Source organism: Marinobacterium ramblicola, assembly GCF_019084545.1.
In the GTDB taxonomy this organism is placed as follows: domain Bacteria; phylum Pseudomonadota; class Gammaproteobacteria; order Pseudomonadales; family Balneatricaceae; genus Marinobacterium_D; species Marinobacterium_D ramblicola.
In genome coordinates this window covers 1-230,686 of sequence record NZ_JAHREP010000003.1, presented here as the reverse complement: position 1 = coordinate 230,686, position 230,686 = coordinate 1, and the positions used below count along the sequence as shown (strand labels likewise).

At 60.3% G+C, this 230,686-nt stretch carries 216 protein-coding genes, 2 tRNA genes, 1 rRNA gene and 1 other RNA gene (1 of these 220 cut by a window edge); 86 read left to right on the top strand and 134 right to left on the bottom strand.

Annotated features, from left to right (window positions below):
• Positions 1 to 1,184, bottom strand: partial view of a sigma-54-dependent transcriptional regulator gene (locus tag KQ940_RS03470; RefSeq protein ID WP_217411726.1) — the 5' portion only. 190 nt of this gene lie to the left of the window's left edge; 1,184 of the gene's 1,374 nt are visible here — the first part of the coding sequence; it begins with the start codon at positions 1,182 to 1,184; its stop codon lies off the left edge, out of view.
• On the bottom strand, positions 1,177 to 2,760 hold the full coding sequence (locus KQ940_RS03465) for a sensor histidine kinase (RefSeq protein WP_217411724.1): 1,584 nt from the start codon (positions 2,758 to 2,760) through the stop codon (positions 1,177 to 1,179). The genes KQ940_RS03470 and KQ940_RS03465 overlap by 8 nt, the downstream gene beginning before the upstream one ends.
• A gap of 132 nt (positions 2,761 to 2,892) precedes the next feature.
• On the opposite strand from KQ940_RS03465, the gene pilB reads away from it, so the two are divergent.
• The 3 genes from pilB to KQ940_RS03450 all read left to right on the top strand — a co-directional run bounded on the left by pilB (position 2,893) and on the right by KQ940_RS03450 (position 6,767).
• On the top strand, positions 2,893 to 4,605 hold the full coding sequence (pilB, locus tag KQ940_RS03460; protein WP_217411722.1) for a type IV-A pilus assembly ATPase PilB: 1,713 nt from the start codon (positions 2,893 to 2,895) through the stop codon (positions 4,603 to 4,605).
• A 51-nt stretch (positions 4,606 to 4,656) separates the two neighbouring features.
• Positions 4,657 to 5,886: a type II secretion system F family protein gene (locus KQ940_RS03455; protein ID WP_217411721.1), complete on the top strand. Its 1,230-nt coding sequence runs from the start codon at positions 4,657 to 4,659 to the stop codon at positions 5,884 to 5,886.
• Between the two features lie 86 nt (positions 5,887 to 5,972).
• A complete protein-coding gene (locus KQ940_RS03450; RefSeq protein ID WP_217411719.1) occupies positions 5,973 to 6,767 on the top strand; it encodes a prepilin peptidase in 795 nt (264 codons plus the stop codon).
• 12 nt (positions 6,768 to 6,779) lie between these two features.
• On the opposite strand, the gene KQ940_RS03445 is transcribed toward KQ940_RS03450, so the two are convergent.
• From KQ940_RS03445 to mraZ, 21 genes are all read right to left on the bottom strand, one after another.
• The gene (locus KQ940_RS03445) at positions 6,780 to 6,992 is read right to left on the bottom strand and encodes a DNA gyrase inhibitor YacG (RefSeq protein ID WP_217411717.1); all 213 of its coding nucleotides are present in this window, start codon (positions 6,990 to 6,992) and stop codon (positions 6,780 to 6,782) included.
• A gap of 62 nt (positions 6,993 to 7,054) precedes the next feature.
• A complete protein-coding gene (gene coaE / locus KQ940_RS03440) occupies positions 7,055 to 7,663 on the bottom strand; it encodes a dephospho-CoA kinase (protein WP_246589663.1) in 609 nt (202 codons plus the stop codon).
• Entirely contained in the window at positions 7,660 to 8,637 is a 978-nt protein-coding gene (locus KQ940_RS03435) for a Nudix family hydrolase (protein ID WP_217411715.1), read from the bottom strand. The genes coaE and KQ940_RS03435 overlap by 4 nt, the downstream gene beginning before the upstream one ends.
• Before the next feature lie 5 nt (positions 8,638 to 8,642).
• Positions 8,643 to 9,860: a bifunctional glutamate N-acetyltransferase/amino-acid acetyltransferase ArgJ gene (gene argJ, locus KQ940_RS03430; RefSeq protein WP_217411713.1), complete on the bottom strand. Its 1,218-nt coding sequence runs from the start codon at positions 9,858 to 9,860 to the stop codon at positions 8,643 to 8,645.
• Between the two features lie 177 nt (positions 9,861 to 10,037).
• Positions 10,038 to 12,794, bottom strand: a complete 2,757-nt coding sequence (gene secA / locus KQ940_RS03425) for a preprotein translocase subunit SecA (RefSeq protein WP_281419179.1) — start codon at positions 12,792 to 12,794, stop codon at positions 10,038 to 10,040.
• Between the two features lie 198 nt (positions 12,795 to 12,992).
• Positions 12,993 to 13,913: a UDP-3-O-acyl-N-acetylglucosamine deacetylase gene (lpxC, locus tag KQ940_RS03420; RefSeq protein WP_217411711.1), complete on the bottom strand. Its 921-nt coding sequence runs from the start codon at positions 13,911 to 13,913 to the stop codon at positions 12,993 to 12,995.
• A gap of 148 nt (positions 13,914 to 14,061) precedes the next feature.
• Positions 14,062 to 15,246, bottom strand: a complete 1,185-nt coding sequence (gene ftsZ / locus KQ940_RS03415; protein ID WP_217411709.1) for a cell division protein FtsZ — start codon at positions 15,244 to 15,246, stop codon at positions 14,062 to 14,064.
• Positions 15,247 to 15,312: 66 nt separating this feature from the next.
• Complete coding sequence (gene ftsA, locus KQ940_RS03410; RefSeq protein WP_217411707.1) at positions 15,313 to 16,563, bottom strand: cell division protein FtsA; 1,251 nt, start codon at positions 16,561 to 16,563, stop codon at positions 15,313 to 15,315.
• 7 nt (positions 16,564 to 16,570) lie between these two features.
• Positions 16,571 to 17,395 carry a cell division protein FtsQ/DivIB gene (locus KQ940_RS03405; RefSeq protein WP_246589661.1) on the bottom strand — a complete coding sequence of 275 codons (825 nt, stop codon included), beginning with the start codon at positions 17,393 to 17,395 and terminating at the stop codon, positions 16,571 to 16,573.
• Positions 17,396 to 17,400: 5 nt separating this feature from the next.
• The gene (locus KQ940_RS03400) at positions 17,401 to 18,384 is read right to left on the bottom strand and encodes a D-alanine--D-alanine ligase (RefSeq protein ID WP_217411705.1); all 984 of its coding nucleotides are present in this window, start codon (positions 18,382 to 18,384) and stop codon (positions 17,401 to 17,403) included.
• Complete coding sequence (murC, locus tag KQ940_RS03395) at positions 18,377 to 19,783, bottom strand: UDP-N-acetylmuramate--L-alanine ligase (RefSeq protein ID WP_217411809.1); 1,407 nt, start codon at positions 19,781 to 19,783, stop codon at positions 18,377 to 18,379. The genes KQ940_RS03400 and murC overlap by 8 nt, the downstream gene beginning before the upstream one ends.
• A gap of 41 nt (positions 19,784 to 19,824) precedes the next feature.
• Entirely contained in the window at positions 19,825 to 20,877 is a 1,053-nt protein-coding gene (gene murG, locus KQ940_RS03390; protein WP_246589689.1) for an undecaprenyldiphospho-muramoylpentapeptide beta-N-acetylglucosaminyltransferase, read from the bottom strand.
• A gap of 19 nt (positions 20,878 to 20,896) precedes the next feature.
• Positions 20,897 to 22,174, bottom strand: coding sequence for a putative lipid II flippase FtsW (ftsW, locus tag KQ940_RS03385; RefSeq protein ID WP_217411701.1), 1,278 nt, complete (start codon positions 22,172 to 22,174; stop codon positions 20,897 to 20,899).
• Positions 22,165 to 23,520: a UDP-N-acetylmuramoyl-L-alanine--D-glutamate ligase gene (gene murD / locus KQ940_RS03380; protein WP_217411699.1), complete on the bottom strand. Its 1,356-nt coding sequence runs from the start codon at positions 23,518 to 23,520 to the stop codon at positions 22,165 to 22,167. The genes ftsW and murD overlap by 10 nt, the downstream gene beginning before the upstream one ends.
• 16 nt (positions 23,521 to 23,536) lie before the next feature.
• Positions 23,537 to 24,619, bottom strand: a complete 1,083-nt coding sequence (gene mraY, locus KQ940_RS03375; protein WP_217411697.1) for a phospho-N-acetylmuramoyl-pentapeptide-transferase — start codon at positions 24,617 to 24,619, stop codon at positions 23,537 to 23,539.
• A gap of 3 nt (positions 24,620 to 24,622) precedes the next feature.
• A complete protein-coding gene (locus KQ940_RS03370; RefSeq protein ID WP_217411695.1) occupies positions 24,623 to 26,020 on the bottom strand; it encodes a UDP-N-acetylmuramoyl-tripeptide--D-alanyl-D-alanine ligase in 1,398 nt (465 codons plus the stop codon).
• On the bottom strand, positions 26,017 to 27,528 hold the full coding sequence (locus KQ940_RS03365) for a UDP-N-acetylmuramoyl-L-alanyl-D-glutamate--2,6-diaminopimelate ligase (protein WP_246589659.1): 1,512 nt from the start codon (positions 27,526 to 27,528) through the stop codon (positions 26,017 to 26,019). The genes KQ940_RS03370 and KQ940_RS03365 overlap by 4 nt, the downstream gene beginning before the upstream one ends.
• On the bottom strand, positions 27,525 to 29,270 hold the full coding sequence (locus KQ940_RS03360; RefSeq protein WP_217411693.1) for a peptidoglycan D,D-transpeptidase FtsI family protein: 1,746 nt from the start codon (positions 29,268 to 29,270) through the stop codon (positions 27,525 to 27,527). The genes KQ940_RS03365 and KQ940_RS03360 overlap by 4 nt, the downstream gene beginning before the upstream one ends.
• A complete protein-coding gene (gene ftsL, locus KQ940_RS03355; RefSeq protein WP_217411691.1) occupies positions 29,257 to 29,664 on the bottom strand; it encodes a cell division protein FtsL in 408 nt (135 codons plus the stop codon). Before ftsL ends, KQ940_RS03360 begins: the two co-directional genes overlap by 14 nt.
• Positions 29,661 to 30,599, bottom strand: coding sequence for a 16S rRNA (cytosine(1402)-N(4))-methyltransferase RsmH (rsmH, locus tag KQ940_RS03350; protein WP_217411689.1), 939 nt, complete (start codon positions 30,597 to 30,599; stop codon positions 29,661 to 29,663). The genes ftsL and rsmH overlap by 4 nt, the downstream gene beginning before the upstream one ends.
• A gap of 20 nt (positions 30,600 to 30,619) precedes the next feature.
• Entirely contained in the window at positions 30,620 to 31,075 is a 456-nt protein-coding gene (gene mraZ / locus KQ940_RS03345; RefSeq protein WP_217411805.1) for a division/cell wall cluster transcriptional repressor MraZ, read from the bottom strand.
• Between the two features lie 443 nt (positions 31,076 to 31,518).
• On the opposite strand from mraZ, the gene KQ940_RS03340 reads away from it, so the two are divergent.
• Positions 31,519 to 32,340 carry an SEL1-like repeat protein gene (locus KQ940_RS03340; RefSeq protein WP_217411687.1) on the top strand — a complete coding sequence of 274 codons (822 nt, stop codon included), beginning with the start codon at positions 31,519 to 31,521 and terminating at the stop codon, positions 32,338 to 32,340.
• 21 nt (positions 32,341 to 32,361) lie between these two features.
• Here KQ940_RS03340 and KQ940_RS03335 read toward each other — a convergent pair whose 3' ends face one another.
• Positions 32,362 to 33,390, bottom strand: a complete 1,029-nt coding sequence (locus KQ940_RS03335; RefSeq protein WP_217411685.1) for a hypothetical protein — start codon at positions 33,388 to 33,390, stop codon at positions 32,362 to 32,364.
• 353 nt (positions 33,391 to 33,743) lie between these two features.
• On the opposite strand from KQ940_RS03335, the gene KQ940_RS03330 reads away from it, so the two are divergent.
• Positions 33,744 to 34,970: an EAL and HDOD domain-containing protein gene (locus KQ940_RS03330; protein WP_217411683.1), complete on the top strand. Its 1,227-nt coding sequence runs from the start codon at positions 33,744 to 33,746 to the stop codon at positions 34,968 to 34,970.
• 84 nt (positions 34,971 to 35,054) lie between these two features.
• Here the strand turns inward: KQ940_RS03330 and rnpB are convergent.
• Together rnpB and rsmI are read right to left on the bottom strand one after the other, a co-directional pair.
• An RNA gene (gene rnpB / locus KQ940_RS03325) (RNase P RNA component class A) lies at positions 35,055 to 35,409 on the bottom strand.
• 58 nt (positions 35,410 to 35,467) lie between these two features.
• The gene (gene rsmI / locus KQ940_RS03320; RefSeq protein WP_217411681.1) at positions 35,468 to 36,304 is read right to left on the bottom strand and encodes a 16S rRNA (cytidine(1402)-2'-O)-methyltransferase; all 837 of its coding nucleotides are present in this window, start codon (positions 36,302 to 36,304) and stop codon (positions 35,468 to 35,470) included.
• A 37-nt stretch (positions 36,305 to 36,341) separates the two neighbouring features.
• On the opposite strand from rsmI, the gene KQ940_RS03315 reads away from it, so the two are divergent.
• From KQ940_RS03315 to KQ940_RS03300, 4 genes are all read left to right on the top strand, one after another.
• The gene (locus tag KQ940_RS03315) at positions 36,342 to 38,189 is read left to right on the top strand and encodes a penicillin-binding protein activator (RefSeq protein WP_217411678.1); all 1,848 of its coding nucleotides are present in this window, start codon (positions 36,342 to 36,344) and stop codon (positions 38,187 to 38,189) included.
• A gap of 12 nt (positions 38,190 to 38,201) precedes the next feature.
• Positions 38,202 to 38,561 carry a YraN family protein gene (locus KQ940_RS03310; RefSeq protein WP_217411677.1) on the top strand — a complete coding sequence of 120 codons (360 nt, stop codon included), beginning with the start codon at positions 38,202 to 38,204 and terminating at the stop codon, positions 38,559 to 38,561.
• A 163-nt stretch (positions 38,562 to 38,724) separates the two neighbouring features.
• On the top strand, positions 38,725 to 39,312 hold the full coding sequence (locus KQ940_RS03305; protein WP_217411675.1) for an SIS domain-containing protein: 588 nt from the start codon (positions 38,725 to 38,727) through the stop codon (positions 39,310 to 39,312).
• A 2-nt stretch (positions 39,313 to 39,314) separates the two neighbouring features.
• Positions 39,315 to 39,890: a BON domain-containing protein gene (locus KQ940_RS03300; RefSeq protein WP_343222605.1), complete on the top strand. Its 576-nt coding sequence runs from the start codon at positions 39,315 to 39,317 to the stop codon at positions 39,888 to 39,890.
• 2 nt (positions 39,891 to 39,892) lie between these two features.
• Here KQ940_RS03300 and KQ940_RS03295 read toward each other — a convergent pair whose 3' ends face one another.
• From KQ940_RS03295 to KQ940_RS03250, 10 genes are all read right to left on the bottom strand, one after another.
• Positions 39,893 to 40,309: a ClpXP protease specificity-enhancing factor gene (locus KQ940_RS03295; protein ID WP_217411672.1), complete on the bottom strand. Its 417-nt coding sequence runs from the start codon at positions 40,307 to 40,309 to the stop codon at positions 39,893 to 39,895.
• Between the two features lie 175 nt (positions 40,310 to 40,484).
• Positions 40,485 to 41,117 (bottom strand): glutathione S-transferase N-terminal domain-containing protein, encoded by a 633-nt coding sequence (locus KQ940_RS03290; protein ID WP_217411670.1) that lies wholly within the window; start codon positions 41,115 to 41,117, stop codon positions 40,485 to 40,487.
• Between the two features lie 93 nt (positions 41,118 to 41,210).
• The gene (locus KQ940_RS03285; protein ID WP_217411668.1) at positions 41,211 to 41,981 is read right to left on the bottom strand and encodes a cytochrome c1; all 771 of its coding nucleotides are present in this window, start codon (positions 41,979 to 41,981) and stop codon (positions 41,211 to 41,213) included.
• The gene (locus KQ940_RS03280) at positions 41,981 to 43,237 is read right to left on the bottom strand and encodes a cytochrome b (RefSeq protein WP_217411666.1); all 1,257 of its coding nucleotides are present in this window, start codon (positions 43,235 to 43,237) and stop codon (positions 41,981 to 41,983) included. Before KQ940_RS03280 ends, KQ940_RS03285 begins: the two co-directional genes overlap by 1 nt.
• Positions 43,237 to 43,833: a ubiquinol-cytochrome c reductase iron-sulfur subunit gene (gene petA, locus KQ940_RS03275; protein WP_217411664.1), complete on the bottom strand. Its 597-nt coding sequence runs from the start codon at positions 43,831 to 43,833 to the stop codon at positions 43,237 to 43,239. The genes KQ940_RS03280 and petA overlap by 1 nt, the downstream gene beginning before the upstream one ends.
• 274 nt (positions 43,834 to 44,107) lie before the next feature.
• Positions 44,108 to 44,500 carry a 30S ribosomal protein S9 gene (rpsI, locus tag KQ940_RS03270; RefSeq protein ID WP_217411662.1) on the bottom strand — a complete coding sequence of 131 codons (393 nt, stop codon included), beginning with the start codon at positions 44,498 to 44,500 and terminating at the stop codon, positions 44,108 to 44,110.
• A 14-nt stretch (positions 44,501 to 44,514) separates the two neighbouring features.
• Positions 44,515 to 44,946, bottom strand: coding sequence for a 50S ribosomal protein L13 (rplM, locus tag KQ940_RS03265; protein ID WP_217411660.1), 432 nt, complete (start codon positions 44,944 to 44,946; stop codon positions 44,515 to 44,517).
• Positions 44,947 to 45,170: 224 nt separating this feature from the next.
• A complete protein-coding gene (gene zapE / locus KQ940_RS03260) occupies positions 45,171 to 46,280 on the bottom strand; it encodes a cell division protein ZapE (protein ID WP_217411658.1) in 1,110 nt (369 codons plus the stop codon).
• A 99-nt stretch (positions 46,281 to 46,379) separates the two neighbouring features.
• The gene (locus KQ940_RS03255) at positions 46,380 to 47,090 is read right to left on the bottom strand and encodes an LrgB family protein (RefSeq protein ID WP_217411656.1); all 711 of its coding nucleotides are present in this window, start codon (positions 47,088 to 47,090) and stop codon (positions 46,380 to 46,382) included.
• On the bottom strand, positions 47,087 to 47,473 hold the full coding sequence (locus KQ940_RS03250; RefSeq protein WP_246589657.1) for a CidA/LrgA family protein: 387 nt from the start codon (positions 47,471 to 47,473) through the stop codon (positions 47,087 to 47,089). Before KQ940_RS03250 ends, KQ940_RS03255 begins: the two co-directional genes overlap by 4 nt.
• Before the next feature lie 161 nt (positions 47,474 to 47,634).
• Between KQ940_RS03250 and KQ940_RS03245 the strand changes: the two genes are divergently transcribed.
• Both KQ940_RS03245 and KQ940_RS03240 read left to right on the top strand, forming a co-directional pair.
• Positions 47,635 to 47,711: transfer RNA gene (locus KQ940_RS03245), tRNA-Pro, on the top strand.
• Positions 47,712 to 47,962: 251 nt separating this feature from the next.
• A tRNA-Pro gene (locus KQ940_RS03240) sits at positions 47,963 to 48,039 on the top strand.
• An 85-nt stretch (positions 48,040 to 48,124) separates the two neighbouring features.
• Here the strand turns inward: KQ940_RS03240 and KQ940_RS03235 are convergent.
• A complete protein-coding gene (locus tag KQ940_RS03235) occupies positions 48,125 to 49,276 on the bottom strand; it encodes an alanine/ornithine racemase family PLP-dependent enzyme (protein WP_217411654.1) in 1,152 nt (383 codons plus the stop codon).
• Positions 49,277 to 49,427: 151 nt separating this feature from the next.
• On the opposite strand from KQ940_RS03235, the gene KQ940_RS03230 reads away from it, so the two are divergent.
• Positions 49,428 to 50,414, top strand: a complete 987-nt coding sequence (locus tag KQ940_RS03230) for a LysR family transcriptional regulator (RefSeq protein WP_217411652.1) — start codon at positions 49,428 to 49,430, stop codon at positions 50,412 to 50,414.
• Here the strand turns inward: KQ940_RS03230 and KQ940_RS03225 are convergent.
• From KQ940_RS03225 to KQ940_RS03205, 5 genes are all read right to left on the bottom strand, one after another.
• Positions 50,411 to 51,214, bottom strand: coding sequence for an ABC transporter ATP-binding protein (locus KQ940_RS03225; RefSeq protein ID WP_217411650.1), 804 nt, complete (start codon positions 51,212 to 51,214; stop codon positions 50,411 to 50,413). The two genes, KQ940_RS03230 and KQ940_RS03225, sit on opposite strands and share 4 nt — an antisense overlap.
• A gap of 5 nt (positions 51,215 to 51,219) precedes the next feature.
• A complete protein-coding gene (locus KQ940_RS03220; protein ID WP_217411648.1) occupies positions 51,220 to 51,954 on the bottom strand; it encodes an ABC transporter permease in 735 nt (244 codons plus the stop codon).
• Between the two features lie 2 nt (positions 51,955 to 51,956).
• The gene (locus tag KQ940_RS03215) at positions 51,957 to 52,670 is read right to left on the bottom strand and encodes an ABC transporter permease (RefSeq protein ID WP_217411646.1); all 714 of its coding nucleotides are present in this window, start codon (positions 52,668 to 52,670) and stop codon (positions 51,957 to 51,959) included.
• Positions 52,671 to 52,870: 200 nt separating this feature from the next.
• The gene (locus KQ940_RS03210; protein ID WP_217411644.1) at positions 52,871 to 53,656 is read right to left on the bottom strand and encodes an ABC transporter substrate-binding protein; all 786 of its coding nucleotides are present in this window, start codon (positions 53,654 to 53,656) and stop codon (positions 52,871 to 52,873) included.
• Positions 53,657 to 53,919: 263 nt separating this feature from the next.
• The gene (locus KQ940_RS03205; protein WP_343222604.1) at positions 53,920 to 54,897 is read right to left on the bottom strand and encodes a GlxA family transcriptional regulator; all 978 of its coding nucleotides are present in this window, start codon (positions 54,895 to 54,897) and stop codon (positions 53,920 to 53,922) included.
• A gap of 253 nt (positions 54,898 to 55,150) precedes the next feature.
• Between KQ940_RS03205 and KQ940_RS03200 the strand changes: the two genes are divergently transcribed.
• The 7 genes from KQ940_RS03200 to astB all read left to right on the top strand — a co-directional run bounded on the left by KQ940_RS03200 (position 55,151) and on the right by astB (position 67,715).
• Positions 55,151 to 59,980: an NAD-glutamate dehydrogenase gene (locus tag KQ940_RS03200; RefSeq protein WP_217411640.1), complete on the top strand. Its 4,830-nt coding sequence runs from the start codon at positions 55,151 to 55,153 to the stop codon at positions 59,978 to 59,980.
• Between the two features lie 15 nt (positions 59,981 to 59,995).
• Positions 59,996 to 61,216 (top strand): aspartate aminotransferase family protein, encoded by a 1,221-nt coding sequence (locus tag KQ940_RS03195; RefSeq protein WP_217411638.1) that lies wholly within the window; start codon positions 59,996 to 59,998, stop codon positions 61,214 to 61,216.
• Positions 61,217 to 61,507: 291 nt separating this feature from the next.
• Entirely contained in the window at positions 61,508 to 62,761 is a 1,254-nt protein-coding gene (locus KQ940_RS03190) for a hydrolase (RefSeq protein ID WP_217411636.1), read from the top strand.
• Positions 62,755 to 63,786 (top strand): arginine N-succinyltransferase, encoded by a 1,032-nt coding sequence (locus KQ940_RS03185; protein ID WP_217411634.1) that lies wholly within the window; start codon positions 62,755 to 62,757, stop codon positions 63,784 to 63,786. The genes KQ940_RS03190 and KQ940_RS03185 overlap by 7 nt, the downstream gene beginning before the upstream one ends.
• A gap of 36 nt (positions 63,787 to 63,822) precedes the next feature.
• Positions 63,823 to 64,854 (top strand): arginine N-succinyltransferase, encoded by a 1,032-nt coding sequence (gene astA / locus KQ940_RS03180; RefSeq protein ID WP_217411632.1) that lies wholly within the window; start codon positions 63,823 to 63,825, stop codon positions 64,852 to 64,854.
• Between the two features lie 3 nt (positions 64,855 to 64,857).
• The gene (gene astD / locus KQ940_RS03175) at positions 64,858 to 66,333 is read left to right on the top strand and encodes a succinylglutamate-semialdehyde dehydrogenase (protein WP_217411630.1); all 1,476 of its coding nucleotides are present in this window, start codon (positions 64,858 to 64,860) and stop codon (positions 66,331 to 66,333) included.
• Positions 66,334 to 66,380: 47 nt separating this feature from the next.
• Positions 66,381 to 67,715, top strand: coding sequence for an N-succinylarginine dihydrolase (astB, locus tag KQ940_RS03170; protein ID WP_217411628.1), 1,335 nt, complete (start codon positions 66,381 to 66,383; stop codon positions 67,713 to 67,715).
• Between the two features lie 117 nt (positions 67,716 to 67,832).
• On the opposite strand, the gene aceF is transcribed toward astB, so the two are convergent.
• From aceF to pdhR, 3 genes are all read right to left on the bottom strand, one after another.
• Complete coding sequence (gene aceF / locus KQ940_RS03165) at positions 67,833 to 69,809, bottom strand: dihydrolipoyllysine-residue acetyltransferase (RefSeq protein ID WP_217411626.1); 1,977 nt, start codon at positions 69,807 to 69,809, stop codon at positions 67,833 to 67,835.
• A 41-nt stretch (positions 69,810 to 69,850) separates the two neighbouring features.
• Complete coding sequence (gene aceE, locus KQ940_RS03160) at positions 69,851 to 72,499, bottom strand: pyruvate dehydrogenase (acetyl-transferring), homodimeric type (protein WP_217411801.1); 2,649 nt, start codon at positions 72,497 to 72,499, stop codon at positions 69,851 to 69,853.
• Between the two features lie 272 nt (positions 72,500 to 72,771).
• Positions 72,772 to 73,533 carry a pyruvate dehydrogenase complex transcriptional repressor PdhR gene (gene pdhR / locus KQ940_RS03155; RefSeq protein WP_217411624.1) on the bottom strand — a complete coding sequence of 254 codons (762 nt, stop codon included), beginning with the start codon at positions 73,531 to 73,533 and terminating at the stop codon, positions 72,772 to 72,774.
• Positions 73,534 to 73,881: 348 nt separating this feature from the next.
• On the opposite strand from pdhR, the gene KQ940_RS03150 reads away from it, so the two are divergent.
• From KQ940_RS03150 to KQ940_RS03125, 6 genes are all read left to right on the top strand, one after another.
• Complete coding sequence (locus KQ940_RS03150) at positions 73,882 to 74,955, top strand: TRAP transporter substrate-binding protein (RefSeq protein WP_217411622.1); 1,074 nt, start codon at positions 73,882 to 73,884, stop codon at positions 74,953 to 74,955.
• 160 nt (positions 74,956 to 75,115) lie between these two features.
• Positions 75,116 to 75,640 carry a TRAP transporter small permease subunit gene (locus KQ940_RS03145; RefSeq protein ID WP_217411620.1) on the top strand — a complete coding sequence of 175 codons (525 nt, stop codon included), beginning with the start codon at positions 75,116 to 75,118 and terminating at the stop codon, positions 75,638 to 75,640.
• A gap of 3 nt (positions 75,641 to 75,643) precedes the next feature.
• Positions 75,644 to 77,029 (top strand): TRAP transporter large permease, encoded by a 1,386-nt coding sequence (locus KQ940_RS03140; protein WP_217411618.1) that lies wholly within the window; start codon positions 75,644 to 75,646, stop codon positions 77,027 to 77,029.
• Positions 77,030 to 77,143: 114 nt separating this feature from the next.
• Positions 77,144 to 79,999, top strand: a complete 2,856-nt coding sequence (locus tag KQ940_RS03135) for an FAD-binding and (Fe-S)-binding domain-containing protein (RefSeq protein ID WP_217411616.1) — start codon at positions 77,144 to 77,146, stop codon at positions 79,997 to 79,999.
• 61 nt (positions 80,000 to 80,060) lie between these two features.
• Positions 80,061 to 80,549 (top strand): universal stress protein, encoded by a 489-nt coding sequence (locus KQ940_RS03130; RefSeq protein ID WP_217411614.1) that lies wholly within the window; start codon positions 80,061 to 80,063, stop codon positions 80,547 to 80,549.
• Positions 80,550 to 80,629: 80 nt separating this feature from the next.
• Positions 80,630 to 81,523: an AEC family transporter gene (locus KQ940_RS03125; RefSeq protein WP_217411612.1), complete on the top strand. Its 894-nt coding sequence runs from the start codon at positions 80,630 to 80,632 to the stop codon at positions 81,521 to 81,523.
• Between the two features lie 50 nt (positions 81,524 to 81,573).
• Here the strand turns inward: KQ940_RS03125 and KQ940_RS03120 are convergent, their stop codons facing one another.
• The 12 genes from KQ940_RS03120 to gyrA form a co-directional block, all read right to left on the bottom strand.
• On the bottom strand, positions 81,574 to 81,852 hold the full coding sequence (locus tag KQ940_RS03120) for a ComEA family DNA-binding protein (RefSeq protein WP_217411610.1): 279 nt from the start codon (positions 81,850 to 81,852) through the stop codon (positions 81,574 to 81,576).
• Positions 81,853 to 81,957: 105 nt separating this feature from the next.
• The gene (pyrF, locus tag KQ940_RS03115; RefSeq protein ID WP_217411608.1) at positions 81,958 to 82,674 is read right to left on the bottom strand and encodes an orotidine-5'-phosphate decarboxylase; all 717 of its coding nucleotides are present in this window, start codon (positions 82,672 to 82,674) and stop codon (positions 81,958 to 81,960) included.
• Between the two features lie 19 nt (positions 82,675 to 82,693).
• Complete coding sequence (gene lapB, locus KQ940_RS03110) at positions 82,694 to 83,890, bottom strand: lipopolysaccharide assembly protein LapB (RefSeq protein WP_217411606.1); 1,197 nt, start codon at positions 83,888 to 83,890, stop codon at positions 82,694 to 82,696.
• A gap of 1 nt (position 83,891) precedes the next feature.
• A complete protein-coding gene (locus tag KQ940_RS03105; protein ID WP_217411604.1) occupies positions 83,892 to 84,197 on the bottom strand; it encodes a LapA family protein in 306 nt (101 codons plus the stop codon).
• A 31-nt stretch (positions 84,198 to 84,228) separates the two neighbouring features.
• Entirely contained in the window at positions 84,229 to 84,525 is a 297-nt protein-coding gene (gene ihfB / locus KQ940_RS03100) for an integration host factor subunit beta (RefSeq protein ID WP_217411602.1), read from the bottom strand.
• A gap of 67 nt (positions 84,526 to 84,592) precedes the next feature.
• Positions 84,593 to 86,272, bottom strand: a complete 1,680-nt coding sequence (rpsA, locus tag KQ940_RS03095; protein WP_217411600.1) for a 30S ribosomal protein S1 — start codon at positions 86,270 to 86,272, stop codon at positions 84,593 to 84,595.
• 28 nt (positions 86,273 to 86,300) lie between these two features.
• A complete protein-coding gene (gene cmk, locus KQ940_RS03090) occupies positions 86,301 to 86,996 on the bottom strand; it encodes a (d)CMP kinase (protein ID WP_217411598.1) in 696 nt (231 codons plus the stop codon).
• On the bottom strand, positions 86,996 to 89,212 hold the full coding sequence (locus KQ940_RS03085) for a bifunctional prephenate dehydrogenase/3-phosphoshikimate 1-carboxyvinyltransferase (RefSeq protein WP_217411596.1): 2,217 nt from the start codon (positions 89,210 to 89,212) through the stop codon (positions 86,996 to 86,998). Before KQ940_RS03085 ends, cmk begins: the two co-directional genes overlap by 1 nt.
• Entirely contained in the window at positions 89,206 to 90,312 is a 1,107-nt protein-coding gene (gene hisC, locus KQ940_RS03080) for a histidinol-phosphate transaminase (RefSeq protein WP_217411594.1), read from the bottom strand. The genes KQ940_RS03085 and hisC overlap by 7 nt, the downstream gene beginning before the upstream one ends.
• 48 nt (positions 90,313 to 90,360) lie before the next feature.
• Positions 90,361 to 91,470: a prephenate dehydratase gene (pheA, locus tag KQ940_RS03075; protein WP_217411591.1), complete on the bottom strand. Its 1,110-nt coding sequence runs from the start codon at positions 91,468 to 91,470 to the stop codon at positions 90,361 to 90,363.
• A gap of 24 nt (positions 91,471 to 91,494) precedes the next feature.
• Positions 91,495 to 92,577 (bottom strand): 3-phosphoserine/phosphohydroxythreonine transaminase, encoded by a 1,083-nt coding sequence (gene serC, locus KQ940_RS03070; protein ID WP_217411589.1) that lies wholly within the window; start codon positions 92,575 to 92,577, stop codon positions 91,495 to 91,497.
• A gap of 89 nt (positions 92,578 to 92,666) precedes the next feature.
• Complete coding sequence (gyrA, locus tag KQ940_RS03065) at positions 92,667 to 95,309, bottom strand: DNA gyrase subunit A (RefSeq protein ID WP_217411587.1); 2,643 nt, start codon at positions 95,307 to 95,309, stop codon at positions 92,667 to 92,669.
• Positions 95,310 to 95,513: 204 nt separating this feature from the next.
• Here gyrA and ubiG point away from each other — a divergent pair, with 204 nt between their 5' ends.
• From ubiG to KQ940_RS03050, 3 genes are read left to right on the top strand one after another with little or no spacing between them, the layout of a single operon-like run.
• The gene (gene ubiG, locus KQ940_RS03060) at positions 95,514 to 96,233 is read left to right on the top strand and encodes a bifunctional 2-polyprenyl-6-hydroxyphenol methylase/3-demethylubiquinol 3-O-methyltransferase UbiG (RefSeq protein ID WP_217411585.1); all 720 of its coding nucleotides are present in this window, start codon (positions 95,514 to 95,516) and stop codon (positions 96,231 to 96,233) included.
• Entirely contained in the window at positions 96,233 to 96,922 is a 690-nt protein-coding gene (locus tag KQ940_RS03055) for an HAD family hydrolase (protein ID WP_217411583.1), read from the top strand. Before ubiG ends, KQ940_RS03055 begins: the two co-directional genes overlap by 1 nt.
• Positions 96,923 to 96,941: 19 nt before the next feature.
• On the top strand, positions 96,942 to 97,697 hold the full coding sequence (locus KQ940_RS03050; RefSeq protein WP_217411581.1) for a YciK family oxidoreductase: 756 nt from the start codon (positions 96,942 to 96,944) through the stop codon (positions 97,695 to 97,697).
• Positions 97,698 to 97,771: 74 nt separating this feature from the next.
• Here the strand turns inward: KQ940_RS03050 and rluB are convergent, their stop codons facing one another.
• The 4 genes from rluB to KQ940_RS03030 form a co-directional block, all read right to left on the bottom strand.
• Positions 97,772 to 98,680 (bottom strand): 23S rRNA pseudouridine(2605) synthase RluB, encoded by a 909-nt coding sequence (rluB, locus tag KQ940_RS03045; RefSeq protein WP_217411579.1) that lies wholly within the window; start codon positions 98,678 to 98,680, stop codon positions 97,772 to 97,774.
• A 129-nt stretch (positions 98,681 to 98,809) separates the two neighbouring features.
• Entirely contained in the window at positions 98,810 to 99,202 is a 393-nt protein-coding gene (locus KQ940_RS03040; protein WP_217411577.1) for an H-NS histone family protein, read from the bottom strand.
• A 111-nt stretch (positions 99,203 to 99,313) separates the two neighbouring features.
• Positions 99,314 to 99,934 (bottom strand): L-threonylcarbamoyladenylate synthase, encoded by a 621-nt coding sequence (locus KQ940_RS03035; RefSeq protein WP_217411574.1) that lies wholly within the window; start codon positions 99,932 to 99,934, stop codon positions 99,314 to 99,316.
• Between the two features lie 46 nt (positions 99,935 to 99,980).
• Complete coding sequence (locus tag KQ940_RS03030) at positions 99,981 to 100,865, bottom strand: PHP domain-containing protein (protein WP_343222602.1); 885 nt, start codon at positions 100,863 to 100,865, stop codon at positions 99,981 to 99,983.
• 52 nt (positions 100,866 to 100,917) lie between these two features.
• Between KQ940_RS03030 and KQ940_RS03025 the strand changes: the two genes are divergently transcribed.
• The 3 genes from KQ940_RS03025 to KQ940_RS03015 all read left to right on the top strand — a co-directional run bounded on the left by KQ940_RS03025 (position 100,918) and on the right by KQ940_RS03015 (position 102,516).
• Complete coding sequence (locus KQ940_RS03025) at positions 100,918 to 101,463, top strand: septation protein A (protein ID WP_217411570.1); 546 nt, start codon at positions 100,918 to 100,920, stop codon at positions 101,461 to 101,463.
• Between the two features lie 18 nt (positions 101,464 to 101,481).
• Entirely contained in the window at positions 101,482 to 101,781 is a 300-nt protein-coding gene (locus KQ940_RS03020) for a YciI family protein (RefSeq protein ID WP_217411568.1), read from the top strand.
• Positions 101,782 to 101,907: 126 nt separating this feature from the next.
• Positions 101,908 to 102,516, top strand: coding sequence for an OmpA family protein (locus KQ940_RS03015; RefSeq protein WP_217411566.1), 609 nt, complete (start codon positions 101,908 to 101,910; stop codon positions 102,514 to 102,516).
• A 111-nt stretch (positions 102,517 to 102,627) separates the two neighbouring features.
• On the opposite strand, the gene purL is transcribed toward KQ940_RS03015, so the two are convergent.
• Positions 102,628 to 106,530, bottom strand: a complete 3,903-nt coding sequence (purL, locus tag KQ940_RS03010; RefSeq protein ID WP_217411564.1) for a phosphoribosylformylglycinamidine synthase — start codon at positions 106,528 to 106,530, stop codon at positions 102,628 to 102,630.
• A 123-nt stretch (positions 106,531 to 106,653) separates the two neighbouring features.
• On the opposite strand from purL, the gene mltF reads away from it, so the two are divergent.
• On the top strand, positions 106,654 to 108,162 hold the full coding sequence (mltF, locus tag KQ940_RS03005; RefSeq protein WP_217411562.1) for a membrane-bound lytic murein transglycosylase MltF: 1,509 nt from the start codon (positions 106,654 to 106,656) through the stop codon (positions 108,160 to 108,162).
• Here mltF and tadA read toward each other — a convergent pair.
• The 3 genes from tadA to guaB form a co-directional block, all read right to left on the bottom strand.
• Positions 108,148 to 108,675, bottom strand: a complete 528-nt coding sequence (tadA, locus tag KQ940_RS03000; protein ID WP_281419177.1) for a tRNA adenosine(34) deaminase TadA — start codon at positions 108,673 to 108,675, stop codon at positions 108,148 to 108,150. The two genes, mltF and tadA, sit on opposite strands and share 15 nt — an antisense overlap.
• 181 nt (positions 108,676 to 108,856) lie before the next feature.
• Positions 108,857 to 110,437: a glutamine-hydrolyzing GMP synthase gene (guaA, locus tag KQ940_RS02995; RefSeq protein WP_217411560.1), complete on the bottom strand. Its 1,581-nt coding sequence runs from the start codon at positions 110,435 to 110,437 to the stop codon at positions 108,857 to 108,859.
• A 97-nt stretch (positions 110,438 to 110,534) separates the two neighbouring features.
• Positions 110,535 to 112,004 carry an IMP dehydrogenase gene (gene guaB, locus KQ940_RS02990; RefSeq protein ID WP_217411558.1) on the bottom strand — a complete coding sequence of 490 codons (1,470 nt, stop codon included), beginning with the start codon at positions 112,002 to 112,004 and terminating at the stop codon, positions 110,535 to 110,537.
• A gap of 167 nt (positions 112,005 to 112,171) precedes the next feature.
• Between guaB and xseA the strand changes: the two genes are divergently transcribed.
• The 4 genes from xseA to KQ940_RS02970 all read left to right on the top strand — a co-directional run bounded on the left by xseA (position 112,172) and on the right by KQ940_RS02970 (position 115,977).
• On the top strand, positions 112,172 to 113,512 hold the full coding sequence (gene xseA / locus KQ940_RS02985) for an exodeoxyribonuclease VII large subunit (RefSeq protein ID WP_217411556.1): 1,341 nt from the start codon (positions 112,172 to 112,174) through the stop codon (positions 113,510 to 113,512).
• Entirely contained in the window at positions 113,509 to 114,330 is an 822-nt protein-coding gene (locus tag KQ940_RS02980; RefSeq protein WP_246589653.1) for a peptidoglycan DD-metalloendopeptidase family protein, read from the top strand. The genes xseA and KQ940_RS02980 overlap by 4 nt, the downstream gene beginning before the upstream one ends.
• A gap of 57 nt (positions 114,331 to 114,387) precedes the next feature.
• Positions 114,388 to 115,014 carry a BamJ family beta-barrel-assembly machinery protein gene (gene bamJ, locus KQ940_RS02975; RefSeq protein ID WP_217411554.1) on the top strand — a complete coding sequence of 209 codons (627 nt, stop codon included), beginning with the start codon at positions 114,388 to 114,390 and terminating at the stop codon, positions 115,012 to 115,014.
• A gap of 195 nt (positions 115,015 to 115,209) precedes the next feature.
• Positions 115,210 to 115,977, top strand: a complete 768-nt coding sequence (locus KQ940_RS02970) for an alpha/beta fold hydrolase (protein WP_217411552.1) — start codon at positions 115,210 to 115,212, stop codon at positions 115,975 to 115,977.
• Here the strand turns inward: KQ940_RS02970 and KQ940_RS02965 are convergent.
• From KQ940_RS02965 to bioB, 7 genes are all read right to left on the bottom strand, one after another.
• Positions 115,968 to 116,933 carry a putative metalloprotease CJM1_0395 family protein gene (locus tag KQ940_RS02965; RefSeq protein WP_217411549.1) on the bottom strand — a complete coding sequence of 322 codons (966 nt, stop codon included), beginning with the start codon at positions 116,931 to 116,933 and terminating at the stop codon, positions 115,968 to 115,970. The genes KQ940_RS02970 and KQ940_RS02965 overlap by 10 nt on opposite strands.
• Positions 116,934 to 116,989: 56 nt before the next feature.
• The gene (locus KQ940_RS02960) at positions 116,990 to 117,238 is read right to left on the bottom strand and encodes a hypothetical protein (RefSeq protein ID WP_217411547.1); all 249 of its coding nucleotides are present in this window, start codon (positions 117,236 to 117,238) and stop codon (positions 116,990 to 116,992) included.
• 61 nt (positions 117,239 to 117,299) lie between these two features.
• Positions 117,300 to 117,992, bottom strand: coding sequence for a dethiobiotin synthase (gene bioD, locus KQ940_RS02955; RefSeq protein ID WP_217411545.1), 693 nt, complete (start codon positions 117,990 to 117,992; stop codon positions 117,300 to 117,302).
• On the bottom strand, positions 117,989 to 118,780 hold the full coding sequence (gene bioC / locus KQ940_RS02950) for a malonyl-ACP O-methyltransferase BioC (RefSeq protein WP_217411543.1): 792 nt from the start codon (positions 118,778 to 118,780) through the stop codon (positions 117,989 to 117,991). The genes bioD and bioC overlap by 4 nt, the downstream gene beginning before the upstream one ends.
• Positions 118,777 to 119,544 carry a pimeloyl-ACP methyl ester esterase BioH gene (gene bioH / locus KQ940_RS02945; protein ID WP_217411541.1) on the bottom strand — a complete coding sequence of 256 codons (768 nt, stop codon included), beginning with the start codon at positions 119,542 to 119,544 and terminating at the stop codon, positions 118,777 to 118,779. The genes bioC and bioH overlap by 4 nt, the downstream gene beginning before the upstream one ends.
• A complete protein-coding gene (gene bioF, locus KQ940_RS02940) occupies positions 119,541 to 120,752 on the bottom strand; it encodes an 8-amino-7-oxononanoate synthase (RefSeq protein WP_217411539.1) in 1,212 nt (403 codons plus the stop codon). Before bioF ends, bioH begins: the two co-directional genes overlap by 4 nt.
• A gap of 9 nt (positions 120,753 to 120,761) precedes the next feature.
• Positions 120,762 to 121,811 (bottom strand): biotin synthase BioB, encoded by a 1,050-nt coding sequence (bioB, locus tag KQ940_RS02935; protein ID WP_217411537.1) that lies wholly within the window; start codon positions 121,809 to 121,811, stop codon positions 120,762 to 120,764.
• Between the two features lie 110 nt (positions 121,812 to 121,921).
• Between bioB and KQ940_RS02930 the strand changes: the two genes are divergently transcribed.
• From KQ940_RS02930 to KQ940_RS02905, 6 genes are all read left to right on the top strand, one after another.
• On the top strand, positions 121,922 to 122,629 hold the full coding sequence (locus tag KQ940_RS02930; protein ID WP_217411535.1) for a ComF family protein: 708 nt from the start codon (positions 121,922 to 121,924) through the stop codon (positions 122,627 to 122,629).
• A gap of 60 nt (positions 122,630 to 122,689) precedes the next feature.
• Positions 122,690 to 124,330 (top strand): Na/Pi cotransporter family protein, encoded by a 1,641-nt coding sequence (locus tag KQ940_RS02925; RefSeq protein WP_217411533.1) that lies wholly within the window; start codon positions 122,690 to 122,692, stop codon positions 124,328 to 124,330.
• A complete protein-coding gene (locus KQ940_RS02920) occupies positions 124,327 to 125,073 on the top strand; it encodes a sulfite exporter TauE/SafE family protein (protein ID WP_217411531.1) in 747 nt (248 codons plus the stop codon). The genes KQ940_RS02925 and KQ940_RS02920 overlap by 4 nt, the downstream gene beginning before the upstream one ends.
• Positions 125,074 to 125,079: 6 nt before the next feature.
• Positions 125,080 to 125,784, top strand: a complete 705-nt coding sequence (gene tsaA, locus KQ940_RS02915) for a tRNA (N6-threonylcarbamoyladenosine(37)-N6)-methyltransferase TrmO (RefSeq protein WP_246589651.1) — start codon at positions 125,080 to 125,082, stop codon at positions 125,782 to 125,784.
• Positions 125,785 to 125,881: 97 nt separating this feature from the next.
• Complete coding sequence (bioA, locus tag KQ940_RS02910; RefSeq protein WP_217411529.1) at positions 125,882 to 127,171, top strand: adenosylmethionine--8-amino-7-oxononanoate transaminase; 1,290 nt, start codon at positions 125,882 to 125,884, stop codon at positions 127,169 to 127,171.
• A 74-nt stretch (positions 127,172 to 127,245) separates the two neighbouring features.
• Entirely contained in the window at positions 127,246 to 127,683 is a 438-nt protein-coding gene (locus tag KQ940_RS02905; RefSeq protein WP_217411527.1) for an acyl-CoA thioesterase, read from the top strand.
• Between the two features lie 24 nt (positions 127,684 to 127,707).
• Here the strand turns inward: KQ940_RS02905 and dnaB are convergent, their stop codons facing one another.
• From dnaB to KQ940_RS02880, 5 genes are all read right to left on the bottom strand, one after another.
• The gene (dnaB, locus tag KQ940_RS02900) at positions 127,708 to 130,521 is read right to left on the bottom strand and encodes a replicative DNA helicase (protein ID WP_281419183.1); all 2,814 of its coding nucleotides are present in this window, start codon (positions 130,519 to 130,521) and stop codon (positions 127,708 to 127,710) included.
• Between the two features lie 260 nt (positions 130,522 to 130,781).
• Entirely contained in the window at positions 130,782 to 131,228 is a 447-nt protein-coding gene (rplI, locus tag KQ940_RS02895) for a 50S ribosomal protein L9 (protein WP_217411523.1), read from the bottom strand.
• Positions 131,229 to 131,382: 154 nt separating this feature from the next.
• Positions 131,383 to 131,613 (bottom strand): 30S ribosomal protein S18, encoded by a 231-nt coding sequence (gene rpsR / locus KQ940_RS02890; RefSeq protein WP_217411521.1) that lies wholly within the window; start codon positions 131,611 to 131,613, stop codon positions 131,383 to 131,385.
• Positions 131,614 to 131,630: 17 nt separating this feature from the next.
• On the bottom strand, positions 131,631 to 132,044 hold the full coding sequence (gene rpsF / locus KQ940_RS02885) for a 30S ribosomal protein S6 (RefSeq protein ID WP_217411519.1): 414 nt from the start codon (positions 132,042 to 132,044) through the stop codon (positions 131,631 to 131,633).
• A 277-nt stretch (positions 132,045 to 132,321) separates the two neighbouring features.
• A complete protein-coding gene (locus KQ940_RS02880; RefSeq protein WP_217411517.1) occupies positions 132,322 to 133,107 on the bottom strand; it encodes an SDR family NAD(P)-dependent oxidoreductase in 786 nt (261 codons plus the stop codon).
• A gap of 102 nt (positions 133,108 to 133,209) precedes the next feature.
• Here KQ940_RS02880 and KQ940_RS02875 point away from each other — a divergent pair, with 102 nt between their 5' ends.
• Positions 133,210 to 134,106: a LysR family transcriptional regulator gene (locus KQ940_RS02875; protein WP_217411515.1), complete on the top strand. Its 897-nt coding sequence runs from the start codon at positions 133,210 to 133,212 to the stop codon at positions 134,104 to 134,106.
• A 19-nt stretch (positions 134,107 to 134,125) separates the two neighbouring features.
• On the opposite strand, the gene KQ940_RS02870 is transcribed toward KQ940_RS02875, so the two are convergent.
• A complete protein-coding gene (locus tag KQ940_RS02870; protein WP_217411513.1) occupies positions 134,126 to 135,373 on the bottom strand; it encodes an NAD(P)/FAD-dependent oxidoreductase in 1,248 nt (415 codons plus the stop codon).
• Positions 135,370 to 136,341, bottom strand: a complete 972-nt coding sequence (gene lhpI / locus KQ940_RS02865) for a bifunctional Delta(1)-pyrroline-2-carboxylate/Delta(1)-piperideine-2-carboxylate reductase (RefSeq protein ID WP_217411511.1) — start codon at positions 136,339 to 136,341, stop codon at positions 135,370 to 135,372. Before lhpI ends, KQ940_RS02870 begins: the two co-directional genes overlap by 4 nt.
• Before the next feature lie 127 nt (positions 136,342 to 136,468).
• On the opposite strand from lhpI, the gene KQ940_RS02860 reads away from it, so the two are divergent.
• Positions 136,469 to 137,263 carry a helix-turn-helix transcriptional regulator gene (locus KQ940_RS02860; protein ID WP_217411509.1) on the top strand — a complete coding sequence of 265 codons (795 nt, stop codon included), beginning with the start codon at positions 136,469 to 136,471 and terminating at the stop codon, positions 137,261 to 137,263.
• A 39-nt stretch (positions 137,264 to 137,302) separates the two neighbouring features.
• On the opposite strand, the gene KQ940_RS02855 is transcribed toward KQ940_RS02860, so the two are convergent.
• From KQ940_RS02855 to KQ940_RS02835, 5 genes are all read right to left on the bottom strand, one after another.
• Positions 137,303 to 137,710: an OsmC family protein gene (locus KQ940_RS02855; protein ID WP_217411793.1), complete on the bottom strand. Its 408-nt coding sequence runs from the start codon at positions 137,708 to 137,710 to the stop codon at positions 137,303 to 137,305.
• Positions 137,711 to 137,730: 20 nt separating this feature from the next.
• A complete protein-coding gene (gene trpC / locus KQ940_RS02850) occupies positions 137,731 to 138,540 on the bottom strand; it encodes an indole-3-glycerol phosphate synthase TrpC (RefSeq protein ID WP_217411507.1) in 810 nt (269 codons plus the stop codon).
• An 11-nt stretch (positions 138,541 to 138,551) separates the two neighbouring features.
• Positions 138,552 to 139,580 carry an anthranilate phosphoribosyltransferase gene (gene trpD / locus KQ940_RS02845; protein ID WP_217411505.1) on the bottom strand — a complete coding sequence of 343 codons (1,029 nt, stop codon included), beginning with the start codon at positions 139,578 to 139,580 and terminating at the stop codon, positions 138,552 to 138,554.
• Positions 139,581 to 139,668: 88 nt separating this feature from the next.
• Positions 139,669 to 140,259 carry an aminodeoxychorismate/anthranilate synthase component II gene (locus KQ940_RS02840; protein ID WP_217411503.1) on the bottom strand — a complete coding sequence of 197 codons (591 nt, stop codon included), beginning with the start codon at positions 140,257 to 140,259 and terminating at the stop codon, positions 139,669 to 139,671.
• Between the two features lie 453 nt (positions 140,260 to 140,712).
• Positions 140,713 to 142,800: a molybdopterin oxidoreductase family protein gene (locus tag KQ940_RS02835; RefSeq protein WP_217411501.1), complete on the bottom strand. Its 2,088-nt coding sequence runs from the start codon at positions 142,798 to 142,800 to the stop codon at positions 140,713 to 140,715.
• Between the two features lie 178 nt (positions 142,801 to 142,978).
• On the opposite strand from KQ940_RS02835, the gene KQ940_RS02830 reads away from it, so the two are divergent.
• Positions 142,979 to 143,581: a DUF938 domain-containing protein gene (locus tag KQ940_RS02830; RefSeq protein ID WP_217411499.1), complete on the top strand. Its 603-nt coding sequence runs from the start codon at positions 142,979 to 142,981 to the stop codon at positions 143,579 to 143,581.
• A gap of 1 nt (position 143,582) precedes the next feature.
• On the opposite strand, the gene KQ940_RS02825 is transcribed toward KQ940_RS02830, so the two are convergent.
• Entirely contained in the window at positions 143,583 to 144,551 is a 969-nt protein-coding gene (locus KQ940_RS02825; RefSeq protein ID WP_217411497.1) for a zinc metalloprotease HtpX, read from the bottom strand.
• An 81-nt stretch (positions 144,552 to 144,632) separates the two neighbouring features.
• On the opposite strand from KQ940_RS02825, the gene hrpB reads away from it, so the two are divergent.
• The 6 genes from hrpB to KQ940_RS02795 all read left to right on the top strand — a co-directional run bounded on the left by hrpB (position 144,633) and on the right by KQ940_RS02795 (position 150,822).
• The gene (gene hrpB, locus KQ940_RS02820) at positions 144,633 to 147,176 is read left to right on the top strand and encodes an ATP-dependent helicase HrpB (RefSeq protein WP_217411495.1); all 2,544 of its coding nucleotides are present in this window, start codon (positions 144,633 to 144,635) and stop codon (positions 147,174 to 147,176) included.
• Positions 147,177 to 147,232: 56 nt separating this feature from the next.
• Complete coding sequence (locus KQ940_RS02815) at positions 147,233 to 147,394, top strand: oxidoreductase-like domain-containing protein (RefSeq protein ID WP_246589649.1); 162 nt, start codon at positions 147,233 to 147,235, stop codon at positions 147,392 to 147,394.
• Between the two features lie 7 nt (positions 147,395 to 147,401).
• Positions 147,402 to 148,127 carry an AraC family transcriptional regulator gene (locus tag KQ940_RS02810; RefSeq protein ID WP_217411493.1) on the top strand — a complete coding sequence of 242 codons (726 nt, stop codon included), beginning with the start codon at positions 147,402 to 147,404 and terminating at the stop codon, positions 148,125 to 148,127.
• A 100-nt stretch (positions 148,128 to 148,227) separates the two neighbouring features.
• Entirely contained in the window at positions 148,228 to 149,136 is a 909-nt protein-coding gene (yddG, locus tag KQ940_RS02805) for an aromatic amino acid exporter YddG (RefSeq protein WP_217411491.1), read from the top strand.
• A 44-nt stretch (positions 149,137 to 149,180) separates the two neighbouring features.
• Positions 149,181 to 150,110, top strand: coding sequence for a LysR family transcriptional regulator (locus KQ940_RS02800; protein ID WP_217411489.1), 930 nt, complete (start codon positions 149,181 to 149,183; stop codon positions 150,108 to 150,110).
• A gap of 112 nt (positions 150,111 to 150,222) precedes the next feature.
• Positions 150,223 to 150,822 (top strand): LysE family translocator, encoded by a 600-nt coding sequence (locus tag KQ940_RS02795; RefSeq protein WP_217411487.1) that lies wholly within the window; start codon positions 150,223 to 150,225, stop codon positions 150,820 to 150,822.
• 15 nt (positions 150,823 to 150,837) lie between these two features.
• Here KQ940_RS02795 and KQ940_RS02790 read toward each other — a convergent pair whose 3' ends face one another.
• Complete coding sequence (locus KQ940_RS02790; protein ID WP_246589676.1) at positions 150,838 to 151,752, bottom strand: LysR family transcriptional regulator ArgP; 915 nt, start codon at positions 151,750 to 151,752, stop codon at positions 150,838 to 150,840.
• Between the two features lie 138 nt (positions 151,753 to 151,890).
• Between KQ940_RS02790 and KQ940_RS02785 the strand changes: the two genes are divergently transcribed.
• Positions 151,891 to 152,517 carry a LysE/ArgO family amino acid transporter gene (locus KQ940_RS02785; protein WP_217411483.1) on the top strand — a complete coding sequence of 209 codons (627 nt, stop codon included), beginning with the start codon at positions 151,891 to 151,893 and terminating at the stop codon, positions 152,515 to 152,517.
• A 7-nt stretch (positions 152,518 to 152,524) separates the two neighbouring features.
• Here KQ940_RS02785 and KQ940_RS02780 read toward each other — a convergent pair whose 3' ends face one another.
• Entirely contained in the window at positions 152,525 to 153,259 is a 735-nt protein-coding gene (locus KQ940_RS02780) for a DUF3108 domain-containing protein (RefSeq protein ID WP_217411481.1), read from the bottom strand.
• Positions 153,260 to 153,404: 145 nt separating this feature from the next.
• On the opposite strand from KQ940_RS02780, the gene KQ940_RS02775 reads away from it, so the two are divergent.
• Positions 153,405 to 154,340, top strand: a complete 936-nt coding sequence (locus KQ940_RS02775; protein WP_217411478.1) for a p-hydroxyphenylacetate 3-hydroxylase reductase component — start codon at positions 153,405 to 153,407, stop codon at positions 154,338 to 154,340.
• A gap of 99 nt (positions 154,341 to 154,439) precedes the next feature.
• Here KQ940_RS02775 and KQ940_RS22920 read toward each other — a convergent pair whose 3' ends face one another.
• Positions 154,440 to 154,892 carry a cold-shock protein gene (locus KQ940_RS22920; RefSeq protein WP_217411476.1) on the bottom strand — a complete coding sequence of 151 codons (453 nt, stop codon included), beginning with the start codon at positions 154,890 to 154,892 and terminating at the stop codon, positions 154,440 to 154,442.
• A 321-nt stretch (positions 154,893 to 155,213) separates the two neighbouring features.
• Between KQ940_RS22920 and KQ940_RS02765 the strand changes: the two genes are divergently transcribed.
• Both KQ940_RS02765 and KQ940_RS02760 read left to right on the top strand, forming a co-directional pair.
• Complete coding sequence (locus KQ940_RS02765; protein ID WP_217411474.1) at positions 155,214 to 155,411, top strand: SlyX family protein; 198 nt, start codon at positions 155,214 to 155,216, stop codon at positions 155,409 to 155,411.
• A gap of 11 nt (positions 155,412 to 155,422) precedes the next feature.
• Entirely contained in the window at positions 155,423 to 157,189 is a 1,767-nt protein-coding gene (locus KQ940_RS02760; RefSeq protein WP_217411472.1) for a 1-acyl-sn-glycerol-3-phosphate acyltransferase, read from the top strand.
• Positions 157,190 to 157,230: 41 nt separating this feature from the next.
• On the opposite strand, the gene KQ940_RS02755 is transcribed toward KQ940_RS02760, so the two are convergent.
• From KQ940_RS02755 to mpl, 5 genes are all read right to left on the bottom strand, one after another.
• The gene (locus KQ940_RS02755; RefSeq protein WP_425515614.1) at positions 157,231 to 158,046 is read right to left on the bottom strand and encodes a class I SAM-dependent methyltransferase; all 816 of its coding nucleotides are present in this window, start codon (positions 158,044 to 158,046) and stop codon (positions 157,231 to 157,233) included.
• Complete coding sequence (locus KQ940_RS02750; RefSeq protein WP_217411470.1) at positions 158,036 to 158,845, bottom strand: undecaprenyl-diphosphate phosphatase; 810 nt, start codon at positions 158,843 to 158,845, stop codon at positions 158,036 to 158,038. The genes KQ940_RS02755 and KQ940_RS02750 overlap by 11 nt, the downstream gene beginning before the upstream one ends.
• The gene (tsaB, locus tag KQ940_RS02745) at positions 158,842 to 159,531 is read right to left on the bottom strand and encodes a tRNA (adenosine(37)-N6)-threonylcarbamoyltransferase complex dimerization subunit type 1 TsaB (protein ID WP_217411468.1); all 690 of its coding nucleotides are present in this window, start codon (positions 159,529 to 159,531) and stop codon (positions 158,842 to 158,844) included. The genes KQ940_RS02750 and tsaB overlap by 4 nt, the downstream gene beginning before the upstream one ends.
• A gap of 81 nt (positions 159,532 to 159,612) precedes the next feature.
• Positions 159,613 to 160,236, bottom strand: a complete 624-nt coding sequence (locus KQ940_RS02740; protein ID WP_217411466.1) for a flavin prenyltransferase UbiX — start codon at positions 160,234 to 160,236, stop codon at positions 159,613 to 159,615.
• Positions 160,233 to 161,597: a UDP-N-acetylmuramate:L-alanyl-gamma-D-glutamyl-meso-diaminopimelate ligase gene (gene mpl / locus KQ940_RS02735; protein WP_217411464.1), complete on the bottom strand. Its 1,365-nt coding sequence runs from the start codon at positions 161,595 to 161,597 to the stop codon at positions 160,233 to 160,235. The genes KQ940_RS02740 and mpl overlap by 4 nt, the downstream gene beginning before the upstream one ends.
• Before the next feature lie 151 nt (positions 161,598 to 161,748).
• Between mpl and KQ940_RS02730 the strand changes: the two genes are divergently transcribed.
• On the top strand, positions 161,749 to 162,738 hold the full coding sequence (locus KQ940_RS02730) for a class 1 fructose-bisphosphatase (RefSeq protein WP_217411462.1): 990 nt from the start codon (positions 161,749 to 161,751) through the stop codon (positions 162,736 to 162,738).
• 102 nt (positions 162,739 to 162,840) lie between these two features.
• Positions 162,841 to 163,374 (top strand): inorganic diphosphatase, encoded by a 534-nt coding sequence (gene ppa / locus KQ940_RS02725; RefSeq protein WP_217411460.1) that lies wholly within the window; start codon positions 162,841 to 162,843, stop codon positions 163,372 to 163,374.
• Positions 163,375 to 163,498: 124 nt separating this feature from the next.
• Here ppa and KQ940_RS02720 read toward each other — a convergent pair whose 3' ends face one another.
• From KQ940_RS02720 to KQ940_RS02655, 14 genes are all read right to left on the bottom strand, one after another.
• Positions 163,499 to 164,494, bottom strand: coding sequence for a tetratricopeptide repeat protein (locus KQ940_RS02720; RefSeq protein ID WP_217411458.1), 996 nt, complete (start codon positions 164,492 to 164,494; stop codon positions 163,499 to 163,501).
• A gap of 37 nt (positions 164,495 to 164,531) precedes the next feature.
• Positions 164,532 to 165,497 carry a type II secretion system F family protein gene (locus tag KQ940_RS02715; RefSeq protein ID WP_217411456.1) on the bottom strand — a complete coding sequence of 322 codons (966 nt, stop codon included), beginning with the start codon at positions 165,495 to 165,497 and terminating at the stop codon, positions 164,532 to 164,534.
• Between the two features lie 4 nt (positions 165,498 to 165,501).
• Positions 165,502 to 166,488 (bottom strand): type II secretion system F family protein, encoded by a 987-nt coding sequence (locus KQ940_RS02710; RefSeq protein WP_217411454.1) that lies wholly within the window; start codon positions 166,486 to 166,488, stop codon positions 165,502 to 165,504.
• A 15-nt stretch (positions 166,489 to 166,503) separates the two neighbouring features.
• Complete coding sequence (locus tag KQ940_RS02705) at positions 166,504 to 167,877, bottom strand: TadA family conjugal transfer-associated ATPase (RefSeq protein ID WP_217411452.1); 1,374 nt, start codon at positions 167,875 to 167,877, stop codon at positions 166,504 to 166,506.
• A gap of 3 nt (positions 167,878 to 167,880) precedes the next feature.
• The gene (locus KQ940_RS02700) at positions 167,881 to 169,122 is read right to left on the bottom strand and encodes a CpaE/TadZ family protein (protein WP_217411450.1); all 1,242 of its coding nucleotides are present in this window, start codon (positions 169,120 to 169,122) and stop codon (positions 167,881 to 167,883) included.
• 69 nt (positions 169,123 to 169,191) lie between these two features.
• The gene (locus tag KQ940_RS02695) at positions 169,192 to 169,665 is read right to left on the bottom strand and encodes a TadE/TadG family type IV pilus assembly protein (RefSeq protein ID WP_217411448.1); all 474 of its coding nucleotides are present in this window, start codon (positions 169,663 to 169,665) and stop codon (positions 169,192 to 169,194) included.
• Positions 169,666 to 169,669: 4 nt separating this feature from the next.
• Positions 169,670 to 170,173 carry a TadE/TadG family type IV pilus assembly protein gene (locus tag KQ940_RS02690; protein ID WP_217411446.1) on the bottom strand — a complete coding sequence of 168 codons (504 nt, stop codon included), beginning with the start codon at positions 170,171 to 170,173 and terminating at the stop codon, positions 169,670 to 169,672.
• Entirely contained in the window at positions 170,173 to 171,579 is a 1,407-nt protein-coding gene (locus tag KQ940_RS02685; RefSeq protein WP_217411444.1) for a pilus assembly protein TadG-related protein, read from the bottom strand. The genes KQ940_RS02690 and KQ940_RS02685 overlap by 1 nt, the downstream gene beginning before the upstream one ends.
• A gap of 65 nt (positions 171,580 to 171,644) precedes the next feature.
• Complete coding sequence (locus KQ940_RS02680; protein ID WP_217411442.1) at positions 171,645 to 171,917, bottom strand: hypothetical protein; 273 nt, start codon at positions 171,915 to 171,917, stop codon at positions 171,645 to 171,647.
• A gap of 36 nt (positions 171,918 to 171,953) precedes the next feature.
• Positions 171,954 to 173,570: a type II and III secretion system protein family protein gene (locus KQ940_RS02675; protein WP_217411439.1), complete on the bottom strand. Its 1,617-nt coding sequence runs from the start codon at positions 173,568 to 173,570 to the stop codon at positions 171,954 to 171,956.
• 48 nt (positions 173,571 to 173,618) lie between these two features.
• Complete coding sequence (cpaB, locus tag KQ940_RS02670; protein WP_217411431.1) at positions 173,619 to 174,428, bottom strand: Flp pilus assembly protein CpaB; 810 nt, start codon at positions 174,426 to 174,428, stop codon at positions 173,619 to 173,621.
• A complete protein-coding gene (locus KQ940_RS02665; protein WP_246589648.1) occupies positions 174,421 to 175,827 on the bottom strand; it encodes an AAA family ATPase in 1,407 nt (468 codons plus the stop codon). Before KQ940_RS02665 ends, cpaB begins: the two co-directional genes overlap by 8 nt.
• Positions 175,828 to 175,850: 23 nt before the next feature.
• Positions 175,851 to 176,429, bottom strand: a complete 579-nt coding sequence (locus KQ940_RS02660; RefSeq protein ID WP_217411429.1) for an A24 family peptidase — start codon at positions 176,427 to 176,429, stop codon at positions 175,851 to 175,853.
• Between the two features lie 38 nt (positions 176,430 to 176,467).
• Positions 176,468 to 176,686 (bottom strand): Flp family type IVb pilin, encoded by a 219-nt coding sequence (locus KQ940_RS02655; protein ID WP_217411427.1) that lies wholly within the window; start codon positions 176,684 to 176,686, stop codon positions 176,468 to 176,470.
• Between the two features lie 353 nt (positions 176,687 to 177,039).
• On the opposite strand from KQ940_RS02655, the gene KQ940_RS02650 reads away from it, so the two are divergent.
• From KQ940_RS02650 to KQ940_RS02620, 7 genes are all read left to right on the top strand, one after another.
• On the top strand, positions 177,040 to 177,939 hold the full coding sequence (locus KQ940_RS02650) for a helix-turn-helix transcriptional regulator (RefSeq protein ID WP_217411425.1): 900 nt from the start codon (positions 177,040 to 177,042) through the stop codon (positions 177,937 to 177,939).
• A 365-nt stretch (positions 177,940 to 178,304) separates the two neighbouring features.
• Positions 178,305 to 178,565 (top strand): DUF4160 domain-containing protein, encoded by a 261-nt coding sequence (locus tag KQ940_RS02645; protein ID WP_217411423.1) that lies wholly within the window; start codon positions 178,305 to 178,307, stop codon positions 178,563 to 178,565.
• 5 nt (positions 178,566 to 178,570) lie between these two features.
• Entirely contained in the window at positions 178,571 to 178,804 is a 234-nt protein-coding gene (locus KQ940_RS02640) for a DUF2442 domain-containing protein (RefSeq protein WP_217411421.1), read from the top strand.
• Positions 178,801 to 179,094 (top strand): AraC family transcriptional regulator, encoded by a 294-nt coding sequence (locus KQ940_RS02635; protein ID WP_281419181.1) that lies wholly within the window; start codon positions 178,801 to 178,803, stop codon positions 179,092 to 179,094. Before KQ940_RS02640 ends, KQ940_RS02635 begins: the two co-directional genes overlap by 4 nt.
• A gap of 332 nt (positions 179,095 to 179,426) precedes the next feature.
• Entirely contained in the window at positions 179,427 to 179,735 is a 309-nt protein-coding gene (locus KQ940_RS02630; protein ID WP_217411417.1) for a hypothetical protein, read from the top strand.
• 202 nt (positions 179,736 to 179,937) lie between these two features.
• Positions 179,938 to 180,213: a type II toxin-antitoxin system Phd/YefM family antitoxin gene (locus KQ940_RS02625; protein WP_217411415.1), complete on the top strand. Its 276-nt coding sequence runs from the start codon at positions 179,938 to 179,940 to the stop codon at positions 180,211 to 180,213.
• On the top strand, positions 180,213 to 180,539 hold the full coding sequence (locus KQ940_RS02620) for a type II toxin-antitoxin system RelE/ParE family toxin (protein ID WP_217411413.1): 327 nt from the start codon (positions 180,213 to 180,215) through the stop codon (positions 180,537 to 180,539). The genes KQ940_RS02625 and KQ940_RS02620 overlap by 1 nt, the downstream gene beginning before the upstream one ends.
• Before the next feature lie 128 nt (positions 180,540 to 180,667).
• On the opposite strand, the gene KQ940_RS02615 is transcribed toward KQ940_RS02620, so the two are convergent.
• Both KQ940_RS02615 and upp read right to left on the bottom strand, forming a co-directional pair.
• Positions 180,668 to 181,975, bottom strand: coding sequence for a uracil-xanthine permease family protein (locus KQ940_RS02615; protein WP_246589647.1), 1,308 nt, complete (start codon positions 181,973 to 181,975; stop codon positions 180,668 to 180,670).
• Between the two features lie 10 nt (positions 181,976 to 181,985).
• Positions 181,986 to 182,612, bottom strand: a complete 627-nt coding sequence (upp, locus tag KQ940_RS02610) for a uracil phosphoribosyltransferase (protein ID WP_217411411.1) — start codon at positions 182,610 to 182,612, stop codon at positions 181,986 to 181,988.
• A 226-nt stretch (positions 182,613 to 182,838) separates the two neighbouring features.
• Here upp and KQ940_RS02605 point away from each other — a divergent pair, with 226 nt between their 5' ends.
• On the top strand, positions 182,839 to 183,399 hold the full coding sequence (locus tag KQ940_RS02605; protein ID WP_217411409.1) for a hypoxanthine-guanine phosphoribosyltransferase: 561 nt from the start codon (positions 182,839 to 182,841) through the stop codon (positions 183,397 to 183,399).
• Between the two features lie 238 nt (positions 183,400 to 183,637).
• On the opposite strand, the gene KQ940_RS02600 is transcribed toward KQ940_RS02605, so the two are convergent.
• Positions 183,638 to 184,408, bottom strand: coding sequence for a ParA family protein (locus KQ940_RS02600; protein WP_217411407.1), 771 nt, complete (start codon positions 184,406 to 184,408; stop codon positions 183,638 to 183,640).
• 49 nt (positions 184,409 to 184,457) lie between these two features.
• On the bottom strand, positions 184,458 to 185,504 hold the full coding sequence (locus tag KQ940_RS02595; RefSeq protein WP_246589668.1) for a DUF2333 family protein: 1,047 nt from the start codon (positions 185,502 to 185,504) through the stop codon (positions 184,458 to 184,460).
• A 478-nt stretch (positions 185,505 to 185,982) separates the two neighbouring features.
• On the opposite strand from KQ940_RS02595, the gene accB reads away from it, so the two are divergent.
• The 20 genes from accB to KQ940_RS02495 all read left to right on the top strand — a co-directional run bounded on the left by accB (position 185,983) and on the right by KQ940_RS02495 (position 208,002).
• Entirely contained in the window at positions 185,983 to 186,444 is a 462-nt protein-coding gene (gene accB, locus KQ940_RS02590) for an acetyl-CoA carboxylase biotin carboxyl carrier protein (RefSeq protein ID WP_217411405.1), read from the top strand.
• 35 nt (positions 186,445 to 186,479) lie between these two features.
• The gene (accC, locus tag KQ940_RS02585; protein ID WP_217411403.1) at positions 186,480 to 187,820 is read left to right on the top strand and encodes an acetyl-CoA carboxylase biotin carboxylase subunit; all 1,341 of its coding nucleotides are present in this window, start codon (positions 186,480 to 186,482) and stop codon (positions 187,818 to 187,820) included.
• A 156-nt stretch (positions 187,821 to 187,976) separates the two neighbouring features.
• Entirely contained in the window at positions 187,977 to 188,885 is a 909-nt protein-coding gene (prmA, locus tag KQ940_RS02580) for a 50S ribosomal protein L11 methyltransferase (protein WP_217411401.1), read from the top strand.
• Positions 188,882 to 189,862: a zinc-ribbon and DUF3426 domain-containing protein gene (locus KQ940_RS02575; protein WP_217411399.1), complete on the top strand. Its 981-nt coding sequence runs from the start codon at positions 188,882 to 188,884 to the stop codon at positions 189,860 to 189,862. Before prmA ends, KQ940_RS02575 begins: the two co-directional genes overlap by 4 nt.
• Positions 189,863 to 190,044: 182 nt before the next feature.
• Positions 190,045 to 191,019 carry a tRNA dihydrouridine synthase DusB gene (gene dusB, locus KQ940_RS02570; RefSeq protein ID WP_217411397.1) on the top strand — a complete coding sequence of 325 codons (975 nt, stop codon included), beginning with the start codon at positions 190,045 to 190,047 and terminating at the stop codon, positions 191,017 to 191,019.
• 16 nt (positions 191,020 to 191,035) lie between these two features.
• Entirely contained in the window at positions 191,036 to 191,332 is a 297-nt protein-coding gene (gene fis / locus KQ940_RS02565) for a DNA-binding transcriptional regulator Fis (RefSeq protein ID WP_217411395.1), read from the top strand.
• 42 nt (positions 191,333 to 191,374) lie between these two features.
• Entirely contained in the window at positions 191,375 to 192,958 is a 1,584-nt protein-coding gene (gene purH, locus KQ940_RS02560; RefSeq protein ID WP_217411393.1) for a bifunctional phosphoribosylaminoimidazolecarboxamide formyltransferase/IMP cyclohydrolase, read from the top strand.
• A gap of 16 nt (positions 192,959 to 192,974) precedes the next feature.
• Positions 192,975 to 194,264, top strand: a complete 1,290-nt coding sequence (gene purD, locus KQ940_RS02555; RefSeq protein ID WP_217411391.1) for a phosphoribosylamine--glycine ligase — start codon at positions 192,975 to 192,977, stop codon at positions 194,262 to 194,264.
• 92 nt (positions 194,265 to 194,356) lie between these two features.
• Positions 194,357 to 194,971: a LysE family transporter gene (locus KQ940_RS02550; protein WP_217411389.1), complete on the top strand. Its 615-nt coding sequence runs from the start codon at positions 194,357 to 194,359 to the stop codon at positions 194,969 to 194,971.
• A gap of 34 nt (positions 194,972 to 195,005) precedes the next feature.
• On the top strand, positions 195,006 to 195,824 hold the full coding sequence (locus KQ940_RS02545; RefSeq protein WP_217411387.1) for a tetratricopeptide repeat protein: 819 nt from the start codon (positions 195,006 to 195,008) through the stop codon (positions 195,822 to 195,824).
• Between the two features lie 275 nt (positions 195,825 to 196,099).
• On the top strand, positions 196,100 to 197,146 hold the full coding sequence (locus KQ940_RS02540; RefSeq protein ID WP_217411385.1) for a Leu/Phe/Val dehydrogenase: 1,047 nt from the start codon (positions 196,100 to 196,102) through the stop codon (positions 197,144 to 197,146).
• Between the two features lie 32 nt (positions 197,147 to 197,178).
• Positions 197,179 to 198,258 (top strand): pyruvate dehydrogenase (acetyl-transferring) E1 component subunit alpha, encoded by a 1,080-nt coding sequence (pdhA, locus tag KQ940_RS02535; RefSeq protein ID WP_217411383.1) that lies wholly within the window; start codon positions 197,179 to 197,181, stop codon positions 198,256 to 198,258.
• Entirely contained in the window at positions 198,255 to 199,271 is a 1,017-nt protein-coding gene (locus KQ940_RS02530) for an alpha-ketoacid dehydrogenase subunit beta (RefSeq protein WP_217411381.1), read from the top strand. The genes pdhA and KQ940_RS02530 overlap by 4 nt, the downstream gene beginning before the upstream one ends.
• On the top strand, positions 199,240 to 200,349 hold the full coding sequence (locus tag KQ940_RS02525) for a dihydrolipoamide acetyltransferase family protein (protein ID WP_217411379.1): 1,110 nt from the start codon (positions 199,240 to 199,242) through the stop codon (positions 200,347 to 200,349). Before KQ940_RS02530 ends, KQ940_RS02525 begins: the two co-directional genes overlap by 32 nt.
• A 181-nt stretch (positions 200,350 to 200,530) precedes the next feature.
• Positions 200,531 to 202,453 carry a PrkA family serine protein kinase gene (locus KQ940_RS02520; RefSeq protein ID WP_217411377.1) on the top strand — a complete coding sequence of 641 codons (1,923 nt, stop codon included), beginning with the start codon at positions 200,531 to 200,533 and terminating at the stop codon, positions 202,451 to 202,453.
• Between the two features lie 65 nt (positions 202,454 to 202,518).
• Positions 202,519 to 203,805 (top strand): YeaH/YhbH family protein, encoded by a 1,287-nt coding sequence (locus tag KQ940_RS02515; RefSeq protein ID WP_217411374.1) that lies wholly within the window; start codon positions 202,519 to 202,521, stop codon positions 203,803 to 203,805.
• Complete coding sequence (locus KQ940_RS02510; protein WP_217411372.1) at positions 203,802 to 205,328, top strand: SpoVR family protein; 1,527 nt, start codon at positions 203,802 to 203,804, stop codon at positions 205,326 to 205,328. The genes KQ940_RS02515 and KQ940_RS02510 overlap by 4 nt, the downstream gene beginning before the upstream one ends.
• 58 nt (positions 205,329 to 205,386) lie before the next feature.
• On the top strand, positions 205,387 to 205,752 hold the full coding sequence (locus KQ940_RS02505) for a histidine triad nucleotide-binding protein (RefSeq protein ID WP_217411370.1): 366 nt from the start codon (positions 205,387 to 205,389) through the stop codon (positions 205,750 to 205,752).
• Positions 205,753 to 205,876: 124 nt separating this feature from the next.
• Entirely contained in the window at positions 205,877 to 206,833 is a 957-nt protein-coding gene (locus KQ940_RS02500) for a bifunctional enoyl-CoA hydratase/phosphate acetyltransferase (RefSeq protein WP_217411368.1), read from the top strand.
• Complete coding sequence (locus tag KQ940_RS02495; protein ID WP_217411366.1) at positions 206,818 to 208,002, top strand: acetate/propionate family kinase; 1,185 nt, start codon at positions 206,818 to 206,820, stop codon at positions 208,000 to 208,002. The genes KQ940_RS02500 and KQ940_RS02495 overlap by 16 nt, the downstream gene beginning before the upstream one ends.
• Here KQ940_RS02495 and KQ940_RS02490 read toward each other — a convergent pair.
• The 20 genes from KQ940_RS02490 to rpoE all read right to left on the bottom strand — a co-directional run bounded on the left by KQ940_RS02490 (position 207,999) and on the right by rpoE (position 227,687).
• Positions 207,999 to 208,217, bottom strand: coding sequence for a hypothetical protein (locus tag KQ940_RS02490; RefSeq protein ID WP_217411364.1), 219 nt, complete (start codon positions 208,215 to 208,217; stop codon positions 207,999 to 208,001). The genes KQ940_RS02495 and KQ940_RS02490 overlap by 4 nt on opposite strands.
• Before the next feature lie 30 nt (positions 208,218 to 208,247).
• Positions 208,248 to 209,000, bottom strand: coding sequence for a 23S rRNA (guanosine(2251)-2'-O)-methyltransferase RlmB (gene rlmB, locus KQ940_RS02485; protein WP_217411362.1), 753 nt, complete (start codon positions 208,998 to 209,000; stop codon positions 208,248 to 208,250).
• A 272-nt stretch (positions 209,001 to 209,272) separates the two neighbouring features.
• Positions 209,273 to 209,926, bottom strand: a complete 654-nt coding sequence (adk, locus tag KQ940_RS02480) for an adenylate kinase (RefSeq protein WP_217411360.1) — start codon at positions 209,924 to 209,926, stop codon at positions 209,273 to 209,275.
• Between the two features lie 267 nt (positions 209,927 to 210,193).
• Positions 210,194 to 212,803, bottom strand: a complete 2,610-nt coding sequence (ppc, locus tag KQ940_RS02475) for a phosphoenolpyruvate carboxylase (RefSeq protein WP_217411358.1) — start codon at positions 212,801 to 212,803, stop codon at positions 210,194 to 210,196.
• A gap of 77 nt (positions 212,804 to 212,880) precedes the next feature.
• The gene (locus tag KQ940_RS02470) at positions 212,881 to 213,264 is read right to left on the bottom strand and encodes a hypothetical protein (RefSeq protein ID WP_217411356.1); all 384 of its coding nucleotides are present in this window, start codon (positions 213,262 to 213,264) and stop codon (positions 212,881 to 212,883) included.
• 8 nt (positions 213,265 to 213,272) lie between these two features.
• Complete coding sequence (gene mazG / locus KQ940_RS02465) at positions 213,273 to 214,079, bottom strand: nucleoside triphosphate pyrophosphohydrolase (RefSeq protein ID WP_217411354.1); 807 nt, start codon at positions 214,077 to 214,079, stop codon at positions 213,273 to 213,275.
• Positions 214,076 to 216,343, bottom strand: coding sequence for a GTP diphosphokinase (gene relA, locus KQ940_RS02460; protein WP_217411352.1), 2,268 nt, complete (start codon positions 216,341 to 216,343; stop codon positions 214,076 to 214,078). Before relA ends, mazG begins: the two co-directional genes overlap by 4 nt.
• Before the next feature lie 238 nt (positions 216,344 to 216,581).
• Positions 216,582 to 217,478, bottom strand: a complete 897-nt coding sequence (gene cysM, locus KQ940_RS02455) for a cysteine synthase CysM (protein ID WP_217411350.1) — start codon at positions 217,476 to 217,478, stop codon at positions 216,582 to 216,584.
• 198 nt (positions 217,479 to 217,676) lie between these two features.
• Entirely contained in the window at positions 217,677 to 218,057 is a 381-nt protein-coding gene (acpS, locus tag KQ940_RS02450; RefSeq protein WP_217411348.1) for a holo-ACP synthase, read from the bottom strand.
• Positions 218,054 to 218,827: a pyridoxine 5'-phosphate synthase gene (pdxJ, locus tag KQ940_RS02445; protein WP_217411346.1), complete on the bottom strand. Its 774-nt coding sequence runs from the start codon at positions 218,825 to 218,827 to the stop codon at positions 218,054 to 218,056. The genes acpS and pdxJ overlap by 4 nt, the downstream gene beginning before the upstream one ends.
• A gap of 3 nt (positions 218,828 to 218,830) precedes the next feature.
• Positions 218,831 to 219,514, bottom strand: a complete 684-nt coding sequence (gene recO, locus KQ940_RS02440; RefSeq protein ID WP_217411344.1) for a DNA repair protein RecO — start codon at positions 219,512 to 219,514, stop codon at positions 218,831 to 218,833.
• A gap of 9 nt (positions 219,515 to 219,523) precedes the next feature.
• Entirely contained in the window at positions 219,524 to 220,447 is a 924-nt protein-coding gene (gene era, locus KQ940_RS02435) for a GTPase Era (RefSeq protein WP_217411342.1), read from the bottom strand.
• Positions 220,444 to 221,133 carry a ribonuclease III gene (gene rnc, locus KQ940_RS02430; RefSeq protein WP_217411340.1) on the bottom strand — a complete coding sequence of 230 codons (690 nt, stop codon included), beginning with the start codon at positions 221,131 to 221,133 and terminating at the stop codon, positions 220,444 to 220,446. Before rnc ends, era begins: the two co-directional genes overlap by 4 nt.
• Positions 221,130 to 221,507 (bottom strand): DUF4845 domain-containing protein, encoded by a 378-nt coding sequence (locus KQ940_RS02425; RefSeq protein WP_343222601.1) that lies wholly within the window; start codon positions 221,505 to 221,507, stop codon positions 221,130 to 221,132. The genes rnc and KQ940_RS02425 overlap by 4 nt, the downstream gene beginning before the upstream one ends.
• A gap of 11 nt (positions 221,508 to 221,518) precedes the next feature.
• Positions 221,519 to 222,331 carry a signal peptidase I gene (gene lepB / locus KQ940_RS02420; RefSeq protein ID WP_217411338.1) on the bottom strand — a complete coding sequence of 271 codons (813 nt, stop codon included), beginning with the start codon at positions 222,329 to 222,331 and terminating at the stop codon, positions 221,519 to 221,521.
• A gap of 8 nt (positions 222,332 to 222,339) precedes the next feature.
• A complete protein-coding gene (gene lepA, locus KQ940_RS02415) occupies positions 222,340 to 224,139 on the bottom strand; it encodes a translation elongation factor 4 (protein ID WP_217411336.1) in 1,800 nt (599 codons plus the stop codon).
• 138 nt (positions 224,140 to 224,277) lie between these two features.
• Positions 224,278 to 225,654: a DegQ family serine endoprotease gene (locus KQ940_RS02410; protein ID WP_281419176.1), complete on the bottom strand. Its 1,377-nt coding sequence runs from the start codon at positions 225,652 to 225,654 to the stop codon at positions 224,278 to 224,280.
• A gap of 90 nt (positions 225,655 to 225,744) precedes the next feature.
• The gene (locus KQ940_RS02405; protein ID WP_217411331.1) at positions 225,745 to 226,182 is read right to left on the bottom strand and encodes a SoxR reducing system RseC family protein; all 438 of its coding nucleotides are present in this window, start codon (positions 226,180 to 226,182) and stop codon (positions 225,745 to 225,747) included.
• Positions 226,183 to 226,186: 4 nt separating this feature from the next.
• Complete coding sequence (locus KQ940_RS02400; protein ID WP_217411329.1) at positions 226,187 to 227,020, bottom strand: MucB/RseB C-terminal domain-containing protein; 834 nt, start codon at positions 227,018 to 227,020, stop codon at positions 226,187 to 226,189.
• 79 nt (positions 227,021 to 227,099) lie between these two features.
• Positions 227,100 to 227,687, bottom strand: a complete 588-nt coding sequence (gene rpoE / locus KQ940_RS02395) for an RNA polymerase sigma factor RpoE (protein ID WP_217411327.1) — start codon at positions 227,685 to 227,687, stop codon at positions 227,100 to 227,102.
• A 245-nt stretch (positions 227,688 to 227,932) separates the two neighbouring features.
• Between rpoE and nadB the strand changes: the two genes are divergently transcribed.
• Positions 227,933 to 229,540: an L-aspartate oxidase gene (nadB, locus tag KQ940_RS02390; protein WP_217411325.1), complete on the top strand. Its 1,608-nt coding sequence runs from the start codon at positions 227,933 to 227,935 to the stop codon at positions 229,538 to 229,540.
• Here the strand turns inward: nadB and KQ940_RS23165 are convergent.
• From KQ940_RS23165 to rrf, 3 genes are all read right to left on the bottom strand, one after another.
• Complete coding sequence (locus KQ940_RS23165) at positions 229,513 to 230,061, bottom strand: protein YgfX (protein ID WP_425515613.1); 549 nt, start codon at positions 230,059 to 230,061, stop codon at positions 229,513 to 229,515. The two genes, nadB and KQ940_RS23165, sit on opposite strands and share 28 nt — an antisense overlap.
• Complete coding sequence (locus KQ940_RS02385; RefSeq protein WP_217411323.1) at positions 229,955 to 230,209, bottom strand: FAD assembly factor SdhE; 255 nt, start codon at positions 230,207 to 230,209, stop codon at positions 229,955 to 229,957. Before KQ940_RS02385 ends, KQ940_RS23165 begins: the two co-directional genes overlap by 107 nt.
• Positions 230,210 to 230,364: 155 nt before the next feature.
• Positions 230,365 to 230,480 (bottom strand): 5S ribosomal RNA (gene rrf, locus KQ940_RS02380).
• Positions 230,481 to 230,686 lie beyond the last annotated feature (206 nt).

The following is a 230,686-nucleotide window of genomic DNA, read 5'->3' as shown; positions in this document are numbered from 1 at the left end:
CGCTCCTCCAGCGCCAGATCCTCGCAACGGATCAGGCTGTGCTCACAAAGCGCGGCGGCGCGTTCGAGAATATTTTCCAGCTCACGCACATTGCCCGGAAAGGGGTAGGCGATCAGCGCCGACAGCGCCTGGTCATCGATCTGCAACACCGGCTGGCTGTCACTATTACGCTGCGCAATCCGCTGCAGCAGGGCCCGGCTCAACAGCGGGATATCCTGCCGCCGCTCCCGCAACGGCGGCACCTTGAGCTCGATCACGTTGATCCGGTAGTACAGGTCTTCACGAAAGCGCCCCGCCTGCACCTCCTCATGCAGGCGCTTGTGGCTGGCACTCAGTATCCGCACATCGACCGGCTGCTCCTCCTCCGCCCCCAGGGGCCGAACCCGCCGCTCCTGAATCGCACGCAGCAGCTTCACCTGCATCGCCAGCGGCATATCGGCGATCTCATCGAGGAACAGGGTGCCCCCCTCCGCGGCCTGGAAAAAGCCGCTGCGGTTGGCATGGGCGCCAGTAAAACTGCCCTTCAGATGGCCGAAAAACTCGGACTCCATCAACTCGGCCGGGATGGCGCCGCAGTTGACGGCGATGAAGGGCTGATCCCGCCGCTTGCTGCGGGCGTGGATCAGGCGGGCGATCACCTCTTTGCCCGAGCCCGACTCGCCGTTGATACAGACCGGCGCCTGGGTCTGCGCCAACTTGACGATCCGCTCCTTGAGCCGCTGCATGGCGGGCGACTCGCCCACCAGGCCAACACCGCTCTCCTCCGTCTCCGCGTCGTCTACCGGCCGGACGGCGTGGCCGACCAGGGCGCGCAGCTGCTCGATATCCAGGGGTTTGCTGACGCAATCGAAGGCGCCCGCGCGCATCGCCTCCACCGCCAGCTCCATATTGCCGTAGGCGGTGATCACCGCCACCGGCAGACCGGGCAGCTCTTGCGAGATCTGTTCCACGAGCTCCATCCCGCGGCCATCGGGCAGACGCATATCGGTAAGACAGAGATTGAATCGGTACTCATCAAGCAGGCGACGCGCCTCCTGCAGCGAGGCGGCGGCATACACGGTCACCCCCATGCGTCCCAAGGTAATCTCCAGCAGCGTACGCAGGTCCTCCTCGTCATCCACCACGAGAACGGTGGGCTGAGGGAGGGGGGTGGCTTTTGCGTCGATGTAAGTTCGCTCAGTCATCAATGGCCGGGGTTATCGGTCGTTCCATCGGAAAGGTGATAGCAAAGCAGCTACCACCGGTTTGCACAGGACTATACCGCAATTCGCAGTAGTTCGCTTCGCACAGCTCTCGGGCCAGATACAGACCGAGCCCGGAGCCATCGTGCCGGGTGGTAAAGAAGGGCTCGTAGATTCGCTGCTCCGTTTCGCTGTCGATCCCCCGGCCATTATCGCTGACCTCGATACAGGGGGTTGCCGATCTACCGGATCGATACACCCTGACGGCGATGGAGGCGACTCCCTGCTCAGGCTCGCCATGCTTCAGTGCGTTATCCAGCAGCAGCGTCAGCAGCCGGCGCAGATGGTCGGGATCGACACGCACCTGCAGATCCTCGCTGCCGTTTTCAATCGACAGGCTCAAGCGAGCATCCAGCTCGGGCCAACTCAAACGCCACTCGTCGCGTAACCTGGCAATCCAGTTTCCGAGTTGCAGATCCTGCCAGAACGGCGTTTTTCTTCGCGACAGGGTCAGGATCTCTTCGATCAGTCGATTCACTCTTTTCGATTGACCCAAAATAATGGCGACCAGCTTCTGCTCCTGCACGGCGAGCTCCGGCGACTCCGCCAACAGTTGCGCCGAATAGCTTATTGCGCCCAGGGGGTTGCGAATCTCATGGGCCAGACTCGCCGTCAGCCGGCCCAGGGCGGCCAGTTTTTCACGCTGGACTCGCGTGTTCTCGCTGTGGATATCCTCCAGCAGCAGTACCGCCCACTCCTCCCTGCCGGGTCCGGTGGCCGTAATCTGCAACCGTAATGGCGCCATCGACTCCGAGCCTACCGGCTGTCCCGCCCGCCAATGTTCCAGGGCGGTCGACAGCGTCGTTGACAGCTCGGCAAGCGGGCGATGAAGTTGCGCCGACGGCGACACACCGAATAGCTGCCCCGCTGATGGATTGATCATACGGATCAGGTTTTCGGCATCGACGACAACCACCCCCTCCTCCATGCGCTGGACAATAAAGGTGTTAAGCTCGGTCAGGCTCGCCAGATCGAGCTCTCGCTTGCCGGCCAATCGATGGGTATCGGCCATGTTTCGCCCCACCACCGTACTGACCAGCGCAATGGCGAGCTGGGTTGCCGACAACGCCCCCAACTCCGCCAGTGGATAGGGCTGAGTACCCAATAGCTGATGTGCCAGCGTGCTGCCCAGCATCCCCAGTATCGCAACGGCGGAGTAGAGCTGCGTTCCCGCACCGGGCTGCCAGAATCCGGCAAAGCAGACCGGTACCAACATCAGGATGGCGTAGATACCGGTAGGATCGCCACTGGCAAAGCCCAGAAGCGAGAGGGCAGCAAGATCCGATATCACCTGCAGGCCGAAGGGTGTGCCGTGGGGATCCCGGCGGTTAACACTGAAACCGGAGCCGATCGCAAATACGAAATAGAGCAGCGCCACGATGCCGAACATATCGGGCTGCCAGATCTGGGGCAGCATGCCGCTGCGCGGTATGATCAGCAGGGATACCAGCAGCCCGCTCAACACGATTCGGTAGAGGCTGAAAACACGCAGCGCCCTTCGATCCAGGATTTCACTCATGGCGATTTGATCGTAAACATTTGATCGTAAACAGTAGATAACACATGGGATTTGCCAGAGTCTCGGGGCTGCTATAGAGTATTGACTCATACCCTATCCTCGGCCTGTTTGCAAAGACTTAAGGTACGGCACTTGTCAAAAGGATTTCAACCACTTAGCGGTCTCGCCAAACGCCTTGTCAACGACGGAGCGTTCTCGGCAGAAGTGGCGATGGACGCGCTGAATCAGGCCCGCGATGCCAACAAGAGTTTCGTCAGCTTTATTATCTCCCAGCGCCTGGTCAGTGCCCACCGGGCCGCCTGTGCGGCATCCGAGGAGTTCGGTTTACCCCTGCTCGATCTGGATGCGTTCAGTGTCGACGCGATTCCCCAAGGATTGATCGCCGAAAATCTGATTGTGACCCATCGCGCGCTGCCGCTGATGCAGCGGGAGAACCGCCTGTTCGTGGCGATTGCCGACCCCACCAACCTTCAGGCGCTGGACGAGATCAAGTTTCACACAGGCATCACCACCGAAGCGGTGATCGTCGAAGAGGACAAGCTGGCACGGCGTATCGAAAGTTTCCTCGATGGCGGCAACGAGGCCCTGGGAGAGCTGGAGGATGCCGACCTCGACAATATCGAGGCGGAAGATACCAGCAAGAGGAAAGAGGAGGAGTCGGCGGAAGATGCCGCTTCCGACGCACCGATCGTCCGCTTTATCAACAAGGTGCTGCTGGACGCGATCAAGAACGGCGCCTCGGATATCCATTTCGAGCCCTATGAAAAGGCCTACCGTATCCGCTGCCGTATCGACGGTATCTTGCAGGAGGTCAGCAAGCCGCCCACCAATCTGGCCTCTCGTTTGTCAGCACGTTTGAAGGTGATGTCCAATATGGATATCGCCGAGAAGCGCGTGCCCCAGGATGGCCGTATCAAGCTCAAGGTATCGGACAAACGCTCGATCGATTTCCGTGTCAACACCCTGCCGACGCTTTGGGGCGAGAAGATCGTACTGCGTATTCTCGACCCGACCAGCGCGACCATCGGGGTCGATGCCCTGGGCTTCGAGCCGGATCAGCGTGAGGTATACATGAGCACGCTGCAGCGGCCGCAGGGGATGGTGCTGGTAACCGGCCCCACAGGCTCGGGTAAGACGGTAACGCTCTACACTGGCCTCAATATCCTCAACACCGAGGAGCGCAATATCTCCACCGCGGAGGATCCGGTGGAGATCAATATGGAGGGGATCAACCAGGTCCATGTAAACCCCAAGGTGGGCCTCACCTTCGCCGAAGCGCTGCGCTCCTTCCTGCGCCAGGACCCGGACGTGGTGATGGTCGGCGAGATCCGTGACCTGGAGACCGCCGAGATCGCGATCAAGGCTGCGCAAACCGGTCATATGGTGCTGTCTACACTGCACACCAACAGCGCACCGGAAACCCTGACCCGACTGCGCAATATGGGCGTGCCATCGTTTAACATCGCAACCTCGGTCAGTCTGATCATTGCGCAACGTCTGGCGCGTCGCCTGTGCGAGTCCTGCAAGAAACCGGCGTCCATACCCGAGGCTTCGCTGATCGAAGAGGGTTTCACGCCTGACCAGCTCAAGTCGTTGAACCTGTTTGAAGCGAATCACGACGGCTGTGCCAGATGCAATCGCGGCTACAAGGGCCGGGTCGGTATCTATGAGATGCTGGTGATGACGACGGAGATCGCCGAATGCATCATGGAAAATGGCAACTCTCTGGATATACTGCGTGTTGCGCGCGAGCAGGGTTTCAGAACCCTGCGTCAATCGGGTCTATTGAAGGTCGCGAACGGCCTGACCAGTCTCGAAGAGATGAACAGGGTAATCAAGGTCTGACCCTGAAAGCAGCGCACCCAACCAAGCCAAGCAGATGAAAAGGCACCCGATATGGCGACGAAAATCAAGGAAGCGAAACGCATCACCTTTGCCTGGCAGGGAAAAGACAAGAGCGGCAACAAGAGCAAGGGCAAGATAGATGCGGAGAGCATCGCTGCCGCCAAGACGCTGCTGCGCAAGCAGGGGATAAATCCAAGCAGAGTTGCCAAGGATCGAGGCGGACTCTTTAGCGGCGGGCGGAACAAGCCGATCAAGCCACTGGATATCGCCTTTTTTACCCGCCAGATGGCGACGATGATGAAGGCGGGCGTTCCGCTGATCCAAGGTCTGGATATCGTCGGCAACGGTGCTGAAAAGGTAAAGCTGAAAGATCTGATCGGCAAGATCAGGAGCGATGTCAGTGGGGGTACCGATTTTTCTACTGCGCTGTCCAAACACCCCGAGTATTTCGATGACCTGTTTTGCAGCCTTGTCGGTGCCGGTGAAGCATCGGGCCAACTGGAAACCATGCTGGATCGCGTCGCGACTTACAAGGAGAAGATCGAGTCGCTGAAAGCCAAGATTAAAAAGGCGCTGACCTACCCGACCGCCGTGATTATCGTAGCGATTGTTGTAACCGCAATTCTATTGGTAAAAGTTGTACCGGTTTTCGACGATGTATTCAGTAGTTTTGGTGCGGAACTACCCGCGTTCACGCTCTGGGTTATCGGCCTGTCGGAGATAGCGCAAAAGTATTGGTTTTTCGTGATGCTAGGACTAATCACGGCAATCGTGGCTTTTGTTCAGGCACGAAAAAAATCGGAAAGATTTTCCGACTTCGTTGATCGGACAATGCTCAAGATTCCCATTATCGGCCCCATTATCAAGGAAGCGATCATCGCCCGCTTCGCGCGAACTCTGGCTACCACCTTTGCTGCGGGTGTTCCTCTGGTGCAGGCCTTGGACTCCACCGCCGGCGCGGCCGGCAATGTGGTCTACCGTAATGCTACACTGCAGATCCGTAACGGGGTATCCACCGGTCAGTCGCTGACCAATGCCATTAGTATGACCGGCGTTTTTCCGGTCATGGTGGTGCAGATGGTCTCGATTGGCGAGGAAGCCGGTTCTCTCGATATGATGCTGGACAAGGTGGCCAGTTTCTACGAGGAGGCGGTCGATAACGCGGTCGACAACCTGTCCAGCCTGCTGGAACCGATGATCATGGCGATCCTGGGTGTGCTGGTGGGCGGCCTGGTTATCGCCATGTACCTGCCGATCTTCCAGCTGGGTAACGTGGTTTAAGGATACATTCAGGCTTGTCTTCTGTAATCGACCTATTGGTTCAACCGGGGCTCGCTACAGGCGTAGCAGCCCTTGTTCTCTCGTTGATGGTCGGCAGTTTTCTGAATGTGGTGATCTACCGGCTCCCGGTGATGATGGAGCGCGAGTGGCAGGCCCAACTTGCTGAGGATGATCAATCAGAACAGGCCGACGAGCCATTCAACCTGGCGGTTCCCGCCTCTCGTTGCGGCAACTGCGGCCATCTGATCCGCTGGTATGAAAATATTCCGCTGCTCAGTTATATCGCACTCAGAGGGCGGTGCAGCGGATGCGCTACTTCCATATCCCTGCGCTACCCCGCCGTCGAACTACTGACCGGATTACTGGGTGGCTTTATCGGCTGGCACTTTGGACTGGGACTGGAAGGCGCGGGATTGCTGGCGCTGACCTGGAGTTTTATCGCGCTGACCTTTATCGATATCGATCATCAGCTGCTGCCCGACCGGCTGACCCTACCCCTGCTTTGGCTCGGGTTACTGCTCAATAGCCAAGGCACCTTCACCTCCCTGGAGCATGCCGTCTACGGAGCGGCAGCGGGGTATCTGGTGCTCTGGAGCGTATACTGGATCTTCAAGCTGCTGACCGGCAAGGAGGGGATGGGTTATGGTGATTTCAAGCTGCTGGCGGCAATCGGTGCCTGGGGCGGGTTCGAAGTTTTACCCCTGACTATTCTGCTGTCGTCGGTAGTCGGCGTTGTGCTGGCGCTCTCGCTAATGGCTGCCAAGCGGCATCAAGCCGCCAACCCTCTGCCCTTCGGCCCCTATCTCGCCATCGCCGGATGGATTGCGCTTATCTGGGGCGCTCAGATCAATGACTGGTACCTGGGTATGCTGCTGGTCTGATCTGCACAGCCCTTAGTGCAGCTTGGGCGTAAATACCTGCTCCTCGGCCTCTAAACCGGTGCTGTAGTCGTCCATACTCGGCTCCAGCGGTATCTGGTACCCTTCGCTTGCCCACTCACCCAGATCGATCAGACGGCAACGCTTGCTGCAGAAGGGACGGTAACTGTTTTCCGGGCTGTACAGGGTCGGCTTGCCGCATTGCGGGCAGTTGATGGTTTTGGTCATAACTCGTTCTTTATCGCTCACTGCTTTTTTAGTTAGCACGCACCACAGGTTATCCGGCACACCTACTCCCCACACGCTTGTTTGAGCAAGGCGTGATGAATGCGCTCGACCTGTTCACGCAGCGCGGCCAGGTCGCCGCGGTTGTCTATAAGATAGTCGGCTCGGGCAGATCTGGCCTGCCGACTCATCTGTGCCGCCAGGATCTGTTCGACCTGCTCGCGATCGACCCCGTCACGGGCCAGGGTTCTCTCCATCTGGGTCTGCTCGTCTACATCGACCACGATGACCTGATCGACCAACCGGTCCTGCCCGCTCTCGATCAACAAAGGCGAGACCAGTATCAGGTAGGCAGGTCCCGTCTGAGAGATGCGCTCGACGATACGCTCACGTATCAATGGATGAAGCAGCGCCTCAAGCCATGCCTTTTCACTGTTGTCGTTAAAAATAATCTCGCGCAGGCGGGCACGATCTAGACCGCCGTCGGAAAGCAGGACTTCGCTACCGAAGTGATCGGCGATGCGTTGCAACGCCGATTCACCGGGCTGAACCACCTCTCGTGCGATGATGTCGGCATCGATAACCGGTACGCCCAGCTCGGCAAACAGCGCCGTCGCGGCGCTCTTGCCGCTACCGATGCCGCCGGTCAAACCTACCTTCAGTGGAGCATTCATACGCCCTCACTCCACCACGAGGAGATCGATGCGATCCCCTGTGCGCCATGCTGCCAAGCGGCATCCAGATCGGTGTCCAGCAAACCGCCCAGTGCATAGGCGGGTATCGCACACTGCTCGGTCAGTTCACGGAATTTTCTCCATCCCAGCACCGGGGCACCGGGATGCGAGGCGGTCGGCGCCACCGGCGACAGGGTGACGAAGTCCAGTCCCAGCGACTCCGCTCGCCGCAGCTCTTCAAGATTATGACAGGAGGCGCTGAGCCAGCGCCCGGCAAACCGGTCGCGAGATCTCAATGCCATCAAACGTTGGGCTGTCAGATGCAGACGGTCGGCGCCCAGCGCATTCGCCAGTTCAATCGAACCATTCAAGATCAGGGCTAAGTCAGCGGCATCGCACAACGGCCTCAAAACCCCATAGTGACGAGACAACTCCTCTTCACTCAGAGTCGGTGATCTGAGCATCAGCAGTTGCCCCTGCTGATTTAACAAAGGTTGCACGCGCCGAAGAAGCTCGACTTCTCGCTCTTCGGGGGAAGCTCCCAGTGCAGCAATATCACCGGTAATCGACAGCCGATCCGGCAACTGCGCCGCAGCCACTATAGGCCCGTTCGCCGCCGGAAACTGGTAATCGACCAGCGCCCCGGGCTCCACCCAGCGGATCGGCTGCCCTTCACGCCCATGAGCCTCACCGCCAAAACGCTCGACACGCCAGACATCCAGCAGCACCGATTTATCCGGATAGTGGTGGGTGATGCGGATCTGTGGGCGGGCATGCTCGACCTGAATGCCAAGCTCCTCATCGAGCTCCCGTCTGAGCGCCAGCTCGACCGGTTCACCGGACTCGACCTTGCCGCCGGGAAACTCCCAGAGTCCGCCCTGGTGTTGCGACGCATCGCGTTTGGCGATCAGTATTCGACCTTGTGAGTCGACGATGATCGCCGCGGCAACGTGGATCAATTTCGTGTTCGACATCTGAATCAGCTACGGTAGTCCGCATTGATATGGACGTACTCGGTGGACAGATCGGTGGTCCAGACCGATTCGCGCACATCGCCACGCTTGAGCACGACATGGATCAGGATCTCCTCGCCATCCATCACCGCCTGCCCCTGCTCTTCGGTATAACCGGCTGCGCGGCCGCCCTTCTCGACGATGCAAACGTCGTTAAGGTAGATCTCCAGCGCATTCAGATCCAGATTCTGCACTCCGGCACGGCCGACGCAGGCGAGGATACGACCCCAGTTGGGGTCGGAGGCGTAGAGTGCGGTCTTGACCAGTGGCGAGTGGGCGATGGTGTACGCCACCTGCAGCGCCTCTTCGACGCTGGCCGCCTGCTCGACACGCACCTCGACGAATTTGGTCGCACCCTCGCCGTCCCGCACGATCGCCTGCGCCAGGTTGAGCATGATCCGGTTCAGTGCCGCCACGAACAGATCGGCCGACTCGCTACTCTCGGCATCGATACTGACACCGCTGCGGCCGGTCGCGACCAGGATGCAGGAGTCGTTGGTGGAGGTATCGCCGTCGATGGTGATACGGTTGAACGACCTGTCCGCCGCCCGGGACAACCACTGCTGCAGCAACGGCTGGGGGACAGCCGCGTCGGTGGCGACGTAACCGAGCATGGTGGCCATGTTCGGCATGATCATACCGGCGCCCTTGGAGATACCGGTCAAGGTAACGGTCTTGCCCTGGTACTCGAACTGCTCGCAGGCGGCCTTGGCGCGGGTATCGGTGGTCATGATGCCGTGCGCGGCATTGAGCCAGTTGTTGTCGTTCAGGTCCGCCTTGGCGTCGTCGAGCACCGCTACGATCTTATCCACAGGCAGGGGTTCGCCTATCACGCCGGTCGAGAACGGCAGCACCGCCTCACGCGCCACACCTGCAAGCTCCGCAACCGCATCACAGCAGCGAACGGCATCCGCCATCCCCTGCTCGCCGGTACCCGCATTGGCGTTGCCGGTGTTGACCAGCAGGTAGCGAATGGCGCCCGAGGCCAGATGCTTTTTCGATAGCGTGACCGGCGCGGCGCAGAACGCATTCTTGGTGAACACACCGGCAACAGACGCGCCTTCGCACACCTCCATCAGCACCACATCACGGCGCCCCGGCTTTTTGATGCCGGCACTGGCAATACCGATGCGGAAGCCATCGACGGGTTTCAGTTCGGGCAGAGTATCGGGACCTACAGCCATTATTCATACCTCTCAAAAAAGAAAGCCCCGCTATTGCGCCTGAACGCCATGGATGGCGTGAATGCAGCTTTTGCAGGAGCATAAAGCTGCCTGCGCCCGCGGGATACAGTACATCCTGTACATAAAAAGCAGCCGAAGCTGCTTCAAAAAATATAGGGATTTATCTGCACACGACCGTCAGAGACGGCCATGACACTGTTTGTATTTCTTGCCGGAACCGCAGGGGCAGGGGTCGTTGCGTCCGACCTTGGGATGATCGCGCACGACGGTGGCGACACCGCCCTCGTCAGCGGCTGCCTGCGCCTGCCGAGACTCGGCCTGAGCCTGCTCTTCGGCGACTGCCGAACTCTGCGCATGCTGGAAGTCCATCTGCTGACGGGCCGCCTGCTCGCGACGCTCGCGCTCCATCGCCTCCACATCTTCGGGCTGGCGCACCTGAACATGGCTGAGGATACGGATCACATCGCGCTTGATGTTCTCAAGCAGGTTCTGGAACAGGTTGAACGCTTCGCGCTTGTACTCCTGCTTCGGGTTTTTCTGGGCATAACCGCGCAGGTGAATACCCTGGCGCAGCAGGTCCATGGTCTGCAGATGCTCCTTCCACAACGTATCGATCACCTGCAGCATCACCTGCTTCTCGAACATGCGCATGGTTTCGGCACCGACCAGCGCCTCTTTGGCGCGATAGGCACCGACGATCGATTCGTGAATCCGCTCACGCAACGGCTCTTCATGCAGGCTGTCATCCTCGTCCAGCCACTGCTGCAATGGCAGCTTGACGGCGAAGTCGCTCTCCAGTGACTTCTCCAGCCCCGCCACGTCCCAGGTCTCCTCCAGGCTCTGCGGCGGAATATACTCGTTGATCAGGTTGTCGATCACCTCGGTACGTACCGCATCCACGGTATCGGAGATATCGTCCGTCTCCATCAGCTGGTTGCGCTGATCGTAGATCACCGAACGCTGATCGTTGGAGACGTCATCGTACTCGAGCAGGGTTTTACGGATATCGAAGTTGCGCCCCTCGACCTTGCGCTGGGCCTTCTCTATCGCGTTGCTGACCATCTTGTGCTCGATCGCTTCGCCCTTCTCCATCCCCAGCGCCTGCATGAACTGACGTACGCGGTCGGAGGCGAAGATGCGCATCAGGTCATCTTCCAATGACAGGAAGAAGCGTGAGGAACCCGGATCGCCCTGGCGACCGGCACGGCCACGCAGCTGGTTATCGATACGGCGGGATTCATGACGCTCGGTACCGATGATGTGCAGACCGCCGGCTTCGATCACGATATCGTGACGCTTGCGCCACTCCTGAGTCGCTTCATCGACCTGGGCCTGGCTATCATCCTCGAGTGCTTCCAGCTCCGCTTCCAGCTTGCCGCCGAGCTTGATGTCGGTACCGCGACCGGCCATGTTGGTGGCGATGGTCACAGCGCCCGGACGGCCCGCTTCGGCGATGATCTCGGCCTCGCGGCCATGGTTCTTGGCGTTGAGCACGTTATGCGCAATCCCTTCGCGCTTGAGCAGCGCGGAGATCAGTTCGGAGGACTCCACCGAAGCGGTACCCACCAGCACCGGACGGTTGTTCTCCTGGCAGTGGCGGATCTCCTTGACGATCGCCTGGTACTTCTCCTCCATGGTCAGGTAAACCAGGTCGTTGTAATCGATACGCGCTACCGGACGGTTGGTGGGGATGACCACCACATCCAGGCCGTAGATCTGACGCAGCTCGAACGCCTCGGTATCGGCGGTACCGGTCATGCCGGAGAGCTTTTCATACAGACGGAAGTAGTTCTGGAAGGTGGTGGATGCCAGGGTCTGGCTCTCCTGCTGGATCGCCACCCCCTCTTTCGCCTCCACGGCCTGATGCAGGCCTTCCGACCAGCGGCGTCCCGGCATGATACGCCCGGTGTGCTCGTCGACGATCACCACCTGACCGTTCTGAACGATGTAGTCCTTGTCACGCTGGAACAGGTAGTGGGCGCGCAGACCGGCCAGGACGTGGTGCAGCAGGTTCAGGTTCTGCGGCGCGTAGAGGCTCTCGCCCTCCTGCAGCAGACCGGCCTCGATCAGCAGATCCTCGACCAGCTGGTGACCGGCTTCGGTCAGCTCGACACTGCGGTTTTTCTCGTCGACGCTGAAATGCTCCTCGATCACCTGCTCGGTGTCTTTAGGGTCGATCTCACCGTGGAACTGCTTCAGACGCGGGATCAGCTGATTGATCGCCTTGTAGGTGGCCGAGCTGTCCTCCGCAGGACCGGAGATGATCAACGGCGTGCGCGCCTCGTCGATCAGGATGGAGTCGACCTCGTCGACCACCGCGTAGTTGAAGTCGCGCTGTACCTTGTCGGCAACGCTGAACGCCATGTTGTCACGCAGGTAATCGAAGCCGAACTCGTTGTTGGTGCCGTAGGTGATATCGCACGCGTAGGCGGCACGCTTCTCCTCCGAACTCTGTCCGGACAGGATCACGCCGACGCTCAGACCCAAGGCTTCATACAGCGGGCGCATCCACTCGGCATCGCGGCTGGCCAGGTAGTCGTTGACGGTGACCACGTGAACGCCCTTGCTCTCCAGCGCATTCAGGTAGACCGCCAGTGTCGCCACCAGGGTTTTACCCTCACCGGTGCGCATCTCGGCGACCTTACCGTCATGCAAGGCCATGCCACCGATCAACTGCACGTCGAAGTGGCGCATCCCCATCACCCGCTTGGACACTTCGCGTGCATTGGCGAACGCCTCCGGCAGCAGGTGGTCGAGTGACTCACCCTCCTCAAGCCGTTTCCGGAAGCCGGCGGTCAGCGCCCTGAGCTCCTCGTCCGAGAGCTGTTCGAACTCCGGCTCCAGCGCATTGATCTGCTTGACGATCCGTCCCATCCGTTTGAGTTCGCGATCGTTCTTACTTCCGAAAACTTTCTTGAGTAGTGATGTCAGCATAATTCGACTTTTAACCGGTTGAATGCAAAGCGGGTCGGGCTCATCCCGAGGGGTGTCTGCATGACTGGATTAACGGCACATTCTACCTAATATTGGGCCGGATAGTAGAATGGCAAGTGAAGATTAAAACGCAACGGGGCCGAACCTGAGTTCGACCCCGCTGTTAAGATCCCGTTGCCACAGGCCCGTAACGACCCGTCAGACCGCAGCAGCCGGGCGTTGATACGAGATCGGCGACAACTCTTCACTGTCTTCGAAGGTGACCACCTCATAAGCATCCTCGGTTTCGAGCAGCTTACGCAGCAGCATGTTGTTCAGGTAGTGGCCGGACTTGTAGCCGTAAAACTCACCGATCAGACTCTTGCCCAGCAGGTAGAGATCGCCCACCGCGTCCAGAATCTTGTGCTTGACGAACTCGTCGCTGTAGCGCAACCCTTCGTCATTGAGCACCCGGAAGTCATCGACCACGATGGCGTTATCGAAGCTGCCGCCCAGGGCCAGATTCTGCGAACGCAGGTACTCCATATCGCGCATGAAGCCGAAGGTACGCGCCCGACTTACCTCTTTCACGTAGGAGGAGCTGGAGAAGTCCAGCGCCGCTTCCTGGTTACCCGTATTGAAGGCGGGGTGCGGATGGTTGAAATCGATCTTGAAGCCGACCTTGAAGCCGTTGAACGGCTTGAAGCAGGCCAGTTTGTCATCGCTGCTGACACGCACTTCGCGCTTGATCCGGATGAACTCTTTCGGTGCATCCAGCTCCTCGATACCGGCGGACTGGATCAGAAACACGAACGGCGCGGCACTGCCGTCCATCACCGGCACCTCTTCGGAGCTCAGCTCGACCACCAGGTTATCGATGCCCAAACCGGCCAGCGCCGACATCAGATGCTCGATCGTCGCGACACGCACACCCTCTTTCGAGATATTGGTGGACAGCATGGTATCGACCACATTCAACGCATACGCCGGAATTTCGACCACCGGATCCAGGTCGACGCGACGGAAACGGATGCCCGAATTGGCCGGTGCCGGTTTCAGGGTCATGAAAACCTTCTGCCCGGAGTGCAGGCCAATACCGGTCGCTTTAATGCTGTTTTTCAGGGTGCGTTGCTTGATCATCCGTCCTGCCGTGAAGTTGTCGGTCAAAATAACGGCCTATCCTAACAAAAATGTGATAGGCCAACCACAAGATAACCACCGGGAATGGCACGTCGCCGATCAATGAGCGTGCTCATTCACTCACGCACCCTGCCGCCTCGCTACGCGATCAGTCAGCCTGACGGCGCAGGAAGGTGGGGATATCCAGCAAACCGTAATCGCTGTCCTGGCGTCCGCCCTCGGTTGTGCGCTTCTCGACCGGCTTGTCCAGCAGCGCTTCTTCACGCTGGCGGCGCAGAATCGTCGGCAGTTCGATCTGATCGAGATTCAGAGAACCGTCAGCCTTGCGACCGCTGGGCGCCTTGGAGTGCACCACGCGAAGCTCCTGCTCATTGTCCCGGTCCAGGCCGGTGGCCACTACAGTGACCTTGATATCCTCGCCCAGTTCCGGATCGATCACGGTCCCGATGACGATAGTGGCATCTTCGGAGGCGTACTCCTCGACGATATTACCCACCTCGGTGAACTCACCCAGGCTGAGATCTTCACCGGCGGCGATGTTGACCAGTACACCGCTGGCGCCCTTGAGGTCGATATCCTCGAGCAGCGGGCTGCGGATCGCCGCCTCGGCCGCCTCCTGGGCACGGTTATCGCCGCGCGCAACGGCGGTACCCATCATCGCCATGCCCATCTCGGACATCACGGTGCGCACGTCGGCGAAGTCGACGTTGATCATGCCCGGACGGGTGATCAGGTCCGCGATCCCCTGCACGGCGCCCTTGAGCACGTTATTGGCAGCGCTGAACGCATTGATCAGCGAACAGTTCTTGCCCAGCACCTGCATCAGTTTCTCGTTCGGGATGATGATCAGCGAGTCGACGTTTTCGCGCAGTGCACGAATCCCCTCCTCGGCGATCTTCATCCGCTTCTTGCCTTCGAACGGGAAGGGTTTGGTCACCACCGCCACGGTCAGGATACCCAGCTCGCGGGCAACCTCCGCCACGATCGGTGCAGCACCGGTACCGGTGCCGCCCCCCATGCCGGCGGTGATGAACACCATATCGGCACCGTTAAGCGTTTCCGCGATCCGCTCGCGATCCTCCAGTGCGGCCGTGCGGCCCACTTCCGGATTGGCGCCGGCACCCAACCCCTTGGTCAGCTCTCCGCCAATGTGCAGGGAGGTCTGTGCCGACATGCGGTGCAGTGCCTGGGCATCGGTATTGGCACAGATGAACTCAACCCCTTCTACCAGGTTGTTCACCATATGCTGCACGGCGTTACCGCCACCGCCACCGACACCGACCACTTTGATTACCGCGTTCTGCTGGACGTTTTCGATCAGTTCAAATTCCATTGCTCTTCCTCCCCCTCAGCGCCTACGACTACCTTCCGGCGCATGACGTCTTTTGTTGCAAAAATGTTAGAAATTACCCTGTAACCAGGTTTTGATGCGTTGCAAAAAGCCCGGCCCCGCCGGCACTGTCCGCTTCACATCCGTTTCCCGTTGAATCAGTTCCGGTGCTGCCGGGCCGTGATCCGCCCGGGCATAGTGCAGCAACCCTATGCCCGTGGCGTAGATCGGGTTGCCCAGCAGATCCTCCATTCCCCGCACCCCCTGAGGACGGGCAAGCCGCACCGGCATATGGAAGATCTCCTCCGCCAGCTCGACCGCCCCCTCCATTTTCGATGTGCCGCCGGTCAACACGACACCGGCGGCAACCAGATCTTCAAATCCGGAGCGACGCAGCTCCGCCTGAACCAGGGTGAACAGCTCCTCGTAGCGCGGCTCGACCACCTCGGCCAGCGCCTGGCGTGACAGGTCACGGGAGGGACGATCGCCGACGCTCGGCACCTTGATCGTCTCTTCCGGACGCGCCAGCTGGGCCAGCGCACAGGCGTACTTGATCTTCAACTGCTCGGCGTTGATCGTCGGCGTGCGCAGCGCCATGGCGATATCGTTGGTGACCTGGTCCCCGGCCACCGGTATTACCGCCGTGTGGCGAATGGCACCGCCGGTGAAGACGGCGATATCGGTAGTACCGCCGCCGATATCGACCAGGCAGACACCCAGATCCTTCTCATCGTCGGTCAGCACCGAGTAGCTCGATGCCAGCTGCTCCAGCACCACGGCATCCACCTCCAGACCGCAACGGCGGATGCACTTCTCGATATTCTGCACCGCATTGATTGCGCAGCAGACCAGATGCACCTTGGCCTCCAGACGGACTCCTGACATCCCCAAGGGTTCCCGAATCCCCTCCTGATGATCGATCAGATACTCCTGCGGCAGGATATGCAGAATCTTCTGATCCGCCGGAATCGCCACCGCGCGCGCCGCATCGATCACCCGCTCCAAGTCGTACTCCGACACCTCACGATCCTTGACCGCGACAATGCCATGGGAGTTGTGGCTGCTGATATGGCTGCCGGCAATACCCACGGTCACCGAATGGATCTTGCAGCCGGCCATCAGCTCCGCCTCTTCGACCGCACGCTGAATCGAGTGCACGGTCGACTCGATGTTGACCACCACCCCGCGCTTGAGTCCACGCGACGGGTGGGATCCGACACCGACAATCTCGATCGCCCCGCTGTCGGTAATCTCACCCACCAGGCACACCACCTTCGATGTCCCGATATCCAGCGCGACAATCATGTTACTTTGGCCCATTGACCCTCTATCCTGCATTTTCATTTGTCTCTACGGCGCGCCAACGCACGGCGACGCCATTGGGATAACGTATATCGATCTGCTCTATCTCTTCCGCACGCGCTGCAAGCGTCAGCCGGTACACGGCGAGAAAACGCTTGAGTCGTGGTATCAACTGCTCCCGCCCGGCCACTACGCGGATGCCGTTGTCCAGATCGATGGTCCAGGCTCCGCGCGGTTCCAGTGTCAGCCCGGCCACCTTCAGTCCATTGGCGGCGAACATGGGCGTCAGATCGTGAAACTGCTCCATGATCTTCACCGTTTCATGTGCCGGCCCGCTCAGCTTCGGCAAACTCACATACTCGGGTTTCAGCTCCGGCCAGAAGATATCCCCCTGGTGGTTCAGCAACCCCTTGTCGCCCCAGCGCGCTACCGGCACCTCTTCGATGACATTGACCCGCAATGCAGGCGGCCACTGCCGACTGATCGTGGCATCGTGCACCCAGGGCTCCTGGATGACCCGGTCGCGCAAGCGCTGCAGATCCAGATCCAGCAGCGTGCTGTCGATACTGGCCGCCAGATCCTGAGCGATCAGTTGCTTGTCCAGATGGCGCACCGCACCGGCGATCCGCACCTCCGCCACCGGCTGGTCCAGCCAGCGCCAGAGATCGCGTCCCGCGGAGGTGGCGATACCGACAAACACCACCAGCAAGGTGAGCAGAACCAGGGGACGCCAATACCAGTCATTGTCCTGCTCGTTCGGCGCCACCGCCGCTGCACGGGCGGCACCGCGCACCGGCTCGACTTCGGCGAGCTCGGGTGTGCGGTTTCTCCACGGCAGCGTCATCAGCATGAGGCTTAACCTCCGCCTTTCTGTTCTTCTGGAGCGGCGTTATCGAGCGTCGCGGTGCGCAGAATCTCGACCACCAGCTGCTCGAAGGAGATACCGGCCTCACGCGCCGCCATCGGCACCAGACTGTGATCGGTCATGCCGGGTGCGGTATTGACCTCCAGCAGCTGGAAACAGCCCCGCTCATCCAACATCACGTCCACCCGTCCCCAGCCACGGCAGCCGACCATGGCAAACGCCTGCTCAATCAGTGTTTTCAGCTCGGCCTCCTCGGCCTTGCTGAGCTGGGTGTCGAACAGATAGCGGGTATCGTCAGCCTCGTACTTGGCGTTGAAATCGTAAAAATCGTGCGGCGTCTCCAGCCGAATGATCGGCAGGGCGCGACCGCCCAACACCCCGACGGTGTATTCCGGACCGCTGATCCAGCGCTCGGCCAGGACAGCGGAATCGAATCGCTGCGCTTCTTTAACGGCGATCTCGAGCTGATCACGGTTGTTCACCTTGGCCATACCGATGCTTGATCCTTCGTGGATCGGTTTGACCATAATCGGAAAACCGAGCTGTTCGGCAACCGCATCCAGATCGACCTGCTCGCCGATCACGGCGAACGCCGGCGTGGTCAAGCCGCCACCACACCAGAGCTGCTTGGTACGCAGCTTGTCCATGCCCAGAGCAGAAGCGGCTACACCGCTGCCGGTATAGGGTTTACCCATCATCTCCAGTACGCCCTGGATGGTGCCATCCTCACCGCCACGACCGTGCAGGATCAGGAAGGCCCGATCGAACTCCGCCGTCATCAGTTGCGCCAGCGGGTCCTGCCCCTCGCCGCCAAGATCTATACCGAAGGCATCGACACCCGCTGCCAGCAGCCCCTTGAGCACCTCGGCACCGCTCTTCAGCGAAACCGACCGCTCGGCCGAAAGACCGCCATAGATCACCGCGACACGTCCCAGCGCTTGCGCCTCTGCCGCATCCACTCTGAAGTCAGACATTCTGGCCTCCGCTACTGGTCAGATCCTGTTGTGCCAGATCGTGTGAGATCGCCGTCACGTTGCCGGCCCCCTGCGTCAACAGCAGGTCACCCGGTTTCAGCAGGTTGCGCAGGGCATCGGCCAGTTCCGTCGGGTTTTCGATGAATACCGGTTCCTTGCCGCGCTGGCGGATGCTGCGACAGAGACTGCGGCTGTCGGCGCCCGGGATCGCCGCTTCGCCGGCAGAGTACACCTCCAGCATCACCAGCTGATCCACCCCCTGCAGCACCTGCACGAAATCTTCATACAGGTCGCGGGTACGGGTGTAGCGGTGCGGCTGATACACCATCACCAGCCGGCGTCCCGGCCAGCCGTCGCGTACTGCACGGATAACGGCCTGCACTTCACGCGGGTGGTGACCGTAATCGTCCACCAACGTTACGCTGCCACCATCTACCGGCACCTCGCCGAGTACCTGGAAACGTCGGCCGACACCCTGGAAACTCTCCAAGGCACGGCAGATCGACTGATCGTCCACCCCTTCGTCGGTTGCCACCGCGATCGCCGCCAGGGCGTTCAACACGTTATGCCGTCCCGGCATGTTCAGCGCCACCTGCAGATCGGCATGACCGTCGGGACGGATGACGCGGAAGCTGCTGCAAAACCCCTCCTGCTTGATCTCCACGGCGCGAAAATCGGCCGACTCGTCGAAGCCGTAGGTCAGTACCGGACGGCTCACTTCCGGCAGCAACTCGCGCACGACGGGATCGTCGGTGCACATCACCGCCAGGCCGTAAAACGGCAGGTGATGCAGGAAGCTGACGAAGGTTTGCTTCAGCTTGTTGAAGTCACCGTCATAGGTATCCATATGATCGGCATCGATATTGGTGACGATGGCGACCATCGGCTGCAGATGCAGGAAGGAGGCATCGCTCTCGTCGGCCTCGGCCACCAGATAGCGACTGCCGCCAAGCTGGGCGTTGGTCCCGGCGCTGGTCAGACGACCGCCGATGACAAAGGTCGGATCCTTGCCCGCCTCCGCCAGGATCGACGCCACCAGACTGGTGGTCGTGGTCTTGCCATGGGTGCCGGCAACGGCGATACCGTGGCGGTAGCGCATCAGCTCCGCCAGCATCTCCGCGCGACGCACCACCGGTACACGCAGCTCACGCGCCGCCAGCACCTCCGGGTTGTCCTCTTTAACCGCAGAGGATGTCACCACCACATCGGCACCCTGGATATTGTCCTCGGAGTGACCGATGAACACCTCGGCACCCAGGCTTTCCAGGTGCGCGGTTACCGCCGATGCACGCATATCGGAACCGCTGATCCGGTAGCCCTGATTGAGCAACACTTCGGCGATACCGCACATACCGACACCACCGATACCGACAAAGTGGATCTGGCGGATACGCCTCATCTCCGGCACTTCGTATACTTTGATCGCTGCGCTATCAGCTTTCACTTCATTACCTCCACACAGACCCGGGCCACGCGCTCGCTGGCCTCGGGCTGAGCCAGTGCACGTGCGGCCCTGGCCATATTCAGCAGTTTCTTGCGATCGCCTAAGTCCTTCAGCAGTTGCACCAGTTTGTCCGCATCCAGCTCGCGCTGAGCGATCCGCACTCCGGCCCCGGCCTCACTGAGGAATCCGGCATTGGCCGTTTGATGATCATCGATGGCATGGGGCAGCGGTATCAGCACCGATGCCACCCCGGCGATAGCCAGCTCGCTCACCGTCAGCGCCCCCGCGCGGCAGATCACCAGATCCGCCCAGGCGTAGGCCTCGTCCATATGTTCGATAAAGGGTACGACACGCCCCTCCACGCCAAGCTCGGCGTACTCTTTGAGCACATCGTCGATGTTCCGCTTACCGGTTTGGTGCCACACCTCGGGCCGCGCCTCCACCGGCAACCGGGCCAGCGCTTTCGGCACCAACTGATTGATCGCCTGAGCGCCCAGACTGCCGCCAACCACCAGCAGCCGCAAACTGCCCTCGCGTCCAGCCAGACGCCGTTCGGGCTCGGCCAGTTGCAGGATCGGACCGCGCACCGGGTTGCCCACGACCTCACCCCGATTTTCACCTCTGAACGCCCGCGGAAACGCCTGCAACACACGGCTGGCGAAACGGGCCAGAATACGGTTGGTCGTACCGGCCACCGCATTCTGCTCATGGATCACCAATGGACAACGCAGCATCCAGGCAACCAGACCGCCCGGGCCCGAGGCAAAACCGCCCATGCCCAATACCGCATCGGGCTTGACCCGACGCAGCACACCGAACGCCTGCCAGATCGCCAGCAGCAAGCCAAAGGGGGCGAACAACTGCTTCAACCGCCCCTTGCCACGCACCCCCCGCACATCGATGCAGTGCAGGTTGATCCCCGCTTTGGGGACCACATCCGCTTCGATGCCGGCCGCGGTACCCAGCCACTCCACTTCGATACCCTTAGCGCGCAGCGCATCGGCGGTCGCCAACGCCGGAAACACATGACCACCGGTACCGCCGGCCATGATCAGCACACGACGAGGATCAGCCACTCTTCACCTCCCGGTTCTGCTCGGCCTTGGATCGCTTTCCGCTCGAGCCCGCCAATGGCAGCCCCAGGCGCATCCGCTTCAGCTCGTAATCGACCCGCTGCACGATCGCGATCATGCCGCAACAGACCAGCAGACTACTGCCGCCATAGCTGAGCAGCGGCAGCGTCAGCCCTTTGGTCGGCAGCGCCCCCACGTTAACACCGATATTGATCATCGCCTGGCCGGCGATAATGAAGGCGAAACCGTAGCTGATGTAGGCCATGAAAAACTGTTTCTGCTTCTCCGCCTGGCGCCCGATCAGGAAGATACGCGCCACCAGCAGCGCGTAGAGAGCGCAGACGATCAACGCGCCGATGATCCCGAACTCCTCCGCCAGCACCGAATAAACGAAGTCGGTATGCGCTTCGGGCAGGTAGAACAGCTTCTGCACGCTGTTGCCGAGCCCGGTGCCAAACCACTCGCCGCGACCGAAGGCGATCTGCGCCTGCGACAGCTGGTAACCGCTGCCATAAGGATCAGCCCAGGGGTCGGTAAAACTCTTCAGGCGCTCCATGCGGTAAGACTGGGAACCGGCAAGCGCCCCGACCAGAGAGCCGGCGACACCGACCAGAATAAAAAACTGCAGCGGCCGCATGCCGCCGAGGAAGATCATCCCCATCACGGTGCCGACCAAGACCACGGTGGCACCGTAATCCGGCTCCAGAATCAGCACGAACATGTACAGCGCCAGCGGAAATGCCGGCTTGATCACCCCCCACCAGCTGCTGCGCACCTCACTGAGCCGGCGCACCAGGTAACCGCCCATGAACAACACCATGCACACCTTGGCGATCTCGGACGCCTGCAGGTTAACCGGCCCCAGACCGATCCAGCGACGGCTACCGTTCACCTCGCGCCCGATCCCCGGAATCAACACCAGGATCAGCAACGCCAGACCGATAAACAGCAACGGCACGCTGTATTTTTCCCACACCTGTACCGGCACGCGCACCGCAATCAGGGCGCCAATCAAGGAGAGCAGCATGAAGCTGCCATGCCGAACGATAAAGAAACCGGCCGAGCCAAAATTCTTTGCTGCCACGTCCATCGATGCGGAGGTGATCATGATGAAACCGATCAGTACCAGTGCAACCGTGGACAGCAGCAACCAGGGGTCAAACGGCAGAATCCCTTTCGGCACCGCGGGCACGGTCGAGGCGCCGACACGACTGAGCAGCTGCGGCGGCAGCGCAGGCAGTTTTACCTTGGGCAGCGATAGGCTCAGTCGCATCCCAACTCCTCCACGGCATCGACGAATGCCCGCCCCCGCGCCGGGTAACCGGTGAACATATCGAAGCTGGCACAGGCCGGCGATAACAGCACGACGTCGCCCGGTTGGCCGAGCCGGGCCGCAAGCTGAACCGCCAGCGTCATGTCGGCAGCAAAATGGTGCTCAACGGCATCGACCGCCCGCGCAATCTGCGGACCATCACGGCCGATCAGAATCAGCGCACGACCGTAACGGGCAAGCGGCGCATCCAGTTCATCGAAGCTCTGCCCCTTACCCTCGCCGCCGGCAATCAGCAGGATCCGCGCCTCACCTTCCAGCGTAGCGCCGAGACCGTTCAACGCCGCCAGCGTGGCGCCGACGTTGGTACCTTTGGAATCGTTGAACCAGCTCAGTCCGCAACGATCGGCCACCCACTGGCAGCGGTGCTCCAGTCCACCGAACAGCTTCAGCGCCTCCAACATGGCAGAGATCGGCAGACCAACGGCCTCACCCAGCGCCAGCGCGGCCAGGGCATTGGCCTGGTTATGACTACCACGGATCTTCAGCTCGCGCGTATCGATCAGCGGCTCCAGCCCCTGCGCCAGCCAGACCGAGCCCTGATGCTCGATCAGGCCAAACTGCTTCAGATCCGGTTTGCCCAGACCGAACTCGACCTTCTTGACCCCTTTGGGCAGCAGCGGCCTTGTCAGCGCATCGTCACGGTTCTCCACCGCCACCGCGCAGCCACGGTAGATACGGTGCTTGGCGGCGTGGTAGCCCTGCATCGAGTCGTAGCGATCGAGATGATCGGGGCTGATGTTGAGTACGGTTGCCGCTGCCGCGCGCAGATCGTTGGTGGTTTCCAGCTGGAAGCTGGACAGCTCCAGCACATACAGTTCGGCCTGATCATCGAGCAGATCCAGCACCGGCGTACCCAGGTTGCCGCCCACCAGCACCCGCACACCGGCGGCCTTGGCCATCTCACCGACCAGTGTGGTGACCGTGCTCTTGGCGTTGGAGCCGGTAATCGCCACGATGGGCGCCCTGGCTTCTGCGCAAAACAGATCGATGTCGCCACTGAGGCGCACGCCATTGGCGACGGCCTGACGTATTGCCGGATCCGCCTGCGCCACGCCGGGGCTCAGGATGATCTCGCTGTACCGACTCAGCAGGTCCGCATCCAGCGGCCCGCAGTACAGCGGCACTTGAGGAAACTCGGCACGAAACGCCTCGGCAGAGGGCGGCTGTTCGCGCGTATCGCAGACCGCAAAGGGCAAGCCGCGACGGGCCAGATAGCGCGCGCAAGCCAGCCCGGTCTTGCCCAGACCGATCACTACCCGGCTTTTGTCTGTCGCGATCAAACCCATCTCGTTACTGCCTCTGCTATCGAATTTTCAGTGTTGCCAGGCCGATCAGCACCAGCACCACGGTGATGATCCAAAAGCGCACGATGACGCGCGGCTCCGGCCAACCTTTCAGTTCAAAATGGTGGTGGATCGGCGCCATGCGGAAGATACGCCGACCGGTCAGCTTGAACGACGCCACCTGCAGGATCACCGATACCGTTTCCATGACGAAAACCCCACCCATGATCACCAGCACCAGCTCCTGGCGCACGATCACCGCGACCACACCCAAGGCCGCACCAAGGGCCAGCGCGCCGACATCACCCATGAATACCTGGGCCGGATAGGTGTTGAACCAGAGGAACCCCAACCCGGCACCGACAATGGCGCCACAGAAGATGATCAGCTCACCGGCACCGGCCACGTAGGGGATATTCAGGTAGTTCGCGAACTGCACGTGTCCGCTCAGGTAGGCGAATACCGCCAATGCGCCGCCGACCATCACCGTCGGCATGATCGCCAGACCATCCAGACCATCGGTCAGGTTGACCGCGTTCGAGCTGCCGACGATGACGAAATAGGTAAAGACGATGAAGCCCAATCCCAGCTGCAGCGAGAAATCCTTGACGAATGGCAGGATCAACTCGGTTTCCACCGGGCTCTGGGCGGTAAAGTAGAGTAGCGTGGCGGCGCCGAAGCCTCCGATCGACTGCCAGAAATATTTCCAGCGAGCCGGCAAACCGCGGGGGTTTTTCTCCACCACCTTGCGCCAGTCGTCGACCCAGCCCACGGCGCCGAAGATCAACAGCACGGCGAGTGTGATCCAGACGTAGCGGTTGCTCAGATCGCTCCACAGCAGGGTACTGATGGCGATCGACAGGATGATCAGTGCACCGCCCATGGTCGGCGTACCGGCCTTGCTCAGGTGGCTCTGGGGACCATCGTCGCGCACCGCCTGACCGATCTGCTTCGCCTTGAGCTGAGCAATCAGGCGCGGACCGATAAACAGCGACAGGCCGAGCGCCGTCAGCACACCCAAAATGCCGCGCAGTGTGATATAGCCGAATACGGCAAACCCACTGTAGAACTGCGACAGGAGCTCGGTCAGTAAAAGCAGCATGTGTCAGTGTTCCTCATTCTGCGGGTGAGGCCCGCTTTTCAGGGCGTTTACCGCCCTCTCCATACCTGCGCTGCGCGACCCCTTGGCAAGCAGGGTGCCGGCGCTCAGATCCAGTTGTTTCAGCGCGTCCAGAAAGTCGGCAAAATCGGTAAAGTGGCGTGCCATGCAGCCGCCATCGGCCGCCGCCAGCGCCGCATGCTGCGACAGCGTACCCACGGCCATCAGTTGCTCCACCCCGCGCTCGGCAACGTAGCGCCCCACCTCCGCATGCAACTCTGCCGCCTCATCGCCCAGCTCCGCCATATCGCCGAGCAGCAGCGTATGCGGGCCCGGCTGCGAAACCAGCACATCGATGGCGGCCTTAACCGATCCCGGGTTGGCGTTGTAGCTGTCATCGATCAACAGAGCACCCTGCTCCAGCCGGTAAGGATTGAGTCGACCCGACACCGCCTGGAACCGCTCCAACCCCTCGACCGCCTGCTGAAGCGGGAAGCCCATCGCAACCCAGGCAGCAGCGGCAGCGGCAGCGTTGGCGATATTGTGTCGCCCCATGACCCCGAGCTGCAGCCGGACTCGCTCCTCGCCATAGGCCAGTTCACAGCCCCAGGTGCCGGAGCCCCCCAGGGTCAGGTCGGTCGCCTGGAGCTCCGCCGCATTGCCATTGATGGAGAAACGACAAACCCGGCGGCCCAACTGTTCGAGCCTTTCCAGCCAGCGCTGTGCATGAGGGTCGTCGGCGTTGACCACGCCGACCCCCGCGTCGGCCAGGCCTTCAAAGATCTCGCCCTTGGCGGTGACGATATTATCCAGGCTGCCGAATCCCTCGAGGTGCGCACCCAGGGCGTTGGTCAACACGGCCACCTGCGGTATCGCCATTCTCGTGGTGCGCGCTATCTCACCGACCGCGCTCGCACCCAGCTCGATGACCGCATACTGGTGTTCGGGCGCCAGCTCAAGCAACGTCAGCGGCACGCCGATCTCGTTGTTGAGATTACCCCGCGTGGCCAGGGTCGCGCCCCTGGTTGCCAGCATCGACGCCAGCATCTCTTTCACACTGGTCTTGCCACTACTGCCGGTGACGGCAAACAGCGGCCCGGTGAACCCGAGCCGGTTATGCCGGCCCAGCTCGCCCAGTGCCTGTAAGGTGTCGGCGACAACCAACTGCGGCAGCGCGCTATCGATCTCGTGATCGACCACTGCAGCCACAGCCCCCTTCCCAATGGCGTCGCCGACATAATCGTGGGCATCGAAACGTACTCCTCGCAGAGCGACGAATAGATCCCCCTTGGTTACTTTGCGGGTATCGGTGCAGACACGAACACAGCGCGTTGCGTTATCCAACGCAACCGCTCGTGCTTCGAGCAGGCCAGCCAGTCTTGCCAGACTAAAATCGGCAATCATGCGCTCGCCCCTTCACTCGCCGCGCGGACCGACAGTGCCTTGAGCACCTGTTCCTGGTCACTGAACGCCGAGCGCACACCGTTTATCTCCTGGTAGGTTTCATGCCCCTTACCGGCCACGAGCACCATATCGACTGGTGCCGCCTCGGCGACCGCAAAGGCAATAGCCCGCGCCCGATCCGGTTCAACATGCACCGTCCGCCCCTGTGGAATACCCTGATGGATCATCTGAATAATGCTGCGTGGATTTTCGGAGCGCGGATTATCGCTGGTCAGCACGATTTCGTCAGCACCTGCCGCCGCTATTTGTCCCATAACGGCACGTTTGGCGTTGTCGCGATCTCCGCCGCAGCCAAATACGACCCACAGACGGCTATTACCCTCCATGTGCGCCCGCGTCGCCTGAATCGATTTCTCCAGGGCATCCGGCGTATGCGCGTAATCGACGATCACCGTTGGCATACCCGGAGCGCTCAACCGCTCCATCCGCCCGCATACCGGCTCCAGCTGCGCCAGAGCCGAGGCAATATTGCTCAACTCATAGCCCAGACCACCGAGCAACGCCGCCACCAGCAGCAGATTGGAGGCATTGAACTCGCCCAGCAGCGGCGCGGTAACCAGGACCTCACCCCAGGGGGTATGTAACTCGAACATCAACCCCTGGGCGCGTAGCGTCAGCTGATCGACATAGACCTGTGCCGTACTATCACGCAGCGAGAAGCCGATACGCTCACCACCGGCAGGACAGGGCTGTGCCAGCAGCACCCGACACTCGGCGTCGTCGGCGTTGAGTACCTGCAGCGGCGCGCCGTAATCGGTAAACAGACGCGCCTTGGCTTTGGCATAGGAAGCCATATCACCGTGGTAATCCAGGTGATCGTGGGTCAGATTGGTGTAGGCCGCGGCGTCGAACTGCACGCCGGCCACCCGCCCCTGGTCCAGCGCATGACTGGAGACCTCCATCACCACCGCCTGCGCACCCTCGGCCCGCAGACGCGCCAATTCGGCTTGCAGACTGATCGGATCAGGGGTGGTATGCGTTGCCTCACGTAGATGGCCGGGAAAACCGTTACCGACGGTACCGATCAAGGCGGTGCGCAATCCGCAGCTATTCAGCGCCTGAGCCAGATAGTGCGCACAGGAGGTCTTGCCATTGGTACCGGTAATCCCGATAACCCTCATCTCGCGACTGGGCTCGCCATAGAAACGACTGGCGGCATAGCCCAACTGGGCATCGAGACCAGCCACCCGCAAGACCGGAATCGTAAACTGCTGCGCCGCGTCCTCCGCCAGCTCTCGCTCATCCACCACAGCGACCACCGCGCCCGACTCTGCCGCCTGAGCGATAAAATCCGCGCCTCGATGCTGCACACCGGAGCGGGCAAAAAACAGATCGCCCGGCTGCACCTTGCGACTGTCGATACAGAGACCAGAGACGCGCAGGGCCGCAAGTCGTTGCGGCACCTGAGGCAGAAGCTGGCTGAGCTGCATCCCCATGGCGGTCATCATTTCGTCACCACCTGTTGTGTATCAGAGCCGGGCCATTTATCCGGCGGCACATTGAGCAGTCGCAGCGCGTCCGTTGCGACTCGTGAAAACACCGGCGCTGCCACTTCACCGCCGTAGTACTCCTGTCCTTTGGGGTTATCAACCATTACCGCCACAACAATTCGAGGATGAGAGGCCGGCGCAATACCGGCAAAGACTGAGGTATAACGATCGGATGCATAACCTCCGCCGCTGGCCTTGTGCGCCGTGCCTGTCTTACCGGCGACGCGATAACCGACCACCGCCGCCTGGCGCCCGGTCCCCTGAGGCGTGATGACGGTTTCCATCATCGCCAGCACCTCATCGGCCACCTGTTTGGGCATCACACGTTTAACTTCCGGCTGCTTGTCGGGATCGATCCGCAACAGTGAGATCGGGCGTTGAACGCCGCCGGATGCCAGCGGCACGTATGAGTGCGCCAGCTGCAACGGCGTCACCGACAGGCCGTAACCATAAGCAAGGGTGGAGCGCTCGACAGTCTGCCGCTCGCTCAGGAAGGGCAAGGTGCCGGTGCGCTCACCGGGAAATCCGGTACCGCTGACCTGACCAAGTCCGACGTTGTGCATCAGGTTGCGGATCTCATCCGGCGCCATATCCAACGCCAGCTTGGTAACGCCCACGTTGCTCGATTTGGTGATGACCCCGGTCAGGTCCAGCACGCCATAATTACGGTGATCGCGGATCGTCGCATTGCGCACACGAATATAGCCGGGGGAAGTATCGACTTCGGTTTCCGGCGTGTAACGCCCGGTCATCAATGCGGTGGCCACGGTCAACGGTTTCATCGTCGACCCCGGCTCGAAGATATCGGTCATGGCGCGGTTGCGCAGTGCCGAGGTGAGCAGATTGCTGCGATCATTGGGGTTATAGGAGGGCTGATTCACCATCGCCAGCACCTCACCGGTGCGTACGTCGAGCACCACCACCGAGCCTGAGTCCGCCTGATGGGTATTCACTGCGTCCTTGAGCTCCCGATAAGCCAGGTACTGCAGCCGCAGATCGATACTGAGCGCCAGATCCTTGCCCGGTTCGGCCGGCGCCAGCGAGCGGATATGCTTGATCGTACGTCCGGTCCTGTCCTTCATCACCAGCTTGCGGCCCGGCTCGCCACGCAACCAGTCGTTGAACGCCAGTTCAAGCCCCTCCTGCCCTTCACCGTCAACACTGGTAAAACCCACCAGATGGGTCGTGACCTCGGCAGCGGGGTAGTAGCGCTTGTACTCCTGGTCCACATGGATGCCGTTGATATCGAGCGCCGCAACGCTCTCGGCAAGCTCCGGCGTCACCTGACGTTTCAGATAAAGGAAGCGGCGCTCGCGATCGGCATTCAGGTCACGCAGCAGCTCCTCCCTCGACATATCGATCAGCTGTGCCAACTGCCGAATACGCGGGTTATGCAGGTCGACCATCTTCGGGTCGGCCCAGATCGTCGCCACCGGTGCACTGACCGCCAAGGGCTCGCCATTGCGATCGGTGATCAAGCCCCGATGCGCCGGCAACAGCATGGTACGCAGCGTGCGCGCGTCCCCCTGGCTGCGCAGGAACGCCTGATCCTCAGTCGAGAGCGACAGCATCTTGGTCAGTATACCGCCGGCGATCAGCACCAGCAGCGCGAACACCAGCCACAGCCGCCAACTGCGCGCGGCCATGGCTTGGACGCTCTGCTCGCCTTTGCTCTTCACTGTAGGGTTATCGCGACTCATTCCGTACGATCTCTATCCCTTTCGCTTCCGGGATCCTCATATCCAGCTTTTTCTCTGCCTGGGTTTCCACGCGGTTATTGGCGCTCCAGGCGCTCTCCTCGAGCAATAACTGGCCCCACTCCACCTGCAACTCGTCACCTTGCGAACTCAATACCTGATGCCGGTTGAACAGATTCCGATATTCGTACGCCGAGTAGATCACCATCAGCGCGGACACCAGCACCAAGGCGATCATCACTGCCATCACGCCAGCCGGCTTGACCAAATCAGCGGCACCCAACAGCTTTTCCGGAGCGGCACGCACCGCAGTGACCCTATTCGAGGCCTCAGGTTCCTGCGCCGAGCGAATAAACTGCGCTTTCACCCTTTCCAGCCGCTGCCGGAAGATATTCATGCGGTTTTCACCGCCACGCGCATCACGGCGCTGCGCGAGCGGGGATTCGCTGCGACCTCAGCCGCCGAGGCTTTCACCGCCTTCCCCTCCGTCTTCAGCCGCTGCCGCAGCATCGCCTGAGTCACCGGTATACCCGGCGGCAGATGCTCATCACCCTTCACATGCTTGCGGATAAACCTTTTCACCAGGCGATCCTCAAGCGAGTGAAAACTGATGACCACCAAACGCCCACCCACTGCCAGCACGCTCAGGGCCTGCTCCAGCACCTGCTCGATATCCTCAAGCTCACGGTTGATATGGATGCGAATACCCTGAAAGGCACGGGTAGCCGGATGCTTGCCCTTTTCCCAGCGCGGGTTCGCCTCGGAGATAATCGCAGCCAGTCGCGCGGTGCGCGTGATCGGCGCTTCCTGCCTGGCACTGACGATCGCCTTGGCCATACGGCGGGAGAAGCGCTCCTCACCGTAGGTGAACAGGACATCGGCGATCTCCTCCTCGCCGGCCCGGTTTATCCAGTCGGCCGCACTCTCCCCGCGACTGGTATCCATCCGCATATCCAGAGGACCATCATTGAGAAAGCTAAAACCTCGATCCGGGTCATCCAGCTGGGGCGAGCTCACGCCCAGATCGAGCAGGATGCCGGACACCCGCTCCGACATTCCGGCATCTTCAACAAAACGTTGGAGCTCAGAAAAAGAGCCGTGCCGAATGTCGAATCGCGGCTCATCGGCAAAGCGCGCCTGCGCATGACGGATCGCCGTCGGATCCTTATCGATCGCCATCAAACGCCCACTGTCGCTTAGCAGGCTCAGAATACGCTCGGAATGCCCTCCGCGCCCGAAGGTCCCATCCACGTAAAAACCGTCCGGATCCGCCACAAGAGCCGAGACAGCCTCCTCCAGCAGCACCGTTGTATGGCTGAACTCTTGCGGCATGACGCCAGGCCCCTTCTTGTTTACAGTGAAAGTGTTTGCATATCCTCGGGCAGCACAGCACCTGCTTCAACGTCCTGCAGATACTCGTCCCGAGTCGTATTCCAGAGCTCCTCGCTCCAGATCTCAAATTTCCGCCCCTGCCCCAACAGCACGATACGCTTGTCCAAACCGGCATATTCACGCAACGGAGCCGGCATCAACAGGCGCCCCGCGCCATCCATATCAAGATCGGTGGCATGCCCTATCAATAACCGCTGAATTCGCCGTGCCGCAGGATTAAAACTGGGCAAGGCTTCGATCTTGGCCTGGATCTCATCCCATTCCGGCTGTGGATAAAGCAGCAGGCATTTGGACTCGGTATCGATGGTGGCGACCATTTTCCCCTCGCAGTGCTCCGCGATCGACTCGCGATAGCGGGCCGGGATCGCCAGGCGCCCCTTGCTATCGAGATTGATCGGATTGACTCCGCGGAACATGATCCCCATCGGGGCTCTCCAAAATTACCCACTTTTACCCACTTTAAACCACTATGCGACACTATAGGTAGGAAGACTAGCCAAATCAAGGCCGGGCACCGAGGCCCAAACCCCAGCCTGGAGCGATACTGAATCCATTTCATTCAAGCTCACAGCCGGATCGATACAGCACCACCCCTGGCGTGAACATCAAAGCGGAAACCCCTGACCACTGATCACAAAACGAACAGCCTCTACAGCAGGAGAAATAGCCCGATGCCCGAACCCAGCCAGATGGATGCCCAATGCACCTTTCGAGGCGCTAACTGAAAAAAACACGCGCAACCGGAAACTTATAGGCTGCAGAACCCTCGAAAACTTTCATGCGCAAAAAACCCTCCATCGACAGCCGTTAAATCGGACCGAGGGATCAATCCACCACTAAATAAGGAGATGTTCGGAACATGAAACCCGTACTCGCCCTGGCATTTGCCAGTGCCCTGATACTTGGCGGATGTACCCAGTTACAATTGCTCAACAGCAATACACCCACCCAGGAACTGGCACGCAAAGCCGATGCCGGCGACATCGAGTCCCAGTATCAAATGGGACTGCATTTCACCACCGGCGCCGATGTCGAACAAAACTACGCACAGGGCCTGAGTTACTTCGAAAAAGCCGCTTCAAGCGGACACACCGACGCTCAATACATGCTCGGCATGGCCTATTATCTGGGGCGCGGAACCGCACTGAACTATGAACAGGCTCGAAAATGGCTTGAACTGGCCGCCGACAAACATCACCGAGAGGCGATGCATTACCTCGGCGAGATCTACTTCAACGGCTATGGGACCGAGGCCGAACCCGCCTGGGGCATTCACTGGATAGGACAGGCCGCCGAGATGGGCTACTCGGAGGCACAATATCTACTCGGAACCAGTTATCTGACCGGAATAGGCAGCATCAAAAATACGCGTCAAGGGCTAACCTGGCTCAACACCGCTGCCAACAGAGGCAGTCTGCGCGCCAAGGAACTGCTCGAGAAGCTTAGCCACCCAACCGAAAACAATCACTTCACCCCGACCAACCTGACGGATGACGCATTAAGAAAACGTTACCAGATCCGGTATATACAAACCCGATTACGCACCCTGGGCTATTCGACAGGCTATGCCGATGGAGTTTGGGGACAACAAACGGAAAGCGCATCGCGCCAGTTTATGAAGCGTAGCGCCTCGCTCAGCGAGCTGATAGAGGCGCTACGCAAACTCCCGGAGCGGCGCTAAGCCGCTCCTCGCGCTAAAGACTTAGCCTTCAGAGTCACCGGTTAGATCGGCCACCTCATCCTCAACGGAGGAAGTAACCCCCAGCAGGTCATTCACTGCGGCTACTACGTCGGGCGAGAGTGACTTGTTGGTGATCTCGCCCAGCGCCGTCACCTCGGTCTGGGCCTGCCCATCCAACTGCCCCTCTATCTCGGCCAGATCCGCAACAGCGCCGTCATAGGATGACTGCACCGAAGCAAGCTCGGTTTCGGCATCCGTGACATCCGTTTCCGCATCGGCGACAGCCGTATCGGCGCTTGCCGCGGCCAGCTCAGCATCGGAGACCGCGCCCTGCGCATCCTCCACTGCAGACTGCGCACTATCGACAGCCGCCTGTGCATCGGCTACTTCCTGCTCGGTTGCATCCGCTTCCAGAGCAGTCTGTGCATCCAGAGCCGACTGCAGATCGGTTTGAGCCTGGGTTAGATCCGCCTGCGCAGATGCCAGGTCAGCTTGAGCCGCGGTCGCGTTATCTTGTGCTGCCGCCAACTCTTGCTGAGCAGCAGCCAAGGTATCCTGCGCCAAACCCAGATCCTGCTCGAACGAAGCCACCTGATCAGCCAACGCCTCGATCTCCGCCGCCAGATCCACACCCGCCTGAACGGTTGCGGCGTAGGCAGCAAGCATCCCCACACGAGACGTAGGGGCTGCGTGCTCCAGCGCCGTAGGGGATGCGTGAGCCGCATTCAACGCGCCCATCGCACTTGCCAACGCGCCCCTGTTGTTACCCAACCCATGCGCACCGTTGGAGGCATTATCGGCATGACCAAAGCCATTTGCCTTGCCCTGCCCTGCAGCACCATTGGCACCAGCAGTTTCGGCACCCTGTCCGTTGCCGTTACCACCAGCATTGCCACCGCCGTTGCCGTTGCCACCGCCGTTGCCACCGCCGTTTCCGCCGCCGTTTCCGCCACCATTACCACCGCCGTTGCCGCCTTTAGCATGTGCCTGGCTTCCCAGATCAATCTGTGGCAATTGATCAACCAGCACCGGCGCAACAGCAAGTCCCATTATCGTTAAAACAGATACAGTCAGTTTTTTAATTCCCATCGGACACCTCCAGCTAAACGTCCGTTTGAAACTCTAGCAAAAATTGCTAGCGCCTGCAGTGGACAATTAAACATAGGAGATGTTCAACCCAATAACACCCCTCACCTTCATAAATTAGAAAAGGAGGTACAAGTGACTCTATATGGTTACAAACAGCAAGCTGACCAGCTAAACCCTTTGCAAATCCATATCTCCAATCCCGATGATCACCTGGTTTTTTGCCATATCAAATTACCGCCGCCAAACCTGCCTCTGGAATCCGTCTCCGAATTACATCAGAATCCCCCTACCACCCAGCGGCCACACTCGGAAATATGAACCTCGACATACTACTTGCTCGCCAACCGATCTTTGATCGCGACCTGAAAGTGGTCGGGTACGAACTGTTGTACCGTAGCGCTCCTGACTTCACGCGCGCGGTACTCTCCTCCGACGACACCTGCCGCGCCACCTGCGAAGTCCTGCTCAACACCTACACCAGCGTATTCGATTCAGGGACCTACCGTCTGCTGCCGGCATTCGTCAATTTCGGCGAACGCCTGCTACTCGACAAACAGCTTCCGTCTCTGCCACGTGAACACCTGGTGCTGGAGATACTCGAAGATGTGTCGCCCTCTCCTCCAGTGATTGCGCGCCTGAAAGCGCTTCGAAAGGCGGGGTTCAAGCTCGCTCTGGACGACTTTGTATTGAAACCAGGCTATGAACCTTTGCTCGAACTGGCCCATATCGTGAAGCTGGATATACGCCAATTGGGCCCCCAACTTATTGAGGAGCAGGTTAGAAGGATCAAGCCGTACCCGGTGGTACTCCTGGCCGAGAAAGTGGAAACAATGGATGAGCTGGAGCTGTGCAAAACGCTCGGTTTCAAACTGTTTCAGGGCTTTTTCCTGAGCCGTCCGCAGTTGGTCTCCGGACGCCAGCTATCGTCCAACCGTCTGATCCTGCTTGAGCTGCTAGCCGCACTTAATCAGGAGGAGGTTTCGGTATCGGCACTGGAGAAGGTGATCAACCAAGACCCACAGCTGTGCGTCAAAATTTTACGTCTGTTGAATTCCGCGCAGTTTGCGCTGCGTCGTGAAGTATCCAGCATATCCGAAGCGATCACTCTGCTCGGACTGGAAGAGTTGCGCCGCTGGGCTCTGCTGATCAGCCTGACCTCACCACAGACTCACCAGTCACCGGAACTCTCGCGACAGATCCTGACCCGAGCCTCCATGTGCGAACGACTTGCCGTGGAAAGCGGCCTTGTGCGCCCGGATACCGCATTCATGGCAGGCCTGCTTTCCGGCCTGGACGCCCTCTTTACCATGCCGTTGGCATCGATCATCGAGCACCTTCCACTGAACGACGGCCTGCGCCGATCAATACTGTTCCGCGAAGGGGATGTGGGACTGCTGATCAATGAAAGCCAGGCATGTCTGGAAGCTCGCTGGGATCAACTTAGCGGTAGATTCGACGACAGCACCCTCAGCGCCGCAGAGCAGGAGGCGCTCAACTGGGTACTGGAGGCCACCCGGGCAATCCGGGCAATCCGGGACTGAGACACGCACCGACATCAGCCTGACCGCCATAACCCTGGGGAGCGTATCAGGGCGCTTGGAACAAACTACAGGTGGGGAATGGGAGATGGGAGTCTGCCGGTAAGCCGGGTTTTGTCGTGGACAATCATTCATCTAGGACCTGCGTCACCACAGGCCTCAAGCAACCTACCCGGACCCGGCGCGGGCCACGCCTTAAGGGTCCCTATTTGGTCTTGCTCCGGGTGGGGTTTTCCATCGCCGTGGAGTGTTACCACCCACGCGGTGCGCTCTTACCGCACCATTTCAACCTTACCGGCAATCCGAAGACTGCTTAGGCGGTATACTTTCTGTTGCACTTTCCGTCGGCTCACGCCGCCCAGACGTTATCTGGCACCCTGCCCTATAGAGCCCGGACTTTCCTCCCCTGCGCGAACGCAGCAGCGATTGTCTGGCAGACTCCCGGCGCGCAGTATAGCGACTCCAGGCTTCAAGGCAAGGCAATTTGCTTTCCCATAACATCACCCCTGGCCGATCAAGGCCTGATAGAGCTTGCTCTTTTTCACCCCGGTTATCTTTTCCGCCACCGCTGCCGCCCTCTTCGGTGGCAGTTCCTCACTCAGGAGCTGGAGGATACGCAGCGCCTCAGGATTTATATCGACCTCGGCCTTCTCTGCGGCGCCATGCACCAGCACAACGAACTCCCCCCTCTGCTGGTTGGAATCGACCCTCATCCATTCGAGCAACACGTTCAACTCACCACCCTGAATGGTCTCGAATGTTTTGGTCAGCTCACGCGCGACAACCGCGTAACGATCTGCACCGAAAATGGCACTCATATCCTCTAGACTGGCAAGAATGCGGTGTGTCGATTCATAGAACACCAGTGTCGGCACCTGATCCTTGAGCGCTTCGAGACGCTGCTTGCGCGCCCCGCTCTTCGATGGCAAAAAACCTTCGAACAGAAACCGGTCGGACGGCAAGCCAGAGGCGCTCAGCGCCGCAATAAAGGCACAGCAACCGGGCACCGGCGACACTCGAAATCCCGCATCGCGCACCGCACGCACCAGAAAAAATCCGGGATCGGAGATCAGCGGCGTGCCCGCGTCCGACACCAGTGCAATCAGCTCCCCCTGCTGCAGATGTTTGATAATCAGATCCGCACGTTGACGTTCGTTGTGATCATGCACTGAAATCATCGGGGCTTTAATGTTAAAGTGCGCGAGCAGGCGACCGGTGTGGCGGGTATCCTCCGCCGCGATCAGATCGGCAGCGGCGAGCACCTCCTGCGCCCGGGGAGAGAGATCGCCCAGATTGCCTATAGGGGTCGCCACTATATAAAGAACGGGTTCCGACATCTTTATCCATCCATACATCCGGGTGTCCGAGTATATGATGAATAGAACGAGACTGCCTCTGTGCATCCTGTTGATATCGTTTTTAAGCGCCTGCGCCGCGCCGCCGGCAACGACACGGGCGCCCGAGCGCTCGCAACTGGAGCAACTGCTCGCCGCCGCCGACAGCGCCCCCGCCATCCAGGCCGCCGAGCTGCGCTTCAAAGCCGCCCAACTACTGTTCAGCGAAGGCAAGGATACCGAGGCCCGCACCCTGCTTGACCGGATCGACACCCGCCTGCTGCCACCGGCGCTGGCGTTTGACATCGCACGTCTAAAAGCCACCCAGGCGCTAGAGCTGAAAGAGAGCAGGCGTGCACTGAGTTACCTGGATCGCGCCATCCTGCCACCATCGTTGCCCGCCCCCCAGCAAGCCGAACTCGGCGAGCTGCGCGCCCAGGCCTATACCCAGCAGCAGCAACCGATCGCCGCCGCACGTGAACTGATCGCCAGCGCCCAGTTGCAAAGCGATGCTGCGTTGCGCCAGCAGATTCACAACCAGATCTGGCAGATACTGCAGCAGGTGCCGGATGACGAGATCGAGAAAGCCACCCATACCGCGGGCAATAACTACTACGAACAGGGCTGGTTTGAACTTGCCGCCCAGATGCGCGGCGGCCTCGATATCTCGACCGGTGGCAGCGCGCTTGCCCAGTGGCGAACCCTGTGGGAGTCACATCCAGCCTACAGCCAACCGCCGGAGAGCATTGTAAGCAAGTCCCTCCCGCCCCTCGATGTGCGCCGCGTCGGCCTGCTGCTGCCACTCAGCGGCAATCTGGCAGAACCGGCCCGCGCGATCAGCGAAGGGTTCTTCGCCGCGCTGATGGCCGGCGGCAGTCATAACCAACGCCCCGAAGTGATCTCGATCGACAGCAGCGTCGTCAGCACTCCGGGCCAATTGGCGACCTTGATCTCCAGGGAGCAGCTGGACCTGGTGATCGGCCCACTGTCGCGCGACTATGTCGCCCAAATCAGCCAGGCAGGCCCGCTGCCGGCACCGGTACTGGCGCTGAATCAGGCCGACAACACCAGCCCCGGCATCTACCATCTGGACCTGGCCTCCGAGCAGGAAGCGATACTGGTCGCGCAACGCGCCTGGCAGGAGGGCCACCGCCGAGTTGCCGTCGTTGTACCCGATGCTCCCTGGGGACAGCGTTTGGCAGATTCCTTCACCCAGGCGTTCAACACCCTGGGGGGCAGCGTTGCCACCCAGCTCAACTACCGAGCAAGTGAAGATCTGTCGGACCAGATTGGACACCTGCTGCTCACCGATCGCAGCAAAGCACGCGCAAGCGAGGTGCGCCGGGTGATTGGCGAGCGCTTCGAGTTCGATGAACACCCGCGCAGCGACATCGAAGCGATCCTGATGACCGCCCTGCCTCAGGATGCGCGCCAGATAAAGCCGATGTTGGCATTTCACTTTGCCGGCGACCTCCCGGTCTATGCCACCTCCCACCTCTATGAGGGTTCACCCGACCCGATACGAGACGTGGACCTGAACGGAGTACGCTTTCTCGACCTACCCTGGACGCTGGAGCCGGCGAGCCAAGCCCACCAGGTGTTGCGCGCCTCCCGCACAGACGTGGATAGCCGCTTTGGCCGTCTCTACGCCCTGGGTGTCGATGCATTCAATCTCTACCCCTACCTGCCCGAACTGAGCAACAACCCGGGCGCCTATATCGAAGGCGAAACCGGAAAGCTGATGCTCTCGCCGCAACTGCGGGTTGATCGGGCGCTGCCCTGGGCGGTGTTCAACAACGGAGTCCCCGAGCTACTACCCTCAGAAGATGTGCCCATTCCTACACTTACCGATGCACCGCCGACACCGGCGGCGCCTCAATCCCCCTGACAGGAGAATGCGATGGATCGCAAGAAAACCGGCAAGGATGCCGAACAGTACGCAGAACGTTATCTCAACCAGCAGGGTCTGCGAACCCTGCTCAGAAACGCCTATTGCCGCATGGGCGAGATCGACCTGGTGATGCAGGAACGAGACACCATCGTGTTCGTCGAAGTGCGCAAGCGGCGTCACCGCAACTACGGCGGCGCCGCTCAGTCGGTCGATTACCATAAGCAACGCAAGCTGATTCAAACCGCGCGTTACCTGATGCTGAGCCACCCACAATGGGGCAGCCAACCCTGCCGCTTCGATGTCATCGCCTTTGAGGCGGACCTGGCGGAGCAGGAACCCACCTGGTACCGGGACGCATTCCGGCCATGACTGACCAGCACAACGGGTGACTGCTTGAGTTTCGACATTGGCGACTCTGGCACCGAGCCGATCACCGTCACAGGCTAAAATGAATGCGGTCCGGGCTCGGCCGACTATAGCCCAGTATGGTATAAAGACGCCTCTAGTCCCTGAACACCGGATATATCACTCAATGGAACTTGAAGACCGAATTGTCAGCCAGTTTCACAACTCGATGGAGATCAATGCCCAGACCATCGAGCATTACACACCGCTGATTGCAGAAGCCGGTGAACTCCTGCTGCACTGCTTGGTCACAGAGAGCAAGATCCTGTGCGTTGGCAACGGTGGTGCCGGCGCCCTGTCACAGCATTTTGCCGCGCTGCTACTCAGCCGCTTCAGGCACGAGCGTCCAGGCCTGCCCGCTCTGGCACTCAACGCTGACAGCGCCGTCATGAGCGCGATCACCGAGGACAGCAGCTTCGCCGAGGTGTATGCCAAGCAGATCCGCGCCCTGGGTCAACCAGGGGATATCCTGTTGGCGATCTCACCCGACGGAAGGGGCACCAGCCTGGTCCAGGCGATCCAGGCCGCTCACGACCGCGAAATGCAGGTGATTGCACTCACCGGTGGCGATGGCGGCAACATGACGGCACTGCTGGCCAGGGACGAGATCGAGATCTGCATCCCCAGTGATGATGAAGCGCTGGTTTACGATGCACAGCTGCTGGTACTGCACTGCCTATGCGATCTGATCGACCATCAACTGTTTGGAGCCTGAACGTGAAACTTTCTGCCATCCCTGCTGCATTACTGCTCTCCGCCAGCCTGCTCAGCGGCTGCGCACATCTGGTCAGCGCCACCCGCGAGGAGCCCATTTATGAGGATAAGGGCCATCGTACCCTGGGCAACTACATCGAAGACGAGATGATCGAAACCAAGGTCACGGTCAACATCAGCAAGGGCTCGACGCCCCTGGCCCAGTCCCATATCAATGTCACCAGCTTTAACGGCCAGGTACTGCTGACGGGCCAGGTACCGGACGAGCGAGTGCGTCAGGAAGCGGAGCGGATCACCCAGACCACCCGCGAGGTGACCAAGATACATAACGAGCTGGAGATTGCCGGCCCGACCTCGACCATCGTGCGCACCAACGATGTCTATCTCACCAGCCGCGTCAAAGTACAGCTGCTGGCCGATAAAAATGTCGCGGGCAGCCGGATCAAGGTCGTCACAGAAAACGGGGTGGTTTACCTGATGGGCCTGGTCAAGCGCTCGGAAGCGGAAACCGCGGTCGCGATCGTGCGCAGCGTCGCCGGCGTGCGCAAGATCGTCAAGGTGTTCGAATATATCGACTGACCCTACTTCACCACACGAAGCGAGGGACGACCACCTCCCGGGCCCGGCTCGGGAGGCTCGGGTTCCGGCTGTTCTGCTTTGGCCAACGCCAGCAGATCAGCACCCGGCTCCATACCAAAGCCCATCCCCATGCCGTTCTCACGTGCATAGATTGCCAATACGGCGGTTATCGGTACGTACACATTCATCGGCACCCCGCCAAAGCGCGCATTGAAACTGACACCACCGTTATCCATCTCCAGCTCCCGAACGGCGCCCAGCGCGATGTTCAACGTGATCTGCCCATCCTGCACATAGGCTTCAGGCACATTGACCCCTTTCACACCGGCATCGACCACAATGAGCGGGGTAAGGTCGTTATCACAGAGCCATTCATACAAGGCTCGCAACAGGTAGGGCCGGCTTGGCTTTACAGACATATGAAACAACTCCTATCGCCACGTCTGCACATCCATGCGCCCGCGGCTTAACCGCCATAGATCAAGGAGATCCCGTCGTCACAGGAAGTAACGACCGGGATCACCGTTCCTGCATATGAAAAAGGGACGGAGCGCCAGCCCCATCCCTTTCGGAAGTACCTGATCGCAACGCGAATCAGTCACGCATCTCGCGCTCCGCTTCGGAGAGACTCTCCTGGAACGACTCACGCTCGAACAAGCGCTTCATGTAACCCAGCAAAGGCTTGCATTGAGCCTCAGGCAGTTCGACACCCATCACCTGCAGGCGCCATAATAGCGGCGCGATGCAGCAATCCACCAGACTGAACTCTTCGCTCATGAAGAACGGCTTTTCCGCAAAGATCGGCGATACCGCAACCAAGCTGTCGCGCAACTCCTTGCGCGCGTTATCGATCTGCTCCGCACTGGCCTTACCGGCAAGGATCAGATCAGCCTGCGCACACCAGTCTCGCTGGATACGGTGCATGAACAGACGGCTCTCCGCCCGTGCCACTGGGTAAACCGGAAGCAGTGGCGGATGCGGGAAACGCTCGTCCAGATACTCCATCATCACATTGGGTTCATACAACACCAACTCCCGATCCAGCAGAGTCGGTAAGCTGTTGTAAGGATTAAGCGCTGCAACATCCTCAGGCAGCTCGCTCTCCTTGCAGTCTACAATATCGACTGCCACACCCTTCTCGGCCAGCACGATACGTACGCGATGGCTGTAATGGTCATCACCATTCGAATAAAAGGTCATGGAAGAACGCTTAGCCACAACTCCCATCTACAAATCCCCATAAAAGTCAGATGTAGAAACAAAAAATCTACGCGGCCCTCGCGGACCGCGTAGTTCTATTATTCACAGACACCCGAGTGTTTAGTGAACGTCTTTCCAGTACTCTTTCTTCAGCGCGAAGGCGAAGACGAACAGAATCGCCAGGAAGATCAGAACATAGGTACCTATCTTACCAGAGACCATCTTCGAGGGCTCGCCCATGTACGCCATGAAGTTAACCAGATCGTACACGTACTGGTCGAACTCCTCTTCGCTCATTGAACCGCTCTTCGGCTCGATCGATGTGCAGCCCCCGATCTCCTGACCAGTCAGCGGATCGATCTTGCCGTGCGCTCCATGCAGCTCTTCCGGCGTGCAGTGGTTAACCACCGAGCCCTGCAGGTCTTCCAACACGTTGGGCATCCCGACATCCGGGAACACAACGTTGTTCACACCCCAAGGACGTGACTCATCCTTATAGAAGCTGCGCAGATAGGTGTAAACCCAGTCCGGACCACGCAGGCGCGCTTCCAGCGTCAGGTCAGGCGGCGGGTTGCCGAACCATACCTTAGCCTCGGCAACCGGCATCGCGTTAGTCATGTGCTCGCCGATCTTCTTGTTTTCGTCGAAGATCAGGTACTGCTCAACCAGCTCGTTCGGAATCTCAAGGTCGTTAGCCGCACGCTCGAAACGCTGATACTGAGCTGTGTGGCAACCCAGGCAACGGTTGACGAAGTTCGCCATACCGCGCTGCAGGGACGCCTTATTAGTTAGATCCACTTCAATCGAGTCAAGTGGCACAGCTGCACCACCTGCCGCACTGGCGGTCACCGGCGCCAGCACCATCATCAAAGCAAGGAGATACTTTTTCATTAGCCTGTAACCCTCTCCGGAACCGGTTTTGTTTTCTCCATCCGTGTGTAGAACGGCATCAGGATAAAGAATGCGAAGTAAAGAACGGTACAGATCTGCGAAACCATGGTACGGCCCGGTGTAGCAGGCAGGGCACCCAGGACACCCAGAATCACGAAGCTTACTGCGAATACCAGCAGCCAAAGCTTGCTCAACACACCCTTATAACGCATGGACTTGACCGGGCTACGATCCAGCCACGGCAGCACAAACAGGATCGCAATTGCCGCACCCATCACGACAACACCCCAGAACTTCGCATCAACACCGAACAGCGGATAGGTCACGGCGCGCAGCATGGCGTAGAACGGCGTGAAGTACCACACAGGAGCGATATGGTCCGGTGTTTTCAACGCATTAGCCGGTTCAAAGTTCGGCTTCTCGAGGAAGTAACCACCCCCTTCCGGGAAGAAGAACACTACGGTGCAGAACACGAACAGGAAGACCACGACACCGACGATATCCTTGACGGTGTAGTACGGATGGAACGGGATACCGTCCAGCGGCACGCCATTTTCATCCTTCTTATCTTTGATCTCGATACCATCCGGGTTGTTGGAACCCACTTCGTGCAGCGCGATGATATGCAGTACGACCAGCGCCAGAATGACGATCGGCAGCGCAATAACGTGCAGCGCGAAGAAACGGTTCAGGGTAATACCGGAGATCAGGAAGTCACCGCGAATCCACTGCTGCAGATCCGGACCGATCACCGGAATAGCACCGAACAGGGATACGATAACCTGGGCACCCCAGTAGGACATCTGCCCCCAGGGCAGCAGATAGCCCATGAAGGCTTCAGCCATCAGCGCCAAGTAGATGGTCATCCCGAAGATCCACACCAGCTCACGAGGCTTGCGGTATGAACCGTACATCATGCCGCGGAACATATGCAGATAAACCACGACGAAGAACGCGGACGCACCGGTGGAGTGCAGATAACGCAGCAACCAACCATACTCCACGTCACGCATGATGTACTCAACGGACGCGAACGCGCCTTCAGCGCTAGGGTTGTAGCTCATGGTCAGCCAGATACCGGTCAGGATCTGGTTGACCAGCACCAGCAGCGCCAGGGAACCGAAGAAGTACCAGAAGTTGAAGTTCTTCGGCGCATAGTATTTGGAGAGATGGTCTTCCCACATTGCAGTAGCGGGGAAACGATCGTCGATCCAACCCATGAAGCCGGGATTGCCTTTATTGCGATAGCCAGCCATTACACAGCCTCCTGATCGACACCGATTACCAAGGTGTTATCGTCTTCGTACGAATGCGGCGGGATCACCAGATTGGTCGGTGCGGGCACGCCCTTGAAGACTCGACCGGACAGGTCGAAACGCGAACCGTGGCAGGGACAGAAGAAGCCGCCAAGCCAGTCTTCACCCAGGTCCGCCGGCGCAATCTCCGGACGGTAGGTGGGTGAACAACCCAGATGGGTACAGATACCGACCATCACCGCGTATTCTGGGCGCAGAGCGCGCGCCGGGGTGTGCGGGATGTAATCTGGCTGCTGCGGCTTCTCAGAGTTCGGATCAGCCATCTTGTCATTGAGTTTTTCCAGGTTAGCCAGGGCTTCTGGACCGCGTCGCACGATCCAAACCGGCTTACCACGCCACTCAGCGATCATCTGCTGACCGGGCTCCAGCTTGCTGATATCCGCCTTCGCAGGTGCACCAGCCGCTTTCGCCTTGGCGCTCGGATTCCAGGAAGCCACGAACGGGACAGCGGCCCCAACGGCACCCACTGCCCCTACGGCAGACGTGGCACCAATCAGGAGCCGGCGCCGACCCTTATTCACGCCGTCATTGCTCATTAACTTCTTCTCCCCTCAATCGACGACCGCTTTCGCACACACATACGAAAGACAGACCGCCCTTCAGTCATGAAAACCACGAAACCGGATTTTTCAAATGGCGCAAATCTTAAAGAAATTACCCCATAGATACAAGGTAAAATCCCCGGACTAAGACCAATTACCCGGCAATTAAGAGACTGTTTCCAAATACAAAAAAGCCCGCGAACCAAAAGGCTCGCGGGCTTTTTTTCTTGCAATCTTTTGCGCTGCGGCAATACACCGCAGAGAAAGATTAACGCTTGGAGAACTGCGGACGCTTACGTGCTTTGCGCAGACCGACTTTCTTACGCTCAACTTCACGCGCATCACGGGTAACATAACCCGCCTTACGCAGAGTCGGACGCAGAGTCTCGTCGTACTCCATCAGCGCGCGAGTGATGCCGTGACGGATCGCGCCAGCCTGACCGAAACCACCACCACCGGCAACAGTTACGTAGACGTCGAACTTCTCTTTGGTCTCAGTCAGCTCCAGCGGCTGCATGACGATCATGCGCGCGGTTTCACGACCGAAGTAATCTTCGATGGTGCGCTGATTGATGGTGATCTTGCCGGTACCCGGGCGCAGGAAGACGCGCGCGGTGGACGTTTTGCGACGGCCGGTGCCGTAGTACTGAGTAGTAGCCATTATTCGCCTTCCCCTTAGATAGTCAGTTCTTTAGGCTGCTGTGCCTGATGCGGATGTTCAGCACCGGCGTACACTTTCAGCTTGGTGTACATGGCACGACCCAGCGGGCCCTTCGGCAGCATGCCTTTAACGGCGAGCTCGATGGTGCGCTCAGGGAAGGTCTGGACCATCTTGTTGAAGTTGGCTTCCTTCAGGCCACCCGGAAAACCGGAGTGACGGTAGTACATCTTGTCATTACGCTTGTTGCCGGTCACATGTACCTTTTCGGCATTGACGACAACGATGTAATCACCGGTATCAACGTGCGGAGTGTATTCCGGCTTGTGCTTGCCACGCAGACGACGGGCAATTTCGGTCGCCAGACGACCCAGGGTTTTACCCTCGGCGTCAACAACATACCAGTCGCGTTTTACTTCGGCTGGCTTAGCGCTAACAGTTGTGCTCATTGTTTCTATACCTTGACCTTAAGCCTCGAACCCAAGCCAATCAACGGGTTGAACCCGTATCAACCAGAGTCCCGACTTACCTTATAGTTATTGGTTGCTACCGGCGATCCGCACAGGGCGATCTCACGATATCAACGTACACTATCCTCTACCCCTTGCAGAGGAGCGCGAATTATAGACAAGCGTCCAGACAAAATCCAGCGCTTACCGCCCACAAAAACCACTTATCCAGCACGATGCTCTCGTACCAGATATTCGTGTGATTGCATCTCCAGCAAACGGCTCTGGGTACGCTGGATTTCGAACTCCAGCCGCCCTTCACTGTAGATCTCGGGAATCGGTAACGCCGCGGAGATGATCAGCTTGACCCCGCTGTCGTAAAACTCATCCACCATATTGATAAAACGGCGAGCGGCATCGTCGTTGCTGCGCCCGAGTTGCGGCACATTGCTCAGGATGACGGCGTGAAAGATCTTGGCCAGCTCGATGTAGTCGTTCTGCGAGCGCGGCCCGTTACAAAGGTCGTTGAAGTCGAACCAGACCACGTCTTCGCACATGCGACGCGTTTTGATGCCACGACCATTAACCTCCAGCACCTCCTGCTCGACCACCTCCTCCAGATCCGGCGCCAGCGCCTCGAAGCTCTTGTTCAGACTCAGATCGGCGCTGGCATCAAGAGGCCAGTGATAGAGTTCGGCCTGTTCCAGGGTTCGCAAACGGTAATCGATACCGCCATCCACGTTCACCACTTCGGTGTAGCGCTTGATCAGATCGATCGCCGGCAAAAAGCGCGCGCGCTGCAAGCCGTCCTTATACAAGCCGTCCGGCACAATGTTGGAGGTCGCCACCAGCGCTACGCCGTTAGCGAACAACTGCTCCATCAAGCCGCCCAGGATCATCGCATCGGTGATGTCGGAGACGAAAAACTCGTCAAAACAGATGATCCTGGTTTCTTCCGCGTATTTGCGTCCGATCTCCACCAGCGGGTTCTTGGTCCCGTCCAGCTGGCGCAACTCGTTATGCACGCGCTGCATGAAGCGATGGAAATGGGTGCGCATTTTGCGTTCGAACGGCAGGCTGTCGTAGAACGCGTCCATCAGATAGGTTTTACCCCGACCGACACCGCCCCAAAAATAGAGCCCCTTGATCGGCTCCGCTTTCTCCCGCCGCAACTTGCCACCGAGACGCTGAAACAGACCGGGACGCGGTGTACGTTCGGCGGCCAGCAGGTCATCATACAGGCGCTGCAGATGCCCGATCGCCATCTCCTGAGTCGGGTCATAGGAGAAGTCATCCCGTTGCAGGTCCTGTTTATAGCGCTCAAGCGGTGTCATCGCGACTTATGTCCTCAGTACAAAATGTATCCAGAATTAGCCGCTGCGAACTTTACTGCTGTGCAACATTTTTATCAAACAGCCTGTGTACCGGCTCGACTAAATGCCGACAAGGGATACCAGAACCGGCAGCAGGAATGCGGTCACCAAACCGGCCACCCCCATCGCCAGACCTGCGAAGGCACCCGCCATACCGCTTAAACCAAGCGCGTACGCCGTACCGAAGCCGTGGGCTGACAAACCCAGACTGAACCCCCTGGACACCTCATCCTCGATCTTGAGCAGCCGAAACACCCAGGGCGCGACCACACAGCCGATCATGCCGGTGATCAGCACCAGACCCGCCGCCATGGAGGGATAGCCGCCGATCTTCTCCACAATACCGATCGCGATCGGCGAGGTCACCGACTTAGGAGCCAGGGTGAGAATCGTGCGCGTCTCGCCACCGAGCAGCCAGGCGATGCCGACGCCACTGACCACCGCCGTCACAACGCCGCACAGGGTGGCGATCAGAATCGGCAGCCACATCTTGCGCACCCGGTCGAAGTAATCGCACAGCGGCACAGCCAGCGCCACCGTCGCAGGCCCGAGCAGGAAGTGGATAAACTGGGCGCCATCGAAATAGGTGTCATAGTCAGTGCCGGTGATCACTAACAGAGAGATCAGGATCGCCATCGAGAGCAACACCGGATGAAACAGCGCCAGACCACCAAGACGGCGATTGAGCCAGCGACTGAACATGAATACCGCCAGCGTCAGCACAATCCAGAATAGCGGTCGCGCCGAGAAATAGACCCAGAACGACGTCATTCCCGCTCCCCCACACCAAAGCGGCGTGCCATGCGGGACATCAGCCAACCGGTAACCCCCATGGTGATCGCGGTACTGGCGACCAGCGTCACCGCCAGCATCATCCACTCGCGGGCCAACAGGCCGAAATGGTTCATCAAACCCACGCCGGCAGGCACAAACAGCAACGCCAGATGCCCCAGCAGCCCATCGGAGACCTTACGTAAGGCATCCGGCACTCGCCCTCCACCAAGCACCAGCACCGTTACCAGCAGCAGCATTCCCACCACCGGGCCTGGCACCGGTGCCCCGGCGGCGGCCACGATCAACTCTCCGACCAACTGACAACCCAGCAGAATCAACAAGCCCAGCAGCATCTCCACCTCCGCGCCCAAGCTGAACATCCTTATATCCCAGCGCGCTCGAACTGCGCGAAAATTTTTATTCATGCAGCTATTGGCACAACCGAAACGCCTCACTATAATCCGCCCCGCTGTTTCGACAAGAGGCGTTAGGCCAAAGTCGTGCGGCGCGAAGGTCGCGGTTCCGCGCTTTCATCATGAGTCGGGGTGTAGCTCAGCCTGGTAGAGCACTGTCTTCGGGAGGCAGGGGTCGTAGGTTCAAATCCTGTCACCCCGACCATTTCTTGCTTTAATCCTTTATCGTCGTCACCAGCTCCTCGCGGAGTTCAGTTTCTGCTGCCCAGTTCCCGCCAGAGGTCGTAGACGCCACAGCCAGACAATGGCGCCGCGAACGAAAAGAGCAGCCGCATGTTGTTGACAGCCAAAGAAAAACCCTTATAATTCGCGCTCACTTGAACGGCACGGATACCCGATCCGAGTAAACGCCAACCAAGTGAGTACCAGTAAGCTCCTGTTCTGGGGCAACCACGTCGGGGTGTAGCTCAGCCTGGTAGAGCACTGTCTTCGGGAGGCAGGGGTCGTAGGTTCAAATCCTGTCACCCCGACCATTTCTTCTTCGCTTCATCGTCAACTAAGTACCACGCTTTCAATATTTCATCGCCGACCATCTTTGGCGACGGACCTTTGCTGCACCTATCGGCGATCAAAAAACTCATGTGTATTCAGCGCATGCCCCCTTAACAGGCCTTCCCGCTCACGGCGCCAGTCAGCGCTCAGATCCGGCTGTTTCCTGACATAGGGCGACAACATCGCCTGTACCAGCGCGCCATAGCCGGGCGCAAAGTGGACCTTATCGCCAACCGCACAGGCGTTGCGGATACGGGTCAGATCCAGCACCAGATGATCGGATGAGGCACCGATGATCGAAACGCCGGGGTCCACCGCTTTCAGGGTGGTCAGATCGGTGTCCAACCGTCCCAGACTCAGAATCCCGCGGACCTGCTCACCCAGATCCTCGAACACCGGCACATGACCGAAGGCATCCAGCACAATCTCGCCATCCGGCAGCGATGGCTTGGTCTGCACTTCGATCAGCTCCGCCTCCAATTCGAACACGTCGGTGTGCAGACCGGGCAACGGCTCGTCGGTGAAGGGGTTGCGCCCCAGCAGCATCGAAAATCCGACCCGGATATGGTTGATCCCGGCGGGTAGTCGCCCCTCCAGCAACAGCGGCAGCGTACCGGAGTTGCCGCCGGAGACGTACTGCAGCGGGTAGCCGAGCTGGCGCTCGCTGGCGCGGGCCAGCTCGACCAGCTCGGTCAGTTTTTCCGGCGTGGTGCGGATACCGCCGAGACAGCCCAGATTGGTGCCGATACCGGCCACCTCGATCATCGGCAGCGCTTTGATGCGCTCGATCAACTGCGGTAACTGCTGCGCCGCGATCCCTTCACGCCGATCGCCCAACTCGACCATCAGCAACACCCGGTGTTTACGCCCCAGCCTCCGTGCTGCCTCATGCAGCGCGCGGATAGCATCATATTCGGAGTTCAGGCTGATATCACACAAGCACACCACCGCGTCCGCTTGGGACGGCGCAGGCATCCTGAGCAGCATTGTCGGCACCCGAATCCCGGCATGCGCCAGCCGCTCCAGGTTATCCAACCGGGAGTCGGCCAGCATATCGCAGTCGCCGTCGAGCGCGGCGCGGGCGATATCGGCCCAGCCACAGCCCGCCTTGACCACCGCCGCCAACGCCACGCCCTGTTGCCGGCACAGCGCCTTGATCCGGCGTACATTGTCGGTGAGCTTATGGGAATCGAAATACAAGGATACGGTGCTGTTCATTCGCGCTAACCATTGGCTGAGACAGGCCGTTTCAGCCTGTGGATAAGCTGAGGTTAGCGAAGCGAAAGGCATTGATAAAAATGTTATTCTGAATCTCAGATATAGATTAAATCTATAAACCATCTATCCAGTCACCCGATGAGTACCGGCTATGACCTCCCCCCACAACCCGCACAACCAGCTCGAGCGCTTCGCCACCCGCTTGGACTGGAACCTGCTGCGCACCTTCATCGTCATCGTCCAGTCACGCAGCATCAGTCGCGCCGCCGAGCGCCTCTACCTGCAGCAGCCCACGGTCAGCGCGGCACTGAAACGGCTGGAGGAATCGGTGGGCCGACGCCTGATCGACCGGCGCCCCGGCCATTTTGAGCTGACCCCGGCGGGACAGAAACTGTACGACGAGGCGCTACAGGTCTACCGCCGCGTATCACGCCTGAGCGAGGTGATCGACGAAGCCGACAGCGATACCAGCGGCCATGTGCGCATCCTCAGCATCAGCCAGGTCAGCTGCGAGCGTTACGACCGCTTGCTGGAGCGCTTTTTCCGCCAGTTTCCACGGGTATCCCTATCGATTGAGGTCGCGACTACCGCCGAAGTGGTGCGCGCGGTGGAGAACAGCACCGTCACCCTGGGGATCTGCGATGCCGAGGTTCCGGCACTGCTGCGCAAACTGCTGCTCAGCAGTGAACAGTACGCCATCTATTGCGGACGCCGACACACACTCTACGGCCAAACCGGATTAGCGATCGAAGATCTACGCGGGGAGGCATATATCGGATTCACCTCCGATGTACTCGGCGGCGACTATATGGGGCCGGTGACGGCGATGCGGGCACTGGCGTCGATCGGCCAGCAGGTCCGTGGCGCCTCCAGCAACGTGGAGGAGGTGAGCCGGATGATCAGTGCCGGCATCGGCATCGGCGCCCTGCCCGTTCATCTGGCCCAGCCACTGCTGGAACGAGGCGAACTCTGGCAGCTGCCGCCCTACACCGATCTGCCTCAGGCCGATATCCGGCTGATCTACAACCCCCAGTCCCGCTGCAACGATGGCGAGCGCGCACTGATTGAGGCTCTGGAAACGGAGTTCGGCCAAGGCATGGCGCCGGACAGCAACGCTGCCCGGCCTGACAACCACTAGAAGTTGGTGCTGAGGAACTGGCGGAAGCGCTCCGACTCCTGCTGCCGGAACAGCTGCTCCGGTGCCCCCTCCTCCTCAACCAAGCCTTGGTGCAGGAACATGACATGGGATGAGACCTCGCGCGCGAACGCCATCTCGTGGGTGACCACGATCATGGTGCGCCCCTCCTCGGCCAGCTTGCGCATCACCAGCAGCACCTCGCCGACCAGTTCGGGATCCAGCGCCGATGTCGGCTCATCGAACAGCATCACGTCGGGCTCCATGGTCAGCGCCCGCGCGATCGCCGCGCGCTGTTGCTGGCCGCCGGAAAGATGGGAAGGATAGTGATCCACGCGGTTGTCCAGGCCCACCTTGTTCAGGTAGTAACGGGCACGCGCCTCGACCTCCGCCCTCGGCTGTTTCAGCACCCGCAGCGGACCGACCATGCAGTTCTCCAGCACCGTCATATGACTCCACAGGTTGAACTGCTGGAACACCATGCCGAGCCGTGCCCGGATCCGCTCGACCAGTTTCTCGTCCTCCGGCACCGCCTCACCCAGGCGGTTATGCTTAAAGCGGACCTGCTGACCATGCACGATCAGCTCACCGGCATCGGGTACTTCGAGCAGGTTCAGACAGCGCAGGAAGGTACTCTTACCAGATCCACTGGAGCCGAGGATGGCGGTGACATCGTGCTGGCGCGAGGTCAACGAGATCCCCTTCAGTACCTCCAGCTCGCCGAAGGACTTGTGGATATCGCGCGCGATCAGCGGCGCTTCGAGCGCCTGAGAGCTGTTTTTCTCTATAACCTGAGTATTCATAGTCGTTATTCCGTCGGTGCGACAGCAACTGCCGGGGTGGATGAACGCTGGACGGTGCGCTGCCGCAGATGCGGGTTCAGGCGATCCTCCAGCCGGCGCCAGACCCGTACGATCAACATCGTGATCAACAGGTAGAGCAGCGCCGCCCACAGATAGATCGAAAAATCGAAGGTCTTGGCGAAGATGGTCCGGGTCTGCCCCATCAGGTCGAACAGGGTCACCACGCTGGCGATGGCACTGCCCTTGAGCAGCAGGATCACCTCGTTGCCCAGCGCCGGGAAGGCGATACGGTAGGCGTGCGGCAGCACGATCAGCCGGTAGCGCAGCCAGCTCGACATGCCGTAGGCCTTGGCCGCCTCGATCTCACCCCGGGGAACACCCTGGATGCCGCCGCGCAGCAGTTCGGTCTGATAGGCGGTGGTGTTCAGCGCAAAGGTGACCAGCGCGCAGTAAAACGGATCGCGGAACAGCCACCAAAGGTTCAGCGCCTGCAGCTCATGCCGGTACTGGCCGGCGCCGTAATAGATCAGGAACAGCTGCGCCAGCATCGGCGTACCGCGGAAGAAGGAGATGTAGACCCGCACCGGCCGTGACAGCCAGCGCCGGTCCGAGCAGCGCGCCACCGCCATCGGCATGGCACAAAGCGCGCCGACCACCAGGGCAAGACCCGACAGTTTGATCGTCAGCCAGGTGCCCTCAAGTAACAGATGGCCGTACTGAATAATGGTATCGAATGACATGCTCAAGCCCTCCTGACACCGCGATTGGCTCGCTCTTCCAAACGTGCCAGCACCATTTCGGAGAGGATGCTAAGCAGCCAGTAGGCGGCGCAGGCAATAAGAAAGAAGGTAAACGGCTTCTTGGTCGCACCGACGGCAATATTGGTCATGCGCAGCAGGTCGTTCAGCGCGATGATCGACACCAGCGCCGTATCCTTGATCAGATTGACCCAGAGGTTACCCAGCCCCGGCAACGCAAAGCGCCAGATCTGCGGCAGCTTGATGAACCGGAACAGATCCCAGCGGCTCAGCCCTATCGCCTGCCCCGCCTCGATCTGGCCCCGATCCAATGCCTGAAAGGCGCCGCGCAGCACCTCGCCGGAGAAGGCACCGAACACCACGCTGAGTGCGATCACACCGGCGATAAACGGGCTCAGCTCGACAAACCCGGCCTCGGGATCGAGCCAGCGCCATACCGCATTCAGCAGCATGGCGATTCCGTTATAGACCAGAAACAGCGTCAGCAGCTCGGGAATGCCGCGTGCCGCCGTGGTGTAGCCGCGGCCGAAACGGCGCAACCAGGGATGGGAAGACAGCGACGCTCCCGCGACGGCAAAACCGATCAACAGCCCCAGCGGCAGCGTGGTGGCAGCCAGCTGGATCGTCACCAACAGGCCGGATAGCAACTCGTCACCCCAGCCATCGGAGCCGAAGGCGAGTAAAGAGAGATTGTCCATAGGAACCTCTTCAGTGTCAGCCGACACTGGAATCAGTGGAAAGCGGGCGTGATACTACGAGGGGCGGGATGGGCCACCGATGCCTCTTTGCGGCACCTGCTGGTGGATGGATCAGTCATCGGGCGAGTCCTCTGTTGGCATTATTGTTATCGGTACTCGGGCGACGCCCGGCGCCGCCCGTTCAGCCGGGAATCGATGATTTACTTCATGTCGTAGATATTGATCGGGAAGTACTTGGCGTTGATCGCCTTGTAGGTACCGTCGGCAACGATCTCGGCCAGCGCCGCGTTGAGTTTCTCGCGCAGCTCATCATCCTCCTGCCGTACCGCCATCCCGGTACCCTCACCGGCATATTTCGCTTCGGTGATCGGGTTGCCGACCAGTTGGCAGCAGCTACCGTCCTCGCTGTTGGTTACCCAGTCCAGCATCGGAAACAGGTCGCTGACCTGCAGATCGAGACGGCCATTGATCAGGTCCAGGTTGACCTCGTCCTGGGTCCGGTACAGACGCAGATCGGAATCGGGATAGTTGGCCTGCAGGAACTCGGCCTGGGTGGAGGCACTGAGCGCGCCCAGTGACATATCCTCCAGCGCCTGCGGACTCAGATCGGGATATTTGCGGTCCGCCGCACCGACAAAGGTCAGTGCCGCCTTGTAGTAGGGATCGGTAAAGTCGACCTGCTTCTTGCGCTCCTCGGTGATCGACATCGACGCCAGGATCACGTCGTACTTGCCGGACAGCAATGCCGGGATCATGCCGTCCCAGTCCTGCGACACGAAGGTGCACTCGGCCTTCAGCTTTTCACACAGCGCCCTGCCGATATCGATATCGAAACCCACCAGCTCGCCGTCGGTATTGAAATAGTTGAACGGAGGGTAGGCACCCTCGCTGCCGATGCGGATAGTCGTCCAGTCCTTGGCCCACACCGGGCTCGCCATCAGGCCGACCAGGGTCAGCGCACCACAGAGTATTTTTGCACTCTTCATCTATTCGATCCTCAGCTTGTAATTCTTCTGTCGGCCATTCCGGGCGCCTGGCAATCGCCAGCCACAGGTCGAGATCTGATATCCGAAACCTGTGGATACACCCGAGTCATTGCACCTTAACAGAATCGTCGCTGAGGCTTTTTCACCCACCGGACATGGTTTTTCGATGGCGCGACCGCTGGTCCACAGGGCGCAAAACAGATGCACAAAAGCACAAAAATAGTGCTTAAAATCAGTAAGTTAGAATACAGTAGCGCACCGTTTCAGTGCTCAGAGGAACGCCCGTAACGGGGCTGAAGTTCCGGTGCCTCGCCGGCCGGACGCGCATTACGCCTCTCCTGCCGTGGCGTCAGGCCGAAGTGACCGCGATAGGCGGTACTGAAGTAAGAGGCACTGGAGAAGCCGCACATCAGCCCGACCTGCAGGATCGGCCTGTCGTCGGTGCGCAGCAGGGTACGCGCACGCTCCAGTCGCAGCTCCAGATAGTATTGTGATGGCACGGTCTGCAGGTGCTGTTTGAACAACCGCTCCAGATGGCGCCGGGAGACACCCACATGGTAGGCCAGATCATCGGTGCTCAGCGGCTCCTCGATATTGGCCTCCATCAACGTGACCGCTTCGATCAGATTGGGCTGCTGGGTGCCGATGCGTACCTTCAACGGCACCCGCTGCGCCTCATCACTGGGACGGATACGCTCACAGACAAACTGCTCCGACAGGTGGGACGCCAGCGCCATGCCGTGATCGCGCCCGATCAGAAACAGCATCATGTCCATCGCCGCGGTACCGCCACCACAGGTATAGCGATCACGATCGGTCTCGAACAGATTGCCGGTGGCCTGAACCCGTGGGAAGGCTTCCTTCAACGCGGCGACATCGAGCCAGTGAATGGTCGCACGGTAACCATCCAGCAATCCGGCCCGCGCCAGCAGATAGGCGCCCGTGCCGATACCGCCGAGATTGGGGATCGAGCGCGCCCAGCGCTTGAGCCAGTGGGTCAGCTGCTCCTGCCCGCTATCCGAGAGTTTGGCCGGGCCGCAGACGAACAGGGTATCGAGCTGAGCAACCTGATCAACCTGGGCCTCGACCCGCACTTCGACCCCGCAGCCACTTGGCACCAACTCCTGCCCGATGCCGATCAACACGGCCTCGTAAAGGGTTTCGCCGGACAAACTGTTGGCCGTGCGCAGCGCCTCCACCGCGCAGGAGAACCCGGTCAACGAGAACCCTTGCATCAGCACAAATCCGATACGCTGAGCCCTGCTTTTATCCGCTGCGTTATTCAATACCGTAACCAGTGTCTATATATGGTTATAAGAATAGTTGCGCATCATACAACCGGAGCCGATAAATTCCGCGCCCACCAGGGCGCTATGGCAGCAGGGTGAAATTCGGCGTCGCCTTAACACAACTTGCCCGCTGTCGACGATCTGGGGCTTTACGGATAATGGATTAAGTCCCTCAGGCCGACCAACCAAGATGACGACAATAACAATGACTACCTCAACCACTGCCACGCAGACAGAGACCGTTTCCACTCCCGGCATCGACGAACTGATCGACCGCCAAAACGCTCCCGAGCAGGCGCGACAGCTGCGCCGCCTGCTCAACGAGATCTATCGCCATCAGCTCGTTGAACCCACTTTGTCGCCCACCGATCAATACGGCGCGCTGCAATCGGCCTGGAGCCTGTTCCAGCGTCACCGCAGCGGCCAGATCGAACTGCGCGTCTACAACCCTGAGCGCGAGCGCGACGGCTGGCAGTGCGAGCACAGCCTCATCGAGCTGGTGATGGACGATCAGCCGTTCATCGTCGCCAGTTGCCTGACCGAGCTCGCCCGCCAGGGCATCCGCGTGCATCACCAGTCCTACCCGATGATGGATGTGCTGCGCGACAGCGAGGGTACGCTAGTGGATCTCTATGCCGATGCCAGCAGCGAAACGGTGCGGGAAACCCTGGTCCGCTTCGAGATCGATCGCCAGCCGGACGAGCAAGCGCTGGATGCACTGAGACAGTCGCTGCTGAGCGTGCTGGATGATGTGCGCAACGCCGTCATCGACTGGCGGCCGATGCAGCAGCGGATGCAGGAAGCGGCCGCCGAGTGCGACGAAGCCGCCGATACCGATACCGAGACTGTTGACTTCATGCGCTGGCTGACCCAGGACAACTTCCTGTTCGTAGGTTACCGCTACTACAGCATCAACGCTGATGAGCACGACAATCTCAGGCTGCAATACCGCGAAGGCTCGGGCCTGGGCTGTTTTCGCGACCCGATCACCGAGAGTCAGCGCCTGATCCAGCTCGATGCCACCCAGAGTGAACTGCTGCGCTCTCCCGAGCGTCTGGTACTGACCCGCTCCACCACCCGCTCCACGGTGCAGCAGGGCCGCTATCTCGACTACATCGGCGTCAAGCACAGGGACCGGGAGGGCCAGCTGATCGGCGAATCCCGTTTCTTCGGCCTCTACTCCAGCAAGGCCTACGATACCCCACTGACCCAGATCCCGCTGATCCGGGCCAATATCCGTCGACTGCTGGAGAGTTCGGAACTGCCCAGCGACAGCCACGCCTACAAGGCGATGCGCCACCTGCTGTTCACCTATCCCCGCGACGAGATGCTGCAGACCCGCTATGACGAGCTGAAGGAGATCATCTACGGCATGCTCGATTGCGTCGAGCGCCGTAGCCTGGGTCTGTTCCTGCGCACCGACGCCCACGGCCGCTATATCAGGGCGCTGATGCTGGTGCCTCGCGATCAGTACCATACCCAACTGCGGCAGAAAACAGAGAAGATCCTGATGCAGGCGCTGGGTGGCTACAGTGCTGAATTCAGCGTGCGGCTGACCGAAGATCCGCTGGCACTGATCGAGTTCTGCATCTACTGCGACAACGCGCTGCAGATCCACTACGACCGCGAACAGCTGCAGCAGCAGATCATCGATGCCGCCGAGAGCTGGCACGACCGCCTGCACCGGGAGTTGCTGGCACAGCTGGACGAGGTCCAGGCCAACGCCCTGTTCGGCCGTTATGCACAGCGCCTGCCGCTGGCCTACCGGGAAGCGACCCTGCCTGCCACCGCGGTCGAGGACCTGGTCCAGCTGGCGGAGCTGGACGATGACAACAGCCTCACCACCCGCCTCACCCCGTTAGCTGTCGGGCATCTGGGTTTACGCGTACTGGGCTGCGGCCGCGACATGACCCTGTCCGACGTACTGCCGACCCTGGAGCACCTGGGCGTCCGGGTGCTCAGCGCCACCCCCTACCAGCTGACTCAGGACGACGATCAAGCGTCCGCACAGTCGCAGCCCGGCTGGACGCAGCCCGGCTGGATCATCGATTTCCAGCTCGCCTGCGATCCAGAGCTGGACCTGAAGCCCAAGGCAGTGCGCGATCAGTTCCAGCAGAGTTTCATCCGCACCTACCGCGGCGAGCTGGAGGATGACCGTTTCCAGCAGCTGGTGCTGCGTGCCGGACTCAGCTATCGCGATATCACCCTGCTGCGCGCGGTCAGCAAGTACCTGCAGCAGCTCGGCGTACCGTTCAGTCAACACTACGTCGAACAGGCGCTGGCGCGAAACCCGCAGCTCAGCCGCCAGCTGTGCGAGCTGTTTGCGATACGTTTCGATCCCGACTTCCAGGGTAATCGTGACACCAGCGAGGAGCAGCTGAGCCACAGCATCCTGACCGCGCTGGACGCAGTGGAGAACCTTGACGAAGACCGTATCCTGCGCCACTACCTCAGCGTGATCCAGGCGATGCTGCGTACCAACTACTATCAGCGTGTCGACGGCCGCGAAAAGGGCTATCTGTCGTTCAAGCTCAACACCCGCTCGCTGAGCTTCGCCCCGGAGCCTCGCCCGGCGTTCGAGATCTTCGTCTATGCGCCCTGGGTCGAGGGTGTGCACCTGCGCGCGGGCCCGGTGGCCCGCGGCGGCCTGCGCTGGTCCGACCGGCGCGAGGATTTCCGTACCGAGATACTCGGCCTGGTCAAGGCGCAGATGGTCAAGAACGCGGTGATCGTACCGGTGGGCGCCAAGGGCGGCTTCGTCGCCAAACAGCTGCCGGAAGGCGGTGATCGCCAGGCGGTCCAGGCCGAGGTGATCCACTGCTACGAAACCTTTATCCGCGGCCTGCTCGATATCACCGACAACCGCGTCGGCGACGAAATCCTGACACCCGACCAGGTGGTCTGCCACGATGGCCCCGATCCCTACCTGGTGGTAGCTGCCGACAAGGGTACCGCTACATTTTCCGATATCGCCAACCGCATCAGTGGCGAGTACGGCTTCTGGCTCGGCGACGCCTTCGCCTCCGGCGGCAGCAACGGCTACGACCACAAGAAGATGGGGATCACCGCCCGCGGCGCCTGGGAGTCGGTCAAGCGCCTGTTCCGCGAGCAGAATGTGGACTGCCAGAAAGAGGACTTCACCATCATCGGCATCGGCGATATGGCCGGGGACGTGTTCGGCAACGGCATGCTGCTGTCGAAGCATATCCGCCTGGTGGCCGCCTTCAACCACCAGCACATCTTTATCGACCCGAACCCCGATGCCACCAGCAGCTGGCAGGAGCGCAAGCGCCTGTTCGACCTGCCCCGCTCCAGCTGGGAGGATTACGATCTCAGCCTGATCTCCAGCGGCGGCGGTCTGTACAAGCGCAGCGCCAAGCGCATCGAGCTGAGCCCGGAAGCCCGCGCGGCACTGGGCACCGAGCAGATTCGCTTTACCCCCAACGAGCTGATCCGGGTCATCCTGCAGGCGCCGGCGGACCTGCTCTGGAACGGCGGTATCGGCACCTACGTCAAGGCCAGCAGCGAAACTCACGATCAGGTCGGCGATCGCAGCAACGATGCGCTACGGGTGGACGCCAACGAACTGCGCGTCAAGGTGATCGGCGAGGGTGGCAACCTGGGCCTGACCCAGCGTGCCCGTATCGAGTATGCCCGTGCCGGCGGTCGCATCAACACCGATGCCATCGACAACTCCGGCGGTGTCGACTCCTCCGACCATGAGGTCAACCTGAAGATACTGCTCAACCAGCCGCTCAGTGATGGTAGCCTCGACCAGCCGGCACGCAACACGCTGCTCGAGAGCATGACCGACGAAGTGGCCCAGTTGGTGCTGCGCCACAACTACGGTCAGAGCCAGATTCTCAGCCTCGACGATCGCCAGTCGCCAAGCCGGATCAACGACCATCGCCGATTGATCCAGCTGCTGGAGAAAGAGGGTCGACTGAAACGCAAACTGGAGCAACTGCCCAGCGACGAAGCGCTCGACCAACTGGCCCGCGACGGCCAGGGGCTGAGTCGCCCCGAGATTGCGGTACTACTGGCCTACAGCAAGCTCTGGCTGTGCGACCAGCTGATCGCCGAGGGGCTGGCCGAGGATGAAAGTCTGCTCGAACAGCTCAAGGAGTACTTCCCGGCAGCGATCCGTGAGCGCTACACTGACGCGCTCATGCACCACCCACTGCGCGCCGAGCTGCTGGCCACCCACCTGACCAACAGACTGTGCAACCGCATGGGCGAAACCTTCGTCAGCTACCTGCAATCGGAGACCAACTGCCGTGCCATCGAGGCGGTACACGCGTTCGAAACCAGCCACCGGATTTTCGATATCGACACTCTCTGGTCCCAGCTGGAAGCGCTTGAAAACCAGATCGCCGACGATCTATTCCGCGACCAGCTCTGCACCATTCAGGATCTGTTGGAACGCACCGCACTCTGGCTGTTGCGTCAGCCACGCCAAGAGCTCAGCGGACGGGAACAGGTTGACGCTTTCACCGCGGAGATCAACCGGCTGATCGATCACCTGCCGGAGCTGCTCGACGAAGAGGAGCATGAACAGCTGCAACAGCAACGGGAGCGGTTGATCGCGGCCGGCATACCGCAAGCCCTGGCCGCCCGTCTGGCGACTCTGGGCTACCAGTATCCGCTGCTGTCGGTCGCCCGCCTGGCGCGCAATCGCAGCGAGAGCAGCCCGGTAACCGCGGCGCTCTATTTCGCGTTGGAGAAGCGTCTGCAGCTCAAGGTCCTGCGCCGCTGCATTGCTGCCCTGCCGGAACGCGACCTGTGGCAGCGCAAGGCCCGCGCCGCGCTGGCACGGGAGGTCGATGATTACCAGCTGCAACTATGCCACTGGATCATGCATGCCACCGATACCAAAGCCGAGCCCCAGCAGCGGCTGGACCTCTGGCAGCAGAGTGCAGCACAACAACTGAATAACCTGGAGCAGATCTTTAACGAGGTCCGCACCAACGAGTCACCCGATCTGGCCATGCTGTCCGTCGCCGTGCGCAAGCTGGGCAGCCTGCAACCACTTTAACTACGGAGATACCTGATGACCCAACACACTGTCAGCCGCGCCACCTTCGACAACGTAATGGTGCCCAACTACAACCCACCCAGCATCATTCCGGTGCGCGGCGAGGGCTCCCGCCTGTGGGATCAGGAGGGGCGTGAATATATCGACTTCGCCGGCGGCATCGCGGTCAACGTCCTCGGCCACCACCACCCGGCACTGATCAAGGCGCTTAAGGAACAGGCGGACAAGGTCTGGCACCTGAGCAACGTATTTACCAACGAACCGGCGCTGCAGCTGGCACAGATGCTGACCGAACGCACCTTTGCCGACCGGGTGTTCTTCTGCAACTCTGGAGCCGAGGCCAACGAAGCGGCATTCAAGCTGGTGCGCAAGTACGCCCACGATCACTTCGGCCCGGACAAGCACGAGATCATCGCCTTCAACCAGGCGTTTCACGGTCGTACCCTGTTCACCGTATCGGTGGGCGGCCAAGCCAAGTACCGCGAAGGTTTTGAACCGGTGCCCGGCGGCATCACCCATGTGCCTTACAACGATATCGAGGCGCTACGTGCCGCGATCTCCGAGCGCACCTGTGCCGTGGTGATGGAGCCGATCCAGGGTGAGGGCGGGGTGATCCCGGCCGATCCCGATTTTGCCCGCGCCGTGCGCGAGCTCTGCGATCAGCACCAGGCGCTGCTGGTGTTCGACGAGGTGCAGACCGGCGTCGGCCGCACCGGTCATCTGTACGCCTACGAAGAGCTGGGCGTCACGCCGGATATCCTGACCAGCGCCAAGGCGCTCGGCGGCGGTTTCCCGATCGGCGCCATGCTGACCCGCAGCGAGATCGCCGCCAGCTTCTCCTTCGGTACCCACGGCACCACCTACGGCGGCAACCCGCTCGGTTGCGCCGTCGCCAAGGCGGTGCTGGAGGTGGTCGATACGCCGGAGGTGCTCGAAGGGGTCAAGCGCAAGCAGCAGCTGTTCGTCGAGCGACTGCAGGCGATCAACACCCGCTACCACTGCTTTAAAGAGATCCGCAGCGCTGGCCTGCTGATCGGTGCCGAGCTGAGCGAGCAGTGGCAGGGTCAGGCAGCCAAGTTCCTCGCCGCCGCCCGCGAGCTGGGCCTGATGCTACTGATCGCCGGCCCCAACGTACTGCGTATGACGCCGTCGCTGATCATCCCGGACGAGGATATCCGTGCCGGTATGGATCAGCTGGAGCAGGCGATCGCCACAGTACTGGAGACCGAACAGTAAGGCTTAAGCATCCGACGCTCCGGAGGCCGCGCCCGCGGCCTCTACCTACACGCTCCATTTTCCCCGCACCCGCGGGATACCGTACATCCTTCATACCCCGCTCCTGTGCATCCATGCACCCGCGGGGTACCGTACATCCTTCATACCCCGCTCCTGTGCATCCATGCACCCGCGGGGTACCGTACATCCTGTACATAAAATTCTGGTCGCTTCAGTGACAGTTCTGGCCTGTCGATGTGGCGCACATTCAACAATAATTAACGCTATGAAAAAAATACCGAGGAGTGCCCGATGACTGCCGATCCCCGCTACGCCCCCTGGCTCGCCTGGCTGGACAGCCAGCATGATGAGATGCTGGCGCGTACGCTGGAGTTGGCAGAGATCAACTCCGGCAGCCTCAACGCCGAGGGCGTCAACCGTGTTCGCCAGGCACTGCAGCGCTACACCGAGGCACTGGGCGGCGAAGCCGAGGTGCTACCGGTGGCGCCCTATAACCTGATCGATGAGCGCGGTGAAAGCCGCCAGTTCCCGCTGGGCGACGCCCTGCGCGTGCGCAAACGCCCAGAGGCACCGCTGCAGCTGTTCCTGTGCGGTCATATGGATACCGTGTTCGCCATCGACCACAGTTTTCAAACGGTGTGCTGGCTCGACGACAACACCCTGAACGGCCCCGGCGTGGCCGATCTCAAGGGCGGCCTGATGGTGATGCTGAAGGCGCTGGAAGCACTCGAGCGCAGCCCTTACGCCGAGAGCATCGGCTGGGAGATCCTGTTCAACCCGGATGAGGAGATCGGCTCCCCCGGCTCGGCGCCGCTGATCGCCGACGCTGCCAGCCGCTGCCATCTGGGCCTGATCTACGAGCCCTGCATGCCGGACGGCAGCCTGGCCGGCGCGCGCAAGGGCAGCGGCAACTTCAGCGTCGTCGCCAGGGGACGAGCCGCCCACGCCGGCCGCGAGCACCATCTGGGCCGCAACGCGGTCCGCGCCCTGTGCGACTTTATCTCGGCACTGGACGACCTCAACGGTCAGCGTGACGGCGTCACCATCAACCCGGGCTTCATCCACGGTGGCGGTGCGGTCAACGTGGTGCCCGACACGGCGATGGCACGCTTCAATATCCGCATCGAGCGCCCGGAAGATGAGGTCTGGTGCCTGGCCGAACTGGAGCGGCTCAGCACCGAGATCAACGCCCGCGACGGCCTCAGCCTGGAGCTGCACGGCGGTTTCGGCCGCAAACCCAAGCTGTTGTCGGCGGCCAACCAGGCGCTGTTCGAACTGGCCCGCGATTGCGGCGCCCAACTGGGCATGGCGCTGGAGTGGAAACCCACCGGTGGCTGCTGCGACGGCAACAATCTGGCCGCCGCCGGGGTGCCCAACATCGACACCCTGGGCGTCCAGGGTGGCAAGATCCACAGCGCCGACGAGTACATGCTGGTCAGCAGCCTGACCGAGCGCGCCAAGCTGAGCGCGCTGATCCTGATGCGCCTGGCCAGCGGCGAGCTGGACGCATCCTTGTTTACTGAAGGGAAGACACACCCATGCTGATTATCCGCCCTGTTGATTTTCCGGACCTGCCGGCACTGGAGCAGCTCGCGATTCAGTCCCGCGGCAGTACCACCACCCTGCCTGCCAACAGGGAGTACCTGGGCCAGCTGATCGCCCAGACGCAGGCATCGCTGGACAAAAAGGTCAGCCTGCCGGGCAATGAGTCCTACCATTTTGTGCTCGAGGATAGCGACAGTGGACAGATTCTCGGTATCAGCGGCATCGAGGCCAGCATCGGCCTTGACAGCCCCTTCTATAGCTACCGCATCGACGAGGTGGTGCACGCCTCCCGTGAGCTACAGATCCACAACCGGATTCCGGCGCTGCACCTGTGCCATGACTACAACGGCACCAGCCGGCTCTGCACCCGCTACCTGTCACCGCAAGCGGATACCCCGGCCAATGCTCACCTGCTGTCGCGGGCGCGCATGCTGTTTATCGCCGAATACCCGAAGCGCTTCGCCCGCCGTACGGTGGTCGAACTGCAGGGGATGGTCGACGCCGAGGGCAAATCGCCGTTCTGGGAGTGCCTCGGCCGCCACTTCTTCGGCATGGACATGTCCCAGGCGGACTACCTGACCGGCATCAACCGCAAGACCTTCATCGCCGAACTGATGCCGCACTACCCGGTATACGTGCCACTGCTCAGCGAGGCGGCACGCAACGCCATCGCCCAGCCGCGCCCCGATATCGAGCCGGTGATGGATCTGCTCGAAGACGAGGGTTTCGAATATCGCGGCTATGTCGACATCTTCGATGCCGGCCCCACGCTGGAAGTGCGCACCGACGATATCCGCTCGGTCTGTCAGAGCCAGATGAGCAGGTTGACAGTCAGCGCTCAGCCCGAGGCGAGCGAGCAGTGGCTGATGCTGAGCAACAACGCCCTGTCCCGGTTCCGCGCTCTGCTCGTTCAAGCCGACGCCGAGCGACCGGAGGTCAAGCCGGAGGTGGCCGAACTGCTGCAGCTAAAGGATGGCGCCCCGGTACGGGTACTGCCGCTGGCCGCCGATGATCTGCTGCAGTAACCCGGCACCGACGCACGCAACAAGAGGTACTGAAACATGATGATTATTCGACCGGTGCACCAGGATGACTGGGCCGCGCTGCGCGAGCTGGCGCGTAAAACCGGCCCTGGCTTCACCTCAATGCAGGACGATGACGAGCATGTCCGCAGCATGATCGAGGCCGGTACACGCGCCTTCTCCGCACCACCGGAGAATCGCGATGCCTACTACCTGTTCGTGATGGAGGAGAGCGACAGCGGCCAGGTAGTCGGCACCTGTGCCATCCATGGCGCCGTGGGGATGAAAGATGTCTGGTACAGCTACCGTCTCGGCACCCTGGTACAGGCCTCCCGAGAACTCGGGGTCTACCGCAAGCTCAATACCCTGACCATCAGCAACGACCAGACCGGCTGCAGCGAACTCTGCACCCTGTTCCTCGATCCGGAATACCGCCGCAGTTTGAACGGCCACCTGCTCTCCAAGAGCCGCTTCCTGTTCATGGCGGAGTTTCCGCACCTGTTCAGCGACACCCTGATCGCCGAGATGCGGGGCTATTCCGACGACAATGGAATATCGCCGTTCTGGGAGGGGCTGGGGCGCCAGTTCTTCTCCATCGACTTCACCCAGGCCGATCAGCTCTCCACCCGCAACAAGGTTTTCATCGCCGAGCTGATGCCCAAGCACCCCATCTACACCAACCTGCTGCCGCAGTCGGCACAGGACGCGATCGGGCAGACCCAGGAGGCAACCAAGCCGGCGCGCCGGCTGCTGGAGAGCGAGGGGATGCGCTACAACAACTACGTCGACATCTTCGACGCCGGGCCGATGCTGGAAGCCCCGATGCAGGATATACGGGCGATCCGCGACAGCCTCTATTTCAAGGCCAGGATCGATGACGAGATCGCCGATCAGGAGCAGCCGTTCCTGATCAGCAACACCCTGCTGGAGGGCTTCCGCTGCTGTACCAGCCGCGCCCTGTCGTTGCGTAGCAGCATCGCCAGCCTGAATTCCGAAACCGCAGCCGCATTGAATGTCCGCAGCGGCGATACCCTGCGTATCGTGCCGCTGTTTGCCGAGAGGAGAGCCTGAATCATGACCGATACCCTGTTTATTAACGGCCAATGGCTAGCCGGTAGCGGCGCGCCGCTGAGTTCACACAACCCCGGCAGTGGTGAAACGATCTGGAGTGGTGGCAGCGCCGATCGCGATCAGGTCGACCAGGCCGTGCGCGCCGCCCGTGCCGCGTTCGAACCCTGGTCCGACCTCGGTTTCGACGAGCGTGCCGCCTACTGCCGCCGCTTCGCCGAACAGCTGCAACAGCACAAGGAGGAGCTGGCCGACGCCATCGGCTCTGAAACCGGCAAGCCGCTGTGGGAGAGCCGCACCGAAGTGGCGGCGATGATCGGCAAGATCGAAATCTCGATCCGCGCTTACCAGGAGCGCACCGGTAGCCGCGAAGGCGAAGCCGCCGGCGCCCGCGCCGTGCTGCGTCACCGCCCGCACGGCGTGGTCGCCGTGTTCGGCCCGTACAACTTCCCCGCTCACCTGCCCAACGGCCATATCGTACCGGCGCTGCTGGCCGGCAACTGCGTGGTGTTCAAGCCCAGTGAGCTGACCCCGCGGGTCGCCGAACTGACCCTGTGCTGCTGGCAAGCGGCCGACCTGCCCGCCGGCGTGCTCAACCTGGTGCAGGGGGAGAAGGAGACCGGTATTGCACTGGCCGGCCACCCCGGCATCGACGGTCTGTTCTTCACCGGCAGTTCGCAGACCGGCGAACTGCTGCACCGCCAGTTCGGTGGCCATCCCGGCAAGATCCTGGCGCTGGAGATGGGCGGCAACAACCCGCTGCTGGTCGGCGAGATCAGCGATATTCCCGCCGCCGTGCATGAGACGATCCAGTCCGCCTATATCAGTGCCGGTCAGCGCTGCACCTGCGCCCGCCGTCTGCTGGTACCCAAGGGCGAGGCCGGCGACCGCTTCGTCGCAGCGCTGATCGAAGCGGTGAAGGGGATACAGGTCGGCCGCTACGACGCCGAGCCGCAGCCGTTCATGGGTAGCCTGATCAGCGAAGCGGCGGCAGACCGTATGCTGGCCGCGCGTGACCAGCTGGTCGAGCTAGGCGGCCGTGAGCTGGTAACGCTGAGCAAGCTCGAACCAGGTACGGCTCTACTGTCGCCGGGACTGATCGACGTCAGCGCGATTGCACAACTGCCGGACGAGGAGTACTTCGGCCCGCTGCTGCAGCTGATCCGCTACCGCGATTTCGACCAGGCGATTGCCGAAGCCAACAACACCCGATTCGGACTCTCCGCCGGCCTGCTCAGCGACAGTCGGGAGCAGTATGAGCGCTTTGTGCGCCGGATCCGTGCCGGCATCGTCAATTGGAACAAGCAGCTTACCGGTGCCAGCAGTGCCGCCCCGTTCGGCGGCATCGGCGCCAGCGGCAACCACCGCGCCAGCGCCTACTATGCGGCGGACTACTGCGCCTACCCGGTTGCAGGACTGGAACTCGACCAGGTGCAGCTGCCCGAAACCCTGTCGCCCGGTCTGAAGCTGGGTAATGCATAACGCCTGGGAGGCGTGCCCGCGCGCCCCCCGGCAACCGGAGAAAAAAAATGAACGCATTTGAAGCAAATTTTGACGGCCTGGTCGGGCCGACCCACAACTACAGTGGCCTGTCGTTCGGCAATATCGCGTCCGACCGTAATCAGGCCAAGCCTTCCAACCCGAAGCAGGCGGCGCTGCAGGGCCTGACCAAGATGAAGGCGCTGTATGATCTGGGCATGGTTCAGGGCGTACTGGCGCCGCAGGAGCGGCCCGACGTGCAGACCCTGCGCCGCCTGGGCTTCTCCGGCTCCGACTCGTCGGTGCTGTTCCAGGCCGCCCAGTATGCACCACGGGTGCTCGCTGCCTGCTGCTCGGCATCGAGCATGTGGACCGCCAACGCCGCAACCGTGTCGCCCAGTGCCGATACCCTCGACAGCCGGGTCCACTTCACCCCAGCCAACCTGACCAACAAGTTTCACCGCTCGATCGAGCATGAAACCACCGGTCGTATCCTGCGCGCCACCTTCCCCAATGAAAGACATTTCCGCCACCACTGCGCACTGCCCGGTGTGGAGCAGTTCGGCGATGAAGGCGCCGCCAACCATACCCGCTTCTGTCACGAGTACGGTCAACGCGGGGTGGAGTTTTTCGTTTTTGGCCGCTACGCCTTTGACAGCAGCAAGCCGGCACCGAGCAAGTTCCCGGCCCGCCATACCTACGAGGCATCACAGGCGATCGCCCGCAAGCACCAACTGAGCAGCCGGGATGTGGTCTACGCCCAGCAGAATCCGGATGTCATCGATCAGGGGGTGTTCCATAACGACGTTATCGCCGTGGGCAACCGTGATCTGCTGTTCTGCCATCAGCAAGCCTTCCTCGATCAGGAGGAGGTCAAGCGTCGGCTGACCCGCGCGATGCAGGATGATTTCCGCGTTATCGAGGTGCCGACCGAGCAGGTCTCGGTGCAGGATGCGGTGCGCTCCTACCTGTTCAACAGCCAGCTGCTGTCGCTGCCAGACGGGCGCACGCTGCTGGTGATCCCGGAGGAGTGCCGCCAAACACCGGCGGTATGGCACTACCTGCAGGACCTGGTCGCCAGCGGTCGCGGCATCGACGAGCTGAAGATCTTCGATCTGAAGCAGAGCATGAGCAACGGCGGCGGCCCCGCCTGCCTGCGCCTGCGCGTGGTGCTGAACGAAGAGGAACGGGCCGCGGTCAATCCCCATACACTGATCAACGACGAGCTGTACGCCAAACTGAGTGCTTGGGTGAACAAACACTATCGTGACCGTCTAGAGGAGCGTGATCTGGCCGATCCGAAGCTGCTGATGGAATCCCGCTTCGCCCTCGATGAGCTGACCCAGATCCTGAACCTGGGCTCGATCTACCCGTTCCAGCGTTAATCCGATCTGCGGGCCAGAGAAAGGCCCCGATCTATCCGGTTCTCCACTCCTGTTGTTTGCCAACAGCCATTAAAAAGGCTCCCGAAGGAGCCTTTCTTTTTACCTGTCGATCCGGTCTCAGAGCACCAGACGACGGATATCGCTGAGCAGACCGTTAAGGTCGGTCAGGAAGCGGCCAGCATCTCCGCCGTTGATGGCGCGGTGATCGTAGGACAAGCACAGCGGCAGCATCTGACGCGGTACAAACTCCTTGCCGTTCCAGCGCGGCTTGATATCCGCCCTGGACACACCGAGGATCGCCACTTCCGGGGCATTGACGATCGGCGTAAAGCCGGTACCGCCGATACCGCCGAGGCTGGAGATGGTAAAGCAGGCGCCCTGCATCTCGTTCGGCTTCAGCTTGCGATCCTTGGCCTTGCCGGCCAGCTCGATCGCTTCCTTCGACAGTTCGTAGATGCTCTTCTTGTCGGCATCCTTGATCACCGGCACCATCAGACCGTTCGGCGTGTCCACCGCCAGACCGATGTTCACATATTTCTTGTAGACAATATGCTCGCCATCGGCGTGCAGTGATGCATTGAACTTCTGGTGACGGCTCAGCGCAATCGCGGCGGCCTTGATCAGGAACGGCAGCGGGGTCAGCTTGACGCCAGACTTGGCCGCTTCGTCCTTCATCTCCTTGCGGAAGGCTTCGAGCTCGGTGATATCCGCTTCGTCGAACTGAGTCACGTGCGGGATGTTCAGCCAGCAGCGTGACATGTTGTCGCGGGTAACCTTGTCGATCTTGCTCAGCTTGACCATCTCGATCTCGCCGAACTTGCTGAAGTCGACAGCCGGAATCGGCGGGATGCCGGAACCACCGCTGACGCCTGCCGCTGCGGGAGCACCCTGCTCCAGCTGCTTCAGCGCGCTCTTGACGTAGCTCTGCACATCCTCTTTGATGACACGACCCTTGCGGCCGCTGCCGCCGACCTTGGTCAGATCGACACCGAACTCGCGAGCCAGGGCGCGTACCGCCGGGCCTGCGTAGACGGAGCGGTTTTTCTTATCCAGCGCGGCCAGATCGCCGGCGGAGATCGCTTTACCGGCCGCCGGTGCCGCAGCGGGCACGGCAGGCGCAGCGGGGGCTGCCGCAGCGGGCGCGGGTGCCGGAGCGGCTGCAGCCGGTGCTGGTGCGGCGCCGACCACTTCCAGTTCGAGCAGCAGGTCACCTTCGTTGACCTTGTCGCCCTCCTTGATCTTCATCGACTTGACCACGCCGCCCTTGGGCGCCGGGACCTCCATCGATGCCTTGTCGGTCTCCAGGGTGATCAGGCTGTCGCCCTCGGCGATGGTATCGCCCTCCTTGACCAGCACTTCGATCACGTCGACGTCGGAGGCACCGCTCAGATCCGGAATCAGCACCTGTTCGATGCCGCCGGACACCGGTGCTGCAGCCGGGGCCGCAGCGGGTGCAGGCGCTTCGGCCGCCGGAGCGGGAGCCGCTGCGGCAGGTGCCGGAGCAGCGCCACCGGAGACCTCAAGCTCAAGCAGCAGGTCGCCTTCGTTGACCTTGTCTCCCTCGTTGATCTTCATCGACTTGATGACGCCACCCTTGGGTGCCGGCACTTCCATCGAGGCCTTGTCGGTCTCCAGTGTGATCAGGCTGTCACCTTCGGCCACGGTATCGCCCACCTTGACCAGCACCTCGATCACGTCGACGTCGGAGGCGCCGCTCAGATCGGGGATCAGCACCTGTTCGACGCTGCTTGCGGCCGCTGCCGCGGCAGGAGCTGGGGCTGCAGCCGGTGCAGGCGCCGCTTCAGCGGCCGGCGCCGGTGCCGGAGCGGCAGCAGGAGCGGCTGCCGCCGATGCACCCGCCGTCTCCAGTTCGACGATGGCATCGCCTTCGCTGCAGGTGCCGCCTTCGCTGACCAGAATGTTTTTCACTACGCCTGCGGCGGTGGAGGGCACATCCATCGATGCCTTGTCGGTTTCCAGCGTGATCAGGCTGTCGCCCTCGGCTACGGTGTCACCCACCTTGACGCAGATCTCGATGATATCGACACCTTCATGACCGCCGATATCCGGTACTGTAATAGTTGTTGTGCTCACAATACTGTCCTCTCGTTAACCTTCAGATGTTCAGTGCCAGATCACACGGTCCAGGGGGCCGGTTTCTCCGGGTTGAGATTGAACTTCTGCATCGCCTTGGCAACGACGGAAGGCTCGATCTTGCCCTCCTCCTGCAGCGCTTTCAGCGCCGCTATACAGACGTAGTAGCGGTTAACTTCGAAGAATTCACGCAGCTTGGTACGGGTATCGGAGCGGCCGAAACCGTCGGTACCGAGCACCTTGTAGCGGCGCGGGATGTACTCACGCAGCTGATCGGCGTAGAGACGCATGTAGTCGGTCGATGCGATGACCGGCCCTTCATGGTCTTTCAGCGCCTGTTCGACGTAGGACTCACGCGGCTGCTCTTCCGGATGCAGCATGTTCCAGCGGTACACCGCCTGAGCATCGCGACGCAGCTCGTTGATCGACGTGGTGCTCCAGACATCCGCCTCGACACCGAACTCGTCACGCAGCAGCGTAGCGGCTTCGCGTACTTCGCGCAGGATAGAGCCGCAACCGAACAGCTGTACCTTGAGATCGGCCTTGCCGCCCTCTTCCAGCAGGTACATACCCTTGACGATGCCCTCTTCGGCACCCTGGGGCATCTCCGGATGCTGGTAGTTCTCGTTCAGCGTGGTGATGTAGTAGAACTTGTTCTCCTGATCCTGGTACATCCGCTTCAGGCCGTCCTGCACAATCACCGCCACTTCGTAGCCGTAGGTCGGGTCGTAGCTGACGCAGTTCGGGATCATCTGCGCCATCAGGTGGCTGTGGCCGTCCTGGTGCTGCAGACCTTCGCCGTTCAGCGTGGTACGACCTGAGGTGGCACCGATCAGGAAGCCGCGCGCCTGCATATCGCCGGCGGCCCAACACAGGTCCATGACGCGCTGGAAGCCAAACATGGAGTAGAAGATGTAGAACGGCACCATGGTGCAGTTGTTGTTGGCGTAGGAGGTGGCACAGGCCAGCCAGGCCGACATGGCGCCCGCCTCGTTGATCCCCTCCTCCAGGATCTGACCGGTCTTCGACTCCTTGTAGAACATGATCTGGTCGGAGTCATGCGGCACGTAACGCTGACCGGCGGAGGAGTAGATACCGAGCTGACGGAACATCCCCTCCATACCGAAGGTACGCGCCTCGTCAGGCACGATAGGCACCACACGGCTGCCCATGTTCTTGTCTTTCACCAGCGCGCTGATAACGCGGTTCAACGCCATCTGCGTCGACAGCGTGCGGTCACCGGAGGATTTCAGCTGACCGGAGAAGGTTTCCAGATCCGGCGTCTCCAGCTTCTCGAACTCTACGCGGCGCGCCGGGTAGAAGCCACCGAGCTTCTGTCGGCGCTCGAGCATGTACTTCATCTCCGGAGAGTCCGGAGCCGGACGGTAGTAGGGAACGTCCTTCAACTGATCATCGGTCAGCGGAATATTGAAACGGTCGCGGAACGACTTGAGGTCATCCATCGCCACCTTTTTCAGCGAGTGGGTATCGTTCTTGGCCTGGCCGGACTGACCGGTGCCGTAACCCTTGACGGTCTGCGCCAGAATAACGGTCGGCTGTCCCTTGTTGTTCATCGCCTGATGGTAGGCCGCATACACCTTGTACGGATCGTGACCACCACGGTTCAGGTTCATGATCTCGTCGTCGGACATATCCTTGACCATCTCGGCCAGTTCCGGATATTTGCCGAAGAAGTGCTCACGGGTATAGGCGCCACCGTTGGCCTTGTAGTTCTGCAGTTCGCCGTCGCACACTTCGTTCATGCGCTTGACCAGCAGACCCTTGGTGTCCTTCTCGAACAGCGGATCCCAGTGGCGGCCCCACAGACACTTGATCACGTTCCAGCCGGCACCGCGGAAGATCCCCTCCAGCTCCTGCACGATCTTGCCGTTACCACGAACCGGACCGTCCAGACGCTGCAGGTTACAGTTGATCACGAACACCAGGTTTTCAAGCTGCTCACGACCGGCCAGCGAGATGGCACCCAGGGTTTCCGGTTCGTCACACTCACCGTCCCCGAGGAAAGCCCAGACCTTGCGGTCGCCGCGTTTGACCAGATCACGTGCAGACAGATAACGCATCACGTGAGCCTGGTAGATCGCCTGGATCGGCCCCAAGCCCATGGAAACGGTCGGGAACTGCCAGAAGTCCGGCATCAGCCAGGGGTGCGGATAGGAGGAAAGACCGTTGCCGTCCACTTCCCGGCGGAAATTATCGAGCTGTTCTTCGGTCAGACGCCCTTCAAGGTAGGCGCGCGCGTAGATACCCGGTGAAATATGTCCCTGGAAGAACACCATGTCCGACTCGCGGTCGCCTTCCGGACCATGGAAAAAGTAGTTGAAACCGATGTCGTACAGCGTGGCGGATGAGGAGAAGCTGGAGATGTGACCACCCAGGCCCTCATCGTTGTCGTTGGCGCGCATGACCATCGCCATCGCGTTCCAGCGGATGAATGAGCGGATGCGACGCTCCATGAACAGATCACCCGGCATGCGTACCTCTTCGCGCGGGGCAATGGTGTTCACATAGGGTGTGTTCAGAGTGGCAGCACCACCGACGCCGATTTCGGCGGCCTTGGTGCCAAGCTTGGTAAGCAGGTAGCGCGCACGCTCGTTACCGTCGTTTTTGGCGACAGACTCAAGCGCTTCCATCCATTCACGGGTTTCGATTGGATCGATATCGTCAATCATCTCGTCTTGCACTGTGCTTTCTCCGATTCCTGTAGCCGTCTTATTTGTTTGCATGGGAGAACGAGCTCTACTCCGGCTCATGGCCAGAGCATCCGTTTCCCGGTTGTGCCCCTGTCAATACAGTACCTGAGGTGTTGCACTGCAACATCCGACGGGTCACTTATTATGTGTAAAGATACTACACATTATGTTTCAAACAGTCTACAAAGCGCCCTTACAGTCCGTATTGTTATCAGACTGCTCCTACAATTTGTAATTTTTATACAAAAACGTTAGCGAGAGAGGTCAGAACGACGAAGCGACCTCTCCAGCCGAGTGTTTTCCCTCCCCTGTTCGAGCAGAGCCTCTTCAACATAGACCAGATGATCGTGCGCTGCCTTGCGCGCACGCTCCGGATCACCATCGCAGATCGCATCCATCAGCACCTGGTGCTGCTCATGTATCTTCTTCCGGTAATCCGCCTTGGGGTAGATATTCTGCAAGTTGTCACCGATGTGCTGCTGCAGCAGACGAAACAGCGCTCGCATCATATGCAGCAACACCATGTTATGGGTTGCTGCCGCAATTGACAGATGGAAGTCCACATCGGCCGCCACCTCCTTCTCGAACTCTTTGGTGGCATGGTATCCCTCCAGGGTCCGGTAGCATTTCCGGATCGCCTCACGGTCGGCCGAAGTACTGCGCAATGCAGCATAGTAGGCCGTCACCCCCTCCAGGGCGTGACGAAACTCCAGCAGGTCGTATTGCGCCTCGGGATGAGTTCTAAACAGCTCCAGCAGCGGGTCCGAAAAGGAGCCACCCAGATCCTCCGATACATAGGTTCCCCCGCCCTGACGGCTGACCAACAACCCCTTGGCGGCAAGCTTCTGCACCGCTTCACGCAATGAAGGCCGGGATACCTCGAACTCCTTTGCCAGTTCCCGCTCCGGCGGCAACCTCTGCCCCGGCTTCAACGTGCCCTCAAGGATCATCGCCTCCAACTGCCCCATGATCACATCCGACAGCTTCGGCGGCTTAACCCTTTGATATGCCATATAAATCCTCAACCAGAAGACTTTGGTAAGACCATTAATCCTAGCGCGTTCCCGCTTCCGGGACCAGCCTCTAAAATCCCATACAAATAACATATAAATAATTGGTATTACCAATAGCGCAAAATATCCATTGTATTACTACCTATGAAACACCCCTAACAATGCACAAAAAATCAATACAAAAAATTATTGACAGTCTTTGTACAAAAAAAATACAGTACCTCATCGATCTTTAGGGCAATTGGTCTTACCAATCAATCAAAGACGATATACATGGCGTCGCCACCCCATGACGCCATGGCGATCATCCCGAACACGAGATAACAACAACGAACCCAAGGGTGTGTCATGAAGAAATTTGCCAAAACAGTGCTCTCCACTGCCGTCCTCGCCGGGGCCGCGCTCTCCCTGTCCACTCCCGCCGCCGCAGGCGACAAACTGCTGCTGAAAACGCCGGTAGCCTTTGGTACCCATCTGCCCGCGCTGGGCTCTCCGATCAAGTGGGTTTCCGAACAGTTGCCGTTGATGTCCGACGGCGACATCAAGATGAAGATCTACGAGCCGGGCAAGCTGGTCAGCCCGCAGGAGATCCTGGATGCAGTCTCCTCCGGCAAGGTGAACTCCGGTTACTCCACTGCCGGCTACTGGCAGGGCAAGCTGCCGGCGGCAGCACTGTTCTCCGCCGTGCCCTTCGGCCCGGAAGCGGGCGAATACATGGCCTGGATGTACTACGGCAACGGCCTGAATCTGTACCAGGAGATGTACGACAACGGCGGCTACAACGTTAAGGTGATCCCCTGCGCCATCATCTCGCCGGAAACCTCGGGCTGGTTCTCCAAGCCGATCGAGAAACCGGAGGATCTGCAGGGCCTGAACATGCGCTTCTTCGGCCTTGGCGCCTCGGTCATGGAGAAGCTGGGCGTGGGTACCGTGCAACTGCCGGGTGGCGAGATCTTCGGCGCACTGGAGAAGGGTGCCATCGATGCCACCGAGTTCTCCCAGCCGGCGATCGATCAGCGTCTGGGCCTGCATAAGATCGTCAAGTACAACTACTTCCCGGGCTGGCACCAGCAGGCCACCGTGTTCGAACTGCTGGTGAATAAGGACACCTGGAAAGAGATGAGCGAGAGCAAGCAGGCGATCGTGGAGAACACCTGCAAGGCGTCGATGACCAACGCCATCGCCGAAGGCGAGGCGATGCAGTTCCCGGTAATGGAGAAGGCCAAGCAGGACGGTGTCGAGATCCGTTACTGGAACCAGACCATGCTGGATACCTTCAAGACCAAGTGGGACGAAGTGGTGACCGAAAAGAGCGCCGCCGATCCGTTCTTCAAGAAGGTATGGGATGACATGAGCACCTTCCGCCAGGGTTATGACCTCTGGGAAGCCAATGCCTTCCTGCCACGCGTGCAGAAGAACTGATCCGCACACGCAATGCCTCCACGGGCGGTCCGTCGCTGCGGACCGCCTGTCTTATGTACAGGATGTACGGTATGCCGCGGGCGCATGGATGCGCAGGAGCGGCACCGCCCGCTTCGGGCAACCTCGACGATCGATTGAATTAACAGGGTAGGGTCTTCCGGTGACTGAACAAGACAAGCTGCCGCCAGTGCCGCTGGCCGACGGCATCGACCGGCTGATAAAGCGTATCGGGCTCGGCGTGGCCTGGGTCTATGTACTGCTGGTATTGGTAATTATTCTGCAGGTGGTGCTGCGCAAGGGGTTCGCTCATGGCCTGATCGCGCTGGAGGAGCTGCAGTGGCATCTCTACGCGGTCGGTGTCATGTTCGGTTTGAGTTATGCACAGGTCACCAACTCACATGTCCGCGTCGACCTGTTCTATACCCGTTTCAGCAACAAAACCAAGCGTGTGATCGAGGTGCTCGGCATCCTGGTGCTGGTGATGCCGTTCATCGTCATCACCTTCCTGCACAGCCTGGATTTCGTCGCCGACTCCTGGCGCATCAACGAGCACTCCTCCGCCCCGTCCGGGCTACCCTGGCGCTGGCTGATCAAGAGCGCCATACCGCTCACCCTGGCACTGTTGGGGCTGGCGATGATCTCGCGCCTGATTCGCGAACTGACGCTGCTGGCACGGGGGGAGTAAGCAATGGATATCAACGAGATTCTGGTTATCGCGATGTTCCTGACCTTCATCGCGCTGCTGTTCACCGGCATCCCCGTGGCCTGGGTGCTGGGCGGTACCGGCGTGCTGTTCGCCGGCATCGGTTACCTGGCCGACCTTCATCTGGACACGATCACCGGACTGGACTACACCACGCTGGGTCTGGTGGTGAACCGGCTGTGGAAGATCATGGACAACTGGATCCTGGTCGCGCTGCCGATGTTTATCTTCATGGGCATCATGCTGGACAAGTCCGGCGTCGCCGAGCGCCTGATGCAGTCGATGCAGGAGCTGTTCGGCCGGGTGCGCGGCGGGCTGGCGATCACCGTTACCGCCATCGGCATCATCCTCGCCGCATCGACCGGCATTATCGGCGCGTCGGTGGTGCTGCTGGCAGTAATGTCGCTATCGACGATGACCAAGCAGGGCTACTCCATGCCGCTGGCGCTGGGCACCATCGCCTCCGCCGGTACCCTCGGCATCCTGATCCCGCCCTCGATCATGCTGGTGATCATGGCCGACCAGTTAGGACTGTCGGTGGGCGATCTGTTCATGGGCGCGGTCGTGCCGGGCCTGATGCTGGGCGCGATGTATATCATCTACATCCTGATCACCGGCTGGCTGAAGCCGGGAGCGGCCCCCGCTCCAGAGGACGCCAAGCCGGTGACGCCGGCCGCGTTCCTCAACGTGATGAAGGCGGTACTGCCGACCCTGCTGCTGATCTTCGTCGTGCTGGGCTCAATCTTCGCCGGCATCGCCACACCGACCGAAGCCTCCGGCGTCGGTGCCTTCGGCGCCACGCTGCTGGCGATGTACAACAGGAAGTTCAGCTTCCAGGTATTGAAGGAGGTGATGTCCGGCACCATGAACACCACCGCCTACATCTTCGCCATCTTCATCGGCGCCACCTGCTTCGCGCTGGTGCTGCGCGAGCTGGGCGGCGACGAGTTGATCGAGTCGTTCCTGACCGGGCTGCCATTCGGCCCCTACGGCATCATCTTCTTTATCCTCGGCGTGATCTTCCTGCTCGGTTTCTTCCTTGACTGGATCGAGATCACCCTGATCATCCTGCCGCTGCTGGCACCGGTGATCTCGGCGCTGGGGCTGGAGATCGATGGCTATGGCGTGGTCGACAACCCGGAGCTGGTCTGGTTCGTGATGCTGGTGGCGATGGCGTTGCAGACCTCATTCCTGACGCCGCCGGTAGGCTTTGCGCTATTCTACCTGAAAGGGGTATGTCCGCCGGACGTCAAGCTGACCGATATCTACAAGGGCGTCATTCCGTTCATCCTGTTGCAGTTGCTGGCGCTGCTGGTGCTGATCTTCCTCCCGCAACTGGTGCTCTGGCTGCCGGCCAACGCCTACGGGTGATCGTCCACCATAACTGGATAGACCCAGGTTTTACCCGGCGAGGCATCCACCTCGCCGGTTGCAGTTTCCGCCCGCAATTTGGAGCGGCCAAAGTCAATGAGGTTAGTTACGCACATGATACCGGCATACCAGGCCTTTTATGATCAGCTCCGGACCTTCATTCCCGAATCGCGACTGATCCACGATCCGTTACGCACCCTGGCCTATGGCACCGACGCCAGTTTCTACCGACTAATCCCGCAACTGGTGGTTCGCGCGGAGAGCGAGGAGGAGGTGATCGGCATTGTCCAACTGGCCGATCAGCAGAAGGTCCCGATCACCTTTCGTGCCGCCGGCACCAGCCTGTCCGGACAGGCGATCACCGATTCGGTATTGGTCACCCTCGGTGACGGCTGGAGCGGTCATCGCATTCTGGATAATGCCCGACGCATCAGTCTACAACCCGGTGTCATCGGCGCTCAGGCCAACCGCTACCTCGCCCCCTTCCAACGCAAGATCGGCCCGGACCCGGCATCGATCAATGCGGCCAAGATTGGTGGCATCGCTGCCAATAATGCCAGCGGCATGTGCTGCGGTACCGCACACAACAGTTACCGAACCCTGGATTCGATGCGCATGATCCTGGCCGACGGCAGCTTGCTCGACACCGCCAACGACGACAGCGTCGCCGCGTTTCGCCAAAGCCACCGTAGCTTGCTGGATGCGCTGGACGCCCTGGCCCGACTCACCCGGGCCAACCAGCCCCTGGCCGACCGCATTGCGCACAAATACCGACTGAAGAACACCACGGGCTATGCACTCAATGCGCTGATCGACTACGAGGACCCGATTGATATCCTGCAGCATCTGATGATCGGCTCTGAAGGCACACTCGGCTTTATCTCCGAGATCACCTACCGGACGGTGCCGGACCATCCGCACAAGGCTTCGGCACTGGTGTTCTTCGACCGGCTGCATACCGCCTGCGAAGCAGTGGCGCGGGTCAAGTCGGAGCCGGTGGATGCGGTGGAGCTGATCGACCGTGCCGGCCTGCGATCGATCGAGCAAAAGCCGGGCATGCCCGAGTTCATCCGTGAGCTACCGGATGATGCCGCAGCGCTGCTGATCGAAACCCGCGCCGCCGATGGGCAGAGCCTCGAAGAGCAGGCCCGACGCATCTGCGCTGCCATCGCAGAACTTCCCACCAGCCGACCGGTGGAGTTCACCTCGGACCCCGCCACCTGCGCTCAATATTGGGCGATCCGTAAGGGGCTGTTCCCCGCCGTGGGTGCCGTGCGCAACACCGGCACCACGGTGATCATCGAGGATATCGCGGTACCGGTGCCGCAATTGGCCGAGGCGGTCGACGACCTGCACCGTATCTTTGAACGCTGGGGTTACCCTGAAGCACTGATCTTCGGTCATGCGCTGGAGGGCAATCTGCATTTCGTCTTTACCCAATCGTTCGATACACCAGAGGAGATCGAACGCTACTCGGGTCTGATGGATGATGTCGCCAACCTGATCGTCGGTCGTTACGACGGCTCGCTGAAGGCCGAGCACGGTACCGGTCGCAACATGGCCCCCTATGTCGAGCTCGAGTGGGGCGCGGAAGCCTACGCGCTGATGTGGGAGCTGAAACAACTGCTCGATCCGCAACAGATCTTGAACCCCGGCGTCATCCTGAACCAGGATGCCGATATACACCTGAGCAACCTGAAACCGATGCCCGCCGCCGACCCGCTGATCGACACCTGTATCGAGTGCGGCTTCTGCGAACCCAGCTGCCCCTCCCGGGCGCTGACGCTGACACCGCGCCAGCGCATCGTGATCTGGCGCGAGATCGCCCGACTCGAGCGCAGTGGCGACGATCCGGAACGGCTGAAAAGATTACGCAAGGACTACCGCTATCAGGGTGACGACACCTGCGCTGCCTGTGGCCTCTGCTCCACCGCCTGCCCAGTCGGCATCAACACCGGCGATCTGACCCGATCCATTCGTCATCAGCGCAACACCCGTCACCGCGGCACTGCGGACTGGATAGCCCGCCACTACGCCGGTATCGGCAGCGCCAGCCGCATCACCCTCAATCTCGCGGATGGAATGCACCGCCTTATCGGCACCAGCGCCATGAGCAAACTCACCTCCGGCATGCGCAAGCTCTCCGGCAACAGGGTGCAGCAGTGGACGCCGGCGATGCCGACCGGCGCCCCGCGACTGAACCCGCGCGAACTCCCGTCCATGCAAGCCGCTGACGACTCTATGCGCCCCAAGGTGGTCTATCTGCCTAGCTGCGCAAGCCGAGTGATGGGACCTCAGCACGGTAGCGACGCCCGACCGCTGATAGAGGTGACCCATACCCTGCTGACCCAGGCGGGATTCGATGTCATCTACCCCGATCAGATCGAGTCCCTGTGCTGCGGCATGCCATTCCAGTCCAAAGGGATGTACGAGACTGCGGATATGAAATCGCAGGAGCTTGACAAAGAGTTGCTGCGCATCACTGAACAAGGTCGAATTCCGGTCTATTCTGATACCAGTCCCTGTACTCTGAGACTGAAAGAGAAGATCGATCCGGTTATCGAACTGTATGACAGCATCGATTTCCTTGACCGGTTCGTGGTGGAGAGGTTAAACCTGAACCCGATAGCCGAACCGATCGCCCTGCATATCACCTGCAGCGCAACCCGGATGGGTCAGGCCGATGCACTCAGGCGCATCGCAGCATATTGCGCTACCGACGTCGTGATACCGGACGACATCAGCTGCTGCGGCTTTGCCGGGGACAAGGGGTTTAGCACGCCGGAACTCAATGCCAGTGCGTTGAGAACGCTAAAGGACAGCGTCGGACACTGCGCCGAGGGGTTCTCCAGCAGTCGAACCTGCGAGATCGGCCTCAGCCATCACAGCGGCATAGAGTACAAATCAATTGTTTATCTGCTGGCGCGATGTGCCAGCGATGCTAAAACCGCTACAGTCGACCCAACATAGTCGACGACAAACAGTCGGCGCAGATCAGACACAAGACTGATCGCCACAAAAGGAGAGCAACATGGCACTGCCAGAGATCAAAACCATTCTGTATACCAGCTCACTGGGCGCCCATACCCGCCCCGTATTCCGGCACGCAGTACAACTGGCACATAGTCTGGGCGCCAGAATCATCATGCTGCATGTGGTTGAACCGGTGGGCGAAATGGGGCGCGCGCTGATCCACAGCTACCTGCCGGATGATGTAATCAAAAAGATGCACGACGAGGGGATCAACCGCGTACTGGAGCAGATGAAGGAGCGACTGGAAAAGTTCAGGGACGAGGAGTTGAAGGCAATGGGACGCGATTTCGACTTCGAGATCGAGCCAGTGGTCGCCGAAGGCCAGCACTCGGAAACCATCCTGCGCCAGGCCGAAAAACTGGGTGCTGACCTGATCGTCATGGGTCAGGAGAACACCTTCGGCCACCACAGCCCGACTACCCATCATGTAGTAAGACAGGCTAAGATTCCGGTTTTCGTCGTGCCGACCGGCAAGCAATACCTGTAATTCACGCAACGTCCTGCCGGCCAACGCCGAAGGGCGTTTCGGCCGCAGGGGCTTGCCTGCCCCTGCGCTAAGGACCTCAAATGGATGTTACATCTCTCCAGCTCATCGAGCGGATCTTTCAGACGGTCGTCCCTCTGGTCGCGATCGTAGGGCTCGGCTATATCTATGCCCGTCGCTCGCATGTCGATATGTCGGTCGCCAACCGCATCAACATGGACCTATTCTGCCCGGCGCTGATCTTTTCCGTTATGTCGGCGAAATCGTTCGATCTGGTCACCCATATCGATCTGGCGATAGGGGCCCTTCTGGTCGTGCTCGGATCGGGCCTGCTGGTCTGGCCGCTATGCCGGCTGATCGGGGTAGCACCAAAAACCTTCGTACCACCAATGATGTTCAACAACAGCGGCAACCTGGGCATACCGCTGGTCGTACTCGCCTTCGGCGAATATGCTCTGCCCGCTGCCGTGGTGATGTTTCTGGTGGAAAACCTGCTGCACTTTACCGTTGGCATGTACATCATGGATCACCGCACCCATCCGATGACGCTGGCGCGCAATCCGATGATTCTGGCAACTGTAGCGGGGCTGATCTGGAGTCTGTTTAAACTACCCCTGCCGATGGTGGTTCACACACCGATCGACATGCTCGGCAAGATCGCCATTCCGCTGATGCTGTTCGCACTGGGGGTGCGTATGACCAGCATCGACTTCAGCAACTGGAAGCCGGGACTTTGGGGATCGTTTCTTGCCCCCTTGAGCGGCTTGTTGATCGCAATACCCGTCACCTTCGCACTCGGACTCGATCAGCAGCAGACCGCTTACCTGATACTGTTCGGTGCCCTGCCGCCGGCAGTACTGAACTACATGGTATCGGAGCGTTATAACCAGGAACCTCAACAGGTCGCATCCATCGTATTGATCAGCAACATGGCAAGCCTGGCGATCATTCCATTGACTCTGGCATTTATCCTGTAGCGAAACGGGCCAGGGTCTTACCGCCCACTGGCCCGCGGTGTAGCGCTCAGTTACTCGTTTGTCGCAGCCCCATCCAACTGGATCTGATCGCGATTCTTATCGATAGTGGAGACACCGATCCCCTTTACCTCGGTCAACTGCTCGACACTGGTGAAGGGGCCTTTCTGCTCGCGATAGGCAACAATCGCCTGCGCCTTCGCGGGACCGACGCCACTGAGTGCATCTGCAATCTGTTCGGCAGTCGCGGTATTGATATTGACGGGTGAGGCAAAGCTCAGAGGGGAAACACAGGCGAGGCTCAGCGCTAGCGCCTTGAACAAAGTACGCATGACAAACTCCTTGTCGTTAATGTTGATCAGGCTTCGATCAGCCTGCTGACCACTCCTTGATCAGCAGACTCGACTATATCGTGGGAAGGTGGTGTTTGCCAACCGTTAATCCGCGTTTTGTGCCTGGTGTACCTCGGCCAGAATCTCCGCCGCCGCAGCCGCGGGATCCTGTGCCTGAGTGATCGGCCGCCCGACCACCAGGTAACTGGCACCGGCGGCTATCGCATCGGCAGGTGTCAGTATCCGTCGTTGATCGCCCACTGACGCGCTGGCCGGACGTATACCGGGCGTGACCAGACTGAACCCTTTACCGATCTGTGCGCGCAGCGCCTTGGCCTCCTGCGCCGAACAGACAACACCATCCAGCCCGCAATCATGCGTCAAGCGCGCCAGACGCAGCACCTGTTCCAGTGGATCGATATCCAGCCCGATCTCAGCCAGATCCGCTCGCTCCATACTGGTCAGCACCGTCACCGCAATCAGTTGGGTCGAGGCACCGGCCACCTGCGCCAGCTCCTCACGCGCGGCCTCCATCATCCGCCGACCGCCACTGGCATGCACGTTGACCATCCATACCCCCAGTTCGGCGGCGGCACGCACGGCCTTGGCGGTGGTATTGGGGATATCGTGGAATTTGAGGTCCAGAAACAGCTCGAACCCAAGCCCCTGCAGAGACTCAACAATGGCGGGCCCGGCCCGGGTAAACAGCTCCTTACCCACCTTGACCCGACACAGTTGCGGATCCAGTCGACGCGCCATATCCAGCGCACTGTTCTGATCAGGATAATCCAAGGCCACGATAACTGGCTTATCAATACTCATCTTTTCACTCTCATTCGGCTCATTCACCCTCCAGCCCCTGGATCGGCCGGGTACTGTCCCACTCCCTGCAGGAGGGACAGTGCCAATGCAGGGTACGTCCGGCGAAGCCGCAACGCACGCACTGGTACTTAGGTTTACTCTGTTCAAGTTGGCCGGTCAGTCCCCGTAGTACACTCAGGCTTTCCCGGGCACTGCTCACACCGTATTCCAGATGCAGGTCGATCAAACGATTAAACCCACGTACGGAGGGCCGATTTTTCAGCTCATCGGTGATAAACAGCCCTGCCGCGACCACACCATCACGCTCACGAATCAGCTCGGCACGTGCAAGCAGAACGGTCGTCGAAGGCGCGAGTACCATACAGCTTTCGAGATAGCTTTCAAACTCTCGCAGACGACCGGTTTCCTGGTAGCAGCGCTGCAGCATGGGGATGGTCTCCGACACCAGCAGCGGCTCCTGCTCCCTGACGCGGCGCAGGGCTTTGATGGCATCGTTCCACGCCTGCCGCTCCATCGCCATTCGCGCCAACAGCAGTGTGGCCCTGACCGCCTTCGCGTTGAAGCCCAGCGCCTCGCGCAGTGAGGTCTCTGCTTCTCGCCACTGCCGCTTGGCCAAACTGAGCTCCGCCAATTCGCAACAATATTGTGCCAGCGCCGGCGCAATCGCTGCGCGCTCGTTTAGGTCTAACTGGCGCCCGCTCTCCAGCGCATCACGCCACTCCCCCTCTTTTTCATAGAGCTTGATCAGCAGCTTCAGCGCCTGGGCGCGCATCTGCGGACCTGGGTTATCACGAATCACTTCATGTAGCAGATTCTCCGCACGATCCAACAAACCTATCGCTTCGTAGTCGCGCGCCAGCGCCATCTGTATGCGAATAAAATCCTGATGGGACAACCCCGAACGTGCCAGCAGTGTCTGATGCAGGCGGATAGCGCGCTCCACCTCGCCCTTGCGCCGCAACAAGCGAGCCAGTGCAAGATGAGCAGGTATGGTATCGGAATTTATCTCCAGAGCGCGGATGAAGCTCTCGATCGCCTCATCCGGGCGGTCGCTCATCAGATGATCGAGCCCCTGGAAATAGTCACGGCTCAGGTCTGAACCGGAAAGCTGGCCGGGATAGCCCTCGCTACGCTGAGCATATTGCCAGCGGCAAAGCGCCCAGCCTATTGCAATCGCTGCTACCAGAAGCAGCAGAAGTAACGGGTCCAGCCCCATCTCAGGCTGGTTCTTTCAGCGCCGAGGCCCGCAGTCTTTCGATCTCCTCACGACTGCTTTTCACCTTGCGCTGAGCACTGTGCAGGCGCGTCTTCAATGCCAGTATGGTCAACGTACTCAACAACACGCCACAGATACCGCCGGTGACAAAGGCCAGGATCAACCAGAGCGACAGAGTCGCCTCCGGAAGCTGTACAAACACCAGATCGATGGAGACAGGTGCCGTGTTATGCACGGTAAAAAGAATACCTACGGCGATAATCACCAGCCCGATCAGGGTCGCCAGCAGGGTTTTAAGCCAGTTCAACGTTGTTCACCTCTATTCAACAACCAGCCTGTCAGGCATCCCCTTCGAGACTCTGATTCACCTGGTCACGCAGTTCCTTGCCAGGCTTGAAGTGTGGTACGTACTTCGCCGGCAGGGGCACGGATTCTCCGGTTTTGGGGTTACGGCCAACGCGCGGAGCACGGTAATGCAGCGAAAAGCTGCCAAACCCGCGTATTTCGATGCGATCGCCCTCAGCCAAGGCTTCGGTCATGTGATCCAGCATGGTTTTGACCGCAAGTTCGACATCCTTGACTGACAACTGAGGGTGGGCGTCTATAAGGTGCTCGATCAGTTCAGACTTTGTCATTTCAACTCCTTACCGGGTTGCAGGCCAGGGTTAACCGGCCACAAGACCGGCTTACCTCAGAGCCTGATCAGGAATCGCGTTTTTCCATTTGAGCCTTGATCAGATCGCCGATGGTGGTCGGCCCAGTATCGTCAACCTGCTCCTGAACCGACTTCAGCGCCTCTTTCTGCTCCCGCATCTCGACCTGTTTTACCGACAGGTTGATAACACGATTGCGTCGGTCGACACTGAGAATCGCCGCTTCTATCTCCTGGCCAACGCTGAGTTCAGTGGTCAAATCTTCGATACGGTCACGTGACAGTTCCGATACCTTCAGAATACCGTCGACACCCTCCACCAGGCTTACCGTCGCCTGCCGCGACGTCACTTCGGTAACCTGACCGGTCACCATGCCGCCCTTGGGGTGCGCATCGGCAAACGCAATGAACGGGTCGGAATTGAGCTGTTTGATACCCAGCGCGATGCGCTCACGCTCAGGATCGATAGACAGAATCTGCGTTTCGACCTCCTGCCCCTTGGTATAGCGCTTAACCGCCTCTTCCCCCGCTTCGTCCCAAGACAGATCGGACAGATGCACCAGACCGTCGATACCGCCTTCGAGTCCGACGAACACACCGAAATCGGTGATCGAGCGGATCGCCCCGCTAATGGTGTCGCCCTTCTTATAACGGGAAGAGAACGCCTGCCAGGGGTTCTGCTGGCACTGTTTCATCCCCAGCGAGATGCGACGGCGCTGCTGATCGATGTCGAGGATCATCACTTCGACCTCCTCGCCGATCTGCACCACCTTGGAGGGGTGAATATTCTTGTTGGTCCAATCCATTTCGGATACATGCACCAGACCCTCGATACCCTCGGCGATCTCGGCGAAGCAGCCGTAATCGGTCAGGTTGGTGACCCGTGCCGTCACCTTGTCCCCGACCTTGTACTCCTTGGTGAGCTGGGTCCAGGGATCATCCTGCAACTGTTTCAGACCGAGCGATACGCGGCTGCGCTCGCGATCGAACTTGAGCACCTTGACGTCGATCTCATCGCCGATCTTGAGCACTTCACTCGGATGCTTGACCCGCTTCCATGCGATATCGGTGATATGCAACAGGCCGTCGATGCCGCCCAGGTCGATAAACGCACCGTAGTCGGTCAGGTTCTTGACGATGCCCTTGAGGACAACACCCTCTTCCATCTTCTCGAGCAGCTTTTCACGCTCTTCGCTGTAGGCGGCTTCGAGCACGGCACGGCGGGAGACAACAATGTTGTTGCTGCGCGCGTCGAGTTTGACCAGCTTGAATTCGAGCTCCTGCCCTTCGAGGTGGGAGGTATCACGCAGGGGACGAATATCGACCAGCGATCCGGGCAGGAAGGCATTGATGCCGTTGACGTCGACGGTGAGACCGCCACGCACCTTACCGGTGATATGACCGGTAACCGTCTCTTCCGCTGCGTAGGCTTTTTCCAGCACGGCCCAGGCCTCGGCGCGCTTGGCTTTCTCACGCGAGAGCTGGGTCGACCCAAATCCGTCCTCGAGGGTTTCGAGTGCAACTTTGACCTCATCTCCGACCTTGAGCCTGACCTCGCCATGCTCATCGCGGAACTGATCCAGCGGAATTACGCCTTCGGACTTCAGACCCGCATTGACGATGACGAAATCGTTGTCGATCGCAACCACCGTGCCGGTTACGATCGAACCCGGCGCCATGTCCAGATCCTTCAGGCTCTCCTCAAAAAGATCGGCAAAACTCTCGCTCATCACACTCGGTCCTCAAAATGGAGCCGCGTCAGCGCAGCCCTCTATGTCTTGCTTCGTCCAGCACCGCCAGCAGAACCTCGTCTATCGTCATCTTGGTGGTATCAAGAATAATTGCATCTGGCGCCGGTTTCAGAGGCGCGACAGCGCGATTCATATCGCGATCATCGCGGGCTCTGATATCGTCCAATATTACTTCAAGGCTAGCACCCAGTCCCTTGCTAATCAACTGGTTATAACGACGCCTTGCGCGCTCTTCGGCACTGGCATCAAGATAGATTTTCAGCGTTGCCTCGGGGAACACCACCGTCCCCATATCCCGACCATCGGCAACCAGTCCCGGCAACTGGGCAAAATCGCGCTGCCGACTCAGCAGAGCCTCACGCACCGGCCCCTGGGCCGCCACCACCGAGGCGTCATTACCGATCTCTTCAGTGCGAATCGAAAGGGTAACCTCCTCGCCCTCGAGGATGATCTGCACCTCCTCATCCCCGCTACCTGCGACAAACTGCACATCCAGGTGCGCGGCCAATACCACCAGTGCCTCGGTATCATTCAGCCCGACGCCATGGTGACGAGCCGCCAGCGCGGTTAGTCGGTAGAGCGCGCCGCTATCGAGCAGATGCCAGCCCAGTTTCTGAGCCAAAAGCCTGCAGATAGTCCCCTTCCCCGATCCACTGGGACCATCAACGGCCACAACGGGGGTCTGTTGTTCATGGCGGGACATCAGCCCTCCTCCTTATACAATGCAATTCCTATACGTCTGGCCTGATCGACAAACTCAGGACAGAACAGTGCGACCGAGGCACACTGCTCGATATCGAGCTCCTCACCGGCGAGGTGGCCGGCAACAGCCAGTGCCATCGCCACCCGCGGGTCTCCGCCGCTACTGACTCGGCCACCGTGCAAACGACCACCCCGTATGCGCAGACAACTCGCCTCCAGCTGCAGATCCACACCCAACTGCTTCAGCGCCTCACACATCAGGCTCAACCGTCTGTTGGCTGCCAATCCGCCTTCGACTTGTGTATGAAGCCTGGTCTCCCCTTCGGCACAAGCAGCCGCAATCATCAGGGCGGGGCACTCATCCAAGGCCAGCGACTGCCATTCGGCCGGTATCTCGATCCCTTTCAATGCCGCGTCACGCACACGGATATCAGCCACGGGTTCCGCACAATCGTCGCGGACATTGAGCAGTTCGATATCGGCCCCCATCTGCTGCAATATGGTCAGCAGGCCGTTACGGGTCGGATTGATGCCGACATGCTCCAGCAGTAACTCTGCACCTCGGCTCAGCGTCGCAGCCACGATAAAGAACGCCGCTGCCGATAGATCGCCCGGTACCCGAAGCTGCCCGGCGGTAAGCTTTCCACCCGGCGCCAGCTGCAGTCGACCTGCGCTCTCCCGCACCTCACAACCAAAACGTCCTAGCATGCGCTCGGTATGATCACGGGATGGCTTGACCTGCTCAATGCAGGTTTGCGTTTCAGTATAGAGTCCGGCCAGCAGCAGCGCCGACTTCACCTGTGCGCTTGCCACCCTTAGCACCTTTCCGGTACCCGCAAAGGATTCAACCGGCTTAATCTTCAACGGCGGACAGCCCCCCGCTGCGGTTTCGATCTGCGCGCCCATCTGACGCAGAGGTTCGACCACGGCGGACATCGACACCTGGCTCAATTCTTCGTCGCCGTAAAGCTCAGTGGCGAAAGGTTGCGCCGCCAGCACGCCACACAACAGCCGCATCGACGTACCGGATGAGCCTAGATAGAGAGGACCGACCGGGGGTTGCAAGCCGTGCAGGCCGACCCCGTATACTCTGACCAGTCCCTGATGCGGCCCCTCGATCACCACGCCCAGGTCACGAAACGCCTGCAGCGTTGCCAGGCTGTCCTCACCCTCGAGGAAACCTTCGATATCGGTCACCCCTTCCGCCAGGGCAGCCAACATCACCGCCCGGTGCGAGATCGATCGATCGCCGGGCAGATCCGCCTGTCCCTTGATACTGCTGCCGGGCCGGACGCGGAAGGTTACCGGATGATTGTGTAGATCCGGTGAATAGGCGGATCGGGCCAGGATGCGGGAGAAGTGTTCGCGTGCAGATTTGGCACGGGTAAAGATTCCCAGCAGCGACTGACTGTCGCCACGGGCGACGGCATCGCGCAGCTTGGCCACACCGTCGGTAAAGCGGTCGATCTGCGCCAGCAACTGCTCACGGTTGGCAAAACAGATGTCGTGCCACATGCTCGGGTCGCTGGCGGCAATGCGGGTAAAGTCGCGAAAACCACCGGCTGCATAGCGGAAGATATCGGTATTCTCCGCCTCATGCGCCAGGGTATCGACCAGCGAAAACGCCAGCAGATGGGGCAGATGGCTGGTCGCCGCCAGCACCTCATCGTGGCGACGCACCTCCATCTGCAGCACTTCCGAGCCAACCCCCTGCCACAACCGGGCGATCGCCAAGGTCGCAGCGGGATCGGACTCCGGTAGCGGGGTCAAAATCAATTTACGACGGACGAAGAGCTCCTCGTCGGAAGCGCCGACACCGCTCTTCTCAGTCCCGGCGATCGGATGGCCGGGGACGAAACCTGGCGGTATCGGGTCGAACAACCGGCGCGCGGCATCGACCAGATTACCCTTGGTGCTGCCCACATCGGTGATCAGGGTTTGCGGCCGCAGCCAGGGCTTGATCTCCGACAGCACCTGCTCCATCACCTTGACCGGCACCGCCAGCACGATCAGGTCGGCAGAACCTACTGCCGTCTCGAGATCATCGGCGATGCGATCGATCACCCCCAGCGACAGGCCCAGCTCGCATTCGCCACGATTGCGGTCGTAACCGACCACCTCATCGACCAGTCCTCTGGCACGCAACGCCCGCGCAAACGAACCGCCGATCAGACCCAGGCCGATCACCAGCACCCGGCGGGTAGAAAACGTCAGCACGCCAACGCCCTCGCCAGTGCATCCAGAAAGCGCCGATTCTCCTGCTCGGTACCGACCGTGACCCGAAGATGCCGGGGCATGGCGTAGGGTTGCAGGGGACGCACGATCACTCCCTGACGCAGCAGTGCCTCGAACACCGGTTGAGCGTCGCGCTGCAGATCGAGAGTCAGGAAGTTGCCTTGCGAAGCCAGAAACGCCAGCCCAAGACGCTCCAGCCCCTCGGCCAGCTGCTGCCGCCCCCGCCGGTTAGTCTCCAGCGTTTGCTGCAGGTATTCATGATCTTCGAGTGCTGCGGTTGCCGCCGCCAACGCGGCGGCATTGACGTTGAACGGCTCGCGAATGCGGTTCATCAGATCCGAAATCTGCACATTGGCCACCGCAAAGCCGACCCGCATCCCGGCCAAGCCAAAGGCTTTGGAGAAGGTCCGGGTCACGATCAGGTTGGGGTAGTCGTCGACAAGATCAAGACCGTTGGGCAGCCCTGCCTCGGGATCCACAAACTCCGTATACGCCTCATCGAGTACCACGATCACGCGCTCGGGTACCGCATCGAGAAATACCCGTAGCTCCACATCGCTGAATGAGGTGCCAGTCGGATTGTTCGGATTGGCCAGATAGATAAGACGCGTGCGCTCGCTGACCGCCTCGGCCATCGCTTGCAGATCATGTGCATAATCCCGCGCTGGCACCTCGACCGCCACTGCCTGGCAGGCCTTCGCCGCAATGGCGTAGGCAACGAAAGCATACTGGGAGTAGACCACCTCATCACCGGGGCGCACGAACGCACGCGCCGCCAGGTTGAGCAGCTCATTGGAGCCGTTGCCCAGCGTCAGCCGGTCACTGCTTATACCATAGGCTTTATGCAGCGCCGCCTTGAGCTCGAACCCCGCGCCGTCGGGGTAGCGTTCGAGCCGTGACAGGGCAGCGGTGGCTGCCGCTCGCGCGCGTGGACTGGGGCCGAGAGGGTTCTCATTGCTGGCCAGACTGACGATATCGGTCAGCCCCAGCTCCCGTTCCAGCTCTCCGGCCGGTTTACCCGGACGGTAGGGGCTGAGGGTGGCGATGCTTGGCACCGCCAGTGCGTAAAAGTCGATCGACATTGCGTCGCTCCGTAGTTCCAGCTCAGAGTTCCTGCTCAGAGTTCCGACTCAGAGCACCGCTTTCGGGTAGGACCCGAGAAGCTTGAGCTCGACAGAACCAGACTCAAGTTCTGCCAACACCTGCTGCACAGCCTCGTCCTCGCTGTGCCCCTCAAAATCCAGGTAGAACAACATGTCCCACTGCGATTGAGGAGCTGCGCGGCTTTCAACACGCGTCAGGCTTATATTACGTTTCCGGAATGGGTCCAGCAGCTCATACAGCACGCCAGGACGATCATGTACCATCAGCAGAATCGAGGTTTTGTCCTGCCCGCTCGGGCCCACATCCTGGCGCCCAATAACGAGATAGCGCGTGGTGCTGTCGGGCTGATCCTCGATATTGGCCTGCACCACCTGCAATTTGAACAGGTCGACCGCGATATCGCCGCCGATCGCCGCTGCCTCCCCCTTGGCCTCCTGCACCTTACGCGCCGCCTCGGCATTGGAGCTGACCGCGACCCGCTCCACATCGGGACAGTGCGCGTCCAACCAGGTATGACATTGATTCAGCGCGAAGGGGTGGGCATAGATCACCTTGATCCGATCCAACGTCGCTTCCTCGCGCATCAGCAGGTGCTGATGCGTACGCAGCTCCACCTCACCGCAGATGCTGACATTGAAACGGCTGAACAGGTCCAGGGTATGGCTGATCATGCCATCGGCGGCGTTCTCGATCGGCACCACACCGTAGTTGGCGTGTCCGGACTCAACATCACGGAACACCGCTTCCAGACTGTCGACCGACGAGCAGCGTACCGAGTGGCCGAAATGTTTCAGCGCCGCCTGCTGAGTAAAGGTCGCTTCCGGGCCGAGGAACACCACCCCCAGCGGCTGCTCCAGCGCCAGACAAACGGACATGATCTCGCGAAACAGGCGCGCGACCTCCTGATCCGGCAGCGGTCCTTCGTTGCGCGCCATAACGCGGCGCAGCACCTGCGCCTCGCGCTCAGGTCGATAGAACACGGCATCCTGATTGTCGAAGCGGGACTTGATCTCCGCCACTTCCTGGGCACAGCGGGCACGCTCGTTCAGCAGACGATGGATCTCGCGATCCACCTGGTCGATGCGGTCGCGCACGCCCCTGAGCGCCTGTTCCTGATTTTGCTGTTGATCGCTCATCGTTCTCTCCACTACTGCCGGAGGCTAGCCGGCCGTGCGCTCGAACTCCTGCATAAAGGCGATCAGTGCGTCGACAGACTCTTCAGACACCGCATTGTAGATACTGGCGCGCATGCCGCCTACCGAACGATGCCCCTTGAGGTTAAGCAGCCCCGCCGCTTCCGCCCGCTCCAGGAACAGTTTATCCAACGAGCTATCGGCCAGCGTAAACGGCACGTTCATGATCGAACGGTTGGCCGGTGCGATCGGATTGGCGTAGAAATCGGATCCATCGATCGCCGCGTAGAGACGCGCCGCCTTGCGCGCGTTGATCTTGGCGATCCCTTCGACACCGCCCTGCTCTTTCAGCCACTTGAACACCAGACCGGTCATGTACCAGGCGAAGGTGGGCGGCGTGTTGTTCATCGAATCAGCATCCGCGTGCACCTTGTAATCGAACATGGTCGGGGTACCGGCCAGGGTGTTGCCCAGCAGACCCTCACGCACGATCACCACGGTCAGTCCGGCAGGACCGATATTCTTCTGCGCGCCGGCATAGATCAGCCCGTAGCGGCTGACATCGATCGGCCGCGCCAGAATATCAGAGGACATATCGACCACCAGCGGCACCTCGCCGGTTTCCGGCACGTAATCGTACTCCAGACCGCCGATGGTCTCGTTGCTGGTGTAATGCACATAGGCAGCGGCGGGATTCAGTTTCAACTCCGCCTGGGTGGGAACCCGGGTATAGTTCTCCGCCTTGCTGCTGGCCACCAGGCCAACCCGGGTGTAGCGCGCGGCCTCCTCGATCGCCTTACCCGACCAGATACCGGTGTCGATATAGTCGGCAGTAGCGGCGCCCCGCAGCAGGTTCATCGGCACCATGCCAAACTGGCTGGTTGCGCCGCCCTGCAGGAACAACACCTTGTAGTTGGCGGGGATATCCAGCAGGTCACGCAGATCCTGCTCCGCCGTTTCCGCCACCGAAACGAACTCCTGGCTGCGGTGACTCATCTCCATGATGGAGAGCCCCTTGCCATGCCAGTCGAGCATCTCCTCCTGAGCCCGGGCGAGTACAGCTTGCGGCAGCGCGGCAGGGCCGGCACTGAAGTTATGTTTGCGCGTCATCGTGTAGTATTAACTCCAGAAAAGAAACGCTCCGGAGCTCACGCCCCGGAGGCTCACACCTTAACCTTTCGTACCGAGCAGCGCCGGAATCACGCTTCCGGCTCGTCGTCGCCGGCTACACTGTCGTCCTGTTCGTCAGTCGATGCAGCGCCATCGGCCTCCACCAACTCAGACGCCCCCTCTTCCAGCTCGCCCTCCTCCTCTTCAGGCTCCTCGATTCGAGCCAGACCGGAGAGTTTCTCGTCCTCAGACAGGCGGATCAGCATCACGCCCTGGGTATTACGTCCCAGCGTCGAGATACCGTCGGCGCGGGTTCGCACCAGCGTACCGCGATCGCTGATCAGCATGACATCGTCGCCATCGAGCACCTGTACGGCACCGGCCAGCTCACCGTTACGCTCGGTACATTGCATCGCGATCACACCCTGACCGCCACGTCCGCGCAGCGGGAAATCCTCCACTGCGGTCTGCTTGCCGAAACCGTTGACCGATGCAGTCAGCACCCGGGCACCCTCACGCGGGATGATCAGCGAGATCACCGACGCGCCTTCGTCAAGGCGTACGCCGCGCACACCGCGGGCGGTACGGCCCATGGCGCGGACATCGTTTTCGTTGAAGCGAATCGCCTTGCCTGCGCTGGTGACCAGCATCACGTCGTCGTTGCCGTTGGTGATCGAGGCACCGATCAGGCGGTCGCCATCGACGATCTCCAGCGCGATCAGGCCGGTGCTGCGCGGACGGGAGAACGCCTCCAGCGGCGTCTTTTTCACCGTGCCGTTGGCTGTGGCCAGGAAGATGAAGCGCTCGGCATCGAACTCCTTCACCGGCAGGATCGCACTGATCCGCTCCTCTTCGGCCAGCGGCAGGATATTGACCACCGGACGACCACGCGAGGTGCGGCTGGCCGGCGGAATCTCGTACACCTTGCGCCAGTACACCTTGCCGTGGTTAGTGAAGCAGAGGATAGTGTCGTGGGTGTTGGCGATCAGCAGGTGCTCGATGAAATCCTCATCCTTCATCGCCGTCGCCGACTTGCCCTTGCCGCCACGACGCTGCGCCTGATAGGCGCTGATCGGCTGGGTCTTGGCATAACCGCCGTGGGAGATGGTGACCACCATATCCTCTTCGGTGATCAGGTCGGCCACGGTCAGATCCTGCATCGAGGCCTGGATCTCGGTACGACGCTCATCGGCGTACTCGGCGACGATCGCGTCCAGTTCCTCACGGATCACCTCCATCAGGCGCTCGTAGGAACCCAGGATCTCCAGCAGTTCGGCGATCTTGTCGATCAGTTCGCGATACTCGCCGAGCAGCTTCTCGTGTTCAAGGCCGGTCAGACGGTGCAGACGCAGGTCGAGGATCGCCTGGGCCTGAACCGGCGACAGGTGATAGTGACCATCGCGCAGACCGTACTGGGGTTCGAGATCGTCCGGACGGCAGGCATCTTCGCCGGCGCGTTCGAGCATATCCAGCACCGAGCCGGGTGCCCAGGGGGTCTCGATCAAGCGCTCTTTCGCCTCCGCCGGGGTCGGTGACTGCTTGATCAACTCGATCACCGGATCGATGTTGGCCAGCGCCACCGCCAGACCTTCCAGTACATGACCGCGCTCGCGCGCCTTGCGCAGCTCGTAGACGGTACGCCGGGTCACCACCTCGCGGCGGTGGCGGATAAAGCACTCCAGCGCGCTCTTCAGATCGAGGATCTTTGGCTGGCCGTCGACCAGCGCCACCATGTTGATGCCGAACACGCTCTGTAGTGCGGTCTGGGCAAACAGGTTGTTGATCACCACCTCGGGCACTTCGCCGCGACGAAGCTCGATCACGATGCGCATGCCGTCCTTATCGGACTCGTCACGCAGTTCACTGATCCCCTCGATCTTCTTCTCTTTGACCAGCTCGGCGATCTTCTCGATCAGACGCGCCTTGTTCAGCTGATAGGGGATCTCGGTAATCACCAGCATCGGGCGACCGTTCTTCGGGTGCTCCTCGATATGGTGCTTGGCGCGCACATAGATGCGGCCACGGCCGGTGCGATAGGCCTGCAGGATACCGGCACGGCCGTTGATGATACCGCCGGTGGGGAAATCGGGGCCGGGGATGAACTCCATCAGTTCATCGACGCTCAGCTCCGGATTTTCGATCAGCGCGATACAGCCACGCACCACCTCGCCCAGGTTGTGCGGCGGAATATTGGTTGCCATACCGACGGCGATACCGGCGGAGCCGTTGACCAGCAGGTTCGGCACCCGGGTCGGCAGTACCGCGGGAATACGTTCGGTGCCGTCGTAGTTGTCGACGTAATCCACCGTTTCCTTGTCGAGATCGGCCAGCAGTTCGTGGGAGATCTTGGCCATGCGGATCTCGGTGTAACGCATCGCCGCTGCCGAGTCGCCATCCACGGAACCGAAGTTACCCTGGCCATCGACCAGCATGTAACGCATGGAGAAATCCTGCGCCATACGGACGATGGTGTCATACACCGCGCTGTCACCGTGCGGGTGGTATTTACCGATCACATCACCGACCACACGGGCCGACTTCTTGTATGGTTTGTTCCAGTCGTTGTTCAGCTCGTTCATCGCGAAGAGTACACGGCGGTGTACCGGCTTGAGGCCGTCACGCACGTCAGGCAGCGCTCGCCCGACGATTACACTCATCGCGTAATCGAGGTAGGACTGTTTCAGCTCATCTTCGATATTGACTGGCAGAACTTCTTTGGCTAGATCACCCATTCGCTCAGCTTTCCTTGGTTCCTAAGGCTTGCAGCGCCTGAAGCGCATTTTTAAAACCGCGGAATTATATCACAGAGAAGGGAGCAGGTACGCCAAGGAAACCAGTAATAAATAAGCAATAGATGCGGCGTGCCATCGACACTTAATGCGATCCCCTCGCGATGCTAGAATACGCCGATCAAACCACTAGGCACTGAGACACCGATGAGCCAGAACCAGACACAGAATATCGACCCGGCGGAAATTGCTAAATTCGAGGAGCTGGCCAGCCGCTGGTGGGACAGGGAGAGTGAGTTCAAACCCCTGCACGACATCAACCCACTGCGTGTCGGTTTTATCGACCGCATCGCGCCGCTCGCCGGCAAGCGCGTGCTGGATGTGGGCTGCGGCGGCGGCATACTGTCGGAATCGATGGCCAAAAGAGGCGCCGAGGTCACCGGCATCGACATGGGCGAGGCACCGCTGAAGGTCGCCAAACTGCACGGTCTCGAAAGCGGCGTCAGCGTTCGCTACCGCCAGGTCACCGTTGAACAACTGGCCGAAGAGGAACCGGAGTCGTTCGACATCGTCACCTGCATGGAGATGCTCGAGCACGTTCCGGATCCCTCATCGATCATCGCCGCCTGTGCCCGGCTGGCGAAGCCCGGCGGCCAGCTGTTCTTTTCGACGCTGAACCGCAATCCAAAGAGCTACCTGTTCGCCATCGTCGGCGCCGAGCGGGTGTTGAAACTTGTGCCCAACGGCACCCATGACTTCAACAAGTTCATCCGCCCGGCCGAACTCGGCCAGTGGCTGCGCTCAAGCGGTCTGCAGATACGGGAGATGACCGGACTGGTCTACAACCCCCTGACCAAGGTCTACCGTCTCGACCCTGAAGATGTCAGCGTCAACTATATGGTCGCCACCACCCGGGACGCCCTCTGATGGCAGGCTACCGCGGCGTACTGTTCGATCTGGACGGTACACTGCTCGACACCGCGCTCGATTTCTACTGGGTGGCGGACAGAATGCGCGCCGATCGCGGCCTGGAACCGGTTGAGCGCGACGGTTTTCGCCAGTGCGTATCAGACGGGGCGCGAGCGATGGTTTGCAACGCGTTCTCGCTCTCGCCGAACTCTCCCGAAGTCGAGCCCCTGCTCGAAGAGTTCCTGGCGCTCTACGCACAACATATGATGGTCAAGAGCCGATTGTTCGAAGGGATGGACCTGCTGCTCGACTGGCTCGACGAACAGCAGATCAAGTGGGGTATCGTCACCAACAAACCCGAGCGTTTCAGTCGCGCCATTATCGACCAGCTCGGCCTCTCCGCTCGCTGCTCCAGCCTGATCTGCCCGGAGCAGGTCCGCAACCGCAAACCCGATCCCGAATCACTGCTGCTGGCCTGTCAGGAGATCGGCTGCCCGCCAGAGGCGACACTCTATATTGGTGACCATCAGCGCGACATCGAGGCAGGACAGCGCGCCGGCATGATCACCATCGCCTGCCTATACGGTTATATTCACAGTCAGGATGACCCCAGACAGTGGAACAGCGATCACCTTGTGCGAGATACGCGTAAGCTCGACACACTGCTAAAATGCCTGTACAGCGATATCGACACCGCTGCCTACTGAAGAAGGAATTCAGATCACCATGTTCAGCTACAACGCCCCCGAAGGCCTGCTCAACGATCGCATCATTCTGGTAACAGGTGCCGGCGACGGCATTGGCCGCGCAGCCGCCCACGCTTACGCGGCCCACGGCGCCACTGTCGTACTGCTTGGCCGCACACTGGAGAAGCTGGAGCGGGTCTACGACGAGCTGGAGGCTGCAGGCTATCCACAGCCCGCCATCGTCCCACTGAATCTGGAAACCGCCGTCGAGCATGATTACATCGAACTGGCCAACCAGCTTGAGGAAACCTTTGGTCGACTGGACGGTATACTGCACAATGCCGGGCTGCTCGGCGTTTTGACCTCAATCGAAAACTACGATCCCATCATCTGGCAGCAGGTGATGCAGGTGAATGTCCACGCCCCCTTCCTGCTGACCCAGACGCTGCTGCCACTGCTGCATCGCTCAGAGGATGCGTCGATCATTTTCACCTCATCCGGTGTTGGTCGCAAAGGACGGGCTCACTGGGGCGCCTACGCAGTGTCGAAGTTTGCCACCGAAGGGATGACCCAGGTACTGGCCGATGAGCTGGAGAACATCTCGCGGATACGCATCAACTGCATCAACCCCGGCGCCACCCGCACAGCGATGCGCGCGTTTGCCTATCCGGCGGAAATGCCGGAGAAAAACCCGACGCCTGAGCAGATCATGCCGCTCTATCTTTACCTGATGGGACCAGACAGCGCACAGATTAACGGCCAGTCCCTCGATGCTCAGGGCGACGGTCACGGCTAAACCCGCTTACTCTCAAGACAAAAAAAACGCTGCCATCTGCAGCGTTTTTTTCGGCCGAGGTCGTGACTCAGACCTCAGCCCCGTCGCACATTTCTCCGCCCTACCGAGCGTGCTTTAGGCTTGGAAGCACGCTTTTCCGGCGCCTGTCGTGCAGGAGCCTCGGCATTTTGACGCGCACGCTGCCGACCATAACGACGCTTCTCCTCGACCACCTCTTCCCGCGTTTTCGTTCGGGACTTGACCCGCGGCAGCTCCAGTTCGTCACTCAGCAGATCGATCTCTTTTCCACCCAACTCACGCCAGGTACCCACCTTGACGTCACTGGGAAGAAACACCGGCCCGAAGCGCACGCGTTTCAGGCGATTTACCTGAAGCCCCTGCGACTCCCAAAGCCGCCTCACCTCACGATTGCGCCCCTCCATAACCACACAGTGATACCATTTATTGGCACCTTCACCGTCGAAGTAGCGCACGTCGCTAAAATGCGCCATGCCATCTTCCAGCAGCACCCCCTGCTTAAGGCGCTCCAACATCTCATCGCTAACCTCACCCAATACACGCACCGCATATTCGCGGTCGATATTCGCCGACGGATGCATCATACGGTTTGCCAGCTCACCATCCGTAGTAAACAACAGCAGACCTGTCGTATTTATATCCAAACGCCCTATTACAATCCAACGCCCCTGTTTCAAGGGCGGCAGATTATCAAATACCGTCGGCCGCCCCTCGGGATCATGCCGTGTACATACTTCACCGATCGGCTTATTGTAAATAAGTACTCGGCGAGCACTCTCGGCTGAGAAAATCAGCTGAATGGGGCGCCCATCCAGTGATACCTGATCCCCCTCTTTTACCCGATCGCCGAGCTTTGCCAGATCGCCATTGAGACCAATCCGACCCTCTTCAATAAAACGCTCCATCTCACGACGTGAGCCAAAACCGGAGCGCGCCAATACTTTTTGCAGTTTTTCATCATGCATTTGACGTCGCCTCAAACTAATCAATTGCGCTTCACATCCCGGTGACAGCGACTTCATCATAGCTAAATACAAAAAAGCTCTTCAGCCACCAAGCTGAAGAGCCTTATAGTTTAAACCCTGGAGTCGCTATCAGCCTAGCGTCGGAAGCTGATCCTTGGTGATACCCTTCTCTTCCATGTACTGAGCGAATACGACCGGGGTACGACCACGACCGGACCAGTGATGCTCTTCACCATCGACTTCAATGACATACTTGGCCTTCACGCTCTTGCGCGGTGCGCTGTCGACCTGAGTTGCCAGTTCCTCGAGTGCGATGCCCGCGTCCAGCATCTGCTTGCGGATCGCTTCAATCGCTTCAACCTTGGCGGCTTCAGCCTGCGCCTTGGCAGCCTCTTCCTCACGGCGCTCTTCGAGGATATCAGCCAGATCGGACATCACCTTCTCGATATCAGCAACACCCAGATCCTGAGTCTGCTTGCGCAAGGAGTTTTTACGAGTGAGTGTTTTAATGAAATCAGACATATTATGCTCTTCGCCAACAAGGTTAATTAATACCTGCAATTATCGTTAATAAATTGCTGTTTGCAAGTTCAAACACCCGGTTTGGTCGCAATAAAAGTCTGTATTTATAAATTAATCGAAACTCGAAACCTCTCCCGCCCCCTTCCGTATCACCTCTGGCACTTCATTTAACAGACTGATAACGCTTGTCGCCTCCATACCGCAATAACCACCATCGATCACAAGATCAACATGGTGCTGGAGCATATCCCTGATCTCGTAAGGGTCGGTCAAGGGTATATCTTCACCCGGCATTATCAGCGAGGTACTCATAATAGGCTCACCCAAGGCTTCTGTCAGCGCCAAGGCGATCGGGTTATCGGGAATACGTATTCCGATCGTGCGCCTTTTGGCATGCAGCAAGCGCCTGGGCACCTCGCTGGTCGCGTTTAATATGAAGGTATAGGCCCCGGGGGTATGGGCCTTGATCGTCCGGTAGGCCTGATTATCGACCTTGGCATAGGTGGATATTTCCGAAAGATCTCGACATACCAAGGTAAAATTATGCTTATCGTCAAGCTGACGTATCCGCTTAATCCGCTCCATAGCCCTTTTATCGCCCAGATGGCAACCGAGAGCATACGCAGAATCGGTCGGATACACGATCACCCCACCCTGGCGAATAATCTCTACAGCCTGCTGAATCAGCCTGGCCTGTGGGGTTTCCGGATGTATCTGAAAAAACTGACTCACCTGTGTCTCCTGATTTAATTCCGTCATGGTTGCTTACCCCAGGCAACTACGCATTGGCAACCGCGTCATACCACCACTCCTCTGTACACTCCGGTAGCAGAGACCGAAGCAGGTGCGCAGCGGCACTAAAGGGAGGAAAACGCCCCAGCGCCGTCCAGCGCTGCTCGGGCGAATGAAAGTCACTGCCGGCGGAAACCGACAGCACCTTCCGTTTCGCCAACAGCAATAGATCACGCAGATGATTCGGCGTCACACCGGGATAGCTGACCTCCACCCCATCCCCGCCGGCGGCCAACAGGTCGTCAACCAAAGCGCGCAGACGGGTGAAGGTAAAATTGTATTTCGTTGGATGCGCGATAACAGCAAAACCACCCGCCTGCTTGACCAGACCCACCGCGCTCTCCAGTGTTGGCCAACACGCTTTTACGTCGCCGACCTTGCCCTGACCAAGCCAGTTATCAAACGCCTGCTGCGGCGTTAAAACAAGTCGACGCTCCACCATCGCCTGTGCGAAGTGAGGCCTCCCGATCTGCCCCTGCCCCGCATTTGACCGAGCATCAGCCAACAGGTCCGGCAAGCCTTTCTTGACCAATTTACGGGCTATCTCCTCAGCCCGCTCATTTCGCAAATTATTGAGCTGCTCCATATAACCGCCAAATCCCGCGAAGTCGGGGTCGATTCCCAGCCCGAGAAGATGGATAACGCGCCCGTTCCATAAGCAGGTCAGCTCCACACCATCTATAAAATGCATACCGTCCAACTCGGACGCCGCCTGACGGGCACGAGACAAACCCGCCAGCGTATCGTGATCGGTCAGGGCCAGGCAACGAACCCCTGCAGCATATGCCTCGCGCACCAGGGCCTCCGGCTCGAGAGAACCGTCCGATGCAGTGCTGTGGGTGTGCAGATCGTAACCAGCCAACTGTTTCACTCTATTCAGGGGACCTTTATACTGTGAGCAAATTCGAACCGTTCTGGATGTTATGAAAATCTTACTCGATTTCCTGCCTGTTATCGTCTTTTTTGTAGTGTACAAGATAACCGGCGACATCATTCTCGCAACCGGCATCTTGATCCCGGCCACGCTTGCCCAAATGGCGTATACCTGGCTCAAAACGCATCGCATTGAAAAAATGCAGCTGGTGACGCTGGTTCTGGTGATACTACTGGGCGGCGCCACGATAATGTTCAAGGACAAAACCTTTATTCAATGGAAACCCACTATTGTTAACTGGCTATTTGGCATCGCCTGCCTCGGCAGCCACTTTATTGGGGGCAAAACACTGATCCAAAGGTTAATGGAAAGCAGCATCGAGCTGGGCCAGCAGACTTGGCGCCAGCTTAATATTGGCTGGATACTGTTTTTCTCGCTAACCGGCATCGTCAATCTGCTGGTCGCCTACGGATTCAGCGAGGAGGTGTGGGTGAACTTCAAACTGTTCGGGATCTTGGGCATGACGCTGATTTTTATCCTTGGACAGGGCATTTATATCTCTCGCCACCTCCCGCCCCAGAACAAACCAGAGTAAAATTGACGGAACGGACAGATGTATTACGCTATCATTGCTGAAGATGTAGAGAATTCACTCGCGAAGAGGCTCGAGGCACGGCCGGATCACCTGGCCAGGCTTGAGTTGTTGAAACAACAGGGGCGCCTCTTCGCTGCAGGCCCGTTACCGGCGATCGATAGCGAAGACCCGGGGCCTGCTGGCTTTACCGGCAGTTTAGTCATTGCTGAGTTTGATTCGCTGGAGGATGCAACGCGCTGGGCAGAAACCGACCCTTATGTACACGCAGGCGTGTACAAGGGCGTGACTGTGAAGCCCTACAAGAAAGTACTGCCCTAACGGATATTTTTTGGCTTCCTGACATCTATAGATAATCCTTAAGATTAATCGGATGTTAAGGAAAAATTAGCTTTAATGGTCTATATGTAGTAGACAAATTCTCACTACGGTCACAAGGATATGATGATGAAGAAGATCGCAATTGCAGCAGGACTGGCTCTGGCTATGGGAGTCTCTCTGGCCCAGGCTCACGAGGAAAACAAGGGTTACGTTACCAACAGTGCCGGCGACATCTGGCGTACCAGCGCCGGTGAATGCTGGCACAACAGCGCCTGGAACAAAGAGCTTGCGGTTGTTGGCTGTGACGGCATGATGGCCGCAGCCGAAGAGCCGAAGATGGAAGAGAAGCCGGCCGAGCCGATGTACACCATGATGGCTGATACCAAGAAGTTCGCGCTCTACTTTGACTTCGACAGTACCGAAGTTGGTGATACCTCCAACATCGTCAACTACATCGGCACTCTGTCCAGCCTGAAAGCGATCAAACTGGTTGGTCACGCCGACCCGATCGGTAGCGAAGCGTACAATGAAAAGCTGTCCAAGCGTCGTGCCGAAGCGGTCGCTGCCAAGCTGGCCGATGCCGGCGTCGATTCCAGCAAGATGGAGATCGGTTACCTGGGCGAATCTTCTCCGATTGCCAACTGCTCTGGCCGTGGCGCCGAGCTGATCGCCTGCCTGCGTCCGGACCGTCGTGTAGACGTCGAAATCAGCGGCGAGAAGCGCGTAGCTAAATAATCGCTTAAGCGATCGCGTTCTAGAATAAAGCCGGCATTGCCGGCTTTATTTTTATCCACACAAAAAAAACAGGCACCAAATGGCGCCTGTTTTTTTGTGCTCTGGCCAGCCTTAGCCAACCCGTACTCGGGCGTTGCGGAACATCCGCATCCAGGCGCCATCTTCCTGCCACTCATCGGGTGCCCAGGAGTTCTGGATCGCACGGAATACACGCTCAGGGTGCGGCATCATGATCGTCACGCGACCATCCGGCGTGGTAATACCGGTAATGCCGTTGGGCGTACCGTTCGGGTTGGCCGGATAAAGCGCGGCACGTTGACCCCGGTTATCCACAAAGCGCAGCGCGATGGTACCGGCACCCTCCAACTGCTCAAGATGCCCCGCATCACGGAACTCGGCCCGTCCCTCACCGTGCGCCACCGCGATCGGCATCCGCGAGCCAGCCATCCCATCAAGGAAGATCGACGGTGACGACTGCACTTCAACCATCGCCACACGCGCCTCGAACTGCTCCGATTGGTTGCGTACAAAGTGCGGCCAAAGCTCGGCACCCGGAATCAGCTCATGCAGGTTGGACAGCATCTGGCAGCCGTTACACACACCCAAGGCAATGCTATCGGCCCGCTCGAAGAACTGGGCAAACTGATCGCGGGCGCGGCTGTTGAACAGGATCGACTTGGCCCAGCCCTCACCGGCACCCAGTACGTCGCCATAGGAGAAACCGCCGCAGGCAACCAGGCCCTTGAACTGATCAAGCGTCACCCTGCCGCTGAGAATATCGCTCATATGTACGTCAACCGAGGCAAAGCCCGCCCGATCGAAGGCTGCCGCCATCTCGATCTGACCGTTTACACCCTGCTCACGCAGAACGGCGATGCGCGGACGCTCACCCTTGGCAATATACGGTGCCGCCACGTCCTCATTAATATCGAAGCTCAGCTGAGCGTGCAGGCCGGGATCTTCGTTATCGAGCAACGCATCGAACTCCTGCTGTGCGCACTCAGAGTTATCGCGCAGCGCCTGAATCCGGTATGAGGTTTCCGCCCACCAGCGCTGCAACTGAACGCGACTGTTGGAGTACACCTCTTCATCATCAAAGAAGATATTGAACTGACCATCCGGGTTCAGCGTCCCGATCACCTTGGCGATCTCGCCGATTCCGGCCGCATTCAACTCGGTCAGCACCTGCTCGGTATCCTCACGGCGCACCTGAACCACCGCGCCGAGCTCTTCAGCAAACAGCGCCGCAACCAGTTCGGACTGATCCGCTGCCAGCAGATCCAGACTCAAATCAACGCCAGTACGGCCGGCAAACGCCATCTCCGCCACAGTCGCCAGCAGACCACCATCGGCGCGGTCATGATAAGCCAGCAACAAGCCCTGGCTGTTCAACTCCTGCACGGCGGCAAAAAAGGTGGCCAGCTGCTCCGCATCATCCACATCCGGAACCTGACGGCCGACCTGGTTATAGACCTGAGCCAGAGCCGACAGGCCCAGACGGTTCTGTCCATTACCCAGATCCAGCAGGATCAGATCGGTTTCGCCCTGGTCGGTGCGCAGCTCGGGGGTCAGCACCTTGCGCGCATCGGTGACCGGCGCAAAACCGGAGATGATCAGCGACAGCGGAGCGGTGACGCTCTTCTGCTCGTCGCCATCCTGCCACACCGTACGCATCGACATGGAGTCCTTGCCGACCGGAATGGTGATACCCAGCTGCGGGCAGAGTTCCATACCCACCGCCTTGACGGTGTCGTACAGCTTCTCATCTTCACCCGGATGGCCGGCAGCACACATCCAGTTGGCCGACAGCTTGATATCGGCAACATCCGCGATCGGGGCGCCCGCCAGGTTGGTCAGCGTCTCGCCAATCGCCATGCGACCAGAGGCCGGCGCATCGACCAGCGCCAGCGGCGTGCGCTCGCCCATCGCCATCGCCTCACCGGCGTAGCTGTCATAAGAGATAGTGGTCACGGCACAGTCGGCAACCGGCACCTGCCAGGGCCCGACCATCTGATCACGTGCCACCTGCCCGGTGATGGTACGGTCGCCGATGGTGATCAGGAAGCTCTTTGAAGCAACTGCCGGCAGCTTGAGCACTCGCTCGATCGCATCACTCATATCGATGCCGGATGCATCGAAGTCCGCAACCTCGTAGCCGATACGCTCCACCGAACGGTGCATCTTCGGCGGCTTGCCGAACAGCACGCTCATCGGCAGATCCACCGGTTTGTTCTCGAAGTGGGTATCACCCAGGGTCAGGTGGTGATCCTCGGTCGCTTCACCGACCACCGCGTAGGGGCAGCGCTCACGCTCGCAGATCGCCTCGAAGCGCGCCAGATCCTCCGGCTTGACCGCGAGTACGTACCGCTCCTGAGCTTCGTTGCACCAGATCTCCAGCGGCGACATCCCGGGCTCATCGTTGTTGACGTTGCGCAGCTCGAAGTTACCGCCACGACCACCATCCTTGACCAGCTCGGGGAAGGCATTGGACAGGCCGCCGGCACCCACGTCATGGATAAACGCGATCGGATTGGTATCACCCAACTGCCAGCACTGATCGATCACCTCCTGGCAGCGGCGCTCCAGCTCGGGGTTGCCGCGCTGTACCGACGCAAAATCCAGATCGGCAGAGGAGCTGCCGGAGGACATGGAGGAGGCCGCGCCGCCACCAAGACCGATCAGCATCGCCGGCCCACCCAGGCAGATCAGCTTGGCGCCGACTGTAATCTCACCCTTCTCCACATGATCGGCACGGATGTTACCCATACCGCCGGCGATCATGATCGGTTTGTGGTAACCGCGCACCTCTTCACCCGCCGCGCCGTTGACTTTCTGTTCGAAGGTACGGAAATAGCCGGTCAGGTTCGGACGACCGAATTCGTTGTTGAACGCCGCACCACCGATCGGTCCCTCGATCATGATATTCAGCGGTGACACGATGCGCTCGGGCTTGCCGTAAGCGGACTCCCAGGGCTGTTCAAAACCGGGGATCTTCAGATCGGACACGGTGAAACCAGTCAGGCCCGCCTTCGGCTTGGCACCGCGACCGGTGGCACCCTCGTCACGAATCTCACCGCCTGAGCCGGTAGCCGCGCCGGAGAACGGTGCGATCGCGGTCGGGTGGTTGTGGGTCTCCACCTTCATCAGAATATGGATATCCTCATTGGAGTAGCCATATTCCTGAGTCTGCGGGTCCGGATAGAAACGTCCGGCGCGATGGCCGACCATGACCGCCGCATTGTCCTTGTAGGCGGAAAGCACATTGTCGCCAGCCTGCTGGTAAGTGTTGCGGATCATGCCGAACAGGGATTTCTCCTGCGCCTCGCCATCGATCTCCCAGGAGGCATTGAAGATCTTGTGGCGACAGTGCTCGGAGTTCGCCTGGGCGAACATCATCAGTTCCACATCGTTGGGGTTGCGACCCAGCTCGGTGAAGCTCTGTACCAGATAATCGATCTCGTCCTCCGCCAACGCCAGGCCCAGCTCGGTATTGGCCCGGATCAGCGCCTCGCGACCACCACCGAGGATGTCGACGCTGGACAACGGCCGCGGTTGCTCATGCCGGAACAGCGCAGTCGCTTCTTCGATATTGCCCAGCACCGCTTCGACCATCCGGTCATGCAACAGGGCACTGACGTTGGCGCGCTGCTCGGCGGTCAACGGAGCTTCAACCTGCAGGTAGTACGCGACCCCGCGCTCCAGGCGCAACACCTTGCTGAGGCCGCAGTTATGGGCAATATCAGTAGCCTTGCTCGACCAGGGTGAGATGGTGCCGGGACGCGGCACAACCAGATAGAGCTCACCTTTTGGCTCCTCGGTACTGGCGTTGGGGCCATATCGCAGGATACGATCAAGCACCTGCTGCTCCTGTTCGTCCAGATCCGCTGACAGGTCGGCAAAGTGAACGTATTCAGCGTACACACCGGTGACACCGCTGAGGCTGCTGCCCAGCGAAGCGAGAAGTTTGTCATGGCGGAAAGCTGAGAGAGCGGGCGCACCACGCAATACGAGCATGTTAGTTTCGAGCCTCTTGATTTTCCTGGCTCTCGATTCATCGAAAGAGCCGGGCGTTGACAGCGGGAAAGTTGAGGCGGAATTTTACCCGATCAGGGACAAGGGAACCAGAAAAGCAGAACGATGTTTGTACTCCGGCAAAAACCCTACTTCCGTGAGCTGGTCTACTTCTGGGGCCTGACCGTCATTGCTTTTCTACTGACGCTGATCAGCATCAACACCCCAACCCAGGTGGAAGCGATCAAAGAGCGCGGTGTGCTGCGGGTTGCCACGCGCAATACGCCGATGACCTACTACATCGACAAGGGCAAACCCGCCGGTTTCGAATATGAACTGGCCAGCGCATTTGCCGACTATCTCGGCGTGCGGCTGGAGCTGATCCTGCCCACCACTTTTGCCGACCTGTTTACCAGCGTCCGTGAACGCAACGCCCATATTGCGGCCGCCAACCTGACCGTCTCCGAAAAACGCGAGAAGCAGTTCCTGTTTGGTCCCACTTATCGCAAGAGTGCACCCACGGTGATCTATCGTATCCGTCAGGGTCAGCCGCAGCCGCACAGTATCGAGGAGCTGTACAACAGCAAGATCCTGGTTCTGGCAGGTTCCGCCCAGGCCGAACTGCTGGCCCGACTGAAGCATCAACATCCTCCGCTCGAATGGGAGGAGTCGGACAGCGACGCGGCCACCGATCTGCTCGACCAGGTGCACGACGGCAGCGTTGATTACACGGTGATGGACTCCACCGTGTTCGATGCCCAGCGATCGTTTTATCCCGGCCTGAACAAAGGCTTCGAGCTGGAGCCCCCCCAACCCATTGCCTGGATGCTGGCAAAACATTACGACGGCACACTGAAGCGCGAACTGGATAAATTCTTCGCACTCCCAGAGACGCAGGAGCTGATCAAGAGCCTTGAGGAGCGCTACTTCTCACGCCAAAACAAGCTCAACTTTTTCGACACCAGCGAATTCCGCAAAGCGCTGGAGGAGCGTTACCCGCCACTGGAGCAGTACTTCATGCTCGCATCCCAGGAGAGCGGCATCGATCATCTGCTGCTGGCCGCCATCGCCTATCAGGAATCGCACTGGCGTGAAGACGCGGTATCCCCTACCGGGGTCAAGGGGATCATGATGCTGACCGAAGGAGCGGCTACCGAAGTCGGTGTCGCCGACCGCACCGATCCTCGCCAAAGCATCCTCGGCGGCGCCCAGTACCTGGTGCAAGTTCGCGCAAAAATACCCGAGCGCATTACCGAACCGGACCACACCTGGTTCGCCCTGGCCGGCTACAACATCGGCTTTGGCCACCTGGAGGATGCCCGTATCCTGACCCAGCGCGGCGGCAAGGATCCCGACCGCTGGCAGGATGTGCGCGAGTTTTTGCCACTTCTGGCCAACGAAAAGTACTATTCCAAACTGCGCTACGGCTATGCCCGCGGTTATGAGCCGGTGACCTATGTCGCCAACATCCGTAAGTATATGGAGATGCTGCGCTGGGAGGAGCAGGTTACCCAGGCCCGCAACAAGCATGGCGAAAACGGTCGAAAAGAGGAAAGTGGCGAAGAGCCCGACACCAGCCCTAACAAGGAACGCCCAGACTCCTCCCCGGTAAGCGAAATATCACCCACCCTGTGATTCAGATGCGGATCGATCCCGCTCCCTCTGCCGCCTCTTCTGCTCGCGGCGCTCGGCGAAGAAGGCGCTGATCCGCGCACTGCAGCGCTGTGCCAACACGCCGCCCTGCCACTGCACACGATGGTTGACCCAATCCGTATCGAACAGCGACGACCGGCTCAGTACCGCCCCCGCCTTGGGCTCTACGGCACCGAACACCACCCGCCCGATACGGGCATGTACGATCGCACCGGCGCACATGGTGCAGGGCTCGATGGTCACGTAGAGCTCCGCATCGACCAGCCGGTAGTTTTGCGATCGCTGCGCCGCGTCCCGCAGCGCCATGATCTCGGCGTGCGCAGTGGGATCACAACCGCTGATCGGATGATTCCAACCTCGACCGATGATCTCGCCGTCACGCACCACCACCGCACCCACCGGCACCTCACCCAACTCGGCGGCACGCTCGGCCAGCGCCAGCGCTTCCTGCATCCAGCGTTCGTCCTCAGCCGAATGCTCGATCTGATCAGTCAAAACCCAGTCTCCGAATACAACACACCCCACTCCTGCGCATGAGCGTCATGGATGGCGGATGGCCGCCCCGCGTGAATGCCGCTTTTGCAGGAGCAAAAAGCGGCCCTTGCGCTCGCGGCATACCGTACATCCTGAACATAAAAAGCCCGCTGATGCGGGCTTTCACTATAACCGATAATGCTTATTCCCACTCGATGGTTGCCGGCGGCTTGCTCGACACATCGTAGGTGACACGGGATACCTGGGCGATCTCGTTGATGATACGGCTGGAGACGGTTTCCAGCAGCTCGTACGGCAGGTGCGCCCAGCGCGCGGTCATGAAGTCGATGGTCTCAACGGCACGTAGGGCGATAACGTACTCGTAGCGACGGCCATCACCGACCACGCCGACCGACTTCACCGGCAGGAATACGGCGAACGCCTGACTGGTCTTGTGGTACCAGTCGTGATTATGCAGCTCTTCGATGAAGATCGCGTCCGCTTCGCGCAGGATCTCCGCGTACTCCTTCTTCACCTCGCCGAGGATACGCACACCCAGACCCGGACCCGGGAAGGGGTGACGGTAGACCATGTCGTAGGGCAGACCCAGCTCCAGGCCGATCTTGCGCACCTCATCCTTGAACAGTTCACGCAGCGGCTCGACCAGCTCGAACTTCATGTCCTCCGGCAGGCCGCCCACGTTGTGGTGCGACTTGATCACGTGCGCCTTGCCGGTCTTGGCGGCAGCGGACTCGATCACGTCCGGGTAGATGGTACCCTGCGCCAGAAAGCGGCAATCGGTCAGACGGCCAGCTTCGTAGTCGAACACCTCGATAAAGGTGTTACCGATGATCTTGCGCTTGGCTTCAGGGTCGGCAACCCCTTCAAGACGGCCCAGGAACTGATCCTCGGCGTCGGAGCGGATCACGTTGACGCCCATGTTGCGGGCGAACATATCCATCACCTGATCGCCTTCGCGCTTGCGCAGCAGGCCGTTGTCGACGAATACGCAGGTCAGACGGTCACCGATCGCCTTGTGCAGCAGCGCCGCAACGACGGAAGAGTCGACACCACCGGACAGGCCGAGCAGCACCTTTTCATCGCCGACCTGCGCCCGCACCTTGTCGATCAGATCGTTGATGATATTTGCGGCCGTCCAGAGCTTTTCAGCACCGGCGATCTCACAGACGAAACGCTCCAGAATACGCATCCCCTGCTTGGTGTGGGTCACTTCCGGGTGGAACTGAACGCCATACAGGTTGCGCTTGGGATCGCACATGGCAGCGATCGGCGCGGACTCGGTGGCCGCAATGATATGGAAACCTTCCGGCAGCTCCACCACCTTGTCGCCATGGCTCATCCAGACGTCCAGCGACAGGGAGCCGTTGTTGGCGATATGGTCCTCGATCCCCTCCAGCATCCGGCTCGGGCTGTCCGCCAGACGCACACGCGCGTAACCGAACTCCCGCTTGTCGGAGCTGGACACCTTACCGCCCAGCTGCTCGGCCATGGTCTGCATGCCGTAACAGATACCCAGCACCGGTATCCCCATCTCGAATACACAGGTCGGCGCGCGGGGAGAATCCAACTCGGTCACCGATTCCGGACCACCGGCCAGGATAATCCCTTTGGGTGCAAACTCGCGGATCTCCTCTTCGGTCATATCGAAGGGGTGGATCTCCGAGTACACGCCGATTTCCCGCACACGGCGTGCGATCAGCTGGGTGTACTGCGACCCGAAATCAAGAATCAGGATACGTTGTGCATGAATATCTTTGGTCATCTCTTATGACTCCACCGAAACCCGGAGGCTCCAAAGCGACAGAAACGAAAAGTGGGGCGGCACCCGCCCCACTCCTGTCCATATCTCAGTTTAGCGATCAGCCGATTCGATAGTTCGGCGCTTCTTTGGTAATGCTCACATCGTGTACATGGCTTTCGCTCATGCCGGCGTTGGTGATACGTACAAACTTGGGCTTGGTACGCATCTCGTCAACGGTAGCGGAACCGGTATAACCCATGGAGGCACGCAGGCCGCCCATCAGTTGATGTACGACACCGCTCATCGGGCCCTTGCAGGGTACCCGACCTTCGATACCTTCCGGCACCAATTTGTCGACCCCGGCCTTGGCGTCCTGGAAGTAGCGGTCGGAAGAGCCGGTGCTACCGGACATTGCGCCGAGCGACCCCATACCACGGTATGACTTGAACGCACGCCCCTGGAACAGCTCGACCTCGCCCGGCGCCTCATCGGTACCGGCCAGCATGGAGCCGACCATCACCGCAGCCGCACCGGCCGCGATCGCCTTGGCGATATCACCGGAGAAGCGGATACCGCCATCGGCAATGACCGGCACGCCCAGATCTTTCATCGCCTCGGCCACGTTGGCCACCGCGCTGATCTGCGGAACGCCGATACCGGCGACAATACGGGTGGTGCAGATAGAACCGGGACCGATACCCACCTTGACGCCATCGGCGCCGGCTTCGGCCAGCGCGATCGCCGCTTCTGCAGTCGCGATGTTACCGCCAACAACCTGCACTTCCGGGAAGTTCTGCTTGACCCAGGCCACGCGGTCGATCACACCCTTGGAGTGGCCATGCGCGGTGTCGACCACGATCAGGTCGACACCCGCAGCCACCAGTGCACGCACACGATCTTCGGTCTCGGCACCGGTACCCACCGCGGCTCCGACGATCAGGCGCCCCTTGTCATCCTTCGCGGCATTGGGGTAGGCCTGCGCCTTGTTCATATCCTTGACGGTAACCATGCCACGCAGGGCAAACTTGTCGTCCACCAGCAGGATCTTTTCGATGCGGTGCTTGCGCAGCAGTTCGCTGATGACGGAAACCTCTTCACCTTCGCGCGCGGTAACCAGTTTCTCCTTCGGCGTCATGATGGTGCATACACGGGCATCCAGATCGCTTTCGAAGCGCACGTCACGGCTGGTCACGATACCGACCAGCTCCTCGCCATCGACGACCGGGAAGCCGGAGAAGCCGTACTGCTGTGCCAGCTCCAGAATCTCACGTACGGTGGTGTTCGATGTGCAGGTCACCGGATCGGTGACGACACCGGACTCGAATTTCTTGACCTTACGTACCTGAGCCGCCTGTTCTTCCGGCGTCAGGTTCTTGTGGATAATTCCGATTCCACCTTCCTGGGCCATCGCAATCGCCAGACGGGCCTCAGTTACCGTATCCATTGCTGAAGATACCAGAGGGATATTCAGCTCGATCCCTTTGGTCAGTCGGCTCTTCAGAGACACGCTCTTGGGCAGGACCTCGGAGTAACCAGGCACCAGCAAAACATCATCAAAAGTGAGAGCTTCCTCAACGATTCGCAACATTGTTAGCCAGCCTGTATTGATATAGAGAGTTCGTAAAAAGTGAAACGCGTAATTCTACAGAAATACAGCGCCAAGCTCAATTTAGATCTCGGTTGTGACAGATAAAATCTTCTCTACCGCCCGCCTGCCATCTTGGGCTCAAACCACGGTAGAATGGCGCCATGATTATGCAGCCCACAGCCCACCGCGCGCTCAGCGTCAGCGCCCTGAACCGGCAGGTCAAATCCCTGCTCGAACACTCATTTCTGTCGATCCAGGTGATCGGCGAAATCAGCAACCTGGCCCGCCCCTCCTCCGGCCACTGGTATTTCACGCTGAAGGACAGCAAGGCCCAGGTACGCTGCGCCATGTTCCGCAACAGCAACCAGAGAACCGGTTTTGTCCCCCGCGAAGGGGATGAGGTGCTGGTCACCGCCCGCGTCAGCCTCTACGAGGGGCGTGGCGATTACCAGCTAATCTGCGAGCGGATGGAGAAGAGCGGTCTGGGCCAGCTGCAGCAGGCGTTCGATGCGCTGAAAGCGAAGCTCGACAAGGAGGGGCTGTTCGACAGCACTCGCAAACGCCCGCTGCCGCCGCATCCCCGCCATCTGGGTGTAGTCACCTCACCCAGCGGCGCCGCAATCCACGACATCCTCACCGTGCTCAAGCGCCGCTTTCCCGGCCTGCCGGTTACCCTCTATCCCACCGCGGTACAGGGCCAGGAGGCGGCCGGTCAGATCGTTGCCGCCATCGACCTGGCCAACCGCCATGCCCAGTGCGACGTACTGATCGTCGGCCGCGGCGGCGGCTCGCTGGAAGATCTCTGGCCGTTCAACGAGGAGATCGTCGCTCGCGCCATCGCCGCGTCGGCCATTCCGATCGTCTCGGCGGTCGGCCATGAGGTAGATATCTCGATCAGCGATCTGGTCGCCGACCAGCGCGCAGCCACTCCGTCAGCGGCCGCTGAACTGCTCAGCCCAGACCGACATGCCCTGTTGCTAAGACTGAACCAGCTGCGGCGGCGTCTGGAATCCCGCATCGGCTGGCAACTGGAGCGCAAACGTCATCAACTACAGGGCGCCCGGCAGCGCCTGCGCCACCCTGGCGAGCGGGTACGCGAACATATGCAGGCGCTGGATCGGCTGGAGCTCCGGCTCCAGCGCGCCACCCAGCGACTACTGGAACAGCGCCGCAATCGCTTGACCGAACTGAACGCTCGACTCCAGCGGGTAACACCGGCGCGGCGGCTCGAGCAATACCGCCACCAGCTTCAGCAACTGCAGCCTCTGCTGTCGCGACTGATGCAGCGGCATCTGGAGCGCAACCGGCTGCGTCTGGCGCAGCAGAGCGGCAAACTGCAATCAGTCAGCCCGCTGGCAACACTCGAGCGCGGCTACTCGATTTTGTTGAACCCGGCGGGTCAGGCAGTGTCATCTGCTGAGCAGGTCAGCCCGGGCGAACGGCTCGAAGCCAGGCTGCACAGGGGACGACTGACCTGCACCGTGGACAGTATCGAACCGGGGGAATGAAGAAGATGAGAGTGCATAATTGGCTGGTTGCAGCCCTGTTTCTACCGACTCTGGCGCTGGCGATGCCCAAGGAAGCCCGGGTGCCCGGCGGTGTCGCGCTTGTCCCCCTGACCGGCATCGACAGCGAACAGGCACCGGAGGTCCACTACGGTAACAACCGCGTCATGGTGGTACCGGGAGAGAACAGCGGTTGGGTCGCGGTGGTCGGCATCCCGCTGGACGCAAAGGCGGACGAAACTCAGCAGCTCACCCTGGACCAGGGCGGTTACAGCTTTCGCATCGACGACAAGCAGTACGAGAGCCAGTATCTGACCGTCAAGGAGAAGAAATACGTCGAACCCGACCCCGAGCAGATCAAACGCTGGCGCCGCGAATCGGCCGAGATGGGCGCCGCGTTCACGCACTGGTCTGCTCCATCCGAGCCGACTACCGGTTTCGCACTGCCAGCCCTGGGCCCTTTCAGCAGCCCCTTCGGTTTGCGCCGCTTCTTCAACAAGCAGCCACGCAAGCCGCACAGCGGACTGGACATTGCAGCGCCCGAAGGGGCCCCGATTACCGCTCCGGCCCCGGGCACTGTGGTGGCGGTCGGCAACTACTTTTTCAACGGCAACACGGTGATCGTCGATCACGGTTACGGCCTGACCACCATGTACTGCCATATGAGCAAGATCGATGTTGCCCTCGGTGACCAGCTCGACATGGGGGACGCCATCGGTAAGGTCGGTTCAACCGGCCGAGTAACCGGCCCCCACCTGCACTGGAGCGTCAGCCTGAACAACGTGCGGGTCGACCCGCTGCTGTTCCTCGACGGGCAATGACCGCCCTGCTGTGGTAGTCTCTAGCGCCCTAATTCTCGAAACACGGACAAAGCAAGTATGAGTGACCTGATCCTGGAAACAACCGAGCAGCGCGCCAGCTACGGCATCGGCCGCCAGATGGGCGACCAGCTGGCCCAAAACGGCTTCGACGGCGTCGATATCGAAGCCGCAGCCGCCGGTCTTAGGGACGCATTCAACGGTGAATCCCTGCGGGTGAGCGCCGAGGACCTGACCGCGGCGTTCAACGAACTGAACCAGCGTCTGCGCGAAAAACAGGAGCAGGAAGCCAAGGCCGCGATGCAGGCCGGCATCGATTTCCTCGCCGAGAACGCCAAGCGCGACGGCGTTGTAACCCTGGAATCGGGCCTGCAGTACGAAGTGGTCGAGTCCGGTGACGAGAGCTCGGCCAAGCCTGAGCGCAGCAGCAAAGTGCGTGTTCACTATCACGGTACGTTCAGCGACGGCCGCGTGTTCGACAGCTCCTATCAGCGCGGCACTCCCGCCGAGTTCCCGGTTGGCGGCGTTATCGCCGGCTGGACCGAAGCGCTGCAGCTGATGAATGTCGGCGCCAAGTGGAAGCTCTATATCCCCTACCAGCTGGCGTACGGCGCCCAGGGCTCGCCCGGCGGCATTCCGCCCTACTCCACCCTGGTGTTCGATGTCGAGTTGATCGATATTCTCTAAATACTTGTCCGGCGGCCCGCACCGAGCTATCCAAGGCAGGGAGGGGTGTTGCTTTCCGGGACCGTCTGCCGCCAGGGATGGCGGCAGACGAGCGTACAGGGACGTATTCACAGCGTGTCCCGGAAAGCAACATCCCTCACTGCCAATCTCCGAACCCAAGCCCCATACAGCCTCTTAACCTACAGGAGCCCCACCATGGAACTGCACTACCACCGCACCGGCAACGGTCCGACGCTGCTGATCCTGCACGGCCTGTTCGGCACTTGGGAGAACTGGGGCTTTCAGGTCAAAAAACTGAGCGAGAAGTTCGACATTATCGCCGCTGACCTGCGCAACCACGGCAGCTCACCCCACGATGACAGCATCAGCTATCACCTGATGGCGGAGGATGTCATCGCGCTGATGGACCGACTCGGCGTCGACAAGGCTTCAATACTCGGCCACTCCATGGGCGGCAAGGTCGCGATGCAGCTGGCACTGGACCACCCCCAGCGGGTGGAACGGCTGATCGTCGCCGATATTGCACCGGTCGAATACCCGCCTCACCATAACGATGTGTTTGCCGGCTTGCTCAGTGTCGATCTCGACACGATCAGCTCCCGCTCCGCAGCCGATCAACAGTTGGCCGAACATATCGACTCTACCGGTGTACGTGGATTCCTGCTCAAGAACCTGCAACGTGTCGCTGAGGGCGGTTTCAGCTGGAAGATGAACCTGGAAGCGCTGCACCGCGAGTATCGCCATATCGCAGCCGCGCCGACAGAGGGTGTGTACAGCGGCCCCGTGCTGTTTATCAAGGGCGGCGACTCTGATTACCTGCTTCCGGAACACGCGGAGGCAATCAAAAGCCGCTTCCCCAACGCGGGGTACAAGGTGATTGATGGGGTGGGACACTGGCTGCACGCGGAAAAACCGGCGGCGTTTAACCGCCTGGTGGAGCGCTTCCTCGACGATCAGGCCTGAGCGTCGATAAAGGAACCGGCCAGGTACTGGATATCCAGCGCGCCGGACTGGGCAAACTTCTGATTGATCTCCGCCAGACGCTGCTGCAGCTGCGCCATCTGCTGCTGGTACTCGGCAAGCTGCTCCGCACGTTGTTCACGCTCGCGTTGCTGCTCCTCAAAGTCGGCTCGACGCTCTTCACTCTCGGCCAGCCTCTGTTCATAGGCCTCGATCGTTGACGGCGCCTCTTCAGCGGTGGGCCTATCCGGCACCGACGACTGAATTGCCGCGACATCAGGCTGGCTCGCCTGTTCGACCGACGAGCGATCTGGCGCTGGAGTGAAACCGACGGACGCCTTCGCTTCCGCTGCCGCGGGGGAGTCTTCCTGCTGCACCCGCCCGTCGCTCTCCGTGTCATTGGACTGCGTGGCAAGCTCGACCTGGGCTTCGCTGGCCAGCGCCCGGGCCGCAGCCGCCACCTTCAGGTCCTGCCCGGAGGGGTCCGCCGGTGCCAGTGCGGCGCGCAGCACGATCTGAGCCTTTTCCAGGTCTGCTTCCGGATCGCCACTGGCGGTGGGCGCGGCGATGCTGACCTCGCCGCCTATTGCGTACTGTTTGCCATCCGGGCCGCGCTGATAGGTGAAGCTGGCGCCGCCGGCCAAGCCGCCAGCGGCTGATTGATGCGCCCGTTCATGCGCGCGCACCTCGCGATCACGGGCCGCCAGCTTTTCGATCTCCTGCTGGTCGACATCGGAGCTGCGCTGACTGCCAATGACACGCTGATCACCGCGCAAGCCCACGCTAACACCATTTTGTGTCGAGGATTGAGAGTCTGCGGGTTGGGTCCTGGTACCAGCGGCGGGAGGCGCGGCTTTCTGCTCACGACTGCGCTCGTCGAGACTGGCCGCCTCTGCACCCCGGTTGCCCGGAGTCAGCGTGGTGTATGCGGTATGGGCTGTTGAGATCGCCGAGATCATCGCGCTTCCCCGAACCAACCTTCACTAGGATCCTGCATCGTCTGTTAATGGCGGCATTACGCCCGCGTGTCGATGATGAGCCCCAGCGCCTCACTTGGCTCTTCAACCACCTTGGTTCTGGCCCCGGCTTCATTGGGGTTGACCGTGGTGTCCTTGAGCGCAGCGTCGACCCGGCTACCGGAGGCCAGCTCTGGCTCCTGCGGCTGTCCACTGCCCTGGAGATCGCCGGCGGCACGCTGCACACCATCGACGCTTCTATTGGTCTGATAAAGTGCCGCGCTCTGGGAGAGGATTCCATTGATCATCGTTCACCCTTCATCACGTTGACAATTTCCCGACCAGTATAGCGCCTTTATCGAGAATTGTTCACTTTTTGGACAATTCAAGCAATTGAAAATCGAGATGCGCGGCAGCCTCAGCCGGGGTAGCGCGATCCAGATGCGGCACCACACCCAGCAACGGCGCACGCAGCGCGCCACGAATGGTATCGATGTTCTCCTGCAGCACCGGCATATCCGGGTCGACCACATTCGCCACCCACCCGGCCAGGGTCAGCCCGTCACGAGAGATCGCTTCAGCGGTCAGCAGCGCATGGCTGATGCAACCGAGTTTCATCCCTACCACCATGATCACCGGTATCTGTAACTGCTGTGGAACACGCGCCAGGGTTTCGGACTGGTTGAGCGGGACACGCCAACCACCGGCCCCCTCGATCAGTACGAAATCAGCAGGCTGCATCAGCGCCCCGCGACAAAACGCGACCAGGCGTTCGGCACTGAGCCGGCGATTCTCACGTAACGCCGCTATATGGGGCGCCATCGGCTCGGCCAGCGCAACCGGATTGACCTGATCGTAGCCGAGCTTGACGCTGGCGGTTTGCTGCAGGATCAGGGCGTCGGAGTTCCTGAGCCCCTCCGCGGTCTCGTCACAGCCTGCGGCAACCGGCTTCAGGCCGATGGTGCGCAGCCCCATCTCATTCGCTTTATGCAACAAACCCGAGGCAACCAGCGTCTTGCCGGCATCGGTATCGGTGCCGGTGACAAAGTAGATCTGTTTCACGCTGAATCCTTCATCCAGGCCAGATAGTAGACTTCATAGCTTGCCGGCAGCGCACCGTTTTCGAGGCGCAGCTCATCATAGGCGCGCGATAGCGTTCTCAGTCTGGAGATACCGGACAAGCCCTGCTGTTGACGCGGGTTTACGTTATGGGCACCCAACGCCTTGAGCTCATGCATCAGTTCACTGAGATGATCATACTCCAACACCCGCCGTTCGATGCTTTCATCCAGTGAGGCCAGACCCGCTGCCGCCGCCCGCAGCGCCAACAGCGGGCAGAACTCGTTGACATGACGGTCGTCGTCCACCCGCGCCCAGGCCTGCTTCAGCTCAATCAACGTCTCGGGCCCCAGCGTGGCAATCAGCAGCTGTCCGCCCGGCTTCAGCACCCGGCGCAGTTCAGCAAACAGGTCCAGGGGTTGTTCACACCACTGGATGGCGAGGCTGGAGTAGATCAGGTCGACACTGTTATCGGCCAGTGGCAAGGCTTCGGCATCGCCGCATATATGGTGGTGAGAGGTCAGCGGTTGGCGAGAGCGCGCATACCCGAGCATCCCCTCAGCCAGATCCAGACTGAGCAACAGCGCCTGCGGATAGCGCCGGCGCAAAGTTTCGGATGCGTATCCGGTACCGCTGCCGAGATCGAGCACCACCCCCGGCGACCCTTGCGGCAGTCTGGCCAACAGCGCATCGGCGACGCTGCGCTGTAGCCCGGCGACGCTGTCGTAAGTCGCGGCTGCGCGGCTGAACGACCGGGCAACCAGGCGCTTATCACGTACCATGGCATTCATCGCCCGCTCCCCGAGACAAATCCATTCAGGTCTTCGACAAAACTCGTCGGGTCGGTGATAAAGGGCAGGTGTGCCGCCGTCGTATAGCGGCGAATCGATGCCTCTGGACACAATGATTCGATCCGCTCAGCCACGGCGACCGGCACCAGCGGATCCTGCTCGCCAAGCACCAGCATCAGCGGTTGTACCGTACGCGCCAGCAGCGAACGCAGATCTTCTCCCAGCAGCGCCAGCGTCGCTGCCAGCCCCTGCTGCTCTGCTGCGCTGCCGGCAACCACCTGCTTGAGCAGGCGCAGCTCCAGGCGGGCGCAGGCACTACCCTGGGTTTGCAGCATGGCAAAGCGGTTCAGCGTTTTGGCGGCATCCGCGCCAAGGCTGGAGGTAAAGGCATCGAAAGTGTCTTTGGCCATGGCACAGGGCCAGTCATCTCGCTGCACGAAACAGGGGGTCGCGGCGGCCAGCACCAGCTTACTGATCCGCTCAGGCGCACGGCTTGCCGCCGCCAACGCCAGCGCACCACCCAGCGACCAGCCCAGCCAGACCGCCCGCTCCGGTGCAACGGCAAGCAGCGCATCGGTTACGGAGTCGATGGTCGTGCTCTTCAGCACCGGTGACTGTCCAAGACCGGGCAGGTCGATCAGGGTCAGGCGATAGTGTTTCGACAATGGCTCGATCAACGGTTGCCAGATGGCGCTGGAGAGCCCCCAGCCATGCAGCAGGACCAGATCAGGGCCTGCGCCATAGTGTTCGGTATGCAGCCTCATGCCTTATCACCTTGAGGAAGGTCAACTTGAGGCATGGCTCCTTGGGAGAGGGCATTGCGAGCCTGGCCCAGTGCCTCGAGCAACCGGTTGACCTGCTGCTCGGAGTGCGCAGTGGTCAGGGTCACGCGCAGACGGGAGCTGCCCGCGGGTACCGTCGGCGGCCTGATCGCGGTGACATAGATGCCCTGCTGCTCCAATACCTGGCTAATGCGCAGCGCCTGGTCGGCCTCACCGATCAGGATCGGCTGGATCGGCGTCGGCGAGTCCATCAACTCGAAACCGAGCTCAGCTGCGCCACGGCGGAACTGTGCAATCAACTTGTTCAGTTTGTCGCGGCGCCAGCTCTCTTCGCGCACCAGCTTGAGGCTGGCCAGGGTAGCCCAAGCCACCGCCGGCGGCATGCTGGTGGTGTAGATATAGCTGCGGGCAAACTGGATCAGGGTTTCGATCAGGGTCTCACTGCCGGCGACGAAGGCGCCTGCAGTGCCGAACGCCTTGCCCAGCGTACCGACCAGCACCGGCACCTCGTCGATGCCCAGTCCGAAATGCTCGACGCAACCGCCGCCCTGCTCGCCCAGGCAGCCAAAGCCATGGGCATCGTCGACCATCAGCCAGCCACCGGCGTCGCGGGTTTTAGCACTGAGCCCAGGCAGGTCGGCGATATCCCCATCCATGCTGAACACGCCGTCGGTCACCACCAGCTTGCGCCGAGCCTCGGTCTTGGCCAGGCGCTGTTCAAGACTATCGCTATCGTTGTGCAGGTAGCGCTGGAAACGGGCACCGCTGAGCAGTCCGCCATCGAGCAACGAGGCGTGGTTGAGGCGATCCTCGAACACCGCATCCTGCTTGTCCAGCAGCGCGTTGATAGTGCCCATATTGGCCATATAGCCGGTGGAGAACAGCAGTGCCCGGGGACGTCCGGTCCACTCGGCCAGCGCCTCCTCCAACGCATGGTGCGCCGCGCTGTGCCCCATCACCAGATGGGAGGCACCGCCGCCGACACCGAAACGCTCGACGCCTTCGATCATCGCCTGTTTCAGCGCGGGATGGTTGGCCAGCCCCAGGTAATCGTTGGAACAGAACGCAAGACCAGGCACGCCGTCAACGACGATCTCCGGCCCCTGCGGTGACTGCAGCAGCCGCCGACGGCGATAGAGATGCGCAGAGCGGCGCTCCGCCAGCGCGGCTTCGAGCTGATCGAATGACATCGACCGCCCTCAGTTGACCGCTTCGTAGAACAGCGCGTTGTCCTGCTGCGCCTGCAGATCGCGGTTGATCGCCTGCGCCTGCTCCTCGTCGGAGGCTTCGATGCGCTGCTCCATGTTGATCCCCAGGCGCTTGAACAGCTGGATATCGCGGTGGGTCTCCGGGTTCGGCGTGGTCAGCAGGCACTCGCCATAAAACACCGAGTTGGCACCGGCGAAGAACGCCATCGCCTGCAGCTCATCGGACATCTGCTCGCGACCGGCAGACAGACGGACATGGGACTTCGGCATCATGATGCGGGCCACCGCAATGTTGCGGATAAACTCCAGCGGATCCAGGTCCTCCACATTTTCCAGCGGCGTGCCCTCGACCTTGACCAGCATGTTGATCGGCACCGACTCCGGCTGCTGCGGCAGGTTGGCCAGCTGGCGCAGCAGGCCGATGCGATCCTTGGCGGTTTCGCCCATGCCGAGGATGCCGCCGCTGCAGATCTTCATCCCTGCATCGCGTACATGGCCCAGGGTGTCCAGTCGATCCTGGTAGGTACGGGTGGTGATGATCTTGTCGTAGAACTCCGGCGAGGTATCCAGATTGTGGTTGTAGTAGTCCAACCCGGCCTCGGCCAGCTGCTGTGCCTGATTCTCCTTGAGCATGCCAAGCGTCATGCAGGTCTCCAGCCCCAGCTCCTTGACCCCCTTGACCATCTCCAGCACATAAGGCATGTCGCGATCGGTCGGGTGCTTCCACGCCGCGCCCATGCAGAAACGGGTGGAGCCCGCCTCCTTGGCCTGACGCGCCTTGGCCAGTACCGCCTCGACCTCCATCAACCGCTGCTTCTCCAGGCCGGTGTCATAATGGGCACTCTGCGGGCAGTATTTGCAGTCTTCCGGACAGGAACCGGTCTTTATCGACAGCAGCGTACTGACCTGCACCTGATTGGGATCGAAATGCTGACGATGAACGCTCTGGGCGCGAAACAGCAGGTCATTGAACGGCAACTCGAACAGTGCCCTCACCTCATCTTCGGTCCAGTCATGGCGTACATCGTAATTGGTTTGCATTGAGTCCGGCTCCCGTTCAGCATATCCGTAAGTCTGATCCTGAGGCGCACTCGGGCCCGATCAGAGACAATGGAGGTCAATCATAAACTGACAGAGGGAACTGTCAACTTATGAAAAACATCGAAAGATACTGCAGGTTATTTTTTGATCAATCCTGCTATCTGTGCCAGATCGCTAAAGCCGACGTACTGGGCCTGTGTGAGGCCTGCCACGCGGACCTGCCCTGGTTGATCGGCGCCTGCCGGCGCTGTGCCGACCCTATCCCCGTCGGTGTCGCCGGCCACGCGCTCTGTGCCCGCTGCCAGCAGCGCTCGCCCCCTTTCGATCGCACACACGCTGCTTTTCTCTATGCCTTTCCGATCAACCAGTTGATTCCGGCGATCAAATACCAGCGCCGCCCAGAGGCGCTAGGTTGGCTCAGCCGGCTATTCGCCCAACTGCTGCGTGATCGCATAGAACAGCCCCCGGAACTGCTGCTACCGGTTCCCATGCACCCCTGGCGCGCCACGATGCGCGGGTTCAACCAGGCAGAACTGATCGCTTCGCAGCTTGGGCGCCAACTGGGCATTCCCGTGCGGAGCGACCTGCTGCGTAAACGCCGCGCCACCCTGCAGCAGGCCAGGCTGAACAGGGCCTCCCGCGGTATCAACCTGGCCGGCAGCTTTCAACTGCTTGGTCAGGTGCCGGCGCATGTGGCGGTGGTGGACGATGTGATGACCACCGGCAGCACCGCCGAGGAGATCGCGCAGCAGTTGAAAACGGCCGGGGCTGAACGGGTCGAAATATGGGTGCTCGCGCGCACACCCGCAAAGGGCTGATGCAGTCTTCACCAAGCTTGGTTAGACTTCACCGCGTACACCTTTGTCATCGGAGCGGCAATGACCCTGGATATGCTGGGCCAACTGATTGGCGGTATCGGCCTGTTCCTGCTCGGCATGCAACTGATGACCGCAGGCCTCAAGCAGGCTGCCGGTCGATCACTGAAGCAAGCACTGCAAGCGGCCACCAAGTCGAAACTGCGCGGATTACTCTCCGGAACACTGATCACTGCCGTGGTGCAATCGTCGAGTGCGGTCACCGTGGCCACCCTGGGCTTCGTCAACGCCGGTCTATTGACTCTGGGGCAGTCGATCGCGGTGATCTACGGTTGCAACATCGGCACCACGATGACCGGCTGGCTGGTGGCACTGATCGGCTTCAAGATCAAGATCAGTGCCTTCGCTCTGCCGATGATCGGCGCCGGCATGGTCGCACGTACCGTCAGCAAGAACGGCCGTCTGGGTCACTTCGGTACCGCCCTGGCCGGTTTCGGCCTGTTTTTCATCGGCCTGGATTTTCTGCGCAGCAGCTTTGACGGCATCTCGGAGCAAGTGCCGCTGAACGAGATCGGCAACAGCCCGCTGGCACTGACGCTGTTCGTACTGGCCGGCTTCGTGCTCACCTTCCTGATGCAGGCATCGGCAGCGGTGATGGCGATCGCCCTGTCGCTGGTCCACACCGGCTCGATCACGCTGTCGGCGGCCGCGGCACTGGTGATCGGTGCCAATGTGGGTACCACCACCACGGCCCTACTGGCATCGATCGGCGCAACCCCGAGCGCGAAGCGGATCTCCGCCGCCCACGTCTTGTTCAACCTGCTCACCGGCGCGGTGGGGCTAGTGTTCCTGATGCTGCTGGCGGGCTGGCTCGATCGCCTAGATCCTCAGCGCTTCGATCTGGTATCGCTACTGGCTCTTTACCACACCCTGTTCAACCTGACCGGCGTGGCGATGATCTGGCCCCTGACCGATCGTATGGAAGCGGTCCTGCTGAAACGCTTTCGCAGCCTGGAAGAGGACGAGGGACGTCCACGCTACCTGGACGCCAATATCCTGACCACCCCTTCACTGGCCATTGAGGCGATAAACCGGGAGCTGGCCCGGGTCAGCCAACACTGCTCGCGCATGGTGCGGGAAGCGATCAGTGCCGAAACGCCCAATCAGGCTCGGCTGGAAGCCCAGGCACAGGGGATCTATCAACTGGTCGGCAAGATCAGCGAGTTCAACCAGGAGCTGGCACGGCAGAACCTGAGCATGGAGATCAGCGAAACCCTGCCGATCTCGATACGCGTTGCCCGCTACTTCAGTGAGATGGCGCGCCTCTCCGCGCGTATGCCTGAGTACCACGCGGTATTCGAACAGTTGCAGCAAAGCGGTCTGCGCAACCAGCTGTTCCTGTTCCAGCAGGCAGTAATCCGCCTGGTCGATATGGCCGAGATCAGCGAACAGAGCAGCACTCAGGGTTACCAAAGCCACCAGTTGATGCGCGACGTCCATCAACTCTATCAAGAACTGAAAGAGAGCCTGCTGAAGGAGACCGTGATGGGCCACATCGGAGCAGAGGAGAGCATGGCGCTGCTGGATGCCTGCAGCCAGCTGCAGCGCCTCGCCGAACAGGCGGAGAAAGCCTCCAGTCACTGGAGCAGTACACTGCCGATCATGCATCGCGATCCACTGGCAGAGGAACCGGCCAAAGGATGATTACCGATCCCCTGTTTTACGCCGCCGCCATTCCGGCGATCCTGATCGTCGGCATCTCCAAGGGCGGTTTTGGCGGTGGTCTGGGCCTGGTTGCCGTGCCGCTGATGTCGCTGGTGATCAGCCCGATACAGGCCGCCGCCATTATGCTGCCGATCCTCTGCCTGATGGATCTGGCGGCGATGTGGAGTTTCCGCGGCAAGTTCGACCGTTCACTGCTGAAAGTGCTGGTGCCTGCGGCGCTGATCGGCATCCTGATCGGCGCGCTGACCTTCCGCTACCTGAGCGAGCAGCACCTGAAGTTCATCATCGGCAGCATTGCCGTGCTGTTCACGCTGAACTACTGGCTGCGCCCCGGCAGCAAGGAACCGCGTCAACCCAGCTCCCTGCGTGGAGGGTTCTGGGGCATACTGACCGGGTTTACCAGCTTCAGCGTGCATGCCGGCGGCCCGCCGCTGAATATCTACCTGCTGCCATTGCGGCTGGAAAAAAGCATCTTCATCGGTACCACCATCCTGATGTTCGCGGCGATCAACTACCTGAAGCTGATCCCCTACGCGCTGCTCGGGCAGTTCGATACAGCCAACCTGACCACCTCCGCGACCCTCGCCCTGCTGGCGCCGGTCGGCGTAAAGCTGGGCTACTGGATGCACCATCGCATCAACGAGACCTGGTTCTACCGTATCTGTTTTGGCTTGCTGTTTATTACCGGCAGCAAGCTGCTTTACGACGCTTTCATGGGATAAACCGAGATGAACGAAACCATCAGCATGCAACCCATCGGGGTTATCCACAGCGCTTTCAGCGAGAAGTTCGGCATCCCAAGACAGCCCGGCCTTGCCGGTTCGCTGAGCGCCACCATCGAGCTCTATCCGGAGTTCGGCTCTCCCGAGGCGGTGCGCGGACTGGAGGAGGCCAGCCACATCTGGCTGATCTTCCTGTTCAGCGCCACCGCAGACCAAGGCTGGAAGCCGACCGTACGCCCGCCACGCCTGGGCGGCAACAAGCGCTTGGGCGTATTTGCCTCCCGCTCCCCCTTCCGCCCCAACCCGATCGGGCTGTCGCCGGTGGAGCTGATCGGCATCCGCCGGCAGGGCAGCAAGGTACTGCTCGATGTGCGCGGCGCCGACCTGCTCGATGGCACACCGATACTGGATATCAAACCCTACCTGCCCTACTCCGACGCACTGCCCGAGGCGCAGTTCACGCTGGCGGAGAAGATCGAAACTCTGGACCTGCCGATCAACTGGCAACCGGCGGCTCGCGACGCGCTGGTGAAGCTCAGCCAGCAGCTGAAACAGCCGCTGGAGCAGCAGATCGCCGATGTCCTGCGCTGCGACCCTCGACCGGCCTACCAGCGCGACCCGGAACGGATCTACGGTATCGCCCTGCACGGATTGAACATCCGTTTTCGCATTACCGAGCAGGCGATCGAGGTACTGGAGCTAAACGCCTGAGCCTCGCCCGTAAAACTTTTATCGCCGCCCCCCTGTGTTAGACTCGCGCTCCGACCGTAAACCCGTTGAACCCGTTGAACCCGAAACAGGTAGCAGCATGCCGCTAACGTCCGAACAGCTCGCCTTCGACCAACAGCATATCTGGCACCCCTACTCGTCGATGATCAATCCGCCGCCGATGGCGCCGGTGGAGTCGGCTTCCGGCGTGCGGATCAAGCTCAGTGACGGGCGTGAATTGATCGACGGCATGGCGTCCTGGTGGTCCGTGATCCACGGTTATAACCACCCGCACCTCAACGCCGCCGCCCACGACCAGATCGACCGGGTCTCCCATGTCATGTTCGGCGGCCTGACCCATGAGCCCGCCATCGAGCTGTGCCGCAAGCTGGTGCAGATGACCCCCGAGGGGCTGGACCGGGTATTCCTCGCCGACTCCGGCTCGGTGTCGGTCGAGGTAGCGATGAAGATGGCGATCCAGTACTGGCATGCGCGCGGCAAACCGAACAAGCACCGCATGCTATCCCTGCGCCACGGCTACCACGGCGATACCTTCGGCGCCATGTCGGTGTGCGATCCGGTCACCGGCATGCATGAGTTGTTCAGCGGCGTATTGGCGAAGCAGTTTTTTATTCCCCGCCCGGCCACCCGGTTTGGCGAGCCACTGATCGACGGCGACTGCGACGCGCTGGAACAGACACTGCGCGAGCATGGCGACAAGATCGCGGCGCTGATTCTGGAGCCGATCGTGCAGGGCGCGGGCGGCATGTACTTCTACTCACCGGAGTGGCTGAAACAGGCCCGCGTGCTCTGTGATCGCTACGATGTCCTGCTGATCGCCGACGAGATCGCCACCGGCTTTGGCCGTAGCGGCAAGCTGTTCGCCTGTGAACATGCCGGTATCAGCCCCGACATCCTCTGCCTGGGCAAAGCGCTGACCGGCGGCTACATGACCCTGGCCGCGACGCTGACCAGCGCCCATATCGGCGAGACGATCTCCGCCGGCGGTGCCGGCTGCTTCATGCACGGCCCCACCTTCATGGGCAACCCGCTGGCCTGCGCGGTGGCCAACGCCAGCCTGACCCTGCTGCAGGAGCAGGACTGGCAAACAGAGGTCAGCCGCATCGAAGCCCGGTTAACGGCCAAGCTATCACCTGCCGCCCGCCTGAATAGCGTCGCCGACGTCCGCGTTCTGGGCGCGATCGGCGTGGTCGAGCGGCATGAGCCGGTGTCACTGACCAGTGCGCAACCGCTGTTCGTCGAGCAGGGGATCTGGGTCAGGCCGTTCGGCAAGCTGGTCTACGTGATGCCGCCCTACGTGATGAGTGATGCCGATCTCGACACCCTGTGCAACGGAATAGTTGAGGTTCTGACCGCCCTGGAAGGCTGATCCAAGGGCTGCCAGGACTCGCGGTTTTGAGCTAGTCTATTGGCCAGTACGTGTTGTTTTTACAGGAGAGATGCATGGCGCGCATTCGCATCGACATGCCGGAAAACTATCTGTTCAGCACCGAGATTCCGGTGCGGATCAGCGATATCAACTACGGCGGCCACCTCGGCAATGACGCCGTATTGGCGATGCTGCATGAGGCGCGGGTTCGCTTCCTGCGCCACTACCACTATACCGAGATGGATATCGAGGGGGTGGGCCTGGTGATGTCCGACTCGGCCATCGTCTACAAGGCGGAGGGGTTTTACGGCGACAGCATTCAGGTGGACGTGACGGTCGGCGATTTCAACAAGTACGGCTGCGATATGTTCTACCTGCTGACCAACAAGAAAACCGCGGTCGAGGTGGCACACGCCAAGACCGGTATCGTCTTTTTCGACTACGAGACGCGCAAGATCAGCCCGATTCCCGCGGGCTTTCGCAACCACATGATCAAGATCACCGAGCGCTGAGCGCGTCACACAGGGCGCCCGGACTTACTCGTCCGGGCCGTAGTCGTAACTGTGCGCCAGGTTTTCGAAGCGGGTGTATTTACCGATGAAGGCCAGACGCGTGGTGCCGATCGGACCGTTACGCTGCTTACCGATAATGATCTCGGCCACCCCCTTGTCCGGACTGTCCTCGTTGTACACCTCGTCGCGGTAGATGAACATGATCACGTCGGCGTCCTGCTCGATGGCACCCGATTCACGCAGATCCGAGTTGACCGGCCGCTTGTTGGGCCGCTGCTCCAGTGAGCGGTTCAGCTGGGACAGCGCCACCACCGGGCACTCCATCTCCTTGGCCAGCGCCTTCAGCGAGCGTGAGATCTCGGAGATCTCCTGGGTACGTCCCTCGCTTTTGCCGTTCTTCATCGACATCAGCTGCAGGTAGTCGACCATGATCAGGCCCAGTTCACCATGCTCACGCACGATACGGCGGGCGCGGGCGCGCATCTCGTTGGGGCTGATGCCGGGCTGGTCATCGATATAGAGCGGCTTGTTCTTGAGCATGTTGACCGCCGCCGTCAGCCGCGGCCAGTCATCCTCCTCCAGTTGACCGCTGCGCACCTTGGTCTGGTCGATACGGCCGAGTGAGGAGAGCATACGCGACACCAGCTGATCCGCCGGCATCTCGAGACTGAACACCAGCACCGGCTTGTTGGTGCCCATCAATGCGTTCTCGACCAGGTTCATCGAGAACGTGGTGTTATGAACGCAGATATCCTGCGCTATGAAGTTGTGCAACTCAGGCACGGTCAGGTCGTACACCTGACGCTCACCTTTATATTCGATCGATACCACAGGATCCCAATAGAGGTCGGAGTGTGCCAGCGCCTCCAGATACGGATCGTCCAACAGCTCGGCAAACCGAGCCAATCGCCTGCGTGTGAGGTGACGTCGGCTCAATCCCGTCAAGCGAGAGTTGTAACCCTCCGGACACTTCAGCCCCTTGGCGGCAAAAATCTCGGGCCAGCTGCGATCCCCCTTCAACTGCAGAATGTAGTCGATTGTGGTATCGGGAAGGGTATCCGCATTCACGTGATGGCGCTTGGCAGCGAGAATCGCCCGAGCCTTCTCGATGGCAGACTCTTTACCGATCATCCCGATCCGGTCGATAAATCGTTCAATGCTGTCGCGGTCCAACACCTCGACCTCATACTGGGTGCGCGGGTGGTGGTGTTTGCTTCGAAGCTTCGCGACAATCCCAAACCTGAGCAGCAGATGCTGAACCTGCTCGGCCAGCACTTGGCTCGCAGTGCCATAACCGACTCGCACCTGTCCACTCTTGCTGATCGATATTCCGCCATCACATGCAAATAAACGATTCAGGAACTGCGCTATCTGACCTTGTTCCAGCGTAAATACCAGACCGGGAATCCGTTTTTCCGGCGCCGACCTGCCCCAGACACCCTGCTCTCGCAGATAGGCAGTGACGCAGTTCACACGCGCAGAACCGGACTCGAAATCACGGCTGGTTGCCTGCTCAAACCCGGCACCCAACGCACTGCATAGCGAGGTGTACCCGGAGGGTGCCGGCATTGCTACCGCATTTCGCCACTGACTGATAGTGGACGTCCGCAGCTTGAGGCGCTCGGCCAATTGCTTGCCTGTAAGCCCGCAACTCTCCATCGCGTGGTTCAAGGCCACAGCGAAGCGCCGACGAAGCGCGCCCGAATCGGATGCCTTGGCCGACACTCGATAGGACGGCGCTCGTTCATCGAAGTTGACTCGATTAACGCTGATCCCGCCAAACGCAAGCATCGCTTCAGTAAAATCGGCCAGGATCCGATCGTTGGTGTTGGTGAACAGCGGCGAACTTTGTGTCATCCCACCGTCGGAAAGAAAATAAGCCAGCGCCTTCAATCGATGGGTTTCGATACGCCGATCGCCGAATATCGGGAGTACCCGCGGCACAGCAATTCGCTCACCAACACGAATCGACTCAAGCTTCTGCCATCCGTTGCCGGTTAGAAACGGATGCGTCAATGTGGTCTGAATACGACGACCAAGCGCCGTGACAACCTCAAAAACCGGCTTGATACCGTCATCGACGAACTCGCTCGCCGACTGCCGAACCAGTTTAAAGTCGTTCGTGAGCGAAACTACCGCACCATCCTCTTGAGCAACCATCTCGTCGATCGTACGAACCGCTCCGGTGCGAGGATCAACCAGCGTCGAGCCGGCAACAATACACTTCCCCATGGACGGGCGCGCGGCGACGATGATCAGGTCCGATGGTTGCAGACCACCGGTGCGCGCATCCAGGTCGTCGAAGCCGGTGGTGGTACCGGTCATCGCATCGGAGTTGTTGAACAGGTGGTCGATGCGATCCACCGCCTTCTTCAGCAGCGGATTGATCGGCTCGGGCCCACCCTGATTGGGACGGTTCTCGGCGATCTTGAATATCTTCTGCTCCGCCTCGTTGAGGATCTCCTCGGACGCACGCCCTTCGGGGAAAAAGGCGTTGTCGGCGATCTCGTTCGCCACCTCGATCATCTGCCGCAGCAGCGCACGATCACGCACGATCTCGGAGTAGGCACGGATGTTGGACACGCTGGGGGTGTTGCGCGCCAGCGATACCAGGTACTCCAGCCCGCCGGCCTGCTCCAGTTCGGCGGTGCGGTCCAGCTCTTCGGACAGGGTGACCACATCGATCGGACGGCCATCGTCGACCAGCTTCTGCATGGTGCGATAGATCGAGCGGTGGTTACCGCTGTAGAAATGCTGTTCAAGCACCACCTCGGCGACGGTATCCCAGGCGTTATTGTCGAGCATCAGGCCGCCAAGCACCGACTGCTCCGCCTCCATCGAGTAGGGCGGCACCTTGGCGCGCTCGAGCACTTCGTCGTTCAGTTCCGCGATATCCACAACAGCGTATCCGTATCGTTAATTCAGCCGGCCTGCCAGAGACCGAAACGCTAGTCTACTGACTCAAGCCCGCCGGCAAAAGGGCAAATTTCAGACACAAAAAAGCACTGCTCCACGGGGTGACAGCAGTGCTTTTTGAACTACTACAAACGCTTCAACCGATCTTGGCGAGCTGCTTACTCAGCAACTCACTCAGCAGCTTATTCAGCTACGACGATCAGTTTCAGGTGTGCAGTGACTTCCGGGTGCAGCTGAACGTCGATGTCGAACTCACCGATAGTGCGGATAACACCAGCCGGCAGACGCACTTCGCTCTTCTCGACTTCGATACCGGCGCCAGTGATCGCATCAGCGATGTCACGGGTACCGATAGAGCCGAACAGCTTGCCTTCGTCACCCGCTTTAGCGACAACGGACAGCTCCAGATCGTTGAGCTGTTCAGCGCGAGCCTGGGCAGCGGCCAGCTTCTCAGCGGCAGCCTTTTCCAGTTCAGCACGACGCTCTTCGAAACGTGCAACGTTGTCACCGGTAGCCGGTACCGCTTTACCCTGGGGGATCAGGTAGTTGCGGCCGAAACCGCCCTTGACCGCCACTTTATCGCCAAGCTTGCCCAGCTTGCCGATGCTCTCGAGCAGAATTACTTCCATCTCGTAAACCTCATCTATCTGCAGCCTCGGGCTGCAGGTTTAATTCCTATCCGGTTGACGGGACTGCCCCGTCTCACCTCTAACCTGTTCATCTTCTGCGGAGCCGCCGTTCGACAACTCTCACGCAGCGGTTTGCGGCTCAGGCCGCCAACCCTTAGACGTCGTGGCTGTCAGTGTACGGCAGCAGAGCCACGTAACGGGCACGCTTGATAGCGGTAGCCAGCTGACGCTGGTAACGCGCTTTGGTACCGGTGATGCGGCTCGGAACGATTTTGCCGGTTTCAGTGATGTAGCCTTTCAGCACTTCGAGATCCTTGTAATCGATCTCTTTGACGCCTTCAGCAGTGAAACGGCAGAACTTGCGACGACGGAAAAAACGTGCCATCTGAACTCTCCTTAATCTTACTCTTCTGAAGCGGTTTCGGTTTCTTCAGCAGCAGTCTGTTCAGACTTCTGCTCACCACGGTCTTCACGACGCGGCTTACGCTCTTCACGCGCTTCAGCAGCTTTGATCGGAGAGGCTTCGGTGATCGCTTCTTTACAACGGATAACCATGTTACGCAGCACGGCATCGTTGTAACGGAACAGGTTAGCGAGTTCATCCAGGACATTCTGAGAGCATTCAACGTTCATCAGCACGTAGTGTGCCTTGTGAACATTGTTGATCGGGTAAGCCAGCTGACGACGGCCCCAATCTTCCAGACGGTGGATAGAGCCGTTATCGCCTTCGATGAGGGCTTTGTAACGCTCGATCATAGCCGGAACCTGCTCGCTCTGGTTCGGGTGAACCAGAAAGACGATTTCGTAATGACGCATTAATTGCTCCTTACGGGTAAATAGCCTTCGCATCAGACAGCGTCCCAACGGGCGCAGCCAGCCGACCGAAAGCAAGGAGTTAAACAACCAGTTAGTTAACTAACTACAAGTGTAGGCCGAATTTATCGGACGCGAAATCATACCCGCATCTACCTGCAGACACAAGAATAAAGTCAAGCGCAACCATTGCGGCCTGAACGCTACCCTACAGATATCGTGAATACTCGATCCGCTCCGACACCGGGCAGTCCGGCGCCCGTGCCTGTCATCGGAAGGCTCACCTCATCCAGGGACGGAGCCCGCCCAGGGTGAAACCGCCATCCACCAGCAGGCTCTGTCCGGTGACGAAACGGGCCTCGCCGCTCAGCAGCCAGAGCACCGCGTCGGCCACATCCTCTGACTCACCCACCCGACGCAGAGCGGCGTGGGAGGCGAAAGGGCGCATCGCCTCGTCGCTGCCCAACGCCTCACGCCCCATCGGCGTGGCGATGATGCCGGGGCTGACGTTATTGACCCGGATTCCGTGCTCGCCAACCTCTATCGCCAAGGTGCGCATCAGCGCGTCCAGCGCCCCCTTGGTCGCGGCATAGGCGGATATGCCGGGCATGGCACCGTGCGCAGTCCAGGAGGAGGTATTGACGATGGCGCCCGGAACGCCCTGCTCCAACATCATCGAGATCTCCGCCTGCAGGCAGGCATATACACCGCGCAGGTTGGTCGCGATCAACTCATCGAATCCCTCCAGCGACATCTGCTGGATCGGCAGAAATTCACCCAGCACCCCGGCGTTGTTCCAGGCCAGATCCAGGCCGCCCAGTTCTGTCCGGATCTGCGCGAACAGCGCCCGCACCTGTTCGGAATCGGCCACATCGGTGGCGATAGCCAGTGCGCTGCCGCCCTGCGCCCTGATCTGCGCGACCACCTCGTCCAATACCCTGCGGCGTCGCCCGGCGATCACCACTTGAGCCCCCGACAGGCCCAGCCGTAGTGCCGCGGCTCTGCCCATGCCCGTGCCGCCGCCGGTAATCAATACCCTTTTGCCGCTGAATGTTTGAGACTGCATCGATAACTCCTCGGTTGATGAATATTCGGGAGGACTATAGATTGATTACCCATACTGGATAATCATCGAAATAGTTCGATAACTTCAAAGCAGGGGTTTGTAATGGACCTGTTTACCGGCATGAGGGTATTCGTGCAGATCGTGGAGCGGGGCAGCCTCAGCGCCGCCGCCTCGGTGTGCAATATCTCGCCGACCATGGTCGGCAACCACCTGCAAACACTGGAGCAGCGCCTCGGTACGACCCTGCTCAACCGCACCACCCGTCGGCAACAACTGACCGACAGCGGGCAGCAGTACTATCAGCGCTGTGTGGAGATCCTGCAGCAGGTCGCCGACGCCGATGCCCAGGCCAGAGAGGGCCAGGCGGTGCCGCGCGGTCGGTTACGCGTCAGCGCTCCGGTCTCGTTCGGCTCCGAAGCGCTGGTACCGCTGCTGGATCACTATCTGGAGCGCTACCCGGAGGTGACGCTCGATCTGGTGCTGAGCGACCGTCAGGTAGACCTGATCGAGGAGGCGTTCGAGGCCGCCATCCGTATCGGCCCACTGCCCGATTCGGGCCTGATCGCCCGTCCGCTGCAGCCCTATCGCATGCTGATCTGCGCCAGCCCGGACTACCTGGCGCGGCGCGGCATGCCGCGCCACCCGCGTGAACTCGCCACGCATAGCTGTCTGGCACTAAACGCCTCGACACATACCCGTTGGCGCATGAACGGTCCCGACGGCCCGATCAGCGTTCCGGTCGGCAGCCGGCTGCAGCTGAACAATGGCCAGGCGTTACGCACGGCGGCGCTGAACGGACTGGGTGTGGTGATGCAGCCTGAGGTGTTGATGGCACAGGATCTGGCCGCCGGCCGGCTGGTGCAGCTGTTTCCCGACCATGAACTGCCGAGTCGACCTATGCATCTGGTCTACCTGCCCGACCGTTACCGCATGCCGAAGCTGCGCAGCTTCATCGAGTTTACGCTGGAGCGGTTCGGCCCGGACACGACATCCAAGTGAATGAACGGGAGCCGACCGCTTAAAACCGGTCGACCCTGAACGGTGCCGGATCGATCGACGGAGGAGCCCCGCTCAACAGGTCGATCACCAGCTCGGCGCTGATCGCGGCCTGAGTCAGCCCCAGGTGCTGATGACCAAAGGCAAACAGCAAGCGGGAGTATCGAGGATGATGATCGATCACCGGCAACGAATCGGGCAGCGTCGGTCTGTGCCCCATCCATTCATCCACCCGTGCCGTGTCACGCCTCAGCGACGGCAACAGGGCATAGGCATGATGACGCAGGGCCGCGAACCTGCGCTTGAACGGCTTGAGCTTCAGACCGCCAAGCTCGGTCATGCCGACCGCTCTCAGCCCGGATTTCAGCGGGCTCATCACGAATCGCCGCTCCGCCGAGCCAATCGGCCGCTTGATCAGAGAGGCCTTGCCCTCGACTGTCAGGTGATAACCACGCTCCGCCTCGATCGGCACATCCAGGCCGACATCCTTGAGCAGCTGTCGACTCCAGGCGCCGGTGCAGATAATCGCGCTATCAAAATCCCGCACCCCCTCCACCATCACCACGCCGATACTGCGCTCATCGGGCCGAATCGATCGAACGCCCTGCTTTACAAAGCATCCACCACGCTGTTTAAAAACAGCGAACAGCTGCAGACAAAGCCGGTAGGGCTCTCGCATCTGACAGGCATCGGGAAAATAAAGTGCATGACTGAGCCGAGGCGCCAGTTCCGGTTCCAGTTCGGCCAGACGTGCACCGCTGACCAACTCGGTACGTATTCCCCACTGTTGCAGGTAGGCGGCATGGGTCTTGGCATCCTCGAGACGGCCCGCGGACTCCCATACCAACAGGTAACCGGATGCAACCATCTGCTCGGCGGCGCCGATATCGTCCAGGCAGCGCTGCCAGGCGGGAAGCGCGGCCCTGTTCAACTGCAGCAGCGCCTCGCGCGCCTGAGCAACGCACTTGGGCCTCGCTGCCGCAATAAAGCGCATCAACCAGGGCAGAATGCGGTGCAGGTATCCCAGCGGCAGCGCCAAAGGCCCGTTGGGGTCGAGCAACATGCGAGGCGCCGCACGCAACGTCTTGCAGGTCGACAGCGGATCGATCAGTTCGGTCGCCAGATAGCTCGCGTTGCCAAACGAGGCGCCCAGCCCGGGCTCATCCCGATCGATCAGCGTCACCTCGTAGCCCTGCCGCTGCGCCTGCAGCGCGGTACAAAGGCCCACGACACCCGCACCGATAACGGCAAGAGAGGCCGACCTGCTCATGATTGACGCCGATAGGCCAGAATAGCCGCGGCCAGATCCTCTCGCGAGTCGCCGACCGACTTGAACAGCGTGATCGCCCCTTTCGGATCGGAGAGCGCGGAACGACCGGCATGGCTACCGCGACACAGATCGGCGAACTCGGCGACGATCTTCTCCTTGCCGATGACACCCTCGCGAATCGGGATAATCAGGTCGCCGGTTTCCGCCAGCGCGCCGGCGCGCGTGTCGACGAACAGTTCGCAGCGCTGCATGGCACGGTTGTCGGTCTCCCGCATCCTGGGTGTGAAGCTGCCCACCAGATCCAGATGCGCCCCCGGCTTCAGCCAATCGCCCAGGATCAGCGGCTCGGTCGCCATGGTGGCACAACTGATGATATCGACCTGTTCGGCACAGGCCTGCAGTCGATCGACCGGACAGCCCCGGGCGTTCACGCCCTCGGCCTGCAGCTCATCCACCAGTCGCTGCGCGGACGATTCGTTGCGATCCCAGACCTGGACGGTGTCGATGGGTCTTACACTCATATGGGCCGGGATCAACCGCCGCGCCATGCGTCCGCTGCCGACCATCAGCAGGCTGGTCGACTCTTCGCGTGACAGAAAGCGGGAAGCGAGTGCCGAGGCACCGGCGGTTCGACGAGCGGTCAACTCGTTGCCGTCCAGCATCAGCAGGGTGTTGCCCGTTGTGCCGGAACTGAGCATGTAGTGGCTGGTCAGCCCCGGCATGTTGCGGGCGTTGTTGCCGGGAAAGACGTTGACCTGCTTGACGCCCAGGTACTCCCCCTCGATCCAGGCCGGCATCAGCAACAGGGTCGCCTGCGGCTCCCCCGGCACATCGATGAAGTGATGATGGCGCACCGGCGCATGCACGTCGTCGCGGGCGAAAATCTCTTGCAGCGCATCGACCATCGCGTCCCAGGGCAGCGCCTGCTGTACCTGTTCGGCATTCAGTTGTTCGGCATTCAGTTGCATAACGGACTCCGGCATTGTTAGTCTGATCACATCCTAACCAATACTCGGGCGCTTGCGTGGACTCAGCCTCTGAATCTCTATACCCGGACTCCGCACCGGAGGTTCGCCTCTACCGAGGAGTTTCGGCATGATCGCTTCGCAGGCACGCCGCAACCTGATCGCCCGCCAGAGCGGGGAGCATCTGCACGATTTCGCCCAGATACTGATCGGCCGACGCGGCCGGATGGATTGTGAATTTACCGAGACGGCGGGCCGCCTGGTGCCCGGCAGGGCCGCCTTGGCGCCTGCCGACAGCCGCCATCTGTTCGAGGGGTTGAGCGACGACAGTGAACTGCTGGTGATCGATATATCCCTGACGGATCCCTATATCCAGTCGCTGGAGCAGGCCTGCCGGATGCGGTTTGAGGAGACGCTGTTTCGTCAGCCGGAATTTTTGACCCTGGGGGTCGAAATGGCGCCGCTGCTGGAGTTCGCCGCGAGCCAACTGGAACCGGGCAAGGGCACTGACAATGCGCTGTTGCGCTGCCAGTTGGTGTCCCTGTTCATGACCCAATTCTGTCGACTCTATTCGTCGGAGCGCACCGAGCCGCTGCTTAGCCGGCGCATCGATCCGGTCATGCTGCACGACCTCATCGACGCCCGGCTGGACGAGCCGCTCGGCAACGGCGAGTTGGCGCAGGCGCTGAATCTGAGCGAGAGCCACTTCTACTGTCTGTTCCAGCGCCAGTTCGGTACCACGCCGCAACAGTATGTCGTCAATCGCCGCCTGCAGCATGCCCGCACCCTGCTGTTGAACAGCCGCCAGTCTCTGGTATCGATAGCAGACAGAGTCGGCTTCGCCGATGCGTCTAGCTTCAACAGAGCCTATAAACGCCAGTTCAACGAAACGCCGGGCGCGACACGGCGCGCCTTGAAAGCCTGAGACTCCAGCCGCACCGACTTGGCCGACCTGCGACGATTGTTACTCGACCTCGACGATCTCGAAGCTGTGGCTGATCTCGACGCCCCCCTTCTCCAGCATCAGCGACGCGGAGCAGTACTGCTCGGCAGACAGCTTGACCGCACGCTCGACCGCAGCCGGTTTGAGGTTGCGCCCGGTAACGACGAATTTGACATGGATCTTGGTGAACACAGACGGCACGGCGTCGGCGCGCTCCGCCTCGATCTGCGCCACGCAGTCGGTCACATCCTGGCGCGCCTTGCGCAGAATCATCATCACATCGACGCTGGTACAGCCGCCGAGGCCGGCCAGCAGCAGTTCCATTGGTCGCGGCCCCTGTTTCAGATCGCGGTCGATCATCACTTCGAAACCGGAATCGGTGACCGCCTTGAAGCGTTCGTCGCCGTCCCACTGCACATTGACGTTCATCGTCATCTCGTTTATTTCCTTTACTTGAACAGTTCTGCCAATTTCTGACCCGGCTCCGGTGCGCGCATGAACGCCTCGCCAACCAGGAACGCATTGACGCCGTGCGCACGCATGGCCGCCACGTCCTCAGCGCTGTGGATACCACTCTCGGTGACCACTATGCGATCCTCCGGAATCATCTCCAGCAGCGCGTAGGTGTGCTCAAGCGACACGTCGAAGGTGTGCAGGTTACGGTTATTGATACCGACCAGAGTATTGCCCAGCGGCAGCGAGCGTTTCAGCTCCTCCGCGTCGTGCACCTCGATCAGCACATCCATCCCCAGCGAGTGCGCCAGCCTGTTCAGTTCCGCCATCTTGGCATCGGTCAGGGCGGCGACGATCAGCAGGATGCAGTCGGCACCGATGGCACGCGCCTCGTACACCTGGTAGGGCTCGACGATAAAATCCTTGCGGATCACCGGCAGCGAGCAGGCCGCCCGCGCCTCCATCAGGTAGGCGTCGCTGCCCTGAAAGAAGTCCACATCGGTCAGCACCGACAGGCAGCTGGCGCCTCCCTGCTCATAGGAACGGGCGATCTCGGCCGGATGGAAGGGATCGCGGATCACCCCCTTGGAGGGGCTGGCTTTCTTGATCTCGGCGATCACCGCCGAGCGCCCCTCGGCCAGGGAGCGCTGCAGCCTGGCGACGAAACCGCGCGGGTCGGCTTCGGTACCGATCTTCGCACGGATCCGATCGCTCAGATCGGAGATCGAGACCCTGGCCGCACGCGCCTCGATCTCTTCATGTTTGCGGGCAATGATCTTTTTCAGCACCGTCGGTGTGTCAGTCATGATCTCTGATCTCAAAGCTGCTGGCTGAACTGGGCCAGCTGTTCCATTTTCTGCAGCGCCGCACCGGAGCCGATCGCCTCCAGCGCCTTCTGCACACCCTCTTTGTGGCTGACCGCCTGGCCGCTGAGATAGACCGCGGCGCCGGCATTGAGCGCAATCATCGATACCGCCTTGCGCGCCACCGCCTCATCGGCACCGGACAGCGCGGCGCGGATCAGTTCGAGCGACTGCGCCGGGCTGTCCACCACCAGACCGATCAGGCTCTGGCTTTCGATCCCCAGATCCTCCGGTGACAAGGTATATTCGCTGATCTGGCCATTCTTGAGCTCCGCCACATGGGTGTGGGTCGCCAGGCTGATCTCATCCAGGCCGTCATCGGCATGCACCACCATGATGTGCTCGGCACCGAGCTGCTGCATCACTTCGGCCATCGGCCGGCAGAGCTTCTTGGTGAACACCCCGATCACCAGGCGCTTGGCGCCGGCCGGATTGGTCATCGGTCCGAGGATGTTGAACATCGTACGGATACCCAGCGCCCGGCGGGCGCCGATGGCATGTTTCATGGCACCGTGGTAGCCCGGCGCGAACATGAAGCCGACCCCGACCTCATCGATACAGCGCGCCACCTGTTCGGCACCCAGGTCCAAATTAATCCCCGCCTGCTCCAACAGGTCGGCACTGCCGCTTTTGGAGGAGACACCGCGGTTGCCGTGTTTGGCCACGTTGACACCACAGGCCGCCGCGACGAAGGCGCTGGCCGAGGAGACATTGAACAGATTGGCGCCATCGCCGCCGGTACCGACGATATCCACCAGTGGTGCCGCACTGGCCTTGACCGGCGTCGCCAGCTCACGCATCACCTGCGCGGCACCGGTGATCTCGTCGATCGATTCGCTCTTCATGCGCAGGCCGACCAGAAATCCGGCGATCTGCGATTCGCTGCACTGTCCGGTCATCACCTGACGCATCACTTCGACCATCTCGTCACGGCTCAGATCGATATGATCGACCACACGTGCCAACGCTTCTTTAATATCCATTGCGGCTCCCTACCCTAACAGGCTGTTCGCTTGTGTCTCCGTGCGCGCCAAGCTGCGCTGCACTCTCTCTTTATATACGCTGCGCGCTCTAGTGACTGGCGCTGCGCTTGAGAAAATTGGCCAGCAGCTCATGCCCCTGCTGGGTCAGTATCGATTCGGGGTGAAACTGAACCCCCTCGATATCCAGCTCAGTGTGCCGAATACCCATGATCTCATCCCGCTCACCGTCGCTGTTCCGGGTCCAGGCGGTCACTTCCAGCTCGGCCGGTATACTGCCGGGCTCCAGCAGCAGGGAGTGGTAGCGGGTCACCTCAAGCGGATTGTTCAACCCCTCGAACACACCCTGACCTTGATGAAAAATCGGGGAGATCTTGCCGTGCATCACCTGGCGTGCCCGAACCACCTTCGCCCCGAACACCTGACCTATCGCCTGGTGCCCAAGGCAGATGCCCAGAATCGGTAGCCGCCCGGCAAAATGCTCAATTGCCGCCAGTGATATACCCGCCTCATTGGGCGTGCAGGGACCGGGGGAGATCACCAGCTGATCCGGCTGCTTCGCCTCGATCCCCGCCAGATCGATCTCGTCGTTTCGATAGACCTGGACCTCGGCACCCAGCTCGCAGAAATACTGCACCACGTTATAGGTAAACGAATCGTAATTATCGATGATCAGGAGCATCTGTCGCCAAGCCGCAATACGGGGGAATCAGCAGGCCATAATAACGTGAAGCGACGGCGATAGCACGTTACCGGCGGCTCGGCACGGGGGATTGTGCTTTCACTTAGCGCCAACACACTGATCGGAAGGAAATACGGGCCGATGCAGTCTCTTGCGTCTGACTCGCCGTGAACCCTTCCATGGGGGCTCCACTGCGACATCCATGTCGCAGAGGGTCAGCCGCAAGAGACTACACCGCCCCTCGGTAGCACGTGCCATCCGGCCAGCGGAATTTGGCACCGAACTTTATGAGGGGCGGTGGTACTGCTTCCGGGCGACCGTCTGCCGCCAAGGAGGGCGGCAGTCGAGCGGTCAGGACGACGCAAAGCGTGTCGCACGGAAGCAGTACTGCCGGCCCGGACCGGCACGCATCGTTGCTACGTAGGGCAATTGCCTGGGCTCATTATAGCCTCGCTATTCAGCACTCCTGTCGGACCTCAGCCACACCCTGGTATCGTGAAACACCGCACCGCCTGCCGGTGGCGCCGGTTCTGCGCTGACCAGCGTATTGATACCCAGACCATCCACAAACGCGCCGTTGGGCCATATCCCCTCGACGATCAGCACCCCAGGCGACACGCCGGCATAGGAGGCTGCATGGAGACGGACACTCCCCTGCCGGTTGCCGAGCCTCACCAACGCGCCATCGCTCACGCCCAGCCGCTCGGCATCCTGTGGATTCAGCAGCACTCTGGGGCGCCCCTCCTTCTTCAGCGATCCCGGCGTTTCGGTAAAGCTGCTGTTGAGGAAGGTGCGCGCAGGCGCTGTGACCAGCCGGAATGGATGGCTGTCATCGGCGGCATCGATCAGCTCGGCATGATCGGGCAGTACCGGCAGCTTGTCACCCTGCTCACCCAGCGCCGCCCAGTCGGCATAGAAATGGAACCGCTTGTCGGCATGACCGAAACCGTTGAGGAAATGCGCGGACTCGAAATCCAGCGCGCAATCCAGCCCTTCCGCGCGATGAATCTCCTCGGCACTGGGCAACCCACCCGCTTGAAGCGCTTTATCCACCAGCTCCAGCGCACTGAGCTCGAACAGCTCGTGCTCTACGCCGAGACGTCGCGCCAGCTCGCACACCAGCCAATGGTTGCTGCGGCACTCGCCAAGGGGCTCGATGATCGCCTTGCTGACCTGCAAGTGAGTATGGCCGCTGGCGGTATAGATATCGTCATGTTCCAGGAAGGTGGTGGCGGGCAGCACGATATCGGCCATCGCTGCGGTTTCGGTCATCATCTGCTCGTGCACGACGACGAACAGGTCATCGCGCAAGAAGCCCTCGCGCACCTTGGCCGATTCCGGTGCCACCACCACCGGGTTGGTGTTCTGGATCAACAGCGCCTTCACCGGCGGCCCGTCGCCAAGGTCAGTCGGATCGCCGGTCAGCACCGGACCGATGCGCGACATATCCAGCATCCGCACGCTGGGGTCGCGCAGCGCCAGTCCGTGCAACGGCGTACGATCCATCCGCTGATACAGCTCGCTATTGGAGTAAAGGGCCCCGCCACCGCGGTGCTGCCAGGCGCCAACCAGGGTTGGCAGGCAGCTCACTGCATGCATATTGGACGCACCGTTGCGCGAGCGGCTGAAGCCGTAACCCAGGCGCAGGAAGCTGTGCCGCGTATTGCCATAGAGCCGGGCAAACTCGACGATCTGCTCGACGCTGAGCCCGGTGATCCCGGCCGCCCACTCTGGTGTGCGTGTGCTCAGGTGTTCACGCACGCCGGCATCGAAATCGCTGTAGCGGGCGAGGTACTCCCTATCCTCGAGACCGTCGGCCAGGATCTGGTGCATCACCGCGCAGGCCAGCGCACCGTCGGTACCCGGCTTCAGCATCAGGTGCAGGTCGGCCTGCTGTGCGGTCGGCGTCCGGTAGGGATCGACCACCACCAGTTTGGCGCCGTTCTTCCGTGCCTTGGCGATATGGGTCATCACATTGATCTGGGTGTGCACCGGGTTGCCGCCCCAGACCAGGATCAGGTCGCTGTCGGCAATCTCGCGGGCATCGACGCCGCGCACAGCACCGACTCCGGCACGATAACCCGCATTGGAGATCGCCACGCAGATCGTCTCCTTCTGACCCGAGTAGCCCAGGGCATGACGCAGGCGGTGAGTCGCGCCGCGCTGGGCCCAGCCCATGGTGCCGGCGTAGAAGTAGGGCCAGATCGCTTCGGCACCGAACTCCTCGGCAATCGCCTGGAAGCGCGCGGCGATCTGATCCAGCGCGTCGTCCCAGCCGATCGGCTCGAACGCCTCGCGCCCGACGCCCTTGGCACCGACCCGGCGCAGCGGCGTGCTCAGCCGCTGCGGATGATGCACCCGTTCGGCATAGCGGGCCACCTTGGCGCAGATCACGCCGTCGGTATAGCTGTTACGTTTGCTGCCATGAATACGCCCGATTCTTTTCGCATCCTGCTTTTCCACCTCCAGGGCGCAGGTGGAGGGGCAGTCGTGAGGGCAGACGGCGTAGTGGCGGCTGACCTCAGATAGATCCTTTTTCATCACGGCTCCTTGCTTCGCTGAGGCTATGGCTGATAAGAATACTCGGAATAGTGCCAGTTTCGAGCACCGGGCCGCCAGGTACAGTTGACGATGGCAATTGGCATACAGATCATGACCTAATCCTTAAGTCGGGACAGGCAGCAAAGGCTAACAACCACCAGATGAAGATCCACATTCAATGAATAACCAGGCAAAACCCTTCTCGCAGGCCTGTGAAAATAACAAGGCACCCATCCTCGAGGTATTGCGACAGGCGTTCCACAACCGCACACGGGTGCTGGAGATAGGCAGCGGCACCGGCCAGCATGCGGTGCACTTCGCCGCCGAATTGCGCCACCTGGAGTGGCACACCAGCGATCTGACCGAGAACCATCCGGGCATCCGGCTCTGGCTGGCCGAGGCGCAGCTGACCAACCTGCATCCGCCGATCGAGCTGGATGTGACCCAGCGCCACTGGCCACAGGGGTTCGATGCCGTGTTTACCGCCAACACCACCCATATCATGTCCTGGGAAGCGGTGATCGAGATGATCGGCCGGATCGGCGAGGTGTTACCCGAGGGCGGCGTATTCTGTCAGTACGGCCCGTTCAACTATGGCGGACGCTACACCAGCGAGAGCAACGCGCGCTTCGATATCTGGCTCAAGCAGATCGAGCCGAGCCAGGGGATACGCGACTTCGAAGCGGTGGAAGCGCTGGCACGGCAGGCAGGACTGGAGTTGCTCGCCGATCACGAGATGCCGGCCAACAACCGCCTGCTGGAGTGGATCAAGCGCCGCTGAGCTACCACCAGGTGCCCCAGAACCGCCGCCTCGGCCGATGCTCGACCTCCGGATGATCGTAGCGATGCAGCAGCTGGTTCAGTGGCAGCGCATCCTGTTCATCGAGTTCCTGCTTCAGCGCGATCAACCGCTCCACCCGTTCATCTGTCTCCGGGTGCGTACGCAGCAGCGAGGGTTCAGGCACCTTGTGCCCCGGCATCAACACATGCTCCAGCCAACCGCCCTGGGTGCGCTCGATCAGATCCAGTGCCAGGGCCAGCCCCTCCGGATCGCCGGTGAGTTGCGCAGCGTGCAGATCGGCGGCGTACTCCCGCGTGCGGGACAGCGCCAGCTGCGCCAGTGCGCTGATCACCGGCGCCACCACCAGCAGCAGGATCAGCCACCAGTTGATGGTGACCAGCCCCAGCAGCAACAGCGGCAGGTTCAATATCAGCAGTGCCTGGCCGACAAACGCCAGTAGACTGGTCAGGCGGCTAAACAGGTCCGCCAGTCCCATCACCCAGAGGTCGTTGTGGCGGATATGGCTGATCTCGTGCGCCAGCACACCGACCAGTTCACGCAGAGAGAGACGCCGAATCATCGCATCGCTGAGTGCGATCGCCGAATGTCCGCGCCGCCCCACCGAGAATGCGTTCATGACCCGGCTCGGGATCAGGTACAGGGTCGGTACCGACTCCAGCCCGGCACGCTCGCTTAGCCACTCCACCACCTGATCCAGTGCCGGTAACTGCCCCGGCGGCAGCGCCCTGGCGCCATAGAGCTTCATCACCCAGCGCGGCGACAGTGCAGGGTTGAACACCACCACCGACATCCCCATCAGCACCAGCAGCACCAAGCCACTGCCGCCCCAAAGCAGCCACCCCAACAACCCGAGGAAACCGCCCATGAACAGGATCAGCAGCAGAGACTGCACTCCGTTGCGCAGTGCGTAGTGGCGCCAGCTCAGCCGGTCGCCTTTACCTCTGTACATGATTTTCTCCACGCCGCTCAAATCGAGCCTTTATGTTAGTATCGCCCGATAACCGCTCGCCTTCTATGAAAGTTCTACGCTATGCAGCCCTTGCCCATCGATACCGTTCTGCCCGAGCTACGACACACCCTCGCCCGGCATCATGAAGCGGTGCTGGAAGCGCCGCCCGGCGCCGGTAAAACCACCCGGGTCCCGCTCGCCCTTCTCGACCAACCCTGGCTCGTGGGACAGAAGATCCTGATGCTGGAGCCGCGGCGTCTGGCGGCCCGGGCCGCGGCCGAACAGCTCGCGCGTCAGCTCGGCGAAAAGCCGGGGGAGACCGTGGGTTATCGAGTACGCCTGGACAACCGCGTCAGCGAACGCACCCGGATCGAGGTGGTCACCGAAGGGATACTGACCCGTATGCTGCAAACCGACCCGGCCCTTGAGGGCGTCGGACTGCTGATCTTCGATGAGTTCCATGAGCGCAGCCTGGACGCCGATCTGGGCCTGGCGCTGGCGCTGCAGGGACGCGAGCTGCTGCGTGACGACCCGCCACTGAAGCTGCTGGTGATGTCCGCCACTCTGGATGGCGCCGCCATCGCCGGGCTGCTCGGTGATGCGCCCATTGTCCGCTCCGAAGGGCGCAGCTACCCGGTCAAAACGCTCTACACCGGCGCCGCCGAACCGGGCGAGCGGATCGAACCCCGCATCTGCCGGGTGATCGATCAGGCGCTGGCCGAGCAGAGCGGCAGCCTGCTGGTGTTCCTGCCCGGCCAGGGTGAGATCCGCCGGGTGCAGAGCCGGCTTGAGGAGCAGTTCAGTAGCCGGGGTGACCTCATCATCGCGCCGCTGTATGGTGACCTGTCGCTGGAGCAGCAGCGCCGCGCCATCGAACCAGCCCCGCAGGGCAAGCGCAAGATCGTGCTGGCCACCACCATCGCCGAAACCAGCCTGACCATCGAGGGGATCGAGGTGGTGATCGACTCAGGCCTGTCACGACACGCGGCATTCGACCCGGCCAGCGGTATGACCCGGCTGCACACCGGCCGCGTCTCCGCCGCGTCGGCGACCCAGCGCGCCGGTCGTGCCGGTCGCCTCGGCCCCGGCACCTGCTACCGTCTCTGGTCCCAGGGGCAGCAGGAGCAGCTCACACCGTTCACCGCGCCGGAGATGCAGCAGGCGGACCTGGCACCGCTGGCACTGGCGCTGCTCGCTTGGGGTGTGGATAACCCGGAGGAGCTGAGCTGGCTCGACCCGCCACCGAAAGCCGCGTGGAACCAGGCCGTCGATCTGCTGCTGCAACTGGGCGCCTGCGAGATCCAGCAGAACGGATCGCTGCGGCTGACCGGCTACGGCGAGCAGATGGCACGACTACCGACCCACCCGCGCCTGGCCCATCTGCTGCTGACCGGCGTCGAGCTGGGCCTGCTGCCGCTGGCCGCCGATATTGCGGCACTGCTCAGCGAGCGCGACCCGCTGCGCGGCCTACACAAAGACAGCAACGACAGCAACTCTGATCTGAGCCTGCGCCTGGAGTGGCTGCAACACGCCCGCAGCGGCGGCAGCCAGGCCCTGTGCCAGCGCCTTAAACAGCTCAGTGCCCAGTACCGGCGCATCGCCCAGGATGCCGATATCGACCGCCATCCGGTGGCGGATACCGACCATCCGCGCTGGATCGGCTGCCTGCTTGCTGCCGCTTATCCCGATCGCATCGCCCAGACCCGCAAGAGCGGTGGCCAGCACTATCGCCTGGCCGGCGGCCGGGGCGCCGAACTGAGCGTTGGCGATCCGCTGTGCCGCAGCCCCTGGCTGGTGGTCGCCGAGCTGAGCAGCCGCCAGGGCGATGCCCGCGATCGCGTGCGCCTGGCCGCGACACTCGACCCCGCGCTGTTCGACCTCCAGCTCAAAACACTGATCCGCATCGAGGAGCGGGTCGAGTGGGATGAAAACCAGCAGCGCCTGATCGCTGAACAGCAGCTCCGAGTCGGCGAGCTGATAATTGAGCGCACGCCACTGAGTGCCCCCTCCAAGGAGGCACGCAACCACGCACTATTGAACCTGGTGCGTAAAAAGGGCCTTAGCCTGCTGCCCTGGAACGAGGAGATCAATCTCTGGCGGGCACGGGTCGCCTTCTGTCACGAGCATGACCGGCAGGACAACTGGCCCGATCTGTCCGATGCCGCGCTGCTGGACAGCCTGGAGCAGTGGCTCTCGCCCTGGCTCGATCCGGTCAGCCATATCAACCATTTCGCCCGCCTGGACCTGACCGCGATCCTCAAGTCGCTGCTGCCCTGGCCACTGCCGCAACTGCTGGATGAGCTGGCGCCCGAACGTATCCGCGTACCCTCGGGCGCCCGGCTGGCGATCGACTACAGCCAGTCGCCGCCGGTGCTGGCGGTCAAGCTGCAGGAGATGTTCGGTTGCACTACGACGCCCTCGATCGGCTTCGGCGTGCGGTTGAAACTGCACCTGCTCTCACCGGCGCGCCGGCCGCTGCAGGTAACCCAGGATATTGAAGGGTTCTGGCAGAACGCCTACCAGGAGGTGAAGAAGGAGATGAAGGGGCGCTACCCGAAACACCCCTGGCCGGACGATCCGCTGCAGGCGCTGCCGACAGCGCGCACCAAAAAGGCGGGCGGCTGAGATCTGGCGCTATCCGCGCTACAATGGCGGCACACCGCAATACCGAGTGAACGAAGATGATTGAACAGCCTACCCCGCCGATGGATGGCGAATGCTGCGAAAGCGAGTGCTCGCCCTGCGTCTGGGACAGCTACTACGAAGAGATGGCGCGCTGGCGCCAGGCCGAAGCCGAACGCAAGGCCGCCGAAGCCGCCGCAGCGGACGAAAAGCCGGAGTAGATCCGCCATGACGCCACAACTGGAGCTGCGCAGCTACCGCGCCGAGATCGACAACCACCGCCACGCCTACCATCAGCTGGTGCTGCCACTGAGCGGCAGCCTGACGATCGAAATCGGCGGTCGCGATGGGCAGGTCGAAGCGCGGTGTGCAGCGGTTATCCACAGCGACGAGCTGCACTGTTTCCAGGCTGAGGGAGAGAACCGCTTCATCGTTGCCGATATTCCTCTCGGCAACCACGACCCTCTCCGGCTACCTGCGTTCCTGCAGTTATCTCCGGCTACGCTCGACTATGCCGGCTTCCTCGGCCGCCTGCTCAGCCGCGGCACACTTGCCGACAGCATCCAGCAATCAAGCTGCGAACTGCTGCTGAGCCTGCTCGGCAGCGCGACCGAACCTGGCGATATCGCCCTGGACCGGCGGTTACAGCTGGCGCGGAACTATATCGACCGCCACTTCCATGAACCGATGCAACTGTCGATGCTCAGTTCCCTCGCCCACCTCAGCCAACGCCAGCTCAACACGCTGTTTCAGCGCCAGCTCGGCTGCACGCCGTCGGACTACCTGATCCAGCGGCGCATGGAGCAGGCCCGGCTGCTGCTGACCACCAGCGACGACAGCATCCAGCGTATCGCGGAGCGCTGCGGTTACGGCAACCTGGCCGCGTTCAGCGATCGTTTCAGGCGCTACTTTGGCCGCTCCCCACGCCATTTCCGCGGCCCCAGGCTGCACTGAACTTCAGCCCTACCAAACAACTCCGCCAATTCGGCAAAGACGCAACCGGGTTGCAGGGCTAAGATGCAGCCATTGGTAACCTGATCACCGAGACCCCGTCATGAATATCCGAACCGCCACCCTGATCGGCAGCATCTCGATCCTGCTCTGGGGCACCCTGGCCCTGATGACCCGCTGGACCGACGCCCGGATCCCGCCGTTTCAGCTGCTGGCGATGACCTTCTCCCTGGCCTGGTTGCTTATGCAGAGCCGCTGGTGGCTGCGTGGCGAGAGCGGGCTGCGTTTCCTGCGCCAGCCGCTGCCGGTCTGGCTGCTCGGCATCGGCGGGCTGTTCGGCTACCACCTGTTCTACTTCATCGCCCTGGCCAAGGCACCGGCCGCGGAAGCGGGCCTGATCGCCTATCTCTGGCCGCTGCTGATCGTCCTGCTGTCGGCCCTGCTGCCCGGAGAGCGGTTGCGCGGCGGCCATATTATCGGCGCTCTGCTGGCCGCCAGCGGCAGTGCGCTGCTGCTGATCAAGGGCGACGCCAGCTTCAATGAACAGCACCTGGCCGGCTATCTTGCGGCCGGGGCCTGTGCACTGATCTGGTCCTGCTACTCGGTGCTCAGCCGCCGCCACGCCGATGTGCCCACCGATACCGTGGGCTGGTACTGCGCCGGCACCGCCCTGCTCGGCCTGCTCTGCCACCTGTTGTTCGAGCAGACGGTCTGGCCTGAGCGGCCGCTGCAGTGGGTCGGTATTGTCGGGCTGGGGCTGGGGCCGGTGGGCATCGCCTTCCTGACCTGGGATATCGGGGTGAAGAAGGGCAACATCCAGCTGCTCGGCACCCTCGCCTATGCAGCGCCGCTGATCTCTACCCTGCTGCTGATCCTGGCCGGCGAAGCCCAACCCTCACCGCGTCTGTTGTTGGCCTGCCTGCTGATCGTCGGCGGTTCTATGGTGGCCGGTATCCGGCTCAGACGCTGGCGCCAGCGCACCGCGGAGATGGCAGAGGGACAGCAGGGCTGAGCAGGTTATACTGCCGAAAAAGCAATCGGGCACCTGACCGACCAATGGATCTATCACGCATCAACCTGAATCTGCTCAGTGTATTGCAGCAGCTGCTGGTGCTGCGCAATGTCAGCGCCGCGGCGCGCGCGCTCAATCTGACCCAGCCGGCGATCAGCCGCAGCCTGTCCCAGCTGCGCGAGCAGTTCGACGACCCGTTACTGGTCCGCGTCGGCAACCAGATGCAGCTAACCCCCAGAGCAGAGGAGCTGCAGCGCCAGCTCCCGCCAGTGCTGCAGCAGCTGGAGGCGTTTTTCACCCCGGGGCATTTCAATGCCGAGCAGTTCAGCGGCCGCTTCAATATCGCCATCACCGACTATATCGCCGAACATATCCTGCCGGCGCTGATCGGCCAGTTGAGTGCCGAGATCGGCGGCCTGCGGCTGCACTTTCACCTCTGGGAACCGGGGATGCTGGCCGATCTGCGCGAGGGGCGACTGGATCTGGCGGCCTGTGTGCTGGATGAGGTTCCCGGCGATATCCACGGCCGCGAGGCGGGCCGCGACAGCTATGTCTGCCTGATGCGTCGCGAGCATCCGCTGTGCCACCAGACTCTCGACCTCCAGGCCTATATCGAGGCTGGCCATATCAGCATCAGCGGCGGCGGCGACAAGAATCGCGCGGTCGATGATGCGCTGAGCCGCCGGGGCCTTCACCGCTCGATCCGCGTCAGCGTGCCCTTTATCCAGGCCGCGCTGGCATTCACCGCGCAGAGCGATCTGCTGTTGACGCTGCCCGCGCACATGGCGCACGCGCTGGCAGCGAGCTTCGATCTCACCGTCCATCCGCTGCCGTTTGCGGTCGAGGAGGTGCGATACTACCTGCTCTGGCACCGTCGCCAGCAGCACGACCCGGCCCACCGCTTCATCCGCGAGCGGTTCAACGAGGTGCTGACAAGCTCGCCGTTTTCACGTTTACCACAGCAAAAGTCATAACTTTTACTGATAACCCGTATGAAAACTGGCGATTGGCCAGCACTGCAGCACCTTCTTAGACTCGTCGACATCATCTGAAGCTATTTCGAAAAGTCGACAACGAGGCAACCAAATGCTGGAGTGGCTGCTGTTCCTGATCATTACCCTGGGCGGGGCGATGCTACCCGGCGCCAACCTCGCGATCGTATTGCGCAACACCCTGCACGGCTGCCGTCGCGACGGCGCTCTGACCGTACTGGGCCTGGCCTGCGCACTGTTCATACACGGCACTCTGTCGCTGCTGGGGATCACCGCCCTGATCCAGCAACACCCGGCCCTGTTCGAGGTTACGCGCTGGTTCGGTGCCGGTTACCTGCTGCTGCTCGGCTTGCACCAACTGCTCAAACGCAACCACAAGGAAAGCGCCTCGACTCGCAACAGCTCGATCTCATCGCCGTTTCTGAGCGGCCTGCTGATCAGCCTGTTCAACCCCAAGGTGTTGATCTACTTCGTCGCCATCTTCGCCCAGGTGCTGGGCCCCGGGCAGCCGCTGGCGATGCAGCTGCTCTATGTCGTCACGCCCGCCCTGGCGGAGGTGACCTGGTTCACGCTGCTGCTGACACTGCTCAGCCGCCCCGCTATCCAGCAGCGACTGCAGCAGGTGCGCAGCTGTGTGGAACGCTGCATCGGCGGCGCGATGATCGCCCTGGGGATCAAACTCGGTCTGGGATGAGCCCGGCAACCGGCCTTATCCAGGGTGCGTCAGACGAGGATGGACATCGAAGGGGTCCAACTGGCGCGCCGCCTCGGCCACCAACTCGTCGGTCAGTCGACGTACCAAGTTTGAACTGAGATTCCATACGTGCCAGTACAAGGGTACCGCCAGGTAGCGCCCCGGCGTCATCTCCTGCACCGCGCCACTGGCGATCAGGGGGGCGCCCTGCTGCTCCGGTACCATGCCGCAGGCCAGCCCACGCACGATCATGTCACAGAACGCCGTCGACGAGGGGATACGATGGCGCGGGTATTCGTGCGGACCGATACCGAAAAACTGCTGTAGGTAGCGGTTCTGCAACTGATCCTTGTGGCTGAACTCGGCCACCGGGGCGCGGCGGAACGCCTCTGCCGTCACGCCATGAGGAAAATAGCGCTCAAGGTAGGCTGCACTGGCCAGGCAGCGGTAGGGGATCACCCCCAGCGGCACACACAGGCACCCCGGCATCGCCTTGGGGCTGGAGCTGATACAGCCGATCACCTCACCATCCTTGAGCAGCTGCTGGGTGGCATCCTGATCCTCCACCTTCAGATCCATCAGCAGCTGCTCATGCTGCACCAGGTGCGACAGCGCATCGGGAAACCAGGTCTCCAGGCTGTCGGCGTTGACGCCGATCGACACCCGTGTAAAACCGCGCGCATCCCGCTGCGACAGTCCGGCCCTTAGCTCCTGCTCGAGCAGGCTGATCTGCCGAAAATGTTTGAGCACTTGCTGCCCCGCCTCGGTGGCATGGATCGGCAGGGTACGCACCACCAGGGTCTGACCCAGGCGCTCCTCCAACTGCTTGACCCGCTGCGACACCGCCGACTGGGTCACATGCAGCCGCTGCGCGGCGCGTTCAAAACTGCCCTCTTCGATCACGGCACTCAGTGCCGCCAGCTGCCGCATATCGAGCAAAATTAATTTCTCTAATCAGATATTAAAAACATTAGTTTTACTTACGACAGCAGGAACTGCAACATCGCCTCCATCGTTCATCCGGCCCGCAGATCGACGCGGGTCACAGCGTTGTATAGGAGTTTCCATATGTTGCCGATACTGTCACTTGAATGGCTGGCCTGGAGCAAGGGGCTGGCAACCTCCGCCGGGCTGATCATGGCGATCGGTGCGCAAAACGCCTTTCTGCTGACCCAGAGCCTCAGGCGCCAGTTTCACTGGCCGATTGCCCTGCTCTGCATCCTGTTCGATGGTCTGCTGATCGGTCTGGGGGTGGCCGGACTGGGGGTATTGATCAGCCAGTCGGAGCTGCTGCTGACCTGCGCCCGCTGGGGCGGGGGCCTGTTTCTGCTCTGGTTCGGTTTCGGCGCCGCCCGTCGTGCGTTCGGAAGCAATAGCCTGGAAGCCGGTGGCGCTCAGGTCGCCACGCTGCGCAAGGCGCTGATCACCACCGCAGCAGTGACCCTGCTCAACCCCCACGCCTATATCGATACGGTGGTGTTGATCGGCAGTATCGGAGGCCAGTACGAGCCCGACTTGCGTGTCTGGTTCGCCGTCGGCGCGATCAGCTTCTCGGCGATCTGGTTTACCGGTCTGTGCGCCGGCGCCCGCTGGCTGGAACCCCTGTTTCGCAAGCCGATGGCCTGGCGCGTACTGGATGGCCTGATCTGCGCGATGATGTGGACCATCGCGATCGGTCTGCTGAGCGCTGGTTAAACCAGCCTCACTTATCGGCCGGCTTTTTCACCAGCACCAGCTCGGCCTTGTCGTCATCCTCCTCCTGGTGCACCAGTTTGACGATCAGATAGCCGAGTTCCGGCGCCAGCCAGACCTGATTGAACTTGTCGCCAGGCTCGCCCCGCTCCAGGCGCACGGCAGTGAATTCCCCCGCCGGCGTCTGTACCCGCTCCTCACCGATACGGCGATAGCGATACTCACTGACCCGGTTACGCCGCGCTACGGCATAGGCGTACTCGTCACGAGGCGCCGAACAGGCCAGGTCGATACGCAGCTGCAACTGGTGGCTGAGCAGATCGAACAGCGCCGCCTCATGCGCGATATTGCCGACACCCTTGGGCGAGATGGCACGGTAACCCTGCCCTGGCGTGAACTCGAGCTTGAGATCGTGCTTGTTGCTCATCCCCTTGCGCTGATAGTCGTAGCTCAGGCTTTCGATCCGACCGGTATCGAGACGAAAGCGGCTGCTCTCCTCTATCCCCATAAACAGCAGACTTGAGCGGTTCACGGCCTGCCAGCCGCCATCGTCGAGACGTTCGATACGGCGTGTACTGTCGAGCGACAGCCCCTTCCAGCCGACACGATAAGCCAGATCCGCACCCGCATTTTGCTCCAACACCGCACGCGCGCACGCCTGTTCTACCGGCGCGGCCTCCACGCCGGCGGTAGAGATGAGCAGCGCCAGTAATGCGCCGCTATAGACTTTTCCAACCCTTCTCAAAACCTTATCTCCATGGTTCCTCCGATCTGTGTTTCCCGACGGCTGATGCTATTGTTCAATAAACAGGGTGAACTGTCGAAGAGAAACAGCCAACAACACCACAGGTGCACCTACACAATCTCAGCCCCTGAACAGGAGTGAGCAGATGAGTGAAGTAACGCTGGATCCCCATGCCTTCCGTCGCGCACTGGGTAACTTCGCCACCGGAATCACGGTGGTCACTGCACAGAACGCCAAGGGTGAACGCATAGGCTTGACCGTCAACAGCTTCAACTCCGTATCCCTCAATCCGCCACTGATTCTGTGGAGTCTGGACAAACGCTCGGCAGACAGCATGGAGTTGATTCGCAACGCCGGGCACTTCGCGATCAACGTGCTGGCGGCGGATCAACTAGATCTTTCCAACCAGTTCGCCCGTCCTCAAAAGGACAAGTTTAACGGTATCGAGTTCAGCGAGGGGATGGGCAGGGCGCCTCTACTCAAGGAGTGTGCCGCCAACTTCCAGTGCAAACTACACCAGACGATCGACGCGGGGGACCACTGGATACTGCTTGGACGGGTGCTTGCGTTCGACGATTTCGGTCGCGCCCCGCTGCTCTACCATCAGGGCGCGTATTCATTGGTGATGCCCCATCCGAGAGTGGCGCAACGACCGGAAAGCACCCCGGAGGATGAGGCCCTGCAGGGACGGCTGGCCAACAACCTGCTCTATCTGATGCTACAGGCGGTCAATGCCTATCAAAGCGCCTACCTGCCCAAACAGCAGTCGCTGGGACTGAGTGTCAGCGAAGCGCGCCTGCTGATTCTGCTCAGCTCACGCCCCGGCGCCGATACCAACGCCCTGGCACTCGACTCGGCCTTGCCCGGCTCCGAGATCCGCGAAGCACTGGATAATCTAAAGAGTTCGGGCCTTGTCTGTGACGCCGGCCCAGGCTTCTGCCTGACCGAACAGGGGCGAAAACGGGCCAGGGAGTACTGGGCGCTATCGGAGCAGGAGCAGAGTCAGGTATTTGCCGATTACAGCAGCGACCAGATTGAACAGTTCAAGGAGATTCTGAACCGGATTATCCGCAACGCCTGACCGCTCACCCGGCTGCAAAGCGATATGCTCCGCCCTGACACCGGTAGTCAAACGTAAAACGGGAGCCTGAGCTCCCGTTTTCATCTGCTGCCGACCCGCTTAGCTGCGCAGGATGGAGACATCCTCGGCCTGCAGACCCTTATCGCTCTGATGCACGTTGAAACGCACACGCTGCCCCTCGGTCAGGGAACGGTGACCGCGACCGCGGATATTACGGAAGTGAACGAAGACATCGTCGCCGTTGGAACGCGTAATGAAGCCAAACCCCTTGGACACGTTGAACCACTTGACCGTACCCTCCTCACGATCATCGTTTTCCAACTCCTCTTCGTCATCCTCCACGGAAGAACGGGAGGAGGCACGCCGAGGGGCCGAGGCCGACTGGCCCAAGGCAGCGATCAGAGTTGCCGCCAACACGATAACGAAGGTCACACCGAGCACTACCGCACTAAGCTGTATCTCTGCGCCGGCTACCTGAGACAGTACCGATGGAATAGCTACTGCGGCGATGGCACTGAGCACAATACTTTTAAATACCTGAATACCACTCATCTATTCAATTTCTCTTCTTCTGTAATGTTGAAAAGTTGTAAAGTTGCAAAATGAAATGACCACACTTTCACCGGTGCGGTTAACCGACGAGATATAACGCATTAGCCATATTTTTTCAACAACTTATACTGAATAAGTCGACCTACTGGCCGTTCCTGTTGATCGCGGGCAGCGATAGTCGGCGGAGGGTGTTCAGTGCCGCGAAGCGAGTCTATGCTTGCTTAAGCATACAAACGGTTAGAGCCTTCAGCGTAGTACAAGGTTAGAAGCCTTGAGCGTATAAACAGTTACAGCAATAAACATTCACCACAGGAGATTCCCATGTCGGTTGAAGAGCAAGTGACGGAGCTAGAATCCCGCGTGGCGTTTCAGGAAGACGCGATCGACAAACTGAGCGAGGTGGTCGCCCGTCAGGAGCGGGATATCGAGCGCCTCACCCGGATGGTGCAGATACTGAACAGCGAGATCAAAGAGACCGGTATCGAACCCGACGATCAGGCGCCGCCCCCCCATTACTGAGCCGGGAGCCGATGGCCCGCGTGTACTTCGACAAACTGAAGCGATTGCTGGACGGCAGCGTGCTGGAAAGTTCGGCACGCCGCCGCCTGATACACCTGCTGCTGGCGGACGAGCAGGTTCAGCAGCAGATCCACCGACAGGCCGAACAGAGTGATACACCGCTGCTCAGCGTCGAGAGCGAGGCGCTGAAGCAGCTCAATACGCTCTGTGCCGACTATTCACCCTCAGTGGTTGAGCGTCTTTACCCCCTGTTCAGCCTGTTACTGCACCATCTGTATCCCCGTATCGAACTGCGCGGGCTGAGCGCCCTGCACAGCCTCAGCCGCACCCACCAGCTGGTATACCTGCCCAACCATCGCAGCCATATCGATTATCTGCTGATCTCCTGGGCGCTCTATCGGGAGCGGTTGGCACTGCCCCAGGTTGCCGCCGGTGACAACCTCAACCTGCCGCTGATTGGCCCCGTTCTAAGACGCGGCGGTGCTGTTTTCATGCGCCGCCGCTTCCTCGACGACCCGCTCTACACCCAGCTTTTCCGCCGCTATCTCGGCCATCTACTGCAGGGCGAGATACCGTTCGAATTTTTCATCGAAGGCGGCCGCAGCCGTACCGGTCGGCTATTGCCCGCCCGTTGCGGTCTGCTCGGGATGACTCTCGATACTTGGCAAGCGCAGTGCACCAAACCGCTGGCACTGATTCCTGTCTCGATCAACTACGATCTCTGCCTCGAAAACAGCCAGTACCTGCGTGAACTGGGCGGCCAACCCAAGAAGCCGGAAAGCCTGGCCGGAGCCATCGGCGCCCTGAGCAACCTGCTGCGTCGCGGCGGCGGTGCCTACCTCAGCGTCGGCGAGCCCCTGTTGCTCGAACCCGGAGACAAGCCTGCACCGGCAGAGCAGATCGGCAGGCGCCTGCTGCAGCGAAGCAACGCCGCCAGCATTGCCACACCGATGGCCAGGCTGGCCTGCCTGCTGCCGGGCAGGGTTGAGGCGGCGCTACCGAGAGCGGATCTGGTTCGTCAGCTATCCCGACTAAGCGAGCTGCTCAAGGCGCTGGGGGTCGCGCTGCCACAACCGGATCCGCCGGCCGAGGAGATCGTCGCCGACGCGATCCGACGCCGCCAGATCAGCGCCACAGGGCAGCAACTGATCCTGACCGGCCAGCAGGCGGCTGGACTCTGTTTCTATCGCAACAGCCTGTCACACGCGCTGATCCTGCCCGGGATCATGCTACTGCTGGTTGCACACCTGGACTCCCCGAGCAAATCCACCGTCACCCGTCTGCTGCGTGCCCTGCTGCCCTACCTGAACGCCGAACTGCATATTCCGGAGCACTACCTGCAGAACAGCGCTGCGACCTCCCTGCGCAGTCGACTGGTTGAGCTGGGCCTGCTGGCCGACGCGAGCACTCACCTGCGGATAACGGGGCATCCGCTGGCACTGACCTTGATCCGCCTGGCCGAGCCGGTACTGTTGCGGCAATACCTGTTGATAACCGTGCTCCAGCAGCAACCGCGCATCGAGGAGTCGCAACTGCTCGAGCTGGTCAGTCAACTGGCTGGCCATATCCACCTCTGGTACGGCTACCAGGCACCGGATTATGCGGACAAACGCCAGCTCGGCCCGCTGCTCAAGCAGCTGGATCGTGATGGGTTATTGAAACGGGAACAGGGTGTGGTGCAGGTTTCTCGGGATCTGACACCGCTCATTCGCACCGGACAGAAGCTGCTGCCCGCGGTACTGCTGCAGGAAGCGGAGCGCTGGTTACAGCGGCACTAGCCGCTGTCGATTGAGATGCGTCGATACTGAAAGCGTCAAATTCAAGTGTCGTCCAGACGCCGCAAGGCATAGATATCATAGCGGCCAGACTTGCCCTCGAGACTATAGGAGGGTTGCGGCCCTTCAATGGCGGGCGCCTTGCGTGGACGCTTCACGACAACACGGTTGCGCGCGACCTCGAGTGCCACCGCGAGCAGTTCGGCCTGATCGTCGTCGGCACCGACCAGATCGCGAAACGCCAGCATCTCCTTTTTGACCAGAGCCGACTTATCGCTGTGCGGAAACATCGGATCGAGATGAATCACCTGGGGACGCTGGTCGTCGCTCAGAGAGCGCAACCACTCGTTGGCATCGCCGGCGAACAGATGCATGCGCGCGATGATATCGGCTACTTCGCTATGGGCGGCACGCGCCAGACCATCGGCGAGCAGAGCATGCACCACGGGTGAGCGCTCCACCAGTGACACCTCGCACCCCAGGGTCGCCAACACAAAGGCATCACGACCCAGGCCCGCGGTCACATCGGCAATACCGGGCCTTAACGAGCCCTTGATGCCACAGGCTTTGGCGATCATCTGCCCCTTGCCTCCGCCATACTGGCGACGATGGGCCACCGCGCCGCTGACGAAGTCAGCCAACACAGGCCCGGGGCGTTTACGCCCTGTCTGCTGCAACACCAGCGCCTCGGGGGTACAAAGCAGGTACTGTTCGATCGCGCTGAATTCGAGATCCGGCACGTCCACGAACGGCAGTTCAAGCGACCGGGCAAGCTGACGCGCAGTGTCGATCAGCTCCGGTACCGTAGCGGCGACGGCCAGCGCCGTGACGGCCCCTCCAGCTGAATGCTCAGCTGACAAACCAGACCCCAAGCAGGGCAAACCCCAGTAGCAGACGGTAGAGCACAAATGGGATCATGCCGACCCGGTCGAGCCATTTCAGAAACAGGTAGATACAGGCCAGCGCACTGACTGCCGCCAGTATCGCGCCGATCCCCACCATCACCCACTGGGTATCGCTGCCGCTGCGGACCAACTCCAGTGATTTCAGGCTGCCGGCGGCAACGATCACCGGAATCGACAGCAGGAAGGAGAAGCGCGCAGCGCTTTGCCGATCGAAGCCCAGCATCAGCGAAGCGGTGATGGTGATCCCCGAACGCGAGGTACCGGGAATCAGCGCCAGCGCCTGAGCCAGGCCGATGGTCAGCGCATCGCGCACTCCCAGCGACTCGTTGCGCCGTACGCGGGTGCCCTTGATATCGGCCCAGCCCAACAGAACGCCGAAGATCAGCGTGGTCGCGGCGATCACCAGGATAGAGCGTCCGTAATGCTCCACCAGCGTACTGCACAAACCGCCAAACACCAGAGCCGGCAGCGTCGCCAGAATCACCAGCCAACCCAGTCGACCATCCTCGCTTTGACGCCCACCGATCACAGCCAGCGATGCCAGGAACATTCGACTCACTTCAGTACGGAAATAGATGACGACGGCCACCAGAGTACCGACATGTACGCCGACATCGAACGCCAACCCCTGATCGGGCCAGCCCAGCAGCCGAGAGGGCAGAATCAGATGGGCGGAGCTGGAGATCGGCAGGAACTCGGTCAGCCCCTGAATCAGGGCGAGCAGAACGACATGGATCCAGTCGCTTAAGGTCACTGCTGATCCCTCTTTTTCCACGCACCTTCACGCAGATAGACCGGCAATGCCAGTTCCGGGGCGACACCACCGCCCGCCGCCAGTTGCGCCTCAGCCAGCACCAGCATGGCGCGGGCGTCCGGGCAGATCGACTCGTCGATATCAACAACCTGGGCGATCAGTCCGGCCGGCATCTGCTCCCTGTAGCGCCAGCCACTGCCGACTGCCAGCCAGCGGTTCTCCTGACCCGGTGCCTCGGCATCGGCGGGTGAACGGACCGACTCGTCGATCAACGCCCGGGGAAGGGCTTCACTGATATCGAACGCGCCCCAGTAAACCTCGTCCATGCGCGCATCCAGCGCCGTCAGCACCCGCGCATGTCCGGTCTTCGATTCATGGGCGCTGACCGCCATCGCCTCAAGTGTCGAGATCGGCAGCAGCGGCAGGTCGGCGCCCAGCGCCAGCCCCTGCGCCGCGCCGGTGGCGATGCGGATACCGGCGAAGGAGCCGGGACCGCGACCAAAGGCGATCGCATCGAGCGAGTTCAACGCAACACCGGCCTGCGCCAGCAGACGCTCCACCATCGGCAGCAACAGATGGGTGTGGCGACGCGGTTCGATCACGAACTCATGCTGTATCTCGCCAGCGAGACTCAGAGCAACCGAGCAGGCGTCGGTCGAGGTATCCAGGGCCAGGATTCGGGACATCGATAATTCCGTCATGTACTTTCATATAAAAAGCAAGCGGGCGCCATTGTATAGGCAGCTTCTTATGGTTTCATTAAAGGATCACAGCAGCGCATCGCCCCAACGCGGCAGCAGGGTCTGCTCAAAGCCCAGCTGCGACAGGATGCGCGCGACGATGAAATCGACCATATCCTCCACGCTTTGTGGACGCTGGTAGAAGCCGGGGCTGGCCGGAATCACCACCGCGCCCATGCGGGTTAGCTTGAGCATGTGCTCCAGATGGATCTCGGAGTACGGCGCTTCGCGCGGCACCAGGATCAGCTGACGCCGCTCCTTCAGCACCACATCCGCCGCCCGCTCGATCAGGTTATTGCTGGCACCGCAGGCGACAGCAGAGAGGGTGCCGGTACTGCAGGGACAGATCACCATCGAACCGGGCGCGCCGGAACCGGACGCCACCGGCGCCAGCCACTGTTCACGACCGAACACCTTCAGTTGCCCCGGCGCCGCGCCAAACAGCTTGGCCAGGTATTCCTCCTGCGCCTCGGGCTGCCCCGGAAGCTTGAGGTCGGTTTCGGTGGCGATCACCACCTGCGCCGCACGCGACACCATCAACAACACCTGGGTATCGGCCTGGAGCAGGCACTGGATCAGGCGCAAACCGTACTGCACCCCGGATGCGCCGGTGATGGCGACGGTGACGCGGCGTGCAAACTTCTTGCTCATACCGCCTCCCGCTGCTGCAGTCGCGCCAGCAGTTTCTGGTGGATGCCGCCGAAACCTCCGTTGCTCATGATCACGATATGGCTGCCGCTGACCGCATCCCGCGCCAATCGCTCGATCAACGTCTCCAGATCACTCTCCAGACTGGCCGGATTGGCGCTTTGCGCGACCACCTGATCCAGCGACCACTCCAGTCCCGGCGGCTGATACCAGTACACCCGATCCGCCACGGCGGCCGATGCGGCCAGTGCATCGCGATGGGAACCCAGGCGCATGGTGTTGGAGCGCGGTTCGATTACCGCCAGCAATGGGGCATCACCGATACGGTTGCGGATGCCGGCCAGGGTGGTTTCGATCGCCGTGGGATGGTGGGCGAAATCGTCATAGACCCGCACGCCGTCGACCTCTCCGATCAACTCCATCCGTCGCTTCACGCCGCCAAAGCAACTCAGCGCTTCGGCCGCATGCGCAGGGGTGACCCCCACATGCCGCGCAGCCAACAGCGCATGCAGACCGTTGCGCACGTTGTGTTCGCCGGTCAGCGACCAGTTCACCCGGGCAGCCTCCTCGCCGTTATGCAGCACGGCGAAGCGGCTGCCATCGGCCTCAAGCAACCGCGCCTGCCAATCCGCCCTCTCACCGGTACTGACATATTCGCTCCAGCAGCCCATCGCCCGCACCTGATTCAGCGCTTCAGACTCGCTCGGCGCGATAACCCGCCCCATGCCCGGCACGATGCGCAGCAGATGGTGGAACTGACGCTGGATTGCGGCCAGATCGGGGAAGATATCGGCGTGGTCGTATTCCAGATTGTTCAGGATCAGCGTGCGCGGCGAGTAGTGTACGAACTTGGAGCGCTTGTCGAAAAACGCGGTGTCGTACTCATCCGCCTCGATGACGAAGAAGGGGGTATCGCCCAGGCGTGCCGAGCGATCGAAATTCTGCGGCACACCGCCGATCAGAAATCCGGGCGCCATACCCGCATGCTCCAGCACCCAGGCCAGCATGGTCGCGGTCGTGGTCTTGCCATGAGTACCGGCCACCGCCAGCACCCAGCGCTCTTTCAACACATGGTCATGCAGCCACTGCGGACCGGAGGTGTAGTTCAGCCCCCGCTCCAACATCGCCTCGACACAGGGATTTCCGCGGCTCATGGCGTTGCCGACGATGACGCAGTCCGGTGCCGGCTCCAGCTGTGTTGGATCGTAACCCTCGATCAGTGCGATACCGGCCTGCTCCAGCTGGGTACTCATCGGCGGGTAGACATTGGCATCGGAGCCGGTCACCCGATGCCCCAGCTCGCGCGCCAGGATCGCCAGCGAGCCCATAAAGGTGCCGCAGATACCGAGTATATGTATGTGCACTTGAATTCCTCTTGAATCAGCTGCCGCCATGATAACTTTTTTTCAGCTCGGGCGGTTACTTCAGCGCCCTCGCGCCATGCAATAGCGCGCATATTGGCGTATAATTTAGCCCCAACTTTCGAGCCGCCAATCCCAAAGGTCAAAACACCCGATGCAGCTTCTCAGCGCCTATTTGAAACACCACGATACCGACACCGAACTGGTCGAACTGATCGAGATTCTGATGGTTGCCTGCAAAGAGATCGCCCTGCAGCTGCGCGAAGGCGCCCTTGCCGGCATCCATGGCACCACCGAAGATACCAACATTCAGGGTGAGACCCAGAAAAAACTGGATGTCATCTCCAACGATATCCTCAAAGAGGTGCTGCTCGGAAACCGTCTGGTGCGCGGAGTTGCCTCGGAAGAGGAGGACAACCCGGTATTCGGCCACCCGGAGGGGCGTTTTCTGGTGACCTTCGACCCGCTCGATGGTTCATCCAATATCGATATCAATGTCTCGGTCGGCACCATCTTCTCCATTCTCGAGGTTCCCGAAGGTGCGGGCGAAGACAGCGTTGACCTGTTCCTGCAGCCCGGGCGCCGCCAGGTCGCAGCAGGGTATGTATTGTATGGCCCGTCCGCGGTACTGGCGCTGACCACCGGCACCGGCGTCAACATGTTCACCCTCGCCCACACCGGCGATTTCCTGCTGACCCGTGAAAATGTGCAGATCCCGCACAGCACCAAGGAGTTCGCCATCAATATGTCGAACCACCGCCATTGGGAGCCGGCGATGCGCAACTACATCGGCGACCTGCTCGCCGGTGCCGAAGGGCCGCGTGAGAAGAACTACAACATGCGCTGGATCGCCTCGATGGTCGCTGAAGTACACCGGGTACTAACCCGCGGCGGCATCTTCACCTACCCCTGGGATTCCCGCGATCCGCGCAAGCCGGGCAAACTGCGCCTGATGTACGAAGGCAACCCGATGAGCCTGCTGATCGAGCAGGCCGGCGGTCGCTCCACCACCTGCTACAGCGACATTCTCGATGTGGATCCGCAAAATATTCACCAGCGGGTTGCCGTTGCGTTGGGCTCGAAGGAGGAGGTGGAAACGCTGATGCACTACCACCAGGAGACCCCCTCCATAATTCAGCAGTAAGTCTTATTCAGCGTTGAGCGGCATGACCGGTATAATGCCGCTCAACGCTGATGATATTCACTTTGAAATTCGACCTTTTAATCGACTAACAGGAAGAAACGCATGAGCTTTGCGAAAGTGCCTGCCGGCAAAGAACTGCCGGATGACCTCTACGTGATCATCGAAATCCCCGCCGAGAGCTCCCCGGTCAAGTACGAGATCGACAAGGATGCTGACGCGATCTTCGTCGATCGTTTCATGGCGGCGCCGATGTTCTACCCGGCCAACTACGGCTATGTGAACAACACTCTGGCTGACGACGGTGACCCGCTGGACGTGCTGGTGCTGACCCCGCACCCGGTGATGACCGGCTCCGTAATCCGTTGCCGTCCGGTCGGTATCCTGAACATGACCGACGAAGCCGGTGAAGACGCCAAGCTGGTTGCCGTGCCGCACCAGAAGCTGAGCCAGGCCTACAACGACATCAACGATGTCGACGACCTGCCGCAGTTGCTGAAAGACCAGATCGCGCACTTCTTCGAGAACTACAAGAAGCTCGAGAAGGGCAAGTGGGTCAAGGTAGAGGGCTGGTCCGACGCCGAAGCCGCCCGCGAAGCGGTTCGCAAGTCTGTCGCGGCCTACGAAGCACAGAAGTGATCGCTGACCGCTCGTCCACCAAGGTGGGCGAGCGGCTCCTTTCCCTCACTGTAGATCCCTCTCCAGCACTTCCTTTCCAGCGATCTCCCGTTCCTGTTCAATTAAGCTGTTCAGTTAGCAGCCGCTAACGGCCAGCGCTCTGTGCCGCCGCCTCTTTTATCCGCTGCACGTAGGTCAGGTTCTCCTTCGCCTTGGGGTAGAACACCGGCGACAGCGTCAACGCCTGCTCGAAGTAGTACTCAGCCAGTTGGTAGCGCCCATCCAGCATGCAGATATAGCCGATATCGTTGTGCGCCTTGGCCGTATCCATCACCCGCTCCAGCGCATGCAGGGCCGACAGATAGCGCTGTTGACGCGCATAGACCAACCCCAGATTGCGCCACGCCTGCTCGTAATTCTTGTTCAGATCCAGCGCCTTGCGGAACTCCCGCTCCGCCTCCTGCCAACGTGACTCCAGGTAGTAGGAGTAGCCCAGGTTGTTGTGCACATCCGCCGCATCGGGTCTGATCGCCAGCGCGATCTGGTACAGCCGTTGCGCCTGCGCCGTGTCGCCACTCAGGTCTGCCAGCACCCCCAGGCCGTTATAGGCTTCCATTGGCGAGTCGCTGTCGAACGACGGCTCGGCACCTTCGGTAAAGCGCTGTCGATCACTGGCCAGCGCCCGGTCGAGATAATCTCGAGCCTCCTTATAACGGTTGTGCTTGAGGTGCAGCACCCCCATGGAGGTCAAGGCGCCGGTATGATCCGGCTTTATACCCAGTGCGCTGCGCAAAGCCACCGATGCCAGCTTTTCGTTATCGCGCCGGTAGTGGATCTGGCCGATACGGTAGTAAGCGTCAGCACTTTTCGCATCCAGCTCCAAAGCCTGTACGTAGTGATACAGGGCTTCATCGCTGTCGCCGCGCGCCAGCGCCCGGTCGCCCATGCGTACCCCCTCCTCGGCCGATCTGGCCTGAGGCAGGCCGGCGAAGGCGAGCATGGGTTTACCCTCATAGAAGGCTTCATTGGCAGCCTCCTTGCTCTGCTCCTGGTTTGCGGCACAACCGCCCAGCAGCAGGAAGACAATCAGTACCGGGCCATTCAACAAGCGAGGCTTGAGCTGTCCTAAATGCGGGATCATCATGGATTCCCCTCTTTATATGGGCTCCTTCGGACGCCTAGCGGCCGAAGACCTCGAGCACTCTCAGAATAGCCGGCCCCACAGCAACGACAAAGAAACCGGGCCAGATGCAGAATGTGAGCGGAAAGATCATCTTGGTACCGATCTTGGCCGCCATCTCTTCTGCCGCCTGCATCCGCTTGTCACGGAACTCCTCGGAATAGACACGCAGGGTATCGGCGATACTGCTGCCGAAACGCACACTCTGGTCGAGGAGTGCAACAAGCCCCTTGATATCATCGACACCGGTACGCTGCGCCATGCCACGCAAGGCTTCGATGCGATTGACACCGGCCCTGATCTCGACATTGACCAGATAGAGCTCCTCCGACAGCTCGGGGTGACTCACCTCCAACTCCTGCCCCACCCGCTGCAGCGCCGCGGTCAGGCCAAGACCGGACTCGACGCAGACCACCAACAGGTCCAGCGCATCGGGGAAGCCGTTGCGTATCGCCCGTATACGGCGGTTGGCCAGACGGTCGAGCACCATGTTGGGCAGGATATAGCCGATGTAGGCGGCTCCCGCACAGATCAGCAGCACCTTGTCGGCGGTCACCTCTGGCTTGAAACTGACCACCAGCCACGCGATGCAGAACAGCGACAATCCAAGCAGCACCTTCAACCCATACAACGAGCTCATGGCCCCGGGAGATCTGAAGCCGGCATGCACCAGTTGCGCGTGCAGGCGGTTCTTGTCCCAATCCTTGCCGGGCAACAGGTGACGGGTGATGGGATCAAGCGACGCCAGCATTTTGTTGCGCCCCCCTCCGGCATGAGCCTTGTCCCGGGGATGTCCGGTCAGGATACGGACACGTTGACGAAAGGGCGTGGCCAGGCCGCTCACCAGCACCGTGAGGCTAAGCCCGAAGGCCAGCGCCGCCGCCGCAACCAGTCCAATCACTACATATCGTGAGTACAGCTCGTTTCCAAGTTGTTGATTGATCAGCTCAAGTAACGTCTCCATAACACTACACCTCGATTCTTAACAGCCGTCTGATCCAAACAGCACCGACCAGCATCAGCACAAAGCTGATCGCAATCAGCTGATGCCCGTCCACCGACTTCACCAGAACCTCCAGATATCCGGGGGTGGTAAAGTAGATCAGACCAAACAGACCGAATGGCACCAGCATCAGGATCCAGGCCGACAGTCGACCTTCGGCCGACAGGGTCTTGACCCGACGCTGAAAGCGGAACCGCCCACGAACGACGCTGCCGATGTTCTCCAGGATTTCGGCCAGGTTACCGCCGGTCTCCTTTTGCACCAGGACGGCGGTGACGAAAGCCATCAACGTCACGCTCGGCACCCGTGCCAACAGCCCCAGCATCGCCCGACGCAGATCCGAACCATAACTCAGGTCCGAATAGGTGATACCAAACTCCAGCGACACCGGGCCCTCCAGCCCTTCGGCCACCAGGTTGAGCGATTCGCTGAACGGATGTCCGGTCAGCAGGGCACGCTTCATAATATCGATCGCCTCGGGCAACTGTGCCTCGAACTCGTGCATACGCTTGTTGCGCAGATAGATCAGCCGCAGAAACGGCAGCAGGAACATCAGCATGCCCGCGACCAATGCCGCCAGCGGCAGGTGCAACACCAGCAGCACAAGCATAAAACCGCCCCCCCCCAGCAACAGGGCCAGGAGAAATACGCGGTAAGCCAGCGCCTTGCTACCGGATTGCTCGATCAACCGCGCCAGCGATTCCATACCGGGCATAGACTCCAGTTGCCGCTCCAGCGGGTTGAGCTTTTTCAGATAGCGGGCGCGTAGCAGGGTACTGATGGGCGGCTGGTCGCTTTCGGCCGCAATTTCACCGATACGCTGCTGCAGTCGCCGTCTGACCTTCCGCTGCTCACCAAATACCGGGATCGACAGACTCGCCAGCAACAGGAACACCGACACGAACACCATCGCCACAATTACGATCAGTTCCAAGGATTCGAGTTGAAACATCGCACTACCCTCCTGTTACTCCGGCTCGAACAGCGACGTGGGCAACTCGATGCCACGTTGGGCCAGACGTTTATGGAATCCGGGCACAATACCGGTCGCCTTGAACTCGCCAAGCACATTGCCTTTCGCATCGACACCGCGGCGCTCGAAGGTAAACAGCTCGGACATGGTGATGATGTCACCCTCCATGCCGTTGATCTCCTGGATACTGACCAGTTTGCGTCGGCCATCCTCGAGCCGGGTGACCTGCAACACTACATCGATCGCCGAGGCGATCTGTGCACGCAGGGCCTTCGTAGGGAAGCTGATACCGGTCATCGCCACCATGTTCTCGATACGCCCGAGGGCGTCGCGGGCGCTGTTGGCATGGATGGTGGTGAGCGAACCGTCGTGTCCGGTGTTCATCGCCTGCAGCATGTCCAGGGTTTCGCCGCCACGTACCTCGCCGAGCACTATCCGGTCCGGTCGCATCCTCAAACTGTTGCGCACCAGGTCGCGCTGGGTCACCTCGCCGCGCCCCTCGATATTGGGCGGCCGGGTTTCCAGGCGCACCACGTGTGGCTGTTGCAGCTGCAGCTCCGCCGAGTCTTCGATGGTGACGATCCGCTCGTCATGGGGGATATAGGCGGAGAGGATGTTGAGCAGCGTGGTCTTGCCCGAGCCGGTACCGCCGGAGATCAGGATATTGAGACGCGCCTTGACGATCCCTTCCAGAATCGGTGCTACCTTCTCCTCGACCGACCCCAGTTCGATCAGGTTCTGCATCGACAGCAACTCGACCATGAAACGACGGATCGAGATCTGCGGTCCATCCAGCGCCAGCGGCGGGATGATCACGTTGACCCTGGAGCCGTCCTTGAGCCGTGCATCCACCATGGGCGAGGACTCGTCGATATGACGGCCGACGCTGGAGACGATGCGGTCGATGGTGTTCATCAGGTGGTTATTGCTGCTGAAGCTGACCGGACAGGGCTCCAATTTGCCGAAACGTTCGACATAGATCGAGTCGTAACCGTTGACCAGAATATCGGAGATGGTGGTGTCATCGAGCAGCGGCTCCAGCGGCCCCAGCCCCATGATCTCGTCCTCGATCAGCTTCATGATCTTCTGACGCGACTGGGTGCTGAACGGAACGGTCCGTTCGTCCATCAACTGGCGACAGATATCACCGATCTGCCGCCTCGCCTCCCTCTCTTCCAGGCTGTCGATCAACGACAGGTCCATGCGTTTGAGCAGCTCCTGATGCAACTGCTGCTTGCACTCCAGTTCCGCGGCAGACAGGGTTTCGATCATCAACGGCGGGCGTTCCCGCTCGACCACCTCTTCAACTGCAGGGGTTGTTGCCTCGGGCACCCGCAGTTTATTGATCCTGTTACCTAGAATCGACATGACTTAATCCCCCTTGACCAGACCTAGGAGTTTGCCCAGCAATCCGGGCCGGGGGGCTGGTCCTGCCCCTGCCACCTGCTCGCTCAAGGTATGTAGAGCTCGAGTAATGGGCGCGCGCCGCGCGATCTGCAGCAGCGGCATGCCGTTGTTCAATGACTCGCAGACATGTTTGAAATCGTTCGGGATGGTCAGTATCGGCTGATGTTTCAGTGCTTTTGAAACCTCCGCGATACTGATCGGTGCCGACTTGTCGTACCTGTTCAGCACCACCAGAATGCGGTGATCGGGGATATCCAGGTCCCGACGCATAACCTCGATCAGCCGAGCCGCGTCCCGCAGATGGGTAATCCCCTGCTGCAGCACCAGTACCACCTGGTCCGCCCTCTCCAGCACGGTGGTCGTGGTCAGGTCGATCTGACGCGGCAGATCGACCACCAGTTGCTGATGGTCTTTGGCCAAGAGTTTGAACAGCTGCAACAGCTGATCGTTCGATACCTCCTCGTTCAGCATCAACCGGTCGGACTCCGAGCTGAGCACCTTGAGTCCGCTGACGTGGTTGGCCAGATAACCCTCCAGCGCCACGCTGTCCAGATCCTCCACGTTCTCCAGTGCCTGCTTGATACCGCGCTGGGGATTGAGGTCGAGATAGTGGGACAGCGCGCCAAACTGCAGGTCAAGGTCGATCAGCACCACCTTGCGCCTGCCTCCCGCCGCCATCTGATGGGCCAGGTTGGTGGCGATAAGACTGGCACCGGAACCGCCCTTGGCGTTCATCACCACGGTCAGATGCGCATTCAGTGCCCCCTGCTGGTCAAGGGTCTCGCGATACAGTTGGTCGACGGCACGTTGCAGTTCACCCTCCTGCAGCGGCTCGGCAAAGAAGTCTCTCGCCCCGGCCTTCATCGACAACCGCATCGCCTGGGAATCGCTCTGCGAACTGACCACCAGCGTCGCCACCCGGGCATCGGCCGGGCGCGAGCAGAGCGCCTCCAGCTCCGCCTGCCAACTGTCGCCGATGCGGAAGATAAGCAGATCCGGCAGACGTTCAAGGCCATAGAGTGGATCCGAGTGACCATTGCTGATCAGTCTGCAATTGATATCGATACCCGCCGGCAGCAGGGTCAATGCGGTTTTCAGCTCGGTCAAGGCATCGGGGGAGCGACTGGCGATCAGGATCGAGAACTCGCTGGCAACCTTGCCAACCGGCGATTTTTTCACTTCATAGAGCAGGTTCTGTTTCATCATGACGGCTCTCCTCGTTGGCTGAGGGCTCTCCTCACTGACCCTGGGTTCTTCTCGCTCGCCCCGTTACGACTATGGACAGGGCGCAGCTCCCGCTGCAGTGGGGTGCACACCCAGACTCTCCGCCGGTAAGGTTGTCTCGAATGCATCGGCATCCAAGGTTATGTTGATAAATGGAATCAGCATCTGATGCGTATAATCAGTAATGGCTGAGCGCACGTAATAGGTGTTCTCCGTCGCCGTCGCCGGCGTAAGGCCATCCTCCTGCAGGTAGCTGAGCAGGATATTGGCCTCGGTGAATCCGGGCAGTACCGCGCCACCGAAGGCCCCGACCTCCCGCGCGAACTGCTGGCCCGCCGCGGTAACCGGGCAGACCACCGCTACCCGCGCGGCCCGGCGGGTCGCCTCATCCAGCACGTTCCAGGTAAACAGCAGCCGACCGAACTCGATCAAGCCGAACAGGACAATGAACAGCACGGAGCCGACCAGGGCAAACTCGACCGTGGTGACGCCCCGTTGACGCTGCTTGCCGACACTCATATTCATGGCTTCAACTCCCCCCCAGCACGCGCATGCTGACCGAGCTATCGAGCGGAAAATCGATGTTGATATCCGCGCCTGAGCCAAAGCGGGGCAGGCTGTTGAACAGCATCGGCGTGAAGTCGTACTCGACATGAACCTGGATCTCGTTCAGTGCCGGCACCTCGCAAAAGCCCACATTCGCCGTGGCCAGACCGTCCAGAATTGGGGTGGCACCGCCACCCTCGGCGCCATAAACGATCAGGTTGCGCGCCCGGTTGATCAGGTTATCAGGCAGCGTGCCGCCCAGTGTCGGACAGTCCTCCAGGCTCGACTGCTGGCCGTAGTTGAGCTGCGTCGCCAGCAGGCGCACACCGTTGCGCTGCGCTTTGGTCAGGGTGTTGTACTGGTACAGCATGCGGCCGATCTCCGCCGTGGCCAGCATCAGCAGCAGCAGCACCGGCAGCACCAACGTCATCTCCACTGCGGCCAAACCGCGCTGGCGCCGCCTGGCTGAACCTTTGCACCTGTTCATCAGGAGTCCTCCCTGTCCGGATCCCGGAACAGCACGATCTTGATCGGCACAGGGTCCTCACTGGGAGTATCGGTGAAGGTACCGATGGCGTCGCACCCCTCCGACTCGGAGAAGAACTGACCGAACACCTCTGCCTCTGTACCCACCTCCACATCCTGCATCAGGAAGAAGCAGCCCACGGTGTAGACATGCACATCTTCACTGGTACCGGTTGTGGTGCCGGTACAGTCGCCAATCGGCAGCACCAGCTTGCGCCTGCCGCAGCCTTCGCCTGCACAATCGGGGAAGTTGGTTGCGTACTCATCCAGGTAGTCCTGGTAATCGAACAGGCCGTCAATACTGGTACTGCCATCCTCACGCTTGATGATCGGCCTGTTGTTCTGGTCGATCCCCTCCAGCACCAGCCGGTTGGAACTCTGGGGTGTAGGCCCCGCCGGCGTAACGCCATTCATATAGGTGTAGCTGACCACGTCAGCCGGCGCTTCGGTGGGATCCACCGGCCCCTGGTAAATACCCAAGCGGGTATTCAGCCCCTGCCCCGTCGGCCCCGACTTGTTGCCGGGCTCGGTATCCGCCGCTTCGTCGTCGCCGATGCTGGTGCATTGATTAGCCACCCCGGCCAAGGCATCGCGAAGATCGTTACCGCCAGTACCGTCCAGGCGCAACAGGCGGAAATTGCCCGGCCCCACATCGGTACCGCTGCCGCCGGCCAGTTTGATCACGCTGATATCCGCCAGGCTCGCGACATCGCTGGTTCCGTCGTCGTGATAGCCGAAATAGTCGCCATCATCCGGGCCGCAGTCATCATCCGGTGTCGCGGTGCGACCATCCGGATCACAGCCGCAGGCCAGGATCGGCAGCAGGTCGCAGTTGGTTGCATTGAGCCCGATCGGACCTGCTACAGCGGTAGCACTGACCGGCTTTTCATTCATCCCGACCACCTGTATCAACCAGGCCTCGAGCTCCATATCCTGGGCAATGACCCGCACGTAGGGCAGCGCATTGGCATCGGGCGTGAACGGGTTCAGCGTCTCCGAGAACTGAACGATCAACGGCGTTCCACTGCTGGCATAAGCTTCGTTCAACTCACCGTTGTCATCGAGGCTGAGGTTGCTGAGAAAAGTGGCCAGCGCGGCAGCCTCGGCTTCACTATGGATCGTCGCCACGGGGGTAGTATCCGGGAGATCGGCGACCGTGCGGGCCGCACTGAGAGCCGCCGCATCCACCGCGTTTTGCAACCGGGTTTTACTCAGCAGCATGTGGCCACCGTCCAGCGCCATTCCCGCTATGGCCAGCAAGGCCAACATGGCAATGGCCACCAGCACCAGGACCACACCGCCCTGTCGCTTTCGGGTCGCGCCGTTGAACGCCGCCCTTCTCGTTCTGTTGTATGCCGGGCGATTCATCTTCGCCTCCCTTCAGGGGTTGGGGTCTAGCCCCAACTCTGAATTGCTCATGGCTACTGCGCCATTCAGTTGCCGATATTGATCTCGATATCGCCCTGGATGCCGGACGCACTCTGCGCCTTGCCCCGGTATTCCAGGACCACCTGCTCCCCTTTCTCGCCATCCAGAAGCAAGGGTTTGGGATTGTCGGCGGCATAGGCGTCATGGGTTTGCGCCTGACGCATCTCCTCCAGGGCCATCCCCATGGGTTCCGGCGACGGATTCCCGTAGCCGCTGCAACCGGGCACCGACAACAAGCCCACCGCCAGCGCCATATATTTCCAGTTAAACCTGCTCATGACTCTGCTCTCCATCTATTGCTCGCCCAAGGCAAGCTATTCGATGCTATGGCCAAAGACCGACTCGCTGCCATCGGCTACCGGGAACACACGGGCACCGTCGTCGCCGGAGATCTCACCGGGTTGACCGGCCACAATCGCTTCCTCGGTCTCGTCCGCTGCCGCCCCGGCCGAATCCGGATCTTCGGCCATCATGCTGTCCTGTTGCGCGATCCGCCCCTGGGTGCGACCCAGCAGATAGAACTCCACATCACTGGGCTCGACAAAGCCATCACCCGGCAACTTCAGCCCCTCGTTCTTGAACGGTTTGGCCAAGGTGGGTGTCACAAGAATGACCAACTCCGATTCACCCTTTTCAAAGCTCTGACTGCGGAACAGGTGACCCAGTACCGGCACATCGCCCAGGCCCGGGAACTTGCTTACCGCATCGCGGGTACTTTCGTTGATCAGGCCGGCGATACCGATGGTCTGACCATCGCCCAGCTCCACGGTGGAGCGCGCACTGCGCTTGGTCAGCGCAGGCACGAAGAATGTGCTGTCATTAACCGTGTTGTTGACCGAGTTCAAACCGGTCAGCTCGGTCACGGAGACGTTAAGACTCAAATTGATCGTGCCGGAGTCCAGCACAACCGGGATAAACTTCAACCCGACACCAAACTCCTTGAATTCGATGGTGATGCCATCTTCGTTGGGCACCGGAATCGGAAACTCGCCACCGGAGAGGAACTCCGCCTCCTGACCGGTCAGGGTGGTCAGCGTCGGCTCGGCCAGCACCTTGGCGCTGCCGTTTTCCTTGGCCGCATCAAAAGCAAGCTGGAACAGCAAGCCGCCATCCAGATACTGAGCGAACAACCCCTTGGCCGCGAATTCGAGTGGCGTGTTCCCTATTTCGGTGGTCAACTGATTGTTATCGATCGAATAGGACAGGGATCCAGGCTCGCTGCTACCGCCTACCAGCCAACGATCGTCACTCGTATCCAAGGCATGAAACTTGACCCCTAACCTCTTCATCACGCTGCGCGACATCTCGGCCACCGTGACTTTCAACATCACCTGCTGGGAGCCGCCCACCTTGAGCAGGTTAACCACCTCACCCAACTGGGTAGCGCCCTCCTCCGAAGGTTTCTGCAGAAAACTGTCCGCCAGGCGCACCGCCATATCCATGGTGCCCACATTGGTGACCTCGCCACTGAGCAGGATCGACCCCTGGGAGGAGTTGACCTTGATCCGCTCGTTCGGCGCCATCTCGTAGAGCTTCGCTTTCAAGCTGTTGATATCCGGCGTCACCTCCACATCGATCGATGCCGTCAGATGATTGTTCTTGTCCCAGAGCAGCACGTTGGTGGTGCCTATGCCCTTGCCCAGCACATAGATCTGCTGGGAGCGCATCACCAGAATATCGGCCACCTCCTCGTTACCGATCGATACCTTGTGTACCGGCCCGCTCAACTGCACCACCTTCGACTTGTAAAGCGGCACCGAGAAGTGCTGCACCATCGTATCGGCGTCGGTTTCAACGGCGGTTGCCGCATTCACCTCACGGCTGACCAGTATCGCCATCAGCAGCATCAGGATGGTGACCGGCAGCAGTAGCTCCTGCCAGAATTCCCTCGCCTGCGCTGCGGCTCTTTTGGGTTCTGTATGCTTAGCCATTATCAATTCTCCTTACTCGCCTTTCCGATTCGAGGCTCTGCACCAGGACTACATCGGAACCCTTTGGCGCTCCCACTCCACGCCCTTGATCACGATCACGGACGGTGGTGCGCTGTATGTGCTTGTCTGCTTTTTCTTGACCGGGGCAGGTGCAACTGCCGGCTGCTCGACCGGTTCCGGCTCGATCGCCTGCGCCACTACGTCTTCACTGAGTGGATTACGCAGCGTCAGTTGAATCCGTCCTTCGTCACGTGACTTGGCCAGCTCCTCCGAGTCCTTCGGCGTCAGTTCCAGAGTGACGGCACGCACCACGATCGGGTCGTTCTTGTCGGTACGTGCCTTCTGGTCCACCGCCAACACCTTGATATCCTTGAGCACCGTTTTGGCCCGAACGCTCTGCCCCTCGTTCTTGGTGGCGATGATATCCACGTGGTTGCCCGGCAACAGGAAGCCCGCAACCCCGACCACATCGTTGACACGCACGGTAAAGGCCCGCTTTTCCGGATCGATCAGTGCCGCCAGGGTGGTGCCCTCCTGGTGACTGCTCAGGCGCTGCATGCGCACGACATCATCGGCGAGGATGTCCTGTATCGGCACCATCCCCTCGATCTCGGCGGGGTCGGCGATACTGTTGGCCGGCACCAGATCGGCGGGCAGCAGCTTGATACTCAGATGGCGCCGCTCGATCGGCTGGCCATAGGGGATATCCATCGCCGCAAAGACCACCGGCTGCCCTTCGGCGGCGACAGCCGTGTTTCCCGGCAACTGCTGTTGCAGCCAGGAGTTGGCATAGATAGCGGCACCGACGGCGAACAGCACCGACAGCGTCAGCAACAGAAAGGTTCTGCCCTTAAACATGATCATTCCTCCTCCTGGCATCAGGACTTGGTGACATCTCCACTTCAGCGTCGAGGCTGACGAAGTAGCTGTCCCAGGCCCAGGTCAGAGCTTGAGCGTCAAGTGATGCGGCATCGCCGCCGAGATAGCGCACGCGGTCCTGCGCCATCCCCAGCAGATCGCGGGGGTGGCAGGGGCGCAGCGCGACATCGCGCCGTGCGTGCAGTTGGGTCAACGTGAAATCGAGCAGCGCGGGATCGAAATCGACTCCCTTTTCGGCACAGACCTGTTGCCAGATCCGGCTGTATTCGTCCGCCTCCAGGTAACCGAAATAGACCTTGTAGCCGATACGGCGCAGGAACGCCTCGTCGGCCAGCTCCAGCGGGTTGATGTTGGAGGAGAACACCAGGATCTGATCGAACGGGGTCTGGAAATGGCGTCCCGCACCCAGCGTCAGGTAGTCCTGTTTCTCCTCCATCGGCACGATCCAGCGGTTGAAGATCTCCATCGGCGTGGCGCGCTGGCGCCCCATATCGTCGATGATAAAGATGCCGTTGTTCGCCTTCAGCTGCAGCGGCGCCTGGTACTCCTTGGTCACCGGGTTGAAGTGGATCTCCAGCATATCCATGCCCAGCTCGCCGCCGGTCACCAGCCGCGGGCGGCGGCAGTTGACGAAGCGCGGGTCGTAGCCCTGCTCGAACAGCAGGCTCGGCGTATGGATCGACTCCTCGATCGGCTGGTGCAGCAGCGGGTCGAACAGCGACACCACCTGCTCGTTCACCGAGATCGCGTAGGGGATCAGGCAGCTGTCGTCGAACAGCCCGGTCAGCTTCTGGGTGATATAGGTCTTGCCGGTACCGGCCGGGCCGTAGATAAAGATGGCGCGGCCGGAGTTCATCGCCGGGCCCAGTTGCTGCTTCAGCGAATCGCGCAGCACCACCTGCTCGAACAACCGGTTCAGCGACACGGCGGTGACCTTGCAGCCGTGCACCGTTTGCGCCTGAACCAGTGTGCGATACTGTTCGATCGTCACCGGTGCGGGTCCCAGGTAGCCGCTGCGCGCATAGGCATCGATCGCGGCATCCCGACCGCGCTGGGTCAGGCTATAGCTGAGCTCGCGCTTGTCGAACCCCTGGCCGTGCACCTCGATCAGCACCTCCTTGCGCAGATGCTCGATCAGCGCCTCGAGTACCGGCCCGGCCAGCGCCGTGCGCTGCATCAGCTGTTTGGCGGTCAACAGGCCTGCGTCGTACAGATGCTTGACCAGTAGTTCGGTCAGGAAATGGCGACTGAGGCCGGTTTCATCCAGCGTCAGCGGTCGCGGCGCCAGGTTACGTAGCCTCGACAAGGTTGCGCAGGGTTCGCCATCCGCTTCGGGCAAAATGCGGATATCGGAATCGGTATCCGTTATACCGTTCATTACATTATCCATTACACTTTTCATCACAGAATGCCCCATGCCTGCAGTTGATAGGTGACCTGGGTCGTCAGGTGATAGAACTCCAACCTGCCGATCAGCCCCTGGTAGGCCAGGGTGCCGACGGCAATCGCCGAAGAGAAAGGAAAGCGGCGGCGGGCCACCGAGCCGGGCTCCGCCGGCACCAGCGTGCGCGCGGTGATCATGACCAGGTATCGGCGGTACAGACTGGCCAACTCCCCGCTGCGCAGGATCAGATACAGAGCAACACAACCGCCCGCCACCAAGGCAAAACAGGCTGAGGTAAGTGCAGCCATCGGACCGACGAACGATCCAATGGCTGCCATCAGCTTGACATCCCCGGCCCCCATGCCGCCGGTCAGGTAGAAGGGCAGCAGGACCAGGAGGCCCGTGCCCGCGCCCTTCAGACCGGTAAACACTCCATCCAGATGAAGGAAAAGATATTGCAGCAGCAACCCCAGCGTGAATGCACCGTAGGTCAGCCAGTTGGGGATACGGTGGCGGCGCCAGTCCGTCAGTGCCGCCAATGTCAGGATCAGCAGCAGGAGGAGCGTCGAGCCGTCGTAGGTTTGAAATGACAACATACTGCCTCCCTTACTACTGCCGTTTATCTACCCACTGATTATGCCGCCACGCCGCAAGCATCTGCCTGGTCAACTTCAGCACCAGTATCGATGGTGTCCGCAATTGCCTGAATAACTTCGCCGACTTCACATCCAAGATCTGTGAATGCAACAATCACCGCAGCAGCCACCAGACTGCCCGCAATCGCATACTCCACCGTCGTCAACCCCTCTTCCTCCTTAAAGAAGTCCACCATTTTCCGAGTGATTACGTTCATTGTTCCGCCCTCGTTGATTAAGCCTCTACAGGCCGAATATCCCGGATCGATCGCTTCACAGCGGCTCGTCACCCGGTACGTGGTTGACTATAGGCAGGGGGGGGAAAGGGCGCTGGGACTATCTTGCGGGAAAAGTAGAACTATTTTGATGGGGCTGTAACTCGGGTGTTACAACCTCCTCCCTTGATGAGTTCAAATTGCGTTTAAGCCTGTTCTGTATGAAAAGAATGACGATTAAACGCGCCCTGGCGTTACGAAACCTTAACTACACTGAAAGCTGTCCATCAGGGATGTAACGACTGGAGGGACCCACTGCAGAGTATTGGCAATAAAAAGTAGGGGGATCGTTCGTCATGTCTCAGCGTTGCAAGTCTCCGGTTCTGTGGATCGATCTGCGCAGCTCGGAGCGCTCTGCTACCCTGCTGGAGCTGTTCAGGGCAGCGTTTCAAATCGAGAATCTGGATCCTCACAACCCCGTTTTTGATCATCGGCGTATTACACCTTGCGCCATCTGTTTCGACTTTGACTACCCCGATATGCATGGCTTGACACTGATGCGTGAGCTGCATGAACGGCACCCGCTGCTGCCGATCATCATGATGACCGAGCAGCACTCCGAGTCGCTGATGGTCTGGGCGTTGAGGGTCAGGGTGTGGGAGATACTGCTCAAGCCGATGGCGCGCTCGGCGGCGGAGTACCAGATCGGCGCCATCTCCCGTTGCATAGAGGAGGCCGCCCAGGATCCCACAGCCTTGACTGCAGCCAGCCCTATGCTGAGGCTACCAGAGGAGTCACGTTTTCACGGCAGCAGCCTGGAAACCCGGGCGGTGCATCCGGCGCTGTCCTATATGCAGCTGCATCTGGGGGAGCACATTACCGAAGAACAGTTGGCCAGGTTCTGCAATATGCGTCCACTGCAGTTCAGCCGCATGTTTAAAAAAGCCTATGACGTCACCTTCCAGGAGATGCTGCAACAACTGCGCATGAAGGAGGCCACCCGGCTGCTGGAGAATCCCGACCTGCAGATACTCGATGTAGCCCTGACCGTCGGCTACCGCGACCACTCCTACTTCTGCCGGGTGTTCAAGAAGTACCTCGGTGTCACGCCGAAAACCTATCAGGAGCAGCTGCTCTCCCAGAATATGGACGAACAGCAGACGCTCAAACAGGCCAAGCTCTATGCCGTTGCCAACCTGGACACCCTGCCACCGCAGGAAGCCGACAGTTGGAGCCGTAGCCGACGGCCGGGGTGAGTGGCGGCCCGAAACCGGAAGCCTCCAGCAGTACCCGCTTCCGCCAGGCTGTACAGAAAAGATCGCTCGCTCTTGTGGCCCCACGGCTCTGGGATGACCCATTCGAAAATTTCCTTATCGGGTGCGGTATCACCTACAGACAGGACGGCACGTGGATAAAGCTCCCGATACAGGCCGGAACCAGACAGTTGACCTGGAAGGGATCAAGGTTCGAACGACGGCTCGCAAGCTACTCGCCGCGCCGTGGGAGACGTGGCCGGAGGGGCAGGACCAAGCCCTATTTTGGGTTGAGCTTCTGCAACACCATTGACATCATGGCTCATTGTTTATTATTGATATCGGCTTAAGCAGAGGAGAGGTGGGGCGTGCCAACCATCAGCGAGTTCTTCGGTATCCTGATCCGTATGTATTACGACGACCATAACCCGCCACACTTCCATGCCTATTACGGTGAACATGAGGCACAGTTCTCGATAGAGACTCTGGAGGTTCTCGAAGGATTCCTTCCCAAACGGGCAAAAGCGCTGGTCATCGAATGGGCCGTGGAGCACCGCCAAGCACTTCTTACAGACTGGGAACTGGCCGAACAGCATCAGCCTCTCCGAAAGATCGAACCTCTGGAGTAAACCCGATGCATAGAGTTACAAGCGTACAAACAAAACCAGGTTACACTTTGGCCTTGGCCTTCGAAGATGGCACCCAGGGGGAGATATCCATCGCCGACCGATTGTTCGGCCCCATGTTCGAGCCACTGAAAGATCCCGAGTTCTTTGCCCTGGCGCGAGTCGATGAATTCGGCGCGGTGTGCTGGCCCAATGATGCGGACTTGGCTCCGGATGCTCTTTACCGCAAGATCGCAACCTGAGACGTTACGAAAAAGGCGAAAAAGGGGGCAGAACAACATTTCGGGAGAACCCCGACCTGCAGATCCTCGATGTGGCCCTGACCGTCGGCTACCGTGACCACTCCTATTTTTGCCGGGTGTTCAAGAAGTACCTCGGTGTCACGCCGAAAACCTATCAGGAGCAGCTGCTCTCGCAGAATATGGACGATCAACAGGCGCTCAAACAGGCCAAGCTCTATGCCGTTGCCAACCTGGACACCCTGCCACCGCAGGAAGCCGACAGTTGGAGCCGTAGCCGACAGCCGGGGTGAGTGGCGGCCCGAAACCGGAAGCCTCCAGCAGTACCCGCTTCCGCCGGGCTGTACAGAAAAGATCGCTCGCTCTTGTGGCCCCACGGCTATGGGATGACCCATTCGAAAATTTCCTTATCGGGTGCGGTATCACCTACAGGCAGGACGGCACGTGGATAAAGCTCCCGATACAGGCCGGAACCAGACAGTTGACCTGGAAGGGATCAAGGTTCGAACGACGGCTCGCAAGCTACTCGCCGCGCCGTGGGATGCAAGCCCGATAGACCCTTTGGATGCGTGTTTCCTTGGGCAGGTTGAATACATGGCACAGGATATCGCCGCACAACATGTAAGTGCAGTTAAAGGCTTTCGCAGGCGGTATCGGCCACGCACGTTCTCTGTTGATCAAGCGCGAACCCGTTGATCATGAGCGCGAAGTGCGACTCATCTTTGTCGAGCCCGGGGATGATCATGATAATTCCCTCCTTCTCCCTATCGAGATAAACCCCGACACGCTGTTTGAAGAGGTAGTTCTGGATCCACGATTACAGGCTGACGATGCCAAAGCCAGGGAAACCGAGATTCGCTCATTTGGCTACAACGGACCGATAACCAAATCGGAACTGTATCGATCCGCGCTGTACAACATCGTGCTTCGATAAGAGCAGGTTCGGACGTTGCGGCCCTGCCTTGACCGTCGCGGCCGCAATGAGGGTAAAAAGGTAGGGCAAGTTGAAGTCGTAAACCCGGTTAACCCGGCGCGTTATGACGTGACTCGCTTGTGCCTCGGCATCCTTGTACAGAGCTTCGGATTGACGACAGACCTGTTTTCGGACTAAATTTGGTCACAAAAGGAGAGTGGCTATGAAACTATCGAGTCAGATCAAACCGATCAGTTACCTGAAGGCCCATGCCGCAGAGATCGTGCGTAACCTGTCGGGGAAAGGCGAGCCCTTGGTCATCACTCAGAATGGGGAAGCCAAGGTTGTAATACAGGATATCGAAAGCTATGAACAAACTCAGGAAACCCTGGCTCTTCTGAAGATCCTGGCGCTCGGCACGCGGCAGATCGAGGAAGGCAAGGTTCAGCCCTCCGGTGATGTTGTCCAGAGGCTACGAGATCGGCGAAAGGATTGCTGATGGCGTTCCAGGTATTGCTGACCAACGATGCATCCCGCGACCTGGAAGAGTTGTACGACTATATCGAGTCTCACGACGCACCGGGAAAGGCGGATTACGTTCTCGATCAAATAGAGAATGCCCTCTCGAGGCTCTCTGAAAATCCGGAACGAGGAGCCTATCCGCAGGAGCTGTTGGCCATCGGACTTCGCGAGTACCGTGAGATTCTTTTCAAGCCCTACCGCATCATTTACCGGGTCATGATCGATAATGTTTATGTCATGGTGATTGCCGACGGTCGCCGCGATATGCAGGCATTGCTGCAACGGCGGTTACTGCAAGCCTGAACCTTTGAGTTTGGCGCGGTGTGAAGGCCCAACGTATTGCCCTGGCGGTACTCGTCCCGTGACGGATCGCTCGGATAATGCCGACACGGGGACACACGCTTTCGGATAGTGGCGACGTTGATCGCTGGTTACCGGCTGTGTTCGATCATATCCTCGACCACTTCATCCTCCTCATGCAGATCGTTCGCGACGGGATCCGCCCCCGGTAGCACCAGGTTAAGCACAATCGCCACGATGCCGCACAGGCTGACGCCCTGCAGATTCAGATCTCCCGAGCCTATCGCCATGCCACCGATGCCGAACACCAGCGTGGTGGCGACGATCACCAGGTTGCGCTGCTTGGCCAGGTCGACCTTGGCCTTGATCAGGGTATTGAGCCCCACCGAAGCGATCGAGCCGAACAGCAGGATCAGGATACCGCCCATCACCGGCGCCGGAATCGTCTGCAGCAGCAAACCGAACTTGGAGACGAAGGCGAGCAGAATGGCGAATCCGGCCGCCCAGAGCATCACCACCGGATTAAATGCCTTGGTCAGCATCACCGCGCCGGTCACCTCGGAATAGGTGGTATTGGGCGGCCCACCGAACAGCGCCGCCGCGCTGGTGGCCAGGCCATCGCCGAACAGCGTGCGCTGCAGGCCCGGTTTGCGGATATAGTCGCGTCCGGTCACGTTGCCGATGGCTATGATATCGCCGACATGCTCGATCGCCGGCGCGATCGCCACCGGAATCATGAACAGGATCGCCTGCCAGTTGAACTCCGGTGTCACGAATGCCGGTATCGCCACCAGTGGTGCCGCCTGTACCTGGCTCAGATCCACCATGCCGGTGAACAGCGCCACCAGGTAACCGACGAACACACCCGAGAGTATCGGCAGCAAACGGAAGATGCCGTTGGCAAACACCGAGACCAGCAGCGTCGTCACCAGCGCCACCATCGATACCAGCAGCGCATCCAGATAGGGGAACAGCTCGATGGAACCATCGCCGCTCTTGCCCATCGCCATGTTGACGGCAATCGGTGCCAACCCCAAACCGATGATCATGATCACCGGGCCGGTAACCACCGGCGGCATGATGCGGTGGATAATGCCCGGTCCGCGCAGCTTGACCACCAGTGCCAGCAGCATGTACACCAGCCCCGCCGCCATCAGCGCGCCCATGGTGGCAGGCACGCCCCAGGTTTGCGTCGCGTAGCTGATCGGCGCGATGAATACGAAGGAGGAGGCCAGGAAGATCGGCACTTTCAGCCCGGTCACCAGATGAAACAGCAGGGTACCGATACCGGCGGTAAACAGCGCAACGCTGGGATCAAGCCCGGTCAACAACGGCATCAACACCAGTGCTCCAAAGGCCACGAACAGCATCTGTGCACCGGCCAGGATCGTGCGCCAGCTGCGCGCGCCACTATTCGCCATCAGGTTCAAGTCGTTCATCCGTTGTTACCTACTTGGTTCCAAAAATCTTGTCACCGGCATCGCCGAGCCCGGGAATGATGTAGCCCTTCTCGTTGAGATGGGAGTCGATAGAGGCGGTGAAGATATCCACATCCGGGTGTGCCGCCTGCACCTTCTCGATCCCCTCCGGGGCCGCCACCAGCACCAGTGCGCGGATACTGGTACAACCGGCTTTCTTGAGCATGTCGATGGTGGCGATCATCGAGCCACCGGTGGCCAGCATCGGATCGACGATCAAGGACATACGCTCCTCGATATCATTGGCCAGCTTCTCGAAATAGGCCACCGGCTCCAGCGTCTCCTCATTGCGGTAGAGCCCAACCACGGAGATCTTGGCACTGGGTACCAGCTCCAGCACACCATCCAGCATCCCGAGTCCGGCGCGCAGAATCGGTACCACGGTGATCTTCTTGCCTTTTATACGCTCGGCCTGGATCGGGCCGCACCAGCCCTCGACCTCATACTCTTCGAGTTCGAAATCCTTGGTTGCCTCGTAGGTCAGCAAGCAGCCCACTTCGGCGGCCAGCTGCCTGAAGCTGCGGGTACTCTTGTTGACGGAGCGCATCAGCCCCAGTTTATGGCGCACCAACGGGTGGCGAATCTCATGCACGCTCATGACCAAACCCCTCTCAGGCCCGGCACGACACCGGGAAATTGACCGTTCTATCAAAAATTAGACGAAAGACTAACCAAAGCCGCCCCGCCTGTCATCAGCGGCTTTGCCTAAGCCTTACGCAGGACGTTGCGTAATAGAGTTGCCCAAACCTCCAAAGCGCATTATCGTTTTGCCCTTTTATCTCAGCGGCCAGCCGCCAAGCAGCACTGAAAGAAGGGGCACATAGATGAGCAGCGTTGATCTCGAACATATCAAGCGGGTCTATATCGAGTCGGATCTGCTGTTCAGCCAGGCCGAGGTTGAGGCGGCAATGGAGCGCATGGCGCAGGAGATCACCGAGCAGCTGATCGATGCCAACCCGGTGGTGTTCACGGTGATGAACGGTGGCCTGGTGATCGCCGGCCAGCTGCTGACCCGGCTCAACTTTCCGCTGGAGGCCAGCTACCTGCATGCCACCCGTTATCGCAACACCACCTCGGGCCATGAACTGGAGTGGAAGGTGCCGCCGATGGTGGAGTTCAAGGGGCGTCCGGTACTGATCATCGACGATATTCTGGATGAGGGGCATACCCTGGCCGCCATCATCGACCACTGTCGACAGGGCGGTGCTTCCAGCGTGCAGAGTGCCGTATTGGTCAACAAGCGGCATGACCGAAAAGCACGTCCCGACCTGAAGGCCGAGTTTGTCGGACTGGAGGTCGAAGATCGCTATATCTTCGGCTACGGCATGGATTATCAGGGCTACTGGCGTAACGCACCGGGTATCTTCGCGGTCAAGGGGATGTAAAGGGTGGCCGCCGAGGCGTGCAACTGGCAATAATTTTCAGCTTCCCCAGTTGCTAACCCGGTTAGAATGATTTTTCCCCAACCAACGACAGGTCGAGCATGACGGAGATCGTCATCCTGGCAGTATCGGCAACGGCATTGGCCATCTGGCTCATGAGTCTGCGGCGCAAGGCGCCGGCCTCACGCCGCCTGCCCCGCTGATCCACCAGAATCAGCAGACACTGCGCAACTGCACCCGCTCACTCCGGGTGCAGCTCCTCGTAGAGATTCACAAACTCCATCGTCAGTCGGTGCTTCGGCGCCAGCTGGATCAGCGGTCGTGCCGCTGTATGAGATTCCTTCATCTTCACCGACGCGGGAATGCGCGTGTTCAGCACCGGCAGCGACTCCGCCAGCAACTCCGCCACGATCTTCTGCGGCAGTGATGCACGCGGTTGATATTGGTTTACCACTATCCCTTCCACCGTCAGCGCCTCGTTATGGTCGGCCCGGGTCTCCTGCACGTTGTTGAGCAGGCTGTACAGCGCCTGGCGGGCAAAGTCGTCGCAATCGAACGGGATCAGGCAACGCTCGGCGGCACAGAGCGCCGACAGGGTGAAGAAGTTGAACGCCGGTGGCGTATCGATGTAGATCGCATCGTACGATTCAAGCAGCGTGTCCAGCGCCTCGCGCAGCTTGTAGATCTTGTGTTTGGACTCCAGTTTCGACTGCAGATCGCCGAGATCGGGATGGGAGGGGATCAGCCACAGGTTGTCGAATGGGGTCTGGTGCACATAGCGCTGCGGATCGGCGGGCTTGAGCTGAAAGCTCAGCGTCGACTCGAAGAAGTCGCGGATATCGGTGTCCGGCGAGTTTGCCTCGTCACCGAGCAGATAGTGGGTCGAGTTGCATTGCGGATCCAGATCCACCACCAGTGTGCGCTTGCCCCGCGCCGCACTGATCGCCGCCAGATTGACCGCAATGCTCGACTTGCCTACACCGCCTTTCTGATTGAACACGACTCGACGCATCGTTGCACTCCTCTACTCGTGCACGGTGGCACCAATCCGACTCCCGACCTCAACCCTGCGACAGCAGTTCACGCAGGTCGATAATCGCGGCGTTGGCGCGTGATATATAGGAGGCCATCACCAGCGAATGGTTGGCCAGAAATCCAAACTCGGTACCGTTGAGAATCATCGGGCTCCAGATCGTGGCCTGGGTTGCCTCCAGCTCGCGGATGATCTGGTCGACGCTGACGCGAGCATTCTTCTTCTCCAGCGTCGGGGCAAAATCGACTTCGACCGCTTCGAGCAGGTGGATCAGCGCCCAGGCGGTGCCACGCGCTTCGTAGAAAACATCGTCGATCTCCATCCAGGGTGTCTGGATCTCCGACTCATGGGCGGTTTGGGTGGACTGCGCCGCCCCGGGACTACCGGCCAGATCGGTGTTCAAACGGCGTTGGCCGACGCTGGCACTGAGCCGTTGTGACAGACTGCCCAAGCGGGTGGACACATCCCCCAGCCAGTCGCGCAGATTATCGGCCCGGGCATAAAACTGTGCCGACTCTTCACCGGTTTCGGAAAGGCTCGCCTGGTAGGCACGCAACGCCTTGATCGCCTTGCGATACTCGCCTTCGCTATCGGGCAGGATCCAGCTGTTGGAATCGAAATGCAGCAGCGGCTCGGCCTTGGCAAGATCCGGATCTTCCGTGGATTGCGACTGGGAGCGACTGAAGGTTTTGCGCAGTGCACGCGCCATGTCGCGTGCCTGGACCAGCACCCCGAACTCCCAGTTGGGAATATTATCGAGCCAGATCCCCGGCGGCAGACGGTCGTTGCTGAGATAGCCGCCGGGTTTGTCGAGCAGTGTTTCGGTGACATGGATCAGCGCTTCGCTGGTGTAGTAGCCCACCACCGGCTGCTGGCCGCCCGCCTCTGCCTGCTGCTTCGCCAGCTCAACCATATCGACGCGGGAGGGTTCGAAACTCCAGTAAACACCGAACCCTGTCGCCACCAGCAGATAGAGCAGTATCAGCCCCGCCAACCCCTTCGCCACCTTGCCTCCCGCAAGACGGTTCCATAGTGGATCCCAGAGTTTGAACCAGATACGTTGCAGACCATCCAACACGTGCGTCCCTCTTCCTTTTTCGGTTCGGCATACCTCGGCATGCCGGACCTTATAAATTCGCTGCAGTGCAAACACCCGCCACCCCGCTTTCTGCCAGGGTTGTAACGCCATGGGAGCGAGGTTCATGATGCGTTGCACTATGGCGAATTTCCCGGCACCGGTCAACGAATAGCCGGAACGCTCACTACGCTCCTTCAATCAACGCCTGTAGCGGCGATTGCACCCCGCAGGCGATTACTTATTAACCACTCAGCGACAAAACTGGCCGCAAACTTCGCCAAACAGCGGCTTAATGCCGGAAAATTTGGGATTCACATGGACAGTGATTACGCTTTAATGCACACTTATGCGCAATTTTACTTAGCCACCTGATCAGGCGCTGGATCCATCGATTGCGGTCATCCCTGCAGTCATGTCCACCTCAGGTGCAGTTGTCATCCTCAAACATAACAGCCAAGACCGAGACTCTATTCCGATGGATATCCGCAAAGTCAAAAAACTGATCGAACTGCTCGAAGAATCCAACATCAACGAGATCGAGATCAAAGAGGGTGAAGAGTCGGTCCGTATCAGCCGGACGTCAAGCCTGGTGCCTCAGCAAGCCTACGCACCGATGCCCGTCGCTGCCGCTCCGGCACAGTTCCAGCCGGCCGCGCCCGCTGCCGCACCTGCCGCCGCGGAAGCCGCTCCGGCAGCACCGGCCGGTCACTCCGTCCGCTCGCCGATGGTCGGCACCTTCTACCGCTCTCCGTCCCCGACTGCAGGTCCGTTCGTCGAAGTGGGCCAGAGCGTCAAGGCCGGTGACGTGATCTGCATCGTCGAAGCGATGAAGATGATGAACCAGATCGAAGCCGACAAGTCCGGTGTGATCGAGGCGATCCTGGTCGAAGATGGACAGCCGGTCGAGTACGACCAGCCGCTGGTCGTCATCGCCTAACCCCGTCTCGAACTCCACCCAAGGATTTTTGAACGATGCTCGATAAAGTGCTCATAGCCAACCGCGGCGAGATCGCGTTGCGTATCCTGCGTGCCTGCAAGGAGCTGGGGATCAAAACCGTGGCGGTTCACTCCGTCGCCGACCGAGACCTGATGCACGTTCGTCTGGCTGACGAGGCGGTGTGTATCGGACCTGCACCCTCTACGCAAAGCTATCTGAACATTCCGTCCATCATCAGTGCCGCCGAAGTCACCGATTCTGTCGGTATCCACCCCGGTTACGGCTTCCTGGCGGAGAACGCCGGTTTCGCCGAGCAGGTGGAACAGTCCGGCTTCACCTTCATCGGCCCCCGCGCCGACACGATCCGCCTGATGGGCGACAAGGTATCGGCGATCAAGGCGATGAAAAAAGCCGGCGTACCGACGGTGCCCGGCTCCGACGGCCCGCTGCCGGAAGATAACGAAACGATCCACAAGATCGCCAAGCGCATCGGCTACCCGGTGATAATCAAGGCCGCGGCCGGTGGTGGCGGTCGTGGCATGCGTGTAGTACACACCGAAGCGCATCTGACCAACGCCGTTCAGGTCACCCGCACCGAGGCCAAGGCCGCCTTTGGCGACGAAACCGTGTACATGGAGAAGTTTCTCGAGAAGCCGCGCCATGTCGAGGTCCAGGTACTGGCCGACGGTCAGGGCAATGCGATCCATCTGTACGACCGCGACTGCTCGCTGCAGCGTCGTCACCAGAAGGTCGTGGAGGAAGCACCCGCTCCCGGTATCGATCCGGAAGCACGGGCGGCGGTACTCAAGTCCTGTGTCGATGCCTGCATCGAAATCGGCTACCGCGGTGCCGGCACCTTCGAGTTCCTGTACGAAAACGGCGGCTTCTACTTCATCGAGATGAACACCCGCGTGCAGGTGGAGCACCCGGTCACCGAACAGGTCACCGGTGTCGATATCGTCAAGGAGCAGCTGCGCATCGCCTCCGGCATGCCGCTGTCGATCAAGCAGGAGGATATCAAGCTCAACGGTCACGCCTTCGAGTGCCGCATCAACGCCGAGGATCCGCGCAACTTCATGCCCAGCCCTGGCAAGGTCAGCTACTTCCACGCACCGGGCGGTAACGGCGTACGCGTCGATTCGCATCTGTATGGCGGCTACACCGTACCGCCTCACTACGACTCACTGATCGCCAAGCTGATCACCTGGGGCGAGGATCGCGAAACCGCACTGATCCGCATGCAGAACGCGCTCGACGAGATGGTGGTGGAGGGGATCAAGACCAATATCCCGCTGCATCACGATATCGTCCGCGACGCCAACTTTGCCCGCGGCGGCGTCAACATTCACTACCTGGAGAAGAAACTCGGGCTCTAAGCACCGGGTTTCATCCAGTCAAAAAGCCCGCAATCGCGGGCTTTTTACGTACAGCCGATACGATTCCGGCGTTTCGCAGCAAACATGCCCCTCCAGAGTTTTCCTGAGGCCGGGCTTTGATACATACTCAGACGACAAGAATTGACGGAGCACTCCATGCCCTGGTTACAGATAAAGGTTGAAACCGCCCCTGAACAGGCCGAACAGTATGAGGATCTGCTGCTCGCCGCCGGCTGTGCCGCCGTCACCTATCAGGACGCCGCCGATCAGCCGATCTTCGAACCGGACCTGGGCACGACTCCGCTCTGGAGCCAAACGGTGGTCACCGGGCTGTTTGCCGCCGAGCACGATCTGCAGGAGACCCTGTGGCTGCTGCGCTCGGCACAGCAGCAACTGCCCAAAGTAGAGGGCCGCCCCCATCCGGAGATCAAGGCGGAGATTCTGGAGGACAAGGACTGGGAGCGCGAATGGATGGAGAACTACCATCCGATGCAGTTCGGCAAGCGACTCTGGGTCTGCCCCAGCTGGCGCGAAGCCCCCGACCCCAACGCTGTGAACATGATGCTGGACCCGGGCCTCGCCTTCGGCACCGGCACCCATCCGACCACCTCCCTCTGCCTGGAGTGGCTTGACGGCCAGGAACTCGACGGCCAACTGGTGGTGGACTACGGCTGCGGCAGCGGGATACTGGGCATCGCCGCGCTACTGCTCGGCGCCGACAGGGTGGTCGCCGTCGATATCGATCCCCAGGCATTGACCGCCACCCGCGACAACCTGGAGCGCAACCAGCTGGAGCCATCACGGCTGAGCGTCAGTCTGCCCGGAGCAACCCATGCGGTAAAAGCCGATACTCTGGTCGCCAATATACTGGCCGGGCCACTGGTCGAGCTCGCCCCCACCCTGGAAGCCCTGGTACGCCCCGGCGGACGCATACTGCTGTCCGGCCTGCTCGCCGATCAGGCGGACAGCGTTTCCGCGGCCTACGCACAGTGGTTCGCGATGGAGCCGGCAGCGGAAAAGGATGGCTGGATCAGACTCACAGGCACTAAATACCAGGACGCATGAACGAACCGCTGATCACTGAATGCCCCGGATGTCATTCGCGCTTTCGCGTGACCGAAGGGCAGTTGAATCTGGCGCAGGGGCAGGTACGCTGCGGCGCGTGCCTGCTGGTATTTGACGCCCGCATCGAGGCACGCCGCCTCGAACGCCATCAGCGGGAGATTCAGGTTCAGCAGAAACGATCGATCCAGCCCAAGCCAGAGCCGCTACCGGACCCTGTACGGGTGGTGCAAACCCGGTCGACCGATAGCCGGGTTGCCGCCGATACCGATGAGTTGGCTGATCGACTGCTCGCCGCGGGCAAAAAACTCAAGGCGACACCCGCAACTGCAGATGAACCGGCAAAACCCGCTCCGCCTCCCCCAGTCCGAGAAGAGCCGGTTGAACTGATCCGCGATGAGGAGGTTGCCGACGACGCGGCTCAGAGGACTGAGGCGCCGCCGGACAATATCCCCCACCTCTATGCCGAACCGATTCTGCTGGAGATAAGCCGGGAGAAGAACGACCCCTTCATCACCACCGGCTGGGCCCTGGCATCCCTGCTGGCGTTGCTGACACTTGCCGGCCAGTACCTTTGGTTCGAGCGCGCAACCCTGGCACACCACGAAGAGCTGCATCCGATCTATCTTCTCGCCTGCGACTCTCTGCCCTGCGAGCTAGACAACGGTGCCTACCGTTCGATCGTCAACCAGGGCATGGTCGTGCGCCCCCACCCGGCGTTCGCCGACGCGTTGAGTGTGGATATCCAGTTGCGTAACGATGCTGCTTTCGCGCAACCCTTTCCGGCGTTGTCGCTCTCCTTTACCGATCTTAAGGGGCGACCGGTGGCGAGCCGGGTGTTTAAGCCTCAGGAGTATCTGCCCGTCGACCGCCGCGGTGAGCTGATGCAACCGATGACGCCGGTGCAACTGCAGCTGGAGATCACCGACCCCGGCGTCCATGCCGTCAGCTACCAACTGGAACTGCTCCCGGCGAGTTGAAAGCCGGTTGTGAAGAAGCTCAAAAAGCCCCTTCGGTCAACCCCGAAATCGATCAAAAAATCGACAAAAACTGGTTGGAGCCCCCCTCCCGAAAGAGTATCATTGGCCGCCTTCCAATAACGAACCCGGACCTAAGCCGAACGGCTTGGGCCAGTATTCTTTTCCCTTTTGGCAGGTGTGTGATGTTCCAAATCGGCCCTTACACCATTGACAGTCAGGTTGTGCTGGCACCGATGGCTGGGGTCACGGATCGTCCGTTCCGCCAACTCTGCAGACGCATGGGCGCAGGCCTGGTGGTCTCAGAGATGGTCACCTCCGACACCCGCCTGTGGAACTCTCGCAAATCGGCCCTGCGCCTCGACCACACCGGTGAAGCCGAGCCTCGCTCGGTGCAGATCGCCGGTGGCGATCCACAGATGATGGCCGACGCCGCGCAGATGAACGCCGAACGGGGCGCGCAGATCATCGATATCAACATGGGTTGCCCGGCGAAGAAGGTCTGTAACAAGGCCGCCGGTTCCGCCCTGTTGCGCGATGAGGTTCTGGTCGGCGAGATCCTCGACGCCGTGGTCGGTGCCGTTGCTATCCCGGTCACCCTGAAGATCCGTACCGGCTGGTCGCCCGAACAGCGCAATGGCGAACGGATCGCCGAGATGGCGGAGCGGGCCGGTATCGCCGCCCTGGCCGTGCACGGCCGCACCCGCGCCGATCGCTATCAGGGGAGCGCGGAGTACGACACCATCGCCCGTATCTGTCAGCAGGTTTCCATCCCGGTGTTCGCCAATGGCGATATCGACTCGGCGCGCAAGGCGCGCACCGTGCTCGAGCACACCGGCGCCGCGGCGGTGATGATCGGACGTGCAGCCCAGGGGCGCCCTTGGCTGCTGCGCGAGATCGACCACTACCTGCGCACAGGAAAGGAGCTGGCGGCACCGGCGACAGAGGAGATGCTGCAGATTCTGACAGGCCATCTGGAAGCCTTATATACCTTCTACGGTGACTACATGGGCGTGCGCATCGCACGCAAGCATGTGGGCTGGTATCTGCAGCAACACCCGGAGTCTGCCGGGTTCAGGAAGCATTTCAATCAACTAGAAACAACAAGCGATCAGGTCAACGCCGTTTCTGCCTTATTGGCAGCGTCGGCCGCCGCCTGAATCCAGGATTGGGTACATGAGTACAGTGGAAAGCAAAGATTTGGAACAGTATGCACACACCACCCAGCCGCAGTCTGGCATGCCGGCGCAGACTCTGCGCGACACCGTGCACCAGTCTCTGACCAGCTACTTCAAGCAGCTGGACGGTCAGCCGGTTACCGACGTGTACCAGATGGTCCTGTCAGAGATCGAAGCGCCGCTGTTTGAGAGTGTGATGGCGTACACCAAGGATAACCAGACCCGCGCGTCCGAGGTCCTCGGCCTCAACCGCGGCACCCTGCGCAAAAAACTGAAGCAGTACGGCCTGCTCTAATCGAGAGCAATCGAGCGAACCGAGAGAAGCGAACCCGAGAATATGTCTGAGCAGAACACAACCCCCATTCGCCGCGCGCTGATCAGCGTGTCGGACAAAACCGGTATCGTAGACTTCGCCCGTGCACTGAACGCGCGCGGCGTCGAGATCCTCTCCACCGGAGGCACCTTCAAGCTGCTGCGCGAGAGCGATATCCCGGCCACCGAAGTGTCCGACTACACCGGTTTCCCGGAGATGATGGCAGGCCGCGTCAAAACGCTGCACCCGAAGGTTCACGGTGGCATCCTCGGCCGCCGCGGCACCGACGATGCGGTGATGGCGGAGCACGGCATCGATCCCATCGATATGGTCGTGGTCAACCTCTACCCCTTCGCTCAGACTATCGCCCGCCCGGACTGCGACCTGCCGATGGCGATCGAGAACATCGATATCGGCGGCCCGACCATGGTGCGTTCGGCAGCCAAAAACCATAAGGATGTGGCGATTGTCGTCAACGCCAGCAGCTATGAGCCGATCCTCAAGGAGCTCGAGCGCGACGGCGGCCTCAGCCTGAAGACCCGTTTCGATCTAGCGGTACAGGCGTTCGAACACACCGCCGCCTACGACGGTATGATCGCCAACTACCTCGGCGCTGTCATCGAGGGCGACGAGGAGGTCCCGGCCGACTTCCCGCGCACCTTCAATACCCAGTTCATCAAGGCGCAGGATATGCGCTACGGCGAAAACCCGCACCAGCGCGCGGCGTTCTACGTCGAAGCGAACCCGTCAGAGCCGAGCGTTTCCACCGCTCGTCAGCTGCAGGGCAAGGCGCTCTCTTACAACAACGTGGCCGACACCGACGCGGCGCTGGAGTGCGTCAAGCCGTTCCAGGAACCGGCCTGCGTCATCGTCAAGCATGCCAACCCCTGCGGCGTGGCGATCGGCAACGACATTCTGGAGGCCTATAACCGTGCCTTCCAGACCGACCCCACCTCCGCATTCGGCGGCATCATCGCGTTCAACCGTGAGCTGGACGGCGAGACCGCCAAGGTGATCGTCGAGCGTCAGTTCGTCGAGGTGATCATCGCCCCGAAGGTGACCCAGGAAGCCTCCGACATCGTCGCCGGCAAGCCCAATGTACGCCTGCTCGAATGCGGCGAGTGGGACAACCAGCGCGCCAAGGGGTTCGACTACAAGCGCGTCAACGGCGGCCTGCTGGTACAGGATCGCGATCTGGGCATGGTCGACGCCTCCCAGCTCAAGATCGTCAGCAAGAAGCAGCCGAGCGAGCAGGAGATCCGCGATCTGCTGTTCTGCTGGGAAGTGGCAAAGTTCGTCAAATCCAACGCCATCGTCTACGCCAAGAACGGCCAGACCATCGGCATCGGCGCCGGCCAGATGAGCCGTGTCTACTCCGCCAAGATCGCCGGCATCAAGGCCGCTGACGAAGGGCTGGAGGTGAAAGGCTCGGTGATGGCCTCCGACGCCTTCTTCCCGTTCCGCGATGGTATCGACGCCGCTGCCGCCGCCGGTATCAGCGCGGTGATTCAGCCGGGCGGTTCCATGCGCGATCAGGAGGTGATCGACGCCGCCGACGAGCACGGCCTGGCGATGGTGTTCACCGGCATGCGCCACTTCCGTCACTGATACAGGGATAGACCGGATGAAAATTCTCGTAATCGGTTCCGGCGGGCGCGAACACGCGCTGGCCTGGGCCGCCGCCCGTGATCAGGCGGTGGAGTGCGTCTATGTAGCGCCCGGCAACGCCGCCACCGCACAGGAACCCAAGCTGCAGAACGTCGATATCGATGTACTGGCACTGGATCAACTCGCCGCGTTCGCCAAGGACAATGCCATCGACCTGACCATCGTCGGTCCCGAGGCGCCGCTGGTGGCCGGTATCGTCGACAAGTTCAACGCAGAGGGTCTGCGCGTGTTCGGCCCCAGCGCCGGTGCCGCTCAGCTGGAGGGTTCCAAGGCGTTCACCAAGGACTTCCTGGCCCGCCACGCCATTCCCACTGCCGAGTACCAGAACTTCACCGACATGGACGCCGCGCTGGCCTATGTGCGCGAGAAGGGCGCTCCGATCGTGATCAAGGCCGACGGCCTGGCCGCCGGCAAGGGCGTGATCGTGGCGATGACATTGGAAGAAGCGGAAGAGGCGATCCGCGACATGCTCGCGGGCAACGCCTTCGGCGACGCCGGTCACCGCGTCGTGGTGGAGGAGTTCCTCGATGGCGAGGAGGCCTCCTTCATCGTCATGGTCGACGGCGAGCATGTACTGCCGATGGCCACCAGCCAGGACCATAAGCGGGTCGGCGATGGCGACACCGGCCCCAATACCGGCGGCATGGGTGCCTACTCTCCGGCTCCGGTGGTCACTCAGGCGATCCACGACCGTGCCATGAACGAGGTGATCCTGCCCACCGTTCGCGGCATGGCGGCCGAAGGCAACGAGTACACCGGCTTCCTCTACGCGGGGCTGATGATCATGGCCGACGGCACACCCAAGGTGATCGAGTACAACTGCCGCTTCGGCGACCCGGAAACCCAGCCGATCATGCTGCGCCTCAAGTCCAGCCTGGTGGAGCTGTGCAACGCCGCGCTCGACAAACGCCTGGACCAGGTAAAAGCGGACTGGGATCCGCGTCCCTCGGTGGGCGTGGTGATGGCCGCCGGCGGTTACCCCGGTGACTACGCCAAGGGCGACGAGATCAACCTGCCGAGCGAATGCCCGGCCGACAGCAAGATCTTCCATGCCGGCACCAAGCTGGTGGACGGCAAGGTGGTCACCGCCGGCGGCCGTGTGCTTTGCGCTACCGCGCTGGGCGAGAGCGTTACCGAAGCGCAGCAGCGCGCCTATGAACTGGTCGACCTGATCAGCTGGAAGGATGCCTACTACCGCACCGATATCGCCTACCGCGCCATCGCCCGCGAGAAAGCTGACCAGTAAGACAAAATCACTCGATTGTGCTACAACAGCAGCCGCCTTCGGGCGGCTGTTATCGTTTATGAAAGAAACTCATCTATGAAAGGAAGTCATCGATGTCGCTAGAGCTCTGGCTGGCGCTGTTCAGCGCCGCCATCCTGATCAGTTTATCGCCCGGGGCCGGAGCGGCCACCGCGATGAGCTATGGGCTCAACCACGGTGTCCGCGGCGCGGCCCCCGCAGTCGCGGGGTTGATCGCCGGCTATGGCACCCAACTCCTGGTCGTTGCCGTGGGTCTGGGGGGCGTGGTCACGGCTTCCCCCAGCCTGTTTATGGCCATTAAATGGATAGGTGCCGGCTACCTGATCTGGCTGGGTATTACGCTCTGGCGCTCACACACCGGACTCAAGCTCGGTCTGAGCAGCAGTACCGGCAAGCGCCAGCGTTTCATCAGTGCCTATTTGGTCAACATCACCAACCCCAAGGGGATCATCTTTCTGATCGCACTGGTGCCCCAGTTCATGGATCCGACCCTGCCCAGACTGCCGCAACTGCTGGTGATCGCCATCACGCTGCTGATCGTCGACTGGAGCGTGATGACCGGTTACAGCGGCCTGGCATCGCGCCTGCGCTACCTGATGCAGAGCCCGAAAGCGGTGCGTTGGCAAAACCGGCTCTCCGGCACTGCCCTGATACTCGCAGGTCTGGTACTCTCCACAGCTACACTCTGAGTCGCATCCGGTTAGGGAGAGGGAGATTCGTATCATGTGGTTTAGCGGCGGTTTTTCAGGACAGTTCACGCGCACCCTGCCCGGCCTGTTGCTGATCCTGACTCTCAACGGCTGCAGCGTGTTTCAGGACACCCCGAGCGAAACCGATAACGACTCCGACAACTACTGTCTGAGCGCTGGCAAAGGCCAATCCTACGACTGCGATAACCCAACTGTTTTGCCTTATACAGGGCCATTGCGAATCCGCGATCTGCCGATCGACGACGAAACCCTGTACGCCCGTGTCGAAGAGATCAAGCAATGGCTGGCTCAGCAGCGCGCCATTCTCTCGGGCGAGCCACTGGAGCACCCGCCAGCAGGGGGCGACTCTACCCTGATACCACCCGCGCCCGAAGCGCTGGCTGCAGCGACCGACATCAGCAATCCGGAGGAGACCCTGGCCGCCGCGCTGGCGCTCACCGAACGCGGCGACTACGAGACCGCCCTATCGCTGATCGACGAGTATAAAACCCTTAATCCGGACGATCTCTCCGCCTCATTGATCGAGTCCCGCATCCTGTTGCAGAGCGGGCAGCTGCAGAGCGCCGAGCAGCTGCTGCGCTGGAAGATCAAGCAAAATCCGCAGATCCCGGAACTGTACAATAACCTGGCGGCGGTCCAGGCAGCCAACGGCAAGGTGGGGGAAGCGATCACCACCCTGCAGCAGGCTTTCGCCACCGATCCGAGTTTCGCCCGCATCCAGCAGAACCTTAAGACCCTTTACACTACCTCCGCCAATCAGGCACTGATGCCCGATCTGGCACCGGTGCCGCCGAAGCTGAACCTGATCGACCTGGTTCCCGAACGAAACTAGGAATGTAGCCAAGTCGTAACATTTTTTTTCATCTTGGCTGCACCGCACAACGGCGCCAGCGGAAAACCTCGCCTCCCCCATAGCAGTAGTCGACAGGGCTCTTTTAACGCACCTGCACAACGGCAGAGCGGTGCTCATAAATAGTGCGCCCGCGCGCTGAACTTTACCCAACTCTGTGCTATCCAGAAGATAAACGAGCAGCCGGTTTACCCACCGGCCTCGCACATTTGGCTCAACCGTTTTCCCTGATCTAAACCGCTACGGAGGATCCCGTCATGTTCAGACAGCTGGAAGACGCAGGCCTGACCGACATCCATATCGGCCTGGACGCTGCGACCGGGATGCGCGCCATCGTCGCCATCCATTCCACTGCCCGCGGCCCCGCCATCGGTGGCTGCCGCTTCCTACACTACGCCAACGAGCAGGAGGCGTTGACCGACGTCATCCGCCTGGCGCGTGGCATGAGCTACAAGGCAGCCCTGGCCGACCTGCCTCACGGTGGCGGTAAGGCGGTGCTGATCCGTCCCGACCGGCCGTTCGACCGCAGGGCACTGATGCAGGCGTTCGGGCGTTTCGTCGACACGCTGGGCGGGCGTTACATCACGGCGGTGGATAGCGGCAGCGAAGTCAGCGACATGGATATAATCGCGCAAGAGACCCGCTGGGTCAGTTGCACCAGCCAGAGCGGCGACCCCTCGCCCTATACCGCGATCGGCGTGTTCAGCGGCATCCAGGCCTTCGTCAGGGTCGGGATGGGACGGCAGACACTCAGCGGTCTGCGGGTGGCGTTGCAGGGTCTGGGTCATGTCGGCATGGACCTCGCGGGCAAGCTACACGCGGCCGGTGCGCAACTGGTGGTCAGCGACCTGGAGCAAGCTAATCTGGATGCAGCGGTACGTGAGTTCAACGCCAGGGTGGTCGAGCCCGACGCCATCTACTCGGTTGACTGCGATATCTTCTGCCCCTGCGGCCTCGGTGCCATCCTGAATGAACACACCATCCCTCGCTTGCGCTGCAAGATTGTCGCCGGCAGTGCCAACAACCAGCTGGCCTGCGAGGAGGACGGTGAGCGTTTGCGAGAGCGCGGCATCCTCTATGCGCCGGACTACATTATCAACTCCGGCGGTCTGATCCAGGTGGCGATGCAGCACGCCGGCGCCCCCGAGCAGGCGATCATCGACAAGATCCTCGGTATGGGTGCCACACTGGAACGACTACTGGAAGATGCACTCCGGCTCAATCTGCCGATCGAGAAACTGGCCGACCGCTTGGCAGAGCAGCGCCTGCATGGACGCCATGCGTCACAACACCATGCGGCCTGATCGGGTCCGCATTGGAATAAAGGAGGTACAGCATGCGTGAAACCGTGTTCAAAACCGAGATCGGTCTGACCCACTACCTCAGTGCGGATGGCGAGCCGCTGGGCGAGCTGCCCGGCTGGAGTCATGAGCCGGAGCCGCTGACCGGTTACTACCGCTGGATGGTGCTGGCCCGTCAGTTCGACCAGAAAGCGGTCGCACTGCAGCGCACCGGGCAGCTCGGTACCTATGCATCCTCACTGGGCGCGGAGGCGATCGATGTGGTCACCGGCCACCTGATGACACCAGAGGATATCCTGGTGCCCTACTATCGCGACCATATCCTGCAGATGATCCGCGGCACGCCGATGTGTGACCTGCTGCTCTACTGGGGCGGTGATGAACGCGGCAACGCCAGCCCGGGCATGGGGCGGGACCTGCCCAATGCAGTGCCGATCGCGACCCAGACACTGCATGCCGCCGGTGTCGCCGCAGCACTGAAATACCGCCATCAGCCCCATGCCACGGTCTGCCTGTGCGGCGACGGCGCCACTTCCAAGGGTGACTTTGCCGAAGCGTTGAACCTGGCCGGGGTCTGGCACCTGCCGCTGGTGATGATCGTCAACAACAACCAGTGGGCGATCTCGGTGCCGCGCCATCTGCAGTGCGCCGCGCCCACCCTGGCCCAGAAGGCAATCGCTGCCGGAGTCCCGGCGGAACAGGTCGATGGCAACGACCCGATCGCCCTGCACGAGGTGGTCGAGTACGCCCTGCAGCGCGCCCGCGCCGGCAAGGGGCCGACACTGATCGAGGCGCTCAGCTATCGCCTTAGCGATCACACCACCGCGGACGACGCCAGCCGCTACCGGGGCCCCGACCAACTCAAGGAGGCCTGGCGGAAAGAGCCGTTACGCCGCCTGCGCCAGTATCTGGTCAACCTGGGGTACTGGGACGAATCCCGTGAACGCCAGTGCCTGGACGAGGCACAACAGCAGGTGCAGCGCGCCGTCGAGGAGTACCTGTCCACACCGCCGGAGCCGGTCGAGAGCATGTTCCAATACCTCTATGCGGAGATGCCCGACCAGCTGCGCGATCAGATCGAGATGGCCCGCGTGCGCGGAGGAGGTGACCTATGAACGAATCGATCTGTCTGCTCGAAGCGGTCAATCTGGCGTTGGCACGAGCACTGGAGGACGATCCTGAGGTGATCCTGTTCGGCGAGGATATAGGTCACAACGGCGGCGTGTTCCGCGCCACCGACGGGCTGGCGAAGCGTTTCGGCGCGCACCGGGTCGTCGACACCCCGCTGGCCGAGAACATGATCGCCGGTACCGCCGTCGGCATGGCCTCCCAGGGGCTGCGCCCGGTGGTCGAGATTCAGTTCATGGGGTTCATCTTTCCGGCCCTTGAACAGCTGATCTCCCACGCGGCGCGCCTGCACCACCGCACCCGCGGCCGCCTCAGCTGCCCGATGGTGCTGCGTGCACCCTACGGTGGCGGTATCCATGCGCCGGAGCACCACTCGGAGAGCACCGAAGCGCTGCTGGCCCATATCCCCGGTCTGCGAGTGCTGATCCCCTCCTCCCCGGCGCGCGCCTACGGCATGCTGCTCGGTGCTATCCGCTGCGACGATCCGGTGATCTTCCTCGAACCCAAGCGTATCTACCGCGCCAGTAAAACCCTGGTCGAAGACAGCGGCGCCGCGCTGCCGATCGATCGCTGCTTCACCCTGCGTGAAGGGGCGGCCCTGTCGCTGATCAGCTATGGCGCGATGATTCCGGAGTGCCTGGCAGCGGCAGACAACCTGGCCGAACGTGGCATCGACTGCGAGGTGATCGATGTCGCCAGTCTCAACCCGATCGATTACGACACCCTGCTCGCTTCGGTAAGCAAAACCGGTCGTGCCGTCATCGTGCACGAAGCCCCGGGCAAGGGCGGCGTGGGCGCCGATATCTCGGCGGTACTCAACGAGCAGCTCTGGGGCCAGATGCGCGCCCCGGTGATGCGAGTCACCGGATTGGATACCGTGATGCCCTACTACCGTAACGAGCAGCACTACCTGCCGGGTGTCAGCGACATATTGGATGCTGTGGATAAATCACTGGAGGCTGGCCGCAATGAGATACTTCAAGCTACCGGATCTGGGTGAGGGTTTGCCCGAAGCGGAGATCCTCGAATGGCACGTCAAGGAGGGGGATCAGGTCAAGGTTGACCAGATACTGCTGTCGGTGGAGACCGCGAAAGCGATCATTGAGGTGCCTTCGCCCCAGAATGGCACAATCGAGCACCTTTTCGGTGCGCCGGGCGATACCATCCACACCGGGGAGCCGCTGCTTGAGTTCGCCGGAGAAAAGGATCAGGACAGCGGTACCGTCGTCGGCGAGTTGAAACAGCAGACTACGGCGGTCAACCCGGCGGGCGAACAGTTTTTCATCGGCGCCTCACCCAGCAGCCGCGAGTACCGCGACCGCCATATCAGCCCTGCCGCCAGGGCCTTGGCCCAGCGCCTGGATATCGATGTCAACACCGTGCCACAGCGCAACGGTCGTGTCACCGCACAGGAGGTGGAAGCTGCCGCCGACAGGGCGCAACGCCTCGGGCCGTTCGAGCCACTGCGCGGCGTACGCAAACAGATGGCCCGCACCCTGGCCAGCGCCTGGGAACAGGTGGTGGCAGTCACCATTCACGACGACGCCGATATCGAGCACTGGCCCGCCGGTACCGATATCACGCTCAGGCTGATCGATGCGTTGGCCCATGCCTGTCAGCACGAACCCTCGCTGAACGTCTGGTTCGACGGCGATCGCCTGGCGGTGCGCCGACATCCACAGCTGGATCTGGGGGTGGCGGTGGACACCGAACAGGGTCTGTTCGTACCGGTGCTGCGTAACGTCGGCGGCCGCAGCGCGGAAGATCTGCGCGCCGGGCTGGATCGGCTGCGGGAGGATGTGCGCAACCGCTCCATCCCGCCGGCAGAGATGCTCGGTGCAACCCTGACCCTGAGCAATTTCGGCATGTTTGGCGGCCGCTACGCGACCCCCACTGTCGTACCGCCCCAAGTCGCGATTCTGGGTGCCGGCAAGATCATGACTGAAGCGGTTGTTTTTGAAGGCAAAATACAGCCAAGGCGGCGACTGCCGCTGTCTCTGACCTTCGATCATCGTGCCGCAACAGGAGCTGAAGCGGCACATTTCATGCAGCTTGTCGTAACAAGGCTGCAAGATTAGCCCGATTCCCTCCCCGCAACCTAAGCATAAGGAGATTGTCAAAGAAGTTGTAAAACGGCCATTCCCAGGCACGAGCTTTGGACTACACTGAAACAGGAAGGCGGCGTAGTACGCAGCGACAACAACTTTTAAATCAGGTTGTTAAGCGAACATCCAGCGTCCGAGTACAGGAAGGTGAGCAATGAGTATCTTTGACCATTACAAAGCGCGTTATGAATCGATCCAGCAGGAGGAGATGAGCCTGCAGGAGTTCCTCAGCCTGTGCAAGGAGGATCCTATCGCGTACGCCAATTCTGCCGAGCGTATGCTCAAGGCGATTGGCGAGCCGGAACTGGTCGATACCTCGATGGAACCTCGAATGAGCCGTATCTTCTCCAACAAGGTGATCAAACGCTACCCGGCCTTCAGCGAGTTTTACGGCATGGAGGAGGCGATCGAAGCGATCGTGTCCTACTTCCGCCACGCCGCACAGGGCCTGGAAGAGAAGAAACAGATCCTCTATCTGCTCGGTCCGGTTGGCGGTGGTAAGTCCTCCCTGGCCGAACGGCTGAAAGCGCTGATGCAACATATCCCCTTCTACGCGATCAAGGGCTCGCCGGTGTTCGAATCCCCGTTGGGGCTGTTCAACCCGAAGGAGGATGCCGAAATTCTCGAGCAGGAGTATGGCATCCCTGCCCGCTACCTGCGCGGCATCATGTCGCCCTGGGCGGTCAAGCGGCTGCATGAATATGGTGGCGATATCACCCAGTTCCGCGTAGTCAAGCTCTATCCGTCGATCCTGAATCAGATCGCGATCTCCAAGACCGAACCGGGCGACGAGAACAACCAGGATATCTCCAGCCTGGTCGGTAAGGTGGATATACGTAAGCTCGAGGAGTATCCACAGCACGATCCGGATGCCTACAGCTTCTCCGGAGCCCTGTGCCGTGCCAACCAGGGCTTGATGGAGTTCGTCGAGATGTTCAAGGCACCGATCAAGGTGCTGCATCCTCTGCTCACGGCAACTCAGGAGGGCAACTACAACAGTACCGAGGGGATGGGCGCGATCCCTTACGACGGCATCATCCTGGCCCACTCCAACGAGTCCGAGTGGCAGACGTTCAAGAACAACAAGACCAACGAGGCGTTCATCGACCGCGTCTATATCGTCAAGGTGCCCTACTGCACCCGGGTCACCGAAGAGATCCATATCTACGAAAAACTGCTCGAGAACAGCTCCCTGAAGGAAGCCCCCTGCGCACCGGACACCCTGAACATGCTGGCCCAGTTCACCGTGCTGTCACGTCTGAAGGTGCCGGAAAACTCCAACGTCTACTCCAAGATGCGCGTTTATGACGGCGAAAATCTGAAGGATACCGACCCGAAAGCCAAGTCGATGCAGGAGTACAAGGACGCGGCGGGCGTAGACGAGGGGATGGAGGGCCTGTCCACCCGCTTCGCGTTCAAGATCCTGTCCAAGGTGTTCAACTTCGACGCCGCCGAGATCGCGGCCAACCCGGTTCACCTGCTCTACGTGCTGGAGCGCGAGATCGGCCAGCAGCAGTTCCAAAGCGAGGTGCAGGAGCGCTATCTGGGCTATTTGAAGGAGTACATTGCGCCGAAATATATCGATTTCCTCGGCAAGGAGATCCAGACCGCTTACCTGGAGTCCTACTCCGAGTATGGCCAGAACATCTTCGACCGCTACGTCACCTACGCCGACTTCTGGATTCAGGATCAGGAGTATCGCGATCCGGAGACCGGCGACATTCTCGACCGCCAGGCGATCAACGAAGAGCTGGAGAAGATCGAAAAACCGGCCGGAATCAGCAACCCGAAAGACTTCCGCCACGAGATCGTCAACTTCGTACTGCGTGCCCGCGCCAGCAACATGGGCAAGAATCCGAAATGGAGCAGCTACGAGAAGATGCGCACCGTGATCGAGAAGAAGATGTTCGCCAATACCGAGGATCTGCTGCCGGTAATCTCGTTCAATCCGAAGGCATCCTCCGACGAACAGAAGAAACATGGCGAGTTTGTGAAACGGATGATCCAACGCGGCTACACCGAGAAGCAGGTACGCCTGCTCTCCGAATGGTATATCCGCGTGCGTAAGTCCCAGTAAGCAGCAACACAGGTGTCCGCCGGGCTTCAGGCCCGGCGCTGTCACCGACCTTGGGAGTCTTCGGTATGAGCTACATCATAGACCGCCGCCTGAACGCCAAGAAGAAAAGCACCGTCAACCGGCAGCGCTTTCTTCGTCGCTACAAGCAGCACATCAAGCGTGCTGTGGAGGAGGCCATCCATGACCGCTCGATCTCCGATATCGAGCGCGGCGGAGAGGTCACCATCCCCCGCCGCGACATCTCGGAGCCGATCTTCCACCACGGCAAGGGCGGGAGGAACACCCGCATCTACCCCGGCAACAAGGAGTTCATCACCGGCGATGAGTTCCAGCGCCCGCAAGGCGGTGGCGGTGGCGGCTCGGGCCAGGGCAAGGCCAGTAATCAGGGCGAGGGGGAGGATAACTTCACCTTCACCATCAGTCAGGACGAGTTCCTTGACTTCATGTTCGAGGATCTGGAGCTGCCCTACCTGGTGCGCAAGCAGCTGAAGGACGCCACCTCGTTCGAAACCCGGCGCGCCGGTTTCAGTACCAGCGGCTCACCGGAGAAACTGCATATCGTCCGCTCCCTGCGTGCCGCTCACGCACGTCGTATCGCGCTCGGCGGTGAGGAGCGCAAGGAGATCCGCGAGCTGCGCAAGCAGCTGTGGGCGCTGGAGGCACTGCCGGCAGCCGAGGCGCCGAAGGAGGAGATGCAGGCACTGCGGGACAAGATCGCCGAGCTGGATAAGAAGGCGCGTCGCCTGCCCTTCATCGACGATTTCGACCTGCGCTACAACAACCTGATCCGCGTCCCCGTGCCCTCAAGCAAGGCGGTGATGTTCTGCGTCATGGACGTCTCCGGTTCGATGACCCAGTCGATCAAGGATATCGCCAAGCGCTTCTTCATCCTGCTTTACCTGTTCCTGGAGCGGAACTACAAGCAGATCGAGCTGGTGTTCGTGCGCCACCATACCCACGCCAAGGAAGTGGACGAGCAGGAGTTCTTCTACTCCCGGGAAACCGGCGGCACCATCGTCTCCAGCGCGCTGCAGCTGACCGCCGACATCATCGATGCCCGCTACTCGCCGGCAGACTGGAACATCTATGTCGCCCAGGCGTCGGACGGTGACAACTGGGATGGCGACTCGGCCACCTGCTCAGACCTGTTGATGAAGCGTATTTTGAAGAAGGTCCAGTACTTCGCCTATGTGGAGATCACCACCGGACCGCACCAGAATCTCTGGTACGAGTATGAGCAGGTGCACGACGCGTTTCCGGACGAGTTCGCCATGCAGCATATAACCGATGCCGGCGAGATCTATCCCGTTTTCCGCAAGCTGTTCGAGAAGCGAACGGAGGGTGCCGCATGAGCGCAACCAAGAAACGCCGTCCTATCTCCACGGGTTCGGAATGGACCTTCGACCTGATCGAAGAGTACGACCGCGAGATTGGTCGCGTCGCCAAGAACTTTGGCCTGGACACCTACCCCAACCAGATCGAGGTGATCACCTCCGAACAGATGATGGACGCCTACGCCTCCATCGGCATGCCGCTGAACTACAACCACTGGTCGTTCGGCAAGCAGTTCGTCGAAACCGAACAGAATTACAAACGCGGCCGCATGGGGCTGGCCTATGAGATCGTCATCAACTCCAACCCCTGTATCGCCTACCTGATGGAGGAGAACACCATCACCATGCAGGCGCTGGTAATTGCCCACGCCTGCTACGGCCACAACTCCTTCTTCAAGGGCAACTACCTGTTCCAGACCTGGACCGACGCCTCGGCGATCATCGATTACCTGCTGTTCGCGAAAAACTACATCAGCCAGTGTGAAGAGCGTTACGGCTTCGACGAGGTCGAGTCGCTGCTCGACTCCTGCCACGCGCTGATGAATTACGGCGTCAACCGCTACAAACGTCCACGTCCGCTAACCGCCACCGAGGAGCGCGAACGGCAGATGGCGCGCGAGGAGTATATCCAGCGCCACCTGAACGACCTGTGGAATACCATACCGCGCAAGGAGATCTCGCCCGAGGAGAAGGTGATCCGCTATCCGAAAGAGCCGGAGGAGAACCTGCTCTACTTCATCGAAAAGAACGCCCCGCTGCTTGAGCCCTGGCAGCGGGAGATCATCCGCATCGTGCGCAAGATTGCGCAATATTTTTATCCACAGAAACAGACCCAGGTGATGAACGAGGGCTGGGCCACCTTCTGGCACTACACCCTGCTGCATCAGCTGTACGATGAGGGGCTGGTCACCGACGGCTTCATGATGGAGTTCCTGCACTCCCACTCCAGCGTGATCTACCAGCCGCCGTTTGACAGCCCCTACTTCAGCGGCATCAACCCCTATACCCTGGGCTTCCACATGATGAGCGATATCCGTCGTATCTGCGAGAAGCCGACGGATGAGGACCGGGAGTGGTTCCCCGATATCGCCGGCAGCAACTGGATAGAGACCCTCGACAGGGCGATGCGCAACTACAAGGATGAGAGCTTTATCATGCAGTTCCTGTCGCCGCGTCTGATGCGCGAACTGCGCCTGTTCGCCATCCTGGATGACGCCGAGCGACCGACGCTAAGAGTCGATGCGATTCATGACGAGATGGGCTACCGCGCGCTGCGCGAACAGCTCTCGGCACAGTACAACCTGGGCAACCGCGAACCCAATATCCAGGTCTACAACGTCAATGTCCGCGGCGACCGCAGCCTGACACTGCGCCACTACATGCATAACAATCAGCCGCTGGGGGAATCCACGGATGAAGTGCTGAAGCATGTGCATCGGCTTTGGGGCTTCGACGTGCTGCTGGAGTCGGTGACACCGGACAACAAGGTGAGTCAGGCATATCACTGCCCACCCAAGGAGATCTCGATCGAGCTTGCTTGAGCGGGTGCAACAGCACTGGCTATACTGGGTGCTTCAACCCGCAACCCGAGAGAAACCGATGGACTGCTTGTTCTGCAAAATTGTCGATGGCGAGATCCCGGCCGAGATCCTGTATCAGGATGATAAGGTGATCGCGTTCCGGGATATCAACCCACAAGCCCCCTTCCATGCGCTGGTGATCCCGCGCCAGCATATCGCCACGGTTAACGACATTGCCGACGACGACCGCGAGCTGGTCGGCCATCTGGTGCAGGCCGCAGGTAAGATTGCGCAGAAGGAGGGTTTCTCGGAGGATGGCTTCCGTACCGTACTAAACTGCAACAGCCATGGTGGACAGACCGTCTACCACCTACACCTGCATCTGCTGGGCGGCAAACCGATGGGCTGGCCCCCCTATCAGGACAGGCTCAAGACCCCGGTCTGATCTACCTGCCCCAACCCGGGACTATCTCCACCCGGGTTTCACCTCCCCTTTGCTGCATCGCACTATAATTCAGTAATATCGACCGTCTAGACTAGCGCGAAGCACTGATCAGGGAGAGCACCGCATGGCGACCATCGCGACCGGCCAACCACCGGCCCACAACCAACTGGAATTTTTTATCGAACAGGCACGCCGCGCCCGTCCGATCCGCACCGCGGTGGTACATCCGGTCGATCACAACAGCCTGAGTGGCGCCATCGAAGCGGCCGAGCAGGGTCTGATCGAACCCCTGCTGGTGGGCCCGGCACACAAGATACAGGCCGCGGCCGACGCGGAAGGGATCGACCTCTCCCCGTACCGAATCATCGCCACCGAGCACAGCCATATGGCCGCCGAGCGTGCCTGCGAACTGGTGCGCATGGCGGAAGCCGAAGCGCTGATGAAGGGCAGCCTGGGTACATCGGAGCTGCTCGGCGCCGTGGTGCATAAAACCCGCGGCATACGCACCGAGCGCCGGTTGAGCCATGTGTTCGTGTTCGACATTCCCAACTATCACAAGCCACTGGTGATCACCGACGCCGCGATCAATGTGGAACCGGACCTGATGACCAAGCGCGATATCGTGCAGAACGCGATAGAGTTCTGCCGCTCGCTGGGCAACAACGAACCGAAAGTCGCCGTACTCGCGGCGGTGGAGAAGGTGAAACCCAACATGCCCAGCACCATCGACGCCGCCGCGCTGTGCAAGATGGCCGACCGCGGCCAGATCACCGGCGGCATCATCGATGGCCCGCTGGCGTTCGATAACGCCATCTCCCGCCAGGCCGCGCTCGACAAACATATCGATTCACCGGTGTCCGGCGAGGCCGATATCCTGCTGGCCCCCGACCTGGAGTCGGCCAACATGATCGCCAAGCAGTTGATCTACCTGGCCAACGCCAAATCCGCCGGGATCGCCGTCGGCGCACGGGTACCGATCATCCTGACCAGCCGCGCGGAAGGCGCCCTCGGTCGCCTGGCCTCCTGCGCCCTGGCGTCGCACATGGTACTCGGGAGATCTGAACCATGGATACCATCCTGACCGTCAATGGCGGCTCCTCCAGCCTCAAATGCGGCCTGTACACCTTCAAGGATGACGGTCTGCACTGTCTCTATCACCTGAAGCTGGGTAATCTGCTCGGCGATATCGCCCGTTTCGATATCATGGATGAGCGAGATGCCCCGCTGGAGCATCAGGATCTGGATCTCGGCGCTGTCGATCTGGAGCAGCGCCACCAGGCGGCGCTCAAGCACGTACTCAGCTGGCTCGACCAGCACCTGAGCGACGTGCGCCTGATCGCCACCGGCCACCGCATCGTGCATGGCGGCGACCAGTACAGCGCACCGGTCGAAATCGGCGAAGCGGAACTGGAACAGCTGCGGCGCTATATCCCCCTGGCGCCGTTACACCAGCCCTATAACCTGCGTCTGCTGGAAGCCTGCGCCGCGCTGGCACCGGACATACCGCGGATCGGCTGTTTCGATACCATGTTCCACAGTCAGCAACCGCGGCTGGAGCGACTCTATGCGATCCCGCGGGCGCTGACCGAGGCCGGCGTGCACAAGTACGGTTTCCACGGCCTCTCCTACGATTACATCCAGCATCAGTTGCTGGCACGCGGCAGCGGCCAACTGAAAACGGTGGTCTGCCATCTCGGTGCCGGCGCCAGCATGTGTGCCATCCGTGACGGGATCTCCATCGCCAGCTCCATGGGTTTCACCGCCGTCGATGGCCTGCCGATGGGCAGTCGCTGCGGCAACATCGATCCAGGCGTGCTGCTCTACCTGATGCGCGAGCGGCAGCTGGATCTGGACCAGATCGAAACCCTGATCTACAAGCAGAGCGGTTGGCTCGGCGTGTCCGGCATCAGTTCCGACATGATTACCCTGCATCAGGCCGATTCACCCAACGCCGAGGAGGCGATCGACCTGTTCTGTTACCGTGCCGCGTTGGAGATCGGCCGGTTGAGTGCGGCGCTGGAGGGGCTGGAGCAGCTGGTGTTCACCGGCGGCGTCGGCGAAAACGACGACGATGTGCGTGCGCGCATTCTCTCCCGTTGCGGCTGGCTCGGGGTCAGGGTTGACGCTGCCGCCAATGCCGCTCACGCCGAACGGATCGATGCCGGTGGTTCAAGCGTAGAGGTCAGGGTGATACCCACCAATGAGGAGGCGATGATCGCCCAGCGTGTCGCCGAACGGCTGCGCGCCTAGTCGACAGTGCCGGGCGGCACGGCCTGGCCGTGTACGTTAAAGCTCCAACCGGACCCGCTGTCTTCGGGGGCGGTGGCAAATGCGCCACAGTGACGACAGCGATAGAGCCAGCGTTCCGCCAACTCAAGCATTGGCCGCAGACCGCTGTGCGCCGGCAGCGGCTGCACCTTTGCACTCAGGGCGCGGCACTGTTCACAGAGAAATCGGGTAGGCATATCTGACATCCTGTCGATTGATAAGGCATCCTAAGGCGCGGTTCGTCTTCTGCGAATAATCTCGAACAAACACACGCCCGTTGCGACCGAAACGTTAAGGCTGCTGACCTCTCCCGCCATCGGAATGCGGATCAGTTGGTCGCAGTGTTCGCGGGTCAACCGGCGCATCCCCTTGCCCTCCGCCCCCATCACCAGCGCCAGCGGCCCGGTGAGATCGGCATCGTACAGCTCCGCATCGGCCTCGCCCGCCGTACCGGTGATCCAGATACCATACTGCTGCAGCAGTTGCAGGGTGCGGGCCAGGTTGGTGACCTGGATATAGGGCACCGACTCCGCAGCGCCGCAGGCAACCTTGATCGCAGTGGCATTGAGCGGGGCCGACTTGTCGCGCGGCGCGATGACCGCTTGAACACCGGCCGCATCGGCGGTGCGCAGGCAGGCGCCCAGGTTATGCGGATCGGTGACACCGTCGAGCACCAGCAGCAGAGCCGGCTGGTTCAACCCCTCCAGGCCCTCGAGCAGCCGCTCCAGATCCTGCTCGTTGCCGGCCTGAAGCGCAGAGGTTTCCGCGACCACGCCCTGATGAACGCCCTGGGCGAGCTCATCAAGTTTGACACGCGGTACCTGCTTGATCGGAATCCCCGCCTGTTCCGCGTCGTTTACCAACGACTGCAAACGCTTATCGATACGGCCCTGCACCAACAACACGCGACGAACCCGACCTGGATCGCGCTTGAGCAGCGCGCTGACGGCGTGGATGCCGAAGGTGATATCCGCTTTCATGACAACCCCGTGACCAATCGGTGAGCCCAAAACAAAGGCGCACATTATCACTAAAATAGCGTCGAAAGCCCAGCGCAGTGCACTAACGACCAGAGGCCGATGAAGCAGAGGGTTGAGTTAAGTCAGAGTGGATGCACCCGCACAGGAGAATCGCGAGCACCCTGCTAGAGATACGCTCACCGTCGGGCCGTGCCCGGCTCGGCGACAGGCGGAAACGAAAACAGACCGCGATAACGGCCTGTTTTGCAAAACGAGATTGTCGATGCCGAAGCTTATGCCAGTCCTTCGAACACCTTGTTACGAATATCGTCCACGCTGCCGACACCCGGCACATAGACGTATTTCGGCGCACTGGCCGGATCCTCTTCGGTCCAGCCACGGTAGTAGTTGATCAGCGGCTCGGTCTGGTCATGGTAGACCTTCAGGCGCGCGCGCACGGTGTCTTCCTGATCGTCGTCACGCTGCACCAGGTCGTCCCCGGTCACATCATCCTTGCCTTCCACCTTGGGCGGATTGTAGACGACATGATAGGTCCGGCCAGAACCCGGGTGTACCCGACGACCGCTCATGCGCTTGATGATCTCGTCATCGGCCACGTCGATCTCGACCACAGCGTCGATGGTCACGCCCGCTTCCTTCAGCGCGTCCGCCTGAGGGATGGTGCGCGGGAAGCCGTCGAACAGGAAACCCTTGGCGCAATCCGCTTCGGTAATACGTTCTTTCACCAGACCGATGATGATGTCATCGGAGACCAGACCACCCTCATCCATCACCTTTTTGGCCTGCAGGCCCAGAGGGGTGCCGGCTTTGACGGCGGCGCGCAGCATGTCACCGGTCGAGATCTGTGGAATGCCGAACTTTTCGGTGATGTACTGTGCCTGAGTCCCCTTACCGGCACCTGGAGCGCCAAGAAGAATAATACGCATGAGAGGGTTTTCTCCTGATAATTGCTGTAAGCCAGTAAAACTGAATTCTTGAACCTGACTCTGCGCGCCGGGCCATTCGCCGCTCAGCCACAGATAGGGTTTCTGTAATTGTTATTGTCCCGGTCCTTGATGACAGAGACCTTAGCCTGACCCCATGCCCGCCACAATTCGACATTAGCACTAACAATTGGGCCCACTTTGGTCAGGCGAAACGAGCAGAGTACGCCATCAGCCCCTACCAGTTCAACTAATCCGGCCAGCCCGAGGCTAGCCGGTGTTTCGCATCCCGGCAGAAATCCCCGCCATCGTCACCATCAGTGCCTGCTCCAGCCTCTGGTCCGGCTGATTGCGATCGCGGTATAACAACTCGGCCTGCAGGAAATGCAAGGGGTCGATATAGGGGTTACGCACATCGATCGACTGGCGAATGACCGGGTTCTGGTCAAGCAGCTGTTTAACGCTCTTGACCTGTTTGACCTGCTCCACCGCTTTGAGCAGACGTGCTCTCAGCGCAGAGCCCAACGCGGTCAGCTCAGGGGAGACCAGCCGCTGCTCGTAATATGCCGCGATGCTGATATCGCTTTTCGCCAGTACCATCTCCAGCATATCGATATAGGTACGGAAGAAAGGCCAGTTGCGATACATATGCTGTAGCCGAGGCAGCTCGCCATTGTCTATCGCCTCCCCCAGCGCGCTATCGGAGCCCAGCCAGGCGGGCAGCATCAGGCGGATCTGGGTCCAGGCAAAGATCCAAGGTATCGCACGCAGAGACTCGACCCCGCCATCGGCGCGCCGCTTGGCTGGACGGGAACCCAGCGGCAGCTTGGCCAACTCCTGCTCCGGCGTTGCGCAGCGGAAGTAGGGCACGAACTGCGGATCCTCCCTGACCACGGCGCGATAGGATCCAAGTCCCGCGGCGGCCAGGCTATCCATTTCGTCCCGCCACTCGCGGTCCGGCGCCGGCGCCGGCGCCAGGGTGGCCTGCAGCACAGCGCCGGTATACAGCTCCATGTTACGTATCGCCAGCTCCGGTACGCCGAACTTAAACCGAATCATCTCCCCCTGTTCGGTGACGCGCAGGCTACCGGCGACCGAACCCGGCGGTTGCGCCAGGATCGCCGTGTGGCTGGGACCGCCGCCACGCCCCACCGTACCGCCACGGCCGTGGAACAAGGTAAGTTTGATTTTATGACGGGCGCACAGGGCGGTCAGTGCTTCCTGCGCCCGATACTGTCCCCAGGCCGCCGCCAGTTGCCCGGCATCCTTGGAGGAGTCGGAGTAGCCAATCATCACCTCCTGCTGCCCGTTGACGTAGCTGCGGTACCAGTCGATCTCGAACAGCGCCTCGATGCAGGCGCAGGCGTTGTCCAGATCATCCAGCGTCTCGAACAGCGGCACCACCCGCAGATTGTGACTTATGCCCTGCTCCCTGAGCAGCAGTATCACCGACAGCACATCCGAGGGCCGGCTCGCCATGGAGATCACATAAGAGCCCAGGGCCGAAGGATCGGCATCGGCAACGACGCGGCAGGTGTCGAGCACCTCCTGCACCTCCGCACTGGGGGTCCACTGCCTTGGCAACAACGGTCGGCGTGAGTTCAACTCCCGCAACAGGAACGCCTGCTTGTCGGTTTCACTCCACTGGGTGTAACGACCCAGACCGTAAAATCCGGTGAGCTCATCGAGCACCGCCGCGTGCCTGTCGGCGTTCTGCCGTATATCCAGGCGCACCATGGTCAAGCCGAAGCAGGCGACCCGGCGGATCAGATCTTCCAGTTTGCCGGCGGCGATACCGGCCATGCCACACTCGATCAACGAGCGATGGCACAGCTGCAGAGGCGCCAACAGCTGCTCCGGCTGCATGACCGGCAGGGGAACTTCGGGAACATAACCGTCCAACTGCGACTCTATCCCCTCGCGGGTGATCAGGAGGTCATGCTTGAGCGAACCCAACAGCGTGCGGTAGGGCTCGTCCACGTCGCCGACCACCGCCTTCATCTCGGCGCTGGCCCTGAACATCGACAGCTCGCCACGCAGCTCATCGACGGAACGGATATAGAGATCCAGTGCCTCCCAGCGCGCCAGCAACAGCACTTCCTGGGTCACCTCGGCGGTGACGTTGGGATTGCCATCGCGGTCACCGCCCATCCAGGAGGAGAAACGCACCGGACAGCAGTCCAGCGGCAGGCCGCGGCCCAGGGATGCCCGCAGCTCTGTATCAAGACGTCTGAGGAAGCGGGGCACCGCCGACCAGAGCGAGTTTTCCAGTACCGCGAAGCCCCATTTGGCCTCGTCCACCGGCGTCGGCCGCTGCTTGCGGATCTCGTCGGTATGCCAAATCTGGTTGATCAGCTCATCGACGCGGGTCTGGCAGGGCGCGCCGCGGTCAAGCTGCTTGAGGCACTCGGTGATGGCGTCATATTTCTGGATCAGGGTGCGACGGTTGACCTCGGTGGGATGGGCGGTCAACACCAAGTCTATGTTGAGCGTCTTCAGGGTTTCGAGCAACTGATCGGCACTGTATCCCTGTTGCTGCAGACGGGTCAGGAGGTCTTGCAGTTCATCGGGAGCCTCCTGAACGGCGGCGTTGTCCAGGCGACGGCGCACTCGATGGTGTTCTTCGGCGATATTGGCCAGATTGAGGAACTGGGTAAACGCACGCGCCACCGGCAGTACCTCATCCTCGTGCAACTCACCCAACGCCTCAAGCAACTGCTGGTGCTCAGGCCGCTCCTGATTGCGACCAGCTTTGGCCAACTGGCGGATATGCTCGACCCGTTCGAGGAAATCCGGCCCCAGATCGCTAGAGATGGTTCGCCCCAGACTCTCGCCCAGCATGCGTACGTCATCGCGCAGGTCTTCGTGCAGATCGCTCATGGATGGCTCCCTTCATCAACAGGTTTCCTGCCATCCTACCCCAAAGAAGCGCGCTGCCAACCCCTGCTAAAGTACCGTCACGGCGCTGTCATGATCGCCTGGAGTCTTTCCAGCGCACGTTTGGCTTCCCATTCGGAGCCGTACTTGATCTGCTGTTGCCGGTTATTGCTCAGCACCAGCTCGATCCGGAAATGGCTATCTGCCTGGGGCAGGGTGTCGTAGCCCAGCTCAGCACTGCGAAACTCCTCAAAGCTGAAACGCTCATATCCGCCAGGCCGCACCACCGCCAGCGCTCTGCCCCGGATGTCGACCAGCAGCTCGGGGCTACCGCCCAACCGTTCGGTAACGCTAAAACCGCTCCCTTGCAGCGCGGATCTCTGCTCTGAGCTGCGCTGCCAGTTCCAGACAGCCAGTACCAGCATCAACACCAGTCCGATAATAAAGATCTGCGGTCCCGACATAGCGCCTCCTAGAGCCCCCTGCGCTTGGCCTCATCCCACCATTGGTCGAGCTGTTCCAGAGTGAAAGCTGACCAATCTCCGCCTGCTGCATTGACCTGCTGCTCGATAAACCCGAAGCGACGCTCGAACTTGGCATTGGTGGCACGGATCGCCTGCTCGGGATCCACATCAAGATGGCGGGCCAGGTTGACCTGCACGAACAGCAGATCGCCCATCTCCGAGGCTATTGCCTCCTGTCTGCCCGACAGAATCGCTTCACGCAGCTCGGCGATCTCCTCTTCGATCTTATCCAGCACCGGCAGCGCTTCGCCCCAGTCGAAGCCTGCTTTGGAGGCGCGTTTCTGCAGCTTGGCGGCACGGCTCAAACCCGGCAGGCTCAACGGAATCTCATCGAGAACGCCGGGGCGAGCTTTGGCCTCACGCTCCTGCTGCTTGATCGACTCCCAACGCTCGCCAATCTCTTCGGTTGCTATCTCACCCTGTCGCCGTTCACCGCGCAGTGTTCCATCCGGAAACACATGCGGATGACGCCGCAACAACTTGGTAACCAGCTGGTCAACGATGGCATGGAAATCGAAGCGCTGCTCCTCCTCTGCCAGACGTGCGTAGAAGATGACCTGGAACAGCAGGTCGCCGAGTTCATCCTGCAGATGGGGCCAATCCTCGCGCTCGATGGTATCGGCCACCTCATAGGCCTCCTCGAGCGTATGCGGCACGATCGACGCGAAGGTCTGTTCTAGATCCCAGGGGCAGCCCGATTCAGGATCACGCAAGCGCTGCATCAGGTAGATCAGGTCATCCAAGGTGTAACTCACGAGCGACTTCCCCGCCGCTCCCGGTGCACATCCATGACGTTCTGGATCTGGTTGATCTTGTCCATGACCCGTCCCAGCATATCGAGACGGGCGATCTCGATGGTCAATGACAGCCGCGCCAGATTGCTCTTGCGGTCGGTCGCGGTGTTGGCCGCCAATACATTGATATGCTCATTGGCCAGCACCATCATCACGTCACGCAGCAAACCGGAACGATCGAACGCTTCAATGGAGATGTCGACCGGGTATTTCGTGCTCTCTTCGTCGCCCCAGTCCACACCGATAACACGATCCGGTTCCTGGTCGCGCAGGGCCAGCAGATTGCTGCAATCCTCACGATGAATCGACACCCCGCGGCCCTGGGTGATATAGCCCATGATCGGATCCCCCGGTACCGGCTTGCAGCAGGACGCGACGGTCGTCAGCAGGTTGCCGACCCCCTGTATTCGCACACCGCTGCCGCCCTTGCGCGGTTCATCGGAGATCCCGCTGGGCAACGCCAGATCCAGCTGCTCCTCCGGCTTGTCGGTTTCCAACTGCCGCTGGGCTTCATTGATGATCTGGGACAGTCGCAGATCGCCTGCGCCCACAGCCGCGTACATATCCTCGCCCTGCTTGTAGTGCAGACTACGGGCGATCGTCGGCATATCGACCTGATGAGCATCGATTGCCAGCCGGCGGAACTCGCGCAACACCATGTCGCGGCCGGCATCGGCGTTCTGGTCCTTGGCCTGCAGCTTGAACCAGTGCGCGACCTTGGCTCTAGCTCGCGAGGTGGTGACATAGCCCAGGTTGGCATTGAGCCAGTCGCGCCGTGGCCGCTCTTCGCCGGTCAACACCTCGACCTGATCGCCGGTTTTCAACTGCCGGTTCAACGGCACGATGCGCCCGTTGATGCGGGCGCCACGGCAGCGATGGCCGATCTCGGTGTGCACACGATAGGCGAAATCCACCGGTGTCGCACCGCTGGGCAGGTCCACCACATGGCCATCGGGGGTAAACACGTAGACCCGATCCTGCACCGCGTCACCACGCAGCATCTCGCCGAAGGTTTCGCTGTCACCCAGCTCGTCATGCCACTCCAGCACCTGACGCAACCAGGAGATCTTCTCTTCGTAGCCGTCGCGACGCGAGCGAGTGTCGGTACCCTTGTAGAGGTGATGGGCGCACACGCCCAGTTCAGCCTCTTCATGCATGGTGAAGGTACGGATCTGCACCTCAAGCACCTTGCCTTCGGGTCCGAACACCGCCGTGTGTAGCGAACGGTAACCGTTGGGTTTGGGCGAGGCGATATAGTCGTCGAATTCGTGCGCGATGTTGCGCCACAAGCCATGCACAATGCCCAGCACGGTGTAGCAGTCACGAATTTCAGGCACCAGGATACGGACCGCTCGCACATCGTACACCTGGCTGAACTCGATATTCTTGCGCTGCATTTTGCGCCAGATGCTGTAGATATGCTTGGCGCGTCCCATCACGTCGCCATCGATACCCGCCTCTTTCAGCCGCGAGCGCAACATCTCGACCGCCTCGTTGATATACAACTGGCGGTCGAGACGACGCTCGTCGAGCAGTCGCGCAATGTGCTTGTAGTCGTTCGGTTTGAGGTAGCGGAAGGAGAGATCCTCGAGCTCCCACTTGATATGGCCGATGCCGAGCCGGTGCGCCAGAGGCGCGTAGATATCGAACACCTCCCGCGCCACCAGATAGCGTTTCTTGCGGTCAGCATCCTTGACGCCACGGATGGCGCAGGTGCGCTCGGCGATCTTGATCAGTGCCACGCGCACATCATCGATCATCGCCACCAGCATCTTGCGCAGGTTATCCACCTGTGTGGCGCCGGCACCCAGCACACTGGCTTCGCTGCGGGGATTTTTCAGTGAGCCGATGGCCGCCATCTGCAGTACGCCATCGATCAGTTGGGCGATGGTCGTACCGAACTCCGTGCGCACGCGCTCCAGCGCGAGTTTGCGCTCGCGCACGGCGCGATAGAGAATTGCGGCGACCAGCGTTTCCTGATCCTGCTGCAACTCGGCAAGGATCTGCGCCATCTCCAGGCCGGTCAGGAAACTGCCGAGTGTAGAGGAGCCCCAGGAATCCTCCTCGGGCGGCACGTCGGCCTGGGCCTGACGCGCGACTTCACACGCTTTACGCACCTGCGCAGGGTCGACCAGCTTGACCTGCTCCTCCAGACGTTCCAGCCAGAGATCCAGATCTACACTGCCATCTTCCCGAATCGGGTGGTCTTCTCGAACTTTTACCATGGAGTCATGCCACTCCTGTCTCGCGCTTCTGCCGTCGCCATGTCTACTACAACAGACCCATATTCAAACCGCGCTCTCGCACCGCCACGAAGCAGCAACCAGAGCGCCACAGGATCTGCTCCACCTTTCACCTCCCTGGCTGCCGGCGGCTTATTCTAATCTCTATGACTCTGCCAAGCGAGTAAGTTCAACCTGCTTTATCAGCTTAGAGCGTTTGTCGACACGCTGCCACAGAGGCTCAACCGTTGAAAACACCGGTAGACAGGTAGCGGTCGCCACGGTCACAGATAATGCACACGATGGTGGCACCGCTCACCTCTTCGGCAAGACGCAGCGCGCCGGCCACCGCGCCGCCGGAGCTGACGCCACAGAAGATACCTTCGCGCCGCGCCAGTTCGCGCATACGGCTTTCAGCATCCTGCTGGGTGATGTCGATCACTCGGTCGACCCGCGCCGCATCGTATATGCTGGGCAGATAGGCCTCCGGCCAGCGCCGGATTCCCGGGATCTGGGAACCCTCCTGCGGCTGCAGACCGACAATCTCAATGCTCGGATTCATCTCTTTCAAGTAACGGGAGGTGCCCATGATGGTGCCGGTGGTACCCATGGAGCTGACGAAATGGGTCAACGTGCCCTGGGTCTGCTGCCAGAGCTCCGGCCCTGTCGTGCGGTAGTGCGCCTCCGGGTTGTCGGGATTGGAGAACTGGTCCAATACCCTCCCCTTGCCTGCTGCCTGCATCTCCAATGCCAGATCCCGCGCGCGTTCCATCCCTTCGGCCTGGGTTACCGTGATCAACTCCGCGCCATAGGCTGTCATCGCCGCCTTGCGCTCGTCGCTCATGTTGTCGGGCATGATCAACCGCATGCGGTAGCCCTTGATCGCCGCCGCCATCGCCAGCGCGATTCCGGTGTTGCCTGAGGTCGCCTCGATCAGGGTATCCCCCGGCTTTATCTCACCACGCTCCTCGGCCAGGGTGATCATGCTCAGTGCAGGACGATCCTTGACCGAACCCGCCGGATTATTCCCCTCCAGTTTGCAGAGGACAATATTGTCATTGGCAGCCTGGATACGCTGCAAACGTACCAAGGGGGTGTGGCCGACACAGTCGGCAATGGTCGGATAATGCACAGACATCGTTATGACTCGGAAAGAGGTTTAAATAACAATACGGAATATAAAACCAATATTTTATATCCAGATTATAGGATGTCGATCATAGCAGTCGCCCCCAAGCGTCACAACCAACAATGACCCGTGCGGTTAGCGCCGCTGATTGTCGCGACAACTACAACCGATCGCCAGCCAGAGTGGTGCCAGCAATCTGCTTGCCAGTCAGGAACAGCGTTCCGCGATAACTGTGGCAACCACGTAATGTTGCTCATCGCTATAGGAGAGGTGCCAAGCGGCAATATTGAGGGTTTTGGCGATCTCGGCAGCTTGGCCATTGAGTTCCAGCAGGGGTTTGCCGCTGTCGGCATGGTAGATACTGATCTGATGCCAACCGACACCCTGGCCGATCCCTGTACCCAGGGCCTTCACTGCTGCTTCTTTCGCCGCAAAGCGTTTGGCCAGAAAGCGGGCTGGCACATTGGACTGCTCGAAATGGACCAGCTCAGCCGCGGTCAGTATGCGTTGCGCCAACCGAGGCGTACGCTCCAGCGCCGCCTCGATACGCGCGATCTCGACAATATCGGTGCCCAGTCCTGCGATCATCGCCGCACGGCATCCCGTTGCGCCTGCACCCGCTGCTGGGCACGGTCCATCAGATCGCGCATCTCTACAACGGCTTGTTTGATACCGACGAAGAGGGCATGCGCGATCAGGCCATGACCGATATTGAGCTCATGCAACTCGGGAATCTCCGCGACCGCCTCCACATTGTGGTAGTGCAAACCGTGCCCGGCATTCACGATCAACCCAAGCTCCCGCGCTCGGCGTGCGGCCAGTTTGAGGCGCTCAAGTTCCGCATGCTGGCGATCAGGTGTTTCGGCATCCGCATAGGCACCGGTGTGCAGCTCGATGACCGGCGCCAGGCAGCGCGCCGCGGCCTCGATCTGACTCGGTTCCGGATCGATGAACAGAGAAACTTCGCAGCCGGCAGCGCTCAGTCGGCGACAAGCGGCGGCGACTTCGTCAAAATGCCCGCTGACATCAAGACCGCCCTCTGTCGTCAGTTCCTCACGCTTCTCCGGTACCAGGCAGACATGCGCCGGCCGGATCTCCTCGGCCAATGCGAGCATCTCCTCTGTAATGGCCATCTCCAGATTCATGCGGGTGTTCAAGACCTGGGCCAGTACACGCACATCCCGCTCCTGGATATGTCGGCGATCCTCGCGCAGATGAACCGTAATGCCATCCGCACCCGCCTCCTCTGCCAGCAGCGCGCCGTGTACCGGATCGGGATAGCGGGTACCGCGCGCCTGACGCAGGGTGGCGATATGGTCGATATTGACGCCGAGCAGAAGGCGATTGGGATCTACCACGGGTTACTCCTTTATTCTTGTGAATAACAGACGGCTGTTTAATGGACGTTCTCCAAGCAGTTCCGCCAGCGCTTCACGCATCAAGCGCTTGGCGCTGCGCCGAACCTCCACGTCTTCATAATTATCGTCGGCGATAGCCAGAAGATGACGACCTGAATACTGGTACATGCCCTCAACTGCGGACACCAAACCACGTTGCGGCAGGAAGCTATAGCTCATACGGGCATCCAGTCCGGACAAACCCAGTCCAAAACCAAGCTCATCGAGTAACTGGCGCTCAAAGGTACGTAGTGCGCCCTCGATATCCCGGCCCAGCTGCAGCTCGTTGAGCACGTATCGGTAGTATAGGAAAATCCGCGGACAGGGCTCTTCAGGCTGCAACAGGCGCTGCAGCAGTTCGTTGACATACAGGCCACAGAGCAGCGCCTTGCCGGTCAGCGGTGGCTGCACCTCGACACCCTCGACAGCGCCCAGATTCTTCAGCTCATGACGCCCGTGCCAGCCCAGCTGCAACGCCTGGAACGGCTGCAATGATGAGCGCAGGCGGGATTTTGGACGGCGCGCACCACGTGCCACCGCGCTGATACGCCCATGCTCCAGGGTCAAAAGATCAACCAGCAGACTGCTTTCGAGATAGGGCCGACTGTGCAGCACGTAGCCCGCCGATGAATCGACCCGTTGACTCATGGAGCAAACTCACTCGTGTCGGTAGCCCAGGCTATGCAGCGCACGCTCATTGTCCGCCCAGCCGCGCTTTACCTTGACCCAGAGGTTGAGCATGACCTTGCAATCGAACATACGCTCCATATCCTGGCGCGCATCTCGGCCTATCCCCTTGAGCACCTCACCCTTGTTACCGATGACAATGCGCTTCTGCCCCTCGCGTTCGACCAGAATCAAGGCGCTGATGGTCAACAGGCCACCCTCGTGGCGGAACTCCTCGATCTCGACGGTGGTACCATAGGGTACCTCATCGCCCAGGTTGCGCATCAGCTTCTCACGCACCAGCTCGGCGGCGACGAAGCGCGAGCTGCGATCGGTGATCTGATCCTCGGGATAGAGATGAACGCTCTGCGGGATGTAGCGCTCGACCACCTCTTCAAGGTGAGTGACGTTATGCCCCTTCTCCGCTGAGATTGGCACGATCTCGGCAAAGTTCAGTTTGGCCGAAAGCTGCTCCAACTGGGGTAGAAGCACGCCCTTGTCTTTGAGCAGGTCCACCTTGTTGACCGCCAGAATCACCGGGCAGCGGGCGAATTTGAGCTTTTCCAGAACCGCCTCATCCTCTTCCGTCCAGGCCGTTCGGTCGACGATGAACACGATCACATCGACATGACGCAACGCCTCGGATGCGGCCTGGTTCATATAACGGTTAAGCGCCCGCCCCTTGTCATCGATATGCAGCCCAGGCGTATCGACATAGATCACCTGCAGCTCACCCTCGGTCTTGATGCCCAGGATCTGATGCCGGGTGGTCTGCGGCTTTTTCGAGGTGATGCTGAGTTTCTGCCCAAGGATCCGGTTCATCAATGTGGACTTGCCCACATTAGGACGCCCAACGATGGTGACGTAACCGCAACGCTGTTCACCACCCTGCTCGGTATCGAACTGATCACTCATACCTTGCCTCCGCTTTTTTCCAGGGCTATCAACGCCGCATGAGCGGCCTCCTGCTCGGCCTGTCGACGGCTGCTACCCACGCCCTCGGTTGGCTGCGCAAGCAGGGACACATCACAGCGGATACGGAAGGTCTGTGCATGGGCTTCCCCTTCGACCGACAGCAGCTCGTAGTTCGGCAACGCTTCACGACGTGACTGGAGAAACTCCTGAAGACGTGTTTTGGAGTCCTTCAACGTCTCGTTCAGATCCAGCCCCTGCAAACGGGACTCGAACCAGTTCAGTATAAATCCGCGAACACAGCCAAGGTCGGTATCCAGGTAGATGGCGCCGATAATCGCTTCTACCGCATCCGCCAAAATCGAGTCTCGGCGGAAACCTCCACTTTTCAGCTCGCCGGAGCCCAGGCGCAGATAGTCACCGATGTTCAATTCACGCGCGATCTCGGACAGGGTCTCCCCCTTTACCAGACGCGCACGCAACCGGCTCATCTGGCCTTCACGAGCCGCTGGAAACTTGGCGTACAGCGCTTCGGCAATAACAAAGTTCAGGATCGAGTCGCCGAGGAATTCAAGACGCTCATTGTTGCGCTTACCACAGCTACGATGGGTCAACGCGAGCTCGAACAGGCTGGGATCGGAAAAATCGTGCCCCAGCCGACGAGCTAGTTCATCTGTAGGTTTTATCAAGGCTTCGTAACTTCATAGTGCTCTTTAAATACCACTACGGCATCGACGTTATAAAACATCGGCACACGCGTCTCATAATCCAGATCGAAGTGAAGCACTCCCTCTTCGAGCTTGATTTTCAGGGAATCACGCTCAGGCAGACGCACCTGGTTGATCCCGAAACGACGGTCGAGGTCACGCTTGATCTCAGGAATCGGCTTTTTGATCTCATCCTGATCCAGCGTCACATTCTCAACAATCGATTTTATCGTCCAATGATCCATGTAAGGCGTATAAAGCTTGAATCCGACGGTAAAAAACACACCCGCCACCATAATGACAATCAGCGTCGCCAGTATGGACGCACCCTGCTCTCTGGACCTGTATACGCTCACTCTGTTCTCCTTTACTTGATTGAACGAACCGCTCCGAAATCCGGCAGACTCAGCAGTTCCGACCAGTGCATCCAGACCGCTACCGCCTTGCCGACCAACAGCTCATCCGGCACAAAACCCCAGTAACGGCTATCGTTGCTGTTGTCTCGATTATCACCCATGACGAAGTAGTGTCCAGCCGGGATCGTCCACTGTGCATTCAGGGTAGGACGCCCCAAATCACGGTAGATCTCATGTTCCGTCTCACCCAAGGTCTCTTTTATCAGCAGCCGCTCCGGATTCAAAGGTGGCAGCTGGGCCAACAACGACTGACTCTGTGGCTCTCCATTTATGTACACCACCTTGTCGCGGTAGGTCACGACATCACCGGGCAGCCCGACCACACGCTTGATGTAATTGATACTTGGCTGCTCGGGATATTTGAATACCACCACATCCCCACGTTCCGGCTCATCAAGCGGCAGAAATTTGGTATTCAACACCGGTAGACGCAAGCCGTAGTGATACTTGTTGACCAGAATATAGTCGCCCACCTGAAGCGTCGGCAGCATCGAACCTGATGGGATCTGGAAAGGTTCATAGAGAAACGAACGCAGCAACAATACAAGGCCAAGAACCGGGAACATGGAGCGCGACAGATCGGCCCAACCACTCGGCTGCATCAACTGCTTGCGCGTCTCCTCGGGCAATGCCCCTCCGGCCTTGAGTTCAGCGTCGGCCAAACGCTCGCGCCGCCGGGGAACGAACACCAGCATATCGAGCAACCAGAGCAAACCGGTAACGAGCGTCGCCAGAACCAGAATCAGGGCGAAATCGAAATTCATCCTTAGCCTCAGCTATCCACTTTTAGTACGGCCAGGAAGGCATCTTGAGGTATCTCGACCCGACCCACCTGCTTCATCCGCTTTTTACCCTCTTTCTGCTTTGCCAGCAGCTTTTTCTTACGACTGACGTCACCGCCGTAACACTTTGCAAGCACATTCTTGCGCAGTGCTTTGACCGTGGTGCGTGCGATGATCTTACCGCCCAACGCGGCCTGGATCGCAACATCAAACATCTGCCGAGGAATAAGCTCCTTCATCTTCTCACACAGGATACGACCGCGATAAAGCGCATTATCCCGGTGCAGAATCACGGCCAAAGCATCCACCTTCTCGCCATTGATCAGAATATCCATGCGCACAAGCTTGGCCGGATCGAAGCGTTTAAAACTGTATTCGAGCGAGGCGTAACCGCGGCTGACCGATTTCAGTCGGTCGAAGAAGTCGAGTACGACTTCCGCCATCGGCAGCTCATAGCTCAGCTGCACCTGACTGCCGACGAACTGCATATTCTTCTGCATCCCGCGCTTTTCGACACAGAGACCGATCACCGAGCCGAGATGATCCTGGGGCACCAGGATATTGGCCTCGACGATGGGCTCACGCATCTCTTTAATCGCGCCCGGGTCCGGCAATTTGGACGGACTGTCGATATAGACCACCTCGCCATTGTCCATCTCCACTTCGTAAACCACGGTCGGCGCGGTGGTGATCAGATCCAGGTCGTACTCACGCTCGAGTCGCTCCTGGATGATCTCCATGTGCAACATGCCGAGGAAGCCGCAGCGGAAACCAAATCCAAGCGCATCCGAGGTCTCCGGCTCGAAGAACAGTGATGCATCGTTCAACGTCAGTTTATCCAGCGCTTCGCGAAAATCCTCATAGTCGTCGGCGCTGGTCGGGAACAGACCGGCGTAGACCTGAGGTTGAATACGCTTAAAGCCCGGCAAACTGGCCACATCCGGGGTCTTGGCGTGCGTCAGCGTATCGCCGACCGGTGCTCCATGAATATCCTTGACCCCTGCAACGACAAAGCCAACCTCGCCGGCGCGAAGGACACCGGTCTCTTTCTGCTTCGGCGTGAAGATCCCCACCAGTTCGGCCTGGTAAGTCTGTCCGGTGGATTTCACCAGAATCTTGTCTTTCTTCTTCAGCGTTCCGTGCTTGACACGTACGAGGGAAACCACGCCAAGATAGTTGTCGAACCAGGAGTCGATGATCAACGCCTGCAACGGTGCGTCCACGTCGCCTTCCGGAGCGGGGATCACCTTGATCAGCGCCTCGAGCACATCCTCAATACCCATGCCGGTCTTTGCCGAGCATGCGATAGCGTCGGTGGCATCGATGCCGATCACCTCCTCTATTTCATGCCGCACACGCTCCGGCTCGGCCTGAGGGAGATCCATCTTGTTCAGGATCGGCAGCACCTCGAGGCCCTGTTCGATCGCGGTGTAGCAGTTGGCAACGGATTGTGCTTCAACCCCCTGCGCGGCGTCGACAATCAACAGCGCCCCCTCGCAGGCCGACAGCGATCGCGATACCTCGTATGAGAAATCCACGTGTCCCGGGGTATCGATAAAGTTGAGCTGGTAGGTTTTACCGTCATTCGACGTGTAGTTAAGCGTGACGCTCTGAGCCTTGATCGTGATGCCACGCTCACGCTCGATATCCATGGAGTCAAGCACCTGAGCGGCCATCTCCCGCTCCGACAGTCCACCACAGATCTGGATCAGACGGTCGGCCAGGGTTGATTTACCATGATCGATATGGGCGATAATTGAAAAATTGCGTATATGGTCCAGCTTGCTCACAATAGGGCTACTCGGTTCGAACTGACGACTGAGAACGGTGCTACAAGAAGCGCAGCAGTTTACCGTATTTCCCTTTGCACAGCACGTAATGCAATCTCCCGCGCAATGAAAAAGGGACTTTCGCCCCTTTTTTCACTCCTACTTTTTCACCAGCTTCAGCGGTATAAACAGCGGGCTACCACGCCGTACGATTCTCATCGGTACCGAGCGATCAGTTGGCAGCTCGTCCACCACCTTGCCAAACTGCTCTGCGGTTTCGATCTGCACACCATTGAGCATGGTAATCACATCACCGGCGACCACTCCCGCCCGTGCACCTGCACCATCAGCCACCTCTGCAACCATGACGCCGGAGCGGACATTCCACTTCTCACGATAGGACTCATTTAGAGGCTCAACCTTAAGTCCCAAGCGATTGACCGTCGCAGGTTCCGCCGGCGAAAGGCTACCCAGCTGCTGATCCCCGTCGGGCAACAGGCCTACCACCACCTTGACAGATTTACGCTCACCATCCCTGATCACCTCCATCTCGGCCTCAGTACCCGGTTTCACCCTACCGACCAAGTGAGGCAGATCCGATGACAATGCTATATTCCGTCCATTGAACGCGGTGATCACATCACCTTCGAGAAGACCTGCCGCCTGCGCGGGACTTTCCGGCAACACCTTGGCAACAAGCGCTCCTGCAGGCTTATCGAGCCCGAACGACTCTGCCAGATCACGGTTAACCTCCTGGATGATCACACCCAGCCAGCCGCGGCTGACATGCCCCTGACTCTTGATCTGATCCGCCACATCCATCGCCACATCGATGGGGATCGCGAAGGAGAGCCCCATAAATCCACCTGAGCGGGTATAGATCTGAGAGTTGATACCCACAACCTCGCCATCCAGGTTAAACAGCGGCCCACCGGAGTTTCCGGGATTGATCGCCACATCGGTCTGAATAAACGGCACATAGGTTTCATTGGCCAGAGCACGCTCCTTGGCACTGACAATTCCCGCCGTGACCGTATGATCGAAACCAAAGGGCGAACCGATAGCGAGTACCCACTCACCAACCTTGAGGTCACGAGCCTTACCCACCTTCACCACAGGAAGATCCTCGGCCTCTATCTTAAGCAGCGCCACGTCCGAACGCTCATCCGTCCCGACGATACTGGCCTCCAACTCACGACGATCATTCAAGCGGACCAGAACCCGCTCAGCTCCCTGAACGACATGATTGTTGGTCAGTACATAGCCATCTTCACTGATAATGAAGCCAGAACCCAGCGACTGAGGCGCTCGCCGCTGGCGTGGTTCCATATCGGGCAAGTTCCGGAAAAAATGGCGAAAAATCTCCGGAATATCCTCGGAATCCGGCCCACCGAACTGCCCTAGCGGAGAGTTGCGCTCAGGATCTGCGGCCTGCACCGTGCTGATGTTGACCACCGCGGGAGCAGAGGTCTCAACCAGCTCCGTAAAGTCCGGTAACGAAGAGGATGCCTGCGCCAATGAAGTCACAAGTAGCATCAAACAGGATAGCGAAAGAAAGCTTAGATTCTTAATCTTCAACATCGAGTTCACTGCACCCTTGAAAACATCTCTAAATTTACCGGGATTTCAGGCAAGTCTCAGAAGTACCGGTTGATAACAACTTCCGTCCCCAACGGGGCGAGAGGTATACCAGTTCACAGCCAGGAAGCCCGTAACCAAGCCTGCAACAGCTGCCAAAATCTGAAAACCCTCGCCCGCGCCAAAAGCTCGCGCAATGATTGCCATCAGCACCAGCAGGACCAGCGGTACAAGGTAGATCAGCATAGAGGCCTTGATCAGACTACTCTCTTCCAAACCCACCACGACGGACTGACCAACGCTCGGCTTAAGTCTGCTTGGGTTTACCACGGAGAGTTCTACCGAGCTGCCAGACATCCAGTCAGACAGCGCACCTTGCCCGCAGCTTTTCTTCGCACTACAGGCTGCACATGCACTCTGCCGACTGGCTTCGACCCAGACCTTGTCACCCTCGATTCGAGAAACATGAACAAGCTCTTCAATCATGGTATTACCTGATCAGTCTCACATTTGACGCAATACGATCCGCAATCATCAGCGGTATATCACCCACTACTGTGACAAAACTCTCCCCCTGGCGCCGACCTACAGCGACCACACCGTCGGCCTGAACAACACCTTCCGTCGAGCGCTGGTATCGACCGGGTTCCACTGTCACCGAAAACGCCCCCTTACCATTGGAGTACATCATCACCTCTCCATGTGGCAGCATGTCATGCCTAACAGGCTCGTAACCATCGGGAATCCACGCCATTTGCCACTTGGGTTGCCCCATATTAAGCAACTGATGATGTTGATCGATATAACTCTTCAAGCCCTGAGAGAAACGAATAACATCCGACGAAGGCGTCGCAGGCTGGGTAACCCGTGCCATATCACCAAACTGGGTACGCACCAGATCATTGGAGATAGGTACAGACGGCGCCAGTTGGGTGGAACTGGAAGCCTGGGACGCAACAGGGACACTATTACTGGTACCAAAGTTATTGGCGCCGAGGATTATGACCGCGGTTACTGACGCCGCTACCGCCATACTGGCGACCGAGCGCCATACGCCACTGATGGCATAAGTCTTAACAGGCTTGGTTGCGAGCGAAGCCTGAAGAGGCGGTTCAGCCTCCAGCGATACGGCAAGCCTGGAACTGAGGTCATCGCGGCACTGTCCTATCGTCTCACCCCGAAGTACCGAGCGAACCACGTGATAGCGGCGCCACGTCTGACCGAGCTCTTCGTTCTCGCCCACCTGCTGCAGTAGCCGCCGGGTTTCAAAGTCATTGGCCTGACCATCCATCAGGGCCGACAGCCCTTCCTTACACTCACTCATGGCTCATTCCTCAACATGCAGGCACTTAGCGGTTGAATCACACACATTCGTTATTTTTCCCGGCCTATCCGCTCAAGTTTCACGGCTCAAGCAGAGGCTTAATCTCTCTATCTATCGCTTCCCGAGCACGAAATATACGAGAACGCACAGTACCAATTGGACAGTCCATGATGCTGGCGATATCTTCGTAGCTCATACCCTCAAACTCTCTCAATGTCAGAGCAACCCGGAGATCCTCAGGCAACTGATCCAAGGTTTGCTTGACTACCCGTTCCAGCTCGTCACGATACAAACTGTTTTCGGGTGTCTCGATTTCCTTCAGTTCATTGTCGCCGTCAATATAATGAGCATCTGACACATCCACATCGCTATCCGGGGGACGGCGGCTTCTCGCGACCAGATAGTTTTTCGCCGTATTGATCGCAATCCGGTACAACCAAGTATAAAAAGCACTCTCACCACGAAAATTCGGCAGCGCCCGATAAGCTTTTATAAAAGCCTCCTGAGCGACATCCAACGCTTCGCTATGATCGTAAACATAGCGACCTACCAAGCCGATTATTTTATGCTGATACTGTTTAACCAGCAGATCAAAGGCGCGTTTGTCACCAGCCTGCACTCGTTTTACAAGTTTTTGGTCAGCAGCGGCCTGACTCTCATTCGACACAAGGATTCCTTCACATCACGCTCACAATACACTACCCAAAACTTCGGGTGCTTAGCCAAAGAGTATGTCGTCCACAACTAACGCATTGCAACAAGAATCCTGTACTGACCCTATCCACAACGTAAGAGCGGCCGCCCTTGCTTAAGTTCCCTGGCGGAGAGAATATTTTCGGAACACGCTGCCCCAGCGCTTTAACAGCGTGCATAATAAAACTTTGGTATTGGCTATAAGGAAAATACGGGTAGATGAGTGTGCATGAATATGATGTCCTGATCGTAGGAAGTGGAGCGGCGGGACTCACTCTGGCGCTTAACCTTCCCCACACCGCACGCATCTGCGTCCTCAGCAAAAGCGAGCTTGAGAACGGCTCAACCTGGTTTGCCCAGGGAGGTATAGCGGCCGTGCTGGACGAGGAAGACAGCATTGACGCCCACATCCAGGACACCTTTGTGGCGGGTGCCGAATTAAGCCGGCCCGAGTCCGTCAATCACACCGTTTCGGGCAGTCGTGAAGGCATCCAGTGGCTGATCGATCAGGGCGTCCCGTTTACCCAGGAGCGTGAGAGTTACCACCTGACCAAAGAGGGTGGACACTCGCACCGCCGCATCATTCATGCCAGCGATGCCACCGGACGGGCGCTCGAGGAAACACTGATTGAACGAACCGGTCGCGCAACCAATATCCACCTGCACGAACACCATATAGCCGTAGACCTGATCACGCGTCGCAAGCTGCACCTGCCACATAATGCCTGTGTCGGAGCCTATGTTCTGAATTCGAAAACAGGCCATGTCGAAGTATTTAAAGCACAACATGTCGTGCTCGCCACTGGCGGCGCCTCCAAAGCCTACCTGTATACCAGCAACCCCGATGGCTCCACTGGAGATGGCATAGCGATGGCTTGGCGTGCCGGTTGCCGGGTCGCCAACATGGAGTTCAATCAGTTCCACCCCACGTGCCTCTTCCATCCACAGGCAAAATCATTTTTGATTTCCGAAGCGGTTCGAGGAGAGGGAGGGATACTGCGCTTACCGGACGGTACCCGCTTTATGCCGGCGTTTGACCCTAGAGCGGAGCTCGCCCCTCGCGACATTGTGGCCCGTACCATCGACCACGAGATGAAACGGCTTGGTTGTGAGTACGTCTATCTCGACATCTCACACAGACCCGCCGACTTTATTCGCAGCCACTTCCCCACTATTTACGAGCGCTGCCTAGGTTACGGTATCGACATAACGCGCGAGGCCATTCCCGTTGTACCCGCAGCACACTACACCTGTGGCGGCGTGATGACCGACCAAGCCGGTCGCACCGATCTGGAGGGCTTATATGCCATAGGAGAGACTGCATTTACCGGCCTGCATGGCGCTAATCGCCTGGCCTCCAACTCATTGCTTGAGTGTGTTGTCTACGGACGCTCTGCTGCAACTGTAATAAGTGAAGCATTGTCCCGAGAACAGCAGGAACTGCCCGCCGTGCCCAACTGGGATGAGTCCCAGGTTACCAACTCCGATGAAGACGTCATCATCGCCCACAACTGGGACGAACTGCGGCGTTTTATGTGGGACTATGTGGGTATTGTGAGAACTAACAAGCGCTTGCAGCGAGCCCAGCATCGCATAGAACTGCTGCAACAGGAGATAACCGAGTACTACAGCAACTACAAAGTCAGTCGCGACCTGATCGAGTTGCGAAACCTGGCCACCGTTTCAGAACTCATTATCCGTAGCGCCATGCTGCGCAAGGAGAGCAGGGGCTTGCACTACACTTTGGACTATCCGGATCTCGCGCCAGAACGCCGCGATACCATTCTAGCCCCTATCAACTACCCTTGGCCGGAGGCATCTCGCTGAGGTGGTGGTGCCCATTTGATCACGATCGCCAGGCGCCGCCACTCCTCAGCACTCATCTGATCAGGAGTCAGCATCAGCCATATGGGCAGAAGTCGCCCCTCCGGCACCAAACTAAGCACAATCACCCCTGGTATGACCAACTTCTGACGTAGCTCGTCGACCTGCAATTGTGCCCCTGATAGCAATACAAGCGCTAGCTGCTTACGATCCGGATACCAGCTCAATCCGACGACAGTGTCATCCCTACCCGGCTTGATAAAACCTTTCAGGGAGTGCGTCGCCGAGAGAGCCACTAGCGCTGTACATATTGTGAGCGTGAACTTCGGCAAGTCTGAATAGAATATCGCAGCCAACGCCAAAATATGGGCACCAACAACCAATGCCGGCAGCCTATATGATGGTTCAAACCTTAACTCAAGCGGGCTGAACGCGTTCGAGTATGATCTTGACGATCCTTGCAAGGTCCGGATCCTCTGGAACTGCCCGTTGCATAAACCAGAGAAAAAGATCCTGATCCTCACAGGCTAGTAACTTTACAAAACGGTCCTGATCGTCTGGCGCAAGACCGCGAAACGCCTCCTCGACGAACGGCACGAACAGAACATCCAACTCCAGCATGCCACGCCGACTCTGCCATGCGAGACGCCTAATATCTTCTTCGGTATACATTCTATCTCCAGTTATGCAGGCGTTATCTGCCAGCAATATTTAACCGGTTTTAAGTCCTGACTGCCAGACTAAACAACAGCACAATTGCGCCAACGCAAAAAACCCCGATACCTTGCGGTACCGGGGTTCTTCACTCCCTTTCGGGATCATTAGGTGCCTGGCGATGACCTACTCTCACATGGGGAGACCCCACACTACCATCGGCGATGACGCGTTTCACGACTGAGTTCGGCATGGGATCAGGTGGTTCCACGTCTCTATTGTCACCAGGCAAAACTGGAACAAATCGAGATCTGAAAGATGTTCTATGGCAGCCTTGTTCTACTGCCCTGTCCTGTCGTTCGCTACAAGCTTCAACCGGTGCCTCGCTACCGTCTCCGGCAGGGGCTCATCGATCTACATATTCAACTGTGTGTCTTACAAGCTTTTCAGCTCCGCACTCAAACGCCTTGGGCGTTATATGGTCAAGCCTCACGA

Excerpts from the sequence above, each read along its gene's own strand:
- KQ940_RS03465 (WP_217411724.1), bottom strand. The coding sequence starts at position 2,760 with ATGAGTGAAATCCTGGATCGAAGGGCGCTGCGTGTTTTCAGCCTCTAC.
- KQ940_RS03455 (WP_217411721.1), top strand. The coding sequence starts at position 4,657 with ATGGCGACGAAAATCAAGGAAGCGAAACGCATCACCTTTGCCTGGCAG.
- KQ940_RS03450 (WP_217411719.1), top strand. The coding sequence starts at position 5,973 with ATGGTCGGCAGTTTTCTGAATGTGGTGATCTACCGGCTCCCGGTGATG.
- KQ940_RS03445 (WP_217411717.1), bottom strand. The coding sequence starts at position 6,992 with ATGACCAAAACCATCAACTGCCCGCAATGCGGCAAGCCGACCCTGTAC.
- coaE (WP_246589663.1), bottom strand. The coding sequence starts at position 7,663 with ATGAATGCTCCACTGAAGGTAGGTTTGACCGGCGGCATCGGTAGCGGC.
- KQ940_RS03435 (WP_217411715.1), bottom strand. The coding sequence starts at position 8,637 with ATGTCGAACACGAAATTGATCCACGTTGCCGCGGCGATCATCGTCGAC.
- argJ (WP_217411713.1), bottom strand. The coding sequence starts at position 9,860 with ATGGCTGTAGGTCCCGATACTCTGCCCGAACTGAAACCCGTCGATGGC.
- secA (WP_281419179.1), bottom strand. The coding sequence starts at position 12,794 with ATGCTGACATCACTACTCAAGAAAGTTTTCGGAAGTAAGAACGATCGC.
- lpxC (WP_217411711.1), bottom strand. The coding sequence starts at position 13,913 with ATGATCAAGCAACGCACCCTGAAAAACAGCATTAAAGCGACCGGTATT.
- ftsZ (WP_217411709.1), bottom strand. The coding sequence starts at position 15,246 with ATGGAATTTGAACTGATCGAAAACGTCCAGCAGAACGCGGTAATCAAA.
- ftsA (WP_217411707.1), bottom strand. The coding sequence starts at position 16,563 with ATGGGCCAAAGTAACATGATTGTCGCGCTGGATATCGGGACATCGAAG.
- KQ940_RS03405 (WP_246589661.1), bottom strand. The coding sequence starts at position 17,395 with ATGCTGATGACGCTGCCGTGGAGAAACCGCACACCCGAGCTCGCCGAA.
- KQ940_RS03400 (WP_217411705.1), bottom strand. The coding sequence starts at position 18,384 with ATGTCTGACTTCAGAGTGGATGCGGCAGAGGCGCAAGCGCTGGGACGT.
- murC (WP_217411809.1), bottom strand. The coding sequence starts at position 19,783 with ATGAGGCGTATCCGCCAGATCCACTTTGTCGGTATCGGTGGTGTCGGT.
- murG (WP_246589689.1), bottom strand. The coding sequence starts at position 20,877 with ATGGCCGGCGGTACCGGTGGTCATGTGTTTCCGGCGTTGGCGACCGCC.
- ftsW (WP_217411701.1), bottom strand. The coding sequence starts at position 22,174 with ATGCGACTGAGCCTATCGCTGCCCAAGGTAAAACTGCCTGCGCTGCCG.
- murD (WP_217411699.1), bottom strand. The coding sequence starts at position 23,520 with ATGGGTTTGATCGCGACAGACAAAAGCCGGGTAGTGATCGGTCTGGGC.
- mraY (WP_217411697.1), bottom strand. The coding sequence starts at position 24,619 with ATGCTGCTTTTACTGACCGAGCTCCTGTCGCAGTTCTACAGTGGGTTT.
- KQ940_RS03370 (WP_217411695.1), bottom strand. The coding sequence starts at position 26,020 with ATGATTGCCGATTTTAGTCTGGCAAGACTGGCTGGCCTGCTCGAAGCA.
- KQ940_RS03365 (WP_246589659.1), bottom strand. The coding sequence starts at position 27,528 with ATGATGACCGCCATGGGGATGCAGCTCAGCCAGCTTCTGCCTCAGGTG.
- KQ940_RS03360 (WP_217411693.1), bottom strand. The coding sequence starts at position 29,270 with ATGAGTCGCGATAACCCTACAGTGAAGAGCAAAGGCGAGCAGAGCGTC.
- ftsL (WP_217411691.1), bottom strand. The coding sequence starts at position 29,664 with ATGAATATCTTCCGGCAGCGGCTGGAAAGGGTGAAAGCGCAGTTTATT.
- rsmH (WP_217411689.1), bottom strand. The coding sequence starts at position 30,599 with ATGCCGCAAGAGTTCAGCCATACAACGGTGCTGCTGGAGGAGGCTGTC.
- mraZ (WP_217411805.1), bottom strand. The coding sequence starts at position 31,075 with ATGTTCCGCGGAGTCAATCCGATCAATCTCGATAGCAAGGGGCGCCTG.
- KQ940_RS03340 (WP_217411687.1), top strand. The coding sequence starts at position 31,519 with ATGAAACCCGTACTCGCCCTGGCATTTGCCAGTGCCCTGATACTTGGC.
- KQ940_RS03335 (WP_217411685.1), bottom strand. The coding sequence starts at position 33,390 with ATGGGACTTGCTGTTGCGCCGGTGCTGGTTGATCAATTGCCACAGATT.
- KQ940_RS03330 (WP_217411683.1), top strand. The coding sequence starts at position 33,744 with ATGAACCTCGACATACTACTTGCTCGCCAACCGATCTTTGATCGCGAC.
- rsmI (WP_217411681.1), bottom strand. The coding sequence starts at position 36,304 with ATGTCGGAACCCGTTCTTTATATAGTGGCGACCCCTATAGGCAATCTG.
- KQ940_RS03315 (WP_217411678.1), top strand. The coding sequence starts at position 36,342 with ATGAATAGAACGAGACTGCCTCTGTGCATCCTGTTGATATCGTTTTTA.
- KQ940_RS03310 (WP_217411677.1), top strand. The coding sequence starts at position 38,202 with ATGGATCGCAAGAAAACCGGCAAGGATGCCGAACAGTACGCAGAACGT.
- KQ940_RS03305 (WP_217411675.1), top strand. The coding sequence starts at position 38,725 with ATGGAACTTGAAGACCGAATTGTCAGCCAGTTTCACAACTCGATGGAG.
- KQ940_RS03295 (WP_217411672.1), bottom strand. The coding sequence starts at position 40,309 with ATGTCTGTAAAGCCAAGCCGGCCCTACCTGTTGCGAGCCTTGTATGAA.
- KQ940_RS03290 (WP_217411670.1), bottom strand. The coding sequence starts at position 41,117 with ATGGGAGTTGTGGCTAAGCGTTCTTCCATGACCTTTTATTCGAATGGT.
- KQ940_RS03285 (WP_217411668.1), bottom strand. The coding sequence starts at position 41,981 with ATGAAAAAGTATCTCCTTGCTTTGATGATGGTGCTGGCGCCGGTGACC.
- KQ940_RS03280 (WP_217411666.1), bottom strand. The coding sequence starts at position 43,237 with ATGGCTGGCTATCGCAATAAAGGCAATCCCGGCTTCATGGGTTGGATC.
- petA (WP_217411664.1), bottom strand. The coding sequence starts at position 43,833 with ATGAGCAATGACGGCGTGAATAAGGGTCGGCGCCGGCTCCTGATTGGT.
- rpsI (WP_217411662.1), bottom strand. The coding sequence starts at position 44,500 with ATGGCTACTACTCAGTACTACGGCACCGGCCGTCGCAAAACGTCCACC.
- rplM (WP_217411660.1), bottom strand. The coding sequence starts at position 44,946 with ATGAGCACAACTGTTAGCGCTAAGCCAGCCGAAGTAAAACGCGACTGG.
- zapE (WP_217411658.1), bottom strand. The coding sequence starts at position 46,280 with ATGACACCGCTTGAGCGCTATAAACAGGACCTGCAACGGGATGACTTC.
- KQ940_RS03255 (WP_217411656.1), bottom strand. The coding sequence starts at position 47,090 with ATGACGTCGTTCTGGGTCTATTTCTCGGCGCGACCGCTATTCTGGATT.
- KQ940_RS03250 (WP_246589657.1), bottom strand. The coding sequence starts at position 47,473 with ATGTTCAGCTTGGGCGCGGAGGTGGAGATGCTGCTGGGCTTGTTGATT.
- KQ940_RS03235 (WP_217411654.1), bottom strand. The coding sequence starts at position 49,276 with ATGAACAGCACCGTATCCTTGTATTTCGATTCCCATAAGCTCACCGAC.
- KQ940_RS03230 (WP_217411652.1), top strand. The coding sequence starts at position 49,428 with ATGACCTCCCCCCACAACCCGCACAACCAGCTCGAGCGCTTCGCCACC.
- KQ940_RS03225 (WP_217411650.1), bottom strand. The coding sequence starts at position 51,214 with ATGAATACTCAGGTTATAGAGAAAAACAGCTCTCAGGCGCTCGAAGCG.
- KQ940_RS03220 (WP_217411648.1), bottom strand. The coding sequence starts at position 51,954 with ATGTCATTCGATACCATTATTCAGTACGGCCATCTGTTACTTGAGGGC.
- KQ940_RS03215 (WP_217411646.1), bottom strand. The coding sequence starts at position 52,670 with ATGGACAATCTCTCTTTACTCGCCTTCGGCTCCGATGGCTGGGGTGAC.
- KQ940_RS03210 (WP_217411644.1), bottom strand. The coding sequence starts at position 53,656 with ATGAAGAGTGCAAAAATACTCTGTGGTGCGCTGACCCTGGTCGGCCTG.
- KQ940_RS03200 (WP_217411640.1), top strand. The coding sequence starts at position 55,151 with ATGACTACCTCAACCACTGCCACGCAGACAGAGACCGTTTCCACTCCC.
- KQ940_RS03195 (WP_217411638.1), top strand. The coding sequence starts at position 59,996 with ATGACCCAACACACTGTCAGCCGCGCCACCTTCGACAACGTAATGGTG.
- KQ940_RS03190 (WP_217411636.1), top strand. The coding sequence starts at position 61,508 with ATGACTGCCGATCCCCGCTACGCCCCCTGGCTCGCCTGGCTGGACAGC.
- KQ940_RS03185 (WP_217411634.1), top strand. The coding sequence starts at position 62,755 with ATGCTGATTATCCGCCCTGTTGATTTTCCGGACCTGCCGGCACTGGAG.
- astA (WP_217411632.1), top strand. The coding sequence starts at position 63,823 with ATGATGATTATTCGACCGGTGCACCAGGATGACTGGGCCGCGCTGCGC.
- astD (WP_217411630.1), top strand. The coding sequence starts at position 64,858 with ATGACCGATACCCTGTTTATTAACGGCCAATGGCTAGCCGGTAGCGGC.
- astB (WP_217411628.1), top strand. The coding sequence starts at position 66,381 with ATGAACGCATTTGAAGCAAATTTTGACGGCCTGGTCGGGCCGACCCAC.
- aceE (WP_217411801.1), bottom strand. The coding sequence starts at position 72,499 with ATGATTGACGATATCGATCCAATCGAAACCCGTGAATGGATGGAAGCG.
- pdhR (WP_217411624.1), bottom strand. The coding sequence starts at position 73,533 with ATGGCATATCAAAGGGTTAAGCCGCCGAAGCTGTCGGATGTGATCATG.
- KQ940_RS03150 (WP_217411622.1), top strand. The coding sequence starts at position 73,882 with ATGAAGAAATTTGCCAAAACAGTGCTCTCCACTGCCGTCCTCGCCGGG.
- KQ940_RS03140 (WP_217411618.1), top strand. The coding sequence starts at position 75,644 with ATGGATATCAACGAGATTCTGGTTATCGCGATGTTCCTGACCTTCATC.
- KQ940_RS03135 (WP_217411616.1), top strand. The coding sequence starts at position 77,144 with ATGATACCGGCATACCAGGCCTTTTATGATCAGCTCCGGACCTTCATT.
- KQ940_RS03130 (WP_217411614.1), top strand. The coding sequence starts at position 80,061 with ATGGCACTGCCAGAGATCAAAACCATTCTGTATACCAGCTCACTGGGC.
- KQ940_RS03125 (WP_217411612.1), top strand. The coding sequence starts at position 80,630 with ATGGATGTTACATCTCTCCAGCTCATCGAGCGGATCTTTCAGACGGTC.
- KQ940_RS03120 (WP_217411610.1), bottom strand. The coding sequence starts at position 81,852 with ATGCGTACTTTGTTCAAGGCGCTAGCGCTGAGCCTCGCCTGTGTTTCC.
- pyrF (WP_217411608.1), bottom strand. The coding sequence starts at position 82,674 with ATGAGTATTGATAAGCCAGTTATCGTGGCCTTGGATTATCCTGATCAG.
- lapB (WP_217411606.1), bottom strand. The coding sequence starts at position 83,890 with ATGGGGCTGGACCCGTTACTTCTGCTGCTTCTGGTAGCAGCGATTGCA.
- ihfB (WP_217411602.1), bottom strand. The coding sequence starts at position 84,525 with ATGACAAAGTCTGAACTGATCGAGCACCTTATAGACGCCCACCCTCAG.
- rpsA (WP_217411600.1), bottom strand. The coding sequence starts at position 86,272 with ATGAGCGAGAGTTTTGCCGATCTTTTTGAGGAGAGCCTGAAGGATCTG.
- cmk (WP_217411598.1), bottom strand. The coding sequence starts at position 86,996 with ATGTCCCGCCATGAACAACAGACCCCCGTTGTGGCCGTTGATGGTCCC.
- hisC (WP_217411594.1), bottom strand. The coding sequence starts at position 90,312 with ATGTCGATCGACTTTTACGCACTGGCGGTGCCAAGCATCGCCACCCTC.
- pheA (WP_217411591.1), bottom strand. The coding sequence starts at position 91,470 with ATGAGCGATCAACAGCAAAATCAGGAACAGGCGCTCAGGGGCGTGCGC.
- serC (WP_217411589.1), bottom strand. The coding sequence starts at position 92,577 with ATGACGCGCAAACATAACTTCAGTGCCGGCCCTGCCGCGCTGCCGCAA.
- gyrA (WP_217411587.1), bottom strand. The coding sequence starts at position 95,309 with ATGGGTGATCTAGCCAAAGAAGTTCTGCCAGTCAATATCGAAGATGAG.
- ubiG (WP_217411585.1), top strand. The coding sequence starts at position 95,514 with ATGAGCCAGAACCAGACACAGAATATCGACCCGGCGGAAATTGCTAAA.
- KQ940_RS03055 (WP_217411583.1), top strand. The coding sequence starts at position 96,233 with ATGGCAGGCTACCGCGGCGTACTGTTCGATCTGGACGGTACACTGCTC.
- KQ940_RS03050 (WP_217411581.1), top strand. The coding sequence starts at position 96,942 with ATGTTCAGCTACAACGCCCCCGAAGGCCTGCTCAACGATCGCATCATT.
- rluB (WP_217411579.1), bottom strand. The coding sequence starts at position 98,680 with ATGCATGATGAAAAACTGCAAAAAGTATTGGCGCGCTCCGGTTTTGGC.
- KQ940_RS03040 (WP_217411577.1), bottom strand. The coding sequence starts at position 99,202 with ATGTCTGATTTCATTAAAACACTCACTCGTAAAAACTCCTTGCGCAAG.
- KQ940_RS03025 (WP_217411570.1), top strand. The coding sequence starts at position 100,918 with ATGAAAATCTTACTCGATTTCCTGCCTGTTATCGTCTTTTTTGTAGTG.
- KQ940_RS03020 (WP_217411568.1), top strand. The coding sequence starts at position 101,482 with ATGTATTACGCTATCATTGCTGAAGATGTAGAGAATTCACTCGCGAAG.
- KQ940_RS03015 (WP_217411566.1), top strand. The coding sequence starts at position 101,908 with ATGAAGAAGATCGCAATTGCAGCAGGACTGGCTCTGGCTATGGGAGTC.
- purL (WP_217411564.1), bottom strand. The coding sequence starts at position 106,530 with ATGCTCGTATTGCGTGGTGCGCCCGCTCTCTCAGCTTTCCGCCATGAC.
- mltF (WP_217411562.1), top strand. The coding sequence starts at position 106,654 with ATGTTTGTACTCCGGCAAAAACCCTACTTCCGTGAGCTGGTCTACTTC.
- guaA (WP_217411560.1), bottom strand. The coding sequence starts at position 110,437 with ATGACCAAAGATATTCATGCACAACGTATCCTGATTCTTGATTTCGGG.
- guaB (WP_217411558.1), bottom strand. The coding sequence starts at position 112,004 with ATGTTGCGAATCGTTGAGGAAGCTCTCACTTTTGATGATGTTTTGCTG.
- xseA (WP_217411556.1), top strand. The coding sequence starts at position 112,172 with ATGCAGCCCACAGCCCACCGCGCGCTCAGCGTCAGCGCCCTGAACCGG.
- KQ940_RS02980 (WP_246589653.1), top strand. The coding sequence starts at position 113,509 with ATGAAGAAGATGAGAGTGCATAATTGGCTGGTTGCAGCCCTGTTTCTA.
- bamJ (WP_217411554.1), top strand. The coding sequence starts at position 114,388 with ATGAGTGACCTGATCCTGGAAACAACCGAGCAGCGCGCCAGCTACGGC.
- KQ940_RS02970 (WP_217411552.1), top strand. The coding sequence starts at position 115,210 with ATGGAACTGCACTACCACCGCACCGGCAACGGTCCGACGCTGCTGATC.
- KQ940_RS02965 (WP_217411549.1), bottom strand. The coding sequence starts at position 116,933 with ATGATCTCGGCGATCTCAACAGCCCATACCGCATACACCACGCTGACT.
- KQ940_RS02960 (WP_217411547.1), bottom strand. The coding sequence starts at position 117,238 with ATGATCAATGGAATCCTCTCCCAGAGCGCGGCACTTTATCAGACCAAT.
- bioC (WP_217411543.1), bottom strand. The coding sequence starts at position 118,780 with ATGAATGCCATGGTACGTGATAAGCGCCTGGTTGCCCGGTCGTTCAGC.
- bioH (WP_217411541.1), bottom strand. The coding sequence starts at position 119,544 with ATGAGGCTGCATACCGAACACTATGGCGCAGGCCCTGATCTGGTCCTG.
- bioF (WP_217411539.1), bottom strand. The coding sequence starts at position 120,752 with ATGTCATTCGATCAGCTCGAAGCCGCGCTGGCGGAGCGCCGCTCTGCG.
- bioB (WP_217411537.1), bottom strand. The coding sequence starts at position 121,811 with ATGCAAACCAATTACGATGTACGCCATGACTGGACCGAAGATGAGGTG.
- KQ940_RS02930 (WP_217411535.1), top strand. The coding sequence starts at position 121,922 with ATGAAAAACATCGAAAGATACTGCAGGTTATTTTTTGATCAATCCTGC.
- KQ940_RS02925 (WP_217411533.1), top strand. The coding sequence starts at position 122,690 with ATGACCCTGGATATGCTGGGCCAACTGATTGGCGGTATCGGCCTGTTC.
- KQ940_RS02920 (WP_217411531.1), top strand. The coding sequence starts at position 124,327 with ATGATTACCGATCCCCTGTTTTACGCCGCCGCCATTCCGGCGATCCTG.
- tsaA (WP_246589651.1), top strand. The coding sequence starts at position 125,080 with ATGAACGAAACCATCAGCATGCAACCCATCGGGGTTATCCACAGCGCT.
- bioA (WP_217411529.1), top strand. The coding sequence starts at position 125,882 with ATGCCGCTAACGTCCGAACAGCTCGCCTTCGACCAACAGCATATCTGG.
- KQ940_RS02905 (WP_217411527.1), top strand. The coding sequence starts at position 127,246 with ATGGCGCGCATTCGCATCGACATGCCGGAAAACTATCTGTTCAGCACC.
- dnaB (WP_281419183.1), bottom strand. The coding sequence starts at position 130,521 with ATGGAGGCGGAGCAGTCGGTGCTTGGCGGCCTGATGCTCGACAATAAC.
- rplI (WP_217411523.1), bottom strand. The coding sequence starts at position 131,228 with ATGGAAGTAATTCTGCTCGAGAGCATCGGCAAGCTGGGCAAGCTTGGC.
- rpsR (WP_217411521.1), bottom strand. The coding sequence starts at position 131,613 with ATGGCACGTTTTTTCCGTCGTCGCAAGTTCTGCCGTTTCACTGCTGAA.
- rpsF (WP_217411519.1), bottom strand. The coding sequence starts at position 132,044 with ATGCGTCATTACGAAATCGTCTTTCTGGTTCACCCGAACCAGAGCGAG.
- KQ940_RS02880 (WP_217411517.1), bottom strand. The coding sequence starts at position 133,107 with ATGCAGTCTCAAACATTCAGCGGCAAAAGGGTATTGATTACCGGCGGC.
- KQ940_RS02875 (WP_217411515.1), top strand. The coding sequence starts at position 133,210 with ATGGACCTGTTTACCGGCATGAGGGTATTCGTGCAGATCGTGGAGCGG.
- KQ940_RS02870 (WP_217411513.1), bottom strand. The coding sequence starts at position 135,373 with ATGAGCAGGTCGGCCTCTCTTGCCGTTATCGGTGCGGGTGTCGTGGGC.
- lhpI (WP_217411511.1), bottom strand. The coding sequence starts at position 136,341 with ATGCAACTGAATGCCGAACAACTGAATGCCGAACAGGTACAGCAGGCG.
- KQ940_RS02860 (WP_217411509.1), top strand. The coding sequence starts at position 136,469 with ATGATCGCTTCGCAGGCACGCCGCAACCTGATCGCCCGCCAGAGCGGG.
- KQ940_RS02855 (WP_217411793.1), bottom strand. The coding sequence starts at position 137,710 with ATGAACGTCAATGTGCAGTGGGACGGCGACGAACGCTTCAAGGCGGTC.
- trpC (WP_217411507.1), bottom strand. The coding sequence starts at position 138,540 with ATGACTGACACACCGACGGTGCTGAAAAAGATCATTGCCCGCAAACAT.
- trpD (WP_217411505.1), bottom strand. The coding sequence starts at position 139,580 with ATGGATATTAAAGAAGCGTTGGCACGTGTGGTCGATCATATCGATCTG.
- KQ940_RS02840 (WP_217411503.1), bottom strand. The coding sequence starts at position 140,259 with ATGCTCCTGATCATCGATAATTACGATTCGTTTACCTATAACGTGGTG.
- KQ940_RS02835 (WP_217411501.1), bottom strand. The coding sequence starts at position 142,800 with ATGAAAAAGGATCTATCTGAGGTCAGCCGCCACTACGCCGTCTGCCCT.
- KQ940_RS02830 (WP_217411499.1), top strand. The coding sequence starts at position 142,979 with ATGAATAACCAGGCAAAACCCTTCTCGCAGGCCTGTGAAAATAACAAG.
- KQ940_RS02825 (WP_217411497.1), bottom strand. The coding sequence starts at position 144,551 with ATGTACAGAGGTAAAGGCGACCGGCTGAGCTGGCGCCACTACGCACTG.
- hrpB (WP_217411495.1), top strand. The coding sequence starts at position 144,633 with ATGCAGCCCTTGCCCATCGATACCGTTCTGCCCGAGCTACGACACACC.
- KQ940_RS02815 (WP_246589649.1), top strand. The coding sequence starts at position 147,233 with ATGATTGAACAGCCTACCCCGCCGATGGATGGCGAATGCTGCGAAAGC.
- KQ940_RS02810 (WP_217411493.1), top strand. The coding sequence starts at position 147,402 with ATGACGCCACAACTGGAGCTGCGCAGCTACCGCGCCGAGATCGACAAC.
- yddG (WP_217411491.1), top strand. The coding sequence starts at position 148,228 with ATGAATATCCGAACCGCCACCCTGATCGGCAGCATCTCGATCCTGCTC.
- KQ940_RS02800 (WP_217411489.1), top strand. The coding sequence starts at position 149,181 with ATGGATCTATCACGCATCAACCTGAATCTGCTCAGTGTATTGCAGCAG.
- KQ940_RS02795 (WP_217411487.1), top strand. The coding sequence starts at position 150,223 with ATGCTGGAGTGGCTGCTGTTCCTGATCATTACCCTGGGCGGGGCGATG.
- KQ940_RS02790 (WP_246589676.1), bottom strand. The coding sequence starts at position 151,752 with ATGCGGCAGCTGGCGGCACTGAGTGCCGTGATCGAAGAGGGCAGTTTT.
- KQ940_RS02785 (WP_217411483.1), top strand. The coding sequence starts at position 151,891 with ATGTTGCCGATACTGTCACTTGAATGGCTGGCCTGGAGCAAGGGGCTG.
- KQ940_RS02775 (WP_217411478.1), top strand. The coding sequence starts at position 153,405 with ATGAGTGAAGTAACGCTGGATCCCCATGCCTTCCGTCGCGCACTGGGT.
- KQ940_RS22920 (WP_217411476.1), bottom strand. The coding sequence starts at position 154,892 with ATGAGTGGTATTCAGGTATTTAAAAGTATTGTGCTCAGTGCCATCGCC.
- KQ940_RS02765 (WP_217411474.1), top strand. The coding sequence starts at position 155,214 with ATGTCGGTTGAAGAGCAAGTGACGGAGCTAGAATCCCGCGTGGCGTTT.
- KQ940_RS02760 (WP_217411472.1), top strand. The coding sequence starts at position 155,423 with ATGGCCCGCGTGTACTTCGACAAACTGAAGCGATTGCTGGACGGCAGC.
- tsaB (WP_217411468.1), bottom strand. The coding sequence starts at position 159,531 with ATGTCCCGAATCCTGGCCCTGGATACCTCGACCGACGCCTGCTCGGTT.
- KQ940_RS02740 (WP_217411466.1), bottom strand. The coding sequence starts at position 160,236 with ATGAGCAAGAAGTTTGCACGCCGCGTCACCGTCGCCATCACCGGCGCA.
- KQ940_RS02730 (WP_217411462.1), top strand. The coding sequence starts at position 161,749 with ATGCAGCTTCTCAGCGCCTATTTGAAACACCACGATACCGACACCGAA.
- ppa (WP_217411460.1), top strand. The coding sequence starts at position 162,841 with ATGAGCTTTGCGAAAGTGCCTGCCGGCAAAGAACTGCCGGATGACCTC.
- KQ940_RS02720 (WP_217411458.1), bottom strand. The coding sequence starts at position 164,494 with ATGATCCCGCATTTAGGACAGCTCAAGCCTCGCTTGTTGAATGGCCCG.
- KQ940_RS02715 (WP_217411456.1), bottom strand. The coding sequence starts at position 165,497 with ATGGAGACGTTACTTGAGCTGATCAATCAACAACTTGGAAACGAGCTG.
- KQ940_RS02710 (WP_217411454.1), bottom strand. The coding sequence starts at position 166,488 with ATGTTTCAACTCGAATCCTTGGAACTGATCGTAATTGTGGCGATGGTG.
- KQ940_RS02705 (WP_217411452.1), bottom strand. The coding sequence starts at position 167,877 with ATGTCGATTCTAGGTAACAGGATCAATAAACTGCGGGTGCCCGAGGCA.
- KQ940_RS02700 (WP_217411450.1), bottom strand. The coding sequence starts at position 169,122 with ATGATGAAACAGAACCTGCTCTATGAAGTGAAAAAATCGCCGGTTGGC.
- KQ940_RS02695 (WP_217411448.1), bottom strand. The coding sequence starts at position 169,665 with ATGAATATGAGTGTCGGCAAGCAGCGTCAACGGGGCGTCACCACGGTC.
- KQ940_RS02690 (WP_217411446.1), bottom strand. The coding sequence starts at position 170,173 with ATGAACAGGTGCAAAGGTTCAGCCAGGCGGCGCCAGCGCGGTTTGGCC.
- KQ940_RS02685 (WP_217411444.1), bottom strand. The coding sequence starts at position 171,579 with ATGAATCGCCCGGCATACAACAGAACGAGAAGGGCGGCGTTCAACGGC.
- KQ940_RS02680 (WP_217411442.1), bottom strand. The coding sequence starts at position 171,917 with ATGAGCAGGTTTAACTGGAAATATATGGCGCTGGCGGTGGGCTTGTTG.
- KQ940_RS02675 (WP_217411439.1), bottom strand. The coding sequence starts at position 173,570 with ATGGCTAAGCATACAGAACCCAAAAGAGCCGCAGCGCAGGCGAGGGAA.
- cpaB (WP_217411431.1), bottom strand. The coding sequence starts at position 174,428 with ATGTTTAAGGGCAGAACCTTTCTGTTGCTGACGCTGTCGGTGCTGTTC.
- KQ940_RS02665 (WP_246589648.1), bottom strand. The coding sequence starts at position 175,827 with ATGAACGGTATAACGGATACCGATTCCGATATCCGCATTTTGCCCGAA.
- KQ940_RS02660 (WP_217411429.1), bottom strand. The coding sequence starts at position 176,429 with ATGTTGTCATTTCAAACCTACGACGGCTCGACGCTCCTCCTGCTGCTG.
- KQ940_RS02655 (WP_217411427.1), bottom strand. The coding sequence starts at position 176,686 with ATGAACGTAATCACTCGGAAAATGGTGGACTTCTTTAAGGAGGAAGAG.
- KQ940_RS02650 (WP_217411425.1), top strand. The coding sequence starts at position 177,040 with ATGTCTCAGCGTTGCAAGTCTCCGGTTCTGTGGATCGATCTGCGCAGC.
- KQ940_RS02640 (WP_217411421.1), top strand. The coding sequence starts at position 178,571 with ATGCATAGAGTTACAAGCGTACAAACAAAACCAGGTTACACTTTGGCC.
- KQ940_RS02625 (WP_217411415.1), top strand. The coding sequence starts at position 179,938 with ATGAAACTATCGAGTCAGATCAAACCGATCAGTTACCTGAAGGCCCAT.
- KQ940_RS02620 (WP_217411413.1), top strand. The coding sequence starts at position 180,213 with ATGGCGTTCCAGGTATTGCTGACCAACGATGCATCCCGCGACCTGGAA.
- KQ940_RS02615 (WP_246589647.1), bottom strand. The coding sequence starts at position 181,975 with ATGAACGACTTGAACCTGATGGCGAATAGTGGCGCGCGCAGCTGGCGC.
- upp (WP_217411411.1), bottom strand. The coding sequence starts at position 182,612 with ATGAGCGTGCATGAGATTCGCCACCCGTTGGTGCGCCATAAACTGGGG.
- KQ940_RS02605 (WP_217411409.1), top strand. The coding sequence starts at position 182,839 with ATGAGCAGCGTTGATCTCGAACATATCAAGCGGGTCTATATCGAGTCG.
- KQ940_RS02600 (WP_217411407.1), bottom strand. The coding sequence starts at position 184,408 with ATGCGTCGAGTCGTGTTCAATCAGAAAGGCGGTGTAGGCAAGTCGAGC.
- accB (WP_217411405.1), top strand. The coding sequence starts at position 185,983 with ATGGATATCCGCAAAGTCAAAAAACTGATCGAACTGCTCGAAGAATCC.
- accC (WP_217411403.1), top strand. The coding sequence starts at position 186,480 with ATGCTCGATAAAGTGCTCATAGCCAACCGCGGCGAGATCGCGTTGCGT.
- prmA (WP_217411401.1), top strand. The coding sequence starts at position 187,977 with ATGCCCTGGTTACAGATAAAGGTTGAAACCGCCCCTGAACAGGCCGAA.
- KQ940_RS02575 (WP_217411399.1), top strand. The coding sequence starts at position 188,882 with ATGAACGAACCGCTGATCACTGAATGCCCCGGATGTCATTCGCGCTTT.
- dusB (WP_217411397.1), top strand. The coding sequence starts at position 190,045 with ATGTTCCAAATCGGCCCTTACACCATTGACAGTCAGGTTGTGCTGGCA.
- fis (WP_217411395.1), top strand. The coding sequence starts at position 191,036 with ATGAGTACAGTGGAAAGCAAAGATTTGGAACAGTATGCACACACCACC.
- purH (WP_217411393.1), top strand. The coding sequence starts at position 191,375 with ATGTCTGAGCAGAACACAACCCCCATTCGCCGCGCGCTGATCAGCGTG.
- purD (WP_217411391.1), top strand. The coding sequence starts at position 192,975 with ATGAAAATTCTCGTAATCGGTTCCGGCGGGCGCGAACACGCGCTGGCC.
- KQ940_RS02550 (WP_217411389.1), top strand. The coding sequence starts at position 194,357 with ATGTCGCTAGAGCTCTGGCTGGCGCTGTTCAGCGCCGCCATCCTGATC.
- KQ940_RS02545 (WP_217411387.1), top strand. The coding sequence starts at position 195,006 with ATGTGGTTTAGCGGCGGTTTTTCAGGACAGTTCACGCGCACCCTGCCC.
- KQ940_RS02540 (WP_217411385.1), top strand. The coding sequence starts at position 196,100 with ATGTTCAGACAGCTGGAAGACGCAGGCCTGACCGACATCCATATCGGC.
- pdhA (WP_217411383.1), top strand. The coding sequence starts at position 197,179 with ATGCGTGAAACCGTGTTCAAAACCGAGATCGGTCTGACCCACTACCTC.
- KQ940_RS02530 (WP_217411381.1), top strand. The coding sequence starts at position 198,255 with ATGAACGAATCGATCTGTCTGCTCGAAGCGGTCAATCTGGCGTTGGCA.
- KQ940_RS02525 (WP_217411379.1), top strand. The coding sequence starts at position 199,240 with ATGAGATACTTCAAGCTACCGGATCTGGGTGAGGGTTTGCCCGAAGCG.
- KQ940_RS02520 (WP_217411377.1), top strand. The coding sequence starts at position 200,531 with ATGAGTATCTTTGACCATTACAAAGCGCGTTATGAATCGATCCAGCAG.
- KQ940_RS02515 (WP_217411374.1), top strand. The coding sequence starts at position 202,519 with ATGAGCTACATCATAGACCGCCGCCTGAACGCCAAGAAGAAAAGCACC.
- KQ940_RS02510 (WP_217411372.1), top strand. The coding sequence starts at position 203,802 with ATGAGCGCAACCAAGAAACGCCGTCCTATCTCCACGGGTTCGGAATGG.
- KQ940_RS02505 (WP_217411370.1), top strand. The coding sequence starts at position 205,387 with ATGGACTGCTTGTTCTGCAAAATTGTCGATGGCGAGATCCCGGCCGAG.
- KQ940_RS02500 (WP_217411368.1), top strand. The coding sequence starts at position 205,877 with ATGGCGACCATCGCGACCGGCCAACCACCGGCCCACAACCAACTGGAA.
- KQ940_RS02495 (WP_217411366.1), top strand. The coding sequence starts at position 206,818 with ATGGATACCATCCTGACCGTCAATGGCGGCTCCTCCAGCCTCAAATGC.
- KQ940_RS02490 (WP_217411364.1), bottom strand. The coding sequence starts at position 208,217 with ATGCCTACCCGATTTCTCTGTGAACAGTGCCGCGCCCTGAGTGCAAAG.
- rlmB (WP_217411362.1), bottom strand. The coding sequence starts at position 209,000 with ATGAAAGCGGATATCACCTTCGGCATCCACGCCGTCAGCGCGCTGCTC.
- adk (WP_217411360.1), bottom strand. The coding sequence starts at position 209,926 with ATGCGTATTATTCTTCTTGGCGCTCCAGGTGCCGGTAAGGGGACTCAG.
- ppc (WP_217411358.1), bottom strand. The coding sequence starts at position 212,803 with ATGAGCGATCTGCACGAAGACCTGCGCGATGACGTACGCATGCTGGGC.
- KQ940_RS02470 (WP_217411356.1), bottom strand. The coding sequence starts at position 213,264 with ATGTCGGGACCGCAGATCTTTATTATCGGACTGGTGTTGATGCTGGTA.
- relA (WP_217411352.1), bottom strand. The coding sequence starts at position 216,343 with ATGGTAAAAGTTCGAGAAGACCACCCGATTCGGGAAGATGGCAGTGTA.
- cysM (WP_217411350.1), bottom strand. The coding sequence starts at position 217,478 with ATGTCTGTGCATTATCCGACCATTGCCGACTGTGTCGGCCACACCCCC.
- acpS (WP_217411348.1), bottom strand. The coding sequence starts at position 218,057 with ATGATCGCAGGACTGGGCACCGATATTGTCGAGATCGCGCGTATCGAG.
- recO (WP_217411344.1), bottom strand. The coding sequence starts at position 219,514 with ATGAGTCAACGGGTCGATTCATCGGCGGGCTACGTGCTGCACAGTCGG.
- era (WP_217411342.1), bottom strand. The coding sequence starts at position 220,447 with ATGAGTGATCAGTTCGATACCGAGCAGGGTGGTGAACAGCGTTGCGGT.
- lepB (WP_217411338.1), bottom strand. The coding sequence starts at position 222,331 with ATGAATTTCGATTTCGCCCTGATTCTGGTTCTGGCGACGCTCGTTACC.
- KQ940_RS02410 (WP_281419176.1), bottom strand. The coding sequence starts at position 225,654 with ATGCTACTTGTGACTTCATTGGCGCAGGCATCCTCTTCGTTACCGGAC.
- KQ940_RS02405 (WP_217411331.1), bottom strand. The coding sequence starts at position 226,182 with ATGATTGAAGAGCTTGTTCATGTTTCTCGAATCGAGGGTGACAAGGTC.
- KQ940_RS02400 (WP_217411329.1), bottom strand. The coding sequence starts at position 227,020 with ATGAGTGAGTGTAAGGAAGGGCTGTCGGCCCTGATGGATGGTCAGGCC.
- nadB (WP_217411325.1), top strand. The coding sequence starts at position 227,933 with ATGAGTGTGCATGAATATGATGTCCTGATCGTAGGAAGTGGAGCGGCG.
- KQ940_RS02385 (WP_217411323.1), bottom strand. The coding sequence starts at position 230,209 with ATGTATACCGAAGAAGATATTAGGCGTCTCGCATGGCAGAGTCGGCGT.